Origin of the sequence: Colwellia sp. Bg11-28, assembly GCF_002836245.1 — a bacterium.
Classification (GTDB): Bacteria; Pseudomonadota; Gammaproteobacteria; order Enterobacterales; family Alteromonadaceae; genus Colwellia; species Colwellia psychrerythraea_A.
In genome coordinates, this window is record NZ_PJBA01000018.1 from 807399 (window position 1) to 1038084 (window position 230686).

Sequence of the window (230686 nt, forward strand, 5' to 3'; positions counted from 1 at the left end):
ATTTCAACGCTATCGTTGGTGACGGTTTTAAAACTCTTGCTGAAGGTCAAAAAGTTGAATTTACAGTTACTGACGGTCAGAAAGGACCTCAAGCTGAAAACATCGTTGCACTTTAATTTGCAATATTTAGGTTAGTTATTCGATAACAAACCTAAAGATGTTAAAGAAAGGACATACCTTAATTGGATGTCCTTTTTTATTGCCTATCTAAAAATGCATTTAATTTTCTTCCAACCCTACTTTCTCTCTAAACGTTTCTATACACATACTTGCCTTCAGTTCAGATTAAGGCTCCCATTAAAGCGCCCCTACATCATATCTGAGTAGATGATTACATCTTCGTTGTTTAACAATGAAAGCCTCTAACCTCTTGTAGAGCTTATGAATCACGCATCCTAAATGGTGACTCTTATATTTATGCATTCTCTAAGTGAAAGGCACAAAAAAAGCCAGCTCTTATAAAGACCTAGCTTTTTAAATACTGCCATATCTATGACAATGAACTCATCTCATAACGAGATTTTAATCAACTTTGATTCTAGTAATATCTGCACCTAAGCTTTGTAACTTACCTTCTATGCACAAATAACCGCGGTCAATATGATAGATTCGATCAACTTGAGTTGGTGACTTTGCCACTAAACCAGCAATTACAAGACTTGCTGAAGCACGTAAGTCGGTAGCCATTACTTGAGCACCATTTAGGCTAGCAACTCCTTTAACAATAGCGGTATTGCCTTCTAAAGCGATATCTGCACCCATGCGTTGTAATTCTGGAACATGCATAAAGCGGTTCTCAAAAATAGTTTCGATAACGGTTGCCGTACCTTCTGCTAATACATTCATAGTCATGAACTGTGCTTGCATATCAGTAGGAAACGCAGGATGTGGAGCCGTTCTAACATTGACCGCTTTTGCCGGCGCAGACATTTCAAGTTCAATCCAATCATCTCCTGTAGTGATCGTTGCACCTGCTTCTTGAAGCTTACTTAATACAGCTTCTAACGAGGATGGCTCCGTATTTAAGCACTTAATGTGCCCTTGAGTTACGGCTGCAGCCACCAAGAAAGTACCTGTTTCAATACGGTCAGGCATAACCGAGTATTCTTTACCACAAAGTTCACTAACACCTTCAATGGTTAGGGTATCAGTACCTGCACCTGTGATTTTAGCACCCATGCTTATTAAACAGTTGGCTAAATCAACAATCTCAGGCTCACGTGCAGCATTCTCAATAATGGTAATACCTTCAGCTAATGCTGCGGCCATCATTAAATTTTCCGTACCAGTTACACTAACCGTGTCCATGAAAATAGTTGCGCCAGTTAAACGACCTTGCTTTTTAGCTACAATATAACCATCTTCAACGGTAATATCTGCGCCCATAAGCTTTAAACCTTGGATATGCAGGTTAACGGGTCTCGCGCCAATGGCACATCCACCAGGTAAAGATACTTCCGCATGCCCCATACGAGCTAATAATGGACCAAGAACTAAAATTGATGCACGCATGGTTTTTACTAAATCATAAGGTGCACGACAAACATCAATGCTGCTAGCATCGATCATCAGTTTCTCTTCGTTAAGCCACTTTGTTTTGGCGCCTAACTGACCTAATAACTTAACCGTTGTTAGGATATCATTTAGCTGCGGTACGTTACTAAAAACAACAGGCGTTTTAGATAACAGCGCCGACATTAAAATAGGAAGAGCTGCGTTTTTTGCTCCAGAAATCACGACATCGCCGCGAAGTGGTTTACCACCAATAACTTTAAATGCGTCCAAAATAACTACTACTTACTTAAAATGATTAAAAAATATCGAGCCAGTATACACAAAAATGCCCAGCATTAAAAAACTAGGCATTAAAAGTACAATTTAGTAACACTATTTCTATTAATATTAACTATTAAATAGTTTATCGCGTTGCCATTGTGCTTTATTGAATGTTTTCACCGTCACTGCGTGGATTGTGCCATCTTTTATAATATCAGCTAATGGCTTAAGTACTGCTTGTTGACGTTTAACGCGGCTTAAGTCATCAAATAGATCACTTATCGCATTAATTCGGCATTGAGAACCATCAAAAACCACATGAATCTCATCAAGTTCAATGGTATCAGTTATCAATTTTTTTACTAATTCTTCAATTTCACCAACTTCCAAGGGAGTCTCCTTTGTTCGTTATTAATACCCAAGTTACTTGAAGATGCATCTTCAAGTAACTTGGGTATATATGATACTAATCGCATGTTATAGGTAATAAACCATCTACGCCACTTAAGGTGATTAGTTTAGTTAATTTTTCAGGTATATTGCTAAAACTTAACTGACAAGAATGATGTGCAGCTTGTTCTAAAAGGTAAAACAGCCAAGCTAGGCCAGCGGTATCTGCTTTACTAACTTTGCTTAAATCTACATTAATAGCGCCATGTGCAAACCAATTTACATATTCACTATTTTTGATTTGCGCGACACTATGTCGGCTCAATTGACCAGAGACAGCTAGGGTACCATGATTAAGAACTATATTCGCTTTACTCACTATTTATCCTTGCTGTTCATTTTTTTTCGCTGAGCTATCATCTTTTACGGCGCGATTTTTAAAAACAATGTTGCGAGTACTTTTGCTTTTTAATAATTCAGTAACGTAAGGTAGGCCTTTTTGTCTGATGATACTACCTAGCTCAGCTTGCTTTGAGTCAAGTAAGCTGATTCCCTCTGCAACCATATCAAATGCTTGCCACTGTTTCGTTTTTTTATTAAGCCTTACCTTGAACGCCACATCAATATTATCTCGACCCACCATAATAATACGCGTATTCACAGCCACTATTTTTTTACCCGCGAATGACCTTTCCGGAGAAAACTCCACGGCCTGATTATCATATAAAGTAAAGACTTGTGCATAAGAGCTCACTAAATATTCTCTAAATACGGGTACAAAGGCACGACGTTCGGCATCTGTTGTTTTTCTTAAATGTTTGCCAATGACTTTAAAGGCTGAGTATTTATAGTTGATATAAGGCATCAGTTCTTCTCGAACAATATCTTTCAACAAGTTTGGATTCTCTTGAATAGCTTGTTGCTCACGCGCAAAACGTTTAAAAGTCTGCTCAGCCGCACCTTGTACCATCTGATATGGATTACTTTGGTCTACGATTAGGCGCGTTGACTCTGTGGATAGCTCAGTTGTCTGAGAAGGCAAAGTTATTGCTGTTTCATTATTAGCAAGAGCACTCTTACTAATGGTCAAACTACATGCCAGGCCAATCGTTAAACCCAAAATAATATTACTTGTACAAAACTTAGTTAAACTCACCTATCTACTCCTCACCACTTCCTTGGCTAAATAAAAACTGTCCTATCAATTCTTCTAGTACTAATGCTGGTTTCGTGTCTTCAATAAAGTCGCCTGGCTGCAAAGTATCTACGGACTCATCTACAAAACCAGGTTGCACACCTAAATATTGCTCACCTAATAAACCTGCAGTTAATATTGCGACAGAAGTAGCTTCTGAGAACTTATTATATTGTGTATAAATTTCAAGAGTAACTACTGGTGTATAGTCTTCTTCATCTAATGAAATATCACTAACACGACCAACAACAACCCCACCTACTTTGATCGGTGAGCGCACTTTTAAGCCACCAATATTATCGAATTTAGCAAAAAGCTGATAACTTTCACCATTACCACCTATACCTGAGTCTGCGACTTTAAGTGATAACATCAATAAGGCCGCTAAACCTAATGCAACAAAAAAACCTACCAATAATTCTACTTTCTTAGACACCATGTCTTTCACCAACGCCTTGTAATAAAAAATTCACTAATAAAATTCTAACGAGATAACAATGTTCAGTAATTGCTTTATGAGCCTAAATTACTTGACGAACATTAATGCCGTTAAAATGAAATCCAAAAATAACACCAGTAATGATGATTGCACCACAGTTGAAGTAGTCGCTCGACTAATACCTTCAGAGGTAGGTTCACAATCATAGCCTTTGTATACGGCTATCCACATCACAACAAAAGCAAAAACAATACTTTTAATAATACCGTTGAGAATATCTTTTTGGAAGTCGACTTGATCTTGCATTACTGACCAAAAAGTACCGCCATCAACACCTAACCAATCCACACCAACAACATGAGCGCCAAGTATTCCTACCATAGAAAAAATAGCAGCTAACAGGGGTAAGCTAATAAATCCAGCCCAAAAACGCGGGGCAATTACTCGTCTTAATGGATCAATCGCCATCATCTCTAGACTTGATAATTGCTCAGTCGCTTTCATCAAACCTATTTCAGCGGTAAGTGCCGATCCTGCACGACCCGCAAATAACAGAGCGGCAACCACAGGGCCAAGCTCTCGTAATAACGACAGTGCAACCATAGGACCTAAACTAGCTTCCGCGCCATAACCCACAAGAATAGTATAGCCTTGTAAAGCCAAGACCATACCAATAAACGTACCTGACACCACGATAATCAACAAAGACAATACACCAACACTGTATAGCTGTTGCATCAGTAAAGGCGTGCCCTTGCGAATATTGGGTACATGCATTAACGCAGAGATCAACAAAATTACTGCGCGGCCTAGACCACTTATCATATTGAGCGTTTGTTTACCTAAAAACTGTATCTGCTGCACTATTTTCCGCCTTGAAACTGATTCATTTAATTAACTCTTTTTGACTATATTTTAATGAGTTCATCACTATAAGCTGGTGCTTCATAATGAAAAGGCACCGCGCCATCAGCTTCACCTTGAATAAACTGTTGTACTAGAGCAGAGCTATCTTGGCGTATTTGATCAGGTGTACCGTGGCCAATAATTTTCTTTTCAGCAACAATATAAATATAATCTGCGATGCTCATAACTTCAGGAACATCATGTGAAACCACTATAGAGGTTAACCCCAGCGCATCATTTAATGAACGTATTAACCGGACAATGACTCCCATAGAAATAGGGTCTTGGCCAGCAAAAGGTTCATCGTATAAAATGAGTTCAGGATCTAATGCAATAGCTCTTGCTAGTGCTACCCTACGGGCCATTCCTCCAGAAAGCTCACAGGGTTGTAAGTGCCTTGCACCTCGTAAACCAACAGCTTCAAGTTTCATCAAAACAATTTTTTCAATGATGGCTTCAGATAATTGGGTATGTTCTCTTATGGGGAAGGCGATATTATCGTAAACACTCATTTCAGTGAATAATGCTCCACTTTGAAAGAGCATGCTCATATCTTTACGGACTTCATATAAGTCAGCGCGCGATAACAAAGGGATATTTCTGCCTGCAAAAAATATATTGCCACTTTCAGGCTTTATTTGGCCACCAATCAAACGAAGTAAAGTCGTTTTACCAATACCACTCGGCCCCATAATAGCGGTAACTTTGCCTTTAGGAATAGACAAACTGATATCGTCATAAATCACCCGTTCACCTCGTTTAAAGGTCAGGTTTTCAATTTCAACCAAATTTTCTTCAAGTGCGGGATTTGTCATGGTTCAACGTCACTGTTGTTTATTGTCTGAATTTACAATAGGAATTCTTTTAATAGAGGTGATTTTACCTGAGCGGTAACAATTCTTCATTAGAAATAAACAAATAACAGCGCAATAAGTGTAAAAATTAGAGGTTAAATTGTAAGAAAGTGATCGTTTTTGCTCAAAAGTAAGACAAAAGAATATTATTTTCCTCCAGTTGACATTATTTACTTCTTTTTTGCCCAACAACCAGCGACAATTTACCCTTAACTTTGGAGTCATTAATGCTAGAACAAATAATTATATTACTCATTGCCCTTGTTGCTTTAGTTTGGAGTGCAGATAAGTTCGTTTTTGGTGCTTCATCATTAGCAAGAAACTTAGGTATTTCGCCAATGATAATTGGATTAACTATCGTTGCTATGGGTTCTTCAGCACCAGAAATGATGGTGGCTGCAACAGCATCAATGCAAGGTAACCCAGATACTGCCATTGGCAATGCTATTGGTTCAAACATTACCAATATTGCCTTGGTACTTGGTATTACCGCTTTACTACAACCGTTAACCGTTTCATCACAAACAATAAAGCGTGAAATCCCCCTTATATTAGCCGTTACCGCCTTAGGATATTGGTTACTTATCGATAATCACTTTAGTTTCATTGAAGGTATTATCTTGATATCTGGCTTTGCCATCTACATTATTACACTCCTTGTTATCACGTTGAAGAAAACAAAGGGTAAACCCAGTGATGATCCGTTGATTATTGAGGCAGAACAAGATGTTGCCGCCGCCGTCAGTATGAAGTTATCTTTAATTTGGCTGGGTGTTGGAATCATTTTATTACCATTGAGCGCGAGCTTTTTGGTTGATTCTTCTGTATATATTGCTAAGGCTTATGGTATTAGTGACTTAGTTATAGGCTTAACTATTATAGCGATAGGTACCAGTTTACCTGAGCTCGCCGCTAGCATTATGAGCATCATTAAAAAAGAAGATGATTTAGCATTAGGCAATATAATAGGCTCTAACATTTTTAACATTTTAGCTGTTCTCCCAATAGCCGGTCTAATAGCTCCTGGTAATATTGACGCTTTAGCTGCCAGCAGAGATGCGCCTTATATGTTAGGTATTACTTTGCTGCTATTTATCTTATGTTTTAGTCGTCGCTTAGGTGCATTTAGAATTACTCGTGCCAAGGGTGCATTATTACTGTTAAGCTTTATCGCTTATCAGGTATTACTTTTTAGTCAATTGTCATAATAAAGGCTGCTGTTAATTAATCATTATGAAAAATTTCAAAGAATTAGCAAAAAACGTTATTGAGATTGAACAGCAAGCCATCGCTGAACTAGTACAGTTTATTGATGATAACTTTGAACTTGCCTGTCAACTCATGTTTCATTGCAAAGGACGAGTAATCGTCATTGGCATGGGTAAATCAGGTCATATTGGTGGTAAAATAGCGGCTACACTTGCTAGTACTGGCACACCATCATTTTTTGTTCACCCTGGAGAAGCTAGTCATGGCGATCTAGGCATGGTCACTAGCAATGATGTGGTTTTAACCATTTCTAATTCGGGTGAAACTAGTGAAGTACTTGCTATTATTCCGGTTATAAAACGCATCGGTGCTAAATTAATTTCTATGACTGGCAACACTGAATCTACCTTAGCTAAATTAGCCGATACCCATGTTTGCATTAAAGTATCGGCTGAAGCTTGTCCTCTTGGTTTAACGCCAACATCAAGTACCACGGCAACCCTAGTAATGGGTGATGCATTAGCCGTTGCTTTACTCAACGCGCGTGATTTTACCGCAGAGGATTTCGCTTTATCTCACCCTGGTGGCAGTTTAGGCAAACGTCTATTACTGCGCCTAAGCGACATTATGCATAAAGACGATCGCGTACCTATGATTTCGGAAAATGCTCTTATCAAAGACGCCTTAGTTGAAATGTCCTTAAAAGGCCTGGGCATGACTGCTATAGTTAATGAACAACAACAACTAGTCGGTTTATTTACTGATGGTGATCTTCGCAGGGTATTAGACAATAGGATAGATATCCACAGTGAAAGTATTAACACAGTAATGACCCATAACCCTAGTGTAGCGCAGAGTGATATGCTTGCCGCACAGGCGCTAAAAATAATGGAAGATAAAAAAATAAACGGCCTTATCATTGTCGATAGCAACAATATACCTGTAGGTGCAATGAATATGCACGACTTCTTAAGTTCCGGAGTACTTTAATGAATACCCTATATGGCAATGTAGAACACAACGTTTTAGCTAAAGCGCAACAAATAAAGTTACTGGTATGTGATGTCGATGGTGTATTTTCTGATGGCAGAATTTATTTAGGCAATGATGGTGAAGAGCTAAAAGCTTTTCATACAAAAGATGGTTTTGGCATTAAGGCCTTAGGTGCTAGTGGCGTTGATGTTGCGATTATTACGGGAAGAACTTCAGCTATCGTTGAGTATCGTATGAAAGCATTAAATGTTGCACATATTATTCAAGGCCAAGAAGATAAGTTACCTGCATTAATTGATTTAATTGAACAATTAAACATTACTATTGAAGAGGTAGCGTACATTGGTGATGATGTACCTGATTTACCTTGTATTGAAGCCGTTGGCTTAGGCATTAGTGTTTCCGATGGACATCCTTTAGTTCTTCGTTCTGCCAATTATACCACTTTTACTCGTGGTGGATTTGGCGCCGTAAGAGAGACATGTGATTTGATCATGCAAAGCCAAAATAGCTTAGACAATGCATCAGGCGCCAGTATATGAATCGATTAAATAGCCTAGCGCTATTTGTCTTACTGCTTAGTGCGCTAATTTATGGCATTATTGAATGGCGTAGTGCATCAATAGAACAAGATACTTTAATTGTTGATGAGCAACGTCCGGATTTTATTGCTGAGCAGCTAGAAAGTAAAATCTATAGTGACTTAGGGCAACTCTCCCACACTATTGAAGCAGAAAGAATGGAGCATTACTCTGATTTGGAAGTCAGTTACTTTGAATTGCCGAATTACACATTATATCCGCAAAAAGAAGGCCAGCCATGGAAGGTCAGTGCGCAAGAAGCGACACTTTACAAAGACAACCGTGTAGAGCTAAAGAATCAAGTACATATTAAAGCGACAGAAATTGACGGCTTAATAAAAGAGATTCACTGCAAAACAATAGCATTAGATTTAAAAACCAATATCATTAGTTCAGAGCAATCAGTTGTTGTGGTGGGAAGAGATTTCACCATGTACGGCTCAGGATTAATTATCGATTTAAACACAAAAAAAATGACCTTAATCCAGCATGAACGTACTATTTATAAAAAACATGATGAAAGTTAATTTAATTAAAAAAACAGTTTCAGTTTTAGCCGTAGCCTCAAGTTTACTCTTTGTCAGTAACGCTTTGGCGGCAATAAAAGATTTGGAACAGGAAATAATTATAGTCGCTGAAAGTCAAGATGCCGATCTAAAAAATAAAATTATCAGTTATTTAGATAATGTTATTATTCGTCAAGGCTCTATTTCTATTACCGCCGATGTAGTTAAAGTCTTTAGTCAAGTTAATAAGAAGAATGATGAAAAAAATGAAACTTATTTGGCAAAAGGCAAACCTGCTATATTCGAGCAACAACTAGAAGATGGTAGCTTAATTACCTTGCAGGCAGATGAAATAACCTATAGCCCTAACTCGAATACAATCATTATTTCAGGTAATGCCCTAGTCAAGCAAGCTGGAAGTGAAGTCAGTGGTAATGAAATAACTTATAATACTGTCAGTGAAAAACTACAAGCACGGAGCGCTAATAATCAGCCTGTTACTACTATTTTACAACCAACGGTACTCAAGAAACAGAAAGAGACTTACGAAAAATCTAAAGAAGAAAAACCAACTGACAAGGTAGTAGAAAAAGAAGGCGACAGTAGTGACAACTAACACAGTGAAAACAACACCTGTAAATACACTGATTGCCGATGGTTTATCGAAGTCTTATAAAAGTAGACAAGTCGTTAAGAATGTTAGTTTGCAAGTTGACGCAGGACAAATAGTTGGCTTATTAGGCCCCAATGGCGCCGGAAAAACCACATCCTTTTATATGATTGTTGGCTTAGTCCCCAATGACAATGGCTCGATCAAACTCAACGGTCAAGACCTTACCCTTGCTCCTATGCATGAAAGAGCCCGAAGCGGTATTGGCTATTTACCTCAAGAAGCCTCAATTTTTAGAAAGCTAACTGTTTCTGATAATATTATGGCGATATTACAAACACGTAAAGAGCTTAGTGAAACCCAGCGCGCTGAGAAACTTGAAAATTTATTAGAAGAGTTTCACATTTGTCATATCAAAGACAATACCGGCATGAGCTTATCCGGTGGCGAAAGACGAAGAGTTGAAATTGCCCGAGCACTCGCTGCAGATCCTCAATTTATTTTATTAGATGAGCCCTTTGCTGGTGTTGACCCAATTTCGGTTGGCGACATTAAAAAAATCATCTTACACTTAAAGCAGCGAGGCATAGGTATCTTGATCACAGACCATAATGTGAGAGAAACATTAGACGTTTGTGAGCATGCTTATATAGTTAGTCATGGTGAAATTATTGCGCAAGGTAATGCAGATCAAATTCTTGCTAATCAAAAAGTCAGAGATGTATACCTTGGCGAACAATTCACGCTATAGTAAAGCGATAGGCTAGTATATTTAGCCAGAATGCTTAATAGAATAGTAGTTACCCATTGTAATAGCGTAACTACTAAGAATAATAAATAGGAAATCATATAACCTAGATGCGCCCTACACTACAGCTCCGTATTGGACAACACTTAACAATGACTCCACAATTGCAACAAGCTATTAAGCTGTTGCAATTGTCTACGTTAGAGTTACAACAAGAAATTCAAGAAGTTTTAGAGAGCAATCCATTACTTGAACTTGATGAAAAAGCTCAAAGTGATAATTCAAGTGAACAAAATAATCTTGAAGAAGCCTTTTCATCCAATACTAATGAAGAAAAAACGGATCAACCTGCGGGTGATGGTAGTGAAGAACAGCAGGCCAGTATTGACGAAATCAGTACTACTGAGGCGATGGAAAAAAGTGATATACCAGAAGAACTAAATATAGATACTACTTGGGAAGAAAGCTACAGTGCTGGGGTATCAAATACTGGCGCAGTAAGTAGCCCTGCTGATGACTACACCTATCAGGGTGAAACCACTGATTCCATTCAAGATCATTTATTATGGCAAATGGAATTAACCCCTTTCAGCGATACTGATAAAACCATCGCAATTGCTATTATAGAAGCAGTCGATGACGCCGGTTATTTAACTGTATCACCAGAAGATATCTTAGAGAGTGTTGGCACTGAAGGGCTCGAGCTTGATGAAGTAGAAGCCGTATTAAAACGTATTAATATGTTTGATCCTATTGGTGTCGCAGCTCGCTCCATTCCTGATTGCTTACTTATTCAATTAAATCAATTTAGTGCTGATACCCCTTACCTGAAAGAAAGTAAATTAATAATCAACGACCATATCGATCTACTTGGTAATCGAGACTATCGCCAGTTAATGCGTAAAACCAAATTAAAAGAAGATCAGCTACGTGAAGTGATGCGTTTAATTCAAAGCTTGAACCCTCGTCCGGGTGATGCGGTAATTAAAGGCGATGACCAGTATGTTATTCCAGATGTTTCTGTTGAGAAAAAAAATGGCCGTTGGGTCGTTGAATTAAATTCTGATACTGCACCTAAATTGTCGATTAATAAACAGTATGCGGCAATGTCTAAAACAATGAAGTCGTCAACTGATGATGGACAATTTATTAGATCCAACTTGCAAGAAGCTAAATGGTTTATTAAGAGTTTAGAATCTCGCAATGACACACTACTTAAAGTGTCCAATTGTATTGTTCAACGCCAGCAAGGTTTTTTAGAACATGGTGCTGAAGCCATGAGACCTATGGTACTAAACGATATAGCTGAAGCTGTTGATATGCACGAATCCACCATCTCACGTGTTACAACACAAAAGTATATGCACACGCCAAGAGGCATCTTTGAACTCAAGTACTTCTTCTCTAGTCATGTCAGTACAGAGAATGGTGGTGAATGTTCATCTACAGCAATTCGTTCTTTGATTAAAAAACTTATCTTAGCGGAAACACCTGCTAAACCGTTAAGTGATAGTAAAATGGCTAACTTATTAGCTGAGCAGGGAATAAAAGTGGCACGACGTACAATTGCTAAATATCGAGAATCATTAGCGATACCACCGTCAAATCAACGTAAGAGTTTACTTTAGAAGACTACAATAAAAGGATCATGTTTATGCAAATTAATCTTTCTGGACACCATGTTGAAGTAACTAGTTCATTGCGCGAATATGTCGATACAAAATTCTCAAAATTAGAACGACATTTTGATCACATTAATAATGTCCATGTTGTACTTACCGTAGAAAAGCTTAATCAAAAAGCTGAAGCTAATGTTCATATGAATGGCAGTGAAGTATTTGCTTCTGCAGTCAACACCGATATGTATGCCTCTATTGATACCTTAGTTGATAAACTTGATAGGCAGATTCTTAAGTATAAAGCTAAGGTTTCTCATCATTAAGTTGAGTTAGCCCGAAAGACCGCTTTAAAGTAATTAAAGCCTATTAAAGCAGGCGTCCTGAGCTAAATGATTTAGCGTAAGTGGCGCCTTAAAACCATTAACACGATTATGCAATTATCCGAAATATTAACAACAAGCTGTACTAGTTGTGATGTAGCAGTAACCAGTAAAAAACGTATTCTAGAAAGAATTTGTCAACTCGCTGCGATTCAAATAACTGATATAGAGCAAGATGAACTATTAGATAGTTTACTCAATAGAGAAAAAATGGGTAGCACTGGTATAGGTAACGGTATTGCGATCCCACATGGTCGATTGCCCAATACAAGTAAAGCTGTTGCGGTGTTAATAACAACAGAAAAGGCAATCGATTTTGATGCCATAGATAATAGAGACGTAGATATTTTTGTTGCCTTATTTGTGCCCGAAAATAGCTGCCAAGAACATTTAGATACGCTACAAAATATTGCTAAACTATTTAGTGATAAAAAGATGATCAAGCAAGTACGAAAATGCAATGATAATCAGGCACTCTATAACTTAATTCAACAAGCAAGCTAGCAATATATATACCCAAGCCACTTGAAGCTGTGTGTTTCAGGACCGCTGAGCATAAGCGGCTCAGGGGCCGCCATAGGGCTGGTTTAGAAACGCTTTATGCTACGTTATTGATTTCGACAAGAGAATAACTATTCTCTTCAATCAATGTCTTGCCTAAAGGCGTTTCTAATTCCAGTTGAAACCTGCATCTTCATGTGGCTTGGGTATAAGTTGCCGCGCATTCGGAATAGTATAAATGAAATTAATCATTGTTAGTGGTCGCTCAGGCTCAGGTAAATCGGTTGCACTAAGAGTTTTAGAAGATCTTGGTTATTATTGTGTAGACAACATCCCTATTAATCTTCTGCCGGCATTAACCCATACTGTTATCAATGACTATGAAAACGTTGCGGTAAGTCTCGATGTTCGAAACTTACCGAAAGACCCAGAAGATATCCCAGAAATTATTGCTTATTTACCTAAAGCAGTAGACGTTAACACGTTATTTTTAGATGCCGATGATAATGACTTAATCAGACGCTTTAGTGAAACACGCCGTTTGCATCCCCTTATTAAAGAGAATATGGCACTTGATCAAGCAATTGCTTTAGAAAAATCATTACTCGAGCCTATATCTACTAATGCCGATCTATATATAAATACCAGTCAACTTAGCCCTCATCAATTGGCTGATTTAGTCAGAGAGCGGATTTTAGGTAAAAAAACAGGCTCTATGGTATTAGTATTTGAATCGTTTGGTTTTAAACACGGTATTCCTGTTGATGCTGATTATGTATTTGACGCTAGATTCTTACCTAATCCATTTTGGGAAAAATCACTCAAAGGTCAAACAGGCGTCGATCAAGAAGTAAAAGACTTTCTTGCCAGCCAAGCTATAGTGACTAAGTTTATTTGGCAAATTAACAGTTTTATGATGACTTGGTTACCACATCTAGAACGAAATAATCGTAGCTATGTCACTATAGCCATTGGTTGTACTGGTGGTAAGCATAGATCTGTTTATATCGCTGAGATGTTAGCTAAAAACTTCCGTAAAGAGCGTGATGATATACAAACGCATCATAGAGATATTGATATTAAATCTACCTAATAAGTGAGCACAACAGTGAATGTTATCTCTCAACAAGTGACCATTTGTAATAAATTGGGTTTACACGCTCGTGCCGCAACTAAATTAGCGCAATTAAGCCAAAAATTTGCCGCGAAAATCACCCTAGAATTAGCCGGTAAAGAAGCCGACGCTGGTAGTATTATGGCGCTAATGTTACTAGCAGGTGGTCAAGGAAAAATGGTAAATATCACCGCACAAGGCAAAGACGCACAGTTGGCACTCGCTGAAATATGCCAACTTATTTCTGATAAGTTCGACGAAGCTGAATAAAAAAGACTATATAAAAGCTCCCTTCATAAGATAAAAAAGCTGATAAAACCACTAAGTTACGATAAACTTAAGCCGACTTTCAGCTGTTTTCCAAAGAAAGCTGTTATTCTTTTCATCAATAATAATACCAAGTGGACCAATTTATTGCCCACTTAGCGAGAATGAAAAGGCTTAGGGGTAAGGCATTAATTGAAGAGAATGGTAATTTCCTTGTCAATATAAATAACGATGCATGTAAGCCTTTGCCTTTATTAGGTACTCGCCCTTTGGGAACTCATTAGCAAACTGATATCATCATAAAATTAATGAAATGTAGAATAACTATATTTAAATAATTTCACTTGTTCTAAGCTCGCTAATGTAGTTCTAAGTTGTACAATTAATTAGTCCAATAGGTATGACCCTCCGTTTCGCGACGTTCTCAGCGATACACTCTTTAGAGGGTTTTCTGTGCACTATACATTACAGAAGCAGAGTCGCTATGCCAGAAATATCAGAACAAGAGTATAACCAACAAAGATTACAACAAGTCAACGAAGCACTTGGCAGTGGTATGTTCGTCTACGTGCGAAAACTATTACAGCACATGCCTGCTTATGATTTAGCCCTTATTTTAGAGTCTTCTACTGCTAAAAGCCGCCCAGTATTATGGCAACTTATTGATCCTGACTTTCACGGTGAAGTACTTGAAGAGCTTAATGAAGAAGTTCGTAAAGGTATTCTTAAAAGCATGCGACCTGAAAAGCTTGCTGCTGTTGCCGAAGGCATGGATATTGATGATTTAGCTGAAGTTTTCCGTACCCTACCAGACAGTATTTATAATGAAGTACTGAACTCGATGGACTCGCAAGACCGTAGTCGTGTCGAAACAGCATTATCTTACGAGGAAGACACTGCTGGTGGTATGATGAATACCGATACTATCACCTTACGTCCGGACGTAACGGTTGATGTGGTATTACGGTACTTACGCCTTAAGGGTGACCTTCCTGACGCAACCGACTCTTTCTATGTTGTTGATCGTAACAATAAATTTATTGGCGCAGTATCACTAGCAGCAATCGTAACAGCTAAAGCAGAGGCCATTGTCTCTAGTTTGATTAATGCTGAAGTTGAAGCGGTGCAAGCTGAGTTGGGCGAGCAAGATGTTGCGCAACTTTTTGAACGTCATGATTGGTTTTCTGCACCCGTTGTTGATGACGCAGGCCACTTACTAGGTCGTATTACCATTGATGATGTCATCGATATCATTCGTGAAAATGCAGAACACTCCATGATGAGTATGGCTGGTTTAGATGATGAGGCAGATACCTTTGCTCCCGTCATTAAAAGTACTAAACAGCGTTCATTATGGCTTGGTGTTAACCTGATTACCGCATTAATGGCGGTTGCTGTTACCAGTATGTTTGAGGGTGTTTTTCAACAACTAGCCATTTTGGCGGTATTAAATTCTTTAGTTCCGAGCATGGGCGGTGTTGCTGGTAATCAAACCTTAACGCTTGTTATTCGTGGTATGGCGCTAGGTCATGTCGGTGACAGTAACGCTCGCGCACTGCTCAGTAAAGAAGTCGCTATTGGTTTTTTAAATGGTATTATTTGGGCGACGTTAATTGCGACTGTAGTAGCGATTTGGAAGCAGGATCTAATGCTTGGCGGCGTGATTGCATTCGCTATGCTGATGAACATGACTGCAGCCGGGCTTGCTGGTGTAAGTATTCCGTTGTTATTAAAACGCCTCAATATAGACCCTGCGCTTGCAGGCAGCGTTATTATCACCACGGTAACTGATGTTGTAGGTATTTTCGCATTTTTAGGAACCGCTACGCTCTTACTAACCTAGTTATGTTTACCTAGTGCATTACCAAATAGAAACACCTAATTTTATCTTTAAAAAAGCGTTATCAATCGCAAAATTGATAACGCTTTTTTATGAATCACTTTACTAGTAACTAAACTAAGAATAATAGTAATAGTAATAGTAATAGTAATAACTTTAGTTTTTAATGTCCGGCAACTTGCAACTCATCAATTAAAATAGAGCCAGTACGGATACTGCCACGCATATCCACATCAGAGCCAACAGCGACAATCCCCTTAAACATCTGAGCTAAATTACCAGCGATGGTAATTTCACTTACTGGGTAGGCTATTTCACCATTTTCTACCCAAAATCCTGACGCGCCACGTGAGTAATCGCCATTAACAACATTTACTCCTTGCCCCATTAACTCAGTAACCAATAAACCTGTGCCTAAGGTTTTTAACATAGCGTCAAAACTGCCATCATGTCCTTGGGCATCTACCAACCAGTTATGAATGCCGCCAGCATGGCCCGTTGTCGTTAATCCTAGCTTACGAGCCGAGTAACTGGTTAACAAGTAAGTTTGCAATGCTCCTTGGCTAATAATCTCACGATCTTGCGTTAATACACCTTCACTATCAAATGCACTACTCGCCAACGCCTTGGCAATATGCGGTCTTTCACTAATATTCAAAAATTTAGGAAAAACATCTTTACCAATCTCATCAAGTAAGAAAGATGATTTACGATATAGATTTCCACCACTAATAGCTGCGATAAAATGTCCCCAAATAGTATTCGCAATATCAGATCTAAATAGTACTGGTACTTTACCTGTTGGGATTGTTTGAGGCTTTAAACGTGACAAAACTTCTTGGGAGGCCTGTAGACCAACATTTTTAGCGCTTTCTAACAAAGAGAACTCACGATTAACCGTGTATGCATAGTCACGTTCCATGTCATCACCATCACTGGCAATCATCACACAACTTAAGCTATGACGGGTACTTGGGTAACCCACTAACTGTCCATGACTATTTCCATAGACCTTAAAACCAGCAAAGGTATCAAAGCTAGCACCATCTGAATTACTCACTCGTGGATCAACGGCTAAGGCGTTTTCCTCACATTCTTTGGCGAGTTCGATTGCTTCTTCAGTGCTAATTTCATGAGGGTGATATAAATCTAAATCAATTGGCTGCATTGCCAGAAGCGACTTATCTGCTAGACCTGAACAATCATCTACCGAGGTATATTTAGCAATGTTTACTGCTGCGGTAACTGTTTTAAGTAATGCTTGCTCTGACAAATCCGCTGTAGAAGCGCTGCCTTTACGGCCTTCACGGTAAACAGTGATACCTAAACCACCGTCGTTGGTAAATTCAACATTTTCCACTTCACCCATGCGTGTACTGACACTTAAACCTTGTTGACGGCTCATAGCAACTTCAGCACCGTCTGCGCCAAGTGATTTAGCGAGTTCAAGTACGGTGGCAACACGTTCTTTCACTTCACTAAGTTGTTTAGTTATTGGATCATGCGATTTAGAGGCTAAGGTCATATTGGTTTCTACTTTCTCTTTTCTTTTTAAGGAGTAATAAGGCTTCAATAGCGACCTAGAATGTAGGGGCTGTTGAACACTTAAGATTATTTTTATTGTTTCTGCTTAGTTCACACGGCTCGTCGTGATTAAAGTACTCTCACTCGAACAAGGTTTGACCGCAAAAGATCAACAGCCTCAATTAATTTAGTGATATAATAAGGGTAATTATAATTTATTTTAACATGGTATTAGACATTATTATGCCCCAGTCAGCCAACGATATCGACGAATCTTCAGAAGAAATGGAAGAAGAGTTAAAAAGTAAAAGCGAAGTAAAGCGTGAAATGCATAAATTACAAGATTTTGCACAGAGCTTAATAGAAATGTCTAAGCATCAACGAAGTCGCTTACCTTTAAGTGAAGACATAAAAGATGCGATGATTTTAGCTGATAAGATCAGCAATAAACATGAAGCTTTACGTCGTCATATTCGTCACACCGCTAGAATACTTTTGGAAACCGACCTTGAGCCCATTCATCATGCTATTGAGGTTATGGCTAATAAACATCAACAAGAAACGGCAAAGTTTGTTCGTTTAGAAGCGATTAGAGATGAATTAATTGATCAGGGAAATGACGCTGTTGAAGCTTTGATTACTGAATTTCCACAAATCGAACGCCAAAAAATTAAGCAGTTGATTCGCCATGCAGCAAAAGAGAAAAAAGCGGAGAAATTAGGTAAGCACTATAAAAATCTTTTCACTTACCTAAAAGAAAATGCTTAAATAAAACAGTGAATATCAGCAAGTATTTTGGATATTAATACTTGCTGATGTATTCAAATTAACTCATTACTGCGTACCACCGATAGTCATCTCATCAACTTTTAACGTAGGTTGACCAACACCTACAGGTATACTTTGACCATCTTTACCACAAACACCAACACCCGCATCAAGTTTTAAATCATTACCGACCATACTGATCCGTTTCATTGCCTCAGGTCCATTACCTATTAGCGTAGCGCCTTTAACTGGTGACGTTATTTTACCATCCTCAATTAAGTAGGCTTCTGAACTGGTAAAAACAAACTTCCCTGAAGTAATATCTACCTGTCCACCCGCAAAGTTTGGAGCATAAATACCTTTTTTAACCGACTTAATAATATCTTCAGGACTAGACTCCCCTGCTAACATATACGTATTAGTCATTCGTGGCATAGGTAAGTGCGCATACGATTCACGTCGACCGTTACCTGTTGGTTTCACGCCCATTAAGCCAGCATTATGCTTATCTTGCATGTAGCCTTTTAATATGCCTTTTTCGATCAACACATTATATTGTCCAGGCGTTCCTTCGTCATCAATAGATATTGAACCGCGACGATTGGCTAATGTACCATCATCAACAATGGTACAAAGCTCAGAAGTCACTTGTTGACCAACTTTACCTGAGAACGCTGAAGAGCCTTTACGGTTAAAGTCACCTTCTAAACCATGCCCTACTGCTTCATGTAGTAACACACCAGGCCAACCTGCGCCTAATACCACAGGAAAAGTACCAGCAGGGGCTTCAATGGCGACTAAGTTAACTAATGCTTGTCTAACAGATTCTTCAGCATAAGCAAGGTAACGTGGTTTGTTATCTCCCGCTTCAACTTCAAAAAAGTAACTGTAATCTGTACGAGCACCACCACCAGCACTTGCGCGCTCACGTTTGCCGTTTTCTTCCACCAATACTGAACAATTTAAGCGAACTAATGGACGAATATCTGTACCAAAAGTGCCATCACTTGCACTCACTAAAATAGTTTCATAAACACCTGATATACTGGCAATAACCTGCTTAACACGGCTATCAACTTGGCGCGCATGTGCTTCAACTTGATGTAATAAATCAATTTTTTGCTCTTGCGTTAAACTGCCAAGTGGTTCAACAGATTGATAAACTTCAATAGGTGATTGACGGCTAAACGCTTTAACGCTTGCACCAGTACCGCTATCTGCAATACCTTTTGCCGCATCTGCCGCTTTTTGAAGTGCTTCAGGGGTAATATCATCTGAATAAGCAAAGCCTGTTTTTTCGCCTGAAATGGCTCTTACGCCAACACCACGTTCAATGTTATATGAACCTTCTTTGACAATACCATCTTCTAGAACCCAGGTTTCATGCTGACTCGCTTGAAAATAAAAATCAGCATAATCAACTTGTCGTCCCATCATACTGTTTAGGGTTTTTGACAACATTTCTTCATCAATATGACTATCACTTAATAAGGATTTTTCAACTATATTCATTAGGTCTTAGCTCTACTTCTATGTTCTTTAATTATAATCAAATTGCTGCTTTATTTATTCAGCGGCGAGTTCAAAGGCATGCTTTGACGTATGCGTGTTAATTCTTCGGAGTGATAGTCGATTGAAATATAACCTTCACCCGTTTCAATACTTTGTTCAATTTCGCCCCAAGGGTTAATGATCATTGAATGCCCCCAAGTTTCGCGACCATTTTCATGAACGCCTTCTTGCCCTGCTGCTACAATATAAACTTGATTTTCAATAGCCCTTGCTTGCAATAATGTTTGCCAATGTGCTTTGCCCGTTACTCTTGTAAAGGCACTAGGTACGGTAATAATGTCAGCGCCCGCAATCGATAGTTGCTGAAACAAATTGGGAAACCGCAAATCGAAGCAAACTGATAGCCCAATATTAGCGAATTCGGTATTAACCATGCTTATTTCTTTACCCGCTTGAGTATAGCGAGATTCACAATAGCTCTTGGTGCTATCGCTGACATTAACATCGAATAAATGAATTTTATCGTATTGCCCTATCAACTCTCCCTCGGGATTGAAAACACAACTGCTATTAGTAAATTTAGTTGAAGATGTCGATAAAATAGGGATAGTGCCAGCAACTAAGTAAACTTTAAATTTTTTGGCAAGCTCTCCAAGCGCTAAGCAAAGGTCATTGCCTGTGGCTGATGCTATTGCCAAATCCAATTGTTCACTGTCTTTACTACCAAAATACAAGCAACACTCAGGCAGTACGACTAAATGCTGAACGTCCTCTTGGTTAGCAGTAATTTTAGATAGCAACTCAGCTATCTTAGCAAGGTTCGTTTCGACGTTAGCTGCTGATGATAACTGTATTGCACTCAATTTAACCATCGGTTGCTTTATCCTTTTTAGATGTAGAGGGTGTTTCTATAATTGACTCATCTTGTTTAGCATCTTCGGTCGGTACTACGCCCTCGATACTAATATTTTTACTTTTACGATCAACTTCTTTGAAGTCAGGATTATCGACCGTGCCCGTTAGCTCAAACTTAAATTCAGAGACTACTTGAGACCTAACAACTTGATCGATAGCTACCCCAGCAAGAAAAGTTACTGGATTTAAAGAGGTAGCGATCCAAGCTAACACTGGTAAGCTTGAAGTTAGGTTAGGTTTATAAGACATTTCGTAATCAAGCTCACCGGTGACCAAGTTGGTATTACCTGTCATAAACAAGTTACCTGCGGTGCCATTCATTTTAGTATTATCGGTAGTTAACAATCCCTGATCTAATTGATAGTTTCCTTTGATATTACTATAAAACATACCATCACTAAAAATATCACGAAAATCGAGGGTTAACTTACGTACCAAAGATTGTAAGCTCAACACTGAGAAAATACGTGCTGAGTCACTTACATCCGCTAAATAGCCATCATCTAGTCGTCCATTAACCGTGCCGTTTAAGTGGCTAAGCATAAAATCATGCAAACCTCCTTCCCAGTTTAGGTTTACATCAATTTTTGCGCCACTGTCTTTAATAATTGATTCATAACCTGCTGCTTTTAATTCTGCTTCTACATCATCCACCGACAGATTACCAACTAAGGTAGTTATTGATGCTTGCTCATTATGAAGCCAACTGCCGTCTAGATTTAATGATGTTTTATTTCGTTTTGCAGTAAAGTTTTTAAATTCAATCGTCTGTTGATCAATACGTTTAATATTTACATCAACCTCCCCTAAATTCACTAAACCAATGACACAACGATCACAATGAAATTTTAACGGTGGGATTTCAGCAAAAATAATATCATTTTCTGCTCTATCTGGTTGTTGGTTTATTACTGCAACAGTTGCCTCTATATCGGTGTTTTCTTTCTCCTGAGGAAAAGTTAAAAACTCAGCATTAATATCCAAACCTTGCACTAACCAATCAGGATAAATCTTTATTTGGCTACGCGTTTCTTTAGCATTGAGTTGTAATAACCACCATTGCGGTTTATCTAATAAATTAAAAGAAACATTGTTAAGCTCCTGCCCCAAGAGACTCAACTGACCAATAGATCCTCTAATCCTTTTGGGCTTAGCTAAAAAAGGAATTGAGTTTACTTGCTCTACACTCTTTAAGTTGTCTTGCTCGGCATCAGTTGATGGTTGATTAATGCTATCAAGAATATTACTAATTAATGGCTGCCATTTCGAAAAATCCACTTGAGCTAATTTGGTGGTGATATGAAAACCATCTCCAGGTAAAGCCATAGAGCCTTCACCTAACATTAAATTGGCACGGGTAAACGCAACATTTTGGTGTTCAAGCACTCCAGAAAAATGCATTTTGTCACCGTAATTTAATACAACATTAGACTGTTCTTTATCGCCATTAATTTTTACAGATAGAGCATTTTCTTGATTCGCGTCACGCTGATAAGGTGCTGGTAATAAAAGTCGGGTTTCGTTTAATTCAGTGTCAAAATTTGCTGAGTAAGAAAAACCTCCCTGATGATGTTGATGTAGCGATAATGAACCTTGCCACGGCAGCTCACCTTGCGTATATCGACGTAATTTTTCAGGGACAAAGGACAGCCACGTAGACTCTTGCCATAACGCGGCTAAGTTAATATCAGTATCATAGTAATCAGCTTTATCCATACCAGATATATCAAGGGTAATGGGTAACCCTTGCCACATCAGTTGTAAGTTTTTAGTGCTAATTTTATCGTTACTAAAAATGAACTGTCCTTGTACTTCAGTAAAGTCCATCTGAGGTGCTTGCAAGCCAACTTTGTTATTATCAAAGTTAATAAGGCCCCTTGCCAATGCTTGTTCATTATTATTAAGTGGTAGGTTTAGGTGAAACTCGCCAGTGACCTCACCGCTAATTTGCAACTGTTCTAACGCACTACCAACACTATCTTTAAATGGGCTTTGATTTATCAAATCACCAATATAACGCGTTTGAGTTGGCTTTATTTCAGCATCTACTGTTAAAATTTGACCATTTGCTAAATCAGCAATACCTGCACGAACCCCTGTTACGTCAAGGCCAGTTAGCTCTCCACCCCGCCCTGTTATTAACATAGAATTGTTAGTAAAATTTAAATTGGCAACAAAGTCAGTTATCGCAGGCCAGTTATCTACAAATTTAAACTCTGATTTACTCAACTCGGCATCAACGACAAAAATACCGCTGCCATCGGTGAACGGAAAACGACTAATAGGTCCATTAATCAATACTTGCGCATCTTCAACCCGACCTGAAACAACAGCCGCATTTAAGTAATTAACTAAATTTTCACTCATGATTGGTAAAGGTAAGTAACGCCCCACTAATCCAGCATTACCATTGGAGACATTAGCTAACAACGCTAACCTAACTTCGCCATCAATCGGTGCTTCAACGTTAACTTGCGCTGATAAATTAATTTCTTTTGACAGAAAATCTAATTCTTCAACGGTTAATGTCCAACCTTTATCATCAAATACAGCATTTAGTTGCCCTGAAAGCTTTTGATAAGGAAAAGCTTGAACAAACAATTTATCAAAATCTAGCCTACCTTGCTCTGCATCAAAATCTACTGATAAATAATTATCAGCATAACTGAGGTTGCCAGAGACATTTTCTAGACCAGGAATACCGTGACTATAGCTATTATTAAACCCAGAAAAGTTTGTCGCTATTTGCAGTGTGTTATTTTGATTACGAATAAATAGATCTTCAATTTTTCCCGTTAAGGTCATCTCAGATAGTAAATTGCGGGTTTCTTGTTTTTCAACAATCAAAGGTGTTAGTTGGGCCAGCATAGCAACATCAATTTCAGATAGATGTAATGAAAAATCATTTGCTTGTTTCGCTAACATAACAGTAAATTGTTGCGGTGGCGTATCATTAAGTCGCAATGCTAACGGTGTACTGTAGAGTATCAAGCTTCGATCGGCTTTACCTTTGACGAGTAATAATTGCCCTTGCTCTAATGTTAACGTTTGTTTTTTATTCTCAAACTGCCAATGCATGCTGCTATCTGAAAAATCAATTTTTAAACGGTCAATATCACTGTTATTAATGTGTAACCAAGCAGAGAAATTAATATCCGTTTTGGTTTTGTCGTCTTCGAGCACTAAAACATCATCTAACCAAGGCGTTATATCAATCTGGTTTGCTTGTAAGTACACTTTTCCAGTAAGTGCACTGCCTTTATTACCTTGTAGGTCTAATTTCAAGTGCAAGTTGTTTGAACTCAAGCCGTTGAGCACCACACTGCCCTCCGCTTGATGGCGCTCACCTGTGTTTAACCAACGTAGCTGGTTTAATCTTATACTGCGTGTAATTGATTCATTACGCACCGTGACTTGACTATCTCGTATAGAGAATCGCTTGATACGGTTTAAAAAAAGGTCACTAATAACTTCAATATCATCAGCTTCATCATCTTTTTTCACTGTACCTGAGCTATCTTTATCTTCTTTACCTATCCATAATTTTTCCGAGACATTGACTATTGCACCAGAAAGAAGAAGATTTTTTGAAATTAAATTTTGTTCTGTGAGTGTTCTCCAAAAATCAACTTGCATTTCAAGTTGCTCGATAAATACAGAAGCTCTTTCTGTCTCAAGCACTTGAACATCACCAATAATCAGGATGGGTCCTGACCTTTGCCAGGTCATACTTAACGTACCAATAACGATATTAGTTTGAGATATTTCGTTTAAGTAATTTTGTAAGGGAAGTTTATAATTATGGACATAAGGTAAAAACAAACGAAAAGCACTAATTATTACCGCTAACAACACTAACAAAATAGCTATTGTTTTATAAAGGCGGTTTAGCCAACGATTCGAAGTACTTACAATGCTCATTAAAACTTAGCGTGTCCTATATTTGTTATGATGTATACCCGTTATCAATCAAGATGCAGGTTTCAGAGTGCACTCTGAATGGCAGCGGGTATATTGCATAGGGCCATTACATCATAACAACATCAAATTGTTCTTGATTATACATGGGTTCGGCTTGTACTTTAATCAACTTCCCAATAAAAACTTCAACTTCAGCTAAGTTATGATATTCATCATTAACCAGCGAATTACTCACTGCAGTTGACGCATAAACGGTGAACTTATCGGCATCATGAGCACGATTTACACGTACAATTTCTCTGAGTACTTCAAAACAAACTGTTTCTACTGTTTTTAGATGACCACGACCTGTACAAAGTGGGCATTCACCACATAATACGTGCTCTAAGCTTTCACGTGTTCTTTGTCGTGTCATTTCAACTAAACCAAGCGCTGAAAAACCATGAAGACTATATTTAACCTTGTCTTTGCTCATTGCCATATCTAGGCTATGCAATACGCGACGTTTATGATCGTCATTATGCATATCAATAAAATCGACAATAATAATACCACCTAGGTTTCTCAACCTTAGTTGCCTCGCGATAACTTGTGTCGCTTCAATATTGGTACTAAATATGGTATCAGCTAAGTTACGATGCCCAACAAAAGCACCGGTATTTATATCAATAGTAGTCATCGCTTCGGTTTGATCAATAATTAAATAACCACCCGATTTAAGTTCAATTTTGCGATGTAGAGCTCGCTGAATTTCTCGTTCAACAGAGAACAGATCAAAAATAGGTAACTCACCTGGATAATATTCTAATAAAGGTGTCAACTCAGGTACAAATTCTTCAGTAAAAACGGTTAATTCTTGAAAAGTCAGATTAGAATCAATACGAATACGCTCAAGATTAATACCGACAAAATCCCTTAACACTCGAAAAGATAAAGAGAGATCTTGATAAAGAGGTAAATTAGTTTGCTTACGCTGTTTGCGCGCTAACACCTTATGCCATACTCGACGTAAAAATTCAGCATCATGTTGGAGATCTAACTCATCAGCACCTTCACCCGCAGTACGAACTATAAATCCTTGTTGCTCATCGCAATAAGGGGTAACGATATCTTTTAAACGATCTCGCTCTTTAGGATTTTCAATACGTAAGGATATGCCCGCATGTTGGGAGTTAGGCATTAATACCAGATAACGTGACGCAATTGTGATATCTGTTGTTAAACGCGCTCCTTTTGAGCCAAGCGGATCTTTAACCACCTGTACCATGATGTGTTGACCTTCGTGTACTAAAGATCGAATGTCAGGTACTTGATCAGTTTCTTCTTTTAAGATGAGTTTGCTATTAATATCTGAAGCATGTAGAAATGCTGCTTTATCAAGATTAATATCGACAAAGGCTGCTTGCATGCCTGGTAAAACACGAATGACTTTACCTAAATAGATATTACCAACAATGCCACGTTTTGCTTGTCGCTCTATATGCACTTCTTGCAGTGAGCCATTTTCGATCAAAGCAACACGTGTTTCGCTAGGTGTAACGTTGATTAATAATTCAGCACTCATAAATATCCTTTAGTTCAAACAATAGTTCAAAAATCAGTTGAAAATTATTTCGTATGAATACTGCCAACAAAACCAGCGTTAGCCAGTAATTGAGCGGTTTCATATAGTGGTAAACCAACGACAGCGGAATAACTACCATTAATGGTTTTAACAAATTGTCCTGCGATGCCCTGAATGCCGTAACTTCCCGCCTTATCTTGGGGCTCGCCGGTCAACCAGTAAGCTGAAATTTCAGCCTTCGTTAATGTTTTAAAAGTGACTTCAGTGGTAATAACTTGACCCTTGACACCCTCATGACTCACAAGCGCAATAGCCGTTAATACTTGATGCTGGTTACCTGATAATAGCGACAAAGTGTCAATGCAGTCTTCTTCATTATCTGGTTTTCCTAGTATTTCACCATTAAATACCACACTGGTATCTGAACCTAAGACACAACTATTTAGTTGTTCGGCTTCCGGTAATAAATCTAGAACATGTTGAGCTTTCTGTTTTGCTAAGCGTAGTACATAGTCATACGCTGTTTCAGCTTTTTCTACTGTTTCATCGATATCACTTGCCTGAACAGAAAATTGATAGCCCAATTGCGCTAATAACTCTCTTCGTCTAGGCGATTGCGAGGCTAATATCAGCTTTTGACTCGTACTGGTGGAATTAACTATTTCGTTGGTCATAAAAATCATTCACTACTGTTATAGTTAGCCCTTGAGAAAGTGTGGAGTTATTCAATGCGGAAATGACGGCGGACACGGCGTAATAATAAAAACACCCATGGCCAAAGTACAATCGTAGTTATCACTGGGTATAAATAATTAGGTAAGAATACAACATCACTTAAGAAGCGTTGCAACCAAAAAACAACAAGGTGGTATTGCGCAGAGAGTACGCCAATAATGAGTGCTTGTTGCCAAACGGAGAAATTTCTAATTTTTTGAAAATTAACTACAACAATATAAACAGATAAAGCCATCGCACAAGCATGAACACCCAGCACAGAGCCAAGTAAAACATCAAGGATAAAGCCCATCACCCACGCAGTAAAAATATTTATTTTATTAGGTAATGCTAAGCACCAGTAAACCAAAACAATAAGCACCCAATCAGGGCGAAAGGCGTCAACGCTTAATGGCATAGGAGTGATACTTGCCATCAAAGCAATTAATAGGGTGAGGAAAATAATAAAACCATTATTGCTAAACATTATGATTTTCCTACCGTTGTTTTCTTGGTGGTTAATGGGGACGCAGGCTTAACAGCTTCATCCTTCGAAAGTAGAAGCATATAGCGTAATCGATCAATTTGAGCGACAGGCACACTATAAATAGTCGCAAATTCTCGTGACTCGTCGGCACGCACAAAAACAACACGGGAAACAGGATAACCTTCAGGATACTTACCACCTAAGCCTGAAGTAACTAATAAATCACCTTCTTTCACGTCAGCGCTATGTGGAACAAAGTTATGAATAAGTCGATCAATTTGACCACTGCCCGAAGCTATGAGCCTTAAGCCATTTCGTTGAATACGTACAGGAATAGCATGAGATATATCGCTGATCAAGATCACACGAGAGCTGCTTACACCCACATGTAATATTTGCCCAACAATACCTTTTTCATCAAGTACTGGCTGACCTTCGTAGACACCATCATTGGCGCCGCGATTAATCACCACTTGGTGAGAATAAGGGTCACTATCAACGGATAATATTTCGGCAAACATTTTTTTGATTTCACCACGAACGGGTGAAGAAAGTAATGAGCGTAATCGTTCATTTTCTTGACGTACAATACTTAACTGCATCACTTGTTCATGAAAGAACAGCTCATTTTCTCGAAAGTTTTGATTTTCTTCCATGAGCTGCTGACGAATAACTATATTTTCTGAAGCCCAAGTCATCATTTGCTTGGGTGCATTAGCCATATATTGCAACGGACTAACTAGGGATTGTAAATAACCACGCGCGGTTTCAAAACTCGCCATTTTATGGTCGAAAAAAATCAAGGCCACCGAACAGCAAAGCACCAAGATAAGTCGGTGCGCTGGGGATGTGCCTTGATTAAAAATTGGGTTCATATAAGTTACAAGCTTGAGCGATAAGGTTTTGATGCTATAAAGAGAACATAGTTCAACGATATAGCAACATAACTTTCAATCAATAATTTATTCAAAGCCATTTAGTTCAAGTACAAGGAAAAAGCACGGAGTTGACGTTAGTCAATGAGTACTATTAACGCAGTAATTGGGCTTAATGGACAAGAAAAAATATTGACTCTATTCGTAGGAGACTTTACTCATATGAAAAAAGATCGCCACCATGCATATCAATCATCTCTAATGCTTTACCGCCACCACGAGCAACACACGTTAATGGATCATCAGCAACCACAACTGGAATACCTGTTTCTTCCATTAATAAACGGTCAATATCTTTTAATAAAGCGCCACCGCCGGTTAACACCATACCTCGTTCAGAGATATCAGACGCCAGCTCTGGTGGAGATTGCTCTAATGCCACCATAATAGCACTAACAATACCTGATAATGGCTCTTGCAGTGCTTCTAAAATTTCGTTGCTGTTTAAAGTAAAACTACGAGGAACACCTTCAGCAAGATTACGACCACGTACTTCAATTTCAATTAATTCTTCACCTGGGTAGGCAGAACCAATCTCATGTTTAATGCGCTCAGCAGTGGCTTCACCAATTAAGCTACCAAAGTTACGACGAACATAGTTGATAATAGCTTCATCAAATTTATCGCCACCAATACGTACTGATGAAGAATAAACCACACCGTTCAGTGAAATAATACCAACTTCGGTAGTACCGCCGCCTATATCTACAACCATTGAACCCGTTGCTTCTGACACAGGCATACCAGCACCAATAGCGGCAGCCATTGGTTCATCAATCAAATAGACTTCACGAGCACCTGCCCCCATCGCTGATTCACGAATGGCACGACGTTCAACTTGAGTAGAACCACAAGGAACACACACTAAAACTCTTGGGCTAGGACGTAAGAAATTATTGCTATGCACTTGTTTTATAAAGTGTTGTAACATTTTTTCAGTAACAAAGAAGTTAGCAATTACGCCATCTTTCATCGGACGAATAGCTTCAATATTACCCGGCGTTCTACCTAACATAGCTTTTGCTGCAACACCTACGGCTGCAACACTTTTCGAGCCGCCAGAACGGTCTTGACGAATAGCTACTACAGAAGGCTCGTTTAATACAATACCTTGGTCTTTTACATAAATAAGTGTATTGGCGGTACCTAAATCGATAGAAAGATCGTTAGAAAACATGCCGCGTATTTTTTTAAACATAAGCTCAAAATGTCCTGTGAAGTACTAATTAAGTAGACGCTGTCAATGTGCGAAAAGCAGATCGGATAATGATACCTCAGAATTTATCTAATGTGTTGCTTTTTTTACAATAAAAAGTAAAGAAAAAGTAAAGAAATATTTGGTCGCTGTATTCTAGAAGAATTTGCTATAAAGACGGGAGAACAAAGCGCTTTATTCGAGGAAGAAGTGAAAAAGTATTGCTATTATTATCCTTCTTCTTCACTACTACGCTTTTGAAGATTTATCTAATTTTATTTTCTTTTAAGTTCAGCAATTAAGTGGACTCATTTAGCGAAGAACCTCTCGTTGATAAATAATGCGATCATTTCCGCGGAATAAACCGAAGGTAGCTATCCCAAACGGATTGTCATTGTACAAACCATCAACATCAGTAGACGTAAATGGGCATTGTAAATTATCAACGTCTGTAGCCCATTTATATTGTAACCAAGGTAGAATACTGTAACTAACACACACTTGCCCTGTGTTACTTACTCCTGGCGCATCAAGAATTATCTTACGTGTTTCTCCTGGAGGAACTTCAGTAATAAACTTACCATTAACAACGTTAGTCTCAGGTAAAGTTGAAGATAAATCGATATTGGTGATGGTTACTTCTTTTGAATTATATGGTGTACAGTAGTCATCCTCAGCCACTTTGTATTGACCATCTTTAAAATAAGTCACTGATAATGATTGTTGTAAAGGTGATGTTTCTGGACCATAACTATTTTCAAGCTGAGCACGACCAAAGAGGATGGGTACTCCAGTTGGGCTTAACGTAAGGATAATCCCGTTAGTATCAACGCCATCAGCATCTTCTGTAGAAATAGTATCTTCATCAATAATTGAGACCATTGATAATCTTATGTCTGAAGTAAATTCATTTATTTCACTGTTTTCTTCATGTAAGTAGACAAAATTGTCAGAGTTGGCATAAGTATAAGTCGTTTTTCCATTGTCATCCGCCAAAGTTGCATCATTTATGTTTGCTAATAACCTCACTAACTTATCATCATCTTTGCCTAGTCGGACAGCATCAGTATCTGGCGCTAGTGTAGTTGAACCAACAGGTAAGGCTACCGTTAAGCGAGCAAAGCTTGTTAGCGATAACTTATAAAAATCACCAACATAATTTTTTGTAAGAGCATCATTTTTATTTCTCGCTTCAATCTCGAACTCAGGGTTTAAGTTAGTAAAATACCTTAATGCCCCTATTGTAGTTATAGATGAAGTTCCACTATCCCATAACATTTGACCACTAAACACAAAAGGTAAGCCTGTAAGTGGTTCATCAGCGTTTGGTATAGCTTCGCAAGATCCCATTAATGCACCGTTATCTTGTAAAGTTACGGTAAAGTGGTGAGGAGTAAAACGCCCTACATAGGGCACGAACCCTTCAATATTTTCGCCACTACCTATGTAATTCTCTGTTAACGCCTGCAACGATATAATACCAACTTCGTCGTAGGTCGCTGTATCGACTTTAACTCCAGCGCCAAAATTACCACTATCACTAACGGTTAAAATGCCAGGTGTGACCGAAGATGGCTCAACAAGTGTGTGAGTTAAGCTTTCTAACTCAATCCCCGTAAAGTTTTCTGTGGTGACATTAGTAGATGAGTCTTCGCCTTCATCTGCTAAACCATTAGCATTGTCATCATCACCGAGTTTCCAAGCGACTGCCCTCATACTTATTTTAATATCTTCTCCTGCAGCCATGAAAACATTATTCGATGGTAGTCCACTTTGCGCTTTAGGGTTTACTTTATAATTTGTGTCACCTGTGGGTAGGTTGTTATCAATAAACATATCAAAAGCAAATGGGCGTACTATAATTGGATTAGAAGTACCTTTTATGAAATCTCCTGAAGGGTTACCCTCATCATCTGGTAATTCATAACGCGCATTTAAAACAACAGAACCTGCATCAGGGTAAGTAAAAATATACTCTGCACTGTGCTGAGTAATACCGCCAAAGTCTAACGGAACGGCTATAAATGGTAAGCTATCAAAAACGGTACCAGTGATGGCTGTGCCGATATTTTGACCTGAAATATTAACCAGTTCAGTTCCTGTACCAGGTGATTGATAACTTGCCGCCATTTCAATAGATTCACCCGTGATCAAAAGTGGTGCACAAGCACCGGTTGCATCATCAGTTTTAACCGCTTCAATTTTGAAGGTATCCGCATTAAAACCAATATTTGAAGGTTTCCCTGAAAGCTGCACGGGTAAAGTTAAATCCCCTGAGTCAGTAACAAACCTAAAACCCGCATCGGCAAAAGTAACATCACATAAGGTAGGAGAGCCATTTAAACATTCAAACGTTTGATCTAAGCTTAATGACACGACCTCAGCTTTGGTATGAATATATTCAACATCAATTTCACCACCAACAATTGTGACATTTTTAGTTAACACATCGCTCATACTATCCGAGACGGATAACACCACATCGACAGCATCAGGGTTTAAAATACTACAAGATGGATCACTGCAGGCACGTAATTTGATAATATCTGGCTCACAAGTTAAGCCTTGCCCATTAAGCATATTTATTTCAAAGTGATCGATTGACGACGACGGACAGCTATTGGTAAAGTCTTTAAAAATTCCACCAAGAGCCAAACCACCAGCACGCTCATTAATATGAGTAGTGTCCATATCTCGGTCACCGTCTTCTACAATGCTGAAACCAACATTAGTAGTAGAAATTGTACAACGTTTTAGCCAGCCACCATCACCACCAGAGCGAGTGTTTTGACTAGCAATCACTAAGGGGCTATCGACATAACTATCAGTTAAATTGAAGCTTCGGCAAGTATTGATACCTGTAATATTATTGCCGGTTCGAAATGATTCGTAAGTAATTTCAGAAGTTAAGTTCCCCTGAAATCCAGAGGAAATGGCTATGTAGCCGATGGTTTCATCGCTACCGATAGTGCCAGAGTTTGTTTCTCCTCTTTCCAAAGCTATCTGAAACGCATTGTTAGTAACGTTTCTGACAGTAGTAGCCAAAAAGGGATCCGATTCAGGGAAAGGGCCTGTTAGGTTTGCATTGTTAGGTTCATTATTCATGGTTTGAATGGAAGCAATAATGGCTGGTGTTTGGGTAAAACCTAGACCTGCAGTTGATATGGTTTCCCAACCTCTACTATTACCACTAAATGCTCTGCCTTGAAACGTTGAAGTAGCTAAAGAGCTTACCCGCATCTTCGCTCCGCCATCTAAATCATAATCTCCCTCTACTATAGCCAAAAAATCGACAGTTTGAGGTAGGTTACCCGCAGGGGGGTTGGGGTTGGCGTCTTCTGGTGATTCTACCTGAGCAATATCAAAGCCATTTACAGTAACATTGCGGATTCTCAGTGCCAGGCGATCAGCATTACTAGCAGTATTAGGCAAACTAAATACTACTGGAACAACCGAAAAAGGTTCATCAAAACAAACATGCGTAAAGGAGGGATCATCTGCAGTATTATTTAAGGTCACTCGTCCTGCCACTAGTTCAATCGAGTTACAATTTACAGCATCCCTGATTGAACCGTCATAGTTCTTCTTAGCTAGTTGATTGTTATAGATTACTGATATATTTGCGGCGGTTAATGCTTCATCATAAACAAGGAACTCGTCTAGTGGCGCTCTAAACCCTTGTGCTTCACTACTATTAATATCGTCAGAAGAAGTGCCTATGTACTTAAGCGTGCCTGATGGCGCATCAGCAAGAGTTTCTTCTAAAATACCATCAATATAAAGTTGTGTTTGTCCTGCTGAATAAACTAAAGTTAAGTGATGCCAATTACCATCTAAACTGCCAAAAGAATAATTACCTGAAGTTGAACTTGAACCATTATAAACACCCCATTTCAATTCATTATTTCTATCAATGTATAGTAAATCACCGCCGTTTTGCATAGCCCCTAAAACAAAAATGGGATTACCTAAATCTGACGTGGGCTTTTTGAACCACGTTGATACAGAAAAATTGGTAGGTAATGGCACCGAAGTTTCAATATGATGATCTGCATTTGATATATCAGTAAAACGTTCAATTTGTCCATCAGTATTGGTATTAACATTACCAAAAGATTGACCTGAGTAATCTCCCATTTGATCAATTACATCACCGTTTATCCCTGTATAACTACACTCGTCAAGCCGGTAATCTAGGATGGGTAATAATTGGGGTGTAATTGTACCAATACCGCGGCTATCTCCAATAATGGCATTAACAGGGTTATTAAGGTCAAAGTTAAAATTCCGCGTTATTTGGTCACCAACTAAAATCGTTTCGATGGGTATAGTTGCACTGTTGAAACCTGCTGGAATTGTTAGTCGAGTACTAGATACTCCACTGTAATGAGTTGGAGACTCTGCAGTGTTATCAGATGTTTTATATTCAATATTAATATCATTTAAACTGTAACTTGGGACACCGGAAGCATCTTCAATTGAAATGACAAAATGTTCACCTTCCCCTTGCATTACAGAGTCATCTGAGACGACTAAGTAAGGATTATTTGTCGGAGGAGTATTACCCTCACCAGGTGTTTCACTATTATTAGCACTAAACGCTATCCAAGAGCCTATACCATCAGGGGATCTATTTAATAATTTTGTTCCTGAGTTTGTGCCTGGAATAGGAAAAACATACGCTAAGTCATCATAACTACAAGTCCCTTCAAAATCTTGCGGGCCTGCTCCTACTTCAATGTAGTCAATAAAGTCATTACTACCATCTATTAATGAAAGGTCAAAGCCATTGTCAAAATCGATTAAGTTAATATTAAAATCATTTTTGTCAAAATAAACCCATGGCAAATTACTTGTATTTGCGCTCGATAGTGGCAAGGTCTCACAGCTAGCGTTGGTACAAATCTTCACTTTCCATGTGTTATAAACTGCACTTGTTACAGAGCTATCCAGAATTTTAACTTCCAAATACCCTCTACGCTGATTGTTATTACCATTCAACTTGGCAAAAACTTCATTTAAAGTCGCATGCCCTATATGCTCAAATGAACAATTTGCAAAAACATTATTCGTTAGAATAGAAAGAAAAATAAGCATCAATACGCGAACAAAGTTCATTTATAAACGCCTCGCTTCAACTTGAATGGTACGGCTACTTTTCACTATAGACTTACTATCAATTTCCATAGAGCAACTGCCACATTTACCTTTACTTACTAACCGATAGTATTGAATCACTGCAAGCGGATTTTCTGTGTCTGAATAATAATTATCACATGTTGTGAAGGCTTCACAGTCGTATAGTCCGGGGATATCATCACCTATCACTGTTTGAAAGTCATAAGAAGCAACGTTGGTAGCATTACAAACACCTGTGGTTCTTAGAGGAAATAGAATTTGTAACTCAGCCTGCATAGCCGAATTAGCGGCCATATAAGAACGAGTGTCTAATATTTCTTTTGAGGCTATCTCACTGCCTGTTGAAATCATACCCATAAAAAATCACCTAAGACAGTCAATATAATCATCACAAATAGGGCTAATACTAGAGAGTTACCTTGCTGATTAATTATGCTAGGTATATTGAAGGGCGCTTTATTTTCAGGAAATTGTGAGAGAGGGTTAGACATATTGGCGTTAAGGCTACAATTCATATGGCAGAAGTTCATACAAAGGTAACGCTAAGCACTTATTTTTGCAATATAAAGCATAAAAAAAGCCCCGTAGAACGAGGTTTTAATTAATTTTTTTTACTGAATAAACTATTAAGGAATAATTAGAATACAGCTTTTCTCATCTTAGTTTGTAAAGGATAAAGGCTGTTGCAAAAATAAGGACAGTTAAAGGCTCTCGAATTGATGCAGGATAACACCCAGCGACAAATTTTCTCTTATATAAAAAGTGTATTGCGGACTAAAAGCATCCCAAATTTATTGAATAACTAGAAAAGCCTATTCACTACTCACAAAACCAGAGATAAAATCGTTCACCGTTGATGAATCTACAAGACTAGCATCAGAATTTAAAACTGAAGAGGCTGAATTAGAACGCCATTATTATCAGTAAATAGAACAAAGTTAGTTCATTCTTTAAAGTATTAATCCATTGACTGCAAGTTTATGAATTTAAATGTTGGAAAAGGTTATACAATTAATAGATTGCGAGAAATGTATAAATAGACACTAGATGCCCGAAAAATAATTATTCTAAACGCCTAGCTTTAATTTCAATGGTTCTTGAAGTAAAAACCCCTGCGAAATTACACTGACCCGTACTGGTGATAGTATAATAGGTGATTTCGTCAACAGTAGGACCAACGATGCACTCTACATCCGAAGTTTGACAGTTTTCTAACCCTTCAATCATAAAAAAATCATATGATGCGGAACCGGAGCATTGACCAGTAGTAGGAGGGATAGGAGGCGTATTAGTATTCAGAGGAAATAATTCACTCAGTTTTCTTTGCGCTCCCGCTTGAGCGGCTTGATAAGCTCTAGTGCCAATGACTTCATAAGCAATTGTTTCTGAGTTAGAGCTAATCATACGCACAAGCGCTGCTCCCAACAAGGTAGTCACAACCATAATAAAAAGAGCAAGCACTAGTGCACTACCTTGCTGTTTCTTTGATGTTCTCATTTTTATTGATGATTTACGGAACATTTAGCACCTGTATTTCATTATTGAAAGTTACTTGTTCATTATTTTTTTCAAACCTAAAATGTATTTGCACCATGGCGTTACGCTGCAAAGTCGCAGGTTGTATCTCGAATGGATTGGTATTACCTATATCTTGTGCCATCAAAATACCATTTCTTGTTAGATTTCCTTCCAGTAAACAATACAAAACCGTATCATTTCCGTTAATAAAATAAAGCCTTTGGGTCGGAGAATCTTCAGTAAAATGTGTCGCTGTACCATCATTTATAACAATAACCCATTTATTAAGAGTGTCGTCAACAATACGCTCAACATCATGTACTTTACCGCTACTATCATCATAAACATCATTCGGATTTAACGGATAAACAATTGCCCGCCAAGTGTCCACAAGAGTCTCCTTAAAAGGAATTACGCTAATGTTATTCTTAGCCGTATCCGGTTGTACTGGTATATCTGTATAAATAGTACTTTCTATAATAGGTGTGAACTCTAAACATCGGTTTAAATTTGTAAGCTGTAGACTGTTAGGTAGCGCATTTCTAACATCTCTATTTAAGCGTTCAACAGCAAAACGCGCCGAAGATACTAACTGGTCTCTGGCTGTTGTTTCAGTAAAAATTTGTGTTGAAAGTCCAATAAAGGTACTAATCCCCGCAGCAAGCACTCCTAAGATGATAATAACTACTATCATTTCAATTAAGGTAAAACCCAATGATGCCTTTCTTATTCGCTGCTTCATCAGAAATTCGCTCTATAAGTTGAAAAGCTCATTAAAAAATCAGTGGGCGTAGTAATGGTTACTGTAATTAACTTAGCTGCGGATATTGCTCTTGGTAAAGGTGTCGTAGGGAAACTACCATCATAATTTGCATCATTACGAACACTAATACTCATTGAATAACCGATATATAAACTTAACGGTTGTCCTTGTGAGTTTTTAATTTCTTTTTCGTCATCCTCATCAGGGCCATATTTCAAACCATCGTAGTCATCAACATCATTGAAAGTAGCTCTTGTTTCTTTAATCCCTGAAACTGTTTCTGGCCCCATATCAGTAGAGCAATCTGGAGCATCAGTCTCGCCACAACGAAGCCGTCCTCCTGCCATGTCTGAATTATTATCAAAGGCTTTATTTTGAATTTCATTCAGTACTGACTGTGCTAATTCAGCGGCTTTAACTTGATGTAATTGGTCAGCACTTTGCTGTGCAACAGGATGAATAAGTGTGGTGAGTACAGAGAAAGATATCGCTAAAACAACCATACCTACAATAGTTTCTATTAACGTAAAACCTTTTTGGTTAAAACCATAACGACTAGATAGCATGAATATAACCCTCGCGGTTTATTTCAATTCTTAATAAACTTTCACCTTCCACTGTTAGTATAAGTTCACATAAGGTATTTTCATCGCCACAGCCTGGAGCTTCAGGACGCCCTAAAGAAGAAAATGAAAAGCTGGTTAAACCGCCAGAAAGCGTAAAGCTAACACTATGTTTGCTATCAACCTCAACTCTGGTGGTCTCACCTGCGTAGCAAATTGTTTTGCTGTCTGATGTGTAACAGAGTTCAGGGCGATCTATGTTAGACGTTCGGCATCTTTCAACTGCACTTTCATCCGAAACAGTATCCTGCAAGCCTATGATAGAAGGGGTAGTTTGAATATGAACTTGGTGGCAAACTGCGTCAGTAGTTTGTTGCATTGAACGTAGCTGAATTGCTCTTAATTTAGTGATTAACTCATCACGATAAGTGAATTCTTCGAAGCCGTTTGAGGTGAGAAACTTTGGCAGCACTGTTACCGACATTATTGATATCAGCAGAATAACAACAATCAACTCTATCAGAGTAAAACCTAACTCTTTTTTATGGTTAAATTCATATAAATTGCCCTTTATCATTAAACACAATCATTAACTTTAAAAGTGGGACTTTTACCCGGACCTTCTGATATAAGATAAACTGCAATACAAGCATCATCGATGCTAGTAGGTTTCGCACCGATATCATAATCATCATCAAAATAAACAATCAAAGTAACATTGCTTGCACCTAAAGCAGTATATTTATATGTATCGCCAGTTTCAAGTGGAACTATCCTTTCAAAATGAAAAGCGTCTCCAACAGGGTAGCCATATGCAATAGGTAATTCACCACCATTAACAGAGTCGCCTATATTGACCGTGTTTGATAAGCTAAATGCTTCCTTATGATTACCTTTAACAATTGACTTGCCATAAACAAGTGCTGCAGCACTTTGCATAGCAGCTTGAATTCCATACAAAGTGGAAGTTTTTGCATCTGCATTTAAGTTCATGAATTTAGGAGCAGCCGTTACAGCTAAAATGCCTAAAATAACAATCACTACTACTAACTCAATTAAAGTAAAGCCCTTATTATTCATCGTGTATCTCTATTGAATTTCGCATGCTGTTAATATAAATAACAAATTTAGTATCAACAAACTTATTACCAAAAATATAATTAATATATTACAACACTTTAGCTATAGATTGTATACTCAATCATCGTATTTTATTGCTAGCATTGATTTTGACTTTATTACCTTATTTTAAATTTTTTCTTGTGCTTTATTTTATCGTGGGCATGCACATCATTTTAGATACTCCTGGCGGAGTAGGATTATACTTTTCCTATAATATTATTGCTTGGCTAATCACCTCTATACTTATCGCTCTGGGCCTTTGGCAAATTACTCTAAATAAGAAAATTTACTATAGCAAAATGCTATTATGGCTAAGTTTAGGTTGTGCTTGTTTAATCATACCTATTTTTTATAATTTTGAATTTACCGACCATGCTATTCCTCGAACTTTAGCCTTGATAGGTGGGTTACTGTTTCTTTTCTCTCTTTATCAATTTCAATTATCGAAACTTGAAGCTTTGCGCTTACTTGCAATTATTATGCTAGCCACTGTTATTGAAGCTAGTTTTGGTTTAGTACAATTTTTTTTATTCGAGGAGGGTGTTTGGGGTGGTTATATTGTGGGTAGCAGTCGACCACACGGTGTATTTTTGCAACCAAATGTTATGGCAAGCTTTATGGCTACCGGCTTGGCTATTACTTTGTTTCTTTCAGTCCAGAAGAACCTATTTAAAAATACATTAGCTATTAAATTCCTTATTGTTATTAGCCTTTTTGTTAGTTGTTTTTTACTTGTTTTATTGCAGTCTCGCACTGGTTTTGTTGCTGCAATTGTTGTGATAGTACTTATTACACCTTATCTTTACCAAATAAATAAAAAGCAATTAGTCATTAACTTTTCCATCATCGTAATAGCAACACTAGGTGCATTTATAAGTCTTGAAAACTCTGATACGCCTATTCGTGGTCAGCAGGTGTATGAAAATGTCGGTGCTCGTGATGTTATATTTGTTGTCAGTGCTGATATGGTAAAAGAAAAGCCGTTATTGGGTTACGGTTACGGCAGCTTTGAGCGCAGTTTCATTGATCATTTCAATACCTATGCGGTTGACCACCCAGATATAGGCAAGACTATTACTCGTTTATCACACCCACACAATGAAGTACTTTTCTGGGTGGTTGAAGGCGGTATTGTAGCTTTAACTGCCTTTATATTTTTTACTATTGGTTATATCACTACTTGGCTAAAAATTCCTCACAAACAAAGTCTAGCGTTATTAGCCCTGATATTTCCAATACTCTTGCATAGCCAGTTGGAGTTTCCTTTTTATAGCTCAGTTAGCCATTGGTTAGTATTTTTGATTATGCTTTGGTTAGTAGACATATATGCATTAGCTGAAAATAAAGAGTTTAACTTTATCACTTGTCCACAAACTTTTTTAATGCGCTTTTTTGCCCTGTTAATTCCAGCTATTTTCATTCCTTTTTTAGTAACTACTTTACACACTGCAAACATTCTTGTTGCACATGAGAAGGATATTACCAGTTCAGAATCCCTAAAGCATTTAAACGATATCATCAACCCCATTGCATGGCAAAGTCGTTTAGATGCCGCTGTTTATTCTCATATACTCATTTCAGGATTACGTGAAAAGGATGTAAGTAAATTAGAACTCTATTTAGATTGGGTATTAAGACGGATCAAACATAAACCAAGAACATCTCTTTATTCAAACGCTTTACTCGTGTTAAAAACTCTTAATAGAACCAAGCAATATCAGTTATTGCTTAAGGAAGCAAAACGAACTTATCCTCAAAAACCTGAGTGGCAAGATAGTGTGTTACAACCAAGGAAAGGTGACAAAACTCACCAGTAATAGAAAGACACTCTAAGACATAGCTCTTGATTATGGTCAATAAGATCGTGGTAGTTGATATGCCTTATTAGTTTTATCTATCTGGCGAATAATCTTAAAAGGATGTGTTGAACAGAATACCTCTTAAAAAGTTATTAATAGCAGACACAAAAAAGCCGAGCTTAACTCGGCTTTAATTGAGTATTACTTAAATATTAACAATCCGTTACAACACTATTAATCACTGGTTTGTTATTTGTATCAACTGCCTCAGTGTAAATGGCTTGACAAGTCGCTGCTGTAGAACCTTTATAAGAATATGTTGCTGCACTAGTACCCGTTGTATCTAAAACAAATACAGAGTCACTAGAAGAAGTGTCAATATCCAGCAACGTGTCTATAGAAGTCTTATTAGGGTAACCGTTCACTAAAGTGATAGTTGTACCCGCAACACTTATATCTCCATCTACCTTATTTGCGATCAAAGCTTTAGCATGAGCCATATCGGCAGCTGAGTTAAGAGAACCTTCTACCGCTTGTATTACTGACTTTTTAGCATCTCCAGTTAAATCAATAAACTTAGGTGCTGCTGTTACCGCTAGAATACCTAAAATCACGATTACCACAACTAATTCAATTAAGGTAAAACCTTTTTGACTTGTTTTTACATTCATACTACTTCTCATGTTTCTTCCTCAATTTACGATCAAAATTAATTTAACTTAGTTTAAAATACTTAATTAAATACTGTACAAGATGTATACACCAATAAATGATATTAGTGTTTACGATTTATCATTAATATAAATAATTACCGAGCTATTAGCAGGCTGATAACTAAAACTATTACCAACAGCTGTTAATGGTGATGGCGCAATATAATTACCATCACTGTTGCGAGCTAATGTTTCTTTTAAGTGGTAATGACATAAGGTAGTTGCGCCACTACCCGTAACATTTGCCAAATACCTATAACTCTCATCATCATTAATGTCAGTAACATTACTAGCAATAAGAGGTGGTTGCTGCAATAAGCTATTCCATACAGAGATACAATCAGCTATAGCCATAGTCTTTGAGTTTATTCCTGCACCGCTATTAGTCCCGACAATATAACCAGGGCTAATAGTTGGCGATGTCTCTCTGTCTTCACTGGTTAAATAAACAACGGTACCATCATAATTAACCATGTTGATATCATTGGTATCTTTTGGGCGAGCTTCGACCTCCCACTGAGAACGTGCTAATGACACACCTGTAGCAAAACCACCTGCCATACCTTCTATATTTGCCTGTTTAGCTTGTTCAGTTAAATCGACAAACTTAGGAATCGCGGTTGCGGCTAAAAATCCCAATATAACTACAACAATAACCAATTCAATTAAGGTAAAGCCCTTTTGCTTAAGTACACGAACGGCTGTCTGTTCCTGACTAATTAGGGAAATCCTATTATGGGAAATGATTTTTATCATTGAGATAACCTTTTTATATCTGTTGATGCATCAGTTTAAACTTCATAGACTTACTCTATAAACGTTCGCTTCAAATTACATAGTAAACTGACCTGAATACTTATATTAACATTATGGACACTTGCAAACCATTTTTCAATGTTAAATAGTTGTAATTACTTGTACTTGCTAAATAAATTTTCTATCGAACTATTTATTTGTATGACCTTAATTTATTCATTAGCAAATTAACTAACCCTGCTTTACTTTACCTGTGTCACTACGGTAATCAAAATATTGCCCATTAGCAATACTATAACGACATAACCGACCGTTTTTAATAGTGTTTTTCTGAATTTCGATTGCTATTACTTTTGATTTAACCACCTGTAATGGTATGGCTAATGTTTGCTGCCAAATTTTGTTGCAGGCCAAGCTAGAATGCTCACTATCAACCCAACCCATCTCATTAACGTGAATAGATTCTTTTACATTACTATTGAGTCGATTTAACACCACTGTATGCGGCTGTTTATCCATAAGCCATTGCCCATGTATCACGTTAACTTTACTGGTAAAGCTTTGTGCTAAGCCCACAAAGGCCGTATTAGTAATCTTTGCTTGTTGGCTAAAAAACACATCGACTAACAGCTTCATCATGATAGCAATGATTACTACAACGATTAAAAATTCAATAATTGAACGTTGCTTTTTCTCTGTATAGTTTGGTGCTTTTTCCATGAATTTTTCTACTACCCCTGCATAGCCGAGGCCATATCCCACATAGGGGTAAAAATACCTAGTGCTAACACGAGTACCATAGCAGCAACGACCACTAAGAGTAGCGGCTCAATTCTCGCCGTTAGCGTTGCCAAGTCATAATCAACTTCTCTTTCATAGTAATCACCCACCTCGGTGAGTAATTCATCAACTCGACCAGTTTCTTCACCTACAGCCACCATCTGCAATACTAACGGCGTAAATAAGGCACTAGCTACAGCTGAGCGCAATAAGCTTTCTCCACTTTCGATACCTTGACGCATGGCAGAAATTTTTTCCTGCATGTAACTATTATCAACGGCTTCTGCCACTAATGTTAATCCCGTAGTCATAGGTACACCCGCTTTTAAAACGATGGCAAAACTATGTGAGAAACGCGCTAAAATTGAACGTTCGATAATACTGCCGATAATAGGGATTTTTATCTTACGTCTATCCCACTGGTATCGCCCCTTCTTTGTTTTAAGGGACTTCCTAATCATAATTAAAACCACAAAGATGCCAAGTAACATGTAGTGCCAATAATTTATAAATAAATTTGAACTGGCAATAATAAATCGCGTAGCAAATGGTAGCTCAGCTCCTAAACGAGTGAACATATTGGCAAACGTTGGGATGACAAAAATATTTAAAATGACCATAGCTGCAGCTATAGCAATTAACACCATACTGGGGTAACGCAATGCAGCTTTAATACGTTTACGGGTGTCTAATTCACGTTCAAGATAAGTGGTTAACTTTAGAAAAGCTTGATCTAATTGACCGGTATTTTCCCCTACATGTACTAGAGAGACAAAAAGATGGTCAAAAATTTTAGGGTGTCCATTTAATGCTGAAGAAAAGGTATAACCACCCTCAAGTTGCTTTCCTATATCAGTTAATGCTTTTTTTAACGAGATCGAATTCGCTGATTCAACCATGCCATTAATTGCCCGTAATATAGGTACGCCCGAACGCATTAACGCATACATTTGTCGACAAAAAACTATCAGTTCCTCTAATGAAACCCGACCATTATTGAGTAACTCAAAGACATCTATACTCGCAGCATTTCCACCTGTTTTCGCTGCGATAATAGAAATGGGAGTAATACCCTTTTTAAATAATTTTTCTGCAGCAATATCTACATTGGCAGCATCGATGCTGTCTTTCACTTGGCTACCGTTGGCATTTCGCCCTGTATATTTAAATGACGCCATAAAACTCTCGATGCTCTAACATACGTTACTTGCTTAAATGTCTATTTAGCTGATTAATTAATATCTATTGTTTCAACTAAACGTAATACTTCTTCGACCGTGGTAATACCTGTTGCCGCATAATCAAATGCTGCTTTTGCCAGTGGTGTAAAGCTGGGGTTTTCTTTAGATAGTTTCGCAAACAACTCACTATCATTACGCTTTAATGCAGCCATCATGCCTTCATTCATTTCAAGTATTTCAAAGACACCAATTCGACCTTTATAACCAGTATAGTGGCATGTTTGGCAACCTTTACCTTGCATAAACTGAATGTTTTTCGCCCTCTCACCTGCTAAATTCGTTAGCCAAAAGAGTTCTTGTTCATCCGCTTGGTATTCTATAGCACATGAGTCACAAACTCTTCGAACAAGTCGCTGAGCTATAACTGCACGTAATGCACTACCCACTAAAAATCCCGCGGCCCCCATATCAATCAGACGTAAAGCACTAGTGATAGCATCGTTGGTATGCAATGTTGATAATACTAGATGACCTGTTATGGCACCTCGCAAGCCAATTTCAACCGTTTCTTGATCACGCATTTCACCAACCATCATGATATCTGGATCTTGACGAAGTGCTGTTCGTAAAACGCTAGAAAAGGTTAAATCTATCTTAGTATTAATCTGTACTTGGTTAATACGGGGCAAACGATACTCAACAGGGTCTTCCACTGTGATAATTTTTTTACTGGCTTCATTAAGTTCGCTCAAAGCAGCATATAATGTCGTTGTTTTACCACTACCTGTTGGTCCTGTAACTAAAACCATTCCGTGGGGGCGATGAATTTGCAGGCGTATACGTTTAACAATATCTGCCGGCATCCCTGTTTGCTCAAGTGATAACAAACCCGCAGATTGGTCTAATAAACGCATAACAACTGATTCACCATATTGAACAGGCATAGTAGACATACGAACATCGATGTTATGACCACTAATATCTAAATTGAAACGACCATCTTGTGGAATACGTTTTTCTGATATATCAAGCCCCGCCATTAACTTAAGACGCAACACCATGGCTGAAGCTATTTTATTTTCTTTGAGAATTTTTTCTTGTAACACACCATCAATACGTTGACGAATACGTAATTGATGTTCTTCTGGTTCAATATGAATATCCGATGCTCGCATTTGTACCGCATCTTCAAACACTGATTGCAGTAACTTACCTACGGTCGCATCGCCACCTTCATCAAGAAAGGTTGTTGCGAGGTCAAAACTAGACGATTCTTCATACTCTTCTTCTAGTTGGCTAGCAAAAGATTCAATTTCAGCAGTACGACGATATAAACTATCGAAGGCATCAAAAATCTGAGATTCCATGACTACCGCAAGCTCAATGCGCTTAGGCGACAACATTCGCTCTAACTGATCTAAGCCACTTAAATCCGCAGGATCACTCATCCCTAATAATACTGAAGCGCCTCTATCTTCAATAATTAAAGCTCTTAAACGCCTAGCATGAACTTCTGGTAATAAACTCGAAACAGCCGGTGATATTTTAAATTGAGAAATATCCATAAACGGCACATTGAGTTGCTGCGCCAAAAACTCTAATAATTGTCTTTCAGATAAGTAATTTAGCTCAATTAATGTATCACCGAGTTTACGGCCCGTTTGCTTTTGACTAGATAGCGCTTGCATGAGTTGATCATTGGAAATGATATCTTTATCAACCAATAAGTCACCTAAACGCATCTTTAATTTGGGAGCTGCCATAATCTGTCCTACTGTCCTATTACTTGTAAGCGTTGCTTAACAAAGTTTTCTGAAGAAACTGATAAATCATTTTTTGTTAATGCTTTTTTATAAGCCATACTGGCCAACTCAAACTGGCTGTTTTTATCGTACAAAACGGCTAAACCTAGCGACCAACGGCCTATATCCGGTTTCATTGCTATTAACACTTTATACGCATCAACGGCTATTTTATTTTGTTTGGCTTGCTGTGCGGTATTTGCCAGCATGACTTGATATTGCTCATCTTTTAATTGAGCAAGAGGCTTTAATGTATTCAGCGCAGCCGTGAATTGCCCTTGCTTTAAATGAATGCGAGCTTTCATTTGACGTAAACTGCTGTCTTTACCATTTAAGGCAATGCCTTGTGACAATAAATTCACAGCATCTTGATAAGCTTGACGGCCAAACCATAAAGCCGCCAGTTTTTTACGTGTTTGACTATCGCTCGGCCTGATAATGACTACATCTTCTAGTAGTTTTTCGGCCTTCTCGATTTGCTTAGCCGCTAGTGCTTTTTCAGCGAGGACTAATTTTTGCTCTGCTAGTTCATCCGCCGATAATTGACGTCGTGACACCGACATTTTATTTACTTTTGGCTTAGGTTTAGCTTTGACGATATCAACAATGTCATGGCTATGACCTGAACTATCCCCCGAATGACTATGGGTATCCGCTATAATTTTTGCTTTCTTTGCTGGTGTTACTTGGCTAGCGCTGTTATTTACCAAAGGTTTTGTCGTTATTAACTTGGCAGTAGTCTCAGCACTGTTATTTGATAATACTTTATCTACATCTGTTGGTTCAGCAGTTTGACCATTTACTGGTGCTATTTCCTGTTGATCATAAATTTTAGTGACATGTACGTTTATTGGATCATTCTGAACGGTATTTTCGTTGCTGTTTATTTGCTTAGACGTATTAATCTGGCTACTTATATTTTCAGGTCTATTTTTTGCTGAACTCATTTGAACGGCATTAACTTTATTCGTTATTTTTTCAGCTTTTAATGCGTTATTTTCACTAATTAATTGCCAAACATAAAAACTAAGAAAACAAACGGCTAACACACAAAACCCAGTAACGAGTACTATTTTTATGGGGGAATGGGCTACTGCAACATTACCTGACTGAGTAGCATCGGTATTAGACTCAGGACTGCGTTGTTCTAAATCCTTTAACATCTGATTAATAACACTCATAACTTAACCACCAGCGCATAATAAGCTAACAACAAAACGCTCAAGCCTCCTAAAAATGAAAAAGCCAATAAGCTTACTTTTGAGCTTTGCTCAATGCTTTCAGTATCTTTTACCGCCGCTTTCAGTAATTTCATTGTCATTTTGTAATGTCCCTGACCATAAGCAAGCATTAACATTTTGTGGCACAATACATTCACTAACCGTGGAACACCTTTGCTAACTCGAGCGATACTTTGGCATATTTTTACAGGAAAAAGTACTGATCCCTTATACCCCGCGACTTGCAATCTATGTTGAATATATTGCTGTACTTCGTTTGCATTCATTGGTCTTAATTTATACGCAAAAGTAATACGTTGTCTCAATTGTCTAAATTCTGTTTTGGCTAAACGCACATCAAGCTCTGGCTGGGCAAATAAAACTACCTGCAATAACTTACGTGTTTCTGTCTCTAAATTAGTAAACAATCTCAACGCTTCTAAGCTATCTTCAGGTAACGCCTGTGCTTCATCAAGTATCAGCACTACCGAATGTCCCTGACTATGTAATTCTAACAAACGTGTTTGAATGCGCTGAGTAAGCAATTGCACTGACATGCGTTGCGCTTGTTTAACGCCAAGTTCTACGGCAACAGCTCGTCTTAATTCATCAGGGTTTAAATAAGGATTTGGAATGTAAGCCGTAACAAAGTGATCTGGTATTTCATTAAGCAATTTACGACACAATAAGGTTTTACCCGTACCTACTTCGCCAACAACTTTAATGAAGCCTTCGCCTGTTTGCAGTGCTGTTGATAGCACTGCTAACGCTTCATCATGCATAGCCATTGGCAAATAAAAATTTGTATTCGGTGTTAAGGTAAAAGGTAACTCACCTAAGCCAAAATGATATAAATACATAGAAAATCGACTCAGTGTTCTCGTTAAGCTAACTCAAATAAAAAAGCCTTACGCTTAATTATCATTACTAGCTGCATTTTGTGCAGCCATTTGGCAAACACCATGCTCTGTTGCATATTCTGCATCAGCACATTGCGCTTGGCATTCTTGCGTTAGTGTACCGTCATCTGATAACTCGCACGCCTCAACCTCTTCTGGAAACCATTTTGTTAACAAACTGCGCGCGTCTTGTAATTGGTTTTTCCAAGTATCTTGACCAACAACAATGGGCTTTAGCATGATAACTAATTCACGTTTTTGCGATTTTTGCGACTTGTTTTTAAATAACTCACCAAGATAAGGGATATCACCTAATATCGGTGTTTTAGATTCAATATCAATGTTATAGGTTTCAATCAGGCCACCAATAACAACAACTTCCCCTGAGTTAGCACGGATAATGGTATCTGATTCGCGAACGCTACTTTGTGCTAGTGGCAATACCAGTGTTGTGTCACCAATTTTAATAGTTTTGCTTTGTTCTTCAGTAATAGTCACTGAAGGATGAACATGTAAAATAACACTGCCGTCTTTACTAATTTGTGGTGTGACGTCTAGTGCAATACCCGAGAAAAATGGGGTTAATTCAACCTCTGGTGTAGTCGTTGTTGAAGTACCGGTCGTGGTAGTGCTGGAAACCTCAGTAACAAAATACTCATCTTCACCTACTTTAATAACCGCTTTTTGGTTATTAGTGGCAGTTATACGCGGACTAGAAAGTACTTGAACATTGCCTTGTGTTTGTAAAAGTTCAATAACACCTGAAAAATCGCTACCACTCGTTTGTTTACTAAAATTTATACTATTAACACCACCGATTGTGTTTGAAATAACATTACCGACAACATTACCTGTAGTTGAGTAAATAATGTCAGCACTACCGACTTGATCAAGCACTTTGTTCCACTTAATCCCCTGTTGGAAATCATCATTAAGAGTCACTTCCATTATCTTCGCTTCAATAATGACTTGGCGATGTAAATGGCTTTCAGTAGCTGTTATAAACTTCTTAACCGCGGTAAGCTCTTGTGGTAATGCCCGCACTGTCACTAAACCTGCTTGAGGTGAAACAATCACTGAACGACCTTCCCCAGTGCCAACGAAAGCGGTTAATGATTCTTTCAATTCATCCCAGAAATTAGACTCATTTTCGGTGTACAAGTTTATGCCACTATTTTGGTTACTCGAGCCATTATTACCACTTTGATTGTTGTTACTGCCGCTATTACTATTATTGCCATTATTACTGCCGTTACTACCGTTACTGCTATTGCCACTGTTGGGATCGTTTTCAGAAACACCACCAGAATTGATAGTAGTACTAGATGAGCCAAAACGTTTTAGGAATAAGTAATTTAGTGCGATAGTTTCAGTACGTATGCCTGGAGGGAAAACTTTTACAACATTGCCACGGCGAATAATTTCATAACCATATACATCTTCAACGACGGTTAAGGCCTCTGATAACGTAACATTATTCAAACTTAAAGATATTTGTCCCGTAACCTCTGGATGAATAACTACGTTATAACGTGAGCCTCTAACAATGGCTTGAAAAAAGTCTTTTGCATCAACTTCAGTCGCTGAGACCTCCAAGCGTTTTTCAGCTAACATGCCTTGCTTAGCCTGATCCATGTTATTTAGCATTAATTCTTGCTGTACTGAATTTGGTACTTGCGTTAATGCCTTTGGTCCATTTAAACGTTTAGTTTCTTTGATCGACGCATCTAAATCTGCTTTTATATCTACAGGATCATTCGGCATAGATTGACAGCCTACTAAGGCAAAGAAAAACGCTGACAAAGCAATGTTTAATTTTAGTTTATTCATAGGGGGACTTGTTTTTATCATTAGTTAGCTACCGTATCTTCTACGATGTTACTCTTAAAACCTTTACTCTTAAAAACGTTAATCTTTAATCGTTTAGATTCGCTACGTAAGATCACGCTATGACTGTTAATTGCAGTGATGCGATACTCACCTACATAGTCAAACATTTTATATATTTTGCCATTAATAACCGCAGTATGAATACCATCACCATGGATGATTGAACTCAAAACAAAGCCAGCATCACTCTTTAATGGGTTATTATTGCCAGAGCCACTTGCACCAAATGGACGGGTAGGGTCAACATCAGCAGCTAAGCTTACCGAGGAGGCTAAGACTAGTACCAGCGTGGCTAAGCTGATACCTAACAATGAATTAAAGTGAGTTTTAAACACCGATAAACTCCTTTTTCAATCCTAAACTATAAATAGTTATGTCGACTTCACCACGCGGGTATTCTTTGACTTCAAATTTAAAGTCTTGCCAAAAAAACTTCCACGTTAACTGTTCTAATTGTTGTAAGTAATTACGTAACTGAAAATATTTACCCGACAATTTAATCTTAATGCCATGTTTATATAAATTTAAACCAAGTTGTTCGGCTGTAGGTGAATGGTTTCCTGCATCAGCACTCGATTGCTCGTTGTTTAGATTTAATAAAGGTTTAGCGCCTATTAATTCAAAGGAAAGTAACGATACACCTGGCTCTAATTCAAGCAATTTAAGTAAGGCTTCACGCATTTCGCTAGGACTAATGAGATCAGTCGTTAAAAGCACTAGCTGATTATCAATATTGGCTAGCTTTGTTTCAAGTTGAGCAATTTGTTTAACCGTATTGACATTAGGATCTTCTTTTAATGCTGCTTGATATTCTTTAATAGAGAAGTTAAGGGATTGATTACCTGATGTAATCATTCGACTTTGCTTATCAAATGAGGTTATTTTGGCGCTTTTATCATCAATAAAAAAAGATGAGATAATAAAAAATATGGCTACTAAACCTGTCGACAATACTAAAAATTGCTCTCTACCCGTCAATTGAAGAAATTTTTCACTGTAGCTTTTCCATTGTTTTTTCATTAGCCTTTCCCCCCTGATGGCAAGGAGCTAACAACAAACTCGGTAATATTCTGCTCATTTTTCGAAAGTTTAAACTGGATAAATGCCTTACCTGACAATAATCGAGACTGCTTAAAACCTGCTAACCATGCGGGTACCGCCTGAGGAGTTCGGGCTAGTCCGGTAAAACTCATATTTTGAGCATCAATACTGATGGTTTGTAATCTAATATCTTTATGATGCATAGCAGACAAATCATTCATCGCCATAACAAAACCTCCGGCAAAGGTCTCGTTTGAGTCAGTGAGCTTATTCAATAACGCATCTTTATGCTGCATAACCAACTTCATTGTATCGAGATCTCTTTGCAATGTTGGAGATACCTGCCTATTTTTCAATTGTGATTCTAATTGCTTAACAAGTTTTTGTTTTTGTTGTTGCTCTTTTAACAAAACATTATATGTTGCCGCTGATTGATTGTAATTTAGTTCAGTAACAACGACCCAAATCAACATAAGTGATAACAACCCTAACCAAACACCTACGACTCTTGGCAGTGTTAACAACGGTTTTTCGGGGAAAAGTTCAGCTTGTAATAAATTAATATTATTTTTAGTTGTCATAAATTTACCCCCGCTAAAACTTCTGCTTCTTTATCATAAGGGACATTATCTAAACTAGCGCCAATAGCCGCAGCGTATTCTCTATGTTGATGATACGGTTGAGGTAATTCCAGTAAACTCACTGGTACAATTGAATTCTCTGCTAACTTTTCAATAAATAAATTTTCTAATTTAATAGGTAGTAGCACTTTAATTTCTTTTATTGGTGCCTGTTTTAACTGACGTTCAAAATAATCTGTAGACCGCTGGATTTCTAAGCCAATATCATCAATAACTGAAAAGGATAATTCTTCTGCTGATTTATTGCCAATTTGGGAAAACCCACGTAAGCGACGTTGGAAGAATATTTTATTCTGTTTAACAATTAATAAAACAATTTCTTCATTGGGCTGTTGGCAAACTAATAAATTAGCATCACTTTTCGGCGCTAATAAGTTAGCAAAAGCAAATTCTTGAGTAGTGATTGCATTGACTTTCACTGCACCTTGTTCTGTAGCTTCCACGAGTTTTTTTAGTTCATCTAATGATGCGCAAACGACATTGATTTTTTCTTTTCCGCCAGCAAGAATGGGCGCATCATAATAATCTAACACCATATTATTAGGTGAAATACTCACCAAGTCTTTAATTTGCCACTTCAAAGCACTGTTCATTTCAGCGTCAGGTAAGCTTGGTTTGTCTATTTGCACTATTTGAGACTGTGCTTCGTTAAGTACTAAGCAAGCATTTCCTTCAAGATCACTTTTATTATGCAGTGCTTGAATGGCACGGGGAAAATTAGCAGAGTTAGCTTTTTCGTGTTCAAAGATGACTTTTGCTTCCGTTTTTTCGTCAACTACATGATCAGATTTTTGCTGAGGAATTGAGCACAAGGAGACACCCTGATGCTGAAAAGCAATACCAAGACGCTGATTTGAATTATTTTTTGAAAAAAGTTGGCTAATTTTCGTTAAAAATGACATTTATCGGCAATATCGCTCAAAGCTAAAATTATTAACAATACTACCCTTTGTTACATATGGAGGGCAAGCATTACTAATCATGATTAACTAAGTTTATTAGTCATTTATACTACTAAGAGGATTGTGGTTAATTTGTGCATAGAAATTTAAAAAAATGCTCTGCCAACATAATGACAGGAAGAAAAGTCATGTTAAAGACTGTTATCGTTTATAATAACTCCCAACATGTTATTAATTAATGTTTCAACAAATATTTATGCATAAGCCATTGTCAATATTACAAAAATTAGAACATCCTCTCTTTGATAAATATAACCTTGATGTTCGAGTTAAGCGTGATGATTTACTGCACAACATCATATCAGGCAATAAATGGCGCAAACTAAAATACAACCTAGAGCAACTTAAAACTAATGATTACCAAGGAGCATTAACTTTTGGTGGTAGTTACTCAAACCATATTCATGCTTTTGCTTACGCATGTAAACAGCAGAACATCCCCTGCATCGGTGTTATTAGAGGGGAAGCTAACTATACGAATAACTTTACATTGAGTTGGGCGCGGCACTGGGGCATGCAATGTCACTTTGTCGATAGAAAGACCTATCGTCGCCGTTTTGAGACAAACTTTATTGATGAACTAAAAACACTATATCCTAATTACTTTGTGATTCCTGAAGGTGGCAGTAATTCACTTGCTATACCAGGCGTTGCCGAGGTGTTGACTGAATTAAATAGCCAAGTAGATTTCGATACCTTAATCACCCCAGTAGGTAGCGGAGGTACGCTAGCAGGTTTAATTTCGGGAGATAGTGTCGCCAATCAGAAACAACATAAAATTTTGGGTATTGCTGTATTAAAACAAGCGGAATATTTAGTTGATGACATTAAGCGCTTGCTTACTGAAGAAGCTCAGAACCATGAGAACTGGAAGTTATTAACCAACTTTCATCGTGGTGGTTATGGCAAGTTTAGTGAGGATGATGTCAAACGAATAATAACATTCAACCAGCAAACCGGCGTATGCTTTGAACCGGTATATTCAGGTAAAATGGTATTAGCTTTACTTGATTTAATAACGCAAGGCTATTTTCAGCCGCAAGAACGCATTGTTTTATTGCACACTGGTGGATTACAAGGACTGGGCGGCATGATAGAGCAAGGTAGATTAGATGCCAATGACTGGCCACCATTAAGCAGCGTTGACAATGAATAAACCGTTAGTAACGTTAGTAACGCTCTCTATATTGTTATAAACAATTTGCAGACAAAGGCAAAAATTAAAACCTTAACAAATAGCGCCCTTGGTTATCTGGTCGGCCAAGAAAAGACAATGCTGATCTTAGTTGCGAAGGAAACTTAGCTCCGGGTTTCAAATACCCTTTCCCTGATATTTTTTGAGTTGCTAAGGTTAAGCCGCCATCAAAACTCAAACCTAAGTTGTTCTTAGGAGATACCTTTGCTAACAAATCACCTTCAGCACAACTTATCTCAGCTGAAAACTTACCTAGTTTAATATTTTGCTCTAAAGCAACCACGCCAGCACGCGACCATGAAACATCACCTTCCGCTTTTGAGCATGACAATTGATTACCCGTGACAATAACTATCTCTGATAAAAACAACTCAACATTTCCTTGTGCACTTAGTGGAATAGGTAATGATAACTGCTTCGCAATATCATTCGCTGACATAAAGAGCTCTACCTCAGTTAATGCAAGCTGCTCAGAAGAAACAGTTAGATTCAGTTTTCCTTCAGGTCCTGACAACATGGCATCACCAAAAGTAACTTGCATACTTGGAGAGAGACTGAACAATGACCAAAAACTCACCGTTGTTTTTACTTTTTCAATAATATTATTATCTATCGTAACCTTTGTAACTTCACCTTGCCAAATGGATCCTGAAACACCTTGCAGTACTATATCTTTAGGTAATTGAGCATTATTAATTACCATTGCTAGCGGAGTATTTGCGACTAAAAATGCGATGTAGCTACTTAAAAAAATTGCCGTAAAGGCAAACCACTTCTTCATGAAAACTCTCAGTTTTTGCTTTAGCTGGTATTAGCTAAGCTAAGTTGTTGCCATTACGTTATATGTATAATAGCTATTATGTTTTTGTTAAGTGCAAGCGTCTTACCTTAACTTCACCTGCACTATCACCTCGAGTTAAATCAATGGCTTTCACTTGCAAACCTTCATTATTAGCTAAGTGCTCCAGCCAAAACAACAATTGGGTAAAAGGTGTGCTATCTATCCATACCTGTAAGTCATCTCCTTGTGGCTGCATGCGTGTAATGGTTAATTTATAAGTTTTAGCACTTCGATTTGCAACACTTGAAATGCTACCACTGAGCTTTGATTTACCACCTGAACGCTTAGCTTGGTGATACAAGGCGGTATTTTCCTCTACCCAAGTTAATAACTCCTGCTGCTTTGCCAACTTATTGTTAGCCTCAGTTAAACTATTATTTATTGGTTGCCATATCGCGCTATAAAAAATAAATATAATAAAAACCAGTGCCATCACTGCAACAAGACGCTGCTCTCTACTGTTTAGTTGTTGCCACCATTCTTTCATTATGATGCTTCCTTATTACTGGCATTACTTCGTTGCTTGGCTGAGGCTTTTTTATTATTTGATCTTTTCGTCGCTCCTTTAGTGCTCCCTTTATTAGTAATGCTAAAAGAACCCGTTACTTGATCACCTTGATTGCTTTGCGAGCCTTGTTTAACAATCAAATTGGTTGTTGCTAACGCAACACTGAATTGTTCAAAAGCCTGATAATCTTTTGCTGTTGCTTGAATACGCAATTCTTGTCGCTTACCATCAAACTTTAATGACTCTGGTTTTAATGCGGGCACTTTAGCAAAGGCGGGTTGTAATTTAGCAAGCATAGCTAAAAACCCTTGCCTATCACCAACGCCGCCGAGTAAGGCTAGCTCTCTATTCAATTGAGATTTTATTGTTGAAATCCGAACCCGTTTTGTTTTTGGAAAGGCTTTTTTATAACTGGCAACAATATTTTGTTGAATATTTTCTTGCTCTGCATTTAGTTGCCATAGTTGCGCACTTTTATGACCTAAACTAAGCAAGATAGCAAACATAGCAACGCCTGCCACCCATAACCACTGTCGCCCGGTATGACTACGGTTTTCTTTAACCTTGTATTGGCCTTGCAGTAAGTTAAAGTGACTTAATTTACTGTCATAATTCGTCGCCATAAGCGCTAAAGCTAATTCTTCAGGCATTGTACTGACATTACATTGTTCACTATGAGCTAATGGTGAATATGCCTCGATAAGAATGCTATGAGACTGCTCATTACCCTCTGCATTCTCGGATTGCTTAGCTGAAGTTTGACATTGTAATTGCCATGCATTGGCGTCTACAACAAAGCCCTGCCAAAGTTTTTGACGAACAATCACTTGCTCTTGATTAGCATCGCCAAGTGCAATTGCACTCCAACCCTCAGCAACAATTGGCATAGCCAATACATCAGGCAAAATCGTATCAGTTTCAATGTCCGCATCCGCCAACCATGATAACCATTGTTGCATCTGGCTATGAGCAACTATTGCAGTAAAACAATTATTTCCCTGCTCATCACTAGCCAAATCTGCATAAGCAAAAAATAGCTGTTCAACGTCTTCTGCCAAGCTATCTTCTAACATATAGGGCGTTGCTAAGCGTATTGCTCTGGAAGATTTTGCTGGAACTTTTAACGACTTTAACAGTACATCACAGCCAGGCACCAATATTTTCACCTGCCGCTTATCAGCTTTGCTAGTAAGCTCACTGAGTTGCTGAGCACCTTTTAGCTCACCACTCGCTATAATTTCCTGCGTATTGCTGCTAGTTTCAGCCACGACTAACCAATGAACGGTATCGTGTGCTTGACTTCCTAGACGGATAAATAATGTTTCTGTCACTAGTTACGTCCTATAGTACGACTAATTACTTGAATTTGTTGTGTATCATTAACTTTCATCATTGAACTCATCGAAAAATAGCTATTATTAAAGCGTGCGCTAGCTTTTAATTTAAAATATTCACTATCAATAACGAACGACGCTGTTTGCCATTTTTCCAATCTAATCTTTGTTAGTTCTTTTAGCTTCAAAAAATCTGCAACATCTCCATAACCTGAGCTATCGCGTGCACTTAGCACTTCTTGCGCATCCTCTAAACTTGAACCAAGCAAAGCCTGTAATAATTCAGGTTTTTCCGCATCAAGTGTATTGATGTTTATTAAATGTTGAGGATTTTGTGGCAGTACGCATACATAAGGTGTCAATGCTAAAATAACGGCAGGGGTAAAATGCTCAATTAACCTTAACTCATTAACACTAGCTAAATAACTATTAGCGGCAAGATAAGGAAACTCTCGTGAAGCATAATCATTATCCTCTGCGCCACCTGAACCCGTTATTATGTCATTACTGTCTAGCCAATCAGTTAATGCATTAACCATAGCTTCCGCTTCAAAATTGCCAATGCCTTCGATGTTTAAATTGACGATAAGCGCTTCTAAAACAGTAGCTGCTGGTAATTGTTTATTGCTGGCTGAATTACTTCTCGATCCAGTTGATGAAGCTGTTGCACTTTTCGTCTTATTTTTAGCTGCTGGTGAGTTTGAAGAACTGCCCGTTCCACTTTTAGCCTCAGCTTTTGTTTTTGCTTCAGGATGTAATGCATTTAAATTCAAACAACTTTGCAAATCACTGATTTCACCACTGATCTCACCAAAATCGACAGGGTAGTTACTCCCTTCTTCAGCCCAGATTTGCTCCAGATGAGTGACATCTGGCTCATCTTTAAATGCTTTAATTAATACTCTCTTAGTAAACGCTTCTGCGCCCAATGCATACCAATAGGCTTGCTGGTTAAAACTGATATTGGTGCTTCGTTGCATTTGTGTTTGCAAGCGGGCGGTCATTTGCGCTGCAATAATAGATGCCAGAGCAACGATAAGCATCACGGTAATTAAGGCAACACCTCGTTGACCACTTTTATTGTAACTAGTTGATACCTGTTTAATAACCATCAGCTAAGTCTTACTCTTATCATCAGTAGCAAGGTCACCCGCCACTAAAAACTGACGACGAATTAAGCCATAATCCCGAGTTTCAATTTCAATAGCAATCGCTTGCGGTAGTTTTTTTCCTGACCATTGTTTTTGCCACTTGCTGCCATCATAAAATTCAAAGGATAAACTAGTGACTTGCGTTATTAATGGCCTTATTCTTGGCTCTTGTCCAACAACGGCATCAACAAAATTATAATGTAAGCGCTCTAGCGTTTCATCAACCAAGCGATAGGCTACGCTTTGCATATCACTTCGCGGCAGCAGTAATCCGGGGTTAGTCCAACCATTTCGTACAAAAGCAATAGCTTGTTCATCGGCTAAAAAACTATCATCTGAGGTTTGTAAAAAAGCACTATTTGGCGCTTCGCCATTAATACGGATTGTACGTTTTGCTATTTGGGTAAAATCACGTTCCATTAATAAAAATGCACGTTGTAATTCATTCTGTCTTTCACTACGAGCTTTTGAATTTTCATCACCACGTAAAACGGTATCAAAAATGGTAAAACTCGCCAAACTCACCACTGAAAAGATAGCAATTGCAATCAATACCTCTAGCAAGGTAAAACCTTGCTGTGCAGGTTTATCTATGGCATTAGTCTGGTAAATACCATGTTTCATCAGGGTTTATCCTGAGCAAGGTAAGTCAATAAGTTAGCACTTACTAACTCATCATCCTCATTTAGTCGAACCTGCATATTCACGGCACGCAGCTCTTTATTCGCTGTTTTAATCACCTTCTGCTGCCAATACCAGGTTCTACCCGCCATCTCAACTTTGCCTTTGCGGTTATTTTTTGGTGGCCAAGTTTTCTCTAAACTCACTTCAACAAGTTGGTTCGATGCGACCCAATTAGCAAACATTTGCTCTTCTAGATGACTAATATGACGATAATTATTATCGGCAACACCGAGCAGTGCAACACCAGCAATAGCGAAAACAGCCATTGCCAACATAACTTCAATCAGGGTAAATCCATGTTGCTTAGTTGAGTTAATCATCATCAAGCACGGGCCCTTCAATAGTTAAAGGCACGTTATACAGTCCTGTGACGCGATAAGCTAAATCTTCATCACCTTCGATATATGCCAGCTCTTCAGTTAAACGAAAAGTTACACTAAAAGGACTAAGATCTCCGCCAGAGAGAATATACACTTGCGGGATTATTTTCTCTTCTCGCTCTTCCTTCGAAAGCAAGGTGAAGTCGTCTTCATCTTTTTCTTTAAAAGTATCGGCATCAAAAAGCATAGGCTCTTCAATAGGTAAGTCATCCAGCTCTATGCTGAGCTCTATTTCTTCAGGTACGGTGACATTAGCTTGCCAATCTTGCTCAGGGATTTCGGCCCATTTTGTACCATCATAACCAACAAACTGATAACTATCTTTTTTAACAATTAAACCTAATTCAATATTATTGAGCATGCCATACTCAGCAGCCACTTCAAAAATAGCGGCAAAACGAGCACTCTCATGCTTTAATTTATCTTCAGGGTTATTGCCGGAAAAGTTAAATTGTACCAAGCTGGCCATTAGGCCAATCAGCACTACAACCACCATCACCTCAATTAAGGTAAAGCCGCGTTGTCTTATTGCCAATTGCGATAAATTTCTCATAGGATGATCAGTAATGGTTGAACTTGAAGCTGTAAGCGTAAATTTAAAGGAAATTGCACGGAGTTGACGTTAGTCAATGAGTACCTTTGACGTCTAAATTTAGATTTACAGCAATAAGATCAGCTATTACTTACTGGAAATCGCCTAGGTTCCAGTTTCCTATGTCATCTTCTGTTCCGGCTTCACCATCTGGACCTACTGAAAAGACATCCATTTTACCCTGTTCGCCTGGATTCAATAAAACATACTCATTGCCCCAAGGATCTTTTGGTAAACGTTTGATGTAACCATCTTCAGGAAAACGACGTGGCTCTGGTTCAATATCCGTTTGGTCAACTAACGCTTCCAAACCTTGCTCTGTCGAAGGGTAATCGTAATTATCCATTTTATATAAGCTCAAAGATGTTTCTAACGCGGTGACATCTGAGATGGCTTTTTGCATATTAGCTCTCTCTTGACTGCCCATTAAATTAGGCACAACCATACTGGCTAAAATACCTAAAATAACAATGACCACCATCACTTCTAATAAAGTGAAACCTTGTACTTTTTTCATGTTCATATTGCTTTCCTAACGTCTGATAAATATATGATGACAGCTATGCTGCCGAAAAAACTTAGCCACCCACTAGGCTATTAAGTTGCAGAATTGGTTCTAAAATGGCCATAACAATAAAAAGTACAACGCCTGCCATGCAAACCATCAATGCTGGTTCAAATGCCTTTAATGTAATACTCACTAAGGCATCAAATTCTCTATCTTGGTTATCTGCAGCGCGACCTAACATGTGCTCTAATTGGCCACTTTTTTCGCCACTTGCTATCATGTGCAACATCATAGGTGGAAACAACTTAGTTTGCTCCAATGACACACGTAAACTCGATCCCTCACGTACTTTGTCGGTCGATGCTTTCACTTGTTTTTTAATATATAAGTTATCGAGTACTTCACCTGATATTTTCATACTTTCTAACAAGGGAACTGCACTGGCCGTTAATATGCTCAATGTACGGGCAAAGCGAGCAGTGTTAATTCCTCGTGCTACTTTACCAATACCAGGAATCTGCAATAAATACTGATGAAATGCCATTTCAAAATTGGGTTTTTTCAATAACTGTGAAAACAACAATACTACTGCTGCAAATAGTATTACCAGTACTAGGCCATAATCCCGAAGAAAATCACTGCTGGCAATCAAAAACTGGGTAGTGCCAGGTAAATTTTCACCCATGTGTTCAAACTGACCGACAATTTTGGGTACTACGGCCGTTAACAAAATAGCAATTACGCCAACAGCGACAACCGTCATTATAATAGGGTAAACAAGTGCCTGGATGAGTTGTGAGCGCATCTCTTGACGTTTCTCAGTATAATCTGCCAAGCGATTAAGTACTTTATCAAGATGACCTGACTTTTCGCCTGCGGCAACCATAGAACGATACAAACGATTAAATGCTTTAGGATATTCTGCCATGCTTTCAGATAAGCCATAACCTTCAGTCACTTTGGTGCGAACACCCATGATCATACTTTTAATACGGTTCTTTTCACATTGCTCTGCAACCGCCATTAACGACTCTTCTAATGGCAATCCTGATTCAATTAAGGTTGCCAATTGACGAGTGATAAGTGCTAACTCTGCAGCAGAGACTTTACCTCCACCACTTTGGCTAAAGCCTGCCGACAAACCTTTTTTATCATTCGATTTTTTATGACTCGCTAATGTTGCAGTAACTGCGGTTGGCATTAAGCCTTGCTCGCGCAATAAACCGCGCACTTGCCTAGCCGTATCACCTTCGATAACGCCTTTTTTAGTTTTACCGCGACTATCTACCGCTTGGTATTCAAATGCTGCCATAATTTTTTATATTAGTTGCTTATATTGAGTCTATTAGGTTCATGATGAATAATTACTTTTAATCTTCACGAGTAACCCGTAAGACCTCCTCTAAAGTGGTTTGTCCAAGCATAACTTTATCAAAGCCATCTCGACGAATACTGGCACTGGAATGTCGTACGTATTTTTCAATAGCCTGCTCACCTTGACCATTATGAATAAGTTCGCGTACTTTTTCATCCACAGGTAACAATTCATGAATACCCACTCGACCTCGATAGCCTTTAAAACTACATTCCGCACAACCAACAGCACGATAAATCACTGAATCATTATCATCTGGCAATGCTAATAATTGCCTTTCTTCGTCATCAGGCAGATGACTTGCTCGACAATGTGGGCAGAGGGTACGTACAAGACGTTGAGCCAATACGCCCAACAAACTCGACGACAGTAGGAAAGGTTCTACGCCCATATCTTCCATACGAGTTATAGCACCGGCCGCAGTATTAGTATGCAAAGTTGATAATACTAAGTGACCAGTCAAACTTGCCTGTACCGCAATTTGTGCGGTTTCTAAATCTCGAATTTCACCTACCATCACCACATCCGGATCCTGACGTAAAATGGCACGTAAACCGCGAGCAAATGTCATGTCCACTTTGGTATTTACTTGAGTTTGCCCTATACCTTCAATAGCATACTCAATAGGATCTTCGCAGGTTAAAATATTACGCTCTTTCTCATCTATCTGGGTCAATCCAGCATAAAGCGTGGTACTTTTACCTGAGCCTGTTGGACCTGTTACTAAGATAATGCCATGAGGCTTTTCGATAAGTGCTGAAAAATTGACACGGTTAGTGTCGGTCATACCTAAGTGTTTCAAATCTAAACGGGCCGCGTTTTTATCTAATAAACGTAATACCACACGCTCGCCATGACCTGTTGGCATAGTAGAAACACGCACATCAACAGCACGCCCCCCTATACGCAACGAAATACGACCATCTTGTGGAATACGTTTTTCAGCTATATCAAGCTTTGCCATCACTTTAATACGTGAAACTAACAACGACGCCAATTTACGATTGGGTTTAAGCACTTCTCGCAAAACACCATCAACACGAAAACGTATTTGTAAGGTATTTTCAAAAGTTTCAATATGGATATCTGACGCTCTTTCTTTTATCGCTTCGCTGAGCATGGCATTGATCAGCTTAATGATTGGCGCATCGTCTTCATTTTCAAGTAAATCTTCACTTTCAATGAGTTCATCGGCAAGCGAGTATAAATCGACTTCATTGCCAATATCTTCCATCATTTGCTGAGCTTCAGAAGAGTCTCTTTGATAAGCTTGCGTTAGCAATAATTCGAAAGCTGACAGTTGTAAAAAGTCAAATTCAAAAGACGCTTTGAGTATGCGACGAACTTCTAAAACAATATCAAAGTTAACGTCAGCCAAACAGTGTAAAATATAACCACCAGTTTGTTCATCGGTTGAGATGAGTACACTGTGGCGCTTAGCAAACGCAAACGGCAATAACCAAGTGCTACTCACTTGTGCTTGCTCTGCCTTATCAAGCGCAGTGACTTCTACTTCATCAGACATTATTGCTTCTCTTCCGCAGCAACGCCTTCTGTTGTTACAGGAGGTTTAGGTAACTCTGTACCTTTGTCCTCAAGCTTCTGCTGATAGTCATTAAATGACGGTGGTAAGGTTAGGTTATCTTGCCACTGCGGTAAGATTGGCATGTTTTCGTTACTCATTAACGATAAACCTTCCTCATGTTTACGAATTTGATCAGCACGAATGTAGTTATATTTTGATTCACTAATTTCTGTCATTAATGCTGAATCACGAACAATTGTAGCGCGTAAAAACACCATTAAATTACGTTTACGGGTACTATTACTGGTTGATTTAAACAAATGACCTAAGATAGGAATATCACCGAGAATTGGCACCTTTTGCACACTTTCTTGCACGTCTTCATCTATCAAGCCACCCAACACCACTGTATCACCGCTTTCAGCCATGACGGTGGTTTTGATTTCTCTTTTGTTGATTGAAATATCAACACCTGTGGTACCACTAACTGAAGACACTTCTTGCTCAATTACCAATTGAACGGCATTGCCTTCATTAACTTGTGGAGTTACGCGAAGCTTAATGCCGACCTCTTGGCGGTCTACCGTTTGAAATGGGTTAGAGTTATTACTACCCGTTTGAGAGCCGGTAATAATAGGTACTTCTTGACCGACAATAAAATAGGCTTCTTCATTATCTAAGGTGGTAATACTTGGCGTAGCGAGAATATTTGAATTAGTATCGCTACTCACTGCATTGACAATAGCGCCCCAATCATTTTTAGCAATACCAAACATCATACCGCTAACATTACCGAGTACTTGAGCAAGAATGCTATAATCACCATCAGTAGAAGGGTTTGTTGTTGTTACGGGGTTACCATTTGAGTCAATAGTGGTCACTGTATTTCCTGGTTCACCTTCTGCTGCTTGTACGCCTGCAGCCACTGATGAAATGCTCGCGGGGCCATTAGTAAACTGCGTAAAACCACCGGCTTCGTTATACCACTGAACACCTAAACTAACGCCGTCACTTTCAAACACTTCAACGATAATCGCTTCAACTAATACCTGTGCGCGACGCACATCTAATTGACGAATTACTGCTTCTAAAGAACGTAACATATCGGGTTGGGCGGTAATTACTAATGCATTGGTTGACTCATGCGCTTCAATACTTACATCACGTTTTTTACTAGAACGTGTTTTTGTTTTCGCTGTCGTTGTTTCTGAAGCAATTGAGTCACTAACACCTTGCAGCACCTTAACTAAATCTTCCGCTTTTGAATATTTAAGGTAATACACGCGAGTATTACCGTTACTTTCTAATTCACTGTCTAAACGTTTAACTAATCGTGCTACTCGTTCACGGGCTTTCACTTCGCCGCTAACAATTACGCTATTAGAGCGATCATCGGCAACAATTTTAGGAATTAAAAAAGTAGGTTGACCTGCTTTACCACCGGTAGGTTTGTTCATCGCTTCAATGATACGTACCATCTCACCCGCTGAAGCATACTTAAGTTTGATAATTTCAACATCTTGATCACCTGCTCTATCAACACGTTCAATAATTTTTACTAGTCGATTAACTGTTGAAGCTGTACCCGTTAACATAATCACGTTAGCAGGGTCATAGTTTACTACATTGCCACCACCCGCTTGGTCTGACAATTGTCGTAACAGTGGAACTAATTCACGTACCGTAACATTCTTCACTTCAACAACACGGGTAACCATCTCATCACCGATGATATTACTTTTATTACCTACTACAGGAATAGCCGCTGTTTTCGCGTCTTTATTACGAATAATTTTGACAATATTATTATCCATTTCAACGGCAGCATAACCATAGACTTCAAGCACGTTGAGAAAGAATTGATAGTATTGTTTTTCCGATAATAAATCATAACTACGAACATTGATTTTTCCGCGTACATTGGGATCAACAATCATGGTTTTTTTCAAGTTTTTACCAACGATATTTACAAATTCGGTAATTTCAGTGCCCTTAAAATTAGGAGAATACTGAGCGGCACTTGCTTGACCAACCAAACATAAGCAATTGATGGTTATCGCTGTCGTTAGAATGAGTAAAAACTTTTTCATCATTTGGGATATCTCTGCTTTATTATTTTATTAGATAATCTTTATTAGAAAATCATTAATCGATAATTATATAGCGTAATTGTTACGATTATTAATTCGGTTAGCTTAGCAACTTAATCTAAACTAATAAGTATTTCAGTCAAACTACCTTGGCGATCAACCAGTAATGAAATATCACGTGCTTTTTTCATTTCTGCCATCGCTTGCATTGCCTGTGTCGGAGCAATTAAATCAAAACCATTCATCTGAACGGCGACATCACCAGTTTTTAAGCCGGCAAGTTTGAAAAACTCAGGTTTTTTACCTGGTCGAAGGGTGTAACCTATTATATTTCCGTCTTTACGTTTCGGTGAGATTCGTAAATAGTCGCCTATTTTTGTCGGATCTTTAGAAAATTCAGATCGTAGGTTTGTCGCTGTTGCGGTTAATGCTTTATTGTCTCTTTGATCAACAACACCCAAATCTGAAGATTTAGGTCCCACTGTGGACCGAGTTTTTCTTGAGGTTGCTTTGTTAGCAACCTCTCTTGCTGGCTGACCATAATCAAAACCATCAAGCATCAAAGTTTCTAGCCGACCTGAGTGCTTAATTATCACTCGATCTATTAATACTTGTTCAAGATTAGCGCGTGTACCAATGATGATATCGCCAATACCATAGGTATCTTGCTTACCTTGGTTTTCAATGATCGCTGCAGCAATAGATTTTTCATCACTTGCGACCAGACCAGTCAGTGTTAAATTTAATTGGGTTTCTGGCACATTCGACATTTCGATTTCAGTTGCTTGATCACTATTCTCATTATATTGACCGAACAGATTAAGCGATTGAATTTTAGCAACATCAATTGCCTTCTTTACTTTATTAGAATTGACGCTTTTTGTGTTGCCATTCACAGAGGTGTTTTGACTCGATTGTGTTTGTGATACAAGTGACCAAGTGATGTTTGCGCATACATAAGCAATATAAACGACTAATAATACCATCACTGATTGCGCAACTCGTCGATGACCTAGCTGGGTGAATAATGATGCAAACGCTGTCATGTTAGTGGGAAATGCCATAGCTACTTATATTATTGTTATTTTGAAATAATCTAGTCATTTATAGCCGCCGCCATATGTTAGATTTATGTTAAGTAAACACGAATGATACTTGACCGCAAGGTAAGCAACAAGCCGTAACCTGAGTTTTTAAGCTTTTTGAGCAAATTAAATCATAACTAAATAGTAATTAAGTCGTCAAAGCAAGATAAATATAGCCAAGCCACTTGAAAATGCGTACTTCAGGAGCTTGGGCAATTCATGATCAAGGCGCCTTATTTTATTAAGGGTTATTCCCTTAAAAAAGGAGACAACGAAGAGCATGATTTGCTCAGACGTCCAAACAGGGCTGGTTTAGAAACGCTTTATGCTACGTTATTAATTTCGACAATAAAATAACTATTCTCTTCAATAAATACCTTGCCTAAAGACATTTCTAATTCCAGCTGAAACCTGCATCTTCAGGTAGCTTGGATATATAAGGTTGTAATGTTAATTTTCAGACCAATATATTTCATATAAGTTCCAGCTTTCAGGTTTATTATGTCAACAAGTCAAGATCCTCAAAAAAAGCCAATTCGTTTAGATAAATGGCTTTGGGCTGCAAGATTCTATCGAACCCGCGCTATTGCTAAACAGATGATTGATGGCGGAAAAATTTTTTATAATGGTCAACGTACTAAGTCGGGAAAAGCCGTATCAATCGGTGATATAATAAAAATCAGACAAGGATTTGAAGAAAAAGAAGTCACCGTTGTTGCATTAGCTGACAAACGCAGTGACGCTACTTTTGCTCAAACCTTATATCAAGAAAGTAAACAAAGTATTGAAACCCGTGAGAAAAATGCCCTAGCACGTAAGCAAGGTATTCTCCTTAGCCCTGCTAGTGTTACTAAGCCAGATAAAAAACAACGTAGGAAACTACGTGAATTTAAAGAAAGGATCTAACTGCCATGAGCCAATTCAATGTATTAAATCGCTACTTATTTACCGATGCCCATGCCCGTGGTGAACTCGTACAATTAAGTAGTAGCTTTGAAAGTATTATTAAAAACCATAATTATCCTGTCGGTGTAGAAAAACTACTTGGTGAGCTACTTTGTGCGACTTGCCTATTAACCGCAACCCTCAAGTTTGAAGGTGATATTACCGTGCAATTGCAAGGTGATGGCCCTGTTGGTTATATGTCGGTTAGCGGCAACAACAAGCAACAAATGCGTGGCATTGCCAAAGTGGCAGAAGAAACGTCAGCTGATACTCTGCAAACGTTAATTGGTAAAGGCACTATGATTATCACTATTCGCCCTAATGCTGGCGAAGCCTATCAGGGTGTTGTTGCTTTAGATGAAGAGAGCCTTGCCGATTGTTTAGCGCATTATTTTGATGTTTCAGAGCAAATACCTACTAAAATTTGGTTGTTTTGTGATACTGAGCAGCAATTAGCCGCCGGTGCTTTAGTGCAATTATTACCTGATGGCGACGGAAGTACTGAAAACAAAGAACAACAGCAAAGTGACTTTGAACATTTATGTCAGCTCACTAATACCATTAAAAGTGAAGAAGTCTTTTCATTAGAAGCTGAAGCATTACTTTATCGTTTATATCACCAAGAGCAAGTCAATATATTTGAGCCACAAATGGTTAGCTATCTGTGTGGCTGTTCTGCTGATAAATGTTTATCGGCAATATCGCAAATTGAACCAAGTGAAATTACAGCGATATTAGCAGAGCATGGAAAAATTTCGATGACCTGTGATTACTGTATCACTACTTATGATTTTGACGAACTGAGCTTAAAAAGTTTCATTTCGAAAGTTAATCATTAAAAAAATCACTCTTTTTGACGCTAAAACCAATCAAAAGCTTCGTTATTAATTATCACTTATTCCATATAGTGATAATTAATAGCTAACCAACACGTCGCCACAGCCCTCTAATTACTTAACCTTACGAATTAAAATTCGAAATAAACGTAACTTTCATGGTAACCATTCATGCTATTTATAGTGAAAACTTTCACAATAAACTATTTTTTACTTTCGTTTTGTTCGCTATTACCCTAAAATACCCCCAATAATGACAGCATGAAAACTTTCATGACTGGCTTCATTAATCGACTTACTTAAATTAAAATTTGTCATACTTAGGAGTGAATTTGCTATGACCGCCCCGAAAAACTCAATTGATTTGTCACAATACGGCATCGACGATGTTAACGAAGTTGTTTATAACCCATCGTATGAGTTACTTTTTAGTGAAGAAACTAAAGCTGGCCTTGAAGGCTTTGATAAAGGCATAGTAACTGAGCTTGGTGCAGTTAATGTAGACACGGGGATATTTACCGGTCGCTCTCCTAAAGATAAGTATATTGTTCGCGATGATGTAACTCGCGATACAGTATGGTGGTCTGATCAAGGTAAAAATGATAATAAGGCTATGACTCCTGAAACATGGGATCACTTAAAAGGCTTAGTAACTACACAACTTTCTGGCCAACGTTTATTTGTTGTTGATACTTTTTGTGGTGCTGATGAAGCAACACGCTTAAAAGTACGTTTCATTACACAAGTAGCTTGGCAAGCACATTTCGTTAAAAACATGTTCATTCGTCCTACCGATGCAGAACTTGAAAATTACGAACCCGATTTCGTGGTAATGAATGGTGCGAAAACAGTTAATGATAAATGGGAAGAGCAAGGTTTAAACTCAGAGAACTTTGTTGCTTTCAACTTAACTGAAAAAATTCAATTGATTGGCGGTACTTGGTACGGCGGCGAGATGAAAAAAGGTATGTTCTCAATGATGAACTACTACCTTCCATTACAAGGCATTGCTTCAATGCATTGTAGTGCAAACGTTGGTGAAGATGGTGACACTGCTATCTTCTTCGGTTTGTCTGGCACAGGTAAAACAACACTTTCTACCGATCCTAAACGTCAACTTATCGGTGATGATGAACACGGTTGGGATGACAATGGTGTATTTAACTTTGAAGGTGGCTGTTACGCTAAAACAATCAACCTAAGCAAAGAAAACGAACCTGATATTTACAATGCCATTCGTCGTGACGCTTTACTAGAAAACGTTACGGTTGATGCAAATGGTAAAATCGATTTTGATGATAATTCAAAAACAGAAAACACCCGTGTTTCTTACCCAATTCATCATATTGATAACATTGTTAAGCCTGTTTCACGTGCTGGTCATGCTAAAAAAGTTATCTTCTTAACGGCTGATGCTTTTGGTGTTTTACCACCCGTAGCTAAATTAACACCAGAACAAACAGAATATTACTTTCTTTCAGGTTTTACCGCTAAATTAGCAGGTACTGAACGTGGTATTACTGAACCAACACCAACTTTCTCAAGTTGTTTTGGAGCAGCGTTCTTAAGCTTACACCCTACGCAATATGCTGAAGTTTTACATAAGCGTATGGATGATGCTGGCGCTGAAGCTTACCTTGTAAACACTGGCTGGAATGGTACTGGCAAACGAATTTCTATCAAAGCAACGCGTGCTATTATTGATGCAATCTTAGATGGTTCAATTGACAATGCTGAAACTGAAACCGTACCGTTTTTCAACTTAGAAGTACCTAAAGTAATTGCTGGCGTTGAGGGAGATATCCTTGATCCTCGTAATACTTATGAAGATCCAAGTGTTTGGAATGATAAAGCGGTAGACTTAGCGAAACGTTTTGTTAATAACTTTGATAAGTTTACAGATACTGATAACGGTAAAGCGCTTGTTGCTGCTGGTCCTCAGTTATAAAACAATGAGTGAAAGGCTATTACTGAAATAGCCTTATTCAACAGACAATAAAGCCAGATGTTAAATTATTAACATCTGGCTTTTTTATTACCTAAAATTTGAAACTTCTATGCGTTATTTAAACACTAGAGGAAGATAAACTTTTGCCTGTAAGCCACCAGAGGGCTTGTTAGAGAGCTTAACCTTACCACCATGAGTATCAACGATACGCTTTATAATAGCTAAACCTAGACCGCTGCCTTCTGTCCCTCTAGCCGTATCCCCTTGAGTAAAAGGTTGAAATAATCGTTCAATATCAGCATCAGGAATACCTGCACCATTATCACTGACAATGAAGAAGGCGTAGTCTTTTTCTACACCAGTGAAAACTTCAATTTCATCCGTGGTATAACGAATGGCATTTTGCACTAAATTTGCCAGTGCTCGTCTAACCGCAACGTGACGTAAAGGAATTTTAGCGCATTCACCCGGATGAAACGTTATCACTCTATCAATGGGTGTTTCAACGTTCAGCACTTCATCAACTAAAAGGTTTAAATCACCGAGCTCTGCTTTATCTTTTGAGTCATGACGAATGTAATCAATAAATTGGTCGATGATATTATTCATATCATCAATATCGGTTTCAATACCTTCTTTAAGAAAGTCATCTGACTCATTCATCATTTCACTAGCTAAACGAATTCGGGTCAAAGGCGTACGTAAGTCATGAGAAATACCCGCCATTAATAAGTTACGATCTTCTTCGAGCTGCTTAATGCCTTTAGACATATGATTAAAGGCTTGAGTTACCGCCATAACTTCTGAGGTACCGCGCTCAATAAGCGGGTCAGGAAAATCACCTCGACCAACATCTTCTGCCGCTATCTCTAGTGACTTTAACGGTCGATTGAGCTGTCGTACAAAAACCCAACCGCCCATAACACTTAATAAACCGATAACAACCATAAAGAATATTAACGGCGAAAAGCTCCCTTTCTCCATACCTATCAGAGGTATTTTTACCCAAAGATGCGGTGCCTGAGGTGCTCGTATCCAAAAAAGGTACTCATCACCTTGCGAAATTCTTACTTCAGCTGGCCCACCAAGCAATGCAGACATTTGTTCAGATCGATAAGGATATAACCCTGCATTGGCTAAACCAAACTTGTAGGCATCTTCTTCACGATAAACACCAATGCCCGTTTCATTATGAAAGGCCTTTGCCATTTTCGGGCTTAGCTTGGCATCATTGATATCAATGAAAACTACACGTACCTGTTTAGCCAACAATTGATTCATTTGTTGCTGGTTTGGCTCAATAACATAGAGCGCAAAAGAAATGTAGGAAACGATTTGATTGATAAAAAGTAAAAAACCTATCAATAAAACCGTTTGTCCAAACGCACTGCGTGGCAATATTTTCATATAAAGGACTTAACTTGAAAGAATAAACTAAGCTGGGCTACCATCAGGCACAAAGACATAACCTAAGCCCCAAACCGTTTGTAAGTATCTTGGCTTAGCAGGATCCTCTTCAAGCATTCGACGTAAGCGAGATACTTGCACATCTATACTACGCTCCAATGCTGAGTAATCTCTACCACGTGCAAGGTTCATCAATTTATCACGTGATAATGGCTCTCTTGGATGGGTAACTAATGCCTTAAGTACAGCAAATTCGCCACTGGTTAACGGCATACTAATATCGTCTTTTTGCATTTCACGAGTAGCTAAATTTAAATGGTAGCCACCAAAACTAATAACATTTTCTTCTAGTGCAGGTGCTCCCGGAGCTTCTTGAGTACGACGACGTAATACGGCTTTAATACGGGCAAGTAACTCTCTAGGGTTGAAAGGCTTGGGCATATAATCATCTGCACCTAGCTCTAGGCCAATAATACGGTCAACTTCATCACCTTTCGCTGTTAACATCACAATCGGAATATTATTGGAGTTCTGACGTAAGCGACGACAAATTGACAAACCATCTTCGCCGGGTAACATTAAATCAAGTACTAACAAATGAAAGTTTTCACGTTCAAGCAGACGATCCATTTGCTCTGAATTAGCAGCACTTCGAACCGTAAAACCTTGTTCAACTAAATAACGCTCTAATAATGAGCGTAAACGCATATCATCATCTACTACTAAAATTTTAGGTGTTTCTTGAGTCATATGTTGTTTCACCTTGCTCGGTTTGTTTTTTATTATAAATATATACCCGTTACTATAAGTGATATTGCTTACAATAAGAAACTGGCAAAAGTAAAAGACTCTAAGTATTTGTTACAATTTATGTAATTCTTAGCTTAGCTTACATTATTTTAAATAGTGAATACTTTGCTCTGTTACACATTGAGTGAAACTTTTCTTGCGCTCACTGTGGGAAAGTGAAGATACCGCTTTTCTAACTAATATCATCTTTTGATCTCGCTCTGCTTTCGGTAAATGAGCAAGTTGTGCTTGAAAGCAACCAAATAAGCCAAAGTTTAATGCCACATCTGATTTCATAGTATCTTCACCTAGACAGCTTGCAAGCTTTTCTGCCAAGGTATTTTTATCCATTTCAGTGATTAAGTAGCTTAACTTATAGTCGACTTTATCGAACTTCCTCTCCTGATTACAAATGATAAACATATCGGCAACCGCAACAATAGGGATTAATTGTTGATGCTGCTTACTAAAGCGTTTTTTTAACCATTCATTATGAGCCTGCTCATTGGCAGGATTAACATCAACGGAAGTGCTTGCTGAATTCACCGAATAAAACCACCACGCTTGGCTGGGTAAAGCGTAACAAGTAAGAACAATTAATAATAATTTTAATTCTATTTTCATATGAATAGACTCTGACAAATATAAATTGAATTTGATCTCTCTTAAGATATTGTGCACCACAGCTAAAACTAAGTATAGTTAACTTATGTTTAAAAAATGTAGGAAGTAATATGGTCAACTCACTAAAAACCTTAGTAAACCTATTAATAATAACCATGGCATTATTGCTTACTTGCAAAAGTACACACGCAAGTGGTCCAGTAAAAGAATTTGAACAAGCGATGGCGCAACACAAAGGTAAAATTGTTTATGTTGATTTTTGGGCTTCTTGGTGTGTTCCTTGTCGTAAATCTTTTCCATGGATGAATACCATGCAAGCAAAACATCAAGAGCAAGGTTTTGTAGTGCTGAGTATTAATCTGGATGCGGAGGAAACATTATCAACTAAGTTTTTGAAACAGACCCCAGCTAACTTTGCCATTATTTATGATGCAAAAGGAAAGTTAGCGCAAAAATTTAAACTAAAAGGTATGCCTAGCAGTTACTTATTTGATCGCCAAGGCAAACTCATCAGTGCCCACACTGGTTTTAATGGTAAAAAGCAGCAACAGTATGAAGATGAGATTGAGCAAGCACTAGCCCAATGATAAATATGCCGATTAACAGGTAATAATTGAGCTAAGGGAAGCAAGGTTAAACATTACGGCTGTTTTCAAAGCCTGTTATTTTCGCGTATTTTTAGTGTATTTCACCCAAATATAAAGCCCGCTTATTGATAAAACAATCAATAATAAAGCAATGAAATCCATAAAAAATACGCCTATATCACCTAGAATACGGCCACTATGGCTATCAATAATAATACGCTCTAGTGTTAGAAATTGAGCACGATAAGCCAGTTCAGCCTGTTGTATTACTTCGCCAGAAGCCTGTTCGGATTGCAGCCATTTTGGTGTAATAAGTGGTTGAATAACTTGCCAATCAAAAAAGTCGCTATCCGTTTGGTAATAACCATCCGCACTATCAACGATCACCTGGCCGTTATTAATACTCATTGCTTTTATCATTTCAGGTACACCTGATTCCGTACCAAGCATATCAATTAACTCACCATTAAGGTTGTATAGTAAAATGCTTTGCCGAGTAGCTATAACAAACACTTTTTGCTGATTATGCTTCAAGAATAACTGACCAACACTAACAATTTTGGCATCGCTTTCAATCAACAAATGGCCCTCAAGCCAGACACTGTTATTAACTACCTGAATAGTTTGCTGTTGATAAAAACGAACATCTTGGGGAACGGAAATACCATAATAATCAAGTAGCAGAGTACTTTTAATAGGTTGGTGCGCCAAGGATAAACCATCGGTATGGTTAAGTGCGACTCCCGTAACAGATAAAAAAACAATAAAAAATGCAGCAAAAACGCCCAGTTTTCGATGCCACTTTCTAAAAGTGCGATTTAGCTGTTGAGATAATGGTTTAACAGTTTTTTTCATAAATATGCAGCAACTAAATAAAGGCTTATAAGTTTATACCCAAGCTACTTGAAGATGAATGTTTCAGGGCGCCTGAGCGATTCATGGTCAAGGCGCCTCCTTTTATCAAGGGTTATTCCCTTAAAAAAGGAGGCAACGAAGCGCATGATTTGCTCAGGCATCCCCGTAGGGCTGGTTTAGAAACGCTTTATGCTGCGTGATTGATTTTGACAAGGAAACAACCCTTCTCTTCAATCAATACCTTACCTAAAGGCGTTTCTAATTCCAGCTGACACCTGCATCTTCATGTAGCTAGGGTATATTAAGCTAGAGAGTAAAAAATAAGTCGTTATTTTGCCTGAGCATGTTCATTTTAGCTAGTCTCTGTTTTTAAAGAGTGACTTTACTATTTAACCACAGAGCAAGTCTGGCGACTTTTGTGGTTGCTCTTACCGATAAGGTTGCGCCCGTAATGCCATCAATATGCTGACTGAGCGTTTTATCTTTTGTCAGTGTTGCCTGCGCAAATTGTTCACTATAAAAGTCATGACGAACTTCATCACCTCGGGTTTCTCTAAAAGTAAGCACTTTGAGCTGTTTAATTGCATCTTTATGAATGTGAACGGCAATGGTGATTGGTTTTTCTTTACCCACCTCATTTAGAATCCAGACGTTATCATTAGCTTCTTGCCAGTAACGCACCCGCATACGACTGTATTTATGACTAAGAATTTCTGCAATAGTTTTTTTATCTTCCGCACTTAACCACAAGACTTGCACCGCAGGTACTTGCTCATGAAAAATCCCTTTAAGGAACTCCTCAGATGTTTGATATACCCCTTTAGCCATAACATTCATCGCTAAAAAGCAGTATAAAAGTACTAAAAATAAAAACTTTTTCACAAGTTTACTCTTAACTTTTAATAAATTAAAAAGCTCAACACTGTACAAGACAGCGTTGAACCACTTAGCTTAACAGTTTATCTATTTGTACTAAAACTGATAGCCAAAACCTAGGTTGAAGCCCTTTGAGTCTATAGAACCACCTAAGTCCTCATAATCCGCTTTTAACACTACGTCTTCATGTAAGAAATAACTAACACCAACATTTGTTGATTCAACAGTGGTTGAATCGCTATTACCTGCGTTGTTGTCATATTCTGCATAACGAGCGAAAACGCCTACTTTTTCACTTATTCTGTAAGAAGGTTCAAGATACCAACCTGTTTGCTCATCACGACCTAACGCTTTGGCTTCATCACCATTGATGTCCCAGCGCGCGTATAAAGCACGAACGGTGAAATCATTAACTTGATAAACAGCATGCGCTTCAAGTAATGTTGCATCTGCAGTATCAATAGGGGCGTCAAAATTATTGCCACCTTGAGTAATATCTGTTTGATACTGTACCGTTGCTGCTAGCTCTAAACCAGTAATGGCTGTGTATTTAACACGACCAGTATAAGCAAGGTTTTCTGCCGTTGCTTTAGCCACTTTTTGACGACCGTTACGAATTTTAAAGTCATCACCAACTTCTAAACCACTAGTCACTGCACCATCAAGACTTACACCACCTACTGGCTTATAATTAAATGATAAACCAGCCTCCCACCAAGTAGCAGGAATAATGTTCTTCTCAACACCGTTACGTTCAACACCATAGAATGTTGGAGGCTCATGCGTTTCATTGATAATGCCGACAGGAATTAAGAACAAACCAACTTTAGAGCTTGTCGCTTCATTAATATCAACTTCAACATAGGCTTGTTCAAGTTCAACTTCTCCTGACTTTCCTTCACCAGCAATAGAATGCTCTAGTTCAAATTCAGAGAAAAAACGTATGCTATCAGAAAACTCATGCCCGAAAAACAATACAAAACGGTGAAAATCTATCTTCGCATCTTGATCTTCATAGTTATTGTAATGTAACTCACCATAGCCACCAATTGTAGTGTTAGCAAACATACCGCCAGTACTTTCAGTAACCACTTCAACTTGATCAGCTGTTGCTTCAAGTTTTTTTTCTGTTTCATTTAAACGTTGTTCTAGTGACTTAAGCACTTCTTGTTGTTGAGTAATGACTTTACGTAACTCAACCGTTTCTTCGCTAGCGATAGCAGCATTACTTGTAAGCAATGTCGCAATAACTGAGGCAATTAATGTTTTGTTCATGTTATTTATCCAGAAAGTTATGTTATTTAATGTGTCTTATATTTATTTTCCGACATTAAACCACAAAACAAACAAGAATCAATAGCATTTGTATTATTTATTAGATTAAAAAGTTATTTCTTGATTTAAATCAGAGAAATTGTAAGTAAGTATGCTACCAAAACGAAAAAACCTATTTCAGTAAAACTGAAATAGGTTTTTAAAGAATACCAATTAAATTAATTGCTATAACACTGCAATTAACTACTTTTGATGCATATGCACATCGCGTTGTGGAAATGGAATGCTGATACCAGCTTTATCAAATTCAATTTTCACTTTTTCCATCATATCGAAATAAATGCCCCAGTAATCTTCTGCATTCGCCCAAGGGCGAACAAATAGATTTACTGAACTTTCACCGTGTTCACCAACCCAAATATCTACGGCTTGGTCTTTAAGTACACGCTCATCGGCTTCAATAATTGTGCGTAGAAGGGCTTTTGCTTTAGCGATATCATCGTCATAACCAATACCAAATACCATATCAACACGGCGAGTGCCGTTAACATTAATATTGGTTACACAACCATTAGATAACAAACCATTTGGAATAATAATACGTTGGTTATCGAATGTTTTTAGGATGGTATTAAAAATTTGAATTTCTTCAACGCTACCAACATAACCTTGCGCTTTAATGGCATCGCCATTTTTAAACGGACGGAATAATAAAATTAATACGCCACCGGCAAAGTTAGCCAAACTACCTTGCAACGCTAAACCAATTGCTAAACCAGCAGCACCTAAAATAGCAATAAACGACGCGGTTTGAATGCCAAGCATAGAAGCAAGAATAATAATTTGAATCGCTTTTAATAACGTACTTAAAATACTTAATAAAAACTGATGTAAGGTAATCTCAACCTTTTTCTTTTCTAGTCCTTTACCTACTAGGCTAAGCACTCTTTTGATAATAAAATTACCGACGAAATAAACAACAATGGCTAATAAAAACTGTACGCCGAATTGCAGACCCATCTCACCAAGCATTTGCATATAATGTTCTATTTTTTCTATATTGATTTCCATGAAAATGATATCCTAAGCCATGTTAAATAATAGTTAACTTTGAAGTTAACCTTTAATTTACAATTGTAAGCTTTCTACAAAATGGTGTAAATTATATTCCGCTTTATTTTCAGCCTTCAAGTACATATTTACCCCACATTAACTATTAAAACCTAACAAGGAACGTCCTTTATTATGGCAACCCTGCTATCTTTTTTTACTCATAAATTTTTTAAAATATTGTTAGCTTTATACTTGGGCATATTTTTATGTATTTGGCTGATTTCGTCACCGGTCGCAAAACACTTTATCAACCCAATTTTAGCTGAGCACCAATTACAGTTATCTGATGACTCAAGTATTCGATTTAATCCCTTTTTAATGCGTATTACCCTTAGTGATATAGACTTATCAAGTACAAAAAGCAAGCAGCAATACACTGTATTTTCCTTAGAAGAATTAACGTTACAAGTGGCTTTATGGCAATTAGCGTTTGATAAAATTGCATTGAGTGAATTTTCACTTACCCGAGGTACATTAAAAGTCATTCAGCATGATGACCACCTGATCATTGCCGGCATAACAATTCCTCCTTCAACGGAAGATGCAGAACTTAATATCGATCAAACTGCGGAGCAAGCTAGCCCACAACTGAATGAAGATGTAATTAACGAGCCTGCCACAAGCCTTCCTTATCAGCTAGTGTTACCTGATTTTCTCTTAAGCCAATTTGCTATTGAAATAGAAATAGATAGTCAAAAACTGCAGAATAAAACTCACCACATAGAGATTAAACAACTCGCATTAAGTCAAATAAAAGCAACAGAGACTAAACAAGAAGGTCATTTAGCCTTGACCGCTTTAGTTGATGAAACTCATTTGTCTCTTACAGCGAATACGCAATTAGTATCAGGTAAAGGTGATATCCACAGTAACTTACTTATCAATAACTATCCTATTGAAAAATTAGCACCATATGTTGAACAACTTACTGAATTAAAAGGCTCTCTTTCATTTACTAGTCAACAAACAGTAACCCTTGCTGAACAAGGTATTAATTTTAAAGTACAAAAAGCCAGCTTAACGTTGCAAGATTTATTGTTAGGTTTAGCTGAACAGAATTTTACTCTTCAAACATTACAACATAACTTTTCTGATGTTGCTGTTCACTTACAAGACAACAAAATTACTCATCTAGCAGGTAATAGTAGTATAAAGCTGACTGATGCCCTTCTCAGCCAAAATGAAAGCAAAGCGACCATTACCGCCTTTAAACAACTTAATCTAGATGACATCAATTTTGTGTTGGATGATGAGCCCAGTATCGATATTACCGATATAATAATGGATGACTTACTGTTCTCTAAAAAAGCAGCTCTAGCTGATGCTGTAGCCCAAAAAGCAATTGATAGAATTAATAAACTTTCTGATGAAGATGGTCTTGATATTGCTGCTGCATCAATTGTGAAACTACCGCCGGTTATGCAATTGAAACAATTAACGATAAATAACATACATATCCACGAAAAAAGTGTTGATATCAATAGTATTATTTTTGACACCTTAGTGGGTGAGATTATTGTTAAGGAAAACAAAGATATTGCTAACTTGATTCTTTTGGATGATAAAGCAAGCGAACAAAGCGCTACCCAATCGAATGTTACTGAGGAAGTCGCTGCTATTGAATCAGAAATCAAATTACAAGAAGCAGAAGCGAACCATGATGGCTTTGTTTTCAGCTTCAAAGAACTTCGTTTTATTAATGAAAATTCTTTTGCTTTTACTGACTTTAGTGTTGACCCTATCTATCAACGAACTTTATTTCTAGACACCTTAGATGTCGGAGCTTTAAGCAATAGAAAAGAGAAAAAACAGCAGCAAACCCCTTATACCCTCGTGGGTCGTAGTAATAAGTACGCCAACTTCAATTTAACGGGTTATTTGCAACCTTTTTCAAAACTTGCCACTTATCATATTGAAGGGGATTTTAAAGAATTTTCATTACCTGCTATTTCTTCGTATCTAAAAGCGTCAACGGGTATTGAAGTGAAAACAGGTCAGCTCAATACCGCTTTGGATCTAAGCCTTACTGGTGATGAAGTTGAGGGAAATATAATTGTGCTGCTACAAGCGCTAGAAACAAGCTTAGTTGATAGTGAAGAAGCCGGTAATCTAATTGATCAAGGTGCATTACCATTAAATATGGCTATGGGCATGCTAAAAGATGGTGATGGCAATGTAGAACTTGATGTCCCATTAAGTGGCTCTATCTCAGATCCAAACTTTGGTTTAAGTAGCATCGTTACCTTAATTACCAAAAAAGCCATTTTATCTGCAACACAAGATTATTTAATGACCACTTTTGTCCCGTATGCCAATATAGTTTCTATTGCGATCACGGCGGGTGAATTTGCCTTAAAGTTACGCTTTGATGATTTAGAATATCAAGTAAAACAAGTTGAGCCCGATGATCACCAAAACGCCTACCTAACTGACTTCATTGCCTTGATGCAAGACAAAGAAGATACCCGTGTCACGATTTGTGCTATCAGCACCCCTGCTGATATCGGCCTAAAAGCGGGAGTTTCTGTAGAAGACAAAGCTGATATTAAACAACTACTCGACATTGGCGAACAACGTGAACATGCCTTTAAAGATCATTTAATTGAACAAGGTAAAATTGATTCATCACGTATTTTATTCTGTAAGCCTCAAATAGACATCAGCGAAGGAGCAATGCCACGTATTGGAATATCAGTCTAAATTATGGCTATCAATAATAGTTCAATGTAGTAATATCAATTAGTTAAAATCAAAGGGAAATTTGAAGATGAAAAGCTTAAGCCAATTTTTAATACCGCTATTGTTACCATTACTTTTAAATAGTTATGCTTCATCAGCAGCAGAAGTAGAAACAACAGCTCAAGAAACAGTAAAAAATCAGCACGGTAAATTAGTGTGGGCTGACCTATACACCGGAGATGTAGAAGCTTCACTGAAATTTTATCACGACACTTTTGGCTGGACAGTTAAAGAATTCGCTAAAGAGCAGGCAAAGTATCATTTACTGTACGATAATGGTCAAGCCGTTGCCGGTGTACTTGAGCGTGATTCAAAGCGTAACAAAACGGATAATGCGTTATGGGTTGGCAGCATAGATACTGATAATGTTTCGAGTAGAAGTGCACTAGCCGCTAAAAACAATGCCACCATAATATTAGCTCCTCATGACTTTACCCTTTACGGTAAAAGATCGGTTTTAGCTGATCCACAAGGCGGCGTTATTGCCTTGCTTGAGTTAGATCTTACCAACAAAAATCATAAAAAAATAAGTAATAAGTGGGATTGGGCGCAATTGTTTAGTACCAATACCAAACAAGCTGCTTTGTTTTATCAAGACACTTTTGGTTATACTTTAGAGCCAATTAATGCCAAAAAAGAAAGCTTCTTTTTAATTCAAGCAGAAATGGTTCAAGCCAGTATTGTAAAGCTACCCGACTCATTTGAACAAAGAGATCGTTGGGTCAACTTTATTGAAGTTAACAACCTCTCCACTATATTATCAAAAGCCACAAGCAACGGCGCAACTATCATTTATCAACCAGAAAATAGAGGCTTAGCCATCATTGCTGATCCCAATGGCGCATTACTGGGTTTAACACAGCAGGAGAGTGAATAATGAAACAACTTAAAACCTTATTACTTACCGCTACTGTTGTTCTTAGTACCTTATTATTAACCGCCTGTGAGAATACCCATGTAAGTGGCTCTATGAGCTATGGTATGGGATATGGCGCTGGGTATCCGATGTACTATGGTAATGGTTATCATCGTCATACAAACGTTGTCGTTGTTAAACCAGCTAGAAATAACCGCTCTCGACCTACTAGAGCAAAGAGACGTTAGTCTAAATTGATTATTTGACCCATAGTTACGCATGACTGAAGAGAAACGCTTTTGAAAATAATGACACGCCAAGATAATTTTATTTATCTCACTTTTGCTTTAATTTTATTATTACTTGGCACGTCATTAGCTCAGCAGTTTTTTGAAGGTTCGGTGCAACGTTTAGTGCAATCTGCCACTATAGTGACGCTATTAGTTGCAGTTTGGGGGGTGGATTCAAAAGATTTCGTGCTGCGTAAAACCTTTATTTTTCCCATCGCTATTTTATTCTTTTCTTTTTTTAGTGCATGGCTTGATGATGCTGGCTTTGACCAAGTTTATTTACTGTTGCTGCTGAGTTTCTTTATCTCAAGCGCCCTTCGCACGGCTAAACAGGTATTATTTACCGGTGATATTGATGGTAATAAAATTTTAGGGGCCATTTGTTTGTATTTATTAATGGGGCTAATTTGGGCAACACTGTACACCTTAATACAACTAACTTTCCCTGGTTCATTTACTAACATCAACAGTAACAATGAATGGTTTACCTTATTCCCTGATTTTATCTATTTTTCTTTTGTTACTATTACGACCTTAGGATTTGGTGACATTTCGCCCATTTTACCTATTTCAAGATTTTTAGTTTATTTTGAAGCCATAGTTGGCCAGTTTTATTTAGCGATATTAGTGGCTAGTTTAGTGGGTTCACATATGAGTAATTTCGGTGCAAACCATAATTCACCTCAACATAATCTACCTCAGCATAATTCAGCTAATACAAGTTCAGATAAAAATAAGCGAATAAATAATTCACCTAATGACACCTCCAGTTCAGGTTCTTAGTACTAATCCACCAAGTAAACATAATAATAAGTTATTAACGTAAGGAAACTTCCATGAAAAACCAACAAGAGTTAACCAGTGATCAGGCATTTAACCGCCGGGTTATTGATATCGCCATTAAGCTTGCCGCCATGGCGATGATTATCCTATGGTGTTTTTCTATTATTAGGCCTTTCATATTAATTACCATTTGGGCTGCTATTTTAGCCGTTGCTTTATATCCTTTACATGAAAAACTTACTGCTGCACTTAAAGGTAATAAAAAACTCGCTTCAACCATTGTTGCCATTGTTGGGATATCAATTATCGCTATCCCTTCAATTAACCTTTCGTCTTCTGCTATTGATTCTGCCCAGCATGTCTATACAGGAATTGAAGAAGGTACTTTAAAAATACCAGCTGCTGATGAAAGCATTAAAGAATGGCCGCTAGTCGGTGAAAAGCTGTTCAATTTTTGGCAGGATGCTTCTCAAGATATTCAAAAAGTTGCCGGGCAATACCCTGAACAATTAAAATCACTTTCAAGCACTTTATTATCAGCAGTAGCTGGTATTGGTGGCGGTATATTACAGTTTATTGTTTCTTTAATTATTGCGGTAGTGTTTATGGCAAAGTCAGCCCCATTACATCAAGGTTTGAGTAAATTAATGCGCCGCTTGATGAATGACTTTGGCGATAGAACAATTAGTACCACTATTGCCACTATTCGAAGTGTCGCTACGGGTGTACTTGGCGTTGCCGTTATTCAATCACTCATGTCTGGTGTTGGCTTGATGATTGCTGATATTCCTGGCGCAGGTATTTGGGCAATTGCAGTTCTTATATTAGCTATCGCGCAATTACCACCCATTCTAATTTTAGGTCCTATTGCGGCGTATTATTTCTCTGTAGCGGACACCACTCCAGCCATCGCCTTTTTAATCTTTAGTATTATTGTTAGTGCTAGTGATGCTTTCTTAAAACCGCTATTTTTAGGACGCGGTATGAGTATTCCTATGTTAGTCATTTTACTTGGCGCTATTGGTGGCATGCTACTTTCAGGCATTATTGGCTTGTTTGTTGGTGCGGTAGTATTAGCCTTAGGTTATGAGTTAATGATGGATTGGTTAAGCCATACGCCAAAAAGTGAAGAAGACAATACTGAAGCTGAGCAAAGCGAATCTTAAGCATGATATAGCTAAGAGTTTACGCATAAGCTAGCGTGATTAATCACGCTATGAGTTAAATAAAAAAAGCGGCATAACCATCAATGGTTATGCCGCTTTTTTTTCTATTTTTACTTATTGATGATACTAATCTCGCTAAACAAATGACCCTTTTCAGGTGGTTTAAATATTAAATAACAGCCTTACCTTTTCAACGTTACAGGTAGTTTACCTAAAGCCTTTCTTTCATTGAAAACAACTGCCATGCTGGCATTAAACCCTGGGCTTATACTTTGCTGATTTTTACTCTCATAGATTCTATCGTCAAAGTTTAACAACACTGCATCGGCTAGTTCACTGTACTCATTTATTAAAAAGGGAGAACCTTTAGCAATAAGTATAGAAGGCTTTCCTAGCTTTCCCGCTAGCGTAAGTTGCTGTTTTAATAACGTTGCATAGGTCAGTTTTTTCTGTTGCTGAGCAGCACTACCATAACTTGGCGTTAAATCATCCATACCGCCTAAATCAACTAAACTGGCCGTTTTAATATCAACAGTAGCAATGACGACATCCGCTTCACTTAGCAGCGACTTCATTTGTTTATCCGACTCGGTATTACCGGCAATAAAGTGGCTAATGCTAATTTTTTCAACCTCACTTGCTGGCAATATTTGCGCTAATACCTTATTAGTCGCATAAGTTAACGCCACCAGTTCTTGCTGATTTGCGACAACAAAATGTATTCGTTTAATACCTGTTACAGTAAGAGGTAACAACTGGTTATTTTTCAATAATGTTACCGCGGCATTGGCAAGCGCTTGCTCAGTAATAATATGCTTTTCATTAGCAATAACAGCATTAGCCGAGAGCAGTTGTTGTGCTACTGATTCATTGCCCACTTCAATATATTTTTTCTTATATCGGTTTAATCTCGCGATCGATTGTTCAAACTCAGTTAACTGATATTCAGTGTGCTCAATGCGTATTGCTAAGGCCTTGGCCACTGCTTTTATAAAGTTATAAAAATTGTCGATATCATTTGGTGTTCGAACCTTAAATGGCATCACGGCAAGATCTGCACCTGCCACAAAGGTTTCAACGACAGCTTCAATGTCAGTAAAAAAGTGAGTAACACCCGCCATATCAAGAGCATCCGTCGCAATAATGCCATCAAACTCCATCTCTTCTCTTAACAAGTTGGTTAATATTTTACGGGACATGGTCGCTGGGCGAATAAGTTTATCGCCACTTTTACTGATAAATAAACTGTTATCTAGGGCTGGAAACTGAATGTGAGCCGTCATTATCATCGCGGGTTTAGCGTGATCAATAGCCCAAGCAAAAGGTGCAAGATCCACCTTATCTATAGTCGCTCTGTCATGATCAACTCGTGGTAAACCTAAGTGACTATCAACGTGCGTATCACCATGACCAGGAAAATGCTTCAAGGTTGCCATCACGCCTTGTGCTTGAATGGCTGTTACCGCACTAGCACCAAGCTCTGCTACTTGGACAGCGGACTCGCCAAAAGATCGCGTATTAATCACTGGGTTATCAACATTGGTATTTACATCAACGACAGGGGCATAATTATTATTGATACCTAAGGCTTTTAGTTCTTTAGCAATAACTGCATTAACTTGCGTAGCAAAGTGAGTGCCATGCTCAGGATAGCTTGCGCCAATGCCCATATTTCCGGCAAAACCAGTCATTTTAGCAAAGCGAGCTACTCGACCACCCTCTTGATCTATTGAGATAATCAAGGGATTTCCTTGTTCTGACTTTAATGCCGCGGCTTGAATATCATGGGTTAGCTTCACCACTTGCGCTATCTCTTGCACATTTTCAGCGAATAATACGATACCACCGACATTACTGGTTTTTATCATCTGCGCAAGTTCTTTGGGTAGCTCAGTCACTACTTGTCGGCAATGTTTTGATGTTGGCACACTGGCCTTACCATCTATATCAGAACAAAAGTATCGAATATCGAGCGACATTCTTTGTGCAACTTTTCGCTCAAATGGAGTGAATGTATTAGTACTAGTGGAGTTATGGGTCATATTTTTTTCTGTTGCCTGACTTTGACAAGCGCTAAGCGCAATTGAAACTATCATTATTAGCGCACTTGGCACTAAGTAAGTTCGCTTATTACTCGATAATTTATCGAGGAAAGTACTCGGTAAGTGGCTCGGTCGATTATCCATCAAAGACAAAACCTACTTACTAAAAGCAAGAACATATTTTACTAGTTTATTGATACCCACTGCCGCTTCACTGATCGATTCAGCAAGCATATAGGCTGGTGTTGTCACAATTTTATGTGCTTCATCCACAACTACGTCAGTAACATCACAATCAATATGCGTTAAACCTTTGGCTGAAATTAATTTCGCCGTTGCGTTATCTTTGCCAATAGTGCCTTTTACGCCTGCGGGATAAATAAGCGGTAATAAAGCAGGAGCAATACACATAAAGCCTGCTGGTTTTTCTACTTTGGCAAAAGCTTTAGCTGCGGTTAATACTTGTTCGTTAACACTATAATTATCGTTGTCTAACGCAAAACTACTTAAGTTCTTTGCTGCGCCAAAACCACCGACAAAGATGATGGCATCAAATTCTTTTTCATTCAGTTCTATTAAATCTTCTACATCGCCACGACCAATACGCGCGGCTTCAACAAGTACATTACGGCTTTCCTCTTCGCTCGCTTCACCCGTGAGATGATTAATAACATGGTGCTGAGCTATATTAGGTGCAAAGCAGCGATAAGTGGCGCCTTGCTGAGCTATCGCTAATAACGTAATGACTGCTTCTTGAATTTCACTGCCATCATAAACACCACAACCACTTAGAATAACTGCTATATTTTTCATATTTAATCCTTTCTTTTTAACTATTTTTTATTGTTAAACCATATCATTAGCTGACAGCTTAATACTACCAAGACAGCAAAGAACATTAACAAAGCAAATGGCTTTGCACTGCCATCATAAAAGAAGGCTAGAATGGGCCCTGCTAACGCGCCTATTCCCCAACGAAGGGTACCAATAACCGCTGTTACTGTCCCTGAATGCGCAGGAAATTTAGTTAAAATTAAAGCATCACTGTTTACCGCTATCATGGAAATACTCCCCATAAGTGGAAAAATAGTCACAACGGTATAAATTAACGGTAATGCCAATACATTTACCAACATCAATGCCGTTGCTGCCATCGTTGCTAGCGTTAAACCAAAACGCAACATCGTCCTTGAGCCTTTACGCACCACAAAACGTGTATTAGTAAAATGCGCCATCATTAACGCTAAGATATTTAAGGCAAACAACAAACTAAAAGTATATTCTGATACTTCAAAAATGGTTAAATAGACAAAAGGAATTGCGGTAATATAAGCAAAAAAAGCCAGTGCTATCATCATTGATGAAATGATATCTAATCGTGCTTCAGCGTTGCTTAATACTATTTTATAGCGTTGTATAAAACTCATCTCAATTTTTTTAACCACAGGCCCTTCCGGCAAGGTCACATCCCTCGCATTAGGCAAATAGTAGCTAACCAATACCAGCACAATGAGGCTGTAAGCGGCTAATACATAAAAGATAAGTTGCCAGCTATGTGCCAGTAACAGCACACTGCCTATGCTCGGCGCTATCATAGGCGCTAACATCATGATCATGCTGACATACGAAAGCCCTTTCGCAGTATCTTTACCGTAATATTCACGCACGGCCCCCGGAACAACTACGGTGGCGGCACTGCTGACAAAAGCTTGAAAAAATCTAACGGTAAGAAATTGTTCTATATTGCTCACAAAAGGTAATAATAAGCTGGCAATAAAAAATCCGCCGATACCCAACAAAACAAGATTCCGACGTGGATGTTTATCTGCCATAGGACCAAACAATATTAAGCCTAGCGCATAACCCAACAAATAAATGCTTAAGCTATTTTGCACCATGCTCATAGGGGTATTTAAATGCTCAGCTAACGTTGGCATAGCGGGTAAATACATATCAACCGCTAAGGGAGAAACCGCTAATATTGAAGCTAATAAAGGTAATAACAACTTTAAAGAGACTTTAAGCTGTGCAGATGGTGTCAACGTATCGCCATGCTTTATTGCTGTGTTATCACCTGATGTATTATTGTTTGTCGCTGTCATTGTTTTTCCATCAATTGTGCTGTTTTTTGCTTGCTGGTGTATTCGTATACCAATTGACCTAATACCTTGACGGCCGTTTCAACATCCTCTCCCCATTGCACGCCATAACTCACCCGCATGTAATTTTGATACTTTCCTGATGGAGAAAAAATTGCTCCAGGGGCAAAACTAACTCCTTGTGTTAGCGCCTGTTGAAAAAATTCACCCGTTTTTACATGTGACTGACAGCGCAGCCAAAGCACACTGCCCCCTAAAGGTTTTGAAATACAGACTTCTGGCGGGAAATGTTCGGCAATTAATGCACGCATTCGCTCACAATTGTATGCCAGCGTCTTTCGTAATACACAAAGGTGGCGGTCATAATCGCCGCTCAGTAAGTATTCATTTAAGGTCCACTGCTGCAACATAGGTGTCGAGGCCGATTGTGCCCGCTTAATTCGTTTTGCTTGCTCTTCGAACTTACCCGGTAATAACCAGCCAATACGATAACCTGGCGCTGCTGTTTTGGAGAAGGAAGAACAGGTCATCACTAATCCTTTTTCAGAATACAACTGAGCAGGTTTTGGTTTATTATCGGTAAAGTATATTTCGCTATAAACTTCATCTTCAATCAATGGAATATCATGTTGCTCTAATAGAGAAACCATCGCTTGACGTTGTTCATCAGTTTTCATCGAACCTAATGGGTTGTTTATCGCCGTTGAAAACAAACAAGCAGTGATATCATGCTGATTAATAGCCTCAGCTAAATCTTCGACACAAACACCGTCTTCTGTACAGGTATAAACTTCAAGTGCTTTCATACCTAATGTTTCAATCAATTCAATCATGCCGAAAAAGCACGGAGATTCAATAGCAATAATATCACCACGTTTCGCTACACATTGCAGGGCAATGGAGAGTGCTTCTTGCGCGCCATTGGTGATGACAATATCATCAGGATTTGTCTCGACACCTTGGTCTTGATAACGAAATGCCAGCTGCATGCGTAATTTAGCATCGCCCGTTACTGGGCCATAACTTACTGCCTTTTCTGAGACTTTACTTAAGACTGAGCGCATTAATCTGGCAAGCGCTTTATCAGGCGGATGTGCTTGAATAGGATTTGAAATTCCAAGGGCAACAGTATTAGGTAAGTGCACCGCCGCATGGACTTGTTCAATCATACTGCGACCTTGCACTTCCACCGGATCACACTGAGCCCATTTTGCCGGTCTTGGTTTAAGCGTTCGTGCTTGCATTGCCTGTAAATAATAGCCCGATTGTGGCTTGGCACAGACTTGTCCTTGTCGTTCTAATTCAATATAAGCCTGCTTAACCGTTGGTACACTTATATCAAATTGGCGACTTAGTTTGCGTAAACTAGGTAACTTATCACCTGGGTGTAACGCACCTATTCTCTTTTGATGTTCAATAAAATCTATTACTTGTTGATACAAATATGCCGAGGAGCTTTTATCTAATAATTTCATTTATTTCTCAGAGTAAGTGCCTTGATTAACAACGCCAACTGTATAGGTTACATTTTCATATTTTTGTATATGTTATTAAATCAAATTATCCTTACAATGTCACGCTTATCCTATATACCCGATCCACTTGAAGATGCACGATTCAGCTGGAATTAGAAACGCCTTTAGGCAAGGCATTGATTGAAGAGAATAGTTATTCTATTGTCGAAATCAATAACGCAGCATAAAGCGTTTCTAAACCAGCCCCTTGGGGAGGACTGAGCAAATCATACTCTGCGTTACATTTCTTTTTAAGGGATTGACCTTAATAAAAAAATGCGCCTTGAATATGAATCGCTCAGACTTCCTGAAACGAGCATCTTCAAGTGGAACGGGTATAAGTCCTACTCAAGGAGTGACAAAATTTATGAACAATACGCTTTTATACGTAATTACCGTCCTAATATGGGGATCGACTTGGATAGCTATCAATTACCAATTAGGTGAAGTCGCTGCTGAAGTATCGATTGTTTATCGATTTGGCTTAGCAGCTTTATGTATGTTCGCTTATTGTCGCTTCAAGAAATTACCGCTGAAGTTTTCAGTCAAACAACACCTGCAACTATCCGCTTTTGGTTTAACCCTTTTTGGCTTTAATTATTATTTACTGTATAACGCACAAGCTCATATTAACTCAGCATTGACCAGCATTGCATTTTCCACTTTGATGATGGTTAATATTCTTAATGCACGTGTTTGGTTTAAAACTCGCATATCGAGCCGAGTTTATTACGGTGGCGCACTTGGCTTAATGGGTATTGTTACCTTGTTTTGGCCACAAATAAGTAATGTGCATTTTGGTGATAGTACTTTATTGGGCTTAGGCTTGTGCTTAATTGGCGTGATGTTCGCCTCTACCGGTAATATGATTTCGATTAAGAATCAGCACGACAATATGCCAGTACTACCTGCCACGGCATGGGGCATGATGTACGGCAGTCTATTTATGTTTGTTGTTGCGCTTGTTCAGGGTCAAACCTTTAACTTTTCTTATACTTTCGAGTACATCAGCTCATTGTTGTACTTATCAATATTCGGTTCGGTTATTGCTTTTGGTTGTTATTTAACATTATTGGCTCGTATCGGTGCACATAAGGCCTCTTATGCCACGATTATGTTTCCCGCAGTCGCTGTGGTTATCTCAAGCTTTTTCGAAGGTTTTATCTGGGATAGTTATACCTTTATTGGCTTAAGTTTAATGTTAGCAGGTAACTTAGTGGTACTCGCCAAACCAGGTATGCTAAAACGTTTCAACTCTACGAGTTTAAAACAGGTTAGCTGTAGCGATGCAAAATAATTTTGCTTAAATTAATCGTGTTTTCCATGTTAAAGCAAAGCACAAACTTGCTATAATAATGGCAGACTGATTAACAAGTAAACTAATTCAAACTTAGCCAACCACTTTAAAGTAACTTAGGTAACCTAATGCAACGACTAGCCCCAGCTTTACGTCAAGACAATGTACCTCTTGATTTAATTTCATTAATAAAAACTATTTTAGCTGCCACAAAAGAAATTTCGTTTCGTGTTAGCCAAGGTCACTTAGGTGACGTGATGGGCTCAACCCTTGATGAGAACATTCAAGGCGAAGTTCAGAAACAATTAGATGTTGTTGCCAATGAATTATTCAAAGATATTTTACTTGAATCTGGTTTTGTTAAAGCGATTTCATCAGAAGAAGAAGATCACTCAGTTGCTGGTGATGAAAATGGCAAATATATTGTTTCTTTTGATCCCCTCGATGGTAGTTCTAACATAGACATCAATTCATTGATTGGGACTATTTTTTCTATTCATGAAGCACCTAAAGATATTGCCGCTGGTGATGATGACATGTTTAAGCAAGCTGGTGACAAGCAAGTATGTGCTGGTTATGTGCTTTATGGTCCATCAACGATGTTAGTGATGACTACAGGTAGCGGTACCCATTTTTATGTATTAGACAGAACCCATGGCGGTTTCTTATTAGTAGAACGAAATGTACAAGTTCCTGCTGATACACAAGAGTTTGCCGTCAATATGTCTAACCAGCGTTTTTGGCAAGCACCTATGCAAAATTACATCAGTGATTTACTTGCTGGTGATACCGGTCCACGTGATAAAAACTTCAATATGCGTTGGATAGCGGCCATGGTTGGTGATATTCATCGTGTTTTATGTCGCGGTGGTATTTTCACATACCCTGCTGATAGTAGAAAACCTGAGCAACCATACAAACTACGTTTAATGTATGAAGCTAACCCAATGGCGTTTTTACTTGAACAAGCGGGTGGTTTAGCAATGACCAGTGAAGGGCGCATTATGGATATAGAACCAAATAGTATCCATCAACGTGTTGAAGTTATTATGGGTTCTAAGAATGAAGTTGAGAAATGCTTAAGCTACTATAAGTAAGCTAAACAAGCTTTACAGAAAAATTAGATTAATAAAAAAGGCTTATTGTTTAAAACAATAAGCCTTTTTTATATTTGGTTATGAAAGCTATAACTGAAAGGCTTTTCCATTAACCGTTAGTTGACTTTGGACATATTTGGCTTCAACCGTTATTTCGTTATTGTGGCGGTTCAAATAACCTTGTTCTACAAAATTATCCACCATAGGAGCCATACCTAATTTACTTAGGAATGCCATAGGTGCTTTACCTTTAGCATCGGCTTCTAAAGCCTTAATTAAGGCCATTGAATTCAAATTAGCACTATCAAATAAATCTTTGTTGATGTTGAAGTTAAATTCAGTTGCCACTTTACCTTCTTCGGTAACAACACTTAAATCTGTTATTTTCAAGTTAGGATCTTTAGCGAGTATTTTTTCTGCTACTGCTGATAGCACTTTTAGGCTTTCTTCAGTGTCATATTCACCTGAAGCATTAACCGACAAATTTGCCATAGCCGTGTTTAATTCTTGCAAAGCATGGACATCAATATTAGCTAACAGTACCGCTACGTTGGGCTCTTTAAAATATTGTCCTGAAGCGCTAATTTCCTTGGCTTGATAGTTCAACGCAAGCGCTAATAAATCATTATCTAATGAAACCTCGCTCGTTAAGGTTGCTCCATCTAAAGAAAAAACTTTACTGTTATCGTTATAAACACTAATCCCTGTAACGGTAAAGATGGCATCACCAGTTAAGATGGCCGTTCCCGCAAGATAATCACCGCTAACAACTTTTTGCTTAGTCGACATACCAACGGCACCAATAACAAGGCGTTCATCCTGCCCTTTAACATCGAGACCTCCCCAAGAAAAATCACCAATGATGTGTTCATTATTAATTAAGGTAAATTGGGCAAAAAATGGCTCAGATACAATCACGCTATCAGTATCTTGATAACTTATTTTATCAGTATTAATGAAGGTGGTAACATCTTTACTAAAGCCCAGTAGTGCACCGACATGCAGCTTTTCGTTAATAATATCAACTATGTGTTCATCTACCCCAAGCGCTGCAAACTTAAATTTCGCCGTTGAATAGCCTAAACCAAAATACCAATTTTTATCCGTAATTATGACAGGACCAAAAGAGATGTCTTCTTCTACGGTAATAGTCACCTCATTGAGGTTATTATCTTCCAAGGCTATTTTCATTTCTGAGACGACATCAGCACCGAACCAACCACCGCTATATTGGCTGGTTGTTAAGGTGATACCATCCGTTTCATTAAGTTTTACAAGTACTCGTTGACGTTCTGTTTCAACCATAGCGCCAATAAATTTTGGCGCAATTAGCAAACTAGCTAGGATTAAAACTATAGTGATATATATTTTTTTCATTATTAAAATTCCTTTTTAAAATAATTTTTAAGTTCAATTATCTATTATCAAATTGAACGTTGGCGTACCATTTCAAACAAACAGATGCCTGTTGCCACTGATACGTTCAAACTAGAAACAGTACCTGCCATAGGAAGCTTCACTAGTTGATCACAGTTTTCACGGGTTAATCTGCGCATCCCTTTACCTTCGGCGCCCATAACAAGTGCCATAGGTCCAGAAAGTTTTACATCATACAAACAGGTATCTGTCTCTCCTGCGGTACCAACAATCCATACACCTTGCTTTTGCAACTGCTTCATCGTTCTTGATAAATTAGTTACTTGTACTAAAGGTACACTTTCAACTGCCCCTACCGCAACTTTTCGAACGGTAGGCGTAATTTGTGCGGCATTATCTTTGGGCACAATTATCGCTTGTACGCCTGCAGCATCAGCATTACGTAGACAAGCACCTAGATTATGAGGATCGGTGACACCGTCTAAAATAAGAAAAAATGGTGCGATTGATTTTTTTTCTGCAGCAAGAATGATGTCATCAATATCATTTTCTGTATAACTTTTCCCAGGTCTTACACGGGCAATTACGCCTTGGTGTTGCTCACCTTCACTTTTTTCATCAAGCGCTTTACGACTCGCCAATTGTGTCCCGATACCGTATTTTCTCGATAAATTAATGATTGGCATTATGCGATCATCTTCACGACCTTTTAATAACCATATTTCAATAAAACGCTCGGGAGCTGCGTTAATTAAGGCATTAACTGCATGAATACCAAAAACTAACTCTTCATTTTTCGCCATGATCTTTCTCTATTTATATGAACAACGAGGCTAATAAGCTATTGCCTAAGCCTTATTTTCCGAACTTTTACGGGCATTTTTTCCTGGGCGTTTTTTACGTGCACTGCGTTTTTTTGCTTTGCTTTTTTCTTTTGGCTGGTCTTTAGATTTGTCTTTTGAACCACCTTTAGACTTGCTTTTAGGTTTATCACTCTTAGCTGTAGTTGCTTGAGTTCCAGTCTGAGCTTCTGGTTTATTCTCAGCTGACTTTGACGTTGAACGTCTAGAGCTTTTACCTTTCGACTTGCCTTTAGGTTTGCCTTGGCTTTCTTCAGCTTCAGAGCCTTCAAGTCGTAAGTCTATTTTCTTTTCGTCAAGGTTTACCGCGGCAACTTGTACCCGAATTTCATCACCAACACGGTACTTTTTGCCACTATTCTCACCGGATAGGCACATACGAACATCATCAAAATGATAGAAATCACGACCAAGAGAAGTGATATGAACTAAACCTTCAATATGTAAATCTTGTAAGCGAACAAACATACCAAAGTTAGTTACTGTTGAAATAACACCGGTAAAGTTATCACCAACATGGTCCTGCATAAACTCACATTTGAGCCAATCAGCCACATCGCGAGTTGCTTCATCAGCGCGTCTCTCTGTCATAGAACAATGCTCACCCAACTCTATAACTTCCTCCAAGGAATATTCATAGTTGCCTTCGTTGGCAGCATTTTTCGCTTCTTTTTCTAAAATAGCTTTGATTACTCGATGCACCACTAAATCAGGATAGCGACGAATAGGTGAGGTGAAATGACTATAAGAAGGTAGTGCTAAACCAAAATGACCTTCATTGTCACTTTGATAGACAGCTTGGCGCATTGAGCGTAACAACATGGTTTGAATAAGCTCTTGGTCTGGTCGACCTGCGACTTTCGCTAAAATATCACCGTAATCTCTTGGTTCCGGTGCTTCTTTTGACGGCAGGGATAAACCAAGTTCATTTAAATAGGTAACAAAGTTACGATACTTATCTTCGCTAGGTTTATCATGAACACGGAACAAACCTGGCTTTTCATGTTTTTCTATAAATTTGGCTGTCGCAACATTGGCCATAATCATACATTCTTCAATGATTTTATGGGCATCATTGCGAATAAGCGCTTCGACACTGGCAATTTTTTTATCTTCATTGAAGATAAAAATAGATTCTTGTGTTTCAAAAGCGATAGCGCCACGTTTAAGACGAGCATCTGTTAGCGCGTGATACATATGTTCAAGATTTTTTAAATCAGGCACTAAAGTTTGGTATTCTTGACAAAGCGCTTCATCACCGTCGAGAATCGCAGCGACTTTGGTGTAAGTAAAACGAGCATGAGAACGCATTACTGCGGGATAGAACTTACTACCTGATAGTTTTCCGGTAGCACTGATAGTCATTTCACACACCATACATAAGCGATCTACGTCGGGGTTGAGTGAACACAAACCATTAGAAAGTTTCTCTGGCAACATAGGGATAACTTGACTAGGAAAATACACTGAGTTACCACGTGATATCGCTTCATCGTCTAACGCCGTGCCGTGCTGAACGTAATAACTTACGTCAGCAATTGCCACCCATAAACGCCAACCACCTGATTTTTTTGGTTCACAATAAACAGCATCATCAAAATCTCTAGCATCATCGCCATCAATAGTAACCAAAGGTAAGTCACGTAAGTCTTTACGTGGTAATTTAGATGACTCTTCAACTTCATCAGCAATACTAGCCACTTCAGCTTGTACTGCGTGAGGAAATTGATGGGGTAAGTCATGGGCGCGCAAGGCTATCTCTATTTCCATCCCAGGAGCGAGGTGATCTCCTAAAACTTCAATCACTTTACCAATAGCATGAGAACGTTTAGTCGGCCTTTGAACTAATTCAACGACGACCATTTGCCCGTGTCTAGCACCCATTTTAGTTTGTGGATCAATCAATACTTCTTGTTTGATTTTACTGTCTTCTGACACAACAGAGCAAACATGATGATCAATATATAATCGACCAACGATAGGTGCTTTCCTTGGTTCTATAACTTCCAGTATCTTGACTTCTTTTCGACCTTTACGATCGGTACGGTCAACCAAAATGGCTTGCACGATATCACCATGAAAGACACGCTGCATTTCGTGGGAGGAAATATAGAAATCTTTACCTCTTTTATCGGTAATAGATGAATCATCAGGAGAAAAGAAACCAAAACCGTCACGATGGCCAATAACTTTGCCGCTAAGCAGGCTATTTTTTTCCGGCAGTGCGTATTGTTTGAATTTATTAAAAATCAACTGACCACTGTTTTCCATCGCACGTAAACGACGCTTCAAACCAATAAGTTGATACTCTTCATCGTACTTTAGTGTTTTGACCAAGCTATTATAACTTGGTGGCGGCGAGCATTTTTCGATGATTGATAGCAATAATTCGCGTGAGGCGACTGGCTTTTCATATTTTTTGGCTTCGCGTTTAGCGTGTGGATCGTTATAGGTCACTATAATGGGTCAATATTTAAGGATAACTACTTGTCAGTATACCATAAACTTTAAATTTACAACGCTTACACAAATGCTTAATTTGTATAACTGGTTCTTTTCGCTTGCTCTATTACTTTACTGGGCATTTTACTGGCAAGACCTGAAATTAAGACACTGATTTGTTTATGTATTACTTTATCATCAGTTACGGAGTGATGTAATTGAGAATAAAGCGCAGGATAATCTAATGGGCTACCGTAGCCCTGCTCATATAGACTAGCAAGTCGCATCTGTGCAGCTAAGTTATCTAAACTTGCCGCCGTTTTTAAATAAACAATAGCGCGGTCAATATCTACCTGCATAAACTTGCCCATATGGTAATAACGGCCCAACTGCTCTAAACCTTCTGCTAAACCCTGATCAGCGGCTAAATGCATATAATGCAGTCCTAGCGGAATATCTTTTTTCACACAAACACCATAAGCCAACATATCACCCCACAAAAATTGATATGAGGGCATATTCGCTTTATTGGCACGTGCTTCAATATCTTGCACTAATTGGCATTCATCAAGCACTACTTGGCTTAAATGCTTATTGTCTTTAATTAAATCCAGCAATTGATTATCAGTATAAATCTGAACGGCTTGCAAGTTTTTCTTCATAGCCAATGCTGAAGAACTGGAAAATAAAAATATAACAGAGAGAACAAAGAAAAATAATATACGCATAAAAATCCTAACTAGGCTAAATCAGCTGACTTCTCTGTATCGGCAAGCAAACTGCATCTATGAAATTTATTTAAATAATATAACCATAGTAAAGCAATTTTGGCGCCAACATAGTGTTTTGAGACTATTATTAATTCAAATTGGAAATTTACTATTATTACTATTATTTAGCGTATAGTAAGAGATTCACTAACATTATCAATTTACGGATAGCGTATTTCAGTGAGTTTTAAAAATAATAACTCCTCCATAATTTATTAAACACGGCGATTGATATGCTAATTGAAAAAGAGCTTTCTGAGTTAACCGTAGGCCATTATGTGGTAAAGATTATTCAGCAAGAGGGTTGCTTTTCGTTAACTGCCGCTGGACACATCAAAAGCAAAACAGTTATTAATCGTCTCAAAAGCAAAAATGTTTATCGTGTTCTAATTGATGATAGCAAAACATTACTGCCTAGTAGCCCCGAGGAAAGCGTCATTTTAGACGCATCCTCAATTGTTAAAAACAAAGAACTTAAGCACGCAAAGGCAATTTTTGACCAATCTAAATCCATTCAAAAGAAGTTATTTCATGATGCACTTAGTGGTAGTTGCTTAGACTTATCACCCGTAGTGGAAGTCACAAATAAATCAATCGATGCAATATTTAACAGCCCTGACTCACTTGCCTGTATGTTAAATATTCGAGAGAAAGATGAATACCTTTTAGAACATTCTGTTGCAGTTTCTGTTTATATCACCATTTTTTCTCACTATTTAGGCCTAGAGAGACACATTATCGAGCAACTATCTATTGGGGCATTTCTGCATGATATCGGTAAAATAAAAATACCTGATAAAATCCTCAATAAACCCGGTAAGTTGACCGTTGATGAATTTACCATCATGAAAACCCATGCCAATCATTCCATAGATATCATTAAAGAAACACCTGGCATTAGTGCGCTTAGCCTCGATGTTGCAGCCTTACACCATGAAAAGCTTGATGGGAGTGGCTATCCTTTTCAACTAGAAACTGAAGGTATCAGCCAATATGGTCGCATGATTGCCATTTGCGATATTTTTGATGCATTAACCGCGACACGTGTTTATAAAAAAGGCTTTGCCCACGGTAAAGCTTTTAGCATTTTGCGAGAGTTGGCAAAGCAAGGACAGTTAGATGCGAGTTTAGTCGACCACTTTATCAAATGTGTTGGGGTATTTCCTGTGGGTTCATTGGTGCAATTAAAATCAAATAAATTAGCATTGGTGCATGAGCGCAATGATAAAGACCCCATTAATCCACAGGTTCATTCCTTTTACAGCGTCAAGCTAAATCAATTTCTCAACAAACAAGAAATTGATTTATCAGGCAGTGAAGATTCAATTGTTAAAAGTGTCAGGGCAGAAGAGTTCGACCTTGATATGAAGCAAATTGTCGATATGTTGCTAATGGAAGGCTAGTTTTTTATCACGTGATAAAAAACGTATAACTCAACGAGAGTAAATCCTCGTTGAGTTATACGTTATACAAGCATTGAAAGTAACACTAAGTAATTAAATTGCTAAGCCGCGCTACTTACTTCTTTAACTTGCTCAACTTGATTCGCTTCTTTTTGCAGAATGATTGTTGCCTTTGCCTGTTTATCTTCTTTACGCTTATCTCTTAAGACCAATAGACAGGGTGTTAATACTAAGGTTAATACCGTAGCAAAAGCTAAGCCGCCAGCAATAGCCGTTGCTAGCTGTGTCCACCACTGTGTTGACGGTGCACCAAAGACAATAGTACGCTCAAAGAAATCTAAGTTGACCTGTAAGACCATAGGCAATAAACCCAAAATGGTGGTTATTGTGGTTAACATAACCGGTCGTAAACGCTGCGCGCCCGTTCGTAAAACGGCCTCAACCACAGGGTAGCCTTCTTTACGTAAAACATTGTAGGTATCAATCAGTACTATATTGTTATTCACCACAATGCCCGCTAATGAAATAACACCAATGCCGCCCATAACGATGCCAAACGGTTTTTGAACTAGTAATAGAGCTAAAAATACGCCAACAGTTGAGAATATAACGGCACTTAAAATCAATAATGCTTGATAAAAGCTATTGAATTGAGTCACTAAAATCATGGCCATTACAAAGAGTGCGATAGCAAAAGCATTCACTAAAAACGCTTGTGACTCTTGTTGATCCTCATTCTGTCCCTTAACATCAATATCCACTGACGGGTGCAAGCCAAGTGTCGGTAACTGTTCTTGCAAAATAGGTAACTCATTCAGTAACTGAGCACCGGCAATTAAGTTCGCCTGCACAGTGACAACTCGCTTAGCATCAACACGACGAATTGTATCAACTTTAGGTGCGGCTCTACGCTCGACAAAACTGCCAACGGGCACTAAACCTGACGTTGTTTTTAAACGGAGTGAATCTAGTCGACTTATATTACGTTTGTCTTCCGGAAAACGAACTCGAATATCCAGTTCATCATCAACATCGTCAGGGCGATATTCACCAAGTTTTAAACCGTTAGTAACCATTTGCACACTTGAGCCAACTAACGCAGCATCAGCGCCATAGGTAGCCGCTTTATTACGATCAATAATGAGCTGCCATTCTATGCCTGGTTTAGCACCCGTATCTTCTATGTCAGTAAATTTACCGGATGCTTCCAATGCATCACGTATAATTTTCACCGACTTATCCAGTTCTCCAGGAAAACGCGAGCTCAATTCAAGTTTAAGATCCTTACCACTTTGCGGACCGTTTTCATTTTTTCTCACTTCAATTTCAACGCCGGCTAAGTCATCCGTTAACTCGTGAATATTGGCCACTATTTCATCCGCTGAACGTCTTACCTGCCAATCAACAAAATTTAGTTTAAAAGTGCCGATTTGGTTATTGCCACCCGTTCGAGTATATAAGGTTTCAATTTCCTCGAGCGGTAAGATACGTGCTTCTATAGAACGCATAATCACGTCTTTTTCTTTTACTGATAAATCGCCATGAGAGCGCACAACCATAGTTGCACTTTGAGGCTCAACCTCAGGAAAGAAGCTCACGCCAAGACCAGATGCGCCATAGAGCCACATCACCACAAAAGATATCGCAAAGGTACCAGCAACTATTTTCCAAGGATGTCTAATTGCTGTTGTCAGTACACGTATGTATCGACCGGTAAAACCCGATAATTTATTAAATTCTCCCGCTTCAGCATGCTCTATTTGTTGTTGTTCTTTACTGCTAACAACGCGAGCTTTACCTAAAACAGCGCCTAAAGTGGGCACAAAAATGAGTGCCATTGCTAAGGAGGCTGATAACACCGCGATGAGGGTAAAAGGTAAGTACTTCATAAACTCACCCATAATACCTGGCCAAAACATCAAGGGCGCAAAGGCTGCTAATGTTGTCGCCGTTGAAGCAATAATCGGCCATGCCATACGACGAGCAGCAGTACCATAAGCAACAGCTTTGCTATGACCTTCATTCATCTGCCTGTCTGCAAACTCGGTGACAACGATCGCCCCATCAACAAGCATGCCTACTGCCATGATTAGGCCAAATAGCACCACTATATTTACCGTCATTCCTGCTAAAGCAATGACTAATATTCCTGTTAAAAAGGCGCCTGGAATTGCCAAACCAACCAATAAAGCGGTGCGGCCACCTAAAGCAGCAATAATGACAATAACGACCAATAATACCGCTGAAAAAACATTATTCTGCAAGTCTGTGAGCGTATTTTTAATTTCTATAGATTGATCACCAACATAATCCACTTTGACTTGTTGTGGCCATTTTAAACGGCTTTCATTGACAATTTCTTTAACTTTATCAACCGTTTCAATCAAGTTCTCACCAGAGCGTTTTTTGACTTCTATTGATACCGAGCGATGACCGTTTAATCGAGCAAAACCAGTAGGATCTTTATAAGCACGACGCACCGTTGATACATCTTGAAAGGTAATAACTCGATCGCCATCGACCTTAATAGGCAGTTCAAGTAAGTCTTGAATATTTTCAAAAACAGAAGGCACTTTGATGGCAAAACGTCCTTTGCCAGTATCCATAGTCCCTGCTGGTACTAAGCGATTGTTACGCTCAACAAGGTTATAAATGTCCGTTTGATCAAGCCCATAGCTTTCCATTAATAACGGATCGACAATGATTTCAACCATATCTTCACGGTCACCACCAATTTCAACTTCGAGCACTTCTTGCATGCCTTCGATTTTGTCTTTGACGTTCCGCGCTATTGTTATCAAACCTCGTTCAGTAACAGCCCCGGATAACACAACCGTCAATGCTGCTTCTTGGTTAGCCATGGTGACTTCATTTACCACTGGCTCTTCAGTTTCATTGGGTAATTTAGCTTTGGCTAAAGTCACTTTATCACGCACATCGGCAAGTGCTTCTTTAGGATCAAGACCGGCAATAAATTCTAACGTAACAGAGGCGTGCCCCTCTCCTGCATTGGAACGCATTTCTTTAATGCCAGCGATAGATTTAAGCTCATTTTCCATCGGCCTTACGAGCATGCGCTCAGCATCTTCAGGAGAAATACCATCATGAATCATAGAAACATAAATAATTGGAATGGTAATATCAGGATTGGCTTCTTTAGCAATGTTGTTGTAAGTCACTGCGCCAGAAATAAGTAGTAGTACAAATAGCATCAAAACAGAGCGAGTACGTGTCAATGCGGCTTCAATAAGCGTTAACATAATAGCTCCTATTTTTGTGTAGCGGCGGTTACAGTAGCAGCTTGTTTATCTTTGCTATTGTTAGCTTTGTCATCTACCTTATCGAAGATGGCCTCCACTCTGTCCCCTGCACGTACGAAGCCTTGACCTAAGACAATGATATCTGCTTGCTCGCCAAGACCTGTTAACCATATGCCATCACTTTCACTTTTAATGATCTCTATTGGCGTAAAGTGAACAATAGATTTTTTTACCGATTTAACACCGATATTACCTTGCTCATCTAAAGCGAGCAGTGCTGGTGATATTTTTATTGCAGACAATTTGGCTAAATCTATGGTCAATTCACTGCTTAAGCCCGCCAATAAATTCGCCTTTTTATTATCAATTTCCACTTCAATTTTAAAAGTATTGGTCGCATCATTACCGACACTGGCAATGTAACGCAGCTTACCTTGTGCTTGTGCACCATTTAATAAGGTTACTTGCGCTACTTGACCAACAGACAACTGACTTATTTGTTGTTCGGTGGCATGCGCTCTAACAATAAGCGGGTCTAAATCAGCAATCATGGCGATATCATCACCCGAGGCGACGTAGTCACCCACTTCAACATAACGTGTGTTAAGAATTCCGGTGAAAGGCGCTTTAATAATGGTATGGGCAATGTCTAACTCTAATCGCTTTATTTCAGCGTTAACCGATTCCAGTGCAGCATATGATTGTGCTAAATGCACCTTACCTTGATAACCTTGTTTATTAAGCTTTAACGCACCTTCGTATTCTACTTCACGTTGGTTCAATAATGCTTGGCTACGGGTTAACTGAGCAGGTAAATCATTTAAAGCAATTTTTGCAATAATTTCACCTTTAGCAACTTTTGAACCTCTTTTTGCTAATACCTGAATAATTTTTCCGTGTACTTCAGCTTTTAATGTCGTGATGCGATCAGGCTCGGTGCGACCATAAAGCTCAATTGTTTTATGAATGTGTTGTCCAAGTCGTGTTTCAACTTTAACTTGTGCAGTTATCTGCTTTTCATCATGACTAGGAATTTGTGCTTTAATCTCGGACTTTTGCTCTGCAACACTAGGGCCAGAAGCCATCCATAGCACTAAAACAAGGGTGATTAGTGCAGCAATAAGGTAAGGGCGTTGCGCTAACCAGCTAGATTTTAGGGTTAATTTCATCGTTATATCTCCATTTTATCGGAATATGATAACGTTTTTTAATAAAGAAGATATAAGCTAACGTGCTACAAACTGTTTATCTTTTGTAAGTTTTTGTACATTAAAATAAACAAGGTTACGAAGTATTCGCTTAGTAACAAAACATTTGATTGAACAAAAGTTGACGATTGGAATGGGGATAGATATTTTACGTGAGACAAGAGCACTAGTGTTTATTATAAAAATGCCAACGAGGGTAGGCTTTTACATTGCTTGGTAATTGCTCGTCATTCGCTTTGTATGTTTATGCCAAAGCGATGACTATATTTAGTTAAGAGGTAACTAAAATACTAGATAGAAAAAGATGAACCACAACCACAAGTGGTTGTTGCATTTGGGTTATTTACCACAAAGCGGCTACCTTCTAAACTTTCAAGATAATCAACTTCGCCATCAACAAGGTATTGCAAACTCATAGGATCGATCACCATCATAACGCCTTGCTTTTCAATGGTCATATCGCCGTCATTCACTTTTTCATCAAAAGTGAAGCCATACTGAAAACCTGAACAACCACCACCGGTAACATATACACGTAGCTTAAGTGCTGGGTTTTCTTCTTCTGTGATTAGCGAAAGAACTTTACTCGCGGCAGAATCGGTAAATTTAATGGGTAATTCAGGGTTTGACATGGTGCTCTACTTAGTACAACAAAGTACAAAAAAATACGCTACAAAGTGGGTGTTTAACAACGAGGGTAATTATCTTAAACTTGACTATTTTAGTCAAGTATTATTCTTTACCATAATGATACCACTCCGTATAAGAAAGTACTCACTGAATGATAATTTATGAGGAGATAGTATTATACCAATTCCAATAAGTTTCTTCCCACTCAGCGAGAGTTAAAAGGCTTAGAGGCAAGGCATTGATTGTAGATAATGGTTTTTCCCTTATCAAAATCAATAACGCAGCATGTAAGCCTTTTAAACTCGCCCTTCGGGAGCTTTCCAGCGACTCGATAACCGCATAGAATTTCTTTCATATAGAGTGACTATATGCAAAAAAATTCTATTTGTTCTCAAACCGCTGGTAAGCTCTGAGTGGGAACTAACTTAATGGACTTGGTATTAAGCGCTATTGATTGATTTGCCAAGAGACACTTTTTTCTTTCTTGGCATACTTTTGCCAGCGCGATTTAGTCAAGATTGCTGAGACTAAGACATTTTCAGGCGTAAAGTTAGCGGGTAAGGTAAATTCACCATTAATAATCTGAAAATATTGAAAACTAAATTTAAGATCGTTTTTGTTCAGCTTTGCTACTTCTGCCAGCTTAAGCTTTACTGTTTTACCACTTTCTTGACCTTCAAAAACTAATTCAATATAACCTTTACTATAACGACGCTTTAATTGCTGCTGCACTAAAGTTACTTGAAAGTGATATTGATTGGGAGTCTTGCTCGCTACTATATTGACATTTTCAACGAATAAACCTGCAGCTTCTTTTTCAGGTGCCATTATTTTTTCATAGAAGGCCAACTGCTTTTTCACTTCAAATTTCTGTTCAGCGGCTTCTTTGAGTAACTCTTGCGCTTTTATATTTGCAAGTTGCTCGACCGTTAGTTCAACTTCTAAGGTGTGAATTCGTGCTATATTTTCTTCTTGTTGCTGGTAAAGCTGTTCCAGCCTAAGCTTTTGTTGCTCAAGGTTAGTCACTTGAAAGTGATGGTAATAATTACCCACTCGGTAGCCGGTAAATAAACACAGACTTATCACTGTTATTAAAAACAAAGCCGATTTAAAAGTACCTAAGCGCTCAATAACAACACCCAAATTTATTTTTGCTAACCATTTCATTTGTAAAGTATTATAATCCCATAATGATAATATCAATCGCAACAATAAGAAAACACTTAGCTTTGCCAAAAACCTCTTGGCAAATATGCTTACTTGCCATTATTGGTGGAGCCGCCTCCGCTTTATTAGTAGTGCTATTTACCCTGACTATTGAAGAAATTCAACAGCTCTACTTAATTAAACGCGACAACTATAACAGTTTAGATGAGGTAAGTCGTTTTCATTTACCTATCATCGGCTCACTTATTATCCTCTTAATGGCTTGGCTTACTGGTTATAAATACATACGTACTGGCATCCCATTTGTGCTACACCGGTTAAAAGTAGCACATGGCATTATCCCTTTTAAAAACACATTAAATCAATTTTGGGGAAGTGCAGTAGCCTTAGCGTCTGGCTTTTCTGTCGGCCGTGAAGGGCCCGCGGTACATCTTGGCGCAGCATGTAGTAGTTATTTAGGCAGTGTACTAAAACTCCCCTATAACAGTACCCGAACTTTATGTGCCTGTGGCATAGCAGCAGGTATTGCCGCAACATTTAATACCCCGATAGCCGCGGTTATTTTTGTCATGGAAGTGGTCATGCGAGAATACAAAGCTCATGTTTTTGTACCTGTGATGCTCGCTTCAATTGTTGGCTCTTTGATTACTCGCAGTGTTTTTGGCACCAGTCATAATTTTCAACACTTTAATACCATAGCGCTTGAACAACAGCATTATTTCTCTTTAATATTATTAGCGATAGTCTTAGGCATTTTGGCAGCTGCATTTAATAAGTACCTGGTGGTAATCATTAAAAAAAGCGTTAAGTATCATATCGTACCGCGATTAATTCTTGCTGCGCTTATTACGGGTACGTTAGGTTACTTAGTACCTGGGGCTATGGGCACAGGCACAAGTGCAATTGATATTTCTTTAACTAACAATTTACCCTTAGGTTTTCTATTCAGCTTACTTATTGCTAAATTATTAATGACAATGTTCGCCTTAGGTTTAGGTATTCCTGGTGGAATTATTGGACCAACCATAAGTATTGGTGCCATTACTGGCGCTCTTGTTGGGGCTGTTGTTATACAAGTATTGCCCGGAGAACATGTAAGCAGTGACTTTATTTTGATGGGCATGGCTGGTTTTATGGCTGCCAGTTTAAATGCTCCCCTTGCCACTTTGCTTGCTGTTGTTGAACTATCAGGTCAACTCGAGTTGGTTGTGCCTGCCATGATAGTTATTACCATTGCCAGCATCGTATCGCGACAGCTTTGTAAAAATGAATCTATCTTCATCATGCAATTAGATGCGCAAAACTTGCTCTACCGCAAACCTCCGGTTGAAGAATCATTGCAAAATATTGGTGCTTTAGCGGTCATGAAAGATAATTTGTTGATTTTAGAGCAAGCAAGTCCTCGTACTATCATAGGAGAACTCCTGCACAGTCATGAGTCGCAATTAGTCATTAACAAAGAACCGACGAGCGAAACTGATCAGCTCAATAATTATTATTGGGCGCAATTAGATGTAGAAGTTGTTGACGATGAAAGTGAAGATATTGAACATAATCTCGCTAATAAACTAATACTGCACAAACTTATTCCACTGAGTCATCAAGTCACTTTAGCAGAGGCTTATTTAGCACTAGTAGAGCAGCGTTCAGGCGCTGTATATATTTACCATAAAGATATCAATGACTGTATTGGATTGGTGACTTTTGAACAACTTAGAATTTATTTATTAGAAGGAAAACTCAATTAATGAGCACGTTTTTAATCAACAATATCCTCTGGCTTAAAGCATTTCATGTCATTTTCATGGTGGCTTGGTTTGCTGGTATATTTTATTTGCCACGCTTATTTGTTAACCATGCCGAAACCAAGTCTGATGAAATAGCGCAACAACTTAAAGGTATGGAAAAACGTTTACTCTATTTTGTTACCCCTTTTGCCATCTTCACCCTGTTGCTCGGTGTAGCAATAATATATGCCTATGGCTATGACTGGTTTGTTGCCGCAAAATGGCTACATATCAAATTAAGTTTAGTCATAGTGCTCTTTGCTTATCATGGGTATTGTTTTAAGTTAGTTACCACCTTTGCGCAAGATAAAAACATCCGCTCAGGGCGCTTCTATCGAATTTTCAATGAGATCCCCGTTCTGATTTTGTTTGCTGTTATTATCTTAGCTTACGTAAAGCCAATGTAATTATGGATTATTTAGGAATTGTAAAGGTAAGATAACCTATGTGGTATTTATATCTGGGCTACGTGGCAATACAGTTTTATGCTATTGCCGATGTATTCTCAAGAAACTCCCTTGCAGCAAGTGCTGTGGTTTTTTCAATAGCGGTATTTTTCATTTGGTCCTTTATACCAATGCTGGGTTATATTTTAGCCAAAGCTTTAGGTGCAAAAGGATATGCAAAAAAATTACCCTTACTTCTTTGTGGTGTGATCATTGCGTTGAGTGAACACGCTTTAACTTACTTTAATTTAATCGCAGAAAAGCAATATAATATTGGCACGGCACTTGTGTTTATATTGTGCTTTGTTATCGCCTACTTACCATTGAATAAGCAAGAACTGGCAAGCTAGCAGCAACGCATAACCTCATTTTGAAAGCTTCATTTTTCAAGCTTTATCGTTATAATCAAGATAAGATGATTTGTCACCTGGTTAACGAATCATTGGTATTCTGTTTACAGCATTGAGAAACATCAAAATGAAGTACTTTTTATTCGCGGTATTAGCGATTTCAACCTTATTTTCATCTGCAAACGCAAGCCAACAATCTCCCTTGCTTTTATCAAAGCCTAAAATTGTTGGCGGCGAACTTGCTTCTCAAAGTGCTTGGCCTTGGATGTCAGCATTAGTTTTTACCTATAGTGATGTGAATAGCTCTTTAGACGTTGCTGGCACTCAATACCAGAGTGAGCCGTTTACATATGCTCCTTCCGGTCAAGCGAGTGCCACTATGGTTGATTGCGGCATTGGTGATAATTTATGTAGTTTAGCTGAAAATAAAATATGCTTAATTGCCCGTGGTGAAATAGACTTTTCGGTGAAAGTTGCTAATTGCCAGGCTGCAGGTGGTATAGGTGCGATTATCTATAACAATACTTCAGGGGTTATAAGTGGCACCTTAGGGGAAGGTTTTATTGGTAACATTCCAGTAGTTGCCATTAGCCAAGATGACGGAGCACTTTTACTCAATAAACTCGACAGTATTGCCACAATTAATCTATCCGTAAAACAAGATCTTGCGCAAAGCGCCAGCTGTGGAGCAAGCTTTATAGGTGAAAAGTGGGTACTTACCGCTGCTCATTGCGTTGAAGATGCCAATATTGAGTTTTTAAAAGTTAATATTGGTGAATATGATTTAAGTGACGGCGCTAGTAACGCTAAAGCTATTAAACGTATTTATATCCATCCCGAATACGATGAAGGCAGTGCCTTTAATAATGATATCGCGCTGATTGAATTAGTAGAATCTAGCGACCAAACAGCGGTTAAATTACTCGATTACAATACCAGCAAACAATTAGCTATTGCTAACAGTCCCGCCACGGTTATTGGCTGGGGTAACGTAAATGCTTACGGTCAAAATGACGAAGCTCCTGTAAATAGTCAGCCCGATCAATTACGCCAAGTTGAGCTTTATTTATTAAGCAATGAAGAGTGCAAAGATCAATTAGCGCAAGCTTATAGTGATTTAAATAATACCACCTATTCACCCAATCAAGTGGGTATTACCAATAGCATGATTTGTGCTGCATTTTCAGGAGACGTTCAAAAAGGTTCATGTCAAGGTGATAGTGGCGGACCTTTAGTAGTGAATACCAATGAAGGTTGGCAACAAATAGGTATCGTTAGCTTCGGTGTTGGTTGTGCTAATGAGGCTTTTCCAGATGTTTATGCCCGCGTAGGAAATTTTACTACTTGGATTAATAACATCACCCAAGGGATTGCTATTGAGTCAAGTTATGACTTTGCTTTAACGCCACAAAATAAAGCGCAAACAACACAACTAACCGTCACCAACAATACTAATCTGATCGCTAATCTAAGCTTCACGCTATTTACTGATAACATAAGCAGTAATGGCTTTAGCTTGAATACTGATAATTGCACTCAATTAGCAGCAAAGCAAAGTTGTCAAATCCAAGTTGATTTTGATGCCAAAACCCTAGGAAAACATAAAGTACGAATTGTCATTAATAGCAATGATGTAAATATCCCAACGAGCCAAAGTTACATAAGTGCTGAAGCAGTTGCTTCCAATAGCGACATCAATACTCAGCTATCAAATGGCTCCTCAGAATTACGCTGGTTTAGTGGTGGTGACCAACCATGGCTGCTCGATAATAGCGAAGCAGCAATAATGAGCGGTGCTATTGGCGAAGATCAACAAAGCGCTGTTTTACTGACATTTTCTGGTGCAGGCACCTTATCATTTGATTGGTCCGTTGCTTCTGAAGAAAATACCGACACCCCTGATGAGCCGTTTGGTGTTTTATATCTAATTATTGATGATAAACAAATCAAGTTTATCTCAGGAGAGGTCGCTTACACTAAGGTAACTATCGATGATTTAGCCGAAGGGGAACATCAAGTAACTTGGTTATATAAGAAAGATGGCGGTACTAGTGAAGGCACAGATAAAGCTTCTTTAAAGAATGTTATTTTCACTCCGACAGTGACAGCACTTCCGTCTCCTCCCACGCCTACACCCTTACCTCCAAGCACAACAGACACCAAGTCGGGAGGTGGTAGTGTATATTTTATGTTGTTCCTGCTCATCATGCTCACAGCTAAACGTCGACTAACCTAATCGTTAACTATCAACGCTAAAAGGCAGGATTATCTGTCTTTTTTTATTTTAGCCTTATCATCTTTGCAGACAGGTCAAATGTTCTTTAGCATTCGCAAGTAACTGTATTATAAATACACTCGATTAAGAACTATGCTTTAGAGTGCTTGAGCCATTTCATTTCCAGGTGCTGTGATGCAGTAATGTTACTTTCTACTGAAATCCTGCTCTTTGAATGGTAGCGGGTATATGCTATATTCTTGGCAAATTTGTCCCCTTTCAATGTAATAAATCAAGATGATGAAATTCCAAGGTAACCATATTCTCTCGGTATCACAATTTGACCGTGAAGCTATCGCAAAGATCCTGCAAGTTTCTGCGCAAATGGCGCCTTATGCGTCTCGAAAAAAGCGTTGTCATGTGCTTGATGGCGCCATATTAAGTAATTTATTTTTTGAACCGAGTACTCGAACTCGAGTCAGTTTTGGTACCGCTTTTAATTTGCTCGGCGGTTTTGTACGCGAAACTGTTGGTCAAGAAAACTCATCATTAAGTAAGGGTGAATCTTTATTTGATACTGCCCAAGTGATCAGTGGCTACTCAGACGTTATTGCCATGCGTCATCCACAAATGCACTCGGTAGAGCAGTTTGCACAAGGCAGTTCCGTCCCTGTTATCAACGGTGGTGATGGTGCCAATGAACACCCCACTCAGGCACTACTTGACCTATTTACTATTCAGTCTGAAATGATGCACTTTAACAAAGGTTTAGATGATTTAAATATTGTTTTGATGGGCGACTTGAAACATGGTCGTACCGTACATTCATTATCAAAACTACTAAGTCTTTATGATAATGTAAAAGTCACCATGGTTGCGCCAAAAGCGCTACAAATGCCTGATAGCGTTATTTCAACCTTAAGCGACGCTGGTCATGAAGTTATTTTGACTGAGACTATGGCGGGTAATTTATCTGCAGATGTCATTTATCAAACAAGAATTCAACAAGAACGCTTTGCCAGCAAAGATGAAGCTGAGTTATATCGCGGACATTTCAGTTTAAATAAGAGTGTTTACCAGAAATATTGCCAAGAAAACACGGTAATAATGCACCCTTTACCACGCGACTCTCGCCCTGAAGCTAATGAACTTGATACTGATCTTAATGACTTAGACAACTTAGCTATTTTTAGGCAAGCACAAAATGGTGTTTTAGTGCGAATGGCATTATTTGCCTTAACGTTAGGTGTTGAAGATCAATTAACCGATTATGAAAAACCAGTAAACTGGTTCACAAATAAAAACGCCTAATGGCAACATTCCTTATTAGTAACGATTTTAGAAGAAACAATTATGAATAAATCAGAACAGTTATTTGAACAAGCTCAAAAGATTATCCCTGGTGGCGTTAACTCTCCAGTACGTGCTTTCAATGGTGTTGGTGGTACTCCGTGTTTTATAAAACGTGCTCAAGGCGCTTATATTTATGACGCTGATGATAAAGCTTACATCGACTATGTTGGCTCTTGGGGACCTATGATTTTAGGTCATAACCATCCAGCAATACTTGAAGCTGTTATTACTACCGCTAAAAATGGTTTAAGTTTCGGTGCTCCGACTGAAATTGAAATTACCATGGCTGAGAAGGTACGTGAGTTAGTACCTTCAATGGAATCTTTACGCATGGTTAGCTCTGGTACAGAAGCTACGATGAGCGCTATCCGTTTAGCACGTGGTTATACTGGCCGCGATAAGATATTAAAGTTTGAAGGTTGTTATCACGGTCATGCCGACGCTTTGTTAGTAAAAGCGGGTTCTGGTGCATTAACATTGGGCGTACCTAATTCACCGGGTATTCCTGAAGATTTTGCTAAACATACCCTTACCGTTAGCTACAATAGTATCGACGAAGTGAAAGAAATTTTCGCAAAATATGCCGATGAGATAGCGTGTATTATCGTTGAACCTGTTGCAGGTAATATGAACTGTATCCCTCCTGTTGAAGGATTCCTTGAAGGTTTACGCGACGTATGTGACCAATACAGCAGCGTATTAATTTTTGATGAAGTAATGACTGGCTTTCGTGTTGCACTAGGTGGCGCTCAAGCTCACTATAATATTAAACCTGACTTAACTACTTTAGGTAAAGTCATTGGTGGTGGTATGCCTGTTGGCGCATTCGGTGGCAAACAAGAGATCATGGATTATATCGCTCCTGTTGGTCCTGTTTATCAAGCAGGTACTTTATCAGGTAACCCAATTGCTATGGCCGCAGGTTTAGCTTCATTGACTGAATTAGCTCAAGGAAATAAACACCAACAACTTTCTTCTGCTACAGAAAAGTTAGCCATGGGCTTAAAAGCGGCAGCTGAGCGTAATGGCGTTAGTTTAAGTGTTAACTACGTTGGCGCCATGTTTGGATTTTTCTTTACGGAAGATAAAAACCCTATTACTACCTATGAGCAAGCGACCCAATGTGATGGAGAAATGTTCAAGCGCTTCTTCCACTTAATGCTTGAGGAAGGCGTATATTTAGCACCATCATCTTATGAAACTGGCTTTTTATCAACATCACATACCGATGACATTATTGAAAAAACCTTAGTTGCTGCCGATAAGTGTTTCGCTCAGTTGTAACCAGTTCACGATAGAGATTAATCTATAATTTATATATAAAAAAAACGCTGCCCGTAGCAATACAGGCAGCGTTTTTTATGTTTTTTTATCTCATAGCTATTTGTATAAGATAATGCTCACTATTGAGTTATACCAATTAAATTAATTAATGGAGCAAATTTTAATGAGAATAAATTTTCAAGAACAAGGCGCTTGATTGAGTAATAGCTGGCTATTGGCATTGAAAGCAACGATGTTATTGGATATTTAGACCATTTAAAAAGATCACTTAGTTAGTTTGGTTGGTATTTTTTAGCCAAAAGTTAGCTATTCAATGCTTCATTGCTCAACTCACCATGTAACCAATCTAAGCCTTCTTGCCAACCTAAATTGAGGCCATCAAATACTTTCAAATTCCAACCATCACGTTGTCGTATCGCACCAATTTTTCCTACCGACGCTTTGCTTTCATTATCATAAGTAACGACAGCAATCGCTGCTAAGTTTTGATGCGAAGCCACGCTAACCTTGGCCTCAAATGAAAAGTCATATTGATTTATTTTATTAATCAGCAGAGCAAAATTACTCGAAAATAGTTTAGTCAAAAAATCATCGTACTCTTCAGACATTTCTAAAGATATGACAACATCTTGACTGACAATAACTTCGGCAATATGCTCAGTTAAAACATTAATTTTTGCAAAACTAAGTTGGTATTTCTGCATAACGTCCTGCCCACATATTTTTGTACTTAGAACAACAATACTAGACCTATATTTTCAACTTAACAAACGTGTGTTTGAATTTTTTTACCTGCTTTATTAATAAATTTAAAGGTAATGATCGAATAACTGTACATTCACCATTTCACCGGCTTTTACTCCGCCTTGCTCGCTAGGTAAAACAATAAAACAATTAGCCCGAGCTAAGCTAGATAAGATACCTGAACCTTGTGCACCTGTTGAAGTAACAACATTTTCACCCGCTTCATTAATCGATAAAACACCCCGTTGAAAATCCAGTCGACCTGGGGATTTCCGTAGGTCACTACTACATTTCACCGTTAGATGCGTACGCGTTAAAGGTTTGGCATTTTGCATTTTAGTTAAGGCGACCAACGCCAATTGATGAAAGGTGACTAACGCTGAAACGGGGTTACCCGGCAGTCCGAAAAAGACACTGTTAGCTAGCTTTCCAAAGGCAAAGGGCTTACCTGGTTTCATTGCTATTTTCCAAAAGCCAATTTCACCTAATTCATCTAACACTGTTTTAGTGTAATCAGCATCACCTACCGAAACACCGCCAGAAGAAATAACGGCATCAGCTTGCTCATCAGCACTAACAAAAGCAGCTTTTATCGCCTCAAAATCATCAGAAATAATACCAAAATCAATAATATCAACATGCAATGTTTTAAGCATGGCAGCTAAAACAAAACTGTTAGATTCATAGATATCACCTACTCGTAAAGCTTGACCAGGTAATTTAAGCTCATCACCCGTGGCGATTAAAGCCACTTTTAATTTGCGATACACAACAACTTCAGCCACACCTAAAGAAGCAAGCACGCCAATATCAACCGCTGCTAATTTATGACCAGAATAGAGTACTTGCTGGTCAATCTTAATATCTTCACCAGCATTTCTTACATGAGACCCAAAAGTCTTTTCTTGTAAAAAGGTAATGTTCTCGCCATCAGCTTTGACATTTTCTTGCATCTCGACAGAATCACAACAATCAGGCATTTTCGCCCCAGTCATAATTCGAATACATTCGCCAGGCTGACATGTTCCTTGAAATGGTGCTCCTGCCATAGATCGTCCAATTAGGACCAGTGTTTTACTCTCGTTAAAACTTTCAAAAGCAAAGGCATAACCATCCATTGCTGAATTATCGTGTGGCGGTACATTCAATGGACTAGCAATGTCTTGCGCTAAAACATAGTGCAGCGCTTGTTCAATGGGCAAGGTTAGTGTTTCAGTGATAGGTGATACTTGCGATAGCATATTAGCTACGGCTTGTTCAAAAGGTAAAAGCCCTGGGGCGGAGCAACAATCAGACATAAAAAACTCGCTTAATTAGATATTACAATTACTTAGTACGATAAATTTCACTCTAAACTAGATAGCTTTTCAAGCTTGTTAAGAGAAAGATTGGTAAAATCATTATAGATAAATTCGTTAACGATAGTATCGCTTAATTACTGACAAAATTAATAGTGATTTAACTGCCCGTTTATTGATTACAATCAATAATGAGGTGGGCAAAAAAAATTACCATCTCGCAATGCAATGGGTATATACTCATTTTAGAACAGAATTTTATTTTATTACACCGAGCTATCACAGCTAACATTGTTTTATTTTTTGGCTAAATTAAGCCAACTATTCGAAGCATTCATGTTGTGACATGCCGTGACTAAAACCATGTCTTTATTGGCTTTTAGTTGCCAGGGTTAACAAGGAAACGCGTTAGCCTCCCTACATTTGGAAAGGTGACATGTTAACAGACAACTTTGGCCGTAGGTTCTCTTACCTGCGTCTCTCTATTACCGACGTTTGCAATTTTAGTTGCACTTACTGCTTGCCGGATGGATATCAGTGCGATCAACCGCGTGATTTTTTATCACTATGTGAAATCAAACGTATAGCGAAAGCTTTCGCCGAGTTAGGAACTGAAAAGATCCGCATAACCGGTGGTGAGCCAGCCCTGCGTAAAGACTTACCTGAAATCATTCGAATTTGTAAAGAAACAGCTGGCATCAAAAAAGTTGCCATTACAAGTAATGGTTTTAAGTTACCAGATCACCTGCCTCATTGGTTAGATGCTGGTATTGATGCAATCAATATAAGTATCGACAGTTTAGATCCTCGTCAATTTCATGCGATAACGGGGCACGATAAACTTAAGACCATCCTCACGGGGATTGATATGGCATTGGCTGACGGCAGAGCCTCAGTTAAAGTTAATACTGTATTAATGCGTGATCACAGCGGTAGAGAAATTCAAAGCTACCTTGACTGGCTAAAAGACACCCCTATTACCTTGCGCTTTATTGAATTAATGCAAACAGGTGATAATAAAGAATTTTTTGATGCGCAGCATGTACAAGGCTCGCGTATTAAGCAAAACTTAATTCTCGATGGCTGGCTTCCAGTCATTCAAAATAAGTCTGCAGGTCCTGCCCAAGAATTTTACCACCCTGATTATCAAGGTAAAGTCGGCTTGATCATGCCTTATTCTAAGGATTTTTGTAGTAGCTGTAACCGCTTACGCATAAGCTCAAGTGGCAAGTTACATTTATGCCTATTTGGTGAAGAAGGTTTGTCATTACGTGAACAATTACAAAGTGATGATATTGAGCCTTTACAAGCAAAAATATTAGCATTACTGGGCGATAAAAAAGCTACTCACTACTTGCATGAAAAACTGACAGGTGCCACTAAACACCTTGCTATGCTTGGAGGGTAAATATGACTCATCAAGTTATTGATTGTTTAGGTGTGGTACTCGCTGGCGGTTTATCTTCTCGTATGGGACAAGATAAAGCGCAACTAAAGCGCCTGCAAAAGACAACACCTCCATCAGCAAAATCAGCGCATAGCATGTTAGATTTTTCTAAGCAGCTTTTAGCTGATGCTGGTATCAAAAATATTGTTATCAGCGGTGATAATCATCAAATTCCTGACCGTGTGTCACATGCTGGACCTGTTGGCGGGATTTATAGTGTACTTTCGCATTACCTTGCAAATAGCCCTGAACACTTACAACCAAAAGCCTTATTAATCTTACCCGTTGATTTACCTTTAATGACTGCCAGCGCTTTAACCGAATTACGACTAAAAGGTGAGCTTAGCCACAAAGCAACGTTTTTCAGTGATAGTCAAAAAAACAGGCACCATATCCCTTTATACTTACCCAATAATGCATTCTTGAATATGTTTTTAATGCAAGCATTTCACCGAGAGGAATTGCTAGCAAACAGCAAAGGTAATAATAAGAAAAATGGCCCTTCAGTGAGAGCCATGTTAGAGCAAGTGCCTCATCAAGCCATTGCTAGCCTAAATAATCAGGTGCTATTTAACACCAATACGCCAGAGCAATGGCAACAAGCACAACAAAAATTTTAAGCCACACGTATCTTATGAAGTTGCATGCACATCAATCCAATAAAACAGTGGTAACAAACACGTAAGAACAGTAATTTTAATCTAAAGATTTAGTAAAGGATAAACCTATGTCAGCACATGGCGGCAAAACTTTCGTTCCATTAAATATCGCCGTTTTAACGGTATCTGATACACGCAGTGAAGAAAACGATACTTCTGGTCAAGCACTTGTTGAGCGCTTGACACAAGCAGGCCATAACCTAGCCGATAAAGCGATTGTGATTGATGATGTGTATCAACTGCGCGCACAAGTATCAAAATGGATAGCGGATGACTCTATTCACGCCATTATTTCTACCGGTGGTACTGGCTTTACTGCCCGTGATAATACCCCTGAAGCACTAACACCATTATTTGATAAAGCAGTAGAAGGTTTTGGCGAAGTATTTCGTCATGTCTCATTATTAGAAATAGGCACTTCAACTATACAATCACGCGCTTTTGGCGGTATTGCAAATAAAACGGTAGTGCTTTGTGTACCTGGTTCAACCAATGCCTGTAAAACAGCTTGGGATAAAGTCATTAAAGAACAGCTTGATGCGAGCCATCGTCCTTGTAACTTTGTACCACACTTGAACTTAAGTGCCGAGCAATGTGAGACACGTAACTAATGACAACGAATACTGCTAGCAACGAAGCACAAACATCTGAAAAAGCGCCAGAGTTAAGCCACCTTAACCAACAAGGTGAAGCAAACATGGTAGATGTTACCGAAAAGGCCATGACATCTCGTACCGCTACCGCGCAAGGTTATATTAAAATGAACCGAGCGACCTTTGAATTAATCACCACAGGTAAGCATAAAAAAGGCGATGTGTTTGCAGTTGCGCGAATTGCTGGTATTCAAGCGGCGAAAAAGTGCAGCGATTTAATTCCTTTATGTCATCCTTTGATGCTAAGTAAAGTGCAAGTAGATTTCACCCTTGATAGTGAAAACAGTCAAGTACAAGTGAATAGTTTATGTCGCTTAACAGGGCAAACAGGTGTTGAAATGGAAGCATTAACCGCAGTTTCTATTGCTTGTTTAACCTTGTTTGATATGTGTAAAGCAGCTGACCCTGCAATGATGATTCATGGTATTGAAGTATTAACCAAAGAAGGTGGCAAGTCTGGTCATTGGCAAAGTCCGTCTACCTAATTAAGAGAAAACCTTATGATAAAAATTGTTTTTTTTGCAGCACTTAGAGAGCAACTTGACTGTGCTGAACTGTCTCTAGCAGCAGATGATGCTAAGACAGTCGATGATATTAAGCAGTTATTAAGTGATAAAAATGAACAGTGGCAACAAACGTTCAGCAATACGTCACTGTTATCTGCGGTAAACCATGACATGGTTGATGGTAGTCACTTGGTAAAATCAGGCGATGAAGTTGCCTTTTTCCCTCCAGTTACCGGCGGATAACTTATGTTGAAACAAGAGATATCGATCCAAACTGATGATTTTAGTTTAGCTGATGAAGTTGCCTTACTTGAAAAAGATAATGTAACGGATGGTGCGGTCGTTACTTTTACCGGCAGGGTTAGAAACAACAATAATGGTAATTCAGTGACGACCTTAACGCTAGAACATTACCCTGGTATGACAGAGAAATCACTCGCTAAAATTATTATACAAGCCAAAGAACGTTGGAATATTGGTCGGGTAAAAGTGATTCACCGTATTGGCGAGCTTAGTATAGGTGACCAGATTGTTTTTGTTGGTGTAACCAGTAAACATCGACAAGATGCCTTTGCAGCGAATGAGTTCATCATGGACTATTTGAAAGTTAAAGCTCCCTTTTGGAAAAAAGAACAAATTACCGATGACGGTCAAACCTCTGAAAATTGGTTAGATGCTAAAAACAGTGATAGCGACAAAGCAGATCTTTGGAGCTAACGTGCTACGTATACTGTTAGTCACGGTCTTGATTATGAGTTTACTGGATGTAAACAGTAGCCAAGCTTACCAAAGTAACGTCAACGACAGTACTAAGACTAAAACGAAGAGTGATAGCAATAAAAAACCACTACGAATTGCTGTTGCCTCCAATTTCACACCGGTATTAAAAGTATTACTTGAAGACTTTACCAAACAAACTGGTATAAAAAGTCAGGTAATCAGTGGGGCTAGTGGTGCCATGTTTTTACAAATTAAATATGGCGCTCCTTTTGATATTTTTCTCAGTGCTGACAGTCGTCGGCCCAAAGAACTTGAGCAAGCGGGCTATGCACTAGCAGGTAGTAGGAAAACCTATGCTATCGGTCAGTTAGCATTATATTCGCCATCATTGAATGCTAATGTAAACTCAATTGACCAAGTATCTCTTGAGCTGTTAGCTCTTGATCCCCTAAGGAAGCCACCTGCACGCTTTGCCATCGCTAACCCTGACACTGCACCTTACGGTAAAGCAGCAAAAGAAGCATTAACTCATATGGGTTTGTGGCAAGCTTATGAGTCTCGCTTGGTCAAAGGTATTAATATTGGCCAGACATTTACCCAGTTGCGTAGTAAAGCGGTTGCTAGTGGTATTGTTGCCAATAGCCAATTGGTGTTAAATAACTTATCAGGGATCATTATTCCCAGCAATTACCATCAAGCGATAGAGCAACAGTTAATTATAATTCGTAACAGCAAACAGCAAGCAGCTGCAGAAAAGCTAAGTCATTTTTTGTTATCCTCTGAAAGTCAAAACAGAATAACGAGTTATGGCTACGCGCATACAAAGCAAGTAAACAATACAGATATAAAGTTAATCGAGTTGACGGCTAAATGATAAATTCAGACTTACAAGCACTCGTTACCACGCTAGAAATGGCGGCATTAACCACGTTCATTTTATTAATTATTGGTACTCCCCTCGCCTGGTATCTGGCCAAAATGACCAGTCGATTTAAGGTTATTATTGAAGCTGTTGTGGCATTGCCACTAGTTTTACCACCTACGGTGCTCGGCTTTTATTTACTTATCGCTTTTTCACCCGAATACTTACCTGGGCAACTATGGCAACAAGCTACCGGTCAACAACTCGCTTTTAGCTTTTCCGCAATCGTTATTGGCTCTGTTTTATATTCATTGCCATTCGTCGTTCAACCCTTACAAAAAGCATTTGAACAACTAGGTGACTCATTGTTAGAAGCTGGCGCATTACTTGGCGCTGGACCTATCGATCGATTTTTCTCTATTGTATTACCGTTAACAAAAGCGAGTTTTATTACTGCGGCAAGCTTGGGTTTTGCCCATACCGTAGGAGAGTTTGGTGTCATATTAATGATTGGTGGCAATATTCCTGGTGAAACGCGGGTACTTTCTATCGCCCTATTTGATCATGTAGAAGCCTTTGATTATGCCAGAGCGCACTTGCTCGCCATCAGTTTGTTGATTGGTTCAATGGTGTTATTAGCTGCTATTTACTGGTTAAACTTACCGACAAGAAACAACACTAAAAATTTAAGCCAGGTAAGATCAGTCAAATGATGAGTAATACTAAATTAAATAAAGTACCTGCAGGTGAGTCTCCTCAACTCGACATCAATATTCGTGTTAACTATCAGCAATTCGAATTAGCCATCAATTTACCATTACCCTTAAAAGGTATCACAGGTATTTTTGGCCATTCCGCTTCCGGTAAATCAACCTTACTGCGTGCGATTGCAGGTTTGGAAAAAACACTTACTGGTGACATAACCTTAGCCAGTGCTAACGTTGCAGATAAAGTTTTAGTCAATACAGAGCAAGACCATTACCTCAAACCCGAAGCGCGTCAAATTGGTTTGGTTTTTCAAAATAGTCGCTTGTTTGAGCACTTATCAGTGCTAGGCAACTTAGAGTTTTCCGTTAAACGTTGCAAAAACAGACAATTGGACTTGAATGAAGTCATCGAACTGACAGAGCTGACAACATTGCTTGAACACCAAGTAAATCAATTATCAGGTGGTCAACAACAAAGGGTTGCTTTAGCAAGAGCCATTTTGGCTGAACCCAAGTTATTACTACTTGATGAACCCTTAAGCGCGCTTGATCAACACAGTAAAACTCAATTGTTAAAGATGATGTTAAATATTCAAAAAAAGCTGAACTTGCCTATGCTATATGTCAGCCATTCATTAGATGAGTTACAGCAAGTCTGTGACACTTTATTAGTGTTAGCAAAAGGTAAGGTCGTTAATTTTGGTAATATTCACCAAATCATTCATCAGCTAAATAATTTTGGTGATAATACGCTTATTCATCAACAAACCAGTTTGTCACTGCCTATCAGACAATTTGATAATGGTCATGGTTTAACGGTATTAGCGCTAAACGCACAACAAGACATTTACCTAACCAGTGATAAAGCCTTCGAAAGACAGACTCATCTGCGTTGCTTTATTTTGGCAAGTGATATTAGTATTGCATTAACAGAGCCAAATAATAGCTCCATTGTGAATCATCTCTTTGGCACAATAAAACGAATAAGTCATAGAGAAAACAAGGTACTACTAACCATTAGCTGTGCTGCTCAAGAGTTTTTTGTCACTATCAGTGCCTTCTCTGAGAAAAAATTATCGTTATCCAACAGACAACAAGTCTATTTGCAATTCAAAGCCAGTGCTGTGCGAACTTTTATCCACTAAAGCAAATAGAAACAAATGAGGAACCTACGTGTTAAGTAATCAAGAGCAACTCAAATACTCCCGTCAAATCATACTCGATAAAATTGGTAACCAAGGACAAATCGCGCTGCGTAACGCTAAAGTACTCATCTTAGGCGTGGGCGGTTTAGGTAACCCTGCAAGCTTATATTTAGCTGCTGCTGGCGTTGGTACACTCTATATCGCTGATGGTGACTATATAGAGCTCAGTAATTTACCCAGACAAATTCTCTTTAGTGAAGACAATATTAATGAAAATAAAGCTGATGTGGCCGCTGAAAAATTACAACAGCAATTTCCCGATGTGACTATTGAAGCGATAGATGAAATGTTCGATGAAGAGTTAAGTGATTATTATCTTCCACAAGTCGACTTAGTGCTCGATTGCTCTGATAATATCCAAACTCGCTACTTAATTAATCAAGCATGCGTACAACATAAAGTGCCACTGATAGTGGGAGCCGCTACTGGCTTTGATGGTCAACAATTGACTATAGACCCTCGCGATGAAACCAGTGCTTGTTACCATTGTCTTTTTCCTGCTAGTGAGAAAGCACCCACTGATAACTGTCAAACCATTGGCATTATAGGCCCCGTACTCGCCATGATTTCCGGTATGCAAAGCTTGCAAGCGATTAAGCTATTAACGGGTAATAAAGTACAACTCAATCAGCTTAACTTACTTGATGGTTTAGCGAATCAATGGCAACAATTTACAATGAAAAAACAAAAGGGCTGCACAGTTTGTGGTTCAAATTAAGAGTTATAGCCGTTACAGTTTACCTAAGCTAAATTGACAGTCGGCACTTGAGAGAATCAACTCAGTGCCATTTTCAGTCACCATCTCTTGCGTTATGTCTGCCCACTGGTAATAAACATTTCTATGCACTTTCGCCTGTAAATTCCTGCGAACAGTGACATACAAATCACCATTTTCAGTAACAATTAACGGATGTTCTGCATTAAGAATAAACTCGTCATCCAAGTTAGTACTAACCTTCATAATGTTGTTGTTTTCATCCGTCCAATGCCACTGCGTAATTACAAAAGGGGCATCATCAACTTTTATTTTCACTTTCTCCACTGGTGTTACTAAGAAGTATTCATCAACATTTTTATTAACTTCTTTAATCAACACAGACGCAAATAATTTTACTAAAGGTAGTCTTTTAAAAATACCGCCTTGATAAAACCAATCACCATTGGCTTTTATCTGTATATCAATCTCTCCACAATACGGAGGATTCCAAGATTCCACCGGTGGCATTTTTGTTTGAGTTCCACCTAACTGAGTCGAAATTTTATCCAATGACATACTGCTCCCCTTGTTCAAACTTTTCAATTTTCCAAATGCGATAAGGTAACTGTATTAAGCGATAAGTAAATTTCCTTATAACTATTATCGTGCTAACTTAATGCTTGATACATTTTTTTAACATTTACTACCGTTAACGTATTACGATTTGTAGTAATTATCGTAAGTTATCTTACAAGGAAAGATCTTTTATGTCACAAATCCTATCAAAGACTAAGCTAAGTTTAATAGTCTCTTCTGCCCTGCTAATAGCAGCGTGCAGCAATCAAAATAATGAAGCAACAAATGCCATGAACGATATTACCGCGCCTATAGCTAAAAAAGTTCCCCATAAAATGGTTATTCATAATCATACGCGTGTCGATGATTATTACTGGATGCGTGACGATAGTCGTAAAAATCCAGAGGTTTTAGCACATTTAGCCGCAGAAAATGATTATATGAAAGCCCAGCTTCAGCATACTGAAGCAATGCAAGAAAAGATCTTTCAAGAGATTAAAGCGCGTATTGAAAAAGACGATAGTTCAGTACCAACCAAAAAAGGTGATTTTTACTACGCGAGTCAAATGCAAGGTGAAAATGAATACCCTATATACGTAAGATCATCTGATTTTTCAGGCAGTAATCTTGAAGTATTACTTAACGTCAATGAATTAGCCAAAGCACACGATTATTATCAAGTAAGTGGTTTAAGTGCTAGTCCAGATGGCAAGCTACTCGCTTACGGAGAAGATACCGTTAGTCGTCGAATTTATACCGTACAATTCAAAGATATCGCGGGTAAAACATTACTTGATGACAGACTTGAAGGTACCAATGGTGGCATTGTTTGGGGTAATGACAATAAAACCGTGTATTACATCAAAAAAGATCCACAAACCTTGTTAGGTTACCAAGTATTTCGTCATACTTTAGGCACCCCCCAAGCGACCGATGAAATGGTCTATGAAGAAAGCAATAAAGCTTATTATACCGGCCTGAGTAAATCTAAAGATGGCAGCAGTGTCTTTATTTGGCATTCAAGTACCGAAGCAAGCGGAGTTTCAGTTATTGATGCTGATAATGCCAAAGCAATGCCTAAAAAATTCATTGAACGTGAAGAAGGTCATGAATACTCTATCTCTAAGATGAATGACTGGTATTACATCAATACTAACTGGCAAGCGACTAACTTTCGTTTAATGAAAGTTGATAAAAAGCACCTTGGTGATAAAACACAATGGCAAGATGTGATTCCAGCGAATGATGCAGTTAAGCTTGAAGATTATGAATTATTTGCCAATCACCTTGTTTATCAACAACGTGAAAATGGCATTAGCCGATTGACTATTCAAGAATTATCAAGCGGGAAAAAGCAACAACTTAGCTTTAATGATACTGCGTATACCTTATCGCTATACGGTAATAATGAATTAAAAAATAATAAATTACGCCTTTACTACACTAGTTTTACTACGCCAGGAACACATTACGATGTGGACTTAAATACCCTTGATAAAACGCAATTAAAGCAAGCAAAAGTATTGGGTGATTTTGACAGTAATAATTATGCCTCTGAGCGTATTTTTGTTAAAGCTCGAGATGGTAAAAAAGTACCGGTTTCTTTAGTTTATCGTAAAGATAAATTCAAAAAAGATGGCACTAACCCATTATACCAATATGCCTATGGTTCATACGGGCACACAATCGATCCTTCTTTTTCAGTGAGTCGATTAAGCCTATTAGACCGTGGTTTTGTCTATGCTGTTGCGCATATCCGCGGGTCAGAAATGCTGGGACGTCCTTGGTATGAAGACGGTAAGAAGTTAACAAAAATGAATACCTTTACTGATTTCATTGATGTCACTAAAGACTTAACAGCACAAGGTTACGGCGATAAAGAAAATGTCTTCGCAGTTGGTGGTAGTGCTGGAGGTTTACTCATGGGCGCAGTTATTAATATGGCTCCAGAGCAATACAAAGGCATTGCCGCAGCAGTACCATTTGTTGATGTAGTAACGACTATGCTTGATGAAAGTATTCCACTAACAACCAATGAGTTCAAAGAATGGGGTAACCCAAAAGAAAAAGCTTATTATGATTATATGTTGTCCTATTCACCTTATGATCAAGTGAAAGCACAAGACTACCCTAACATTCTAGTTACAACAGGATTGCATGACTCACAAGTACAATACTTCGAGCCAATGAAGTGGGTCGCTAAGTTACGTGATTATAAAACTGATGATAATGTATTATTGTTTAAAACTGATATGGAAGCTGGACACGGTGGTGCTTCTGGCCGCTTTAAACGCATTCATGATACCGCTTTACAATATAGCTTCTTCATTGACTTGCTTAATAAGAGTTAATCAATTCAGTTAGCTTAAATTATCTTCACCTTAGACACATCTGGGTGAAGATAATTATTTCTCACTTACCCATCCCCAAACTTACACGCACTATACTCCAAGCCATTTCCTTTACTAATGACATTCGCATTAATATTCTTTATATTGATATAACCGATGGACTACCGATGCATGTGTCAATGAAGACTTTCCTCCAGCTATCTTTTATAAGTATGCTATGCATCAGTCATCAAAGTTTTGCTGACCATAGCCCCAATGCTCTACAAGTGAGGACCATTGCAATTGCACCCTATGGTATCGATGACTCAGGAAAACTAAGCGGTATCTACTATGAGCTAACGCATTCATTACTTATCAAGAGTGGCTTAGCGTCAGAGCATCATATATTTCCCTACGGCCGGATAATACATGAACTAAAATTGGGTAAAACAGATCTCACCATCATGTTCAAATATAAAGAGCTCGCCAATTACGTTGATTATATTCACCCACTTCCAGCGTTAAAAAATGTCGTCATTGGTCGCCATGGCCATGATTATCAGAATATTGAACAACTAGAAGGCTTGAACATAGCTTACCTAAACGGTGCAAAGTTTAGCTATGAGGTAGATAATAACCCTAAGATTCATAAACAAATTGTGGTAGATTTTAATCAAGGTTTATTGATGTTAAAGAAAGGTCGTGTTGACGCAATCATAGGGCCTATGAAGCCTATTATCAGTGGTGCAAAACAATTAGGTCTAAGTAAAAGTTTTTTTGGTAAACCCCTTATTGTTTCTGAACGAACTCCTTGGTTACAGTTATCGAAACAAAGTAAAAGTCATATTTCCGCCGAAAAGATCAAAGCAATATTCAGTAAAATGATTGCTCAAGGTGCATTAGAGAACCTTCAACTAAAGTACCAATAAAACCTCCTTGAATTGATTAATTCGTCTTTGGAAATCGCAATTCTGTATACTGTGTAAACTTATGTAATGTCGCTATTATCATCCAGCATCTTTGATTACACTATAGTCATGAGTTATTTTTTAACATGAGTTAATCACTTTATGACACGTCGATTTCGACTACTGCTTCCATTATTCTCAAGCCTGTTATTATTAGCTTGCAGTAGCACTTCACAAGTAGATGAAAAATTAAAAGACCTTCCTCTTCCCAAGAACTGGCAAGATAGCCAACAAGCCTTGGCCGTTGAACATAATTGGTTATCTGAACTTGATAACTTACAAGTTCATCAATTAGTAAAAAAGGCATTAGCGGCTAACCATCAATTTGCCATGCAAGCTTACACACTCGAAATAGCCGAACAGCAACTTATCATCTCGGGTAGCCAACTTTGGCCAGAGCTTGATCTAGCATTTCGTAGTGGCCGTAATAAAGACAATCAAACCGATAGTTATTCAAACAGTAACTCAGTTAACTTGAATTTAAGCTATGAAGTGGATATTTGGGGCAAGTTATCTGATGCCGATCGCATGACTAATTATAACTATCTCGCGCAAAAAGCCACTTTTGAGCAATACAAGCAGCAGCTTGTAGTCAACGTATTAACAACTTGGTTTCGCGTGATTGAGGCAGAAAAATTACTCGCCCTTTATCGCAGCAGAGTTGCAAATTCTCAGCAGAATTTAGCTATCATTGAAGCAGGCTATAATTCAGGGTTAACCGCTGCACTTGATGTCTACTTAACACGTAACGATTTGAACAACGAGTTAACGAGAGTATCAGAGCAAGAAACAGAAAGAACCAAACTAATTAGACAGCTTGAACGCCTGATTGGTGAATATCCGAAAGGCGAGCTTTTAGTCAATGCTAACTTACCTTTACTCACCACAGACATTCCTGTTGGCTTGCCGTCAGAACTAATCAGCCGAAAGCCAGAATTAAAAGCCAGTTGGTATCAATTGTTATCGCAAGATGCCGGTTTAGCTTATGCGCATAAACAACGTTTTCCTAGCATTGTATTGTCAGGTTCGGTCGGTGACTCTACCGCAGACATTGGTGACTTACTCTCTGATTCTTCATTGGCATGGTCACTACTGGGCAGTGTCTCAGCACCCATTTTTAATGCTGGGCGCCTGAAAGCAAATGAAGAAAAAGCCCGTATAGAACTCAAACAAGGTGAACAGTTGTACCTTGATACTTTATATAACGCTTTTAGTGATGTTGAAAATGCTATCACCACTGAAAAGAACTTAAAGAACAGTTATTACACCATGTTGGCCGCACAAGAAAATGCAAAAATCGCCTCCACATTATCTTTCGAACAATACCAAAGTGGTTTAGTTACCTATACCACGGTGCTTGATGCGCAAAACCGTTCTTTTGAAGCACAATCGACACTGATAAAAATTAAAAACCAACTCATTGCCAATAGAATCAATTTACATCTTTCCTTGGGTGGCGACTTCACCACGCCGTCACTTGCCTCATCACCTGCACCAAAGGCCGAATAACCATGTCTCTCATCAATGAAAATAAAAGTTCAAATTATAAAAAAATATTATTGCCGGTCATTATTATCATTGCCACCTTAGTATTAATGATGGTTATTTTTAAAAACCCACCAACAAGTAACCGTGGAACGCCTTCAAAAGCACCGCAAATGACAGTGGAAATCATCACACTTACACCTCAAACCTATCAAGTGATGGTACAAAGTTTTGGTACCGTCAAACCAAGAACTCAAAGTGTGCTTTTCGCCCAAGTTTCAGGACAAATTAATTACGTAAGTAAACAATTTAGAGCGGGTGGTTTTTTCGAGCAAGGTGACATATTAATCCAACTTGATGATAGAGATCATCTCGCTGAAGTTAACATTGCTCAAGCAAGTCTAATGTCAGCCAAACAAATTTTACAAGAAGAAGACGCACGGGTAAAACAAGCAAAAGCTGACTGGAAAAGGCTTGGCAATGGTAAAGCGCCTAATGCATTAGTATTACGTCAACCTCAATATGAATCGGCAAAAGCGCAAGTACTTTCTGCAGAAGCTCAGCTGGATAAAGTAAAATTATCGCGAGAACGGACAAGTATTGTTGCACCTTACGCCGGCCGTATATTAAAGAAAAATGTTGATATTGGTCAGGTGATTTCAAGTAATACCCAGTTAGCCGATATTTTTGCTGTTGATTATGTCGAGATTCGCCTACCGATAAAAAACAAAGACTTACCGCTAATGAAATTGCCTGAAGAGTACCGTAATGCTCATGAGCAGTCCGAAACTAGTCGTTCTAACAGTAATAATACTGATAACAATAACTCTACGATTAGTAATGTTGTTATTTCGTCTGATCTGATGGGCGATCAAGTATGGCAGGGAAAGATTGTTCGTACTGAAAGCGCCATTGATGAAGTATCGCAGCAACTCTATGTCGTGGCACAAATTATTCGCCCATACGACGGCGAGTATAATCAAGGTGCGCAAATAAAAATGGGCCAATATGTGACTGCGGAAATTACCGGGCGAGAAGTCGACAATGCCTTAGTAATACCGAGCAGTGCCATTTATCAAGGCAGCTATGTGTATATAGTTGAAGACGGCTTATTGATGCGTAAAGAGATTAAATTAGGATGGCAAAACGGTACTGAGTCTATCGTCACGCAAGGATTAATCGCGGGTGACCAGTTAGTACTAACCTCATTAGGGCAAGTCAGTTCAGGCACACCGGTTGCCATTGCAGGTCGAACGCCTAGCAAAAAATCAAAAAGCCCTAAAGAGCGCCGTCAAAAATCAGAGCAAATAGCCAAAAAATCAACCACAACACCTGCTACTAAGGTGAATAACTAATGATTGCTTGGTTCGCACGAAATCATGTTGCCGCCAACTTACTATTAATTACCATTTTAATAGCAGGTTTATTTAGTTTATCTAATCGCATTCCACTGGAAGTGTTTCCCTCTTTTGCCACCGACCGTATTAACGTTAATGTGTCATTACGCGGCGCTACCCCAGAGGACGTGGAAAAGAGTATATCTATCCGCATAGAAGAGGCCGTGCAAGATTTAGAAGGCGTCAAACAAATTGCTAGCCGTTCACAAGAAGGCTCTTCAGCGGTCAATATTGAAGTTGAGTCAGGCTACGACCCTCGCGAGATGCTCGCCGATATAAAAAGCCGTGTTGACGAAATAAATACTTTTCCTGCTGATGCAGAAAAACCCGTAGTCTCTTTAGCGACACGTAAACGTGAAGTTATTGCCGTGACTATTGCCAGCATCTATAGCGAGAAAGAAACTCGTGAATTCGCTGAAAAAGTCAGAGATGATTTATTAAAAATACCCGCGATTACCCAAGTGGAACTCAGTGGTGTGCGCGACTACGAAATATCGATTGAAGTACCTCAAGATAAATTACGTCAATATGATTTAACCATAGCGAAAATATCTTCTGCTATTTCAGATTCAAGTACTGATATTTCTGCTGGTAATTTAAAAACCAAAGGTGGTGATATTCTGTTGCGCTCAAAAGGCCAAGCCTATCGCAAAGACGAGTTTGAAAAAATAGCCATTAAAACTAATGTTGATGGTTCTATCATTCGCCTAAGTGATATTGCCATCATCAAAGATGACTTTGAAGAAACCCCTGTTCGTACTCGTTTCAACGGTAAACAAGCCGCATTTATAGATGTTTATCGAATCGGTCAACAAAGCGCGATTGACGTTGCCGATGCCGTAAGAACCTATATTAATGATCAACAAAGTACATTGCCTGTAGGCGTTGAATTAAGTTTTTGGGATGACGATTCTCAAATCGTGAAAAATCGTATTTCGACATTAACAACCAGTGCCTTACAAGGCGGTATCTTAGTACTAGCCTTATTAACCTTGTTCCTCAGACCCTCCATTGCCTTCTGGGTATTTATTGGCATTCCGATTTCTTTTATGGGCGCCTTTATTATGATGCCGGTGTTTGGTGTCACCTTAAATATCATGAGTTTGTTTGGCTTTATCTTGGTATTGGGTATTGTGGTCGATGATGCCATTGTCACCGGAGAAAATATTTATACTCATCTAAAAACGTCAGAATCAGGTGAAATGGCAGCCATTCGTGGCACCGAAGAAGTTGCCACGCCAGTAACTTTTGGTGTATTAACAACCGTAGCAGCATTTCTGCCACTGGCCTTTATTGAAGGTGCACGTGGCGCTTTATTTGCGCAAATTCCAGTGATCGTTATTCCGGTATTGATATTCTCTTTAATAGAATCAAAATTCGTTTTGCCTTCGCATTTAAAACACTTAAAACTACGTTCAGAAAAAGAAAAACAATCAAAGTTTAGTCAACTACAGCAATCATTCGCTGATGGTTTCGAGCGAGCGATAATCCGTTTTTACCAGCCCTTATTGAAACGTGCCATAAGCAACAAGACCACCACCTTAGTTGGTTTTGTCGGCGTTTTCTTAGTTATTCTTGCCCTTATTATGAGTGGTTGGACTAAGTTTATATTCTTTCCGCGAATCCCTAGTGAAACCGTAAGAGCAACACTAACCCTACCTGCAGGTACACCATTTGAAGTAACCAATAAGTATATTATTAAAATGGCTGAAAAAGCAGATGAGCTGAAACAGAAATATATTGAGCCATCAACTAACAGCAGTGTCATTATCAATATATTAGCCACCACTGGCGGTCGTGGTGGTGCTTCAAACTCAGGCAGTGTTCGTTTTGAAATCACGCCACCAGAGTCACGTGAACTTGCCATCTCCTCTCGTGAACTAGTTCGTGAATGGCGCAATTTAATTGGACCTATTCCTGGTGCGGAAAGCATTACCTTTAGAGCGGAGATTGGTCGTTCGTCAGACCCCATTCATGTTCAGTTTAAAGCAAGTTCACTAGACACATTGAAAGAGATAACTGATAAAGTGAAAGTCAGACTAGCCACCTACCCTACGGTATTTGATATTGCTGATAGTTTGTCTAATGGTAAAGAAGAGCTGCAAATTGAATTAACCGAACAAGGTAAAGCGTTAGGGTTAACCCGAGTTAGTATCTCAAACCAAGTAAGGCGTTCTTTCTTTGGCTCACAAGTTCAACGCATCCAACGCGGTAGAGATGATGTACGGGTAATGGTTCGTCTACCCATAGAGGAACGCCGCACCATGGCTGATTTAGAAGATATTCTTGTGGTCACGCCTTCAGGGGGCTCAGTACCACTATCTCATGTTGCCAAGCTTATCCCTGGTAAAAGTCCGTCGACCATTTCAAGAATTGATCGCTACCGCACAGCCAATGTAAGTGCTGATGTTGAAAAATCAAATACTAACATGACGGTGCTGCAAGCTGATTTAAAAAGCTATTTAGATGAGTTAATAGTGCAATATCCAGGCGTTAGCCACTCCCTTGAAGGCGAGGCGAAAGAGCAGCGTGAATCTTTTGGCTCGCTTGGTTGGGCACTGGTCTTTGTCTTCTTTATTATTTATGCGTTGTTAGCTATTCCTTTCAAGTCTTATATTCAACCAATCATCGTCATGAGCATAATTCCTTTTGGCATGATAGGTGCTGTTATTGGTCACTGGATTATGGGTATGGAATTAACCATCATGAGCTTACTAGGCATGTTGGCGCTAATCGGCGTAGTCGTGAATGACTCGCTAGTATTAGTAGATTTTATCAATAAAAAACGCAGCGAAGGCGGTGAGTTAATGGAAGCGGTGTTAACTGCAGGTGCGGCTAGATTTAGACCGGTAATGTTAACCAGTTTGACTACCTTTATTGGTTTAATGCCGTTGTTGTTTGAACAATCGACACAAGCACAGTTTTTAATCCCTATGGCAGTATCATTAGGTTTTGGTATTTTATTCGCCACTTTCATCACCTTGATACTAGTACCGGTCAATTATTTAATTGTTGAACGTTTAAAAAGCTTATTTTCATCAGAGTCACCTATCGACCAACAAAATATCGCTGCACAAGCCTAGGTGGTAATCCCTGCTCTTCACTTATCCTTGAGCAGGCTTATACGAAAAATTAGGGGGTAAATACGGATAAAGTTGCACTTTAGTTAAGCAATTTATGATTTTTCAAAATATTTACTAAAAAAGTAACATAAAACGCATTTTTTTCTTGTCAACAAGCAACGAAATGCAATACAATCGCCGCGCTGTTAAAGAGCAGCACTCATATTTCTATAATATGTATCAGTACACCTCAGTGGTGGCTATAGCTCAGTTGGTAGAGCCCCGGATTGTGATTCCGGTTGTCGAGGGTTCAAGTCCCTTTAGCCACCCCATCTTTAACTCTCCATAAGTTAAAGAATAGAAGTACGAAAAGATAATCGGTGATTAGCGCAGCTTGGTAGCGCACTTGGTTTGGGTCCAAGGGGTCGCAAGTTCGAATCTTGCATCACCGACCACTTTTAAATATCCTCCTCTGAAAACACACACAACAAATTTACAACTCATAAACTGCTCCTGTGTATATCCTGTATTCTGTTAAATCTATAACGATCATATTACTATCTAACTACTGTAGTGAGTCTCTTGAAACTCAACCCCTATGTTTATCTTTTACATGAGTTGCTGACTCGAGCAACTTGGCAACAACTGGTTAAAAAAAACTCACCTCCTATACTTTAGATGAACCAAATATAATGTGGAGGTTCCTATGACTATTTCTAACCGACTCGACTCCTACTTAACCGCACAGAATATATCTTTTCAGGCCATTGAACATGATCACAGTGCAAGCTCTTTTGATAGTGCTATTACGGCGAAGATTCCCCTGAACCAAATAGCCAAAGCTGTCATTTTAAAAGACCATGAAGATAGAAAATTAATGGCTGTATTACCTGCTAAAAATAAAATAAGCTTATCTGTAATTAATGATGAGCTATTCGGCAGTTACAAGTTACTTAAAGAAAAAGAAGTCTATCGCATGTTTAGTGACTGTGAGCATGGGGCTATTCCGCCCGTAGGTGAGGCTTTCAATATGCAAATGATATGCGATGAGCTATTAGACCAATTAGATTATGTTTATATTGAAGCTGGTGATCATCGAAAGTTATTACGTATTAACAATGAAGATTTTAAAATCATGACTGCAAATAGTAAACATTTGCGTTTTAGTAATGAAGTTTTTCATTAATGGTGATGATCTATGTCTTCTGATTCTGCGCCACAGCGTTGCTTCTAACTTGGTGAGTACTGATGTATCGCCTCAGATGAGTACAGGAGCAACTACTGCAGAAGGATAGATTAGTGAACGGTAACTAACAAAATCAGTTACAGGCTCAACAAACTCTTAATCATCAATTACTGTCCTGTTAATTTTCTACCTAATAATTTTGAAATTTGATTGGCACTAACGGGTTTACTAAAAAAATACCCCTGTGCATAATCGCAACCAAGCTCCTGAAGCATAGTCGCTTGTTCTTCGCTTTCAATACCTTCAGCTGTAATTTTATGCTCAAGGTTATGCCCCATTTCAATCATCGAACCAACCAAAAGTTTTGCTTTATGGTCGACAAGAATGTCATCGATAAAATATTTATCAATTTTTAAGTAGTCTACATTAAGATGTTTCAGTGAGGCGAAGGATGAATAACCAACACCGAAATCATCAATTGCCAGTAATATACCCAGCTCTTTTAAATGCTCAAAAACGGCAAGATTTTCTGGGTTAGTCTGTATCACCCCTTCAGTCACTTCTAGTTCAAGATCACCCGGCAATATTCCTGTTTCTTTAATAACACGCTTGATCAGTGGCACCAGATCACTATCAAGAAAATGACTTGGTGATATATTAACAGCCATTATAATTGAAGAAAAACCAGCTTCCTTCCACAACGTTGACTGGTTACAAGCTGTTTTCAAGACCCATTCAGTGAGTGGTTTTATCATGCCGATTTGTTCGGCCATGCTGATAAAGTCTACTGGAGAAACCTGACCGAGCAGTGGATGATTCCAACGAGATAAAGCTTCAACGCCTATGATGTTGCCCGATTTAATATCAACTTTTGGTTGATAAACGAGTGACAATTGTTGTTGTTCTATCGCTTCTCTTAAATGTTGTTCTATTTTAAAACGGTATTCTGCTTTATCGGTTAGCTCTTTCTTATAAAAAGCAAACCTATTTTTTCCAAGATCCTTCGCCGCATACAGCGCAGTATCTGCTGCTTTTAATATAGTTTGTAGGTCGATGCCATCGTCGGGATAGTGTGCAATACCAATGCTACAGGCTGGTGTAAACTTTCTTCCAGCTAGCTCTACAGGTTTTGATATCAGTTCAAGACAACGTTGAGCAACGTGAGCAGCACCGTAGTCATCCATCACATTATTAACGGCAATACAAAATTCATCGCCACTAAGGCGAGCAATATAATCAATTTCACGACATGCGCTTTTTAAACGCTGTGCAACTTTCTTAAGGAGTAAGTCTCCAACGTCATGCCCTAGACTATCGTTAACCGTCTTAAAATTATCAAGATCGATATATAACAGGCCAAACTTGTTTTTTTCACGTGCTGATATTTTTACTAACTCTTCAATGTTTATATAAAAATGGGGGCGGCTGGAAAGCTTAGTTAGCTCATCGGTATAGGCTAAGTTTTGAATACGTTTTTGATTTTGTTCTCGCTCCATGACAATACCAGCAAGTCGAGCTGCTGATGTAAGATCATTAGATTCTTGTTCGTTAGGCAATGCCGGATAGTCATGATACATACCAAAAGCTCCTAATACTTTTCCAGAAGAGCTTTTAATAGGTTCTGACCAACAACTGCGCATACCATAAGGAAGTGCTACGTACTTTAAGTCAGCCCACTTAGGATCAGTTGCAATATTTTCGACAAGTACTCGTTTTCCGGTATAAGTAGATGTACCGCAGGAGCCAACTTGTGGGCCATATTCAAGACCATGTACTGCTTTGCAATAAGATTTTGGTAGGCTAGGTGCACCCGCATGTAACAGCTTCCCCCCCTTTAATTCGAGCATTGAACAACGTAATCCAGAGTGACGCTCTTCGTACATTAACGCAATTTCAGCATAGATTTTAGAGGCGGGCTTGCCTTTGGCAATTAGCTCAAGAATTTTGGTATTTCTTTCATTGAAAAATTCTGATTTTTTTTGTTGTGTTATATCAACATGGGTACCAATTAAACGTATTGTCTCATTATTCTCACCGCGGGTTACTTTAAAAGCACGAGAGCGAATAAAAACGTCATGGCCTACTTTATGGCGCATACGCATTTCAACTTCAAATGTGTCTACTTCCCCAGATAAGAATTTCTGAACATTCTTTAGGACAAAACCTTTATCATCAACATGAACCATTGCAGCCCAGGTACTTAACGTATTTTCGAGCTCATGTTCACTGTAACCCAGCATACTTTTCCAGCGAGGGGAGTAATAAACATCATCCGTAGCTAAATCCCAATCCCACAGACCATCCGATGCACCGCGCATAGCCAGAGCAAAGCGCTCTTCACTATTAAGAAGTTCCGCGGTACGAACGTCTTTACTTAGATGTGCTGCGACAAGCTCTGAACGTAATTGCTCAATCTCTTTTTGTAGCTGTGTTTCTTTGTTCGCTATTTCTGTCATATATCCTCAAATCACTACATCAAATAATACAAACAGTTTGAGTTTTATTATTTGTAAAGCCTAACTAGGAAAAATGACATTCCTTCACATATTTAAACTAGCAAACAATGTTAAATACACAAAGCTGTATATTTGTGGTCAGAGCTGTTTATATTGGTTAAGGAATACGTATAGTACTTTCATTAACAATATTAATGATAGATGACTTTTGCTAGCTTGCTGATTTTACTATCTAATTATGGAACGATTGTAACTAAGATCTCCTAGTTACAATCTATTCATATGAAAACTTAGTTAAGTGGAAAGCTAAGCTTTAATTTTGCTAATTACTGCTAACGTTAATTTTATCGTCACCGTATCAATAAATCACTATACAAACGTGATTTATTATTTTAAAAGTAAGTTACCTAGAGAAGTAAATTAGTAATAGATGAACATACCAAAAGTGCAATTCAACCCCAAGGTTCATAAAAATATTGGGATAGAAATCATTGAATTATCTGATATCTATAAGCGCTCTGATGATGACATTGAAAATTTTATTGCAAAACCACACCGTATAAAATTTCACAATATATTGTACATAACGCAAGGTCGCGGAACACACTTTATTGATTTCAATACCTATACTACTCAAGCTGGAAGTGTTGTTTATATTAATAAAAACCAAGTTCACGCATTTGATTTAATCAACCAACCACAAGGTAAGCTGATTATTTTTACTGATGAATACCTTGATACTATTCTTACCACGATCAAAACGCCTTTATCCGCTCATAACTATCTACTTACCTCCTATTCGCCTACCTTTTCATTATCAAAAAAAATAAGAAACACCTGTGACGTACTGCTCACAGAGATTGAAAAGGAATATCAAGTAAAAGACCCTAATTTGAATTTCTTAAACTTAATATTTTCGGCAGTATTAACCAAGCTATCAAGTGAGCGACCTCGATCTTTTGAGCAATATTTGAGTGAATCTCGTACGGAAAAATTTATGACATTCATTGAGTTACTTGAAGTAAATTATACCAACACACGCGATGCAAAAATATATGCTGACATGTTGCATATGACGTATAAGTCGCTTAATCAAATCTGTAAGCTGGCAACAAAACAAACGACAAAGCAACTAATTAATGCGTATATCATTTTAGAAGCAAAGCGAAAGCTTTCAATTGAAAATATCCGCGTTCAGCAACTTGCTGACGAATTAGGCTTTGATGAGGTCACTAACTTCGTAAAGTACTTCAAAAAGAACACTCTTCTCACCCCTTCACAATTCAAAAAATTAAACCAAGGTTAGATATTTACCATTTTTATGCCTCAATTCACCTGAACAGTTACTAAGCAACAACATATAATTCCCTCATCTTATTTAGAAGGAAATAACGATGAAAAAAAGCTTTTTAACGACTGTCGTAGCAGGATTGTTAACCATCACTGCCTGTAACGCTACCCCTGTGAATTCGGAGATAAAGATGAATATATCAAATCAAGAAAAAGCCATTGCCTTACTTAATAGTATTGAAACCGGTGACCAAACCGCTATTAGTTATGTAAATCCAGTAAAGTATACCCAGCACAACTTGGCTGTAGGAGATGGATTAGCTGGTTTTGGTGCTGTTTTACAAGCCTTACCTAAAAATAGTGCCAAGGTAAATGTAGCGCGTTCATTTACTGATGGGGAATATGTATTTACTCACACTGACTATAACTTTTTTGGCCCCAAAATTGGTTTTGATTTGTTTAGATTTGAAGACGGTTTGATTGTCGAGCACTGGGATAATTTAGACGATAAATCAGCAACACCAAATCCAAGCGGACGTAGCCAAATAGATGGTCCAACAACAGTGGATGATTTAGATAAGACAGATGAAAACAAAACATTAGTGGCAAACTTTGTTGATAGCATATTAGTTAAGGGGCAATTTGATCAATTAAGCGCCTTCTTTGAGGGCGACTTTTACCATCAGCATAATACGGTAATCGCCGACGGTTTATCCGGATTAGGTCAAGCGCTGGAAGCAATGGCGAAAAACGGCATTAAAATGGTCTATACCAAAAATCATAAGATACTCGGTGAAGGTAACTTTGTATTAAGTATCAGTGAAGGCTCTTTTGCCGATAAGCCGACTTCATTTTACGATTTATTCCGTGTTGAAAATGGAAAAATTGTTGAGCACTGGGATGTAATGGAAACGATTATTCCAAAAGAGCAATGGAAAAATACAAACGGTAAATTCGGTAATTTATAATTAATTTGTTTGAAATATTAAAGAGAGATATCGCGCACTTCAACACGATACCTTTCTTTAATCATTGTCTGAAATTAGCGTTTATATCCGCATCCTTACCATAGATAAACCAGTACCATTTAGCTTCATCAGGGGCAATCAACAGTGTTTTCAATAGTTATATTCCAAGTCAAAGGCTAGAGATACTATCCCATCACACAGTTAAAATTAATATAATCAGCTGGTTGACGAGTGAAAGATGTCAGGCTATTTTACAGTTAATATATATTCGTCAAGGTATTTCCTTTATCATACTGTAATAGCTCACTATTATTAACTTGGCGTGTTTTGTGCTTTATATTACGAAACATAAGTGATGACGTATCCACCTTCGTATACTGTGTGAAGGAATTAAAAGGAATATCAATATGAACAAATCAATTTTTAAAATGCTTGGACTAGCCTGTGTGTTGTTATTTGCAACATCATCAAATGCCACAATAATAACACTTGACGAACTTCCTGGTGGAAGCTTTAGATATCAATCTTTACCGATTTACACTGAAGCTGGATTTGAAATATCAGTTAGCTGCACGAACTGTATTAATGTAATCAGTACATTAAATGAATCTGCAAACTATGCTAATAGAACTGGAGCAATCGGCTGGGGAGCAAACAGCCGCTTTCTTGAAACATGGAATAGCCAAGCAATTTTCATATTATCAGCGACTTCAGGACAGAATTTTGATTTCCTTGGAATGGATATGGGTTGGTATAACAACAGTACCAGCAACGCCAGTTGGGAACTTACCAGCTTAGATAGTGCCAATAATCAGATTAACCAAGTAGATGTGATCGGCAAAGGCAATTTTGCTTTCAATATGACAGGCGTTAATTCAATCCAATTCCGTAATCTTTCTGGTTTTAGCTCATTCGATAACCTAGTTGTATCAGAAGTACCTGAGCCTTCTACTATTGCTATTTTCGCATTGGGCTTGATTGGTTTTGCTTCTCGTCGATTTAAGAATCCATCTTAATAATTTAAAAATAATCAAATTCTATAAAACATCAACGATAATCGTTGGTGTTTTTTTTTGGCTATACTGTGACTAATCTACTTAGCTATAGATGCCTATTGATTTAAATCTAAATAAAAAAATAGCACCTATGGGATAATACTTAGCTGCTTATTTCAAATTTTTTGACATAATATCAAAGTAAAATAATTATAAGAGTCCAGTATGAAAAAAACATTAACTCAAGTGACCATCATTTATTATCAGGTTGAGTCCCTTGAATTACTACATGAAGTAAAATCCTTTCCAAAAAATCATCAAGGAAGAGTTGTCTTACCTGAAGAATTTAAAAAGGGTAAATCAATTATTGCTGTATGTGAAGGTGAAATTACCATTTTAAACAAGGTTGGCGATCGTATTTTGTCCGTAGGTAAAATTGCTTAAGCAATTTTTTATTTGAATAGAATAAAGTTAATAGTGTTACTTTGACCAGCCGTTGATCAACTTTTATTTACTCTAATTAACAGGTAACACGTACGTTCGTGATTAAACATCACGGCATACGTGAAAACTCTTCGTTTTGTACTTCATTTTTTAGCCATTCAATAAATAATTCTATTTTTGTGTTTTTATTATTAGGTAACGTAGCAACATAATACCGCTGTGGACACAGAATTTTTTTATCAAGAAAGGGTTTAATCAACTCTCCTCTCTTAATTTGATTACTGATAAGACTCTCCCTACCCATTGCTACACCAGCATTATTCATAGCTGCGATAACGGCCAAATCTGAGCGGTCAAACCTGATACTAGCACTGGAAGCTAAGCAGTTTATATTGAAATTGTTTGCCCATAATGCCCATTCATCTGTGTTGGAATCATATCCCCATGCTTGGTTATCATGTAACAACGTACACTGACTTAAATTATTAATCTTGCCTATTAAATCAAATTCTTCAGCGTACTCCGGGCTACATACCGGTACTATCGTCTCTGTCATAATATCTTGACAATATAACTTACTCGGTTGTTTTTCATCAAAATAAATTGCTACATCAATGCCATGTCCATGAAAGTTGATATTTTCATTTCCCGTCAAGATGTTGAGTGAAATAGCAGGGTATTGCTTTTGAAAACCGGCAATTCTAGTCACCAACCAGCATTGCGCAAAAGAAGGTCGAGAATAAACAGTTAACTCACCAGAAATTTCATTGCTTTTTACCTCGAGTATTTCCTGATTTAAGCTACTAAATGAGGACTTTACCGCGATATAAATGCGTTCACCTTCCTTGGTTAACTCAATTTTTCGGTGTGAGCGTTTAAATAACAAAATACCTAATTCGCTCTCCAAGGCATTTATTCGATGAGATATGGCACTTGGCGTCATCGACAGCTCTTCCGCCGCAAGAGAGAAAGAACAGTGCCTAGCGGCCACTTCAAAGGTATGCATTTTAGACAGTTGAAAACTATTTAACCGTTTATTGTTAGAGATAACATTGTCTTGAGTATACATAACGCAGGCTATTCCATGGACGATTTTCGACAAGTTCAAACAACAACAATACCATCATGCACAACATAAAATAACTCAAATTCAATAATATCCTGCTTTCTTAACGATTTTCACCTTCTTGTTTATATCTAACTCATGTGAAGTTGAATTATCATCATTTGTCAGTCAGTGACGATTATTGTTTAATACTATTAAGCACAACATCATAAAGCGGATTGAGAGGTAATAATGAACAACGATAACATTGCACAGCTAATAGCTGACTTTCCCCTCATAAAAAAAATGGTTGAACTAAAAGAGGTAAGCTGGTTTAACCCTAATATTACTTCGCTGCAAGAAGGCCTTCCTTATGTCGGACTTGATAACAATAATATTCAAGATGCCAGTGACCGATTAGCACGTTTTGCCCCCTACATGGTAAAGGCATTCCCCGAAACGGCCACAACCAATGGCATTATTGAATCTGACGTAGTTGAAATTTCAGCAATGAAATCGCAACTAGAGCAGCAATATGAAGTAGAAATTCAAGGTAAACTGCTGCTAAAAAAAGACAGTCACCTGCCCATTTCAGGTTCAATCAAAGCGCGTGGTGGCATTTATGAAGTATTGACACATGCTGAAAAACTAGCAATAAAAGCAGAGGTGCTTGAGCTTTCAGATGATTACAGTAAGCTATTTACCGAAGAGTTTAAGTCCTTTTTTAGCCAGTACAGCATCGCTGTTGGTTCAACGGGAAACCTTGGTATGTCTATTGGTATTATGAGCGCAAAACTAGGTTTTTCAGTGAGTGTGCATATGTCTGCAGACGCGCGCCAGTGGAAAAAAGAAAAACTCCGCTCTCATGGTGTTAATGTTGTTGAATACACTGAAGACTATGGTGTAGCCGTAGAGCAAGGTCGCAAGGAAGCTAAAAATAATCCCGAGTGCTTCTTTATCGATGATGAAAACTCCCAAACACTATTTTTAGGCTACTCCGTTGCCGGTGAAAGACTGAAACAACAGTTTGATGCTATGCATATTGTGGTAGATGAAAATAATCCACTATTTGTCTACCTGCCCTGCGGCGTCGGTGGTGGTCCTGGTGGCGTAGCATTTGGGCTGAAGATGGCTTTTGGTGACAACGTGCATTGTATATTTTCCGAGCCAACACATTCCCCTTGCATGTTACTTGGAATTCTCACTGGATTACATGATGGCATTGCCGTTCAAGATATCGGCATCGATAATATTACCGCTGCTGATGGCCTGGCTGTTGGAAGAGCTTCTGGCTTTGTTGGCCGGGCAATGGAAAGACTGTTAGATGGTTTTTATACCATCAGCGATCAGAGAATGTATGATCTGCTTGGGCTATTAAATAAGGTAGAAGGTATTCAATTAGAGCCCTCTGCAATGGCTGGTATGTTAGGCCCCATTGTTGTTGCTAACAGTGATGAATATCTAAAACGTATAGAGATGAGCAATGAAAAATTGGTAAACGCAACACACCTTATTTGGGCTACGGGGGGCGGCATGGTTCCGGCGGCAGAAATGCAAAAATATCTATCAAAAGCTGGTAGCTAATCTTATTATGGTCCAATGAGCTAGCCGCTTCAATAAGAATAGAAAAAGAGCAAGTTGCTCTTTTTTAATTTAGATTACGAACAAAAATGTTCACTGACTTTATCAACAATATAACCACCAATGGGGATGGCCGAAGTCGCTGCTGGCGATGGCGCATTACAGACATTAATTGTTCGCTCGCTATTAGCAAACAAGAAATCATGCACTAAACTGCCATCATTCATTACTGCTTGCGCACGAATACCTGCAGGATATGATTTGAGATCTGATAGCTCTATTGAGGGGCAATATTTTCGCACCAAGGTTAAATAACCCTTTTTAAAGAGTGAATTTTTAAACTCAGTAATGCCAGAACTCAAGTTTTTCCACAGTACTTTCCAGAAGCCAGCAAACATCACCATTTCTTTAATATCACGTAAGTTAATATTAACTTTGCCATAACCTTCTCGTTTAAAACCCAATACCGCATTGGGACCAACAGTGACACTGCCATCAATCATCCGAGTTAAATGCACACCTAAAAAAGGTAATGTTGGATCAGGAATCGGATATATTAAGTGATTAACAATGGCGTTTTTATTCGCTGGCAACTGATAGTACTCACCACGAAACGGTACAATTTGAAAATCGACTTTAATATCTAACATTTTAACCACACGATCAGCCATTAAACCTGAGCACGTGATTAAGTAACGGCTAGAAAATTCACCTTGGTTTGTACTCACGCGAATCTCTTCTGCCGTTTCCTTTAACTGAGTTACTTTGGTATTTAGTCTGCATTCACCGCCCAAAGACTGAAATTCCTGCGCCATTTTAATGGTAATGAGTTGGTAATCGACAATGCCTGTCGATCTAACCAAAATAGCGCCAAGCCCGGTAATATTAGGCTCCTCAATTTTAAGTTGCTGCTTATCTAATAACTCCACTTCAATATTATTCTTTTGGCAGCGTTGATAAAGCGCCTCCATGCGCTTTACTTCTAATTCATTGGTGGCAACCAACAACTTACCGCATTGATTAAAAGGAATATTATGTTGCTGACAAAAATTGATAGTGGCATCTACCCCTGCTCGACAAAACTTAGCCTTTAAACTGCCAGGCTCATAATATACGCCAGCATGAATAACACCGCTATTATGTCCAGTTTGATGAGTGGCAAATTCACTTTCTTTTTCCAATAATAATACTTTTTTATCTGGATAGCGTTGTTTTAGCTGCCAAGCAGTCGATACACCAACAATACCACCGCCAATAATTATGTAGTCATAGATCATATAAATACCTTAGCTTTACGATTTCAGTTTTGCGTTTTCACAATAAGCACCGCGCTGACGCAGTAATTCACGATAAAGTCCTTTATCGGCGACAAATTTATCACGACCATGTAACCAAGCGTGGTTATTCACCACTAACATACTGCCCACAGGAACACGGACATTAAAGGTATTTTTTTCTGCTTCTAATGATGTACCTATTTCATATAAATACTGACCTTGGCGCATATTTAAAGGTTCAGCAAATTGATCGATAAATAGCATTTTAGGTCGACCATTATCATCTTCTTCGAAAAACACCGGATGTTGCATTTTATAAGTAATATTTTTACTCGCTGGCGATGTCCATTGAATATCTTCTTTCGCCAACGGATGATTATAGAATTTTTCTAAATCTTGCCATTCATCTACATGTAATAACAAAGAATCACCGCCCGCCATATTCTCTTCCGCTATTTTTTGCATAATAACCCAGTCGGTGCGTTCCTCTACATAGGTGCCATCATTGTGTAATTCCATACGTCGATGAGCTTGACGTAAATAACTATCACTATTATCTTCATTTTTTACGCTGAATCGCGCATAAAACTTGCCATACATAGCATCTAAATTAGGTACACCAATTAAGTGAGAAACAGCAGTCGATAATAAAATATTGAACTCAAGCTGATCAAATTCAGCCGCAACAGGCTCGCATTGCAACATAAAGGCACCCGTATCTCTATTCTTGATTATACCTAACAGTAAGGCACCTAAAGTATTATTAGTGAGGTTATTAAGAATACCCGCAACATGAAAACGCAAAAATGGCTTGTACTCTATCGCCTGCACTCCTAACGGTAATGCCTGTTCAATAAATCCTTTTACTGTTTCAGAGCTTAGCTTTATCACTTGTAAACGTGGATTCGCTGCAAATGGAGCTACCGAAAAGCCATATGGAATTGATTCATTGTTTAATTTTATTGCTGATGTATTCATTTTATCACCCTCTTATGCTTTTGATTTAAAACCTAGATAGTAAATGGCTAACGACTGCTAGCTTCACTGTAATTTTTATTGGTCTTCATTAGTGTTTTACTCTATCTAGAAAGCGAGAATAAATATAATATATAGTTTTTATAATTTTCATAACTTTTACTTATCGGTGACGTTACTATGAATTTAAAGCGCCTTGAATATTTTTGTCAATTAGCCATGTTGGGCAACTTTACTCGGGCTGCACATAAAATTGGCATTGCTCAACCAGCACTGACCATTGCGATTCAAAAGCTAGAACAAGAAGTTGGATTGAAGTTAATTAATCGGGCTGAAAAAAACGCCTTATTAACCGCTGAAGGTGAAGTATTATATAAACTGGCAACCCAGTTATTAAGCCAAGCAAAACAGCTTGAAATAGAGTTAGAAGAACTCAAAGACCTAGAGCAAGGCACTATTCGATTTGGTGTTTCTGCTATGATGGGCTCTTATTACTTCCCCAAAGTACTAGCAACATTTAAACAAAAGTATCCAAAAATAAAAATGCATTTGGTTGATCAAGGCACAGCTGCACTTGAGAAAATGTTACTCAATGGCGAACTTGATTTAGCCTTAGTTCGCAGTGATTCAGAGAACCCACAACTGCGCTACACTGAGCTTTTTAATGAGGAGGTTGTTGCAGCCATGGCCAGCTCTCATCCGCTAGCTAATGAGCAAAGCATATCACTCGCACAATTTTGTCAGCAGCCATTGGTACTATTTCATGAAGGGTATTTCTTGCGTGAAGTCATTAGTCAATATTCAAAAAAAAATCACTTAGCCTTAGATATTCGTATGGAAACGAATCTTATTGAACTGCAAAAATCATTGGTGCGTAGTGAGGTGGGAATTACCACTTGTCTATCGCGTATTTTACAAAACGAACAGCAGATGACATCAACTCCCTTTGAGCCAAAAATTGAATTTAAGCTGAGTTTGGCATGGAAAAAAAATCACTACCTCTCTAAAGCCAGTAAAGCTTTTATGACACATTTAAGCTCAACGCTTGATCCTATGGGCTAAACTTGAAAAATTGGCTCTCAACTGCAGAGAACGATGAATTCAAAGCCCCATATAAAAAAGCCACTACTGATGAGTAGTGGCTTTCTTTATACAAAATCTAAACTAATTTGAATTTAGATAAGGTTATAGAACCTTGCTGTATCGTCTAATGTCTTTTTAGCTTTCTCTATTAACTCATCAATTTCGGCTTTGGTAATAACCAAAGGTGGTGAGATAACCATGATGTCGCCACATGAACGCATAATTAAACCATTATCCATTGAATAATCACGACAAACACCACCACCAGCGGCATTAGGGGCTAAACGTTCTTTAGTTGCCTTATCTTTAACAAGTTCAATTGCTGCAACCATGCCTAAACCACGCGCTTCACCCACAATAGGATGGTCCGCAAGTTCTTGCCAGCGTTGCTGTAAGTAAGGTGATATTTCACTTTTAACTTGATCAACAATACCTTCCGATTCTAAAATTTCGATATTTTTTAGTGCGACAGCCGCCGCTACCGGATGACCTGAATAAGTGTAACCATGGTTAAAGTCTGCACCTTCTCCGATCACTACATCAGCAACTTTATCTGAAATGATAACGCCGCCAATAGGCAAATAACCTGAAGACATTCCTTTAGCGATAGTAATCATGTCTGGTTTTAAATCAAAGTATTCACTCGCGAACCATTCGCCTGTACGACCAAAACCTGAAATAACTTCGTCTAAAATAAAGAGAATATCGTACTTGGCTAGAATTCTTTTAATTTCAGGCCAGTAGCTATCTGGAGGTGTTATAACCCCACCAGCACCTTGGAAAGGTTCTGCAATAAAAGCAGCAACGTTCTCTTCGCCTACTTCTAATATTTTAGCTTCCAATGATTGGGCTGCTTTAAGTCCAAATTCATCTTGAGACAAATCGCCACCTTCAGCAAACCAATAAGGTTGATCAACATGCACAATACCATCAATAGGTAAGTCACCTTGTTCATGCATATAACCCATTCCACCTAGGCTTGCCGCAGCAACAGTAGAACCATGATACGCATTTTTACGACTGATAAAGGTTTTCTTCGTTGGTTTGCCTTTTAAGTCCCAGTATCTACGCACCATTCTAAAGTTTGTGTCATTCGCATCAGAGCCTGAGCCAGTAAAAAATACTTTATTCATATGAGCAGGCGCAAGAGAAGCTATTTTTGCTGCCAGGTTAGTTGCTGGTGCCGTGGTTGTTTTAAAGAACAAGTTGTAATAAGGCAGTTCTGTCATTTGTTGACTTGCTGCTTCAACGAGCTCTTTACGACCATAACCAATATTTACACACCACAAACCCGCCATACCATCGAGATATTTTTTACCATTATCTTCATAGATATAAACACCTTCCGCTTTAGATATTAATTTAATACCTTTTTCTGCTAGCTCTTTATTATCACTAAATGGTTGAAAGTGATGTGCTGTATTTTTCTGCTGAAATTCTGATTTCATAACATAACCTTTTAATTTTTATTATAAATTATCCGCTCTATGAGAGCGGTCTGTTTAAAACGTTTTTTAAAAATTACACTCTACTTAGCAAGCTCTTTGAACATGTTTTCGAACGCATCTAAGCCTTCTGTTAATACTTCATCTGTGATGGTTAGTGGTGGTAAGAAACGGATAACATTTCCGTAAAAACCACACGCAAGCAATACCAAACCATTTTTAGCCGCATGAGCGATAATAGCTTGGGTTAATTCAGTATTTGGTTGCTCTGCATCACCGTTTTGGATTAATTCCATGGCAATCATTGAACCTTGATTACGTACTTCTAAAACTAGTTCAGGGAATGCCGTTTTTAACTGGCTTAAACGGTGGTTAAATTGTTCACCAATGTGTGCTGAACGCTCAACTAAACTTTCTTCTTCGATAATATCTAAAACCGCTAAAGCAGCAGCACAAGCGACAGGAGAACCACCATAAGTTCCGCCTAAACCACCTGGCAATGGTGCATCCATCACTTCACTTTTACCCACAACGGCTGCGATTGGGAAACCACCCGCAATGCCTTTTGCCATGGTCATTAAATCTGCTTCAACCCCTGAATGTTCAAAAGCAAACATTTTACCGGTACGGCCAAAGCCCGTTTGGATCTCATCAGCAATTAACATAATTCCATGCTGATCACAGAGTTGACGTAAGGCTTGCAAAAATTCAGTAGGTGCCGCATAAAAACCGCCCTCACCTTGTACAGGTTCAACAATAATGGCTGCAACATCGCTAGGTGCGATATCGACTTTAAATAAATTCTCTAGGGCTTTTAACGATTGCTTAACCGTAATGTCATGGCATTCGATTGGGAATGGGGCATGAAAAATATCACCAGGAAATGGGCCAAATAAGTTTTTATAAGGTGTGATTTTACCTGTTAGCGCCATGGTTAAGTTGGTACGTCCGTGAAAACCACCATTAAAGGCAATAACACCACGACGACCAGTATGGGCACGAGCAATTTTCACACAGTTCTCAACGGCTTCAGCACCTGTTGAAACAAATATCGCTTTTTTCTCAGAATCACCTGGGGCGATATCGATTAGTTTTTCTGCTAATTCAACAGCAACTTCATAAGGGTTAACCATCACACAAGTATGACTAAATTTATCTAACTGTGCTTTTGCAGCAGCGACAACTTTTGGATGACTATGACCGGTATTACACACCGCAATACCCGCACCAAAGTCGATATAGCGATTACCTTCTACATCCCATATTTCTGAGTTTTCTGCACGCTCTACATACACTGGGTACATATTGCCTTGGCCACGAGCGATCACTTTAGTCTTTCTGTTTTGTAACTCTTGATTTGATGTTGTCATTGTATTGTCTCTAAATTCTTTTCTTGTATTAAATAGCGAGAGAGTCATTTTTATAGCTCTCTCAACATAATATAAATTGAGTTAAATTTACCTAAACTAGGTTATTTATCTAAACCGCCCATACATAGGTATTTAATTTCTAAGTAATCGTCTAAACCGTATTTTGAACCTTCGCGGCCGTTACCTGATTGCTTAACACCGCCAAATGGAGCAGCAGCGTTAGAAATAATGCCTTCATTGATACCTACCATGCCAAACTCAAGGCCTTCAGCTACTCGCCAAACCGTACCAATATCACGAGAATAGAAATACGCCGCTAAGCCGTATTCTGTATCGTTGGCAAGTTCAATCGCTTCTTCTTCAGTTTCAAAAGCAATAATAGGTGAAACTGGACCAAAGATTTCATTGGCTGCAATGGGCATATCATTGGTTACGCCAGTTAGAATTGTTGGCTGATAGAACAGTTCACCTGCTTCTGAGCGCTGTCCGCCAAAGGCAACTTTCGCACCTGCCGCAATAGAGTCAGCAACCAGTTTTTCAACATCACAAACCGCTTTATCTGAAATCATTGGGCCAAGGTTAACGCCCTCGACTAAACCATCACCAATGTGCAATTCAGCTACTGCATTTTTGAATTTTTCGGTAAATTCTTCTAATACGCCTTGTTGTACAAGAATACGATTGGTACAAACACACGTTTGACCTGCATTACGGTATTTAGAAATAATCGCACCTTGTACTGCAGCATCAATGTCGGCATCGTTAAAAACAATAAAGGGTGCATTACCTCCTAATTCCATTGATACTTTTTTCACCGTTGTTGCACATTGAGTTAATAATAATTTACCAACACCTGTCGAACCGGTGAAAGTGAATTTTGCAACATCAGGATGTTGCGTTAATACTTGTCCCATGCCGCGAGAGTTACTACCAACAACAACGTTAAATACGCCAGCAGGAATACCTGCTCGCTCAGCTAATTCAGCCATTGCTAATGCCGACAACGGTGTAGATTCAGACGGTCTAACCACAAAAGTACAACCTGCAGCTAACGCCGCCGCCGCTTTACGGGCGATCATCGCATTTGGGAAGTTCCATGGGGTAATAGAAGCAACCACGCCAACGGGTTGTTTAATAACAACAATTTTTTTATCACTCGAAAGTGCAGGGATGGTATCGCCGTAAACGCGTTTACCTTCTTCAGCGAACCATTCTAAAAATGCCGCACCGTAGGCAATTTCACCTTTAGCTTCAGCTAAAGGTTTACCTTGCTCTAACGTTAGGATACGTCCTAGGTCATCTTGATTTTCCATGACTAAATTAAACCAGTTACGTAACAGAGTTGCACGTTCGTTGGCCGATTTAGCTGACCACATTTTTAATGCACCTTTGGCAGCAGACACGGCCAATTCAGTTTCGGCTACATCAGCATTACTCACTTGAGCAACAACTTCCCCAGTCGATGGGTTGATTACTGGGAATTGTGTTTCACTACTATGCCAACTGCCGTTAATATATGAAAAGGGTTTGATAAGCTGGCTGTCTTTTATGCCCGCGGCTTCTAAATTACAAGTAACTTCAGTCATGGTTTTATCTCACTAGTTATTTAATAAACAATAACGGTATTGAAACCTAGTTTTAATTAAGGTTAAATACAAAACAATAAACCTTTAGTTTGAAGTAGACAAAACATGTATAAACACTCGATTATTCCTAAACCAGTTAGTGAATATGATTTACGTTTACTGCGTATTTTCATCTCAGTAGTGGAACATGGTGGATTTTCATCGGCAGCTAATGCCTTAGGAATAACGCGCTCTACCATCAGTGTGCATATGTCTAATTTAGAAACTCGCATGAAATTAAAATTGTGTTTACGTGGCCGTGGAGGATTTTCTTTAACTGAAGATGGTCAGGCTGTTTACCAAGCCGTACTTGATTTATTTGCCACGATGGATGATTTTTCTTTATTAATAGATAGCTTAGGCAGTGAATTAAGTGGCGAATTAATTATTTTATGTGCGGATCAACTTGATGAAAGCAAACAGCATAAAATGGCGCAAGTGATTAAAAAGATAAACGATGCCTCACCTAATTTGCACCTAGTGTTAGATGGTGACTCTATCTCAAATATAGAGAAGGCTCTGCTAAAAGATAAAGCTCACATCGCTTTGTTTCCAAGCTATCAACAAATCGAAGGTTTGCAATACCAACCGCTATTTAGCGAATCTATTTATCTATGTTGTGGCAAGCAGCACCCTTTCTTTAATCAAGTCGATACGGCTATATCTGAAGAAATATTAGGGCAAGCCGCTGCTATACACCCAGGCATCAATATAGATTTAGCTGGTAAACAACAATTAGAAAAACTTAACTTATCTGCAAAGTCTTATCAATTTGATACCCGTAAGGCCATGATTCTATCTGGCTGTTATATAGGTTTTATGCAACAAAGTTTTATTCAAGCAGAACTAAACCGTGGCGAGATCAGAATAATAAAACCCAACAGTCATCATTATCAATTTAGGTTATCTTTAGTGAGTAAGAAAACCCCCAGAGAAGTCAAAAAAGTTGAGTTATTAACGAATGTGTTTTCCCAAGTGTTTGAGCTATAAAACTCGTGAGTACCTGTACTTGAAGTTATATATTTCATGAAGCTGTCAGTATCGCGTATAAAAAACAGGGATTATACCCATTGGTATAACCCCTTTTCACTTCGTTAACTTTAATACTATTAGTTTAGTAAAAGGCTTGTAAACCCGTTTGAGCACGACCGAGTATTAAACCATGTACATCGTACGTCCCTTCATAGGTATTTACCGTTTCTAAGTTAACCATATGACGAATAACATGAAACTCATCTGAAATACCGTTGCCGCCGTGCATATCACGCGCCATACGAGCAATATCAAGTGATTTACCACAGTTGTTACGTTTAACCATTGATATCATGGTTGGGTCCCACTTTTTGGTATCAATAATACGACCAACACGTAGTGATGCCTGTAAACCTAACGAGATTTCGGTTTGCATATTAGCGAGTTTAGTTTGGAATAACTGTGTTTGTGCCAGCGGACGTTTAAATTGAATACGATCTAAACCGTACTGACGTGCACCATGCCAACAGAACTCAGCAGCGCCCAATGCCCCCCAAGAAATACCATATCTCGCCATATTTAAACAACCAAATGGTCCAGCTAAACCGCGTATTTCAGGAAACATATTTTCTTCTGGCACAAAAACGTTATCCATTACGATTTCACCCGTAATTGAGGTACGTAAAGATATTTTACCTTCAATTTTTGGCGCTGATAAACCTGCCATGCCTTTTTCTAGCACAAAACCACAAATTTGATTTCCTTCAGCTTCATTTTTTGCCCACACCACAAAAACATCGGCGATAGGTGAATTGGTAATCCACATTTTTGAGCCAGTTAAACGATAACCGCCATCTACTTTCTTAGCGCGAGTGATCATACTTGAAGGATCAGAACCTGAACCTGGCTCGGTTAAACCAAAACAACCTATGTATTCACCCGTAGCAAGCTTAGGTAAATATTTTTCTTTTTGTTCAGTAGTACCGTACGCATTAATTGGATGCATAACTAATGAGGATTGCACGCTCATTGCACTTCTATAACCACTGTCTACTCGTTCTACTTCACGGGCGACTAAGCCATAACTTACGTAATTAACACCTGAACAACCGTAACCATCAATGGTTGCACCTAATAACCCAAGCTCACCAAACTGACGCATGATATTTGGATCAAAGTCCTCATTACGGTTAGCCATTAATACACCAGGCATTAACTCTTCTTGGCAAAAGGTATGTGCCATATCACGCACCATTCGTTCATCTTCTGATAATTGGTCGTTAAGTAGAAGTATGTCATCCCAATTGTTTAGTACTGAATTTGTCATGTTATTCCTCCGTTATAAAATTTAGATTTAGATTTAGGTTTAGTTACGTTAGGTTTACTTTGATTTTAATATTTCATCAGTGTGCTGTCCCAGTGTGGGTGGAGCAGCGTGATAAGTAATTGGCGTTTGTGAAAATCTTACCGGATTGCCGACCTGAGGAACTTTACCTGCGGTAGGATGCTCTAGCTCAAAGGCCATTTTACGATGTTTAATTTGTGGATTTTCAAACACACGGTCAATTGAATTAATTGGACCACAAGGTACATGTACTTCTGAAAGTGCTGCTAACCAATAATCTAACTTTTGTTTGATAAAGTAAGACTCCAGTAAGGGGATAAGTGTTTCACGATGCTTTACGCGTAATGCATTGGTTGCAAAATTCTTATTCTCACCAACCTCTATGCAACCCAGTACATTACAGCATTTTTGAAATTGATCATCATTGCCAACGGCTAACAGGATATAACCATCTTGTACTTTCATGGCTTGATATGGAACAATATTTGGGTGAGCCGACCCTAATCTTTGTGGTACATCACCACTCACTAAATAACTACTGCCTTGATTCGCTAAGCAGGCAACTTGCGTATCTAATAGTGCAATGTCTATCTGTTGACCTTCGTTCGTTTGAGTTCGATGATATAAGGCAGCTAAAATACCCGACACCGCATACATACCTGTCATTAAGTCCGTTGTTGCTACCCCTACTTTTTGTGGTCCACCTCCGGGTAACGAATCTTTCTCTCCAGTGATGCTCATCAATCCACCCATCGCTTGAATCATGGCATCGTAACCCGCTCTATTCGCATACGGACCATCTTGGCCAAAGCCAGTTATTGAGCAATAGATAACATCTTTACGAATTTTTTTAATGCTCTCATAATCTAAGCCGTATTTTTTAAGTCCGCCAACCTTATAATTTTCAACGACAATATCTGCTTGTGTTACTAATTTATATATTGCTGCTTGTCCATCAGCACTTGTCATATCTACTTCAATCGACTTTTTCCCTCGATTAGCGGCAAGGTAATATGCTGATTCAGCAGTATCCTCACCCTGCTCATCTTTCACATATGGAGGACCCCAGTGGCGAGTATCATCTCCCTTTTCAGGTCGTTCTATCTTCCACACTTCGGCACCATAATCAGCCAATACTTGTGTAGCCCAAGGGCCTGCTAAAATTCGGCTAAGATCGAGTACTTTGATTCCGGTGAGTGGGCCTGCCATTAAATGCTCCTTAAGTGAGAGTGATGATTACTACGCTTTTAAGTTAAAAAACTGAGGCACCATTTACCTCATGATAAATAAAATGGCTAAATGCACTGGTTTTACACACAACCGTTTATAACCTTATTGAAGTGTTATTTACAACAAAATTTTAATATTTATTGATGTTTTGTGCTTTATTGTTTATTTTATCCAACACTAGATTTATTTAAAATATGCTATAAGGCAATGTGTTTATGAAAAATTTAAGCCACTTTTATATTAACGGACAATGGGTCTCTCCAGAAAAACCAAATGACTTTATCGTTGAAAACCCTTCAAATGAACGTCAAATTGGTACTATTTCTCTAGGCACTAATGTCGATGTTGATAAAGCCGTTACCGCGGCTAGAAACGCATTTAATCAGTATGGTTTTAGTTCAAGAGAAGAGCGTATTGCACTATTAGAGAAACTATTAAGTGCCTATATGAATCGTTATGACGAGATGGCGCAGGCTATTTCCCAAGAAATGGGCGCGCCAATCGATTTTGCCACGGCTGCTCAAGCTGATTGTGGCCGGGGGCATATTCAAACGGCGTTGGATGCTTTAAAAAATTATGAATTTCAGCACACCTCAGGAAATGCCACCATAACCCATGAGCCAATTGGCGTTTGTGGATTTATTACACCGTGGAACTGGCCTATTAATCAAATTGTTTGCAAAGTTGCGCCAGCACTAGCCACAGGTTGCACCGTGGTTTTAAAACCGAGTGAAATTGCGCCTTTATCCGCCCATGTTTTTGCCAAAATAATTGATGATGCCGGTTTCCCAGCAGGAGTTTTTAATCTTGTTAATGGTGATGGAATGGGCGTTGGCTCTGCGATATCGTCTCACCAAGATATTGATATGGTTTCTTTTACTGGCTCAACTAGAGCGGGTTCATTAATTTCGAAATCTGCAGCCGATACGGTAAAACGGGTGGCACTAGAGTTAGGTGGTAAATCACCGAACATTATATTTGACGATGTGGACCTAGAAGCGATCGTGACTAAAGGTGTTGTCGGCTGTATGGAAAATACGGGTCAATCATGTAACGCACCAACACGTATGCTAGTGCAAGAGTCTGTTTATGATGATGCCGTTAAAATAGCGACTCAAGTGTCTAATAACATAAAAATCGATAGGGCTGATAAGCCAGGTAATCATATTGGCCCATTAGTTAGCAAAGCCCACTTTGATAAAGTACAAAGCATGATCAAAGAAGCAATAGAATCAGGCGCTACATTATCAGCCGGTGGTCTCGGTAAGCCTGAAGGTTTTGAATTGGGTCATTTCACCAAACCGACAATATTCTCAAATGTGAACAATAAAATGAACATCGCACAAGAGGAAGTATTTGGCCCCGTTTTGGTGATCATTCCTTTCAAAGATGAGCAAGAAGCGATCACGTTAGCAAACGATTCTCCTTATGGTTTAGCTGCCTATATAAATACCCCTGATGAAACAAAAGCGAGCCGTGTTGCAAGGCAAATGAGGGCTGGAATGGTAAGGATTAACTGGGCTTCACATCATTACACTTCCCCGTTTGGTGGTTATAAACAATCAGGAAATGGTCGTGAGTGGGGAACATATGGCTTTGATGATTATTTAGAAATTAAAGCGACTAGCCGTTAGTCTTTGAAATTTTAATTATAAGCTTAAATTTCCCCTAAAAGGGTGTTGATTTATTGACTTGACTATGTTTCTATAAATAAGAATTTGAAGAATATATTTAACATAACGATGTCATTCTGAGTTTTACAATAGCTTTTATAAGTAAATAACAAACAAAAACAGGGTATGAACCATGAAAAAGAAAAGTATATTACTAATAACAACAATGCTTGCTTCACTGGCCGCATCTGCATCAGATAAAGTAGTTAACGTTTATAACTGGTCAGATTATATTGACCCTGCAGCGATTAAACAGTTTGAAAAAGAAACCGGTATCAAAGTTAACTACGATGTTTATGATTCTAATGAAATCCTCGAAGCTAAGCTGATGGCCGGTGGTTCAGGTTATGATGTTGTGGTACCAACAGGTTCATTTTTAGAACGCCAAGCAAAAGCAGGTATTTACGCACAAATCGATAAAAACAACCTGTCCAATTACAATAACATTGATAAAGCAATGGCTGGTAAAATGGCGCTTCATGATCCAGGTAACAAGCACAGTGTGCCGTATACTTGGGGAACGATTGGTCTAGGTATTAATACTGATATGGTTAAAGCACGCTTAGGTGATGTGGAACTTAATAGCTTAGATCTTATCTTTAAGCCTGAAGTCGCAGCTAAGCTAGCTGATTGTGGTATTGGTATTTTAGACTCACCTGCTGAAGTTATGTCTATCGCGTTAAACTACGCAGGTTTAGATCCTAACTCTGAAAGTGATAAAGATCTTAAAGCAACTAAAGCGATGATTAAAAAGGCTCGCCCTCATTATAAATATTTTGACTCAAGCCGCCTGATTGCTGATTTAGCCAATGGCGATATTTGTGTTGCGTTAGGTTATAACGGCGATATGTTGCAAGCTAATAGTCGTGCAAGTGAAGCTGGACAAGGCGTTAAAGTTGAGTACTTAATTCCTAAAGAAGGCACCATTGCTTGGTTCGATATGATGGCAATTCCTGCTGATGCGCCTCACAAGAAAGAAGCTTATGCCTTTATCAACTTCATCTTAAAAGCTGAAACAGGTGCTGGTATTTCTAACTATGTTTATTATGCTGTTGCTAATGAAGCTGCTACTAAGTTTGTTAATGACGACATTAAATCTAATATCGGTATTTATCCGGTTGGCGAAACAAAAGAAAATCTGTTTTCTCAACTCGCTCACACCTCGCGTTTTGACCGTAAATTAACGCGTGCTTGGACACAAATCAAAACAGGTAGATAGTTTTAATCATTGACCATAAGGGCATTAGCTTGCCCTTATGCTTAAGACATTAATTTGCTCTTATTCTTTAGAACATAACTACAATAACAAATATCTAAATCCTGTCGAAAATATCCCTAGGAATCTCGAATGACTCAAGAAACAACTATGCCTCTTTGGAAACAAGATGGCGCTAAACCTTTTATTCAAATAAAAAACGTGACTAAAAAATTCGGTGAATTTACCGCCGTAGATAATGTTTCGTTAGATATTTATGAAAATGAATTATTTTGTTTATTAGGAGGTTCGGGATCAGGAAAAAGCACCCTGTTAAGGATATTAGCCGGTTTTGAGGACCTCACCTCTGGTCAGGTACTCATCGATGGCGTTGATATGGCTAATATTGAGCCATGGAATCGACCGATAAATATGATGTTTCAGTCATACGCATTATTTCCTCATATGACCGTGGCTAAGAATATTGCTTTTGGTTTAAAGCGAGATAACGTGCCGAAAAAAGAAATTGCAGAACGTGTTACTGAAATGCTTACCATGATGCAAATAGAAGCATTTGCAGATAGAAAACCCGATCAATTATCAGGCGGTCAGCGCCAACGTGTCGCGTTAGCAAGATCATTGATCAAACGCCCTAAATTACTATTACTTGATGAGCCTTTAGGTGCACTGGATAAAAAGCTTAGAGAAGAAACTCAATTTGAATTAGTTAATATTCAAGATAAGTTAGGAGTTACCTTTGTTGTGGTGACTCATGACCAAGAAGAAGCCATGACACTAGCGACCCGCATTGGCGTTATGGGTAATGGTATTATTACCCAAGTTGATGAACCTCGCGATGTTTATGAATATCCAAGCAGCCGTTTTGTTGCAGAATTTGTTGGCTCTATTAATTTATTTGAGGGTCGTATTTATGAAGATGAAGTTGAGCATGTAAAAATAAAGTCAAAAGAAGCTGGCTGTAACTTTTTTGTCAATCATGGCATTAGCTGTGCCCCTAATCAAAAAGTGACAGTTGCTGTTCGTCCTGAAAAAATGAAAGTCACCCGTAGAAAACCAGATCAGGAATATAACTGCTTACACGGGCAAATCATCGACATTGCCTATATGGGTAACCTGTCAATTTTTAGGGTCAAGTTAGAGAGTGGCGTCATTGTTCGTGTCACCTTACCTAATCTTGTCAGAGAAAACCGCAATCCATTAACATGGGATGACTTTGTTTACCTTGCATGGGATGACGACAGCAGCGTGGTATTAACATCATGAGTAAAGTAACCGGCACTTTTTGGCTCGGTCGTTATGACACAGTCAAAACTCGATTTAGTTCATTAAAGAAAATTCGCTGGGGTAGATATTCTGTTATCTCTATCCCTTCCTTATGGTTAGCCTTATTTTTCTTTATTCCCTTTTTAGTTGTGTTTAAAATTTCACTGGCTGAATCTGCTATAGCTGTACCTCCTTATACAGATATGTTTGCTTGGAATGTAGAAGATGCAATTATTGATGTAAAAATAAAACTCGGCAACTATTTATACCTTTTTGAAGACTCCTTTTATTTAGACGCCTATTTAAGTTCAGTTAAGATCGCCGCGGTCTCTACTTTTTTTACTTTATTAATCGGCTTTCCAATGGCCTATTTTATTGCAAGTAAAACAGGCACCATGCGAACGCTTTTATTAACGCTTGTTATCTTACCTTTTTGGACTTCATTTCTATTAAGAGTCTATGCTTGGATGGGCTTTCTTAAAAAGAACGGTATTGTGAATGAGTTTTTACAAGGCATTGGCCTTATCGATCAACCTATTCAAATGTTACAAACCGACTTTGCCGTATACATTGGTATTGTCTACACCTACTTACCTTTTATGATCTTACCTTTGTACACCACCTTAGAAAAACTAGATGGTAGTTTGATTGAAGCGTCTAAAGATCTGGGTGCAGGACCAATTAGAACCTTTTTCTTGATTACCTTACCCATGTCTATGCCAGGTATTTTAGCTGGCTGTTTATTAGTGTTCATACCTGCCGTTGGAGAATTTGTTATTCCTGCCCTATTAGGTGCGTCTGACACGTTAATGATAGGACGAGTGCTTTGGGATGAGTTCTTCCAGAATAGAGACTGGCCAATGGCCTCAGCAGTGGCGACCATGATGTTACTTATTTTAGTTGTTCCTATAATGTTTTTACGTAATGGCAAAAAAGAAGGAGCTGAATAATGACTAGAAATTCAAAGTTTTTATCAATCTCATCGTTATTTGGATTTATATTTCTTTATGCGCCGATACTTTCACTAATTATTTATAGCTTTAACAAATCTAAGCTAGTGACGGTATGGGGTGGATGGTCTGTTAAATGGTATGCTGAATTATTCAGCAACCAACAAATTATTGATGCGGCAATAGTGAGCTTAAAAGTTGCATTTATCACCGCAACGCTATCCGTTATTCTCGGTGTTCTGGCGGGTTATGTACTGAGTCGAATGGGTAAGTTCCCTGGTAAATTAATCGTTTCAGGTTGGATAAGTGCACCGCTTATTATGCCCGAAGTGATCACCGGTTTATCACTCTTGCTATTGTTCGTTTCTTTAGAGAACTTAATAGGTTGGCCTGCAGGAAGAGGCATTACCACGATTATTATTGCCCATACTACTTTTTGTATGGCGTATGTTGCAGTAATTGTGCAGTCTCGCTTGTCACAAATGGATGATTCATTAGAAGAAGCTGCGATGGATTTAGGAGCAAAACCACATAGTTTGTTCTTTCTAATCACCTTACCTATTATCTCTCCCGCGATAATTTCTGGTTGGTTACTGGCGTTTACTATGTCGTTAGATGATTTGGTTATCGCGAGTTTTGTATCCGGTCCAGGTAACAGTACGCTACCTATGGTTATCTTCTCTAAGATAAGACTAGGGGTGTCACCTGAAGTGAACGCACTGGCAACAATCATGATATTAATTGTCGCCATTGGTGTAGTCGCTGCTATGTGGCAAATGAGAAAAAAAGAAACCACCCTCTAAATAACGCTCATTTTTAGTCTTTTTTATTAAGGTTGTATCGTTGTACAGCCTTTTTTATTTTCAAAGGGATTCGTTACATGAATAAATCCGTAAAAACAAAAATTATTTTTTCCACCCTGTTATTACTTATCATCACAATAACCTCATTATTAATCGTCTCTTCAATCTCTGTTGATAAAACCGCAACCTCTTTATCTGAATACCTACAACCAAAAATTAAAGAAAGCAGTTTAATGCCAATGGTTATTGCGGCAGACGCTGAAACGGCAAGAAATGAAGTGTTTTTTGACCAAGTAATCAATGAGGCTGATCGCCTTGCAAGTGACATTGCGTTTTTACGGGTACAATTTCGCGCACTTTTTTTATCTGCTGAAGATGTTCGCCATATTTTAAATATGTATATCAAAAGTGCTATGGAAAATAATCAATCAGCCGTTGGCGTATATGCTGTTTTTCTTCCTAATGCACTTGATGGTGCTGATGAAGCAAATAAAGGTGCAGACGATCTAGCAACAAATGAAGCAGGAAGATTTGCTGTTTATTGGGCTTTGAACGAACAAGGGGAAGCTGTTGAAGAAATAATGCCTGAGGAGATGATTAACGATACCAGCCCTAATTCAACTGGACAACCCTATAACTCCTGGTTTACTTGCCCTATTGAACAACAACAAAATTGTTTATTAGAACCCTATATAGACAAAGTTGATGGTAAAAACATATTAATGACCTCAATAGCGATACCCATTAAATTCGCGAATAAAGTCGTTGGTGTTGTCGGTATTGATATCGCGTTAGCTGATATCCAAACAAAAGCAGAAGCGTTCTCAACTAAAATTGCGGATGGCAACAGCCGAGTATTGATCGTATCTGAAGATAATTCGGTGATAGCTGATTCCAACAATAGCGCTAATCAAGGCGCTTTATTTTCTGAAATAATTAATAGTACTCAGTTAAATGAAGGCATTAGTGAGAATGATCGCAGTTTTACTTTAGTAAAACGTATTCATTTAGGTGGCATCGCTCAGTGGAGTATTTACACCGAAATACCTAAAAAATTTATTACTGATGAAGTTAATCAGACCATGACTGTGTTAGATAAAGGTACTGAAGACCAATTTACCAGTGTACTTTATATGAGTTTATTGGTGTTAATCATAGGTAGTATTGTAATCTTTTTCATGGCTGAAAAATTAACAGTACCCTTAAGAGCTGTGGCAGACGCTTTAAAACAAATAGCCAGTGGTGATGCTGATTTAACTCAACGTATCAAAGTTAATTCAAAAGATGAAACGGGTCAGCTTGCCCATTCATTTAACCAATTTGTAGAAGGGCTGGCTAGTATCGTAGGTCAGTTTTCAGAAGGTGTTAAAACCACCTTTTCTGCCTCTGAAACAGGTAAAGCGTTATCGACAACAACAAACTCACAATTAGCTAGCCAACAGTTAATGATTGAAATGGTCGCGACGGCAGCAGAGGAAATGTCGCAAACCTCTACCGATGTTGCGCAAAATGCCGTATCAACTGCTGATGCGACTAAAGAAGTTAGAAGTGCAGCTTCAAATGGTATTATTAAATTAAAACAAACCACCAGCACCATTTCAAAACTGGCAGAACAGATGCAATATTCAAACGAGCAAGTAGATAAGCTGTCAACCAATAGCGATAATATTGTTAATGTACTCAACGTGATTAAGTCAGTTGCAGAACAAACTAATTTACTTGCCTTAAACGCAGCCATCGAAGCCGCAAGAGCAGGTGAATTAGGTCGTGGTTTTGCGGTTGTTGCTGATGAAGTAAGGGCACTCGCGGGTAGAACGGCCAGCTCGGTATTTGAAATTGAAGGCGTCGTTAATGAGTTACAAGTTTCAACGAAAGAAATGGTGGCAACTATCAGTGAAAACGTTAAAAGAGCCGAGGCTTGCACTGAACAAGCACAGGAAACGCAAACGATCTTTGAAGTTATTGAACAAGAAGTGACTAACATGACGGATATGGCGGCAAATATTGCTTCTGCCGCTGAAGAACAAAGTCATGTTTCAGAAGAGATCAGTAGCACCTTACAGAATATAAATACCACCACTGACGAGCTTGCGCAAAGTGCTCAGCAGACCTTAAAAGTAAGTGAAGAGCTGTTGGTGTCAGGACAAGATCAAGAACAGCTCATCGGGCGATTTAAGTTTTAAGTTTAAAGCCAATATTTTGAGTTGAGTTGAGTTGAGTTGAGTTGATAAATCATAAATTGATGGCAATAAAAAAGCTAACAATACCTTGTTAGCTTTTTTTGTTTACATGAGCATATACCCAAACCACTTGAAGATGCGTGTTTCAGGACGCCTCATTTTCTTAATGGTTATTCCCTTAACAAATGAGGCAACGAAGAACATGACGTGCTCAGACGTCCCTATACGGTTGGTTTAGAAACGTTTTATCCTACGTGATTGATTTCGATAAGGGAGTAACCATTATCTTCAATCAATGCCTTGGCTAAAGACGTTTCTAATTCCAACTGAAACCTGCATCTTCATGTAGTTTGGGTATAAAAGGTTAGATACCTAACTTATCTCTCATCTGGTAATACCAAGCACCCATCGCGGTGTAAGGCGTTTTAAATAACCTACCACCAGGGAATGGATATTGAGGTAAGCCAGCAAATACATCAAACCGTTCTGCTTGGCCAGTAATTGCATCGGCAATAACTTTACCGGCTAAGTGGGTCGAAGTAACACCATGGCCACTATAGCCTTGAGCATAATAGACATTGTCATTTATACGGCCAAATTGTGGTAACCGCATCAACGTGAGTAAAAAGTTACCTGTCCAAGCATAATCAATCTTCACATCTTTAAGTTGAGGGAATGTTTTCAACATTTTAGGAATGATAATTGATTCAATTTTAGAAGGCTCTCTAGCACCATACGTTGTGCCACCACCGTAGATCAGACGACCATCGCCCGATAAGCGGAAGTAATCTAACAGGTAGTTACAATCTTCTACGCAGACATCGGTCGGTAATAATTGCTTTTGCATAGCTTCTGGTAAGACTTCAGTGGTGATTATTTGCGTTCCACATGGCATTGATTGTTTCTGTTGCTTAGGTAAAAGCCCTTCTAAATAAGCATTACCAGCTACAACAACAAAATCAGCCGTTACACTACCTGAGTCTGTTTTAATGACCGCTTTTTTACCATGAACAATATCAACAACGATACTGTCTTCGTAAATTATTCCACCTAACTTTTCAAACGCAGCAGCTTCACCAAGGGCTAAGTTGAGAGGATGAATATGACCACCTGCTTTATCTAATAATCCACCCACGTAACGTTCAGTACCGACATGGTTTTGAATGTCACTTGCACTTAACAGCTCAGTTTCATGGTAGCCATGCTTAGCCCACAGTTTTTGCTTTTCAGCCATTTCATCCAGCTGTTTGTTGTTACAAGCGGCAAAAACACCTCCTGGTCTTAAATCACATTTGATGTCGTAATCGTTAATTAAACGTTTAATTATTCGACTACCTTCAAAGGCCATTTGTCCCATTTCAGTACTAACATGTTTACCATAATTACGTTCAATAAAGTCCATATCTCGACTATAGCTATTAACTAACTGGCCACCGTTGCGACCTGAAGCGCCAAAACCAATGCGACTGCCTTCAACAACCACCACTTTGAAGCCTTTTTCAGCCAAATGTAATGCGCTTGATAATCCAGTAAAACCAGAACCAACAACGCATATGTCAGCAGTAATATCTTCTGTCAGCTTTGATCGCTGCACTTTATCATTAGCACTTGCCGCATAATAAGAGCCGGTGTGGGAAACGTGATTCATAACTTGCCTCTGAAATTTTAAATTTATTAACTATTTTATTAGCTATTTTATTAGCTATTAGATAAGTACCATTTAACTTCTAGCTCACTAATATGCATATCAAATTGCTCTAACTCTTTTTGTTTAACAGTGTGATAGTTTTTAGTAAATGCTTCGCCTAAATAGCTTGTAAGTATTTGATCTTTTTCTAATTCTGCAAGTGCTCTATCCAATTTTAATGGCAGTGCTTCACAGTCGTCATCAAACGCGTTTCCTACGGTAGGATTTATAGGCTTGATTTTATTGGTTATACCATGATGAATAGAGGCTAAGATCACAGCCATCACTAAATAGGGGTTAGCATCAGCGCCAGAAACTCGATGTTCTATACGCGTTGCATTTTTATGTCCTCGAGGAAGGCGAAGTGCAACTGTTCTGTTGTCTACTCCCCAATTTTTTGCCATTGCAACATAGTACCCTGGCATAAATCGACGATAAGAATTCACGTTAGGACATAACAACGGCATGGAAGCGGGCATTAGCTCAAGCATGCCACCGATAGCATGTTCTAATGTTTCATTATAATCATTATGCTCATCAGCAAAGACATTGTTGCCACACTCATCTAAAAGACTGGCGTGGACATGCATACCACTACCGGCTTCATTTGAATAAGGCTTAGCCATAAAGGTCGCATCAAAATTATGCTTATCAGCAACTGTTTTGATAATACGCTTTAACAAAATGGCATTATCACAAGCAGCAACTGGATCGGCTTCATGTTTTAAATTTATTTCAAATTGTCCAGGCGCACATTCAGCTACTGCGGTATCTGCAGGTACATTTTGCTCAATACATACTCTATTAATATCGTCTAATAATGCACTGTAATCATTCAGTGTATCGACGGAGTAAACTTGAGTATGTTCATCTCTTTTACCCGTTTTAGGTGAGATAGGAGCTTGTAAATTTCCTTTGTTATCTTTATTTTTATCTAATAGATAAAATTCTAATTCAACGGCAACAACAGGGAATAAATTTATTTCCGCTAATTGTCTAACAACATTACTTAAGATATTACGTGGGTCGGCAAAAAAAGGCGTTCCATCGTGGTTGAACATGCTCATTAATACTTGCGCGATTGGGCGATCATGCCAAGAGGCCATATGAAGGGTGTTCGCAATAGGTTTACAGACCATATCCGGCTCGCCAATATCTTGCCCGAGCCCACACTCTTCAATAGTTTCTCCAAGTACATTCATGGAAAATATGGTAGCGGGCATATTTAAGCCACTGCTATAAATTTTTTCTAAACTACTTTTTTCAATGCGTTTTCCTCGAGCAAAGCCGACTAAATCAGAAATGAGGACATCTATAGCCTCAACTTCTGGGTGATTGGAGAGAAAATTTTCTACCTCAGTTGTCTGTCCAACTTTTATCATAAAGTTACCTTCGAAATTGATACATATAATTTACCCATCAAAAAATGATGAATATTTGCTTCACTATCTATTAGTAAGTAATTGTAATAGCTACGTCAAGGTAAAATCAAATAAATAAGCTATATTTTTTACATAAAATGACTTTATTGTCATTTTATTGCCTTTTTGTAAAAAATATTCATTGAAAACCGAAGTTTTTTAATTTACCTTAGAGTTATTGAAATTTAGCAGTAACTTATTTGGAATTGATTCGATGGTTAGTAAAAATCAGAAGCCTGTTGTCGGCATTACCTGTTGCAGTAGTCTTAACGGGATTCATCATCAACAAGTTGTTGGTGATAAATACATTCGTGCCTTGATGGCCGGTAGTGATGTTATCCCCGTTCTAATTCCTAGTTTTGGTGAAGCTATGTTAGAAATATTACCGCATTTAGATGGTATATATTTAACAGGTAGTTATTCGAATATGGAACCACATCATTTTGGTGGCACTGAATTAGGGGTCGATATGCCACGTGATCCCAATCGAGATACCACTAATTTAACCTTATTAAAAAAAGCAGTAGAGCTAAAAATCCCCGTGTTGGGTATTTGCCGAGGTTTTCAAGAAATGAATGTTGCGCTGGGCGGAACATTACATCAGCAAGTATTTGAACTCGATAATATGACAGAGCATAGAGAAGATAAATCGGTCTCTATGGATGAACAGTACAGTGTGTCTCATGACTTAAACTTATCTGAGGCCGGTATATTATCTTCGATTATGGACGGAGAGTTAATTCAACAAGTTAATTCATTGCATGGACAAGGCGTTGATAAATTAGCTGACACTCTAAAAGTGGAAGGCACAGCACCTGACGGATTAATTGAAGCATTTTCATTGGCGGATAACGCTAGTTATTATTTAGGGTTGCAGTGGCATCCTGAGTGGAAAATTGCTGAGAACCCTTTTTACACCGAAATATTTAAAAGTTTTGGTGATGCTTGCAGAAAATACAAAGGAAATGAAGCATACAGTTAAAGCCATTAATGTAATAAACTAACTCTTTTTCAATGCAGGTACTGCCTGTCAGTGTAGTTAGTTTATTAAGGATAATTATGGACGTAGGCAAAAGATTAAAAGAAGTTAGAGAAATGTATGGGCTTTCACAACGTGAATTAGCAAAGCGCGTTGGCTTAACAAATAGCACTATTTCAATGATAGAAAGAGATGCTGTGAGCCCATCGATTAGTTCGTTAAAGAAAATTTTAGAAGGCGTTTCTCTAACGGTTACTGAGTTTTTTACTTTAGAAATTCCCACTGAATCGCAAGTGGTCTTTAAAAAAGACACCTTAGTTGATGTAGGGAGTGACGGTGTAGAGCTACATTTGGTTGGTACACCGCAGCCAGACTCTAAACTTGCATTTTTGATTGAGCGTTATCAACCTGGATCAAGTACTGGCAAAGATATGATCACTCATATTGGTGAAGAAGCAGGTACGGTGATTGAAGGAAGTATTGAGATAACAGTGGCAGGACGTAGTTTTAAGCTAACTAAAGGCGATAGTTACAAATTTTCGACAAGCTTACCGCATAAGTTTAAAAACTCATCGAAAAAAGTTTGTAAAATTATTAGTGCGCATACGCCGCCTTCTTTTTAGCGTAACTCTGTAGCCTTGAAAGCGAGCTGTTATTAATTTTTTTTAGCACCCATATGGGGGTTAATTAAAAAGTGAAAGTACATTAGATTGTATTTAATTTGATTTAATTTAAAAACCATAAAACCATAAAAAAAGGAATAACATGAATAAAATTAAATTGTTAGCAGCAACATTCGCGCTTACGGCTATAGCTCCACTTGTCTCTGCAGAAGTCAGTGTTACAGGAACATTAACGTCGGATTATGTATTTAGAGGTGTTAGTCAAACAGACAGCTCTCCGGCTATTCAGGCGAGTTTAGATTACGAACATGAAAGTGGATTTTTTGCCGGCGTTTGGGCGTCGAATGTTGACTTCGAAGACGATGCAAATGCAGAAATTGATTTCTACGCGGGTTACTTTGGCGAAATTAATGACACTTTTTCTTATGATGTTATGTATAACTATTACACCTATCAAGGTTACAGTTCAGCAGATGACTCTGATTACGGCGAATTTCTTTTTAACGCTTATATTAACTCATTCACGTTAGGCCTTGGTTATGCTTCTGATTATGTAAATACAGGTGATTCAGCACAGTATATTTCAGCAGCTTATGATATCGAACTTCCTAAAGAGTATGCCTTAACTTTACAAGCTGGCTATACCATGGGTGATGCATTTGACGATGCCGAGTATATAGATTACAGCGCAACAGTTGCAAAAACATTTTTTGACTTTGATTTTACTGCTGCCGTAATAAATACCGATATTGATGATGCTGACAATGCAGATTTTAGATTTGTTTTAGGTGTTTCACGCACATTTTAAGCACTTTGTTCACATAGCGTGAACATCTGTTTGCTTTACCTTTAGCCTGCTTGTCAAAAGCAGGCTAAATTTTTTATCTTCTACTCAAATATCCCTAACTTTTAACAAAATTTACTTTATTAGAAGTACGTAAAACCTCTCTGTCGCGACAGTTGAAAAGTAATAATTGTCACTAATTCAAGTACTGCTAATTTACCTGCCCTCTTATTCCTTATTTTTCGTTTAAAATATAATTTTGTAATAAACACAGCATCAATTTTTTATCATAGTAATAGTCTGATAAATAAACTAAAATAATACCTGTGTTGCTTTTTTGTGCTATCCCTTAGCTTTAACGTCTATGAGATCTACTTCATTGTTTTTTAATCGCTTTCTGTATTTTATTATCTTGCTTGTTGGTGTTTTTATTCCAACTTATAGTAATGAGCATCCTTTAGAGCTTACTAATGAGTACTCTGTGGAGCTGTTAACTGAAGACGAGGGTTTTGTTTCTTCTGAGATATATTCGATCATTCAGGACAACCAAGACTTACTTTGGTTTGGCACTGCCGAAAATGGCGTTATGCGTTATGATAGCCGGAAAATAACCCTCTTTGAATTTGATAGTATGAGTTCAAACGGTTTATCCCATAATGATGCTGGCAATCTCATGTTAGATCGTAACGGAAGAATATGGATTGGTACTTGGGGGGGAGGCGCTAATCTTTATGAACCAAAAACAGGAAAATTTCAGCATTTTATTAACGATCCTCTCCGGGTCGATTCTATCTCATCTAACCGCATACAATCTTTATTTCATGACCAAGAAGGTACTATTTGGTTAGGCTCATATGATCATGGCTTAAATCGATATCTTGGCAATAACAATTTTGAGCATATTGAGAAAGGTGACGAGATAGAATCAGGTTTATCCCATAATAGAATATGGGATATAGAAGATAATGATAAGCAAAGCTTATGGGTTGCGACTAGTTTTGGCTTGAATTTATATGATAAAAATAATAAAACTTTTTCTCATTTTTTCCCTGACCCAGATAACCCTACCCCCACGGGGGCAAATGAAATTAGAAGTATTTTAAAAACTTCAAAAAACAAGCTTTATGTCGGTACACAAAAAGGCCCCTTTACTTTCGATAAACAAAGCGGTCTTTTTACACCTTTAAAAACCCTTGATGATCAATACCTAGGTCAAGTCAATTCTATGATTGAGGATCAAGAAGGCTATCTTTGGTTCGTCTCCAGTAAGGGCTTGTTTCGACAATCAAACTCAGGTCCTCAAATTGAACAGTTTGTACTTGATAATAATAACGGCTTGAGAATAATTTTCGAAGACAGTTCGAGAACCATATGGGTTACTAGCGAAACTCACGGTATATATAAAATAGTGCCTCATCGTAAGTTTAAATCGATTAACAGTTCTGCGCTAACTGCACCAAATGGTATAACGGTTGATGCAAATGGTGATTTGCTGATTGTCTCATCATCATCTCAATTATTTAAATGGCAAATATCCTCACAAAAACTAGAAATACTATCAGCACCAATCTTTAGCAATGAAAATGGTTATGGGGTAAATCGGCTATTAGAAAAGCCCATTATATTTCTAGATGACAATAATATTTTATGGATTGCTCAGGATGATGGTTTAGCAAAATTTAACTTGAAAACTACGCAGATTGAGTTATTAAAATATCCAAAATCTGATCCAAGCTATAACGAATTCAGAGAGTTACGAGCGCTCAATACTGATAAATATGGCAAGCTTTGGATTGGTACTTATAAAAACGGTGTTTATCGCTACGATCCTTTGACGAAATCTTTTAATCATTTAGACGATTCTTTCGGATTATCTCATCCGGAAGTATTGGAAATATTTAAAGACAATGCACAAAACATCTGGGTTGGTACGGGCGATGGAGTCAACCTTTGGGATGAGAGTAACCAACAGTTTATTTCATTTAAAAGTGAGCATAATAACAAAGATAGTTTATTGGGAACAATAGTTCAGGATATACATCAATCTAAAGATGGAGGGATCTGGATTGCCACCCAAAAAGGCCTCAACTTATACCTGCCTAAAACAAATAGTTTTAAACATTTTAGTAGAAAAAATGGCTTACCTACTTCTTTGATACGTGCAATTGAAGATGATAATAGTGGTCATTTATGGCTGACAACAAATAAAGGTATTTCAAAACTAAACCCAATATCTGGAAAAGTAACTAACTTTGACAGTTACAATGGCTTATTAGGTTTAAATTACTATCCAAATAGCCTGGTTAAGGGTGGAAATGAAACACTTTTCACTAGTAGCCAAAGAGGTATTGAATTCTTTAACACATCGGCTATTGAAGCTAATAATAGCGAGTTCAATATTATTTTAACGGGGTTCAATAAAATGGGACACTCCGTAAAACTTGAAACACCTTATTCTTATGTAACTGATATTGAGCTTTCTTATATTGATTACTTTTTTTCTTTTGAATTCTCAGTATTAGATTTCATTTCCCCGAGTAAAAATTTGTATGCTTATAAGTTAGAAGGCTATGATGATAATTGGATTGATATTGGCAATCGAAATGTCGCTTCTTTTACTAACTTAGATGGTGGCTCATATAAATTTTTGGTCAAAGCAACGAACAGCAGTGGTAAGTGGGGGGAAAAAATACTCTCTATTAACTTGTATGTCTCGCCACCGCCTTGGAAGACTTGGTGGGCATATAGTTTATATGCACTATTAACACTGCTTGTTGTATTCATTTCTATTTATTTTAGAACACGTTTACAACAAACAGAGATAGCCAGGCAGAAGCAATTTGTTTTAGCACTTGAAGAACAAGTTGAAGAAAAAACAGCATCCTTAAATACAAAAGCGAGTGACTTAATCGCCGCCAATAAACAGTTGGAAGTACTTACCTATCAAGATGGGTTAACAGGGCTTTATAATCGCCGATACTTTGATAAACAACTGACAACAGAGATAAATAGACATTATCGTCAACAGCAATCATTATCTCTCATTCTTTGCGATATTGATCACTTCAAGCTATTTAACGATCTTTACGGTCATCAGCAAGGTGATAATTGTCTGAAAAAAGTAGCAGAATGTATTGGTACTAACGTAGCAAGAATGACAGATGCCAATTGTCGTTATGGTGGTGAGGAGTTCGCAATTATCCTACCCAATACATCCGTAGAACACTCGACTCTGGTTGCTGAACGTTTATGTTTTGCTATAGAAAAGATGAAAATTCCTCATGAAAAATCTAAAACAAGTAACTTTGTCACCTTAACTATAGGGGTTGTTACTATTCCTCCTAAGCAAAAAACATCCGTTGACGCAATTATTTTAAGTGCAGATAAAGCGCTCTATATGGGTAAGAAAAATGGAAGAAATATGGTTGTCCGAGCTGATTAATAGCTAGCTGCAGGTTGTAGTCAGTTGTAGGCGTTGTGATTAAATCAGTGAGATAAGTTTCGTTAATTAATGATTCATGCCCACGTCTAATATTGTCACGATTACCTTTAATCCGAGTGTTAGAGACACTTGTATTTTTATAAAAAAGTGCACCTTAGTATTTATTACAAAAGTGTTATGCTAAATTATCCTGTGACCTCTTGTTATTTCACTAATAGGATTAAGTTCTTTGGATGAACAACCCCCAATAAATAGTCTCGATAATGAAGAATTTCAACAAGCCCATGTTGTTTCTTTATTTGCCTTGGTGGGTATGTCAATTACTGCCGTCATGGGACTCATTGGGCTATTCAACAACAATTTCATTTTAGCTGCGAGTTTATTCTTCGCCTCTTTTGTCTATTTCCTTGGTTATTATGCTTATAAGAAACACAACAATGTCGCATTAAGTTCCGCTATTATTCTCTATTCTCTCTATTTATTAATGTTCTATCTTGTTTACTCTGGTGGTGTTGAGAATACAGGACCTTTATGGATATTTATTGTAGCCCCTGTTTCAGTCTTTATTCATGGTTTAAAGCGCGGCTTGATTGATATTGCAGTATTCGTTTCAATCATAAGTACCCTAATGTTTATGCCAACAGATATTATTGCTCATGCTAACTACAGTACTGAATTTAAATTACGCTTACTCTATTCTTTTTTAACCGTTACCTTTCTGTCAGCTTTGTATGAATATTCAAGAAATAGATCTTATCAACACACCTTAGAATTAAGTAAAAAATACCAACAGCTTGCCCACTTCGATCCCTTAACTCAACTTTCCAACCGTCGTGATGCACTCGGTGTTTTAAAACAAGAACAAGCGAGAATGATACGTAGTAAAGAACCATTATCCATCATCATATGCGATGTTGATTATTTTAAAAAAATTAATGACCAATATGGTCACAATGCTGGTGATGCAGTGTTGATAGAACTTGCAAAAATATTTACCAATAATATAAGAGAACAAGACTGTGTCGCTCGCTGGGGTGGAGAAGAATTTTTATTTATTTTACCGCAGACACTCGCGATAAATGCCAATGTTTTGGCTGTAAAAATTCAAGAAAAATTGCAAAACCATTTAGTTGATTATGAAGATAAAGAAATTAAAGTAACGGTCAGTATGGGTATTGAACAATTCAATGGCAATCAAAGCATTGATGAGATAATCAACAGCGCAGACAAATACTTATATCAGGCGAAGAATTCAGGAAGAAATCAAATATTTCCAAAGTTTTAAATCTGCGATTTATCAAGGGGTAATGAAGTGCACCTAAACGTAATGCTAATAACCACATTAACCTCCGCTAGACCTTTATTTAGTAGTCGCCATACATTTTCTTAACCAGCTACTAGCACTAACGTTATCAGAGAAAAAACGATGCTTCACACACGCTTCAGTATACGCTTTTTTACAAATATCCTCTGTAATTGAAGGACTATCGGCATACTGAAGATTGATGGCTACAGCGCGTACTTGAACTGCTTTTAAATAATTAGTGAAATAGGCCATTGCCTCAGGTGTTGCCAGTGCTTCATTACGAAGTATGACTAAGCTAGTATAGTTATTCATATTTAACTGTGGTCTTAAGGACGTTATTTGTTCTTCCATACGTTCAAAAAACTCTGTATTGCAAGGTCCTGCAATATCCACAGTAATAAGATCATTATCTACCGTTATATTGCTACTTCCGTGTGGCAAAAAAGTACGCTTTGACATGACGTTCTCTGAGTAAACTTAGGTTGAATAAGTCTATAGTAACAATAATGAATTCATAATGCTCGATCGCGAATGATTAGACTTTTGAAAATGACTTTTACAGTTGTTTGATAGGTAGGAGATAACCCTTATTGGGGTATCTCCATAATAATCCCTTAAGCTCGATGACCAGTAGTCGCTTTATCCACTAAATAAAGAATGGATTGGTAATCTATGCCTGCATGATGCGATAAACCTATTTCGCAGGTTCTACTATTGCTATAACCCACAGAGCAGCCTGATGGTACTTGCTCTTTTAAGGTGGCTAAAGCATTTTCATTTAACTCTGGGGTGGTAAAACCTTTATCTCCCGCAAAACCACAACACTGAATATGTTCAGGAATAACAACATTATTACTGCATAACTTAGCAAGTTGCTCCATTTTATCGGTTAAGCCCATACGTCTACTGCTACAAGTGACATGCAGCATGATAGTATCGTTTAATTGCTTAAAAGCTAAATGTTCAGCCAATACATCCGCAACAAAACCTACTGGTTCATAAATAGATAAATTTGCAGTGGCGGCTGTATTTTCAAGTAACATTGATTTACAGGGACTAGTATCAATTAAAATTGGATATTTACCATTTTCACTCAGCTCAGTTAGCTTGGTTAACAGTGAACTTCTTTTCTGTTCAGCCTCATCAAACATACCTTTACTATTAAATGGCATACCGCAACACTCACCAGTGAAGTCAGGACTAATAATGTCAAAACCTGCCTTTGCTAAAACAGCATAGGTCACTTCAGTTAACGAACGTTGCTCAGTTGCATCAACCGCTTGTCCCATACTTCTACTGGCACAACTGGGTATATAAACAACCTTGGGTTTAGCACTATTGCTGTCTGGGATCGTTTTGGGCTGATAACTAGCTTTATTTGGCAGGTACTTACTCCATAGTGGAATACTATTCGCTGACAATTTACGCACGGTGCCCGTTAAACCGCCCATCACAGTATTACCTAGTAGGCGTTGACTAAAACCAGCAATGGCTAAGGAAACCCGTGTCATTTTTTCTATGCTGGCAAAGTTATTCGCTAATTTTTTCGATACCCCTTGGTACTTAGTATTTCTAACATTGCGAAGATCTCGAATAAGGTCACCGGTATTAATGCCGACAGGACAACGATCCGCGCACAAACCTGTTGCTGCACAGGTATCTATACCTAAATAGTTGAAGTCTTTTTCAAGTTCACTTAACAATTGAGGGTTATCACCTGAGGCTGTTAAACGACTAATTTCACGATAGGTGGTAATACGCTGTCTTGGTGTTAGACTCAGCCCTTTTGAAGGACAGACCGGCTCACAAAAACCACATTCAATACATTTATCGACAATGTCATGTGCTGCCGGTAGGTTTTTTAAGTTTTTAATGTGAGCTAACGGGTCATCATTAATGATAACGCCGGGGTTTAATAAATAACTTGGGTCAAATAAGGCTTTTAATTGCTGCATCAAACTAAAACCTTCTTTGCCCCACTCTAATTCAATGAATGGCGCCATGTTGCGTCCAGTACCATGTTCAGCTTTCAATGAACCTTGGTAATCGACTGCCACTAGCTGGCAAACGTCATCCATAAATGACTGATATCGGTCTACTTCTGACTGCGTTGAGAAATCCTGGGTGAAAACAAAATGTAAATTACCATCAAGAGCATGGCCAAAGATAATGGCTTCATCGTAATGATATTTTTCAAACAGCCCTTGTAGTTTGGCAACCGCATCTGCAAGTTGTTCAACAGGAAAAGCAACATCTTCAATGATAACAGTCGTACCTGTTTCTCTTACGGCGCCAACCGCAGGGAAGGTACCTTTTCGAATGGCCCACAGTTGTGAGTACTCACTCGCAACATCAGTAAATTTGATGACATTCGTTTGTTCAAAGTCGCTTAATAGACTTTCTAAGTCAGCTATTTGCTCGGTTAATAACTGTTGATTGGCTGCACGCGTTTCAATCAGTAATGCGCCAACATCTTGGTCGAGTGTTTTAATAAATTCAGGCAAGCCCTTCATATCACTTACTGAAGCTAACGATCTTCTGTCCATCAATTCAACCGCAGACACATTTGCATCAGCTAGCGCGCTTACCGCAGAACAAGTTGTTTGCATATCAGGAAAAAACACTATCGATGAAGCACGGTATTTATGCTCGATGACCGTGTTATAGGTAATCGAAGAAATAAAACCTAAAGTACCTTCTGAGCCAATCATCAAATGTGCCAAAATATCGATAGGGTCTTCAAAATCAACCAAGGAGTTAATAGCATAACCCGTGGTATTTTTTAATCGATATTTATGCTTAATTAACGCACTTAACGTCCCATCGCTACGAGTTTTAGTAGCCAGTGTATCTAACTGTTCTAATAATTGGGTATGGCTAGTTTTAAACGCTGAAATACTTGCTTCATCAGCGGTATCAAGGATGCTACCGTCATGTAAAACAAGGCGAATATTATCAAGCGTCTGATAACTATTTTGTGCAACACCACAACACATACCACTGGCATTATTAGCGGCAATACCTGCAACTTTACAGGTATTAATTGAAGCAGGATCAGGGCCTATTTTTCGTCCATAAGGTAATAAATACTTGTTAGCGTCAGCACCTATCACGCCAGGTCCCAGTTTGATTTTTAGACCGAGATCTAATATTTCATGGTCACGCCAGCTATTAGTGAGCATAATTAAAATTGAGTCAGATTGGGCCTGACCCGAAAGGCTGGTACCAGCAGCTCTAAATGTTACCGGTAACTTTGCTTGTGCTGCAGCTTTAATGACCCTTACCACTTCAGCTTCGTCATCTAAAATAAGTACTAATTGTGGTACTAAGCGATAGAAACTTGCATCAACGCCATAAGCTAAACGTCGAGTATAATCGGTAATAATACGTGATGCAGGAATAAACTCTGCCACTTGCTTAGCAAGCAATTGATAATGCTCAGGTAACATAAAATCTTCCCAAATTAACTATTAACTATTAAATATTTATTAATAAAACAATAAGCGCTTTCGGGCCGTGAGCACCATAAGCTAACGTTTGCTGAATGTCAGCAGTTTTCGATGGTCCTGATACTAAGACAACATTGGTCGGTAATTTATCTTGCCATTGTTGCGAAGTCATTAAGCTACCAAAGTCAGCATATAATTTATTGGCATCGACAATAACAAAGTGAACTGGCGGCACCAAGGTTAAGCTTCGTGGCTCATTTTCGTCTGGCCATAAGACTATGCTACCTGTTGCAGCAATTGAGCAATGCGAGCTTGATAAAGCGGCTGGGCATTCATTAAAGAGCATTTCTTTATTATTATCAATTGAAAAATCATAGACTTGTAGATCTACTTTGCCATCTAGTGCATTGATAACCTCACGGTGAGAATCATTTTCACCATAAAGCAATTTAGAGATATTTAGTGCCTTAAGCTGCTCGCTGATAACCTCGGCCATATTTTCTTTAGTTGTTTTGATCACTTGAGCATGGTTTTTCTCAAGTTCAGAAATAAACTGAGCTAAATTTTCTTCACGACTAAATTCAGGGTAATTATAAGGGACTTCTTCAGGCAATTTTTCATAATCTGCCCCCTTGACCTCCGCTTTCAACTTAGCAAGAATATTGCCACGCGCGGTATTACTGACTGCTTTGATATCTGCTTTTGTGTTTGTCATAAGGTTAGCCTCGCTCTTGCTGTGATTGCTTCGCTTTTTTTTGTTTAGCATTAATACGCTGATGTAAAGTCGTTGCTGCCGGTTTAGGTGCCGTTCTAACACTTGTCCAGCCACCTAATTTTTTAGGCATCAAAAAGCGAAAGCGTGTTAAACCCCACATTGATAAGGCATACAATTTTGGTGACTTATGCACTTGTGCCCATACTTTCCAAATGAGTGCTTCCACACTACTACGACCTGCTCCCTGCCCTTTCATCACTTGAGGTTGCTGAGATTTAGGCTTTACACTCTCTTGGCGCAAACGTAATAATATTTTAGGAATAGGGATTTTAACGGGACAAACTTCACCACAAGCTCCACATAAGGTTGATGCCGTTGGTAAATTAGTCGTCGCTTCAAGTCCCAACATATGCGGTGAAATCATTTTACCAATAGGACCAGGATAAACGGTTCCGTAAGCATGACCACCTATACGGGTATACACAGGGCAATGGTTCATACAGGCGCCACAACGAATACATTGTAACGTTTGCTTTAACTCTTCATCAGCAAAGGCTTGACTACGACCATTATCAAGTAAAACTAAGTGCACTTCTTTAGGGCCATCTTTTTCACCAGGCTTTCGAGGTGAATTGATCATATTAAAGTAGGTTGAAATGGCTTGTCCGGTAGCGCTTCGCGTTAACAAACTTAACAGCGGTGGCACGTCTGCCAAGTGTTCTATCACTTTTTCTATGCCTGTTATCGCTATATGCAAATCAGGAATAGTGGTACACATACGACCATTACCTTCGTTTTCCACTAAACACAGTGTGCCCGTTTCCGCTACAGCAAAGTTAACACCTGAGATACCCACATCAGCCTGACAAAATTTATTCCTGAGCACCTCTCTTCCTTGCTGAATTAAGGTATCAACATCGGTGCTGTACTCAAAACCCTCGATATTATCAGCAAATAGTTTAGCCACTTGTTTTTTGTTTTGATGGATAGCTGGCATGATAATATGAGACGGGTGCTCTTTGGCCAATTGCACAATGTACTCGCCCATATCTGACTCAAGACATTCTACATTTCGCTCTTCAAGGTAGTCGTTGAGTGCCGTTTCTTCTGACACCATAGATTTGCCTTTAACGACTGACTTCCCCTTTTTTTGGGCAATAAGCTGAGCAATAATCTCATTTGCTTCAGTAATCGTTTCTGCCCAATGCACCTTAATGCCATTTTTTTCAAGGTTACCTTCTAATTGCTCAAGTAAGAGCGGTAACTTAGCCAAACAACGCTGCTTAATTAATTTGCACTGTTCGCGTAATACTTCAAGCTCATCTTCTGATGAAAAAGCGCCTTTACGCTTATCCATCAAATAATCCATCGCACCCCTGAAGTTCGATCTTAGTTCTTCATTGCCGAGATCTCGGGTAACGTTCGCACGAAAGGCTTTAGCTGATGCTGCATATTTACTTTCTTCTTCGATAATATGTTTCATAGTGACCCCTTAGACGAATTACCTTTTATACGATTAAGTAAGTAACTCGCAATATGTTCACCACGTAATGACTGTTTTTGATAATCAAGCGCGCCATTTATATTCATCATGCAACCATGATCGGCACTGATATATCTAACAACATCAGTTGCTACAAGGTTTTTACTTTTATCAGCAACCATAGCGGCCGATATATCCGCATGTTTTACTGCAAACGTACCACCGAAACCACAACATTCACTTTCATAATCATGTATGACTAACTCAACGTTCGCGAGTTGAGAAATCAACTTATTGCCAGTGATATGCACGCCCATTTCTCTTCTAGCCGCACAAGACGTATGCAACGCAACCCGCTCTTTTGGGCCCTGATCGATAGGTTTTAAACGCAGTACATGCACCAAGAATTCTGTAAATTCAAAAACACGCTGACAAAAGTTATTGATTTTAGGATCATCACCAAGCAAATCGAGATAATGATGACGCATCATGCCACCGCAAGATCCCGAAACGACAACGACAGGAATATCCAGAGGGAATTGTTTCACCTGTGCCATCGCTACCGCTTTAGCTTCATCTTTATAACCTGAGTTATAGGCTGGCTGTCCACAGCAACTTTGCCCTTGTGGGTAAATTACCTCAATGCCTTCGCGCTCAAGTAATTCAATAGCATCCATGCCCGTATCTGGAAAAAAACTATCAACTATACATGTACCAAATAAATAAACCTGCTTTGGTTTTTTAGGATAGTCACGGAGATGCTGAGTATTAAGTTGTTGCATAGATTGCTCTCTATTATTGTAATACCAATCGGGCTAATTTATTGATCACTTAGCGAGAATTAAAAGGTTTAGAGGTAAGGCATTGATTGAAGAGAATGGTTGTCCCCTTGTCAAAATCAATAACGCTGCATGTAAACCTTTTAAACTCGCCCTTCGGGAGCTCATTAGCAAACTGATAACATCACAAAACGAATGAAATATAGACTAACTATGCTAAACTCATTTTGTTTGTTTTAAGCTCGCTAATGTAACTCTAAGCTGACCAATAAACTATTCCGTTTGGTATAAATCACAGTTTCAAAAAATAGCGTTAATCAATCATTTCAAAACTGTTGAAGTAGCTACCTTATATAAATAGCTGCACGAGTATGTAAACTTGCAAACCTAGGCATAATTTAGGACAAGCCTGTCTGCAAGTTTTTGATGGCTATTTAATTAGCCCATTACTTAGCCGAGTAAGGGATCACTAATGTTGAATACATTGATAGCAATTAACCCAAGCACGCCGACAGCTATTACATAATAAATAGTTGGTAATATGGTTTTGCGCAATGTTCTACCCTCTTGCCCTAATAAACCAACAGTTGCGGAAGCTGCTACCACATTATGAATAGCTATCATGTTGCCTGCAGCTGCACCTATAGCTTGTAAAGCGACAAGTAAGGCACCTGAAACAGACAGTGCATTAGCAACTTCAAACTGAAACTGACTTAACATCATATTACTCACGGTATTTGAACCTGCAATAAAAGCACCAAGGGCACCAATACTAGGCGCAAACAAGGGGTATAGATCACCAAACGTTTGCGCAACAAAACTTGCCATTGCAACCGGCATCGCTGCTAAGTCAGCGCCATTAACACCTGAGTTGATTAATATGCGTACCATAGGGATGGTAAAGATAAGTACAAAACCGGCGCCCACTAACGTAGTCGTTGACTGTTTAGCTGCATCTACTACTTGTTTGAATTTCATCTGATGCAAAAATAATGTCAGAATACAAACAAAGAACAAAATACCACCAGGTAGATATAAAGGCTGAACACTCGCACTAATACCTACTTCACCAAGAATGTTGCTAAAACCAAATGAAAGGCTCTTTAATAACGCTTTAAATTCAGTTGAAACACGGCTAAGCACAAGGATTATTGCAACAAGTAAATACGGTAACCACGCTCTAGTTAACGACATTGATTTTTTAGCTTCGCTGTTATCTTGTTTAAATGATATTTTGCCTAACCAGTGAGCAGGCCATTGTTCTTTTGGTGCGAAATCCCATGCCTTGTTTGGCATAAGAAAGCCACGTTTTGCTAACGGTACCACAATAGCCATACCGACCAATGCGCCAATTAGTGAAGGAAACTCAGGACCAAGAAAAACGCCCGTTAATGCGTAAGGGACGGTAAAAGCTAAGCCAGCAAAGATTGCAAAAGGAGCAATTTCAAAACCTTCTTTCCAACTTTTATTCTGACCAAAGAATCGTGTCAACATCACCACCATGAAAAGTGGCATTAACGTACCTACAATGGCATGCCCAATGGCAACCTCTGAGGTTATTAATCGTAAAAATTGCTCCCAACTACTGCCATTAGCAATTAATTGCTCAGTAAGATTACTCTTATCTAAGCCGCTGCTAACACCAATAATAATGGGTGTACCTACCGCGCCAAATGACACCGGTGTTGATTGAATCATCATACCAATCATCACCGCCGATATTGCAGGGAAACCAATAGCCACCAGTAAAGGTGCAGCAATGGCCGCAGGTGTACCAAAACCTGATGCGCCTTCAATAAAGCAACCAAAGAGCCAAGCAATAATAATTGCCTGCACCCTGCGATCTGGGCTGATATTAGTAAAACCGGCCCTTATACGTAAAATAGCACCAGAGTGCTGTAAGGTATTGAGCAACATTATTGCGCCAAAAATGATCCACAAAACAGCAATGGTGATCATTAATCCTTGAAGGGAGCTGGCAACGATTCGATTAAAGCTCATTTCCCAGGCAAAAAAGGCTATAGCTGCTGTTACGGTGTAAACAACAGGCATAGCCTTTTTTGCTGGCCAATGAAGCCCTATAAGTAATATTGCCGACAGTGCAATCGGCATAAACGCGAGTAAAGCTTGTAGTGTAATTGACATATTTTATCCTCGCCCTACTTTCATTTTCAGTAGGTGCTTTGTTATAGTTTTATATACCCAAGCTATTTGAAGATTTGTGTTTCAGGACGCCTGAGCGATTCATGCTCATGGCGCCTCATTGTATTAAGGGTTATTCCCTTAAAAAAGGAGGCAACGAAGTGCATGTTTTGCTCAGTCATCCCCGTAGGGCTGGTTTAGAAATGCTTTATGCTGTGTTATTGATTTCGACAAGGGAACAACCATTATCTTCTATCAAACCCTTACCTAAAGGCATTTCTAATTCCAGCTGAAATATTCATCTTCATGTAGCTTGGGTATACAATCTAACCCTAACGACATTATTTATGAATAGCGCTATAATGAATTCATTATTAACTAAAAGAGTGTAATAGATGCCTAATGCTAGCGAATTGGCTTTGTTTTCATTAATTGTTGAAGCTAAATCCTTCAATAAAGCTGCCCAGTTGGCAGAAATATCACCAGCAGCACTGAGTAAAAAAATATCTAAACTTGAGAAAAACTTAGGCATTCAATTGTTGTATAGAACAACAAGACGATTAAGTTTAACGGAGGCAGGCGAAATACTTTACAGCCACTCTAAGGATATTAATAAGCAAGTAAATGATGCAGTTAGTGCCGTTAGTAGTTTTAGTGAAGGTCTATCTGGCACCATAAAAATGACAGTACCAACCATTTCAGGGGAATTAATACTCGCGCAAGCGGTTGCTGAATTTTGTCAGCTACATCCCAAATTAAGTGTTGAAATGCGCTTAGAAAATGAGTTTGTTGATTTGATTAAAGAAGGACAAGACTTAGCAATTAGAACGGGTGTATTAAGTGACTCTAGTTTAATAGCAAAACCGCTACTGCAGTCAAATTGGATCGTATGTTGTGCGCCAGCTTACATTGAAAAGCATGGTACCCCACAAACACCTCAAGAATTATCCCGACACAACTGCATGGCTTACACCTATCAAGACAAAGGTGCGCATGATTGGTATTTTAGTCAGTCAGATGAAGCCTATTATGTAAAAATTTCAGGAAACTTTGCTACTAATAACTCACAAGCTTTACGTAAAGCTGCTCTTGCAGGATACGGCATTGTCTATGTGCCACGCTGTAGTGTTTATGATGATATGCAACAGGGTGACTTAGTGCAATTATTACCTGAATTTCATGGCCGTCAATTAGGCATTTATGCGGTATATCCTTATACCAAACATCAGTCTCAAAAAGTACGCCTGTTAATTGAGCATATAAAAGATTGCTATCAACAACAGGCCGAATACTTCTAATATCCTGATTATTACGGTGTGACTGCTGACTTTATACCCAAACCACTTGAAGATGCGTGTTTCAGGACGCTTGAGCGACTCATGATCAAAACTGCATCTTCATGTGGCTTGGGTATAGAACACGATTAAGTACGGAATCGTTCAACAGATTTGTTAAAGCTAATCGCTAACTCTGTCATTTTCAATGAGGTGTCTCGGCTTTCCATACTGCCTTGGCACACCGCATCACCCACGGTTTTAAAGTCTTCTACCCATGAGCGCATATCTACCACTTGATGATGTGATTGCTCGGCCTGACTGGCCACTTCAGTACTTACATTACTTAAACTCAAGATGCTTGATTGAATTAATGACAGAGATTCAACTGTTTTTTGTGACAACGCAACGGCTTGATCAGCCTGCGTTTGGTTGCTTTCCATAGAAGTAACGATTTGAGAAATAGCGCCAACAATACCAGCCAGCATAGTATTAATTTCAATCGTAGACTGATGAGTACGTGTGGCAAGAGTTCGAACCTCATCGGCAACAACAGCAAAACCTCGACCAGACTCACCCGCTCTTGCTGCTTCTATTGCAGCATTGAGCGCTAGTAAGTTTGTTTGATCTGCAATACCTGCAATGGTGCTTACTACAGTAGAGACTTGATCACCCGATTTACGTAACTCAATTAACATTTCTGAGGACGCTTCAATATTGTTCGCTAATGAAGAAATACTTGTCGACGTTTTAGCTACTTGTTGTGCTCCGTTTTCAACTGCTTGCGCACCTTCTTTGGCTTGTTCAGCTGCACTATTTGATTGTTCAAAACCATTGGAGATTTGGCTTTCTAAGGTCACCATACTTGATAACAGCAACTCTATTTTTTCATTTAATAAATTAACTTGTACATCAGCATTTTCAGAAGTGGAACCCAGTACATCGACCAACTCATTTATGTTATTAGCGATATGTCTGACATCAGTAATACCACTATTAAAGGCTTTAAGTAGACGGTTAACACTATCAGCAGCAAGACCAATTTCATCATTAGAGAGTGTTGGTACAACCCTTGTTAGATCATAGTTTTTTGCTACCTGATCCAATTCTTCAGCCAATTCTCGAATAGGTAAAGCTATTTTTTTGTGGGAAAGGGTATAAGCAACTACTGCGACTGTCACTATGCTAGCAAGCAGAGCTAATACTAGTCGCTGAATATCAGCGATTTCAGTGTAGATTGCTGTCGAGCTATTATTCGCATCTTGGCTAACATCTTTACTTATTTTGGTTAACTTTTCAGAAACATTTCTTGAGTGCGTATCAACTTCGACTAAGATAGCTCGCGCGCCATCCCAATCAACTTCATCAGCGGTCATAACACGCTGAAGTTGAGTCATTACGGTAACTAATTCATTAATTTCTTCAACTATTGTTCGGTATTCTTGGTGCGACGATAATGCACCATTTGCCATCAATAATTGGTCCAGACGTTGCTTTTTTTCATTTATTACATTAGAGAATTCATTCGCCTCAATCATAGTTCCGTACAAGCCGTACGCCGCTATTTGTATAGCATCTAATGATTGTTTCACTTGTTGTAAATCACTTAACTCAGGCAAGGTTGCACCAATGAACTGGCTAGTTCGTTGCTTTACTTCACTCGCAGCACCAAACAAAGTTACTGAAGCCGCAATAGCGACAATTAAAACTAACAAATAACCTAGTAAGACTTTTTTACTAATTGAAGCCATTTAATTCCTCTGGAGTGTAATAAGCTGAGCATCGTACACTTATACACGAAAAAGAAATCAAATATAGGAACTTGTCTATAAAAATATAATTTACTCAGATATTTCATCACTATGATTCGAGCGATACATGAGACTTCAATGAGATAATGGCCTTCAACAATGATATCAATTTAAAAAGTTTTTTAATTGATACTCGTTATTTTTAGCCACTTAATAATTATCCAATATGGATATCGTCACAACGGTTAATAATAAAGTAATACATGTCGAATTTATTCAATAAGTATCATTTTCCAGAGTTTATGATTATTTTTTAAAAAGGAGTAAGCCCATGACTACACGATTAAATTACTTTGCCACCTCGCCTAAAGCGATGGATATTTTATTAAACCAAGAGAGCTACCTTGATGAAGCATTTAAAGGGAATAAACTGCTATTAGAATTAGTAAAAATAAGAGTTTCACAAATTAATCAATGCGCACTGTGTATTGATATGCACAGCAAAGACGCACTAAAACTTGGAGAAAGTTTCGATCGTATTTATGGCTTAAACGCTTGGCGTGATATGACATGCTATTCAAGAAAAGAACAATGCTCGTTACAATGGGCAGAACTTATTGTATCAGACCAACCCGCTACAGATATTGAATACCAATCCGTTTTGCAAGTGTTAGGCGAGCAAACCTTGGTTGATTTAACCATAGCGATTAATGCCATTAGTAGTTGGAATCGTATTGCCAAAGCATTTAAGCCAGCCGTAGGCAGTTTCGATGCCAATTAACGCGATTTAAAACAGGATTGAGCTAAAAAGCATCTTTAAGGAGTCCGCTAAGCGTGCCAGAGCATTTAGATTTTACATTATTCCAACCTAAGGGACGCTTAGCTTCTATTGTACAAGGCGTGTGGTCAACTTCTGTTGCTATACATAGCCCAAATAACATAAAAAGATGGCTACACAGTGATGCCTGTAGTGGATTTTTGTTTAATCTAAGTGAGCCAATACAGTTAAATGACCTATCAATTTCTACCGGTGGCGTGCTGCTGCCAGTAAGTAAACAAGCACAAACAATTACCTTACCTCCCGGCGCAGTGGTGGTTGGCGTTCGCTTTCATCCAGCAATGAGTTTTGCCATTTTAGGCAACATTTATCAGCAAGCTACCCAGATAAAGAAATCTGAAACTAATATTCTTTCACTGCAAACACTTGGTAATCAGCTTGAGCAAGCAAAAGGCCATTACGCCCGTATTGTGGTATTTTATCGATGGTTAAATACCATGCTACTAACAATTGATAATATCCCTGCCCCTTTAATGTCAGCTTTAAAAGCATTAGAAGATAAAAAATCACCAGGGGAGTTGAGTAATCATGTGCTTTTAAGCCAACGGCAAATTGAACGGCACTTTCAAAAATGGTTGAATATGACGCCAAAATATTATCAAAGAATATCACGAGTCAAAAATGCGTTAAAAGTACTTAAACTTCATCCGGAAACAGCACTAGCCGATTTAGCGCTAAGCATAGGTTTCACCGATCAGGCGCACATGACCAGAGAGTTTAAGTATATCGCTAGAATCACCCCTAAGCATTATGCTCAAAAAGTGATTGATGATAAGAGCAATGCTCTATCAATAATAAAACCAAAAGTTGGCTAAGCATTGAATATTAATTAACACAACTATTTGAAGCTCGATTCTTCTATAGATAAAGCATAAGACTTATATTCCATATCAGCCTTTAAGATATGCTTAGCTAGCCAATTATAAAGAAACATGGCTATTTTATGGTGTACATCAAGATCATAATCATCGAGTTTACCTCGTAGTAAGTGAAATTTTTCTCTTAATTCACCATGCTTCTTAATGTGCCCTTCAGTGTCGGGGTAATTAATTTGTCTTAATAAGTTTTCCTCAGATTCAAAATGTAAATCAATATAAGAGGATAAACTTTGAAAGAGCATAATTGCAGCCTCCTTATTATCTTGATGGAAGAAGTCATTAATCATAGTAAAGAGCACTTTATGCTGTTCATCTATTTCTATATTGCCAATAGAATATTCCGCAATCCATTGAATACCAACTTTATCGGCTACTTTATGATGAGAGATAATCTCTATCGGATTTTTTACCGCTTTAGTCACGCTATTTAAAATGGCACTTTTCTTCAATGGTTTAATTAGGTAACCACTTAGTCCGAATGGGATCCAACGCTTAATGACCGATTTATCCTTATGATGGGCATACGCAATCACAGGTACTTTATTACCCTCTTCACGAATCAATCTTGTAACTTCTAGGCCATTAATTATTGGTAAGTCGTAGGCTAATAGCACTACATCTGGTTTGAAGGTTCGGATTTTTTCTAGTGCTGCTTGTCCGTCATTGACTAAAGCATATATAAATACCGTGTCAGCAAATATTTCCTCAATCACTTTGGTAAATAAATCAGAAGATTCTGCAATTAGTATTTTATAGCGAGACGTTTTAAGACATGCCTTTTCAGCATCCTCTGTAGTTAATAGATCCGTATTAACACCAATAACTGTTTTCTTTTTCGGTATATGGAGTTTTTCAATTCCCTGCTTTATTGACTGATTATTGGCTTTTAATTTTATTAATTGGTCTACAATTTTTTGAATACTACTCGAAACATTTTCATTAATGTCGCCAACCGAGAGTCCTATTAAATTTTGTAAAACCGCTTTGGCTTCCTTATTATCTAGCGCTTCATTTGTTGCCGATAAAATCTCATTTTCACATTTACTTACTTCCTGAGTAAATGATTTTTTCAAGGCGACTCCGTGTTCTATACAAGACGCCAGTTCATCTTCACCTTCTGAAATAAGCTGCTCTAAACTACTATTCTTATGGTTTTCTATTAGCTGTAATTCTTGTAACAAAACCAGCTTTAACCGATAAGGGTTGTTTAACGGGTTGATAATGACATAGTTATCAAATAGGCCATTTTCACAGGCTAAATAAGCACGGTAAGTTTCACGGTTACTAATGAGTAAAATAGCACTATGTGGCGCAATTTTTTGTTCGTACTCTTCTAAATAATTAATATAAAATTGGATGGTATTTTTAACATTGTTAGACGCTAGCAATAACACTTTAGGTTTCATTAACGTTATATCATGCAACTTTTTTGGATTATATTTGTAAGATTTAAATGAAAGCTCTAATTCCATTATTTGTTGAATAGCCGGCTCTACGCTATCACGGTCTTGGTAAACCATAATAACATCGGGATGATTTGGTAAGCTTATTTGACTCATAAGTGATTTATCGCTTTAAGTGTTTTTATTTCATTGTTTTTTAAAGAAAAGTCAGCGAGCCAAACTTGAAAATCATGTGCTCTAAGAGGCCGACTGTAGAGATAACCTTGTTGATTGAAACAACCTAAGTCACTTAATTTATCGGCTTGTTCTTGTGTTTCTATTCCTTCAGCAATCACATCTACCTTAAACGTTTTTGACAACAAAATGGTTGCCATCACAATCGCAACATCTTCAGGACAATGTTCAATGTTATCAACAAAACACTTATCAATTTTTACATTATCAATAGGTAAGCTTTTCAAACGTTGTAAGGAGGAATACCCAGTACCGAAGTCATCAATGGCGACTTTAACCCCTAACTCTCTTAAGGCACATAAAATCGGGGTATGGTAGTTATTGTCTTCTGAGAAGAGTGATTCTGTCACTTCAAGTTCAATAGACTCAGCAGGTAACATTTCATCTACTAATGTCTTTTTCACTTGGGCGAGAAGATCATTTCGTTCAAATTGTCGTAGTGAAACATTAATTGCCATAACCCCAGTAAAGATATTTTTAATACGCCACTGTCTTAATTGCTGGCATGCCGTTTTTAAAACAAAATAACCAAGCTCTTTAATAGATCCGTTAGCTTCAGCGATTGGAATAAATAAATCAGGAGGGATTAACCCTTGCTCAGGGTAATTCCACCTAATTAAACACTCAACACCATATACTTCGTGGGTTTTTGTATTTACTTGTGGTTGGTACCAAACTTCAAATTGATCTTTTTCAATCGCTTGGGTAATTTCACTCTCAAGCTCTAGCCTTTGCTGTATATGAGCCTTCTCTTTAACATCAAAAAATGAGTAATGATTACCTCCTGATTTTTTTATCTTATACATAGCAACATCAGCGAATGAAATAAGCTCCCTCACATCCTCAGAATCTGAAGGAAATTGGCTAACGCCAATACTAATTGTTGTCTTAAATTCACCATATTTAGTTTGAAAAGGGACTTCAAAAAGAGAGAGTATCTGCAAGCATATTTTGTCTAGATTTTTTAGTGCTTTCTCGCCTTCAATAACAACAATAAACTCATCTCCACCAGTACGCGCTATAATGTCATTATCTCGTAACTTTGCTTCAAACCGGTTAGCAACACTCTTTAAAAGCTCATCCCCTACATCATGACCAAGCGAGTCATTAATCATCTTAAAGCGGTCTAAATCACAAAAAAGCACAGCGAAATAGGTCGGTTGTTCTTGATGAAGTACGCATAAATGGTTCAATTTTTCAAAAAGTAAATGCCGGTTAGGTAAACTAGTTAATGAATCATGGTAGGCATGAAAGTGCAGCTCTTCTTCGGACTTTTTTCGATTGGTGATATCTGTAAATTGGCAAATATAATTAGAAATTTGACTCTCTTTATTTCTAATACTGCTGATATTTAACCATTCAGGATACACTTCCCCATTTTTACGTTTATTCCAAATTTCCCCTTGCCAAGAACCTTGGTCAATTATTTGTTGCCAAAACTTTTTATAAAAATATTTATCCTGTTTCCCTGAATTTAAAATGGCAGGTGTTTTACCTATAACTTCTTCTTCACTGTACCCGGTTATATTTGAGAAGCTTTTATTGACCGTTTGTATCAATCCTTGATTATCAGTCACAATGATCGCTTCATTGGTATGATCGAATATTTGTTCAATGATAGAAGTTTTTGTTAGTTCGGCATAATTGCTTTCTTGAATAAATAGCAATATTTGTTCTGAATTTTGAGTCTGCTGGCGAAAGTAGCAAGTTTCTACTGGGAGGTTACTACCGTCTTTACGAGTGAGCATTGAATGATAATGTCCATAAATAGCACTTTTCCCTGATAATATTTTCTTTGCCGAACAGTTATCAATTTCATCTATATTTTGACCAAGTACATTTTCTTTTAGAAATCCTGTCATAGCGAGAAACTGTTCATTTACTTCCTCTAATTCGCCATTGAGATTTAAGACCAATATTCCGGTATCAATTTCACCTTGAGCTAATCCTTTATCTAAAAGTGTCATCCCAAGTAATTCCTTTTATTAAGATGAGAGCTCACCTCTGAAATATATTCTTCATATACTTATATATTAGTTATATATTAGTTATAATTCAATATAATGCAATTTTTTACCTACTCAATATTATGTCTTGTCTGTGAATTTTTCCTGAGCGGGAAATAACTGAATTATCAGGGTGCATTATTGACGCTGAGTCATATTTTTTACATAAAAAAAGCGTAATAGATAACTATTACGCTTTGAAAATGGCATTGAAAATAGGGTGAGATTTAATGTCTACGTTATATCTCTTTTATACGCACGCTTCCACCGCTGGTTTTTAATACCAACTCAGGTCCGCCGCCATTGATAGTACCTTCAATTGAGCGTTTAGTGATTTTTCCATCAACGGTAAACTCACTTGATACACGCCCACCACTCGTTTTAGCCGAAAGGTTTACAGCTACATTTTTAACTAAATAAGCAGTAATAGAACCACCAGAAGTTTTGACCTTGCTATCTTTGGTCGGTTTTGTTGGTAATTTAAGCTCAATACTGCCACCAGAGGTATGGGCATCAATTTTTCCGATGATATTATCCAGATCTAAACTGCCCCCTGAGGTTTTAATATCAACATTGCCTTGTATATCCTCTAATGAAATCGAACCACCTGAGGTATAAGCGTCTACTTCACCTTCAAGGTCTTCAATTTCGATAGAGCCACCACTGGTATTAAGATCTACATTATAAGTTTGCGGTAGAGTAACTTTATAGGTGACTCTTATATGGTTATTACCGAAGCTAAAGCCACTACGATCGAAATCACCTTTAATGGTGACATCGTCACCATTATTTTTAAAACTGACTTCCATGTCGTCTTCATTTTTTCCAGTGATTTCGACTTCAACAAGTACCGTTTCTTTTGCATGCGTTTCAATATCAATAGCACCAACATCAGTCGCAATTTTCAGTAAACCGCCATTGGCAACAGTAAACTCTTTATTAATGGTTTTGGCTTGTAAACCACCAGCCATTAACAAAAGAGCGATAGGTGCATATTTAAAAGTATTGTTCATCTTTAACATTAGGTATCTCCGTATATCTTTATTGGAATTTTCATGACAAGTGAATAAGTTTACTGCTCACTTAGCCAATTTTTTGGTCATTATTAAGTGAGATGCAACAAAGAAGTAAAAGGTTTAAAGCTAATTTTTATTTAAATAATAATTAAATACTTCAGCCCTTAGGCTAACCACGAACTTAAGAAAAAACCACCAATGATTAAAATAATAAAGAGTAATAATGCCAGTATTAGAGGTTTAGGTCCCGCTTCTTTAATAGTTGCCCACTGGGTTTGGGCGCCTAAAGCTGCCATTGCCATCGCTAAAGAAAATTGGCTGGCAAAACTCAATACTGTTTTAAGAAGTTCAGGCAAGATGACGATACTATTAATCATGGCAGTAGCCATAAAACCGAAAACAAACCAAGGAATAGCGATAACACTTTTTTCACGTTTAGTTTCACTATCTGTGCCAATACGATTTAGTGCTGCACTTAGCATCAGAATAAATGGCGCTAACATCATCACTCGAATAAGCTTAACAACAACGGCCGTTTGCATAGTCTCGCCATTAATACTTTGCCCAGCAGCAACCGCTTGTGCGACTTCATGGGCAGTACTACCAATATAAATACCAAAAGACTGGTCGGTCATATCAACCCATTGATAAATAAACGGGTAGATAAACATCGCTAACGTACCGAAAAGCACGACAGTCGCAATGGCAATAGTAATGTGCTGTTGCTTTGGTTTAAGTACCGACTCAGTAGCAAGTATCGCTGCCGCACCACATATAGCACTACCAGCCGCAGTTAAAATGGCAACATCACGATGTAACTTCAAGACTTTAATGCCAACAACAGTACCCACAGTGAAAATTGTACTTATCATCACTAAGTCAATAACAACAGCTTGCCAGCCAACGGCCAATATTTGCTGAAAACTGAGGCCAAAACCAAATAATATAATGCCAAATCTCAGTAATTTCTGTTTGCAAAAAGTCGAAAAAAGTTGGTCTCTTTCATCTTCAACTCTCAATGAAAAATGCCCATAAAACATGCCAAAAACAATCGCTAATGGTAAAGCACTCAAACCAAAAGCAGATACTTGCTCTACTTTTGCTAAAGCAATTGCCAATAGGGCAATGATGGGAAGAACTATATAAGTGGGCATAACGAATCTCTTGTCTAATAAATGACTGTGTGTTTACACGTGATCACCAAAGAGTAATCACTTTATGGAATATAATATAACGGAAAGTTTTAAATAAGAATAATGGATTGATTCGATGTATAGTATTCAAAAAACCGAACCAAAGGTGCTGAGTTAAAACTGAGCACTCAGGCCAATAATTTTTAGGGGGAAATGAAGCTATGAGTATATCGATAAAAAAACTTCAACTGTTTGAAGCGACTGCACGCTTAGGGAAACTCACGAAAGCAGCCAGTGAACTCTCTTTAAGCCAATCAGCCGCCAGCCAAGCGTTAAAAGAATTAGAACAGAGTTTAGGTTACCCATTATTTGAGCGGACTGGTCGAGATTTATTGATCACCGAAAATGGTCTTAAGTCGTTGCCTAAAGTACGTCAAATAAGCGATTTACTTGATAGCTTAAAACTGGCCAATTTAAACACCATGAGTGGTGTATTGCGAGTAGTAGCCAGCGCCACCATCGCCACTTATTTACTACCTCAATTGATTGCAAAATTTGTAAAAATTTACCCTGAGGTTATACCTGAAATACATATAGGTAATACCCAAATGGTGATAGATTATTTAGATAAAGGTAAAGCCTCTATTGGTTTAATAGAAGGCCCTGCAGTGCATAGACATTTACAAATAACGCCATGGCAAGTGGATAAATTGCAAATTTTTTGCGCACCTGAACATTCATTAGCAGAAAAAGCGACTATCAATCTCGAACAGCTGCAGCAATACTCATGGGTATTGCGTGAACATGGCTCAGGAACACGCGCAATATTTGATGCTGCAATTGAACAAATGGGTGCCCAAATTAGCTTAGGTATTGAATTGACTAGACAGAGTGCTATAAAAGAATCGGTCAAAGCCGGTTTAGGCTTAGGTTGTCTGTCACAACTTAGCATTGCTGAAGAGCTAAATAACGGTGGATTAATTGCGTTACATTCACCATTAAATTTGTCTCGTCGTTTTGCTTTAGTCACCAATAAAAATAGCTATCACAACTCGCTAGCCCAAACATTCATTGATTACTTAATGGATGAGCCTCTGACAAGTAGAGGTTAATAGAAGCATAAAAACGGCAATGAAAAATATTCACTGCCGTTTTAGGTTTAGGTTTTGGTATTAGCGACTTATTACTCGCCTTTCTTTCATTATTAGCGCTAAACGCTTATTCATACCTAAGTGCCTTGATTGGATTTTTTCTCGCTACTTTAGCAGCATTACCGCCCACAGTGCTCCACGCAATAATCAGTGATAACAAACCAACACCTAAACATATTGGTACCAGCCAAATAGCATCTATGCGATAAGGAAATGCTTCTAACCAGGTTAGCATCAAGTAGGCAGAGATAGGCCAAGCAATGAGATTAGCCAACACTACTGGCTTGGAGAATTGCCAAATAAGTAAACCAACAATATCTTTAACACTCGCGCCCATCACTTTTCTGATACCGATTTCTTTGGTTCTTCTTTCTACCGTGAAAGCAGATAAACCATATAAACCTAAACAAGCTATAACAATGGCTATCAATGAAAACACCAAGAATAACTGGGCGGTGGTGAGCTCATCATTGTATTGCGCTTTCATCATTTCACTCAAAAACTCTAAGTTAATAGGCTGCATTGGTACGTTGTTCTTCCACACACCTTCAATCGCACGAATCAAATTAGGAATATTATTGGTATCAAAAGAGATATTGGCTACCCGAAAACGTTCTGGATTCAACGTATATACTGAAGCTCTAACGCCAAACTTAATTGAGCGAAAGTAAACATCTGGGATAACGCCAATGATAGTTAAATGCTGTGTTCCGCGGATATCACTTTCCAATGTTTTACCAATAGCCTCTTGCGCACTGCTGAAACCGAACTTTTTCAAGGCCGAGCTATTGAGTACCACACTTGATTGACCCACTGTATCTTTAGCAACGTCTTTAATGGTGTCTGAACCAAAATTTTCATCAAACAAACGGCCTGCTATCGGCTTCACTTGATAAGCTTCAAAAAATCCATAACCCATATTATGGTAATTCATCAATTCAGCTTCATTAGCTCCTCCATTGGCATGTGCTTCAAGTAGCTTAAAATTATTATTATTCTCATTGTCTTGCGATGGTGCCTCAGAAGAAAACGTTACACTCGTTACTTCAGACAAATTTAATAACTCTTGCGTTAAACTTGGTAAGTTATCCCCGGCGTTGCGAATACTAAGCACCAGTTTGTTATCACTTTCATAACCAACCGCCATGTTATTAGAGAAAATCGTTTGGCCATAAACAACCAAGGTTGAAATCACTAAAATAATGGATGTCGCGAATTGAAAAACCACCAACACGCTTCTAAATTTTGCCGAACTTTTCGACTCAACACTTTTACTCGATTTTAGAATTTGTCCAGGTAAGAAGCGTGATAAATACAATGCAGGATAAATGCCCGCGCCAATACCCACACAAACAGCCAGCCCAATTAAGGTGAACAATAAACTTGGATCATTCATTAGATGTAAAGCTAACTCTTTACCTAACACTTCATTATAAAATGGTAATGCTAATTCAACAGCGACCAAGGCAAACAATAAAGAGAGTAAAACTAAGGCAATCGCCTCGCCTAAAAATTGAATAGCCACTTGAGTTCGGCTAGCGCCTAAGACCTTACGCATAGCAACTTCGCGCGCTCTTTTACTGGCTTTAGCGGTAGATAGGTTCATAAAATTAATACAAGCAATAAGTAACACTAAGCTTGCGACAATAATAAAGGTAGTAATCATTTTACTATCGCCCATAGGGGTTAAATCCCCGCCATTACCCGCGTGGCTTTTGGCATGTAAATGCAAGTCTGCCACTGGCATTACTCGCAGTTTAATTAAATCGGTAACCTGCTTACCTGAGGCTTTTTCACCTAAAATATTAACAAGCATCTCAACCAGTGGACTTTCATTATTCATCCAAAAATTAATACGTTCTTGTAATTGCTCTGAAGAAATACCCGGATTCAATTTAAAATAGGTATAAACATTTAAGCTGGTCCAAGTATTTAACATGCCATCATTATCGCTAAACAAGGCTGGCTGTAAATAAATCACCATATCGGTATTTAAATGCGTCGCATCGGGTAAATTTTTCATCACTCCAGTGATAGTCAACGTTGCTGTATTGCCGGCAACACAGCATACGGTAAGCGTCTCACCAATAACGTCACTTTTACCAAAGTATTTGTAAGCTAAATCTTCAGTGATAACCAAGTCCATTGGTTTATTAAAGGAAGACTCTTTAGAGCCATGAATAAAAGGTAAATCAAAAACATTAAAGAAACTGCCATCAACCATAGTAAATTGTTCTGGAAAGGCATTTTCATTTTGTCTTACTGTCATATCAAACTGAATAAAACGTACGCCGGTTTCAATTTCATTTTTAGCAAAATCACGAATTGCTTCCATCATGCTACCCGCTGAACGGACAGAATCAAACGGTTCTTGATTAGGGATAGAATAGGCAGTGTGCGTACGTACTAGTTGACCATGATCTTTAATCCAGGTATCAAAACCGGATTCTTGGCGAACAAATAACATGATTAAAATACAGCTCATCAAACCGATGGCGAGACCAAAAATGTTAATAACCGAAAAAATACCGTTTTTAATGATATTACGCCAAGCGGTAATAAGGTAATTGTGAAACATAAAATTCTCCTAATTAGCAATTAAGCCGTTTGCTCAGCAGCACGAACACTTTGTGCAACCACATGACCATCAAATAAATTGATAGTACGTCTAGCGTAATCAGCATGTGCTGGGCTATGTGTCACCATCACTATAGTAGTGCCTTCATCGTTAAGTGCTTGTAACATTTCCATTACTTCTTGACCGTGTGCACTGTCTAAATTACCCGTTGGTTCATCGGCCAAAATCATTTTTTGATCACCAACAACCGCTCTAGCGACTGCGACTCGTTGTTGTTGCCCGCCAGATAACTGACTTGGTAAGTGCTTAGCGCGATGGGCAATACCCACTTTATCCATGACCTTTTCAACTTTAGCTTTGCGCTCTGCTGCTGGAATATTGTGATAAATTAAGGCTAATTCAATATTTTCAGCAACGGTTAACTCATCAATCAAATTAAAGTTTTGAAAGATAAAACCAATGCTTTTTTTACGAATAACGGAAAGCTGTTTTTCTGAATAACCAGCAACATTTTCGCCATTAAAGATATAATCACCACTACTGGGTGAATCCAACATACCAATAGTATTAAGTAAGGTTGATTTACCACAACCTGATGGTCCCATAATGGCAACAAACTCGCCTTGGGCAATTTCAATATTTACATTGTTTAAGGCTGATGTTTCTACATCTTCAGTTTGATATACGCGTGTTAAATTATGTAGTTTTAGCATGGTAAATTCCTTTGCTCTTCACGAGTCTTTTAATGTTCTGTTCAGTGATGAATTATGTTTATTACTTGTTATGTAAAGCTGTTCATTGCGGCCAGATAATCAGCCGCTAACGTGTGATTCACTAATTAAAGTTAAGGCGCTGCATCTCTTGGTAGCTGCTATAAGGGCTAGTGACAACTTGTTCACCAAGTTCAAGTCCTTCAATAACTTCTATAAATTGGTTATTTCGTCGTCCTAGGCGCACATTACGCTTCACCGCTTCGCTACCATTTGGGCTAACAACAAACATCCACTTGCCGCCAGTATCTTGAAAAAAGGCACCATTGGGGATCAACAGTGCTTCACTCGCATCGCCAAGTGTCAGCTTGATTTGAATGGTTTGTCCGCGGCGAATGCCTTTGGGCTGCTCGGAGGTAAATTTAAAATCGACTTCAAATTGACCGTTTTGCACTTGTGGATAGACTTTGGCAATGACTAAGGAGTAATTTTTATAGGTCGCCGTTTGACCAATATCGACACGGCCTAGGTAAAATTCATCAATAAAAGCAGTGAGCTTATAATCGTTAGGTGTATCTATTTGTCCAAGACGCTCACCGCGGGCAATGCTTTGGCCTACTTCAACATTAAAGCCAGATAACTTACCTGCTACCGGCGCTTTAACATTCATGTTGTCTAAATTTTGACGTGAAATAGCCAAGTTACTTTCTAAACGACGACTCGTGTCTCTTAAAAACGTGAGTTGCTCTCCTTGCATACGAGCATCTGATTGCTGACTTTCAATAGTTAGCGCCAATCGGTCTTGATACCAAGTTAAGGTATCTTCAGTGTCTTCCATTTTCGATTTGGTAATCGCACCCGTTGCGATAAGCGATTGTGAACGGTCAACTTGGCGAGTTAACAATTTAATTTGGTGCTTAATATCAACGATGTTACGTTTATGTTGTAGACGATTCTGCTCTAAATTTAACTCAATAGAGCGCATATTATTTAGTTGCTCTGCGACGCGTGTTTCATTGCCTAATACACTGAGCTGCAGTGAAGCATTAGACAACTCTACGATAAGATTACCCGCCGTTAAGCTCGCGCCATCTTCCACTAGAATCTTTTCTACACGTCCTCCTTCAATGGCATCCAAATAAACTGTTTTTGCCGGCGTAACTCGACCACGGATAGGGATGAAATCTTCAAAAACTCCTGAAGTTACTTTTGAAATAACTACCCGGCTATTATCTACTGATAATACTTTCCCCGTACTCTTACTAGCGATCATATAACCCGCAAAAACAACGATGAGCATGATCAAGGTTAGACTTAGCCATTTTTTCATTGGGCTAGCATTGGTGGTGACTTTACGATCCATTCCTGCACCCGAAACGGCATTAGTTACAGAAGTGAGCGGTGTGGTATTTTTTGTCATATTAACTTTTGTCATAGTAGTTTTGTCGCAATAATTTTATCGTAATAAGCTCTCAATAACGGAGCTGGCCTAAACCAAGAATAAATAAATTTAACGTTCTCTTTAGCCTTAGTAATCCAATAATCATTCCAACTTGTAATCGATTGTTTTTATTGCTTTTTATAAATAGTTGCTAAAATAACCTAGATTAAAACTGTACGTTTATGAACAGTAGGTGTACGTTAATGAACACTTTATGCAGTATATACCCAAGCCACTTGAAGATGCGTGTTTCAGGACGCTTGAACAATTCATGATCAAGGCGCCTCATTTTATTAAGGGTTATTCCCTTAAAAAAGGAGGCAACGAAGAACATGGTTTGCTCAGACGTCCCCGCAGGGCTGGTTTAGAAACGCTTTATGCTATGTTATTGATTTCGACAATAGAATAACTATTCTCTTCAATCAATGCCTTGCCTAAAGGTATTTCTAATGCCAGCTGAAACCTGCATCTTCAGGTAGTTTGGGTATGGATTACTAAAACGACTGAAAAAAGCTAAGCGGTATCCAAAGACAACCTAGGCACTATCTAAGTACTGCCATTGCACTGACCAAAATTGAAGGGTGATTAAGCGTGAAGAAAGAAGGAAAAATTCTCATTGTTGATGACGATGAAGATATTTTAACGGCAGGTAAGTTATTACTAAAACGCCACTTTTCACAGGTAAGTACCTGCAATGTACCTGAACACATTCCTCGCTTTATTAACGATCAGCATTTTGATGCCATTATTTTGGATATGAATTTTGGTCCGGGTGAAAGCTCTGGTGCGCAGGGATTTTATTGGCTACAAAAGATATTAGAAATTAAGCCAGAAAGCGTCATTATCATGATCACCGCCCATGGTGGCGTTAATGTGGCAGTTGAAGCAATGAAGCTAGGCGCCACCGATTTTATTGCCAAACCTTGGCAAAATGAAAAAGTTATCGCAACGGTATCAACTGCAGTTTTACTGGGCAGAAGCCGTAGTGAAACGCAAAAATTACGTGAAACTAATAAAGTATTAGTACAAGCGAGTAACCCGGCAAGCCAGCAAAATATGCTCGGCCAATCTCAAGCGATGCAGCAGATACAATCGTTAATCGCTCGATCTGCACCAACTGAAGCTAATGTGATGATATTGGGTGAAAATGGGACTGGCAAAGAGTTAGTTGCCCGAGAGATACATCAACAAAGCGCTCGCGCTCAACAAGTGTTTATGTCTGTTGATTTAGGCGCAATCAGCGAAACTTTATTCGAAAGTGAATTGTTTGGTCATAAAAAGGGTTCTTTTACTGGCGCACAACAAGATAGAGTTGGCCGGTTACAAGCGGCAGATGGTGGTACCTTATTTTTAGATGAGCTAGGAAACCTACCTCTTCATCTACAAGCAAAATTACTGACTGTATTAGAGCAGAGAAAAGTCACCCCCCTGGGTGCAAATAAAGCTATCGCCTTTAATGTTAGGGTCGTGTCAGCAACTAACTTATCTAAAGAAACGTTAAAAGATGAACAGCATTTCCGACAAGATTTATTATTTAGACTCAACACCGTTGAAATTAATTTGCCGCCTTTGCGCGAACGTAGCAGCGATATAACATTACTAGCCAGCCATTATGTCGACTTTTACGCAAAAAAATATCAGCAACAAGGTAAAGGTGTTAAACAGTTGAGTGATGACGCATTAGCAGCAATATCCTCTTATTCATGGCCCGGTAACATCAGAGAACTGCGCCACGCAATTGAGCGTGCGATGATATTAAGCCAATCTGAAATGCTGACTTCGGGTGATTTTCAGCTTGATGTCCCTAGCCATGTTAAACCAAGTCAATCGGCATCAACTTCAAAGCACAAGGTAATAGCAAATCAGTTTGAAACAACCAGCGCTGAGATAATGCTACCAGAAGAGCTGAATTTAGAGCAAATTGAGAAAAATGCTATCGCTTTAGCCCTTAAAAAGCATCGATTTAATATAAGTCATACCGCAAAAGAACTTGGCTTAACACGTGCTGCACTCTACCGCCGGATGGAAAAACATGGACTTTAAACGCTTTTCACTCTTAATAGCCACGCGCACTATTTTAGCCATGCTCACGTTGATTTTTCTCACGCAAGCAATTATGAGTGATGGTTATCACGCGACCGTACTGTTGCTTTCGGCAGTATTACTGATACAGTTCTTTGAAATAACACGTTTTATTTCAAAGACCAATGCAGAATTAGTCCGCTTTTTTGAAGCCGTCCGTCATGCCGATTTTTCACAACGCTTTGAGCTAAAATCCCTTGGTACAGGATTTGATGAATTGGGTTCCACCTTTACTGATATTCTAAAACGTATTCAACGTGTGCGTTCAAATCAAGAGGCCGAACTACGACATATTAAAGCCATTATTGAACATGTCCCAGTACCGCTGTTAAGTATTGATCATAATGGTAAAATTACTTTATGGAACAATAGCGTCAGGCGCTTATTTGGTACCAATGCAGTCACCCATATAGATGATATGGCACAGTTTAATGAAGACTTCCCAAAAAAATTACAAAGTATTTTAGCGGGTGAGCGCACACTAGTTCATATCACTATTGATGACATGGAACATAAGCTCATTATCTCGGCGACTGAAATAACGACAGCAACACAGCAAGAAACCTTACTGAGTATGCAAGATATTCAAAGTGAGCTAGCCCTCGCTCAATTGCAAGCATGGCAAGACTTGGTCAGTGTCTTAACTCACGAGATAATGAATAGTATTACGCCGGTAGCATCACTGGCTAAAACAGCTGTAGATTTAGTTCAAGATGTACAAGAAAAAACCCGGACCTTACCCGCTATTACCGACGAGATAACTGAAGAATTAGACGATGTATTAGGAGCAGTAAAAACTGTCGCTAGGCGAAGTGATGGCTTAATGCAGTTTGTCACCAGCTACCGTCGTTTAACACGCCTGCCCTCGCCTAATAAAAAAACAATATCAGTAGCGACTATATTCGACCACGTCACAACGTTAGCCAAGCAGAATTGGCAAAAAGATAACATTGAACTAACCGCGAGCATCACTCCTCAAGCTTTAGATATTCATGTTGATCCAGATATGATCGAACAAATATTGCTTAACTTATTGTTAAATGCTGAACACGCGTTAATTACAACAGCAGGAGTAATAGAGAAGAAAAACAGTACACCAAAAATAGCATTAAACGCATTTTTAAATGTCCGTGGCCATGTCATCATTGAAGTTGCTGATAATGGTAAAGGTATTGAAAATAAAAACATGACACAAATTTTTGTACCCTTTTTCACTACCAAAAAAGAAGGTTCGGGTGTCGGTTTAGCTTTAACAAGACAAGTGATGTTAGCTCATAATGGCAAGGTTGCTGTGCGTAACAATAGCCAAGGTGGCGCAACCTTTAGTTTAACTTTTTAACTGTCGCGCCTATTTAAATCTAAATTTACTCGCTAGGGTTAGGTAGTTGCCATTGCTCGAATAAACCATCACTATTGGTAGTGACAATTTTATCGTGAGCTAAATAAGCCACACTTAGTATTGACGAACGACCGCGAGTCATTTCAGATTGCCATTCAGCAACTAATGCACCATCAGATACTCGCCAAAGTTTAATAACTTGCTTAGGAGATCCCGTTAAAAGTAGCGAATTATCAGCAGAAAATAATGAATCATTAAACTCAAAGAAACGTAAACTAGTATCTAATTCAGCGAGGACTTTTCCCGTTGATGAATCCCAAAAAGTACGGTCTTTGATTGCATCTAACGTAAAAACAACCTTAGCATCACCACTAATTTTGACATGGTTCACTCTTGAACCATGAGAAAATTCCTGAACATTATCCCCTGAGCCAGTTTTCCATAAACGTGCTTTTTTATCACTTGAGCCAGTCAATGCAATTTCACCGTCATCAGACAAGCTCACCGAATTTATATCTAATCGATGTTTATCAAAAGTGCTGACCTTATTGCGCTTCACATCGATGATACTCGCTTTACCGCTGCGAAAGCCTAATAATATTTTTCTGCCATTTGCAGATATATCCATATCATTGATAATATTATCTGCAACTTGCCACTCACCTATGTGTTTATTACCCTGCATCGAATACAAACGCACCGACACTTGATTCGATACTAAATAAAATTGATTATTTTCACTAATATCAAGCAACTCGATGAATTGCGCATCATTACCCATTAAGCAATGTAATGGCGATTTCACCTGCTTTTTACTCCATAAACACACTGTTTTACCATCAGCAACTAAATTAAGCTGACCATCTTTAGAGAGTGCTGAGGCTGCAATGATGTTATCACTATGACTTAACGCTAATTCTGACGTACCGGTATGAACGTCTTGTTGGCTACAACCGAAAAGGCTTAATAGGCTTACCGCACTTATTAGCATTGCAACTTTTACCATACTCAAACATTCCTTAATAAATTTGTGATGACATTGGGAATCATCCATGACTATATACGATTACTCACTGTGCTAAAAATGATTAACTGTATTTAATCGCATAAAAAAATACTTGGGAACAAAAGCATATATCGCTATAGTTAGCTTTCAACTAATCAATTTAATCAAGTATTCGGTCACATAGGAAGTCACCATGGACAGTATTAACACTTCAGCTTTAACAACACAATTCTCTGCCACAGACACTTCGCGTTCAGCGCAGACAGCTACGGTGCCAGTCGCAAGTACATCCATTGTTGATACTCCTCAACAATCCGAAGCCAGTGCCCCAGATAAAAGTAAGCAATTACAACCAGACCAACTGGCATTATCTGAAGAAGCGAGAGCTAAATCGGCTGAAGCCGAAGCAAGCACAAAAGAAAAAGATGAAGGGAAGAAAAACATAGATGCAAGTAGCTTAAGTGGTGCTATGTCGCCAGCAGAAGCGGCGGCCGCAGAGAAAGCTAAAGAAAGTGATCTCGATACACAAATTCGAGAATTATCAATGGAGATCCTCGAGTTAAGTGTAAAAGTTCAAATGCTACAAGACAAAGAAGATAAAGCGTCAGTAAAAGAGCGCCAATCACTTGAAGTAGATTTAGCGATGAAAAAAGGTAAACTTGAAGCTTTGTTAGAGCAAAAGTTACAACAGGCTGGTGCTGGTCAATAGTCCCTAATCAAAAAGGGTAAAACGAGTGGCTATCGTTTGCCAATATCATTACCATCAAAATTTTAGCCCGCCTTTATTTAAGACAATAATATCGATTTTACTGAAATGAGGCTCATATATAAAGTAGTACAAAAACTTATGCGTATCATAATCTATCTCTTGTTTTCGTTAGCTTCAGTGTCTGTACATGCAGAGACAATTGCCCCCTTCACTACTGACGGATGCAGCGTTTTTCCTGATGGTACCTTTGAGCAGAAAGAATTATGGCTATCTTGTTGTACCGCTCATGATTATGCTTATTGGCAAGGCGGTACCTATGAAGGCAGGTTAATCGCTGATGAACAACTTCAGCAATGTGTTGCTAAAGTGGGTGAACCACAAATAGCGAAGCTCATGTTAATGGGTGTTCGTGCAGGGGGAAGTCCATATTTCCCGACGTCGTTTCGATGGGGATATGGTTGGTCATACCCTCGATTTTATCAAGCATTAACGATAGAAGAAAAAAGACAAATTAGCACGCTAGCAACTAGCCCGGTTGAAAGAAACCAGTAGAGTAATGATAACCTGCTATCGCTCTACAACCCTCATACTCAAAGGAGTTCACCCTAATATATTTAAGATTCAGTCATTAAATCTGCAAGTGCATGTTCAATATCGCTATGGTTAAAATGAAAACCATGACTGAGCAATTTTTGCGGATAAATATTCTGGCTTGTCAATAATAGCTCTGCACCTTGTCCCATTAAAATATTTAATACAAATGCAGGTACGCTAAACCAAGTGGGCCGATTAACTTCTTTGCCTAATGCCTTAGTAAACACTTCATTAGTTATTGCCTTAGGAGAAGTGCAATTAATAGCACCTTCAATACACTTTATTTGTACACTAAAATGAATAGCGTGAATCATGTCATCTATATGTATCCAGGACATATATTGTTGGCCATTACCAAGTTTTCCGCCTAAACCTAAAGAAAAGGGTAAACGCATTTTCTCTAATGCTCCACCATCACTTGCTAATACGATACCAGTACGTAATAACACCACACGACAGTGTTCTTTGGCTTTAAGTGCAAGTTCCTCCCACTTTTGGCAGAGGGTGTGCGCAAAATCAGAATGAGTAACTTTTGCATCTTCATGCGTTGATACAGCACCCGTTTCACCATAATAACCTATGGCTGAACCACTAATTAAACAACTTGGTTTATCCGTGGCGCGTGCAATCATTTCAACTATTTTTTCAGTGATGTTCCATCGACTCTGACAAATATTTTCTTTTTGTGCGCGACTCCAGCGTTTATCAATAATAGGCTCACCGGCAAGGTTAATGATCACATCAAAATAATTTTGCTCTGGTAACTGTTCAATAAACTCAATGTTTTTAGGTAAATATAGTTGTGCTTTTTGAGTGTTGCGCGTTAAAACAGTGAATTGATATTTGTGATTAAAAGCACTAATAAAGTGTCGACCAATTAAACCTGTACCACCGGTTACTAATATTTTCATATTCACTCCGCTACATTTAAGACTATTACTCTTAAGAATACGTGAGGGATATCAAATTCGATCAATTATGATCATAAAGTAAATACCAATCACGAATCAGTAATTAAAAACGCATAACATTGAGTAAAGTCGCTTTTAATAATGAGTATAGTCGCTTTAAATTAAGCTAAAGGACTGTGTTTGAAATAGTCTAATTTATATCCATGCCAAGGATTCAGAGCAGTCACATAAGTTTTGTAAATATATTTCTGTTAATTGATATGAAATATATGTCGGCTGAAATTATCTAAGTAATTTCAATCCATAAGAAGTTAACAGCCCAAGATGGCGACAAAAAAGGATACACCATGGTGCAGTTTGGATTCAAAAACCTGTTACTAATTACAATAACTGTCTTAGTCGGACTTTCCGTTTCTTTAACAAGCTATTTTTCCTATATAAAAGAGGAAAAAACCCTGACCGCTCTCATTATCAAAGAAAACAGTGAATTCGTGCGGAAACAAGCGGAGCTCATAGAACAACAATTGAATGAAAAAGCATTAGGTTTGGCCCGAATTGCAAAACTCTATGATGATCAAGGAGAAGAAGCCGGTACTGAGTATTTTGTTAAATTAACAAAAACCATTGCTTATTCGATGAACCTCAATAGCTCTGCCATTGGTTTTGAAAGTGGCGTTGGCTACTGGAATCAAACGAGTAATACTTGGCCTGAACATATATTTTCAGGTGATGTTAGAGATGAATCATATTACCAATTAGCTCGCAGAAGCTCAGGCACCGCAACAAGTGAGCCATATTTTGGTTCAATGACTTATTGGGTCAGTATCGTTCATAAAATTAAAAATGGTATGATTTCAGTTGATATGAAATTGGATTTTTTGAATGAGTTAGTTGAGAACTCCGCAGAAATACCAGGGGCTGTAGCATTAATTTTTAATCAAGACACCACCGTTTTGGCTTCGACAAGTAAAACGGTTAAAAACAAAAAACTAGCAACGAGTTACCCTTGGTTTAAAGAGGCAGCGTTAAACGCTGTTAGCCATGAAAGGGGGATATATACCTATCAATTAGATGGTGTGGATAAGTTACTGTTTGCACATCAAATTAAAATAGCTGATAAATATTGGTATTACACTTTAGGTCTAGATACAGAAGTTGCCTATGCAAGTCTGTCTAAAGCGAAGCAAAGCGCTATTATCAGCAGTATTGCCGCAACATTAATAAGTGTTATTTTGGTGTTCATCTTATTGCAAATTATTTATCGCCCTATACTTGTATTAAAAGAAACAATCACTGCACTTTCTCAAGGTAATGGCGATTTAACACAGCGACTTAAGGTAAATTCAACTGATGACTTAGGTCAAATTGCAGATGGTGTTAATCGGTTTATAGAAAGCTTGCAATCAATGATATTAGAAATAAAAGAGGCAACAACAGCACTAAATGGCAATGTCTCTAAGCTGAAAGACCAATCAGAGCATAATACCGTTATATTAAATGGCCATGTTCAAGAAACTGAGCAAGTGGTAACGGCTATTGAAGAAATGAATGCTACTGCGGGCTCTATGGCAAGCGATATTGCCAATGTCGCTCTACTAACAGATAACGCCAACAGCGCAGGTCGTGAATCGATGAAAACAGTAAGCCAAGCACAAGGGACTATTGCAGAGTTGGTTACTGACGTTGATAACTCGGTAGAAAGTGTGAGTGAAATGAGTAGTAAAACCGATGGCATAAATTCTATTTTGAGTGTTATTGGTGGCATTGCCGATCAAACCAATTTATTAGCACTTAACGCGGCTATTGAGGCCGCTCGCGCTGGTGAACAAGGTCGTGGTTTTGCCGTTGTTGCCGATGAAGTGCGTAACCTTGCAAGCCGAACCAAGTCAAGTACCGATGAGATTGAAAGTGCACTTTCTAGCCTATTAAAAGGTAATCAAACGGTTGTTGATTCAATGAGTGTCACCAAAGAGCGTTGTCAAAAAGCGGCGACAGGTGCAGGTGAAGTATCAATAAGTTTAGATGAAATGACAGGTATTGTGTCTGAGATTAATAATTTAAGTACACAAGTTGCCACTGCAGCTGAAGAACAGAGCAATGTCACCCATGAGGTCAGTAAAAATATGACCGCAATTAACGAGATTGTCGGCGAGCTAGATAACAACGGTAAACAAGCGTTTGCTGAGCTCAATAGTATTGATGATATCAACCAGCAGTTAACTGAGATTATCAGCAAATTTAAAGTGTAGTTTGTACCTACATTTACTGAAAAACCACAAAAAAACCGTAGTACTTAAAAAGTAATACGGTTTTCTTCTTTAAAGCTCAACTAGGTTCAATCGTTGCCGTCAGTTATTTTTTAACCCATTGCCCTTCAGCATTTTGAATTAAATGTCCTGGCTGAGTTTTAGCCATAGACTTTTCGCCCGCTAGCTTAGTAACTTGCTGCATAGTGATTTTATTTTTTCGCGCCAAGTTAAGGTAAATATCTTTACGTTTTTTATTGACCATATCTACCAAGTCGCTAACTTCAGTGCTTGCCACTACCACACCTAGATAACCATTAGACATTTCACCAACAAGCCCTTGCTGTTTGGCTTGATCGAGAGTAACTGCCCAAGCTGAAAATGCTATGGAAGAGGCAATTAACACTAGGCTCACTTTTCTAATTAAGTGCTTGATTGAGTGTTTTATTAATTTATTCATTATTGCTCCTAAAAGATATCACTATCGTCACTGAAAATATCATCGAGTTCTTTATCGACTTTGACTCGAATCTCATGATCAATCTTAAGATTCAAGTTAATCGTGATTGGCTCTTTAGCACTTACTTCAACTCGATGAGTGCAGGCAGTAAATAAAAATACAGCTAGCAGTGGTGCCAGTATTTTAACCATAAATGTTCCTTAATTGTTTAGTTCTTTAGTTCTTTAAACCCTTGATAATTTTGCTTTCAAAATCCTCGGTAATATTGAGTGATTCAATTAAGCCTAATAAATCATAGCTAAGATTTAAATTCAAATTTACATCATTGTCCAAATCAGGATTTCGGCCCCTAATGGCTGTATCTAATAACATATAGCCGTCATCCGCCATCGAAACTTCTGATGAGAGATGATGGTAGTGCAAGTTTTCCAAGGCGCTAAACGCCAGCTTTAATTCAGTGCTACTGGCTTTTAGTTCTTCAACCGCGGGGTTATTATAAACTTGGATAATACCGTCACCGACATTTTTTATGCTACCGCCTTTGATGAGAAAGTTTTCACCATCATATTGAATGGGTAACTGCCCTGAGACTTTTCCTGTCACGACTATACCTTGCTTTTTATCTAACTCGAGTAGTTTTTCTAAATCTATTCTAGTTAGTGCTACTTTCACTGGCAGATCTTTCCTAAAAGGCCACTGAACTTGTGGTATATCAAAACGTCCACCTAATAAGTGTCCGCGAATATTATGTGCTAATAATTTCATACTATCTTTTGAAAAGTCGATATAAGTTCTTGTTGAAAAATTATTAATGGGTGTCGCCGTTTCTATCTTGGCAATGGTCAGATTAGATGACGTTTTAGTCTGGTCTGGTCTCGATTTTATCTCACCATTTTGTAACTGCAGCTTTTGTTGCCAGTTAAGCTCTTGTAGCCAAGTACCATCAACTTCCCCAGTAACATCTTGTACCGTTAGTGTGAGTATCATTGGATTAGCTAATAGGTCATCACTATTTTTTAACTGTCCGCTTAAGTGATAGTCGATATTGCCATCAATAAGCTTCAACTCAACAGGTAGTTTCAACTTCAAAGCTAATAAATCAGTAAGCAACACATCTTGTGCCGACACAATCACACTCGGATGACGTAAATCCCCCATTAAGATAGCGGTCGCTATGGGTACATCATCGGCAATCACTTTAGTATTTATCGTTATCTCTTCGATATTACCACTGAGCTTTGTAGTTAACTTAAGTTCATCAACTTTTAATATATTAGGATAATTTAGCTGTTTTATCTGACTGTTAATATCTAATGCAAACGTCACTGATTCACTATTTTTAGACTGCGGTTGATTGTCATTTTTAGCAATCGACACTTTACCTTGCCAATGACTGATTAACGATTTTATATTCGGTTGAGCATTGGGGGTTGATTGTTGAGATTTCCTTATCGGTTCACTAACTGACTTATTTGACGGTAAGCTGAGCTGAGCTAATTCGATTGCCGTGCCTTGGGCAAGTGTTAGCTGCCAAATGTCACTGTACTGCACAATTTCCCCTATGACACTTACCTTTACTGGCTGTCTGCTATAAGGCTGTAATTGAGCAATGCTTGCTGCTCCTGTCAGTGATAATTTTGCTTTTTGTAAGTTAGTTGTTATTGCTGGATCATCATTAAAATTAAATAGTACATCGTTTAACGAGAGTTTTATTGGCCCATTTAAATTTCTACTAACAATATCAAGGCTATCGCTGGCTATAGTTTGCTGGGCAAAGTCAATTGTTAGCGAACCCAATGACTGAACTGTTAAGGAATTTATAGCATTGTCTGTGAGCACATTTATTATCTGCTGGTCCACTCTTTGCGCTGTGAGTTGCTCAAGTAACTTTTCTGCATTAAAAGCTAACTGTATGTTATTACGCTGGTAATCTTTATGAGTAAAGTCAAATTGTAGGGTTTCTCCCACTAAAGCTGTTTGCCACGACAATGTTGTCTCTAGCTCAATCGGCCCTAATGAAGAAAAACCTTGTGATGCCTCGAAAGAAAAATCAGTCATTTGATTGGTCAGAGTCAAGGTTTGCTGTTGCCAATCAAGTTGGCTATTAAGCTTCCCCGCAGCAACCCAAGAGTCATCGAGCAAGAGTGTTGATAAACTAAGAGGCAAAGCTCTTTGGTGTCTGACGAGAAATGGCCTGAGCTTTGCTAAATCTGTCGCTAAACTAGCACGAATCTCATCACCATTTTTAGTTAACGCCAAAGCAAGAACACTTTCATTCTTTTGATTAGCTAAAGAGAATGCGAGCTGCTGAGCATTGGCTGAAAATTGCCCTTGATAAGTGTGGTTTTTATTAGCTTTTTGATGGGTTTGTTTATTAGTTTTTTTATTAGTAAGGGGTTGGTAGCTAAAGGTTTTGATCTCAACCTTAATCGGAATTGAGAGCAACGCAAGGTCATTAATTTTTTTTCTAATAAGTGTGGGTAACTCACTGAATTTTACGTTACTTGAAGTAGGGTTTTCAGGGAATTGAAAATCACCTTTAGCACGTACCGTAGCTACATCAATATTTATCGCTGAAATAGCGTCGGCTATATTATCTACGTCTAACTTGCTGGGCTCAAATCGCCATTCTACCAGACTACCAATTAATTCTATTTCCGCATAAGGAGAATCAATACATATACGGGTGATCAGTAAATCAAAGTTGTTATTTACTTCAAAATCAATACAGGTTAACTCACTATTATGCTCAGTCAGATAATTATTTACTATTGATGTCACCACCGAGCTTCGACTATAAAATACCGCACTGAGTGTGATAACAAAGACCAAACATATGGCTAAGGTAAATTTAAACAACCGCAAAATAATCCCTTACCTTCAAATATGACTGTGAAATAGCGTATATCGATTACCTATATGATAACTTAATATATTGATTAACTTTATCATTATTAAGTCGTTGTGGAGATAGGCGATCAACTATTTCTAATGCTTGATGCACTTTACTGAGTCCGATTTTGTCCTCTAAAGGTAATTTTTCAAATGATTTATCATTAATTGTTTCCTTAAGTAAGGCTAATGCCTCATTAAGAGAGGTTTTAAAGTCAGGTTGCAGTTTCTGCTCTTCGACGTTTTTCAATATTTTTTTTGCAGTAGTTAACACACCAGTTAAAGCCACTATTGTTTCACTTTCAGGGATATCTTCATCATCACTGTCGGTACTCTCATCACTATCATCTTTATTTAAGCGCTCAATAAAGTCCCCAAGGAAATTAGTTAACGTGGTGGTAGAAGTGGTCTCGCTAGATTCGTTAGTGGTAGCTTCCGCTGAAGTCCCGCTTAACGTGGCATACTCACCTTTTGAAATAAGTCCAAATTGATAAAGCTTTTCTTTTAACGCGCCTACATCATCAAATGTTAGTTCTGCACCGCTAAAAAACTCACTGCTGATAGCATTAATCTTTTGCGCTCTACTTGATAAATATAAACTGTTATCAACAACAGCTGGCTCTTCACTTTTAGCAATGCTTTCAGCATGTTTTTCAGTGATTGCTTGTATTTCAGCAGTATTTTGCTGACTCACCGTTGAATTGTTATTAAAAGTGGCGCTATACAGGCCTAGGTTATTGATCATTTGGTAAATACCGTAATAAATTGACACTTTTATTACGAGCAATTTATATACCAATTACACTTGTTATTTTAATGACACTAATGCTAACAAATCTTGATAGGCTCAAAAAGCATAAGGTACTGTCGTAAGCTTTACTAAGCACCTTACTAAAGCGCTTACTAAACCGCTTACTAAACCGCTTAAAATATTATTTTTTTAAACGGTTTATTTTCTAACTATAAATATCAAATTTAAAGTAACGTGCACAATAAGGTATGACTTTTTGTTTATGGTTTAATCCTATTAAACGTCTTGACGAATAAGGTAATCAAAAGCTCCCAAAGCAGCATTTGCACCACTTCCCATCGCAATAATAATTTGTTTATAAGGGTTGTTGGTTACATCACCTGCTGCAAAAACCCCTGCAATAGACGTCTCACCTCGGCTACCTGCAATAATTTCACCGCGATTAGTTAATTCTATTTCACCTTGTAAAAACTCAGTGTTTGGCATCAAGCCTATTTGCACAAAAATACCTGCCAATGCCAGTGAATGATGTTCACCTGTACCTCGGTCGGTGTAACTTAAGCTAGTGACACGTGTACCATCACCATGCACTTCAGTGGTTTGCGCATTAGTAATAATAGTGACGTTAGTTAATGAATTAGCTTTTCTCACCAAAACATCATCTGCACGTAGCGTGTCTGCAAATTCTAAAACAGTGACATGCTCTACAATACCGGCTAAATCAATGGCAGCTTCAATACCTGAATTACCACCACCAATAACCGCTACGGGTTTGCCTTTAAAGAGTGGTCCGTCACAATGAGGACAGTAAGCAACCCCTTTGCCGCGATACTGATTTTCACCCGGTACATTCATTTCTCTCCAGCGTGCGCCAGTTGCTAATACCACCGACTTACTTTTTAATACGGCGCCATTTTCTAAGCTAACTTCAACCAGTCCTGTAGCTTCATTGCGCTTCACTTTACTCGCTTTATTACTGTTCATGATATCTACATCATATTCACGAACATGTTCTTCTAAACTAGCAACAAGTTTTGGCCCTTGTGTGGCTTTGACCGAGATAAAGTTTTCAATCGCCATGGTATCACTGACCTGTCCGCCAAATCGGTCTGCAACTAAGCCAGTATTAATACCTTTTCGTGCCGCATAAATTGCGGCGGCGGCACCTGCAGGCCCACCACCGACAACTAAAAAGTCATAGGTATCTTTATTCTCTAATGCTTTAGCTTGGCGAGCACCCGCATTGGTATCTACTTTATTTAAAATATCGGTTAATGACACACGACCCTGACTAAATGACTCACCATTTAAATACACACTGGGGACTGCCATCACATCACGATCAAACACTTCCGTTTGAAATAACGAACCGTCAATCATGGTGTGTTTTATATTCGGGTTAATGGCTGACATCATATTTAAGGCTTGTACTACATCCGGACAATTCTGACAGCTTAACGAGATGTAGGTCTCAAAAACAAAATCCCCTTCGAGGTTGCGTACTTGTTCTATTTGCTCAGCTTCAATTTTTAAAGGGTGTGAACCACTGTGTAATAACGCCATGACTAATGAGGTAAATTCGTGCCCCATTGGTAAACCTGCAAAACGCATTTCGCTATTACTCGCCACACTACGGACTAACATAGATGGCACGCGTTCGTTGGCCGCTTGTTCACTATTATTACCATTAATTTCAGTGATTAATGTTGATAATTCAGCGATTTGTGTCACTAATTGAGCAAGTTCTTTTGCCTTAGGGCTTTCATCAGTAAAGGTGATTAGCTCGACTGGAGTTTTTAAGTTGTCTAAATAACTTTTTAATTGTGTTTGTAAATTTGTGTCTAACATAATGACCTCTGAGAATATTTGATGGAAAGTGGAAAGTGATAAGGGAAAGGAACTTTAGTTTTGCTATTAATTAGCAAGTGCGAAACATCCTTATTCCGCCGAAGTTTGACTTTAGATTTGAATTAAATGCTTTCTGCTCAAGGCGCGAGGGCTGTAGCATAGCTTGCCTATGTGAAGCCCTCGTAACGCAGAGCAGTAAGCATTTAAACGAATCTAAGGAAAATTTAACTAATCCTAATTTAGATTTTGCCTACTAGGTCTAACGATGGAGCTAAAGTTTCAGCACCTGGTTGCCATGCTGCTGGACAAACTTCACCATCATGCTCGGCAACATATTGTGCTGCTTTAACTTTACGTAGTAACTCAGCTGCGCTTCGGCCTATGCCTAAGTCATGTACTTCAGCGATTTTAACTTCGCCTTCTGGATTAATAACAAACGTGCCACGAAGTGCTAAACCAGCTTCTTCAATCATGACACCAAAATTGCGGGTAATTGCGCCAGTTGGATCACCAATCATTGGATATTTGATTTTGTTAATCGTATCTGAGGTGTCGTGCCATGCTTTATGAGTGAAGTGGGTATCGGTTGATACTGAGTAAACTTCAACGCCCATTTTTTGTAATTCGTCATAGTGGTCTGCCATGTCACCTAATTCGGTAGGACATACAAAAGTAAAATCAGCTGGGTAGAAGAAAACTACTGACCATTTATCCGCAAGGTCTTTTTCACTTAGTTCAACAAATTCACCGTTGTGAAAAGCAGTAGCGTTAAAAGGTAATAATTTAGTATTAATAATTGATTGGTTCATTCTGAACTCCCGTTAAGTGTTATAAATATGTTTGAAACGTTAAAAGTGTTTCGTTGAAGACGGGGTAATAATAGAGCCAGAGGAAGAATTAGTATAATCGATGATAATTATTAATATGATAGTTAAAACCTATCATATAGTATTCTAAAGAACACTATAGTGAGCTATTTGAAAGGTTTTAGCTTTTAGTAAGAATGGATAAACTAGGTAATGATACCGTTGAGAGACTTTCTAACACTGGCCACTATCGATCTAACGCATTGCATACGTGAATAATTAGGTCTAATCACCAAAGAGATGCCTCGTACAGGCACTGGGGCTTGAAACTGACCATAATGAATAGTATCGCTAGCTAAATTTCCTTGTGCAGCAAGGGCTGGTAATAAAGTAATGCCCATGCCGCTTGCCACCATATGACGTAGCGTTTCCAAGCTTGTCGCTTGAAAACTATTATCTTCTTTAGCACCCGCAGAAAAACAATAGCCCATTGCTTGGTCTTTAAGACAATGGCCATCAGCTAAGGTTAGAATTTTTTCATCATGTAAGTCGGAGAGTGATAAATCTTTTTTATTGGCAAGTCGATGATTTTTTGGTGTTGCCAGCATCAGTGGTTCATCAAACAATTGGTATGATTCAAATTTATCCATTTCATCAAGGTAAGGCAAAATTAATACGTCTAATTTACCTTCATCCAATTCCTGCAATAATACCTTGGTCTGATTTTCATGTAGAAAGAAGTTGATGTTAGGTAGTGCTTTATTCAAGTCTGCCATGATATGTGGCAACAAATATGGCGCTAATGTAGGTATTAATCCTAGATGTAAATCACCCGCAAACGGGTCAAGCAAGGCTTTAGCACAAGATTCAAATTGTCCTGCGGCTTGTAATACTTTTCGCGCTTCTTTAACTAACTGTTCCCCAGCAGGCGTTAACATAACATTGCGGCGATGACGCTCGACCAGTTGCAAACCTAGTTGCTCTTCCAGTTTCATTAGTTGCCCACTCAAAGTAGGCTGACTAACAAAACAAGATTGAGCCGCTTTACCAAAGTGTTTATGTTTATCGATAGCCGTTAAATATTCTAAATCGCGCAACTTAATCATAGCTAAGACCTATCTTTTAATAAGAAAACAGAGAGTTTGGCTATGGTATTATGATCACGTGTTGAAAGCGAGTTTCATAACGTATGTGAAGTCGAAATGTTGCACTCAGTTTAGCTTAGATTAGCTTAAATAAAGCCACTTATAATAAGTTCAGTCATGCACATTGACTAACTATGGCCTAGCGATCCTTTAGCTAAGGGTTAACTAACTGCTAGCCAAATACCAACAGCTATCATCAAACTACCCGCAATACGATTCATCCATTTAACATTATCGCCGCGACTTAAAAATAACCGTAGACTCTTACCACCCGTTGCGTAAGCCATCATGCTAGTAAATTCGGTAAACATGATAACGCCGAGTAACATCAGTAATTGTGGTGCTACTGCGCGGTCAACACTAATAAAAGGAGGAAGCAGGGAAATCATAAAGGCCCATCCTTTGGGGTTAGCAATAGCGGTGACGAACCCTTGCGTGAATAAAGAATAACGACTGACATCGCTGGGCTTATTGTCACCTATCGACATTTTACCCCTTGAGCGCCACATATTAACGCCTATGTACGCTAAGTATGCACCACCTATCCACTTCAACACTTCGAATACATCTGGGTAGTTAAGCATAATACCAGCAACGCCAAACACAGCTGCTATCGCAACAATTGCGACACCAATGAGTTCACCAATCATCATCCACATGGTACGACGCACACCAATGCTCATGCCTAGCGTCATCGCCAATGTCATGCACATACCTGGCGTGATTGAGACAAAAAAGAAGGTAGGAAGAAAGACCGCAAGAACAGCTATATCAGGCATTCGATTCACTTTTAAGTTGAAGATAGGAAAATTCGGAGACACTGTAACAATAAAGTGCAGCATTGATTATAAAATAACGATGAATAATCGAATTTAAAAGGCTAAATGCAGAAAAGCAACGGTATAACCAAGCTATTGAGGTTTATTTAATACGAGTAGAAAAGTGATTAATATTAGAAAAGAACAAAGAGAGAAAGTAGTAGGTCATGCAGAAGACAATAATTACTGTGAGGAGCAAGTGCCCCTCGCCAGTAATAGATAAAATTGCTTAACGCAGAAGCGTAAACCAACCCATTACCATTGGTAATAATGGCATAGCAAACATTGCCACAATAATCATTGCTAAGTGTTTGAAAGAGGAGGGATCTTTAAAATCTTCTTCGTGCTGAGACATGGTCTAGTTTCCTGTACTGCGGTTAAACAACTAAAATATGGCGCGGATTTTAGCCGATATTGTTAATGATGGACAGAGAAACTTGATCTAGATCAAAGGGTATAGCGACGAAAAACTAAAAGTTAAGTCACTAATCTTCGCGTAACCAACAACTTACCGAGCAGGTATTCTAGCTATTCGATTTTGTTATTTGATATTTGATATTTGATATTTAATTAATCATCTTTAAAAATACCAACATAAGTCACTTGGCTGGTAGATTTGCTGGCTCGATACATACCTTTAGTATTGAATGGTAAGCTGATATTACCTTTACTATCTATAATAATCACACCACCCGTACCACCAACAGGCATGAGCACATCATGAATAACTTCTTTACCCGCTTGGTCAATACTCTTACCTTGATATTGAACTCTGGCACAAATATCAGCCGCTACGTTATAACGAATAAAGAATTCACCATGACCCGTTGCTGAAACAGCACAGGAAGCATTATCAGCAAAAGTACCTGCACCAATAACAGGTGAATCACCAATACGACCATAACGCTTATTTGTCATACCACCAGTAGAAGTACCTGCAGCAATATTGCCAAATTTATCAAGCGCAACAGCGCCAACCGTACCCACTTTATATTCAGTATCTAAAGCAAAGTGCGCTGCTTGGTAGTCTTTATTTTGTTGTTTAGCCTTTTTCATTTTAGCTTTAGCGCGTTGCAATGATTTATATCTATGGTCAGTATCGAAGATCTTATTATTAACTAACTTAACCCCTTGGCTTTGAGCAAAGCTTTCTGCGCCAGCACCACTTAACATCACATGTACTGATTCATCCATCACCAAACGTGCTAGATTTATCGGGTTTTCAATATGTTCAACTCCCGCGACAGCGCCTGCTTGACGGTTTTTTCCGTCCATAATTGAAGCGTCCATTTCATGAGTTTCATCATGGGTATAAACAGCACCTTTACCCGCATTAAAAAATGGTGAGTTTTCGAGAACATTTATTGCAGTGATTACCGCATCAAGGCTAGTACCACCTTGCTCAAGAACCGTATAACCTGCTTCAACAGACTCTTTTAATTTAGCACGATAAGCCGCTTCTTTTTCAGGAGTAAAATGGTCTTTTTGAATAGTGCCCGCACCACCATGAATGGCGATAGCAAAAGGAACGTATTTTGCTAAGACAGTATTAGAAAATGCAGTATTAGCAAAGGCTGATACAAGTAAAAAAGTTAACATCGGTCGCGTTATTTTCATTATTATTCCTCGTTATTCTTAGACTGTAAATCTTAGGCAGTTAATAGGTAGTAACTGACCGGTTTTTCAACTCATAACAATCAGATGAATAACTCGCTAAATCATGACAATGCTTGCGATGATATAAGCCACAAGTGTTACCGCGCCACCAAACAATGCGTAAGGCATTTGGGTTTTAACGTGCTCAAGTAAATCACAACCTGATGCGATGGCTGATACACACGTAGTATCAGAGATTGGAGAACAATGATCACCAAAGATACCACCACCTAAAATAGCAGCAATCACTAATGAAGGCGGTAAACCAAGCGCTTGAATTAATGGCACGCCAATAGGAATTAAAATGGCGAAAGTACCCCACGAGGTTCCTGTACTAAATGAAATAATAGCACCTGCAATGAACAACATAGGTATCACTAAAACTAACGGTAAGTACTCACCAACAATTCCTGCAATAAAATAACCAGTGCCAAGCTCTTTCAAGCTAGCGCCAAGAGTTAATGACAACAGCACTATCGTGACTAACGGTAATAGTTCAGCAATGCCTTTAAAGCCTATTTCTACTAACTCTTGATGTTCGAAACGATTAGAAAAACGCAATAAAAAGTAACTTACAGCCAAACCTAAGCAAGTGGCATAAAGTACCGATTTACTACCGTCACCTTGGGTGATATCACCATTGCCGCTCCAATACATAAAGAAAAACATGCCGAAGATCATGCTCATTAAAGGTACCAACATAAAGCGTGCTTTGGTGGCTGGCACCATGGCCTCATGCAGTATGGCTTGTGATAGTGTTTCTTGAGGTGCAGCTGTTTGCACTATTGAAGATTCAGCTATTGAAGAGCGCTGCGATAAATCATCAGATTCTACCCTTTCCTTTGTTTTTTCGCTGGTATTCAATGCCAACTCTGCCGTTTTCATTGGCCCATGTACTCTATCGGTCACTACCGTATAAACCACCATGAGCAAAGCGATAATAGCGTAGAAATTAAATGCGACTGATCCCCATAAAATAGACACAGAAGACTGCCCTAGTTCATAGTTATTTAATAGTGCGAGTACATACGCACCCCAACCATTTAGTAATACTAATATACATACTGGCGCACTGGTACTGTCAATAATATAGGCTAAGCGAGCACGACTCATTTTGAATTTGTCGAATAAATCACGAGACAAAATACCTGCAGTAAGCACACTAAGATTTGATTCGATAAAAATGACCATGCCGGTAAACATGGTTAGAGCACCTACTTGTCGCTTACTTTTGGCGATACCTTTATTAACTAACTTTTCGACCGTTGCAGTAACACCACCTGAATCTCTAACATACGCCAGTAAAGCGCCAATCAGTAAACTGAAAATCAAAATACGAGCATTACCAGCAGAGCTGACCACGCCGATAACACGTTCAAGAGAGCCAATAAAGGCATGAAAAATGACATTGCTATGCTCTTGTGATGCTAATAACAACTCAGAGGTAAATACGGCAGTAAGCAAAGCAAGAATGACTTCTTTTTTCCAAATAACAATAATAATAGCGACCAAAGGAGGTAGCACTGACAACCAATCCATAAAAGACCTTAAAGCATGAGTTTGATATTGAGTGGCTTGATTATACTAATTCAATTAATCAAGCTAGTCGTAGAGGGAGCAGTGTGGCAAATAACTAAGGCAGATTCAATATATACCCGTCACCAATCAAGATGCTGGTTTCAGAGTGCTTGAGCAATTTCAACTCAAGGCGCTGTGATGACATAATGGTTATTCCATTGTGAATCACAGCAACGATGAAGTGATGTTGCTCAAGCGCTTCTTCGATGAGTTTTAAATGACTTTATACTGCGTCAAATAATCAAAACATAGAATGACTATGCTTAAATCATTCTTCTTGCCTAAAATCATTTAAATTCCCACTGAAAACCTGCACTTTGAATGGTAACGGGTATATACCCGCTCCACTTGAAGATGCCCATTTCAGGAAGTCTGTATCTTCAAGTGGACGGGTATATTGACTAAGTGAAAATAAAAAACCCGACTAAATGTAAATTTGTCGGGTTTTTTATTATTTTTAAAAGATAAATCTCAGTACTATTTAATAGTAATCATCTTCTTTATTGTGCGCTTGTGGATCTTCGATAATATCGTTGATATTAACTTCAAAGTTATCATTGTTGTTACAATCAACCATATAAATAGTATGTGTTGAGCCATCAACCCAGGTAACAGTACCACTGCCTTTTTTACTGCCACATTTCATACCAATATGAATATCTTTAAATTCCATAAGCCCTCCTCAACGCTAACTTCCAAGGTGTACTGAGTTTGACTTCAGTACGACCAGTTAGTTCATTTTTTGAACACCCAGTAATTAAGTATAGTATTGATGTCATGAAATGCTAGTAGATTATTGTCTGATTTAAGCATGAAACTGCTGAACGTAAGTAACTGGCTCAAATTTATAAAAGAATATTTAAGGAATAAAAGCACTACCTAAGGTACAACTTGCGTTCGCACCAGTGACTGCTGGCAGATTACTGTCTAAACCTTGATCAAAAGCGTATGCAAGCCAAGCAAACGCCATAGCTTCAAGAATATCACCATCAATATTCAGTGCTTGCATGGTGTTTATTTCAAACACAGTGTCGGATGCAGTTAATCTACTGCTAAGCGCTTCCACTAGAGCCTTATTATGGACACCGCCGCCACACAAGTAGACTTTACCTTGTGCCGTTAGCGCCATAATGGCGTCGCTAATACTCTGTGCGGTAAAAGCCAATAGTGTCGCTTGAATATCGGCATTATGATTGATTACTGTTTCATGTTGCGAATGAGTTGCCTCTTTAAAAGCTGTTAATTGCTGTTCAAGCCATTCAAGGTGAAAATATTCTCTTCCTGTACTTTTAGGTGCTGCAGAATTTATATAATCATCTTGCATCAACTGCTCTAGCAACAACGGAATAACTTGTCCCGTTGTTGCCCAAGCGCCATTTTTATCAAAGCAGTCATCACTATTTGGGTGATGTTTAGTGAACCAATCATCAAGTAAAGCATTACCTGGTCCTGTATCAAAACCCAAAATAGCTTGATTAGAATCTCGTGTTGGCAAAAAGGTTATATTGGCAATACCGCCTATATTCACCACAAAGTTCGCGGCGGTTGTTTGAGTGAATAACTGTTGATGAAAAATCGGGACTAAAGGTGCGCCTTGACCACCTAACGCCATATCTTTACGACGAAACTGACCTACCACGCGAATCCTAGTCAACGTTGCCAACGTTTGGCAGCAACCTATTTGTAAAGTAAATGGGTTATCACCACTTGGTCGATGACGAATGGTTTGCCCGTGATTACCAATTGCAATAATATCTTCAGGAGCTAGCTTTTCTTGATTAAGTAATGCATTGATGGCCTGAGAAAATAACTGTGCTAATTCAACATCCAAATGAAATGCACGATCAACCTCATTACTCCCAGGTTGATAAAGTGAGGTGATTTTATCTGCAATAACAGTGCTATAACTTTGATAGAAACTAGCAACTAATCGAGGCTGTTGCCCCTTATCAGTAAAATCTACTAGCGCCAAGTCGATACCATCAGCACTGGTGCCTGACATTAAGCCAATATAGTATTTTCCTTCTGCTACCACTTTATTATTAATCATTAGTCGCTATATCACTTGCTTGTGTCGAAAGTAATGCATTTTTAGCCCCTGATAAGGCTTGTAGACGTTCATCAGCTAATAATAAGAATTTGGCTTTATATTTTTTAGCGATAGGCCTAGCATCAGGTAATTTGACGGTACGCGGATTACGATGTACGCCATTAAGCAAAAATTCGTAATGTAAATGCGGGCCTGCCGCCAAACCGGTAGCGCCAACATAACCAATGACTTGACCCTGCTTGACACGCTGACCTTTTTTGACTGCTCGTTTAGAAAAATGCAGATACTTAGTCACTATGCCATTACCATGTTGAATAAAGACATAGTTACCATTGTATTTATTATAGGTCGCATGCGTCACCTTACCATTACCTGCCGCAACAACTGGTGTGCCGGTCTTAGCTGCGTAATCAATACCACGATGTGCTTTCCAACGTTTCTGTACTGGATGAAAACGTTTTCGTTTAAAACTCGAGCTTATATATTTAAAGTTTACAGGTGCACGCAGAAAAGCCTTACGCATACTTCTGCCATCAGGACTGTAATACTCATCATCGGTAAAACGAATAGCTTGGAATACCTCATCTTGGTTAGTTATTTCTGCCGCTAAAATATTGCCTGTACCTATATACTCACCGTCGATATATTTTTTTTCATAAGTAATATGAAAACTGTCGCCTTCACGGATATCTAAGGCAAAATCAATATCCCAACCAAAAATATTGGCAAAGTTAATGATTTGGCTATCATTCAAGCCAGCACTGACGCCTGCATTCCAAAAACTAGAGTTGATAGTGCCGTAACTAAAACTTTCTCGTATCTCTACTTCTTTAGTTTCACGATGAGATTGATAACTGTCTCCCACTAAATTAATAAATAAGGTATCAGTTTTAGAAAGAGGATATTCAAGCGCGGCTAATTGTTGCTCTTCATCGCTGGCAATGCGTAATTTATCACCGACATTAAGTCTTTTTAATAATTTACTCTCTTTACCTTTAGCGGTACTGACCGCATAGGTTGTTTGCGCACTAAAACCCAACCGTTTTAGTATCAAGGCTAAAGAGTCTCCACTTCGAACCTTCACGGTTTGCCAGCTTAGTTGGGCGAGTGTTTCTAACGAGTCTTGTATTTTTACTTTTCTTTCTAATTTCCCGCTCACTAAGCTACCTTCACTTTGCGCACCGACAGTTTTAGCTAACGATGGTATCTGCTCAATTGTGATGTTGTTGTTGGCTTTGCTACTACTTCGCTGAGGTAAGGCACTTTGTTTGGGCGTTGTACCTTTGGGCACTATATCTTCTGGCAATGATACCTGAATGCGTTTTCCTACTTGGATATCATCAACATCATGACTTTCGTCATTTGAGGGGATGATCAATAAAAGCAGTAAAAAACAACTACTGGCAATAATTATCCGGCGATGTAACTTAGGTAGGTTTTTAAATATTTCTAATAATTTTTTCAACAGGATACGACTCGAAACTTTCATAGCGGGAAATGATAAATCAAAAACAAATTCAGTAATCTACCGACTATATCAAAACTGTACCTAAACTACAGAAAAAATAATGCGATTACTGACTGCACTCATCGATGAAAACCCTAGTCTTTGTAAGCAAATGTAATTAATCACATTCAAAGACAAACTGAGTAAGAGGCACTTATTTAAATTTGGTTCTCCACTAAGGTTAATAACAGCAACGTCCTAAGTTTTTAATGAGGTGATTTACTTTTAAAAATAAAAAAATCAACTTAACTTGCTTAAGTTAGCCCTTTATTAACTCTGTTTATCATTAAGATCACTATTTCTTTACTAAAAAAGCCATTATAAAGTTTTATCCCACCCGCAAAGTGCAGTAGAATTCGACCATTAAATAAACTTTACCTAGTCAATATAACCACTCAACTTACCAAAACAGTGTGCGCCTTGTTTTCAGTGCTCCGCTCAGTAGTTATCATTTATTAAAAGACTAAGTACTCAAAGCCAATCAGTGGAGTCCTAATGACCGATTTTAACCAAGCATTCGCCGAACTAAAACGCGGAGCAGAAGAAATATTAGTAGAAGAAGAATTATTAACAAAGCTTAAGACAGGTAAGCCGCTAAAAATCAAAGCGGGTTTTGATCCAACAGCACCTGACTTACATTTAGGCCACACGGTATTAATTAACAAGCTTCGTCAATTCCAACAATTAGGTCATGAAGTTATTTTCTTGATTGGTGACTTCACCGGAATGATTGGTGATCCAACGGGTAAAAATGTTACGCGTAAGGCACTCACTAAAGAAGACGTATTAGCCAATGCTGAAACGTATAAAGAGCAGGTCTTTAAAATATTAGACCCCGCGAAAACAACCGTTGCCTTTAACTCTACTTGGATGGATAAATTAGGCGCGGCAGGTATGTTACAACTTGCCTCTCGTCAAACAGTTGCCCGTATGATGGAGCGTGACGACTTTAAAAAACGTTACGCTAACGGCCAGGCCATTGCTATTCATGAGTTTATGTACCCTTTAGTGCAAGGTTGGGATTCAGTTGCACTAAAGGCTGATGTTGAGCTAGGTGGTACCGACCAAAAATTTAATTTATTAATGGGTCGTGAATTACAAAAATCTGAAGGTCAGCGTCCACAAACAGTATTAATGATGCCATTACTTGAAGGCCTAGATGGCGTTCAGAAAATGTCTAAGTCATTAGGCAATTACATTGGCATTACCGATACGCCTACTGACATGTTTGGCAAAATAATGTCAATTTCAGATGTATTAATGTGGCGTTACTACGAGTTACTTAGCTTTAAACCACTTGAAGAAATTGAAGGTTATAAAACCGAGATAGAAAATGGCAAAAACCCGCGTGATGTTAAAATTGATTTAGCAAAAGAGCTTATTGCACGTTTTCATGATGAAGCGGCTGCACAAGCTGCCCATGATGAATTCATCAATCGTTTCCAAAAAGGTGCGTTACCTGATGATATGCCGGAATTAACGATTACCACTGAAAATGGTGAAATAGCCATTGCTAACTTGCTTAAAGATGCAGGATTAGTCGGTAGTACTTCTGATGCCTTTAGAATGATCAAACAAGGCGCGGCTAAAATTGATAGCGAAAAAGTTACTGACCGTAGCTTAGTTATTAGCGCTGGAACAACGGCAGTTTATCAAGTGGGTAAACGTAAATTTGCACGTATTACTGTAAGTTAAGTTAGTCAAAAAATTTACTTATCTTATATCAAGCCAGTACTTATGTTACTGGCTTTTTTTATGCCTTTTCTACTATTTTCTTTGCTTGCAAGGGAGACGTCATTTGCTATTACTGGTTGTTTTATTCTGTCATTAAGATAATGTAGAGATCAATAATTATGCATATGGATGGCACTTAAATGATTATATTCTCACTTCATCTCTTGCTACTTACTACTTATTTTACTTAACTACACTTAGCCAAATAAAATTACTTAAATCAATGAGTACGACTTAAAGAGTGAGGTTGTAAATGACTAAACCTGCCCAGACAATTCTATCATCTCGACGTTTTAACGCTGCCCGTTCATTATCACTATCTTTAGCTGCATTGAGCACACTTTGTTCAGTAAGTGCTTACAGTGAACAAACAGATAAGGAGCGTATCAAAAGTTTAGAGCAACGCTTATTAGAACTTGAGCAACAAGTGCAAAAGAAAAACAATCAAAGCTCAACAATAACTAAAGATGGAAAAAACAAATCAAATAATAGCAAAAAGGTTGTAGTCATACCTAAAACTACTCAGCGACCTAGTCATGACTTTGAAGCACCTGATAAAAGTATTGTACTGAGTAATAGTGATACCACCTTACAGATTGGCGGACAGATTTGGTTAGATGCTATTTATAATAGTGGCGAAATGACCAATCGGGCGGGCTTTCAAACATCATCCATTGCTTATGAAAACAATACCACTAAAGACAATACCCTGCTTAGTGTTGGCCAATCTAATTTATCTTTTAAAAGCTACACTCCGACCCAGTTTGGCGCTATGACCACTCGCTTTGAGTTTGATATGTTTGATGACCAAGGTAATGCTGATTTTAACCTTACCCATTTATGGGGAGAAATAGGTGATTTTGGTGCCGGTCAAACCTTTAGTGGGTTCATGGACATTAATTCCTTTCCCAATATTTTAGATTTCTGGGGTCCTAACTCCATGGTATTTAGCCGCCAGCCTCAAGTGCGCTATAGCACAGCAGTAAGTGAAAGTGGCCGAATAATGTTTACCATAGAAAAATCTGCTAGTGATTTTGCCGTGCCAAAATCATCTACCAAAGCAGATTATGACGATATTAATGAGTTGCCTGACTTGACCGTGTCTTACTTACACAAAGGTGATTTTGGTTACATAAAGTCGGCTATGGTGTTTAGACAACTTGGCTATGAAACCTTATCGACTAAAGATACAACCTTAGGTTGGGGACTCAATATTTCAGGTGCCATCACACTCACCTCTGCGGACTCGATAAAGTTTCAACTAGCGCATGGCGAAGGTATTGGTCGTTACGTTAATGACACCTGCTGCAGTTATTACAGTGATGAAACCGGTGGCGTTGATGCAGGTATAGACGGTAATGGCCGGTTGAAAGCTATTCCTGTGACTGGCGGATTTGCCTATTATAATAAACAGTGGAGTAAAAAGTGGAGCAGCGCTATTGGTTATAGCTATTTAACTATTGATAATCTAGTGACGCAAAAAGACAAAGCGATCAAAAATAGTGCTTATTCAACGGCGAACCTTATTTGGTATCCTGCTAGTCAAATAAAAGCAGGCGTTGAATTACAGTATGGTGATGTTCAAAGTAAATCAAACCTTGAAGCGGATAACTTTAGAGTCCAAGCCTCGGTCGGTTTTAAATATTAATAAGGAATCTATTTAATGAAGTTAACTAACTACCTAGTAATTTTTGTTCAACTCTTAGTATTAACCTGTGCCAGCCCGGTATTGGCAAAATCTCCACAACAGCCCGTTATACAAAGTATATTAGATGATGCCTATCATAAATTTGAAAATGATACTTCAGGCAAGAATGCTGATTATATTCCTGCATTAGCCAAGGTGGATTCAGCTTATTTTGGCTTAGCGGTAGTCACTCCTCATGGCAAAATTTATACCAAAGGCGACGTAAGTCAGCCTTTCTCTATTCAATCTATTTCTAAAGTATTCACCTTAGCATTAGCAATGGAACAAAAGGGCCCACAAACTATTGTTGATAAAATAGGCGTAAATGCCACAGGTTTAGCATTCAACTCAGTGACGGCTATAGAACTAAATAAAGCACGCAGCGTGAACCCTTTAGTTAATGCCGGTGCAATAGCCACGGTAAGCTTACTTGATGGTAAAAACGAGAAAGCTAAGTGGTCGGCTCTTTCCGCTTGGTATGATAAATTTGCCAACCGAAAATTAAGTGTTTTAGAAGATGTTTATAAATCTGAATCTGATACAAACGGTCATAACCGCGCAATCGCCGAATTATTAACGTCTTATGACCGTTTTTATGGTGATGTCGACCTCAACCTAGCTGTATATACTCGCCAATGTTCAGTTGCCGTTACGACCAAAGATCTTGCCGTGATGGCATCGGTATTCGCCAATAACGGTGTTCATCCATTAACAGACAAACGTTTGATGAGTAGTGATAATGTCTCACGGGTGTTGGCAGTAATGACAACCGCAGGACTTTATGAAAATAGTGGCCAGTGGGCTTATCAGGTAGGTTTACCTGCAAAAAGTGGCGTTGGTGGCGGTATTATCGCGGTATCACCTGGAAAATTTGCGGTCGCTGTTTTTTCACCTAGGCTTGATTCTGCAGGTAATAGCATACGCGCGCAAAAAGCCATTGATTATATCGCCGAAAAATTACACGCTAATATTTTCTAATGCATTAGTATAAATATTGTTAGCACGCTTTTACGGTTTTAGTTACCGCACTCCTTGATACTAGGCGTGCGGTCAACGTCAAAATTACGCAGGTAAATTTTTTAAAAAATCACCTGTCACAATAGAAAAACCGCACGATTTCATCCATGCAATAGCCTCTGACTCTTCAACAAACACTCGTCGTTCATAATCCCCTTCACTCTGTGGGACAATATTTTCAAGTTGCATGCTCTTCCAAGCAGATGGTGAATAAATATGACAATCTTTAATACAGCCATTATTTTTAAATTGCTGGCAATGCTCAATTAAATGAGATTCCATCTCAGGAACACCTAACTCCCACTCATCAAAATAGGAAAAAATAGCCCAATGAGTTCCATTTAAATGCGCTGTTTTATCTCTAAATTCTTGACTATATTGAATAGCCGCTTCTTCATTCCAGCAACCACTGAACCACTGTAAGACATAATTATTCTGTACTAATATTCGCCAATCACCATGTACTGCAAACATATCAATTTACCTATAAAAATAGCGGGTTGTGCGCTTTAGTTACCATTAAACGGCTTGTTCAATTGAAGTAAAGTCATAGTTTTCTATTAAGCTATTTACCTTCATATCGATACATATACCCATAATTTATATAGGGATTTAAGGAGTTCAAACCACAGTACATTTATTTACATAGCTTGATCTACATCATAACGGCTTTAAGGTGAAAGCGTAAACTGTGACATATTGTCGCAGTTGGTTGTTTTTATACCATACTGTATGAACACAACACTTTGGCGATGTCATGTTAGTAAATAAATTTTTTAACGTCTTTATGCGTTTTCCCCAGCAAACAGTCTCTACATTGAGAACAGCGCTTACCCAAGTGTTGGTTCTATTTTTATGTGTCATCATGCCCGCACAAGCCCTTTTCGTAAGCCCTCCTAAAGATCCTATGCCGTTAATTAAGGAGATCTTTGCCGAGCAAACTAAAATTAGTGAAAAACAAACCACTAACGAAGGTGGGCCCTTAGTTTGGACCGTATACAAACAAGGAACTGAAGGCGAAGAAATTTTAGGTTACGCCTTTGAAACTAACGACATAGCTAAAATTCCTGCCTATTCAGGCGAACCAGTCAATATGTTAGTGGCTATTGATCCTAAAGGCGTTTATTTAGGCGCTAAAGTATTAGAGCATCATGAACCGATCATATTAGCGGGTATTCCTGAGAGTAAATTACATAATTTCACCAAACAATATGACGGTTTACATGTGAGTGACCGCCTAAAAGTTGGCGGTAACAAAACCGACAACGTTATTCATATCGATGGCCTTTCCGGCGCAACCGTTACGGTAATGGTGATGAATGTTGGTATTGTAAAATCAGCAACAAAGGTTGCTCGTGCGCTAGGTATTATTAGTGCTAGCCAAGAAGTAATTCAACCGATGGGAACCATTTACCCTGACGTTTTTGCCAAGTCAGATTGGACTACCCTCACAGGTGATGGCTCTATTCGTAAGTTATACCTCAACAGAAAAACGGTTGATGAAGCTTTTGTTGGTACTGACGCTGAACATGTTGAAGAAGCGAGTAGCGAACAAAAACAAGATATGTTTGCTGAGGTTTATTTTGCACAATTAAACATTCCTACAGTTGGTCGTAACTTATTAGGCGATAGTGAATATGACTATATTATGTCGTCACTAAAACCCGGTGAACACGCACTTATTTTAATGGGTACAGGTTACTCATTTAAAGGTTCAGGTTATGTTCGTGGTGCTATTTTTGATCGTCTTCAAATATTACAAAATGGCGATGCATTTGCCTTTAGGGATTTAGATCATAGTCGTGTACCCGATATTTATATTGAAGGAGCGCCACAATTCACTGAACGTTCAGTCTTTATTATTCGTGACCACCACAAATTTAACCCCGCTTCTGATTGGCAACTAGAGTTATTAGTTCGTCGTCAAACCGGTCCTCTAGAAAGCATATTCACAAGTTTTAAAGCTGATTATCATACCTTAGACAAATATTTAGATCGCCCAGCTGTCATTATGCCTGAGCCAGAATTAACGCTAGCGCAGCAAGTATGGAAAGAAAAAGAAGCCGAAGTCATTGTACTCATTATCTTGCTTATTATTGTTGTGATGAGTTTGTTTTTCCAAGACATCCTTGTTCGTCATCCAACATTTATGCATAACTTCCGTCACTTATTCTTAATTGTTACGGTAGTATTTATTGGTTGGTCTTGGGGCGGACAACTCTCTGTAGTGAACGTATTTACCTTCTTACAAGCCTTTATGTCTGATTTTTCTTGGGACTTGTTCTTACTTGACCCGGTGATTTTCATTCTTTGGGGCGCAGCAGCAGTCACCATGATTTTGTGGGGCCGTGCGGTCTACTGTGGCTGGTTATGCCCGTTTGGCGCGTTACAAGAATTAATGAATATTTTTGCCCGCCACATCAAAATTCCACAATTTGAATTACCTTGGGCTGTACATGAGCGTTTATGGGCCATCAAATATCTAATTTTATTAGCGTTGTTTGGCTTGTCGATGGAGTCATTATCACTGGCAGAGCAATTCGCTGAAATAGAACCATTTAAAACAACTTTCCTACTAAAATTTGATCGTGAATGGCCGTTTGTATTATATGCATCTATCCTACTCATTATTAATATTTTTAACCGCAAGTTCTTCTGTCGTTACTTGTGCCCGTTAGGCGCAGCATTATCAACGAGTAATAGCATTCGTTTATTCAGCTGGTTACGTCGTCGTCCTGAATGTGGTCAGCCTTGTAAAACATGTGCTAAAGAATGTGAGATTCAAGCAATAGATCCAGATGGTGTTATCAATATGCGTGAGTGCCATTACTGTCTTGATTGCCAAGTGACCTATTTTAATGAAGAAAAATGTCCACCATTGAAAAAAATAGCAAGAAAAAAAGCAAAGTTTAAAGAAACAGAAATAGAAATAACCGAAGTAGCTTAATTGGATCAAGCGAGCTAAATAACAAATTTAATTACATTTTAAGTAAAGTGGAGAATACCAATGAGTAAAGAAGAGTTAAATTTAACGAATGACTCCAATGAAGTTACATTGGAAAGCGAAGAACGTCGTAAGTTTTTTGGTAAAAGTGCCTTAATTGGTGCAGGTGTTGTAGCAGCGCCAATGACAGCAGCTATGTTTGCCTCTACTGCGCAAGCACAAAGAAAAGAATTGGCAATGAGCCCAGTGGTTCATCCAGGTGAATTAGATGAGTATTATGGCTTCTGGTCAGGTGGTCATTCTGGTGAAGTACGTATTATGGGTATCCCATCAATGCGTGAGTTAATGCGTATTCCAGTATTTAATACTGACTCAGCAACAGGCTGGGGTTTAACTGAAGAATCTAAACGTGTTAAAGGCGACAGCGCCGATATCATGATGGGTGACTCACATCATCCTCATATGAGTATGACCGATGGTAGTTACAACGGTAAATATGTTTTCATTAACGATAAAGCTAACTCTCGTGTAGCACGTATTCGTTGTGACATCATGAAGTGTGACAAAATGCTTACGGTACCAAACGTACAAGCAGTTCACGGATTACGTGTACAAAAAGCACCATATACTAAATATGTTGTTTGTAATGGTGAATTTGAAATTCCAATGAATAACGATGGTAAAGACGGCATGAGAGATGTCAGCACTTACCGTTCGTTATACAACGTAATTGACGCAGAAACCATGGAAATGGCTTTCCAAGTAATGGTTGACGGTAACTTAGATAATACTGATGCTGATTTTGATGGAAAATACTTCGCATCTACCTGTTACAACTCAGAAATGGGTATGAACTTAGGCGAAATGATTTCTGCTGAGCGTGACCACGTTGTTATATTCAGCTTAGCGGCTTGTGAAGCTGCACTTAAAGCCGGTAAATTCAAAACTTACAACGGTAATGATGTACCAGTATTAGATGGCCGTAAAGGCTCTGAATTAACACGTTATATTCCAGTACCAAAATCACCTCATGGTTTGAATACTTCGCCAGAAGGTAAATACTTCATGGCAAATGGTAAATTATCACCAACAGTAACAGTAATTTCTATTGCTAAATTGGATGATTTATTTGCTAACAAAATTAAACCTCGTGACACTGTAGTAGCAGAGCCAGAGTTAGGTTTAGGTCCTTTACATACCGCTTTTGATGGCCGTGGTAATGCTTACACTACCTTATTCCTAGATAGCCAAATTGCTAAATGGAATGTTGAAGATGCTATTAAAGCGTACAAAGGCGAAAAAGTTAACTACATCCGTCAAAAACTAGATGTGCATTATCAACCAGGCCATAACCATACAACACAAGGTGAATCACGTGATGCTGATGGTAAATGGTTAGTTGTTTTATGTAAGTTCTCTAAAGATAGATTCTTACCTACTGGACCACTTAAACCAGAAAATGATCAATTAATTGATATTTCTGGTGATGTAATGAAGCTTGTTCATGATGGCCCAACATTTGCTGAACCGCATGACTGTATTATGGTACACCGTAGTAAAGTTAAGCCTAAGAAAGTTTATACTCGTGATGAGCCAACATTTGCAGAAACATTAGCAATCGCGAAGCGTGATGGTGTTGATCCGATGAGTGACAATAAAGTTATTCGCGATGGCAAAAAAGTACGTGTATATATGACTTCTGTTGCACCAACTTATGGTATGAGTGAATTTACTGTAAAACTAGGTGATGAAGTTACGGTAATCATAACTAACCTTGACCAAGTAGAAGATGTTACTCATGGTTTCTGTATGACTAACCACGGCGTACAAATGGAAATTGGTCCTCAACAGACTTCTTCTATTACCTTCACTGCCAACAAACCTGGCGTACAATGGTATTACTGTAACTGGTTCTGTCATGCACTACACATGGAAATGCGTGGCCGCATGTTCGTTGAAGCATAAGCTTTAACTTAACAAGCAGTTAATTAAGAATTCAAAAGCCTGATACTTTGCAGTGTCAGGCTTTTTTGTGATCTTAATAACAGGAAACTGGTTCTGTCACGCAGTTAATATACTGCAAGCATGGAAATGCGTGGCCGCATGTTCGTTGAAGCATAAGCTTTAACTTAACAAGCAGTTAATTAAAAATTCAAAAGCCTGACACTGAAAAGTGTCAGGCTTTTTTGTGATCTTAATAACAGGAAACTGGTTCTGTCATGCAGTTAATATACGACAAGCATGGAAATGCGTGGCCGCATGTTCGTTGAAGCATAAGCTTTAACTTAACAAGCAGTTAATTAAGAATTCAAAAGCCTGATACTTTGCAGTGTCAGGCTTTTTTGTGATCTTAATAACAGGAAACTGGTTCTGTCACGCAGTTAATATACTGCAAGCATGGAAATGCGTGGCCGCATGTTCGTTGAAGCATAAGCTTTAACTTAACAAGCAGTTAATTAAAAATTCAAAAGCCTGACACTGAAAAGTGTCAGGCTTTTTTGTGATCTTAATAACAGGAAACTGGTTCTGTCATGCAGTTAATATACGACAAGCATGGAAATGCGTGGCCGTATGTTCGTTGAAGCTTTAATTTAACAAGCAGTTAATTACAGATTCAAAAGCCTGACACTGCAAAGTATCAGGCCTTTTTTTGATCTTAATAACAGGAAACTAGTTCTGTCATGCAGTTAATATACGACAAGCATGGAAATGCGTGGCCGTATGTTCGTTGAAGCTTAGGCTTTAATTTAACAAACAGTTAATAACAAATTCAAAAGCCTAACACTGAAAAGTGTTGGGATTTTTGTGGGCTCTGTAATAGGAAACTGACTTATCTTGGTGTAATACAAATAAACATGAAAAACCATTGGCATCTATTTGCCGATACTTGACAGTTTAAGCTCTAAACCTTATAAATCAGCGGTATATCGTGCCTACATACAGACAAATACAATTACCCACGCTATTGCAAGGTTTTTTTATAATTTCATTCCCTATAAGAGCCTATAAATGAAACTTATTTAATCGAGATCAACTGATTTTCATCGAATAATGCTATGCTGCATTTAGTTACCCCTTTATAGAATAATTGTTTTGCTACTCTTTAAAAAATCACTTGCCATCTTGTTCATCTTCAGCAGTTTTTATGCTCAACAAGTAAGTGCGCAAGAAATTCAATTATCACCCGCTGATGATTTACAACAAGCTCTTAATAATAGCCAAAATGGCGATGTTATTACATTAGGACCTGGGAGTTATTTCGGTAATTTCATTATCTCCAATCAAGTAACACTTCGTAGCAATAACAAAGGCGAAGCCATTATAGACTCTCTAGGTAAAGGTCATGGTTTATGGCTCAAAAATTCACAGATCACCATAGAAAACCTAACCATAACCAACTGGGGTCATGACTTAACTGACCAAAATTCTGGTATCTATTCTCACGGTAAAATAGACAATAACAAAGTGCCTAGCTTAACCATTAGAAATAACATTTTAATCGGGGACGGTTTTGGCATCTGGCTTAATCAGGCTGACAAAGCGATTATTAGCCATAACCGCGTTAAAGGAAATTTAACATTACGTTCAGCTGACAGAGGGAACGGTATTCAAGTTGCCAATGTCACTAATAGTCATGTTTTTCTTAACGAAGTTAGTGAAACCCGTGACGGTGTTTATGTTATTTCCAGTCAAAATAATATAATTGAACAAAATACCATGCACCATTTACGCTACGGTATTCATTATATGTATTCTTATGATAATACAGTAAAAGATAATACCGC

General features: G+C 38.4%; 195 protein-coding genes, 2 tRNA genes and 1 riboswitch (2 of these 198 only partly in view). Of the genes, 86 read left to right on the top strand and 111 right to left on the bottom strand.

Annotated features, from left to right (window positions below; translation table 11 throughout):
- Window positions 1-116: the 3' portion of a cold-shock protein gene (locus CXF79_RS20655; RefSeq protein WP_011045258.1), read on the top strand. It extends 91 nt beyond the left edge of the window; the window shows 116 of its 207 coding nt (coding positions 92-207); its start codon lies beyond the left edge, outside the window; it ends in the stop codon at window positions 114-116.
- 406 nt (window positions 117-522) lie between these two features.
- On the opposite strand, the gene murA is transcribed toward CXF79_RS20655, so the two are convergent.
- The 7 genes from murA to mlaF form a co-directional block, all read right to left on the bottom strand.
- Window positions 523-1785 carry a UDP-N-acetylglucosamine 1-carboxyvinyltransferase gene (gene murA, locus CXF79_RS20660; protein WP_101157597.1) on the bottom strand — a complete coding sequence of 421 codons (1263 nt, stop codon included), beginning with the start codon at window positions 1783-1785 and terminating at the stop codon, window positions 523-525.
- Window positions 1786-1902: 117 nt separating this feature from the next.
- A complete protein-coding gene (locus tag CXF79_RS20665) occupies window positions 1903-2166 on the bottom strand; it encodes a BolA family protein (protein WP_101157598.1) in 264 nt (87 codons plus the stop codon).
- A 76-nt stretch (window positions 2167-2242) separates the two neighbouring features.
- Entirely contained in the window at window positions 2243-2545 is a 303-nt protein-coding gene (locus CXF79_RS20670; protein WP_101157600.1) for an STAS domain-containing protein, read from the bottom strand.
- A 3-nt stretch (window positions 2546-2548) separates the two neighbouring features.
- Window positions 2549-3322, bottom strand: coding sequence for an MlaC/ttg2D family ABC transporter substrate-binding protein (locus CXF79_RS20675; RefSeq protein WP_101157602.1), 774 nt, complete (start codon window positions 3320-3322; stop codon window positions 2549-2551).
- A gap of 4 nt (window positions 3323-3326) precedes the next feature.
- Window positions 3327-3800: an outer membrane lipid asymmetry maintenance protein MlaD gene (gene mlaD / locus CXF79_RS20680; RefSeq protein ID WP_011045263.1), complete on the bottom strand. Its 474-nt coding sequence runs from the start codon at window positions 3798-3800 to the stop codon at window positions 3327-3329.
- Between the two features lie 87 nt (window positions 3801-3887).
- Window positions 3888-4664, bottom strand: coding sequence for a lipid asymmetry maintenance ABC transporter permease subunit MlaE (mlaE, locus tag CXF79_RS20685; protein ID WP_011045264.1), 777 nt, complete (start codon window positions 4662-4664; stop codon window positions 3888-3890).
- Between the two features lie 44 nt (window positions 4665-4708).
- Window positions 4709-5521, bottom strand: coding sequence for a phospholipid ABC transporter ATP-binding protein MlaF (gene mlaF, locus CXF79_RS20690; protein WP_101157604.1), 813 nt, complete (start codon window positions 5519-5521; stop codon window positions 4709-4711).
- A 266-nt stretch (window positions 5522-5787) separates the two neighbouring features.
- Between mlaF and CXF79_RS20695 the strand changes: the two genes are divergently transcribed.
- The 12 genes from CXF79_RS20695 (at window position 5788) to mgtE (ending at window position 15931) form a co-directional block, all read left to right on the top strand.
- Window positions 5788-6768 carry a calcium/sodium antiporter gene (locus tag CXF79_RS20695; protein ID WP_101157606.1) on the top strand — a complete coding sequence of 327 codons (981 nt, stop codon included), beginning with the start codon at window positions 5788-5790 and terminating at the stop codon, window positions 6766-6768.
- Window positions 6769-6793: 25 nt separating this feature from the next.
- Window positions 6794-7759: a KpsF/GutQ family sugar-phosphate isomerase gene (locus CXF79_RS20700; RefSeq protein ID WP_011045267.1), complete on the top strand. Its 966-nt coding sequence runs from the start codon at window positions 6794-6796 to the stop codon at window positions 7757-7759.
- Entirely contained in the window at window positions 7759-8304 is a 546-nt protein-coding gene (gene kdsC / locus CXF79_RS20705; protein WP_101157608.1) for a 3-deoxy-manno-octulosonate-8-phosphatase KdsC, read from the top strand. The genes CXF79_RS20700 and kdsC overlap by 1 nt, the downstream gene beginning before the upstream one ends.
- Entirely contained in the window at window positions 8301-8870 is a 570-nt protein-coding gene (lptC, locus tag CXF79_RS20710) for an LPS export ABC transporter periplasmic protein LptC (protein WP_011045269.1), read from the top strand. Before kdsC ends, lptC begins: the two co-directional genes overlap by 4 nt.
- Window positions 8857-9465 carry a lipopolysaccharide transport periplasmic protein LptA gene (gene lptA, locus CXF79_RS20715; RefSeq protein ID WP_232769269.1) on the top strand — a complete coding sequence of 203 codons (609 nt, stop codon included), beginning with the start codon at window positions 8857-8859 and terminating at the stop codon, window positions 9463-9465. The genes lptC and lptA overlap by 14 nt, the downstream gene beginning before the upstream one ends.
- Window positions 9466-9469: 4 nt before the next feature.
- Window positions 9470-10210 carry an LPS export ABC transporter ATP-binding protein gene (lptB, locus tag CXF79_RS20720; protein WP_011045271.1) on the top strand — a complete coding sequence of 247 codons (741 nt, stop codon included), beginning with the start codon at window positions 9470-9472 and terminating at the stop codon, window positions 10208-10210.
- Window positions 10211-10317: 107 nt separating this feature from the next.
- On the top strand, window positions 10318-11835 hold the full coding sequence (locus CXF79_RS20725) for an RNA polymerase factor sigma-54 (protein WP_011045272.1): 1518 nt from the start codon (window positions 10318-10320) through the stop codon (window positions 11833-11835).
- A gap of 26 nt (window positions 11836-11861) precedes the next feature.
- A complete protein-coding gene (gene hpf / locus CXF79_RS20730) occupies window positions 11862-12149 on the top strand; it encodes a ribosome hibernation promoting factor (protein ID WP_011045273.1) in 288 nt (95 codons plus the stop codon).
- A 108-nt stretch (window positions 12150-12257) separates the two neighbouring features.
- Window positions 12258-12710, top strand: coding sequence for a PTS IIA-like nitrogen regulatory protein PtsN (ptsN, locus tag CXF79_RS20735; RefSeq protein ID WP_011045274.1), 453 nt, complete (start codon window positions 12258-12260; stop codon window positions 12708-12710).
- Window positions 12711-12945: 235 nt separating this feature from the next.
- Window positions 12946-13800: an RNase adapter RapZ gene (gene rapZ / locus CXF79_RS20740; protein WP_011045275.1), complete on the top strand. Its 855-nt coding sequence runs from the start codon at window positions 12946-12948 to the stop codon at window positions 13798-13800.
- Window positions 13801-13815: 15 nt separating this feature from the next.
- Complete coding sequence (locus CXF79_RS20745; protein ID WP_011045276.1) at window positions 13816-14091, top strand: HPr family phosphocarrier protein; 276 nt, start codon at window positions 13816-13818, stop codon at window positions 14089-14091.
- Between the two features lie 481 nt (window positions 14092-14572).
- Complete coding sequence (mgtE, locus tag CXF79_RS20750) at window positions 14573-15931, top strand: magnesium transporter (RefSeq protein ID WP_011045278.1); 1359 nt, start codon at window positions 14573-14575, stop codon at window positions 15929-15931.
- 160 nt (window positions 15932-16091) lie between these two features.
- Here mgtE and pmbA read toward each other — a convergent pair whose 3' ends face one another.
- Window positions 16092-17453, bottom strand: a complete 1362-nt coding sequence (gene pmbA / locus CXF79_RS20755) for a metalloprotease PmbA (RefSeq protein ID WP_101157610.1) — start codon at window positions 17451-17453, stop codon at window positions 16092-16094.
- A 242-nt stretch (window positions 17454-17695) separates the two neighbouring features.
- On the opposite strand from pmbA, the gene yjgA reads away from it, so the two are divergent.
- A complete protein-coding gene (yjgA, locus tag CXF79_RS20760; protein WP_011045281.1) occupies window positions 17696-18220 on the top strand; it encodes a ribosome biogenesis factor YjgA in 525 nt (174 codons plus the stop codon).
- Window positions 18221-18286: 66 nt separating this feature from the next.
- Here yjgA and tldD read toward each other — a convergent pair whose 3' ends face one another.
- From tldD to CXF79_RS23865, 15 genes are all read right to left on the bottom strand, one after another.
- Window positions 18287-19732: a metalloprotease TldD gene (gene tldD / locus CXF79_RS20765; protein WP_011045282.1), complete on the bottom strand. Its 1446-nt coding sequence runs from the start codon at window positions 19730-19732 to the stop codon at window positions 18287-18289.
- 50 nt (window positions 19733-19782) lie between these two features.
- A complete protein-coding gene (locus CXF79_RS20770; RefSeq protein WP_101157614.1) occupies window positions 19783-20604 on the bottom strand; it encodes a carbon-nitrogen hydrolase family protein in 822 nt (273 codons plus the stop codon).
- Window positions 20597-24568, bottom strand: a complete 3972-nt coding sequence (locus CXF79_RS20775; RefSeq protein ID WP_101157616.1) for a YhdP family protein — start codon at window positions 24566-24568, stop codon at window positions 20597-20599. The genes CXF79_RS20770 and CXF79_RS20775 overlap by 8 nt, the downstream gene beginning before the upstream one ends.
- 106 nt (window positions 24569-24674) lie before the next feature.
- Window positions 24675-26132 (bottom strand): ribonuclease G, encoded by a 1458-nt coding sequence (gene rng / locus CXF79_RS20780; protein ID WP_101157618.1) that lies wholly within the window; start codon window positions 26130-26132, stop codon window positions 24675-24677.
- Window positions 26133-26176: 44 nt separating this feature from the next.
- Window positions 26177-26815: a Maf family protein gene (locus CXF79_RS20785; protein WP_101157620.1), complete on the bottom strand. Its 639-nt coding sequence runs from the start codon at window positions 26813-26815 to the stop codon at window positions 26177-26179.
- Window positions 26816-26853: 38 nt separating this feature from the next.
- Complete coding sequence (gene mreD / locus CXF79_RS20790) at window positions 26854-27333, bottom strand: rod shape-determining protein MreD (RefSeq protein ID WP_011045287.1); 480 nt, start codon at window positions 27331-27333, stop codon at window positions 26854-26856.
- Window positions 27333-28208 (bottom strand): rod shape-determining protein MreC, encoded by an 876-nt coding sequence (mreC, locus tag CXF79_RS20795; protein WP_101157622.1) that lies wholly within the window; start codon window positions 28206-28208, stop codon window positions 27333-27335. Before mreC ends, mreD begins: the two co-directional genes overlap by 1 nt.
- A 214-nt stretch (window positions 28209-28422) precedes the next feature.
- Entirely contained in the window at window positions 28423-29466 is a 1044-nt protein-coding gene (locus CXF79_RS20800) for a rod shape-determining protein (protein ID WP_011045290.1), read from the bottom strand.
- 309 nt (window positions 29467-29775) lie between these two features.
- The gene (locus tag CXF79_RS20805) at window positions 29776-34581 is read right to left on the bottom strand and encodes a LamG domain-containing protein (protein ID WP_101157624.1); all 4806 of its coding nucleotides are present in this window, start codon (window positions 34579-34581) and stop codon (window positions 29776-29778) included.
- Window positions 34582-34959: a hypothetical protein gene (locus CXF79_RS20810; RefSeq protein WP_101157626.1), complete on the bottom strand. Its 378-nt coding sequence runs from the start codon at window positions 34957-34959 to the stop codon at window positions 34582-34584.
- Window positions 34960-35664: 705 nt separating this feature from the next.
- On the bottom strand, window positions 35665-36123 hold the full coding sequence (locus CXF79_RS20815; RefSeq protein WP_101157628.1) for a PilX N-terminal domain-containing pilus assembly protein: 459 nt from the start codon (window positions 36121-36123) through the stop codon (window positions 35665-35667).
- Complete coding sequence (locus tag CXF79_RS20820) at window positions 36113-36862, bottom strand: PilW family protein (RefSeq protein WP_101157630.1); 750 nt, start codon at window positions 36860-36862, stop codon at window positions 36113-36115. The genes CXF79_RS20815 and CXF79_RS20820 overlap by 11 nt, the downstream gene beginning before the upstream one ends.
- Window positions 36862-37449 (bottom strand): type II secretion system protein, encoded by a 588-nt coding sequence (locus tag CXF79_RS20825; RefSeq protein WP_101157632.1) that lies wholly within the window; start codon window positions 37447-37449, stop codon window positions 36862-36864. The genes CXF79_RS20820 and CXF79_RS20825 overlap by 1 nt, the downstream gene beginning before the upstream one ends.
- On the bottom strand, window positions 37439-38023 hold the full coding sequence (locus tag CXF79_RS20830; RefSeq protein WP_101157634.1) for a type II secretion system protein: 585 nt from the start codon (window positions 38021-38023) through the stop codon (window positions 37439-37441). The genes CXF79_RS20825 and CXF79_RS20830 overlap by 11 nt, the downstream gene beginning before the upstream one ends.
- The gene (locus CXF79_RS23865) at window positions 38023-38526 is read right to left on the bottom strand and encodes a type II secretion system protein (protein WP_101157636.1); all 504 of its coding nucleotides are present in this window, start codon (window positions 38524-38526) and stop codon (window positions 38023-38025) included. The genes CXF79_RS20830 and CXF79_RS23865 overlap by 1 nt, the downstream gene beginning before the upstream one ends.
- Window positions 38527-38675: 149 nt before the next feature.
- Between CXF79_RS23865 and CXF79_RS20840 the strand changes: the two genes are divergently transcribed.
- A complete protein-coding gene (locus CXF79_RS20840) occupies window positions 38676-40385 on the top strand; it encodes a PglL family O-oligosaccharyltransferase (protein ID WP_101157638.1) in 1710 nt (569 codons plus the stop codon).
- A gap of 194 nt (window positions 40386-40579) precedes the next feature.
- Here the strand turns inward: CXF79_RS20840 and CXF79_RS23870 are convergent, their stop codons facing one another.
- From CXF79_RS23870 to CXF79_RS20900, 12 genes are all read right to left on the bottom strand, one after another.
- On the bottom strand, window positions 40580-41050 hold the full coding sequence (locus CXF79_RS23870) for a type II secretion system protein (RefSeq protein WP_101157641.1): 471 nt from the start codon (window positions 41048-41050) through the stop codon (window positions 40580-40582).
- A 99-nt stretch (window positions 41051-41149) separates the two neighbouring features.
- On the bottom strand, window positions 41150-41836 hold the full coding sequence (locus CXF79_RS20850; protein ID WP_101157643.1) for a type II secretion system protein: 687 nt from the start codon (window positions 41834-41836) through the stop codon (window positions 41150-41152).
- Window positions 41837-42067: 231 nt separating this feature from the next.
- Complete coding sequence (locus CXF79_RS20855) at window positions 42068-42556, bottom strand: hypothetical protein (protein WP_101157645.1); 489 nt, start codon at window positions 42554-42556, stop codon at window positions 42068-42070.
- A gap of 11 nt (window positions 42557-42567) precedes the next feature.
- Window positions 42568-43794, bottom strand: coding sequence for a type II secretion system F family protein (locus CXF79_RS20860; protein ID WP_011045301.1), 1227 nt, complete (start codon window positions 43792-43794; stop codon window positions 42568-42570).
- Between the two features lie 53 nt (window positions 43795-43847).
- On the bottom strand, window positions 43848-45560 hold the full coding sequence (locus CXF79_RS20865) for a GspE/PulE family protein (protein ID WP_011045302.1): 1713 nt from the start codon (window positions 45558-45560) through the stop codon (window positions 43848-43850).
- Between the two features lie 8 nt (window positions 45561-45568).
- Complete coding sequence (locus CXF79_RS20870; protein WP_101157647.1) at window positions 45569-46780, bottom strand: tetratricopeptide repeat protein; 1212 nt, start codon at window positions 46778-46780, stop codon at window positions 45569-45571.
- Window positions 46777-47679 carry an ExeA family protein gene (locus CXF79_RS20875; RefSeq protein WP_101157649.1) on the bottom strand — a complete coding sequence of 301 codons (903 nt, stop codon included), beginning with the start codon at window positions 47677-47679 and terminating at the stop codon, window positions 46777-46779. Before CXF79_RS20875 ends, CXF79_RS20870 begins: the two co-directional genes overlap by 4 nt.
- Before the next feature lie 54 nt (window positions 47680-47733).
- Window positions 47734-49548 (bottom strand): pilus (MSHA type) biogenesis protein MshL, encoded by a 1815-nt coding sequence (mshL, locus tag CXF79_RS20880; RefSeq protein WP_232769270.1) that lies wholly within the window; start codon window positions 49546-49548, stop codon window positions 47734-47736.
- Between the two features lie 20 nt (window positions 49549-49568).
- On the bottom strand, window positions 49569-49943 hold the full coding sequence (locus CXF79_RS20885) for a hypothetical protein (RefSeq protein ID WP_101157653.1): 375 nt from the start codon (window positions 49941-49943) through the stop codon (window positions 49569-49571).
- The gene (locus tag CXF79_RS20890; protein WP_101157655.1) at window positions 49936-50628 is read right to left on the bottom strand and encodes a hypothetical protein; all 693 of its coding nucleotides are present in this window, start codon (window positions 50626-50628) and stop codon (window positions 49936-49938) included. The genes CXF79_RS20885 and CXF79_RS20890 overlap by 8 nt, the downstream gene beginning before the upstream one ends.
- Window positions 50628-51230 carry a PilN domain-containing protein gene (locus tag CXF79_RS20895; protein WP_101157657.1) on the bottom strand — a complete coding sequence of 201 codons (603 nt, stop codon included), beginning with the start codon at window positions 51228-51230 and terminating at the stop codon, window positions 50628-50630. Before CXF79_RS20895 ends, CXF79_RS20890 begins: the two co-directional genes overlap by 1 nt.
- A complete protein-coding gene (locus CXF79_RS20900; protein WP_101157659.1) occupies window positions 51227-52192 on the bottom strand; it encodes a hypothetical protein in 966 nt (321 codons plus the stop codon). The genes CXF79_RS20895 and CXF79_RS20900 overlap by 4 nt, the downstream gene beginning before the upstream one ends.
- Window positions 52193-52430: 238 nt before the next feature.
- On the opposite strand from CXF79_RS20900, the gene CXF79_RS20905 reads away from it, so the two are divergent.
- Window positions 52431-53408, top strand: coding sequence for a 1-aminocyclopropane-1-carboxylate deaminase/D-cysteine desulfhydrase (locus tag CXF79_RS20905; RefSeq protein WP_232769271.1), 978 nt, complete (start codon window positions 52431-52433; stop codon window positions 53406-53408).
- A 64-nt stretch (window positions 53409-53472) separates the two neighbouring features.
- On the opposite strand, the gene CXF79_RS20910 is transcribed toward CXF79_RS20905, so the two are convergent.
- From CXF79_RS20910 to gspC, 12 genes are all read right to left on the bottom strand, one after another.
- Window positions 53473-54228, bottom strand: coding sequence for a type II secretion system protein N (locus CXF79_RS20910; protein ID WP_101157663.1), 756 nt, complete (start codon window positions 54226-54228; stop codon window positions 53473-53475).
- A 76-nt stretch (window positions 54229-54304) separates the two neighbouring features.
- Window positions 54305-54775, bottom strand: coding sequence for a type II secretion system protein GspM (gene gspM / locus CXF79_RS20915; RefSeq protein ID WP_011045310.1), 471 nt, complete (start codon window positions 54773-54775; stop codon window positions 54305-54307).
- On the bottom strand, window positions 54775-56127 hold the full coding sequence (gene gspL, locus CXF79_RS20920; RefSeq protein ID WP_101157665.1) for a type II secretion system protein GspL: 1353 nt from the start codon (window positions 56125-56127) through the stop codon (window positions 54775-54777). The genes gspM and gspL overlap by 1 nt, the downstream gene beginning before the upstream one ends.
- Window positions 56127-57242, bottom strand: coding sequence for a type II secretion system minor pseudopilin GspK (gspK, locus tag CXF79_RS20925; RefSeq protein WP_101157667.1), 1116 nt, complete (start codon window positions 57240-57242; stop codon window positions 56127-56129). The genes gspL and gspK overlap by 1 nt, the downstream gene beginning before the upstream one ends.
- A gap of 3 nt (window positions 57243-57245) precedes the next feature.
- Complete coding sequence (gene gspJ / locus CXF79_RS20930) at window positions 57246-57905, bottom strand: type II secretion system minor pseudopilin GspJ (RefSeq protein ID WP_101157669.1); 660 nt, start codon at window positions 57903-57905, stop codon at window positions 57246-57248.
- Window positions 57905-58288, bottom strand: coding sequence for a type II secretion system minor pseudopilin GspI (gene gspI / locus CXF79_RS20935; protein ID WP_101157672.1), 384 nt, complete (start codon window positions 58286-58288; stop codon window positions 57905-57907). Before gspI ends, gspJ begins: the two co-directional genes overlap by 1 nt.
- Window positions 58278-58898: a type II secretion system minor pseudopilin GspH gene (gene gspH, locus CXF79_RS20940; protein WP_101157674.1), complete on the bottom strand. Its 621-nt coding sequence runs from the start codon at window positions 58896-58898 to the stop codon at window positions 58278-58280. The genes gspI and gspH overlap by 11 nt, the downstream gene beginning before the upstream one ends.
- A 130-nt stretch (window positions 58899-59028) precedes the next feature.
- The gene (gene gspG / locus CXF79_RS20945) at window positions 59029-59460 is read right to left on the bottom strand and encodes a type II secretion system major pseudopilin GspG (protein ID WP_011045316.1); all 432 of its coding nucleotides are present in this window, start codon (window positions 59458-59460) and stop codon (window positions 59029-59031) included.
- 55 nt (window positions 59461-59515) lie between these two features.
- Window positions 59516-60757: a type II secretion system inner membrane protein GspF gene (gspF, locus tag CXF79_RS20950; protein ID WP_101157676.1), complete on the bottom strand. Its 1242-nt coding sequence runs from the start codon at window positions 60755-60757 to the stop codon at window positions 59516-59518.
- A gap of 58 nt (window positions 60758-60815) precedes the next feature.
- A complete protein-coding gene (gspE, locus tag CXF79_RS20955) occupies window positions 60816-62345 on the bottom strand; it encodes a type II secretion system ATPase GspE (protein ID WP_101157678.1) in 1530 nt (509 codons plus the stop codon).
- Window positions 62345-64438, bottom strand: coding sequence for a type II secretion system secretin GspD (gene gspD / locus CXF79_RS20960; protein WP_101157680.1), 2094 nt, complete (start codon window positions 64436-64438; stop codon window positions 62345-62347). The genes gspE and gspD overlap by 1 nt, the downstream gene beginning before the upstream one ends.
- Window positions 64439-64548: 110 nt before the next feature.
- Window positions 64549-65481 carry a type II secretion system protein GspC gene (gene gspC / locus CXF79_RS20965; RefSeq protein ID WP_232769272.1) on the bottom strand — a complete coding sequence of 311 codons (933 nt, stop codon included), beginning with the start codon at window positions 65479-65481 and terminating at the stop codon, window positions 64549-64551.
- A 540-nt stretch (window positions 65482-66021) separates the two neighbouring features.
- Between gspC and CXF79_RS20970 the strand changes: the two genes are divergently transcribed.
- From CXF79_RS20970 to pckA, 3 genes are all read left to right on the top strand, one after another.
- Window positions 66022-66426, top strand: a complete 405-nt coding sequence (locus tag CXF79_RS20970) for an RNA-binding S4 domain-containing protein (protein ID WP_101157683.1) — start codon at window positions 66022-66024, stop codon at window positions 66424-66426.
- A 5-nt stretch (window positions 66427-66431) separates the two neighbouring features.
- Window positions 66432-67304, top strand: coding sequence for an Hsp33 family molecular chaperone HslO (gene hslO, locus CXF79_RS20975; protein WP_101157685.1), 873 nt, complete (start codon window positions 66432-66434; stop codon window positions 67302-67304).
- Between the two features lie 334 nt (window positions 67305-67638).
- On the top strand, window positions 67639-69249 hold the full coding sequence (pckA, locus tag CXF79_RS20980; protein WP_011045323.1) for a phosphoenolpyruvate carboxykinase (ATP): 1611 nt from the start codon (window positions 67639-67641) through the stop codon (window positions 69247-69249).
- A gap of 114 nt (window positions 69250-69363) precedes the next feature.
- Here the strand turns inward: pckA and envZ are convergent, their stop codons facing one another.
- The 3 genes from envZ to CXF79_RS20995 all read right to left on the bottom strand — a co-directional run bounded on the left by envZ (window position 69364) and on the right by CXF79_RS20995 (window position 72069).
- Window positions 69364-70656: a two-component system sensor histidine kinase EnvZ gene (gene envZ / locus CXF79_RS20985; protein WP_011045324.1), complete on the bottom strand. Its 1293-nt coding sequence runs from the start codon at window positions 70654-70656 to the stop codon at window positions 69364-69366.
- 27 nt (window positions 70657-70683) lie between these two features.
- Window positions 70684-71406, bottom strand: coding sequence for an osmolarity response regulator transcription factor OmpR (gene ompR, locus CXF79_RS20990; protein ID WP_011045325.1), 723 nt, complete (start codon window positions 71404-71406; stop codon window positions 70684-70686).
- A gap of 144 nt (window positions 71407-71550) precedes the next feature.
- Window positions 71551-72069 carry a hypothetical protein gene (locus tag CXF79_RS20995; RefSeq protein ID WP_101157687.1) on the bottom strand — a complete coding sequence of 173 codons (519 nt, stop codon included), beginning with the start codon at window positions 72067-72069 and terminating at the stop codon, window positions 71551-71553.
- A gap of 110 nt (window positions 72070-72179) precedes the next feature.
- Here CXF79_RS20995 and CXF79_RS21000 point away from each other — a divergent pair, with 110 nt between their 5' ends.
- On the top strand, window positions 72180-72656 hold the full coding sequence (locus CXF79_RS21000; protein WP_101157689.1) for a TlpA disulfide reductase family protein: 477 nt from the start codon (window positions 72180-72182) through the stop codon (window positions 72654-72656).
- Between the two features lie 75 nt (window positions 72657-72731).
- Here CXF79_RS21000 and CXF79_RS21005 read toward each other — a convergent pair whose 3' ends face one another.
- The 4 genes from CXF79_RS21005 to CXF79_RS21020 form a co-directional block, all read right to left on the bottom strand.
- Window positions 72732-73511 carry a PepSY-associated TM helix domain-containing protein gene (locus CXF79_RS21005; protein WP_101157691.1) on the bottom strand — a complete coding sequence of 260 codons (780 nt, stop codon included), beginning with the start codon at window positions 73509-73511 and terminating at the stop codon, window positions 72732-72734.
- A 369-nt stretch (window positions 73512-73880) separates the two neighbouring features.
- On the bottom strand, window positions 73881-74393 hold the full coding sequence (locus CXF79_RS21010) for an FMN-binding protein (RefSeq protein WP_011045329.1): 513 nt from the start codon (window positions 74391-74393) through the stop codon (window positions 73881-73883).
- A gap of 90 nt (window positions 74394-74483) precedes the next feature.
- Window positions 74484-75662 carry a porin gene (locus tag CXF79_RS21015; protein ID WP_011045330.1) on the bottom strand — a complete coding sequence of 393 codons (1179 nt, stop codon included), beginning with the start codon at window positions 75660-75662 and terminating at the stop codon, window positions 74484-74486.
- A 243-nt stretch (window positions 75663-75905) separates the two neighbouring features.
- Complete coding sequence (locus tag CXF79_RS21020; protein ID WP_011045331.1) at window positions 75906-76733, bottom strand: mechanosensitive ion channel family protein; 828 nt, start codon at window positions 76731-76733, stop codon at window positions 75906-75908.
- Between the two features lie 174 nt (window positions 76734-76907).
- Here CXF79_RS21020 and CXF79_RS21025 point away from each other — a divergent pair, with 174 nt between their 5' ends.
- The 5 genes from CXF79_RS21025 to CXF79_RS21045 all read left to right on the top strand — a co-directional run bounded on the left by CXF79_RS21025 (window position 76908) and on the right by CXF79_RS21045 (window position 82609).
- Window positions 76908-79475: a DUF748 domain-containing protein gene (locus CXF79_RS21025; protein ID WP_101157693.1), complete on the top strand. Its 2568-nt coding sequence runs from the start codon at window positions 76908-76910 to the stop codon at window positions 79473-79475.
- 67 nt (window positions 79476-79542) lie between these two features.
- Window positions 79543-80391: a VOC family protein gene (locus CXF79_RS21030; RefSeq protein WP_101157694.1), complete on the top strand. Its 849-nt coding sequence runs from the start codon at window positions 79543-79545 to the stop codon at window positions 80389-80391.
- On the top strand, window positions 80391-80618 hold the full coding sequence (locus CXF79_RS21035; protein ID WP_011045334.1) for a hypothetical protein: 228 nt from the start codon (window positions 80391-80393) through the stop codon (window positions 80616-80618). Before CXF79_RS21030 ends, CXF79_RS21035 begins: the two co-directional genes overlap by 1 nt.
- Before the next feature lie 60 nt (window positions 80619-80678).
- Window positions 80679-81443, top strand: coding sequence for a potassium channel family protein (locus CXF79_RS21040; protein ID WP_101157696.1), 765 nt, complete (start codon window positions 80679-80681; stop codon window positions 81441-81443).
- A 53-nt stretch (window positions 81444-81496) separates the two neighbouring features.
- Entirely contained in the window at window positions 81497-82609 is a 1113-nt protein-coding gene (locus tag CXF79_RS21045) for an AI-2E family transporter (protein WP_011045336.1), read from the top strand.
- A gap of 182 nt (window positions 82610-82791) precedes the next feature.
- On the opposite strand, the gene CXF79_RS21050 is transcribed toward CXF79_RS21045, so the two are convergent.
- From CXF79_RS21050 to CXF79_RS21065, 4 genes are read right to left on the bottom strand one after another with little or no spacing between them, the layout of a single operon-like run.
- The gene (locus CXF79_RS21050) at window positions 82792-84795 is read right to left on the bottom strand and encodes a glycoside hydrolase family 3 protein (RefSeq protein WP_232769273.1); all 2004 of its coding nucleotides are present in this window, start codon (window positions 84793-84795) and stop codon (window positions 82792-82794) included.
- A gap of 12 nt (window positions 84796-84807) precedes the next feature.
- On the bottom strand, window positions 84808-85464 hold the full coding sequence (gene elbB / locus CXF79_RS21055; RefSeq protein WP_101157698.1) for an isoprenoid biosynthesis glyoxalase ElbB: 657 nt from the start codon (window positions 85462-85464) through the stop codon (window positions 84808-84810).
- 20 nt (window positions 85465-85484) lie between these two features.
- Window positions 85485-86753 (bottom strand): Bcr/CflA family efflux MFS transporter, encoded by a 1269-nt coding sequence (locus CXF79_RS21060; protein WP_101157700.1) that lies wholly within the window; start codon window positions 86751-86753, stop codon window positions 85485-85487.
- Window positions 86750-88225 (bottom strand): aminotransferase-like domain-containing protein, encoded by a 1476-nt coding sequence (locus CXF79_RS21065; protein ID WP_101157702.1) that lies wholly within the window; start codon window positions 88223-88225, stop codon window positions 86750-86752. The genes CXF79_RS21060 and CXF79_RS21065 overlap by 4 nt, the downstream gene beginning before the upstream one ends.
- 406 nt (window positions 88226-88631) lie before the next feature.
- Here CXF79_RS21065 and CXF79_RS21075 point away from each other — a divergent pair, with 406 nt between their 5' ends.
- Both CXF79_RS21075 and CXF79_RS21080 read left to right on the top strand, forming a co-directional pair.
- Window positions 88632-89561 carry a DMT family transporter gene (locus CXF79_RS21075; protein WP_101157704.1) on the top strand — a complete coding sequence of 310 codons (930 nt, stop codon included), beginning with the start codon at window positions 88632-88634 and terminating at the stop codon, window positions 89559-89561.
- Window positions 89562-89689: 128 nt separating this feature from the next.
- The gene (locus CXF79_RS21080; RefSeq protein ID WP_101157707.1) at window positions 89690-90658 is read left to right on the top strand and encodes a class 1 fructose-bisphosphatase; all 969 of its coding nucleotides are present in this window, start codon (window positions 89690-89692) and stop codon (window positions 90656-90658) included.
- A gap of 87 nt (window positions 90659-90745) precedes the next feature.
- Here CXF79_RS21080 and CXF79_RS21085 read toward each other — a convergent pair whose 3' ends face one another.
- The 4 genes from CXF79_RS21085 to CXF79_RS21100 form a co-directional block, all read right to left on the bottom strand.
- Window positions 90746-92035, bottom strand: coding sequence for a YdgA family protein (locus tag CXF79_RS21085; protein ID WP_101157709.1), 1290 nt, complete (start codon window positions 92033-92035; stop codon window positions 90746-90748).
- A 47-nt stretch (window positions 92036-92082) separates the two neighbouring features.
- Complete coding sequence (rlmB, locus tag CXF79_RS21090) at window positions 92083-92838, bottom strand: 23S rRNA (guanosine(2251)-2'-O)-methyltransferase RlmB (protein WP_011045344.1); 756 nt, start codon at window positions 92836-92838, stop codon at window positions 92083-92085.
- A 45-nt stretch (window positions 92839-92883) separates the two neighbouring features.
- Entirely contained in the window at window positions 92884-95352 is a 2469-nt protein-coding gene (rnr, locus tag CXF79_RS21095; protein ID WP_101157711.1) for a ribonuclease R, read from the bottom strand.
- 77 nt (window positions 95353-95429) lie between these two features.
- The gene (locus CXF79_RS21100) at window positions 95430-96065 is read right to left on the bottom strand and encodes a tetratricopeptide repeat protein (RefSeq protein WP_101157713.1); all 636 of its coding nucleotides are present in this window, start codon (window positions 96063-96065) and stop codon (window positions 95430-95432) included.
- Between the two features lie 275 nt (window positions 96066-96340).
- On the opposite strand from CXF79_RS21100, the gene CXF79_RS21105 reads away from it, so the two are divergent.
- Window positions 96341-97510, top strand: coding sequence for an HD-GYP domain-containing protein (locus CXF79_RS21105; RefSeq protein WP_101157715.1), 1170 nt, complete (start codon window positions 96341-96343; stop codon window positions 97508-97510).
- A 101-nt stretch (window positions 97511-97611) separates the two neighbouring features.
- Here the strand turns inward: CXF79_RS21105 and CXF79_RS21110 are convergent, their stop codons facing one another.
- The 4 genes from CXF79_RS21110 to CXF79_RS21125 all read right to left on the bottom strand — a co-directional run bounded on the left by CXF79_RS21110 (window position 97612) and on the right by CXF79_RS21125 (window position 103844).
- Window positions 97612-100770 carry an efflux RND transporter permease subunit gene (locus CXF79_RS21110; protein WP_101157717.1) on the bottom strand — a complete coding sequence of 1053 codons (3159 nt, stop codon included), beginning with the start codon at window positions 100768-100770 and terminating at the stop codon, window positions 97612-97614.
- 8 nt (window positions 100771-100778) lie between these two features.
- On the bottom strand, window positions 100779-101939 hold the full coding sequence (locus CXF79_RS21115) for an efflux RND transporter periplasmic adaptor subunit (protein WP_101157719.1): 1161 nt from the start codon (window positions 101937-101939) through the stop codon (window positions 100779-100781).
- Between the two features lie 329 nt (window positions 101940-102268).
- A complete protein-coding gene (gene erpA, locus CXF79_RS21120) occupies window positions 102269-102610 on the bottom strand; it encodes an iron-sulfur cluster insertion protein ErpA (protein ID WP_011045350.1) in 342 nt (113 codons plus the stop codon).
- 445 nt (window positions 102611-103055) lie between these two features.
- On the bottom strand, window positions 103056-103844 hold the full coding sequence (locus tag CXF79_RS21125; protein ID WP_232769274.1) for a DUF6776 family protein: 789 nt from the start codon (window positions 103842-103844) through the stop codon (window positions 103056-103058).
- On the opposite strand from CXF79_RS21125, the gene CXF79_RS21130 reads away from it, so the two are divergent.
- The 6 genes from CXF79_RS21130 to hemL all read left to right on the top strand — a co-directional run bounded on the left by CXF79_RS21130 (window position 103838) and on the right by hemL (window position 111210).
- Window positions 103838-105523, top strand: coding sequence for a chloride channel protein (locus CXF79_RS21130; protein WP_232769275.1), 1686 nt, complete (start codon window positions 103838-103840; stop codon window positions 105521-105523). The genes CXF79_RS21125 and CXF79_RS21130 overlap by 7 nt on opposite strands.
- The gene (hemJ, locus tag CXF79_RS21135; RefSeq protein WP_011045353.1) at window positions 105523-105969 is read left to right on the top strand and encodes a protoporphyrinogen oxidase HemJ; all 447 of its coding nucleotides are present in this window, start codon (window positions 105523-105525) and stop codon (window positions 105967-105969) included. The genes CXF79_RS21130 and hemJ overlap by 1 nt, the downstream gene beginning before the upstream one ends.
- A gap of 38 nt (window positions 105970-106007) precedes the next feature.
- Complete coding sequence (locus CXF79_RS21140) at window positions 106008-106358, top strand: hypothetical protein (protein ID WP_101157721.1); 351 nt, start codon at window positions 106008-106010, stop codon at window positions 106356-106358.
- A gap of 127 nt (window positions 106359-106485) precedes the next feature.
- The gene (locus CXF79_RS21145) at window positions 106486-108594 is read left to right on the top strand and encodes a trypsin-like serine protease (RefSeq protein ID WP_101157724.1); all 2109 of its coding nucleotides are present in this window, start codon (window positions 106486-106488) and stop codon (window positions 108592-108594) included.
- A 276-nt stretch (window positions 108595-108870) separates the two neighbouring features.
- Complete coding sequence (locus tag CXF79_RS21150) at window positions 108871-109884, top strand: aspartate carbamoyltransferase (RefSeq protein ID WP_011045356.1); 1014 nt, start codon at window positions 108871-108873, stop codon at window positions 109882-109884.
- Window positions 109885-109926: 42 nt separating this feature from the next.
- Window positions 109927-111210, top strand: a complete 1284-nt coding sequence (gene hemL / locus CXF79_RS21155; protein WP_101157726.1) for a glutamate-1-semialdehyde 2,1-aminomutase — start codon at window positions 109927-109929, stop codon at window positions 111208-111210.
- A gap of 302 nt (window positions 111211-111512) precedes the next feature.
- On the opposite strand, the gene CXF79_RS21160 is transcribed toward hemL, so the two are convergent.
- Both CXF79_RS21160 and moeA read right to left on the bottom strand, forming a co-directional pair.
- A complete protein-coding gene (locus tag CXF79_RS21160) occupies window positions 111513-111914 on the bottom strand; it encodes a hypothetical protein (RefSeq protein ID WP_101157728.1) in 402 nt (133 codons plus the stop codon).
- A 105-nt stretch (window positions 111915-112019) separates the two neighbouring features.
- A complete protein-coding gene (gene moeA / locus CXF79_RS21165; RefSeq protein WP_101157730.1) occupies window positions 112020-113252 on the bottom strand; it encodes a molybdopterin molybdotransferase MoeA in 1233 nt (410 codons plus the stop codon).
- A gap of 257 nt (window positions 113253-113509) precedes the next feature.
- A riboswitch (molybdenum cofactor riboswitch) is annotated at window positions 113510-113703 on the top strand.
- On the opposite strand from moeA, the gene moaA reads away from it, so the two are divergent.
- The 10 genes from moaA to CXF79_RS21215 all read left to right on the top strand — a co-directional run bounded on the left by moaA (window position 113689) and on the right by CXF79_RS21215 (window position 120729).
- Window positions 113689-114660, top strand: coding sequence for a GTP 3',8-cyclase MoaA (gene moaA, locus CXF79_RS21170; protein ID WP_011045361.1), 972 nt, complete (start codon window positions 113689-113691; stop codon window positions 114658-114660). (Overlaps the previous riboswitch by 15 nt.)
- 2 nt (window positions 114661-114662) lie before the next feature.
- Entirely contained in the window at window positions 114663-115319 is a 657-nt protein-coding gene (mobA, locus tag CXF79_RS21175; protein ID WP_101157732.1) for a molybdenum cofactor guanylyltransferase, read from the top strand.
- Window positions 115320-115426: 107 nt separating this feature from the next.
- Complete coding sequence (moaB, locus tag CXF79_RS21180; RefSeq protein WP_011045363.1) at window positions 115427-115969, top strand: molybdenum cofactor biosynthesis protein B; 543 nt, start codon at window positions 115427-115429, stop codon at window positions 115967-115969.
- Entirely contained in the window at window positions 115969-116496 is a 528-nt protein-coding gene (gene moaC, locus CXF79_RS21185; RefSeq protein WP_011045364.1) for a cyclic pyranopterin monophosphate synthase MoaC, read from the top strand. Before moaB ends, moaC begins: the two co-directional genes overlap by 1 nt.
- A 15-nt stretch (window positions 116497-116511) precedes the next feature.
- The gene (gene moaD / locus CXF79_RS21190; RefSeq protein ID WP_011045365.1) at window positions 116512-116760 is read left to right on the top strand and encodes a molybdopterin converting factor subunit 1; all 249 of its coding nucleotides are present in this window, start codon (window positions 116512-116514) and stop codon (window positions 116758-116760) included.
- Window positions 116761-116763: 3 nt separating this feature from the next.
- Window positions 116764-117234 (top strand): molybdopterin synthase catalytic subunit MoaE, encoded by a 471-nt coding sequence (gene moaE / locus CXF79_RS21195; protein ID WP_011045366.1) that lies wholly within the window; start codon window positions 116764-116766, stop codon window positions 117232-117234.
- A 34-nt stretch (window positions 117235-117268) separates the two neighbouring features.
- Window positions 117269-118111: a molybdate ABC transporter substrate-binding protein gene (gene modA, locus CXF79_RS21200; protein WP_101158286.1), complete on the top strand. Its 843-nt coding sequence runs from the start codon at window positions 117269-117271 to the stop codon at window positions 118109-118111.
- Entirely contained in the window at window positions 118108-118812 is a 705-nt protein-coding gene (gene modB, locus CXF79_RS21205; RefSeq protein ID WP_011045368.1) for a molybdate ABC transporter permease subunit, read from the top strand. Before modA ends, modB begins: the two co-directional genes overlap by 4 nt.
- Complete coding sequence (gene modC / locus CXF79_RS21210; protein WP_232769276.1) at window positions 118809-119951, top strand: molybdenum ABC transporter ATP-binding protein; 1143 nt, start codon at window positions 118809-118811, stop codon at window positions 119949-119951. The genes modB and modC overlap by 4 nt, the downstream gene beginning before the upstream one ends.
- A 28-nt stretch (window positions 119952-119979) precedes the next feature.
- Window positions 119980-120729, top strand: coding sequence for a HesA/MoeB/ThiF family protein (locus tag CXF79_RS21215; protein ID WP_101157734.1), 750 nt, complete (start codon window positions 119980-119982; stop codon window positions 120727-120729).
- Between the two features lie 12 nt (window positions 120730-120741).
- Here CXF79_RS21215 and CXF79_RS21220 read toward each other — a convergent pair whose 3' ends face one another.
- Window positions 120742-121284 carry a DUF1285 domain-containing protein gene (locus CXF79_RS21220; RefSeq protein ID WP_101157736.1) on the bottom strand — a complete coding sequence of 181 codons (543 nt, stop codon included), beginning with the start codon at window positions 121282-121284 and terminating at the stop codon, window positions 120742-120744.
- 191 nt (window positions 121285-121475) lie between these two features.
- On the opposite strand from CXF79_RS21220, the gene CXF79_RS21225 reads away from it, so the two are divergent.
- The 8 genes from CXF79_RS21225 (at window position 121476) to CXF79_RS21260 (ending at window position 131712) form a co-directional block, all read left to right on the top strand.
- Window positions 121476-123635, top strand: a complete 2160-nt coding sequence (locus CXF79_RS21225; RefSeq protein WP_101157738.1) for a S9 family peptidase — start codon at window positions 121476-121478, stop codon at window positions 123633-123635.
- Between the two features lie 179 nt (window positions 123636-123814).
- Window positions 123815-124543, top strand: a complete 729-nt coding sequence (locus CXF79_RS21230) for a substrate-binding periplasmic protein (protein ID WP_232769277.1) — start codon at window positions 123815-123817, stop codon at window positions 124541-124543.
- A 141-nt stretch (window positions 124544-124684) separates the two neighbouring features.
- Complete coding sequence (locus tag CXF79_RS21235) at window positions 124685-126091, top strand: TolC family protein (protein WP_101157742.1); 1407 nt, start codon at window positions 124685-124687, stop codon at window positions 126089-126091.
- A gap of 2 nt (window positions 126092-126093) precedes the next feature.
- Window positions 126094-127422, top strand: a complete 1329-nt coding sequence (locus CXF79_RS21240) for an efflux RND transporter periplasmic adaptor subunit (protein WP_232769278.1) — start codon at window positions 126094-126096, stop codon at window positions 127420-127422.
- Window positions 127422-130547 carry an efflux RND transporter permease subunit gene (locus CXF79_RS21245; RefSeq protein ID WP_101157744.1) on the top strand — a complete coding sequence of 1042 codons (3126 nt, stop codon included), beginning with the start codon at window positions 127422-127424 and terminating at the stop codon, window positions 130545-130547. Before CXF79_RS21240 ends, CXF79_RS21245 begins: the two co-directional genes overlap by 1 nt.
- Window positions 130548-130782: 235 nt before the next feature.
- Window positions 130783-130858: transfer RNA gene (locus CXF79_RS21250), tRNA-His, on the top strand.
- A gap of 46 nt (window positions 130859-130904) precedes the next feature.
- A tRNA-Pro gene (locus CXF79_RS21255) sits at window positions 130905-130981 on the top strand.
- A 251-nt stretch (window positions 130982-131232) separates the two neighbouring features.
- Window positions 131233-131712, top strand: coding sequence for an aminoacyl-tRNA deacylase (locus CXF79_RS21260; RefSeq protein WP_101157746.1), 480 nt, complete (start codon window positions 131233-131235; stop codon window positions 131710-131712).
- A gap of 167 nt (window positions 131713-131879) precedes the next feature.
- Here the strand turns inward: CXF79_RS21260 and CXF79_RS21265 are convergent, their stop codons facing one another.
- Window positions 131880-134168 (bottom strand): bifunctional diguanylate cyclase/phosphodiesterase, encoded by a 2289-nt coding sequence (locus CXF79_RS21265; RefSeq protein ID WP_101157748.1) that lies wholly within the window; start codon window positions 134166-134168, stop codon window positions 131880-131882.
- A 430-nt stretch (window positions 134169-134598) separates the two neighbouring features.
- Here CXF79_RS21265 and CXF79_RS21270 point away from each other — a divergent pair, with 430 nt between their 5' ends.
- The 4 genes from CXF79_RS21270 to CXF79_RS21285 all read left to right on the top strand — a co-directional run bounded on the left by CXF79_RS21270 (window position 134599) and on the right by CXF79_RS21285 (window position 137865).
- Window positions 134599-135474, top strand: a complete 876-nt coding sequence (locus CXF79_RS21270; RefSeq protein ID WP_101157750.1) for a helix-turn-helix domain-containing protein — start codon at window positions 134599-134601, stop codon at window positions 135472-135474.
- An 88-nt stretch (window positions 135475-135562) separates the two neighbouring features.
- Entirely contained in the window at window positions 135563-136426 is an 864-nt protein-coding gene (locus CXF79_RS21275) for a nuclear transport factor 2 family protein (protein WP_101157752.1), read from the top strand.
- A gap of 407 nt (window positions 136427-136833) precedes the next feature.
- On the top strand, window positions 136834-137442 hold the full coding sequence (locus tag CXF79_RS21280; RefSeq protein ID WP_101157754.1) for a PEP-CTERM sorting domain-containing protein: 609 nt from the start codon (window positions 136834-136836) through the stop codon (window positions 137440-137442).
- Between the two features lie 204 nt (window positions 137443-137646).
- Window positions 137647-137865, top strand: coding sequence for a TIGR02922 family protein (locus CXF79_RS21285; protein ID WP_101157756.1), 219 nt, complete (start codon window positions 137647-137649; stop codon window positions 137863-137865).
- A 109-nt stretch (window positions 137866-137974) separates the two neighbouring features.
- Here CXF79_RS21285 and dsdC read toward each other — a convergent pair whose 3' ends face one another.
- Complete coding sequence (gene dsdC / locus CXF79_RS21290; RefSeq protein WP_101157758.1) at window positions 137975-138934, bottom strand: DNA-binding transcriptional regulator DsdC; 960 nt, start codon at window positions 138932-138934, stop codon at window positions 137975-137977.
- 228 nt (window positions 138935-139162) lie between these two features.
- Between dsdC and CXF79_RS21295 the strand changes: the two genes are divergently transcribed.
- A complete protein-coding gene (locus tag CXF79_RS21295) occupies window positions 139163-140494 on the top strand; it encodes a D-serine ammonia-lyase (protein WP_101157760.1) in 1332 nt (443 codons plus the stop codon).
- A 74-nt stretch (window positions 140495-140568) separates the two neighbouring features.
- Here the strand turns inward: CXF79_RS21295 and lhgO are convergent, their stop codons facing one another.
- Together lhgO and glaH are read right to left on the bottom strand one after the other, a co-directional pair.
- Window positions 140569-141768: an L-2-hydroxyglutarate oxidase gene (gene lhgO, locus CXF79_RS21300; RefSeq protein WP_101157762.1), complete on the bottom strand. Its 1200-nt coding sequence runs from the start codon at window positions 141766-141768 to the stop codon at window positions 140569-140571.
- Window positions 141769-141783: 15 nt separating this feature from the next.
- Window positions 141784-142746, bottom strand: a complete 963-nt coding sequence (gene glaH / locus CXF79_RS21305; RefSeq protein WP_101157764.1) for a glutarate dioxygenase GlaH — start codon at window positions 142744-142746, stop codon at window positions 141784-141786.
- 177 nt (window positions 142747-142923) lie between these two features.
- Here glaH and CXF79_RS21310 point away from each other — a divergent pair, with 177 nt between their 5' ends.
- On the top strand, window positions 142924-143805 hold the full coding sequence (locus CXF79_RS21310) for a LysR family transcriptional regulator (protein WP_101157766.1): 882 nt from the start codon (window positions 142924-142926) through the stop codon (window positions 143803-143805).
- Between the two features lie 113 nt (window positions 143806-143918).
- Here CXF79_RS21310 and CXF79_RS21315 read toward each other — a convergent pair whose 3' ends face one another.
- The 3 genes from CXF79_RS21315 to CXF79_RS21325 form a co-directional block, all read right to left on the bottom strand.
- The gene (locus CXF79_RS21315) at window positions 143919-145274 is read right to left on the bottom strand and encodes an aspartate aminotransferase family protein (protein WP_011045388.1); all 1356 of its coding nucleotides are present in this window, start codon (window positions 145272-145274) and stop codon (window positions 143919-143921) included.
- Between the two features lie 80 nt (window positions 145275-145354).
- Complete coding sequence (gene gabT / locus CXF79_RS21320; RefSeq protein WP_011045389.1) at window positions 145355-146641, bottom strand: 4-aminobutyrate--2-oxoglutarate transaminase; 1287 nt, start codon at window positions 146639-146641, stop codon at window positions 145355-145357.
- 101 nt (window positions 146642-146742) lie between these two features.
- A complete protein-coding gene (locus CXF79_RS21325) occupies window positions 146743-148227 on the bottom strand; it encodes an NAD-dependent succinate-semialdehyde dehydrogenase (RefSeq protein WP_011045390.1) in 1485 nt (494 codons plus the stop codon).
- A 105-nt stretch (window positions 148228-148332) separates the two neighbouring features.
- Between CXF79_RS21325 and CXF79_RS21330 the strand changes: the two genes are divergently transcribed.
- Entirely contained in the window at window positions 148333-149256 is a 924-nt protein-coding gene (locus tag CXF79_RS21330; RefSeq protein ID WP_011045391.1) for a LysR family transcriptional regulator, read from the top strand.
- A 124-nt stretch (window positions 149257-149380) separates the two neighbouring features.
- Here CXF79_RS21330 and CXF79_RS21335 read toward each other — a convergent pair whose 3' ends face one another.
- Window positions 149381-150565: an acyl-CoA dehydrogenase gene (locus CXF79_RS21335; RefSeq protein WP_011045392.1), complete on the bottom strand. Its 1185-nt coding sequence runs from the start codon at window positions 150563-150565 to the stop codon at window positions 149381-149383.
- Between the two features lie 54 nt (window positions 150566-150619).
- Complete coding sequence (locus CXF79_RS21340) at window positions 150620-151792, bottom strand: CaiB/BaiF CoA transferase family protein (RefSeq protein ID WP_101157768.1); 1173 nt, start codon at window positions 151790-151792, stop codon at window positions 150620-150622.
- A gap of 236 nt (window positions 151793-152028) precedes the next feature.
- Here CXF79_RS21340 and CXF79_RS21345 point away from each other — a divergent pair, with 236 nt between their 5' ends.
- The 6 genes from CXF79_RS21345 to CXF79_RS21370 all read left to right on the top strand — a co-directional run bounded on the left by CXF79_RS21345 (window position 152029) and on the right by CXF79_RS21370 (window position 159901).
- Window positions 152029-153447: an aldehyde dehydrogenase family protein gene (locus CXF79_RS21345; protein WP_101157770.1), complete on the top strand. Its 1419-nt coding sequence runs from the start codon at window positions 152029-152031 to the stop codon at window positions 153445-153447.
- Between the two features lie 172 nt (window positions 153448-153619).
- Window positions 153620-154705, top strand: coding sequence for a polyamine ABC transporter substrate-binding protein (locus CXF79_RS21350; protein WP_011045396.1), 1086 nt, complete (start codon window positions 153620-153622; stop codon window positions 154703-154705).
- A gap of 129 nt (window positions 154706-154834) precedes the next feature.
- Window positions 154835-155965, top strand: a complete 1131-nt coding sequence (locus CXF79_RS21355; RefSeq protein WP_011045397.1) for an ABC transporter ATP-binding protein — start codon at window positions 154835-154837, stop codon at window positions 155963-155965.
- Window positions 155962-156915 (top strand): ABC transporter permease subunit, encoded by a 954-nt coding sequence (locus CXF79_RS21360; RefSeq protein ID WP_011045398.1) that lies wholly within the window; start codon window positions 155962-155964, stop codon window positions 156913-156915. The genes CXF79_RS21355 and CXF79_RS21360 overlap by 4 nt, the downstream gene beginning before the upstream one ends.
- Window positions 156915-157718, top strand: a complete 804-nt coding sequence (locus CXF79_RS21365; RefSeq protein ID WP_011045399.1) for an ABC transporter permease subunit — start codon at window positions 156915-156917, stop codon at window positions 157716-157718. The genes CXF79_RS21360 and CXF79_RS21365 overlap by 1 nt, the downstream gene beginning before the upstream one ends.
- Before the next feature lie 77 nt (window positions 157719-157795).
- Window positions 157796-159901: a methyl-accepting chemotaxis protein gene (locus tag CXF79_RS21370; RefSeq protein ID WP_101157772.1), complete on the top strand. Its 2106-nt coding sequence runs from the start codon at window positions 157796-157798 to the stop codon at window positions 159899-159901.
- A 361-nt stretch (window positions 159902-160262) separates the two neighbouring features.
- On the opposite strand, the gene CXF79_RS21375 is transcribed toward CXF79_RS21370, so the two are convergent.
- On the bottom strand, window positions 160263-161546 hold the full coding sequence (locus CXF79_RS21375) for an NAD(P)/FAD-dependent oxidoreductase (RefSeq protein ID WP_101157774.1): 1284 nt from the start codon (window positions 161544-161546) through the stop codon (window positions 160263-160265).
- 50 nt (window positions 161547-161596) lie between these two features.
- Window positions 161597-162967, bottom strand: coding sequence for a glutamine synthetase family protein (locus CXF79_RS21380; RefSeq protein ID WP_101157776.1), 1371 nt, complete (start codon window positions 162965-162967; stop codon window positions 161597-161599).
- A 253-nt stretch (window positions 162968-163220) separates the two neighbouring features.
- On the opposite strand from CXF79_RS21380, the gene CXF79_RS21385 reads away from it, so the two are divergent.
- The 5 genes from CXF79_RS21385 (at window position 163221) to CXF79_RS21405 (ending at window position 170119) form a co-directional block, all read left to right on the top strand.
- A complete protein-coding gene (locus tag CXF79_RS21385) occupies window positions 163221-163988 on the top strand; it encodes a gamma-glutamyl-gamma-aminobutyrate hydrolase family protein (protein WP_011045403.1) in 768 nt (255 codons plus the stop codon).
- A gap of 77 nt (window positions 163989-164065) precedes the next feature.
- A complete protein-coding gene (locus CXF79_RS21390; RefSeq protein WP_101157778.1) occupies window positions 164066-164608 on the top strand; it encodes a helix-turn-helix domain-containing protein in 543 nt (180 codons plus the stop codon).
- A 142-nt stretch (window positions 164609-164750) separates the two neighbouring features.
- Window positions 164751-165416 carry a TorF family putative porin gene (locus tag CXF79_RS21395; RefSeq protein WP_101157780.1) on the top strand — a complete coding sequence of 222 codons (666 nt, stop codon included), beginning with the start codon at window positions 164751-164753 and terminating at the stop codon, window positions 165414-165416.
- Between the two features lie 340 nt (window positions 165417-165756).
- Window positions 165757-168834, top strand: a complete 3078-nt coding sequence (locus CXF79_RS21400) for a ligand-binding sensor domain-containing protein (RefSeq protein WP_101157782.1) — start codon at window positions 165757-165759, stop codon at window positions 168832-168834.
- 229 nt (window positions 168835-169063) lie between these two features.
- The gene (locus CXF79_RS21405) at window positions 169064-170119 is read left to right on the top strand and encodes a GGDEF domain-containing protein (RefSeq protein ID WP_232769279.1); all 1056 of its coding nucleotides are present in this window, start codon (window positions 169064-169066) and stop codon (window positions 170117-170119) included.
- 75 nt (window positions 170120-170194) lie between these two features.
- On the opposite strand, the gene CXF79_RS21410 is transcribed toward CXF79_RS21405, so the two are convergent.
- From CXF79_RS21410 to CXF79_RS21435, 6 genes are all read right to left on the bottom strand, one after another.
- Window positions 170195-170599: a hypothetical protein gene (locus tag CXF79_RS21410; protein WP_101157784.1), complete on the bottom strand. Its 405-nt coding sequence runs from the start codon at window positions 170597-170599 to the stop codon at window positions 170195-170197.
- A gap of 155 nt (window positions 170600-170754) precedes the next feature.
- Window positions 170755-173589 (bottom strand): FAD-binding and (Fe-S)-binding domain-containing protein, encoded by a 2835-nt coding sequence (locus tag CXF79_RS21415; protein WP_101157786.1) that lies wholly within the window; start codon window positions 173587-173589, stop codon window positions 170755-170757.
- A gap of 28 nt (window positions 173590-173617) precedes the next feature.
- On the bottom strand, window positions 173618-174304 hold the full coding sequence (locus tag CXF79_RS21420; RefSeq protein ID WP_011045412.1) for a LutC/YkgG family protein: 687 nt from the start codon (window positions 174302-174304) through the stop codon (window positions 173618-173620).
- A 4-nt stretch (window positions 174305-174308) separates the two neighbouring features.
- Window positions 174309-175787 (bottom strand): LutB/LldF family L-lactate oxidation iron-sulfur protein, encoded by a 1479-nt coding sequence (locus CXF79_RS21425; RefSeq protein ID WP_011045413.1) that lies wholly within the window; start codon window positions 175785-175787, stop codon window positions 174309-174311.
- Window positions 175784-176569, bottom strand: a complete 786-nt coding sequence (locus tag CXF79_RS21430; protein WP_011045414.1) for a (Fe-S)-binding protein — start codon at window positions 176567-176569, stop codon at window positions 175784-175786. The genes CXF79_RS21425 and CXF79_RS21430 overlap by 4 nt, the downstream gene beginning before the upstream one ends.
- 447 nt (window positions 176570-177016) lie before the next feature.
- Window positions 177017-178711 carry an L-lactate permease gene (locus CXF79_RS21435; protein WP_101157788.1) on the bottom strand — a complete coding sequence of 565 codons (1695 nt, stop codon included), beginning with the start codon at window positions 178709-178711 and terminating at the stop codon, window positions 177017-177019.
- A gap of 392 nt (window positions 178712-179103) precedes the next feature.
- Between CXF79_RS21435 and CXF79_RS21445 the strand changes: the two genes are divergently transcribed.
- Window positions 179104-180006, top strand: a complete 903-nt coding sequence (locus CXF79_RS21445; RefSeq protein WP_101157792.1) for a LysR family transcriptional regulator — start codon at window positions 179104-179106, stop codon at window positions 180004-180006.
- A gap of 125 nt (window positions 180007-180131) precedes the next feature.
- On the opposite strand, the gene CXF79_RS21450 is transcribed toward CXF79_RS21445, so the two are convergent.
- Window positions 180132-181733, bottom strand: a complete 1602-nt coding sequence (locus CXF79_RS21450) for a methyl-accepting chemotaxis protein (RefSeq protein WP_101157794.1) — start codon at window positions 181731-181733, stop codon at window positions 180132-180134.
- A 331-nt stretch (window positions 181734-182064) separates the two neighbouring features.
- On the opposite strand from CXF79_RS21450, the gene CXF79_RS21455 reads away from it, so the two are divergent.
- Both CXF79_RS21455 and CXF79_RS21460 read left to right on the top strand, forming a co-directional pair.
- Window positions 182065-182514, top strand: coding sequence for a carboxymuconolactone decarboxylase family protein (locus tag CXF79_RS21455; protein ID WP_101157796.1), 450 nt, complete (start codon window positions 182065-182067; stop codon window positions 182512-182514).
- 53 nt (window positions 182515-182567) lie between these two features.
- Complete coding sequence (locus CXF79_RS21460; protein WP_101157798.1) at window positions 182568-183386, top strand: helix-turn-helix domain-containing protein; 819 nt, start codon at window positions 182568-182570, stop codon at window positions 183384-183386.
- A 23-nt stretch (window positions 183387-183409) separates the two neighbouring features.
- Here the strand turns inward: CXF79_RS21460 and CXF79_RS21465 are convergent, their stop codons facing one another.
- The 4 genes from CXF79_RS21465 to CXF79_RS21480 all read right to left on the bottom strand — a co-directional run bounded on the left by CXF79_RS21465 (window position 183410) and on the right by CXF79_RS21480 (window position 189262).
- On the bottom strand, window positions 183410-185008 hold the full coding sequence (locus tag CXF79_RS21465; RefSeq protein WP_101157800.1) for a bacteriohemerythrin: 1599 nt from the start codon (window positions 185006-185008) through the stop codon (window positions 183410-183412).
- Complete coding sequence (locus CXF79_RS21470; RefSeq protein ID WP_101157802.1) at window positions 185005-187053, bottom strand: GGDEF and EAL domain-containing protein; 2049 nt, start codon at window positions 187051-187053, stop codon at window positions 185005-185007. The genes CXF79_RS21465 and CXF79_RS21470 overlap by 4 nt, the downstream gene beginning before the upstream one ends.
- A 278-nt stretch (window positions 187054-187331) precedes the next feature.
- Window positions 187332-188114, bottom strand: coding sequence for a DUF4097 family beta strand repeat-containing protein (locus CXF79_RS21475; RefSeq protein WP_101157804.1), 783 nt, complete (start codon window positions 188112-188114; stop codon window positions 187332-187334).
- Between the two features lie 158 nt (window positions 188115-188272).
- Window positions 188273-189262 (bottom strand): YeiH family protein, encoded by a 990-nt coding sequence (locus CXF79_RS21480; RefSeq protein WP_101157806.1) that lies wholly within the window; start codon window positions 189260-189262, stop codon window positions 188273-188275.
- Between the two features lie 200 nt (window positions 189263-189462).
- Here CXF79_RS21480 and CXF79_RS21485 point away from each other — a divergent pair, with 200 nt between their 5' ends.
- Window positions 189463-190353: a LysR family transcriptional regulator gene (locus CXF79_RS21485; protein ID WP_011045424.1), complete on the top strand. Its 891-nt coding sequence runs from the start codon at window positions 189463-189465 to the stop codon at window positions 190351-190353.
- A 106-nt stretch (window positions 190354-190459) separates the two neighbouring features.
- Here the strand turns inward: CXF79_RS21485 and CXF79_RS21490 are convergent, their stop codons facing one another.
- The 3 genes from CXF79_RS21490 to CXF79_RS21500 form a co-directional block, all read right to left on the bottom strand.
- Window positions 190460-192970 carry an ABC transporter permease gene (locus tag CXF79_RS21490; RefSeq protein WP_101157808.1) on the bottom strand — a complete coding sequence of 837 codons (2511 nt, stop codon included), beginning with the start codon at window positions 192968-192970 and terminating at the stop codon, window positions 190460-190462.
- A gap of 20 nt (window positions 192971-192990) precedes the next feature.
- Entirely contained in the window at window positions 192991-193683 is a 693-nt protein-coding gene (locus CXF79_RS21495) for an ABC transporter ATP-binding protein (RefSeq protein ID WP_011045426.1), read from the bottom strand.
- 121 nt (window positions 193684-193804) lie between these two features.
- Window positions 193805-195100, bottom strand: a complete 1296-nt coding sequence (locus tag CXF79_RS21500) for an efflux RND transporter periplasmic adaptor subunit (RefSeq protein WP_101157810.1) — start codon at window positions 195098-195100, stop codon at window positions 193805-193807.
- Between the two features lie 235 nt (window positions 195101-195335).
- Here CXF79_RS21500 and CXF79_RS21505 point away from each other — a divergent pair, with 235 nt between their 5' ends.
- From CXF79_RS21505 to CXF79_RS21515, 3 genes are all read left to right on the top strand, one after another.
- On the top strand, window positions 195336-195530 hold the full coding sequence (locus CXF79_RS21505) for a hypothetical protein (protein WP_101157812.1): 195 nt from the start codon (window positions 195336-195338) through the stop codon (window positions 195528-195530).
- Between the two features lie 182 nt (window positions 195531-195712).
- Window positions 195713-197164 carry a sigma-54-dependent transcriptional regulator gene (locus CXF79_RS21510; RefSeq protein WP_101157815.1) on the top strand — a complete coding sequence of 484 codons (1452 nt, stop codon included), beginning with the start codon at window positions 195713-195715 and terminating at the stop codon, window positions 197162-197164.
- Complete coding sequence (locus CXF79_RS21515) at window positions 197154-198542, top strand: sensor histidine kinase (RefSeq protein ID WP_101157817.1); 1389 nt, start codon at window positions 197154-197156, stop codon at window positions 198540-198542. The genes CXF79_RS21510 and CXF79_RS21515 overlap by 11 nt, the downstream gene beginning before the upstream one ends.
- Window positions 198543-198567: 25 nt before the next feature.
- On the opposite strand, the gene CXF79_RS21520 is transcribed toward CXF79_RS21515, so the two are convergent.
- Complete coding sequence (locus CXF79_RS21520) at window positions 198568-199548, bottom strand: WD40 repeat domain-containing protein (RefSeq protein ID WP_011045431.1); 981 nt, start codon at window positions 199546-199548, stop codon at window positions 198568-198570.
- Between the two features lie 193 nt (window positions 199549-199741).
- Here CXF79_RS21520 and CXF79_RS21525 point away from each other — a divergent pair, with 193 nt between their 5' ends.
- Window positions 199742-200257, top strand: coding sequence for a hypothetical protein (locus tag CXF79_RS21525; protein ID WP_011045433.1), 516 nt, complete (start codon window positions 199742-199744; stop codon window positions 200255-200257).
- Window positions 200258-200395: 138 nt separating this feature from the next.
- Window positions 200396-200809, top strand: coding sequence for a hypothetical protein (locus tag CXF79_RS21530; RefSeq protein WP_011045434.1), 414 nt, complete (start codon window positions 200396-200398; stop codon window positions 200807-200809).
- 62 nt (window positions 200810-200871) lie between these two features.
- Here CXF79_RS21530 and CXF79_RS21535 read toward each other — a convergent pair whose 3' ends face one another.
- Entirely contained in the window at window positions 200872-201762 is an 891-nt protein-coding gene (locus tag CXF79_RS21535) for a TIGR01777 family oxidoreductase (protein WP_011045435.1), read from the bottom strand.
- Between the two features lie 347 nt (window positions 201763-202109).
- On the opposite strand from CXF79_RS21535, the gene CXF79_RS21540 reads away from it, so the two are divergent.
- Window positions 202110-204011, top strand: coding sequence for a methyl-accepting chemotaxis protein (locus CXF79_RS21540; protein WP_011045436.1), 1902 nt, complete (start codon window positions 202110-202112; stop codon window positions 204009-204011).
- A 103-nt stretch (window positions 204012-204114) separates the two neighbouring features.
- Here CXF79_RS21540 and CXF79_RS21545 read toward each other — a convergent pair whose 3' ends face one another.
- The 14 genes from CXF79_RS21545 to CXF79_RS21605 form a co-directional block, all read right to left on the bottom strand.
- Window positions 204115-204468, bottom strand: a complete 354-nt coding sequence (locus CXF79_RS21545; RefSeq protein ID WP_011045437.1) for a YdbL family protein — start codon at window positions 204466-204468, stop codon at window positions 204115-204117.
- A gap of 8 nt (window positions 204469-204476) precedes the next feature.
- A complete protein-coding gene (locus CXF79_RS21550; protein ID WP_011045438.1) occupies window positions 204477-204659 on the bottom strand; it encodes a YnbE family lipoprotein in 183 nt (60 codons plus the stop codon).
- Window positions 204660-204684: 25 nt separating this feature from the next.
- Window positions 204685-207333, bottom strand: coding sequence for an intermembrane phospholipid transport protein YdbH family protein (locus tag CXF79_RS21555; RefSeq protein WP_101157819.1), 2649 nt, complete (start codon window positions 207331-207333; stop codon window positions 204685-204687).
- A gap of 46 nt (window positions 207334-207379) precedes the next feature.
- Window positions 207380-208105, bottom strand: a complete 726-nt coding sequence (locus tag CXF79_RS21560; protein WP_101157820.1) for a hypothetical protein — start codon at window positions 208103-208105, stop codon at window positions 207380-207382.
- Between the two features lie 282 nt (window positions 208106-208387).
- Window positions 208388-209959 carry an alkyl hydroperoxide reductase subunit F gene (ahpF, locus tag CXF79_RS21565; protein ID WP_101157821.1) on the bottom strand — a complete coding sequence of 524 codons (1572 nt, stop codon included), beginning with the start codon at window positions 209957-209959 and terminating at the stop codon, window positions 208388-208390.
- A 239-nt stretch (window positions 209960-210198) separates the two neighbouring features.
- Window positions 210199-210768 (bottom strand): alkyl hydroperoxide reductase subunit C, encoded by a 570-nt coding sequence (ahpC, locus tag CXF79_RS21570; RefSeq protein WP_011045442.1) that lies wholly within the window; start codon window positions 210766-210768, stop codon window positions 210199-210201.
- A 203-nt stretch (window positions 210769-210971) separates the two neighbouring features.
- Window positions 210972-211871 (bottom strand): DNA-binding transcriptional regulator OxyR, encoded by a 900-nt coding sequence (oxyR, locus tag CXF79_RS21575; RefSeq protein WP_011045443.1) that lies wholly within the window; start codon window positions 211869-211871, stop codon window positions 210972-210974.
- A gap of 200 nt (window positions 211872-212071) precedes the next feature.
- The gene (locus CXF79_RS21580; protein WP_011045444.1) at window positions 212072-212689 is read right to left on the bottom strand and encodes a LysE family translocator; all 618 of its coding nucleotides are present in this window, start codon (window positions 212687-212689) and stop codon (window positions 212072-212074) included.
- A 268-nt stretch (window positions 212690-212957) separates the two neighbouring features.
- On the bottom strand, window positions 212958-213083 hold the full coding sequence (locus tag CXF79_RS23875; RefSeq protein WP_011045446.1) for a hypothetical protein: 126 nt from the start codon (window positions 213081-213083) through the stop codon (window positions 212958-212960).
- A gap of 215 nt (window positions 213084-213298) precedes the next feature.
- Window positions 213299-214345 carry an isoaspartyl peptidase/L-asparaginase family protein gene (locus CXF79_RS21585; protein ID WP_232769280.1) on the bottom strand — a complete coding sequence of 349 codons (1047 nt, stop codon included), beginning with the start codon at window positions 214343-214345 and terminating at the stop codon, window positions 213299-213301.
- 96 nt (window positions 214346-214441) lie between these two features.
- The gene (locus CXF79_RS21590) at window positions 214442-215923 is read right to left on the bottom strand and encodes a Na+/H+ antiporter NhaC family protein (RefSeq protein WP_101157822.1); all 1482 of its coding nucleotides are present in this window, start codon (window positions 215921-215923) and stop codon (window positions 214442-214444) included.
- A gap of 520 nt (window positions 215924-216443) precedes the next feature.
- Window positions 216444-216635 (bottom strand): hypothetical protein, encoded by a 192-nt coding sequence (locus tag CXF79_RS21595; RefSeq protein WP_011045449.1) that lies wholly within the window; start codon window positions 216633-216635, stop codon window positions 216444-216446.
- Window positions 216636-216821: 186 nt separating this feature from the next.
- On the bottom strand, window positions 216822-218012 hold the full coding sequence (locus tag CXF79_RS21600; RefSeq protein WP_101157823.1) for an anhydro-N-acetylmuramic acid kinase: 1191 nt from the start codon (window positions 218010-218012) through the stop codon (window positions 216822-216824).
- Window positions 218005-219501: an OapA family protein gene (locus CXF79_RS21605; protein WP_101157824.1), complete on the bottom strand. Its 1497-nt coding sequence runs from the start codon at window positions 219499-219501 to the stop codon at window positions 218005-218007. Before CXF79_RS21605 ends, CXF79_RS21600 begins: the two co-directional genes overlap by 8 nt.
- A 513-nt stretch (window positions 219502-220014) precedes the next feature.
- Here CXF79_RS21605 and tyrS point away from each other — a divergent pair.
- From tyrS to glsA, 3 genes are all read left to right on the top strand, one after another.
- Window positions 220015-221214 (top strand): tyrosine--tRNA ligase, encoded by a 1200-nt coding sequence (gene tyrS, locus CXF79_RS21610; RefSeq protein ID WP_101157825.1) that lies wholly within the window; start codon window positions 220015-220017, stop codon window positions 221212-221214.
- A 292-nt stretch (window positions 221215-221506) separates the two neighbouring features.
- Window positions 221507-222901: a DcaP family trimeric outer membrane transporter gene (locus CXF79_RS21615; RefSeq protein WP_101157826.1), complete on the top strand. Its 1395-nt coding sequence runs from the start codon at window positions 221507-221509 to the stop codon at window positions 222899-222901.
- 15 nt (window positions 222902-222916) lie between these two features.
- Window positions 222917-223918: a glutaminase A gene (gene glsA / locus CXF79_RS21620; protein ID WP_232769281.1), complete on the top strand. Its 1002-nt coding sequence runs from the start codon at window positions 222917-222919 to the stop codon at window positions 223916-223918.
- An 84-nt stretch (window positions 223919-224002) separates the two neighbouring features.
- On the opposite strand, the gene CXF79_RS21625 is transcribed toward glsA, so the two are convergent.
- Window positions 224003-224431, bottom strand: a complete 429-nt coding sequence (locus CXF79_RS21625) for a hypothetical protein (protein ID WP_101157827.1) — start codon at window positions 224429-224431, stop codon at window positions 224003-224005.
- 283 nt (window positions 224432-224714) lie between these two features.
- Between CXF79_RS21625 and nosR the strand changes: the two genes are divergently transcribed.
- From nosR to CXF79_RS21640, 3 genes are all read left to right on the top strand, one after another.
- Entirely contained in the window at window positions 224715-226904 is a 2190-nt protein-coding gene (gene nosR / locus CXF79_RS21630) for a transcriptional regulator NosR (RefSeq protein ID WP_101157828.1), read from the top strand.
- A 60-nt stretch (window positions 226905-226964) separates the two neighbouring features.
- Complete coding sequence (gene nosZ, locus CXF79_RS21635; RefSeq protein WP_041737171.1) at window positions 226965-228866, top strand: TAT-dependent nitrous-oxide reductase; 1902 nt, start codon at window positions 226965-226967, stop codon at window positions 228864-228866.
- A gap of 1128 nt (window positions 228867-229994) precedes the next feature.
- Window positions 229995-230686, top strand: partial view of a nitrous oxide reductase family maturation protein NosD gene (locus CXF79_RS21640; RefSeq protein WP_101157829.1) — the start only. Its footprint extends 712 nt past the window's final position; the window shows 692 of its 1404 coding nt (coding positions 1-692); the start codon lies at window positions 229995-229997; its stop codon lies beyond the right edge, outside the window.

What these genes read in the sequence shown, in the direction of transcription:
- mlaD (WP_011045263.1), bottom strand. Translation starts at nt 3,800, where the DNA reads ATGGTGTCTAAGAAAGTAGAATTATTGGTAGGTTTTTTTGTTGCATTA.
- mlaF (WP_101157604.1), bottom strand. Translation starts at nt 5,521, where the DNA reads ATGACAAATCCCGCACTTGAAGAAAATTTGGTTGAAATTGAAAACCTG.
- CXF79_RS20695 (WP_101157606.1), top strand. Translation starts at nt 5,788, where the DNA reads ATGCTAGAACAAATAATTATATTACTCATTGCCCTTGTTGCTTTAGTT.
- CXF79_RS20700 (WP_011045267.1), top strand. Translation starts at nt 6,794, where the DNA reads ATGAAAAATTTCAAAGAATTAGCAAAAAACGTTATTGAGATTGAACAG.
- kdsC (WP_101157608.1), top strand. Translation starts at nt 7,759, where the DNA reads ATGAATACCCTATATGGCAATGTAGAACACAACGTTTTAGCTAAAGCG.
- lptC (WP_011045269.1), top strand. Translation starts at nt 8,301, where the DNA reads ATGAATCGATTAAATAGCCTAGCGCTATTTGTCTTACTGCTTAGTGCG.
- lptA (WP_232769269.1), top strand. Translation starts at nt 8,857, where the DNA reads ATGATGAAAGTTAATTTAATTAAAAAAACAGTTTCAGTTTTAGCCGTA.
- CXF79_RS20725 (WP_011045272.1), top strand. Translation starts at nt 10,318, where the DNA reads ATGCGCCCTACACTACAGCTCCGTATTGGACAACACTTAACAATGACT.
- hpf (WP_011045273.1), top strand. Translation starts at nt 11,862, where the DNA reads ATGCAAATTAATCTTTCTGGACACCATGTTGAAGTAACTAGTTCATTG.
- ptsN (WP_011045274.1), top strand. Translation starts at nt 12,258, where the DNA reads ATGCAATTATCCGAAATATTAACAACAAGCTGTACTAGTTGTGATGTA.
- rapZ (WP_011045275.1), top strand. Translation starts at nt 12,946, where the DNA reads ATGAAATTAATCATTGTTAGTGGTCGCTCAGGCTCAGGTAAATCGGTT.
- mgtE (WP_011045278.1), top strand. Translation starts at nt 14,573, where the DNA reads ATGCCAGAAATATCAGAACAAGAGTATAACCAACAAAGATTACAACAA.
- pmbA (WP_101157610.1), bottom strand. Translation starts at nt 17,453, where the DNA reads ATGACCTTAGCCTCTAAATCGCATGATCCAATAACTAAACAACTTAGT.
- yjgA (WP_011045281.1), top strand. Translation starts at nt 17,696, where the DNA reads ATGCCCCAGTCAGCCAACGATATCGACGAATCTTCAGAAGAAATGGAA.
- tldD (WP_011045282.1), bottom strand. Translation starts at nt 19,732, where the DNA reads ATGAATATAGTTGAAAAATCCTTATTAAGTGATAGTCATATTGATGAA.
- CXF79_RS20770 (WP_101157614.1), bottom strand. Translation starts at nt 20,604, where the DNA reads ATGGTTAAATTGAGTGCAATACAGTTATCATCAGCAGCTAACGTCGAA.
- CXF79_RS20775 (WP_101157616.1), bottom strand. Translation starts at nt 24,568, where the DNA reads ATGAGCATTGTAAGTACTTCGAATCGTTGGCTAAACCGCCTTTATAAA.
- rng (WP_101157618.1), bottom strand. Translation starts at nt 26,132, where the DNA reads ATGAGTGCTGAATTATTAATCAACGTTACACCTAGCGAAACACGTGTT.
- CXF79_RS20785 (WP_101157620.1), bottom strand. Translation starts at nt 26,815, where the DNA reads ATGATTTTTATGACCAACGAAATAGTTAATTCCACCAGTACGAGTCAA.
- mreD (WP_011045287.1), bottom strand. Translation starts at nt 27,333, where the DNA reads ATGTTTAGCAATAATGGTTTTATTATTTTCCTCACCCTATTAATTGCT.
- mreC (WP_101157622.1), bottom strand. Translation starts at nt 28,208, where the DNA reads ATGAACCCAATTTTTAATCAAGGCACATCCCCAGCGCACCGACTTATC.
- CXF79_RS20800 (WP_011045290.1), bottom strand. Translation starts at nt 29,466, where the DNA reads ATGTTTAAAAAAATACGCGGCATGTTTTCTAACGATCTTTCTATCGAT.
- CXF79_RS20805 (WP_101157624.1), bottom strand. Translation starts at nt 34,581, where the DNA reads ATGAACTTTGTTCGCGTATTGATGCTTATTTTTCTTTCTATTCTAACG.
- CXF79_RS20810 (WP_101157626.1), bottom strand. Translation starts at nt 34,959, where the DNA reads ATGGGTATGATTTCAACAGGCAGTGAGATAGCCTCAAAAGAAATATTA.
- CXF79_RS20815 (WP_101157628.1), bottom strand. Translation starts at nt 36,123, where the DNA reads ATGTTCCGTAAATCATCAATAAAAATGAGAACATCAAAGAAACAGCAA.
- CXF79_RS20820 (WP_101157630.1), bottom strand. Translation starts at nt 36,862, where the DNA reads ATGAAGCAGCGAATAAGAAAGGCATCATTGGGTTTTACCTTAATTGAA.
- CXF79_RS20825 (WP_101157632.1), bottom strand. Translation starts at nt 37,449, where the DNA reads ATGCTATCTAGTCGTTATGGTTTTAACCAAAAAGGTTTTACGTTAATA.
- CXF79_RS20830 (WP_101157634.1), bottom strand. Translation starts at nt 38,023, where the DNA reads ATGATAAAGGGCAATTTATATGAATTTAACCATAAAAAAGAGTTAGGT.
- CXF79_RS23865 (WP_101157636.1), bottom strand. Translation starts at nt 38,526, where the DNA reads ATGAATAATAAGGGCTTTACTTTAATTGAGTTAGTAGTAGTGATTGTT.
- CXF79_RS23870 (WP_101157641.1), bottom strand. Translation starts at nt 41,050, where the DNA reads ATGAGAAGTAGTATGAATGTAAAAACAAGTCAAAAAGGTTTTACCTTA.
- CXF79_RS20850 (WP_101157643.1), bottom strand. Translation starts at nt 41,836, where the DNA reads ATGATAAAAATCATTTCCCATAATAGGATTTCCCTAATTAGTCAGGAA.
- CXF79_RS20855 (WP_101157645.1), bottom strand. Translation starts at nt 42,556, where the DNA reads ATGGAAAAAGCACCAAACTATACAGAGAAAAAGCAACGTTCAATTATT.
- CXF79_RS20860 (WP_011045301.1), bottom strand. Translation starts at nt 43,794, where the DNA reads ATGGCGTCATTTAAATATACAGGGCGAAATGCCAACGGTAGCCAAGTG.
- CXF79_RS20865 (WP_011045302.1), bottom strand. Translation starts at nt 45,560, where the DNA reads ATGGCAGCTCCCAAATTAAAGATGCGTTTAGGTGACTTATTGGTTGAT.
- CXF79_RS20870 (WP_101157647.1), bottom strand. Translation starts at nt 46,780, where the DNA reads ATGAGTGTTATTAATCAGATGTTAAAGGATTTAGAACAACGCAGTCCT.
- CXF79_RS20875 (WP_101157649.1), bottom strand. Translation starts at nt 47,679, where the DNA reads ATGTATTTATATCATTTTGGCTTAGGTGAGTTACCTTTTACCTTAACA.
- mshL (WP_232769270.1), bottom strand. Translation starts at nt 49,548, where the DNA reads ATGAATAAACTAAAATTAAACATTGCTTTGTCAGCGTTTTTCTTTGCC.
- CXF79_RS20890 (WP_101157655.1), bottom strand. Translation starts at nt 50,628, where the DNA reads ATGAAAAAACAATGGAAAAGCTACAGTGAAAAATTTCTTCAATTGACG.
- CXF79_RS20895 (WP_101157657.1), bottom strand. Translation starts at nt 51,230, where the DNA reads ATGACAACTAAAAATAATATTAATTTATTACAAGCTGAACTTTTCCCC.
- CXF79_RS20900 (WP_101157659.1), bottom strand. Translation starts at nt 52,192, where the DNA reads ATGTCATTTTTAACGAAAATTAGCCAACTTTTTTCAAAAAATAATTCA.
- CXF79_RS20905 (WP_232769271.1), top strand. Translation starts at nt 52,431, where the DNA reads ATGTTTCAACAAATATTTATGCATAAGCCATTGTCAATATTACAAAAA.
- CXF79_RS20910 (WP_101157663.1), bottom strand. Translation starts at nt 54,228, where the DNA reads ATGAAGAAGTGGTTTGCCTTTACGGCAATTTTTTTAAGTAGCTACATC.
- gspM (WP_011045310.1), bottom strand. Translation starts at nt 54,775, where the DNA reads ATGAAAGAATGGTGGCAACAACTAAACAGTAGAGAGCAGCGTCTTGTT.
- gspK (WP_101157667.1), bottom strand. Translation starts at nt 57,242, where the DNA reads ATGGTTATTAAACAGGTATCAACTAGTTACAATAAAAGTGGTCAACGA.
- gspJ (WP_101157669.1), bottom strand. Translation starts at nt 57,905, where the DNA reads ATGAAACATGGTATTTACCAGACTAATGCCATAGATAAACCTGCACAG.
- gspI (WP_101157672.1), bottom strand. Translation starts at nt 58,288, where the DNA reads ATGATGATTAACTCAACTAAGCAACATGGATTTACCCTGATTGAAGTT.
- gspH (WP_101157674.1), bottom strand. Translation starts at nt 58,898, where the DNA reads ATGAGAAATTTATCGCAATTGGCAATAAGACAACGCGGCTTTACCTTA.
- gspG (WP_011045316.1), bottom strand. Translation starts at nt 59,460, where the DNA reads ATGAACATGAAAAAAGTACAAGGTTTCACTTTATTAGAAGTGATGGTG.
- gspF (WP_101157676.1), bottom strand. Translation starts at nt 60,757, where the DNA reads ATGGCAGCATTTGAATACCAAGCGGTAGATAGTCGCGGTAAAACTAAA.
- gspE (WP_101157678.1), bottom strand. Translation starts at nt 62,345, where the DNA reads ATGTCTGATGAAGTAGAAGTCACTGCGCTTGATAAGGCAGAGCAAGCA.
- gspD (WP_101157680.1), bottom strand. Translation starts at nt 64,438, where the DNA reads ATGATGAAAAAGTTTTTACTCATTCTAACGACAGCGATAACCATCAAT.
- gspC (WP_232769272.1), bottom strand. Translation starts at nt 65,481, where the DNA reads ATGACAGCGTTTGCATCATTATTCACCCAGCTAGGTCATCGACGAGTT.
- CXF79_RS20970 (WP_101157683.1), top strand. Translation starts at nt 66,022, where the DNA reads ATGTCAACAAGTCAAGATCCTCAAAAAAAGCCAATTCGTTTAGATAAA.
- hslO (WP_101157685.1), top strand. Translation starts at nt 66,432, where the DNA reads ATGAGCCAATTCAATGTATTAAATCGCTACTTATTTACCGATGCCCAT.
- pckA (WP_011045323.1), top strand. Translation starts at nt 67,639, where the DNA reads ATGACCGCCCCGAAAAACTCAATTGATTTGTCACAATACGGCATCGAC.
- envZ (WP_011045324.1), bottom strand. Translation starts at nt 70,656, where the DNA reads ATGAAAATATTGCCACGCAGTGCGTTTGGACAAACGGTTTTATTGATA.
- ompR (WP_011045325.1), bottom strand. Translation starts at nt 71,406, where the DNA reads ATGACTCAAGAAACACCTAAAATTTTAGTAGTAGATGATGATATGCGT.
- CXF79_RS20995 (WP_101157687.1), bottom strand. Translation starts at nt 72,069, where the DNA reads ATGAAAATAGAATTAAAATTATTATTAATTGTTCTTACTTGTTACGCT.
- CXF79_RS21000 (WP_101157689.1), top strand. Translation starts at nt 72,180, where the DNA reads ATGGTCAACTCACTAAAAACCTTAGTAAACCTATTAATAATAACCATG.
- CXF79_RS21005 (WP_101157691.1), bottom strand. Translation starts at nt 73,511, where the DNA reads ATGAAAAAAACTGTTAAACCATTATCTCAACAGCTAAATCGCACTTTT.
- CXF79_RS21015 (WP_011045330.1), bottom strand. Translation starts at nt 75,662, where the DNA reads ATGAACAAAACATTAATTGCCTCAGTTATTGCGACATTGCTTACAAGT.
- CXF79_RS21020 (WP_011045331.1), bottom strand. Translation starts at nt 76,733, where the DNA reads ATGGAAATCAATATAGAAAAAATAGAACATTATATGCAAATGCTTGGT.
- CXF79_RS21025 (WP_101157693.1), top strand. Translation starts at nt 76,908, where the DNA reads ATGGCAACCCTGCTATCTTTTTTTACTCATAAATTTTTTAAAATATTG.
- CXF79_RS21030 (WP_101157694.1), top strand. Translation starts at nt 79,543, where the DNA reads ATGAAAAGCTTAAGCCAATTTTTAATACCGCTATTGTTACCATTACTT.
- CXF79_RS21035 (WP_011045334.1), top strand. Translation starts at nt 80,391, where the DNA reads ATGAAACAACTTAAAACCTTATTACTTACCGCTACTGTTGTTCTTAGT.
- CXF79_RS21040 (WP_101157696.1), top strand. Translation starts at nt 80,679, where the DNA reads ATGACACGCCAAGATAATTTTATTTATCTCACTTTTGCTTTAATTTTA.
- CXF79_RS21045 (WP_011045336.1), top strand. Translation starts at nt 81,497, where the DNA reads ATGAAAAACCAACAAGAGTTAACCAGTGATCAGGCATTTAACCGCCGG.
- CXF79_RS21050 (WP_232769273.1), bottom strand. Translation starts at nt 84,795, where the DNA reads ATGGATAATCGACCGAGCCACTTACCGAGTACTTTCCTCGATAAATTA.
- elbB (WP_101157698.1), bottom strand. Translation starts at nt 85,464, where the DNA reads ATGAAAAATATAGCAGTTATTCTAAGTGGTTGTGGTGTTTATGATGGC.
- CXF79_RS21060 (WP_101157700.1), bottom strand. Translation starts at nt 86,753, where the DNA reads ATGACAGCGACAAACAATAATACATCAGGTGATAACACAGCAATAAAG.
- CXF79_RS21065 (WP_101157702.1), bottom strand. Translation starts at nt 88,225, where the DNA reads ATGAAATTATTAGATAAAAGCTCCTCGGCATATTTGTATCAACAAGTA.
- CXF79_RS21075 (WP_101157704.1), top strand. Translation starts at nt 88,632, where the DNA reads ATGAACAATACGCTTTTATACGTAATTACCGTCCTAATATGGGGATCG.
- CXF79_RS21080 (WP_101157707.1), top strand. Translation starts at nt 89,690, where the DNA reads ATGCAACGACTAGCCCCAGCTTTACGTCAAGACAATGTACCTCTTGAT.
- CXF79_RS21085 (WP_101157709.1), bottom strand. Translation starts at nt 92,035, where the DNA reads ATGAAAAAAATATATATCACTATAGTTTTAATCCTAGCTAGTTTGCTA.
- rlmB (WP_011045344.1), bottom strand. Translation starts at nt 92,838, where the DNA reads ATGGCGAAAAATGAAGAGTTAGTTTTTGGTATTCATGCAGTTAATGCC.
- CXF79_RS21100 (WP_101157713.1), bottom strand. Translation starts at nt 96,065, where the DNA reads ATGCGTATATTATTTTTCTTTGTTCTCTCTGTTATATTTTTATTTTCC.
- CXF79_RS21105 (WP_101157715.1), top strand. Translation starts at nt 96,341, where the DNA reads ATGCTAATTGAAAAAGAGCTTTCTGAGTTAACCGTAGGCCATTATGTG.
- CXF79_RS21110 (WP_101157717.1), bottom strand. Translation starts at nt 100,770, where the DNA reads ATGTTAACGCTTATTGAAGCCGCATTGACACGTACTCGCTCTGTTTTG.
- CXF79_RS21115 (WP_101157719.1), bottom strand. Translation starts at nt 101,939, where the DNA reads ATGAAATTAACCCTAAAATCTAGCTGGTTAGCGCAACGCCCTTACCTT.
- erpA (WP_011045350.1), bottom strand. Translation starts at nt 102,610, where the DNA reads ATGTCAAACCCTGAATTACCCATTAAATTTACCGATTCTGCCGCGAGT.
- hemJ (WP_011045353.1), top strand. Translation starts at nt 105,523, where the DNA reads ATGAGCACGTTTTTAATCAACAATATCCTCTGGCTTAAAGCATTTCAT.
- CXF79_RS21140 (WP_101157721.1), top strand. Translation starts at nt 106,008, where the DNA reads ATGTGGTATTTATATCTGGGCTACGTGGCAATACAGTTTTATGCTATT.
- CXF79_RS21145 (WP_101157724.1), top strand. Translation starts at nt 106,486, where the DNA reads ATGAAGTACTTTTTATTCGCGGTATTAGCGATTTCAACCTTATTTTCA.
- CXF79_RS21150 (WP_011045356.1), top strand. Translation starts at nt 108,871, where the DNA reads ATGATGAAATTCCAAGGTAACCATATTCTCTCGGTATCACAATTTGAC.
- hemL (WP_101157726.1), top strand. Translation starts at nt 109,927, where the DNA reads ATGAATAAATCAGAACAGTTATTTGAACAAGCTCAAAAGATTATCCCT.
- CXF79_RS21160 (WP_101157728.1), bottom strand. Translation starts at nt 111,914, where the DNA reads ATGCAGAAATACCAACTTAGTTTTGCAAAAATTAATGTTTTAACTGAG.
- moeA (WP_101157730.1), bottom strand. Translation starts at nt 113,252, where the DNA reads ATGTCTGATTGTTGCTCCGCCCCAGGGCTTTTACCTTTTGAACAAGCC.
- moaA (WP_011045361.1), top strand. Translation starts at nt 113,689, where the DNA reads ATGTTAACAGACAACTTTGGCCGTAGGTTCTCTTACCTGCGTCTCTCT.
- mobA (WP_101157732.1), top strand. Translation starts at nt 114,663, where the DNA reads ATGACTCATCAAGTTATTGATTGTTTAGGTGTGGTACTCGCTGGCGGT.
- moaB (WP_011045363.1), top strand. Translation starts at nt 115,427, where the DNA reads ATGTCAGCACATGGCGGCAAAACTTTCGTTCCATTAAATATCGCCGTT.
- moaC (WP_011045364.1), top strand. Translation starts at nt 115,969, where the DNA reads ATGACAACGAATACTGCTAGCAACGAAGCACAAACATCTGAAAAAGCG.
- moaD (WP_011045365.1), top strand. Translation starts at nt 116,512, where the DNA reads ATGATAAAAATTGTTTTTTTTGCAGCACTTAGAGAGCAACTTGACTGT.
- moaE (WP_011045366.1), top strand. Translation starts at nt 116,764, where the DNA reads ATGTTGAAACAAGAGATATCGATCCAAACTGATGATTTTAGTTTAGCT.
- modA (WP_101158286.1), top strand. Translation starts at nt 117,269, where the DNA reads ATGAGTTTACTGGATGTAAACAGTAGCCAAGCTTACCAAAGTAACGTC.
- modB (WP_011045368.1), top strand. Translation starts at nt 118,108, where the DNA reads ATGATAAATTCAGACTTACAAGCACTCGTTACCACGCTAGAAATGGCG.
- modC (WP_232769276.1), top strand. Translation starts at nt 118,809, where the DNA reads ATGATGAGTAATACTAAATTAAATAAAGTACCTGCAGGTGAGTCTCCT.
- CXF79_RS21220 (WP_101157736.1), bottom strand. Translation starts at nt 121,284, where the DNA reads ATGTCATTGGATAAAATTTCGACTCAGTTAGGTGGAACTCAAACAAAA.
- CXF79_RS21225 (WP_101157738.1), top strand. Translation starts at nt 121,476, where the DNA reads ATGTCACAAATCCTATCAAAGACTAAGCTAAGTTTAATAGTCTCTTCT.
- CXF79_RS21230 (WP_232769277.1), top strand. Translation starts at nt 123,815, where the DNA reads ATGAAGACTTTCCTCCAGCTATCTTTTATAAGTATGCTATGCATCAGT.
- CXF79_RS21235 (WP_101157742.1), top strand. Translation starts at nt 124,685, where the DNA reads ATGACACGTCGATTTCGACTACTGCTTCCATTATTCTCAAGCCTGTTA.
- CXF79_RS21240 (WP_232769278.1), top strand. Translation starts at nt 126,094, where the DNA reads ATGTCTCTCATCAATGAAAATAAAAGTTCAAATTATAAAAAAATATTA.
- CXF79_RS21245 (WP_101157744.1), top strand. Translation starts at nt 127,422, where the DNA reads ATGATTGCTTGGTTCGCACGAAATCATGTTGCCGCCAACTTACTATTA.
- CXF79_RS21260 (WP_101157746.1), top strand. Translation starts at nt 131,233, where the DNA reads ATGACTATTTCTAACCGACTCGACTCCTACTTAACCGCACAGAATATA.
- CXF79_RS21265 (WP_101157748.1), bottom strand. Translation starts at nt 134,168, where the DNA reads ATGACAGAAATAGCGAACAAAGAAACACAGCTACAAAAAGAGATTGAG.
- CXF79_RS21270 (WP_101157750.1), top strand. Translation starts at nt 134,599, where the DNA reads ATGAACATACCAAAAGTGCAATTCAACCCCAAGGTTCATAAAAATATT.
- CXF79_RS21275 (WP_101157752.1), top strand. Translation starts at nt 135,563, where the DNA reads ATGAAAAAAAGCTTTTTAACGACTGTCGTAGCAGGATTGTTAACCATC.
- CXF79_RS21280 (WP_101157754.1), top strand. Translation starts at nt 136,834, where the DNA reads ATGAACAAATCAATTTTTAAAATGCTTGGACTAGCCTGTGTGTTGTTA.
- CXF79_RS21285 (WP_101157756.1), top strand. Translation starts at nt 137,647, where the DNA reads ATGAAAAAAACATTAACTCAAGTGACCATCATTTATTATCAGGTTGAG.
- dsdC (WP_101157758.1), bottom strand. Translation starts at nt 138,934, where the DNA reads ATGTATACTCAAGACAATGTTATCTCTAACAATAAACGGTTAAATAGT.
- CXF79_RS21295 (WP_101157760.1), top strand. Translation starts at nt 139,163, where the DNA reads ATGAACAACGATAACATTGCACAGCTAATAGCTGACTTTCCCCTCATA.
- lhgO (WP_101157762.1), bottom strand. Translation starts at nt 141,768, where the DNA reads ATGATCTATGACTACATAATTATTGGCGGTGGTATTGTTGGTGTATCG.
- glaH (WP_101157764.1), bottom strand. Translation starts at nt 142,746, where the DNA reads ATGAATACATCAGCAATAAAATTAAACAATGAATCAATTCCATATGGC.
- CXF79_RS21310 (WP_101157766.1), top strand. Translation starts at nt 142,924, where the DNA reads ATGAATTTAAAGCGCCTTGAATATTTTTGTCAATTAGCCATGTTGGGC.
- CXF79_RS21315 (WP_011045388.1), bottom strand. Translation starts at nt 145,274, where the DNA reads ATGAAATCAGAATTTCAGCAGAAAAATACAGCACATCACTTTCAACCA.
- gabT (WP_011045389.1), bottom strand. Translation starts at nt 146,641, where the DNA reads ATGACAACATCAAATCAAGAGTTACAAAACAGAAAGACTAAAGTGATC.
- CXF79_RS21325 (WP_011045390.1), bottom strand. Translation starts at nt 148,227, where the DNA reads ATGACTGAAGTTACTTGTAATTTAGAAGCCGCGGGCATAAAAGACAGC.
- CXF79_RS21330 (WP_011045391.1), top strand. Translation starts at nt 148,333, where the DNA reads ATGTATAAACACTCGATTATTCCTAAACCAGTTAGTGAATATGATTTA.
- CXF79_RS21335 (WP_011045392.1), bottom strand. Translation starts at nt 150,565, where the DNA reads ATGACAAATTCAGTACTAAACAATTGGGATGACATACTTCTACTTAAC.
- CXF79_RS21340 (WP_101157768.1), bottom strand. Translation starts at nt 151,792, where the DNA reads ATGGCAGGCCCACTCACCGGAATCAAAGTACTCGATCTTAGCCGAATT.
- CXF79_RS21345 (WP_101157770.1), top strand. Translation starts at nt 152,029, where the DNA reads ATGAAAAATTTAAGCCACTTTTATATTAACGGACAATGGGTCTCTCCA.
- CXF79_RS21350 (WP_011045396.1), top strand. Translation starts at nt 153,620, where the DNA reads ATGAAAAAGAAAAGTATATTACTAATAACAACAATGCTTGCTTCACTG.
- CXF79_RS21355 (WP_011045397.1), top strand. Translation starts at nt 154,835, where the DNA reads ATGACTCAAGAAACAACTATGCCTCTTTGGAAACAAGATGGCGCTAAA.
- CXF79_RS21360 (WP_011045398.1), top strand. Translation starts at nt 155,962, where the DNA reads ATGAGTAAAGTAACCGGCACTTTTTGGCTCGGTCGTTATGACACAGTC.
- CXF79_RS21365 (WP_011045399.1), top strand. Translation starts at nt 156,915, where the DNA reads ATGACTAGAAATTCAAAGTTTTTATCAATCTCATCGTTATTTGGATTT.
- CXF79_RS21370 (WP_101157772.1), top strand. Translation starts at nt 157,796, where the DNA reads ATGAATAAATCCGTAAAAACAAAAATTATTTTTTCCACCCTGTTATTA.
- CXF79_RS21375 (WP_101157774.1), bottom strand. Translation starts at nt 161,546, where the DNA reads ATGAATCACGTTTCCCACACCGGCTCTTATTATGCGGCAAGTGCTAAT.
- CXF79_RS21380 (WP_101157776.1), bottom strand. Translation starts at nt 162,967, where the DNA reads ATGATAAAAGTTGGACAGACAACTGAGGTAGAAAATTTTCTCTCCAAT.
- CXF79_RS21385 (WP_011045403.1), top strand. Translation starts at nt 163,221, where the DNA reads ATGGTTAGTAAAAATCAGAAGCCTGTTGTCGGCATTACCTGTTGCAGT.
- CXF79_RS21390 (WP_101157778.1), top strand. Translation starts at nt 164,066, where the DNA reads ATGGACGTAGGCAAAAGATTAAAAGAAGTTAGAGAAATGTATGGGCTT.
- CXF79_RS21395 (WP_101157780.1), top strand. Translation starts at nt 164,751, where the DNA reads ATGAATAAAATTAAATTGTTAGCAGCAACATTCGCGCTTACGGCTATA.
- CXF79_RS21400 (WP_101157782.1), top strand. Translation starts at nt 165,757, where the DNA reads ATGAGATCTACTTCATTGTTTTTTAATCGCTTTCTGTATTTTATTATC.
- CXF79_RS21410 (WP_101157784.1), bottom strand. Translation starts at nt 170,599, where the DNA reads ATGTCAAAGCGTACTTTTTTGCCACACGGAAGTAGCAATATAACGGTA.
- CXF79_RS21415 (WP_101157786.1), bottom strand. Translation starts at nt 173,589, where the DNA reads ATGTTACCTGAGCATTATCAATTGCTTGCTAAGCAAGTGGCAGAGTTT.
- CXF79_RS21420 (WP_011045412.1), bottom strand. Translation starts at nt 174,304, where the DNA reads ATGACAAACACAAAAGCAGATATCAAAGCAGTCAGTAATACCGCGCGT.
- CXF79_RS21425 (WP_011045413.1), bottom strand. Translation starts at nt 175,787, where the DNA reads ATGAAACATATTATCGAAGAAGAAAGTAAATATGCAGCATCAGCTAAA.
- CXF79_RS21430 (WP_011045414.1), bottom strand. Translation starts at nt 176,569, where the DNA reads ATGCAACAACTTAATACTCAGCATCTCCGTGACTATCCTAAAAAACCA.
- CXF79_RS21435 (WP_101157788.1), bottom strand. Translation starts at nt 178,711, where the DNA reads ATGTCAATTACACTACAAGCTTTACTCGCGTTTATGCCGATTGCACTG.
- CXF79_RS21445 (WP_101157792.1), top strand. Translation starts at nt 179,104, where the DNA reads ATGCCTAATGCTAGCGAATTGGCTTTGTTTTCATTAATTGTTGAAGCT.
- CXF79_RS21450 (WP_101157794.1), bottom strand. Translation starts at nt 181,733, where the DNA reads ATGGCTTCAATTAGTAAAAAAGTCTTACTAGGTTATTTGTTAGTTTTA.
- CXF79_RS21455 (WP_101157796.1), top strand. Translation starts at nt 182,065, where the DNA reads ATGACTACACGATTAAATTACTTTGCCACCTCGCCTAAAGCGATGGAT.
- CXF79_RS21465 (WP_101157800.1), bottom strand. Translation starts at nt 185,008, where the DNA reads ATGAGTCAAATAAGCTTACCAAATCATCCCGATGTTATTATGGTTTAC.
- CXF79_RS21470 (WP_101157802.1), bottom strand. Translation starts at nt 187,053, where the DNA reads ATGACACTTTTAGATAAAGGATTAGCTCAAGGTGAAATTGATACCGGA.
- CXF79_RS21475 (WP_101157804.1), bottom strand. Translation starts at nt 188,114, where the DNA reads ATGTTAAAGATGAACAATACTTTTAAATATGCACCTATCGCTCTTTTG.
- CXF79_RS21480 (WP_101157806.1), bottom strand. Translation starts at nt 189,262, where the DNA reads ATGCCCACTTATATAGTTCTTCCCATCATTGCCCTATTGGCAATTGCT.
- CXF79_RS21485 (WP_011045424.1), top strand. Translation starts at nt 189,463, where the DNA reads ATGAGTATATCGATAAAAAAACTTCAACTGTTTGAAGCGACTGCACGC.
- CXF79_RS21490 (WP_101157808.1), bottom strand. Translation starts at nt 192,970, where the DNA reads ATGTTTCACAATTACCTTATTACCGCTTGGCGTAATATCATTAAAAAC.
- CXF79_RS21495 (WP_011045426.1), bottom strand. Translation starts at nt 193,683, where the DNA reads ATGCTAAAACTACATAATTTAACACGCGTATATCAAACTGAAGATGTA.
- CXF79_RS21500 (WP_101157810.1), bottom strand. Translation starts at nt 195,100, where the DNA reads ATGACAAAAAATACCACACCGCTCACTTCTGTAACTAATGCCGTTTCG.
- CXF79_RS21505 (WP_101157812.1), top strand. Translation starts at nt 195,336, where the DNA reads ATGCAGTATATACCCAAGCCACTTGAAGATGCGTGTTTCAGGACGCTT.
- CXF79_RS21515 (WP_101157817.1), top strand. Translation starts at nt 197,154, where the DNA reads ATGGACTTTAAACGCTTTTCACTCTTAATAGCCACGCGCACTATTTTA.
- CXF79_RS21520 (WP_011045431.1), bottom strand. Translation starts at nt 199,548, where the DNA reads ATGGTAAAAGTTGCAATGCTAATAAGTGCGGTAAGCCTATTAAGCCTT.
- CXF79_RS21525 (WP_011045433.1), top strand. Translation starts at nt 199,742, where the DNA reads ATGGACAGTATTAACACTTCAGCTTTAACAACACAATTCTCTGCCACA.
- CXF79_RS21530 (WP_011045434.1), top strand. Translation starts at nt 200,396, where the DNA reads ATGCGTATCATAATCTATCTCTTGTTTTCGTTAGCTTCAGTGTCTGTA.
- CXF79_RS21535 (WP_011045435.1), bottom strand. Translation starts at nt 201,762, where the DNA reads ATGAAAATATTAGTAACCGGTGGTACAGGTTTAATTGGTCGACACTTT.
- CXF79_RS21540 (WP_011045436.1), top strand. Translation starts at nt 202,110, where the DNA reads ATGGTGCAGTTTGGATTCAAAAACCTGTTACTAATTACAATAACTGTC.
- CXF79_RS21545 (WP_011045437.1), bottom strand. Translation starts at nt 204,468, where the DNA reads ATGAATAAATTAATAAAACACTCAATCAAGCACTTAATTAGAAAAGTG.
- CXF79_RS21550 (WP_011045438.1), bottom strand. Translation starts at nt 204,659, where the DNA reads ATGGTTAAAATACTGGCACCACTGCTAGCTGTATTTTTATTTACTGCC.
- CXF79_RS21560 (WP_101157820.1), bottom strand. Translation starts at nt 208,105, where the DNA reads ATGATCAATAACCTAGGCCTGTATAGCGCCACTTTTAATAACAATTCA.
- ahpF (WP_101157821.1), bottom strand. Translation starts at nt 209,959, where the DNA reads ATGTTAGACACAAATTTACAAACACAATTAAAAAGTTATTTAGACAAC.
- ahpC (WP_011045442.1), bottom strand. Translation starts at nt 210,768, where the DNA reads ATGAACCAATCAATTATTAATACTAAATTATTACCTTTTAACGCTACT.
- oxyR (WP_011045443.1), bottom strand. Translation starts at nt 211,871, where the DNA reads ATGATTAAGTTGCGCGATTTAGAATATTTAACGGCTATCGATAAACAT.
- CXF79_RS21580 (WP_011045444.1), bottom strand. Translation starts at nt 212,689, where the DNA reads ATGCCTGATATAGCTGTTCTTGCGGTCTTTCTTCCTACCTTCTTTTTT.
- CXF79_RS23875 (WP_011045446.1), bottom strand. Translation starts at nt 213,083, where the DNA reads ATGTCTCAGCACGAAGAAGATTTTAAAGATCCCTCCTCTTTCAAACAC.
- CXF79_RS21585 (WP_232769280.1), bottom strand. Translation starts at nt 214,345, where the DNA reads ATGAAAATAACGCGACCGATGTTAACTTTTTTACTTGTATCAGCCTTT.
- CXF79_RS21590 (WP_101157822.1), bottom strand. Translation starts at nt 215,923, where the DNA reads ATGGATTGGTTGTCAGTGCTACCTCCTTTGGTCGCTATTATTATTGTT.
- CXF79_RS21595 (WP_011045449.1), bottom strand. Translation starts at nt 216,635, where the DNA reads ATGGAATTTAAAGATATTCATATTGGTATGAAATGTGGCAGTAAAAAA.
- CXF79_RS21600 (WP_101157823.1), bottom strand. Translation starts at nt 218,012, where the DNA reads ATGATTAATAATAAAGTGGTAGCAGAAGGAAAATACTATATTGGCTTA.
- CXF79_RS21605 (WP_101157824.1), bottom strand. Translation starts at nt 219,501, where the DNA reads ATGAAAGTTTCGAGTCGTATCCTGTTGAAAAAATTATTAGAAATATTT.
- tyrS (WP_101157825.1), top strand. Translation starts at nt 220,015, where the DNA reads ATGACCGATTTTAACCAAGCATTCGCCGAACTAAAACGCGGAGCAGAA.
- CXF79_RS21615 (WP_101157826.1), top strand. Translation starts at nt 221,507, where the DNA reads ATGACTAAACCTGCCCAGACAATTCTATCATCTCGACGTTTTAACGCT.
- glsA (WP_232769281.1), top strand. Translation starts at nt 222,917, where the DNA reads ATGAAGTTAACTAACTACCTAGTAATTTTTGTTCAACTCTTAGTATTA.
- CXF79_RS21625 (WP_101157827.1), bottom strand. Translation starts at nt 224,431, where the DNA reads ATGTTTGCAGTACATGGTGATTGGCGAATATTAGTACAGAATAATTAT.
- nosR (WP_101157828.1), top strand. Translation starts at nt 224,715, where the DNA reads ATGTTAGTAAATAAATTTTTTAACGTCTTTATGCGTTTTCCCCAGCAA.
- nosZ (WP_041737171.1), top strand. Translation starts at nt 226,965, where the DNA reads ATGAGTAAAGAAGAGTTAAATTTAACGAATGACTCCAATGAAGTTACA.